The 219,391-nt window shown below is 62.7% G+C and carries 219 protein-coding genes, 5 tRNA genes, 1 other RNA gene and 2 pseudogenes (1 of these 227 cut by a window edge); 112 read left to right on the top strand and 115 right to left on the bottom strand.

The features are described from left to right. The first annotated feature begins 45 nt into the window (after positions 1 to 45). The 3 genes from AC5STB_RS19160 (at position 46) to AC5STB_RS19150 (ending at position 2,409) form a co-directional block, all read left to right on the top strand. Positions 46 to 1,260, top strand: a complete 1,215-nt coding sequence (locus AC5STB_RS19160) for an RSP_2647 family RNA methyltransferase (protein WP_495444369.1) — start codon at positions 46 to 48, stop codon at positions 1,258 to 1,260. A gap of 5 nt (positions 1,261 to 1,265) precedes the next feature. Beyond that, positions 1,266 to 1,808 (top strand): RSP_2648 family PIN domain-containing protein, encoded by a 543-nt coding sequence (locus AC5STB_RS19155; RefSeq protein ID WP_495444368.1) that lies wholly within the window; start codon positions 1,266 to 1,268, stop codon positions 1,806 to 1,808. Between the two features lie 118 nt (positions 1,809 to 1,926). Further along, positions 1,927 to 2,409: a hypothetical protein gene (locus AC5STB_RS19150; RefSeq protein ID WP_495444367.1), complete on the top strand. Its 483-nt coding sequence runs from the start codon at positions 1,927 to 1,929 to the stop codon at positions 2,407 to 2,409. A 34-nt stretch (positions 2,410 to 2,443) separates the two neighbouring features. On the opposite strand, the gene AC5STB_RS19145 is transcribed toward AC5STB_RS19150, so the two are convergent. Continuing rightward, the gene (locus AC5STB_RS19145; RefSeq protein WP_495444366.1) at positions 2,444 to 3,130 is read right to left on the bottom strand and encodes a M48 family metallopeptidase; all 687 of its coding nucleotides are present in this window, start codon (positions 3,128 to 3,130) and stop codon (positions 2,444 to 2,446) included. 161 nt (positions 3,131 to 3,291) lie between these two features. Here AC5STB_RS19145 and AC5STB_RS19140 point away from each other — a divergent pair, with 161 nt between their 5' ends. Next, the gene (locus AC5STB_RS19140) at positions 3,292 to 4,464 is read left to right on the top strand and encodes a threonine/serine exporter family protein (protein WP_495444365.1); all 1,173 of its coding nucleotides are present in this window, start codon (positions 3,292 to 3,294) and stop codon (positions 4,462 to 4,464) included. Here the strand turns inward: AC5STB_RS19140 and AC5STB_RS19135 are convergent. From AC5STB_RS19135 to AC5STB_RS19115, 5 genes are all read right to left on the bottom strand, one after another. Continuing rightward, positions 4,461 to 5,903 carry an HD-GYP domain-containing protein gene (locus AC5STB_RS19135; protein WP_495444364.1) on the bottom strand — a complete coding sequence of 481 codons (1,443 nt, stop codon included), beginning with the start codon at positions 5,901 to 5,903 and terminating at the stop codon, positions 4,461 to 4,463. The two genes, AC5STB_RS19140 and AC5STB_RS19135, sit on opposite strands and share 4 nt — an antisense overlap. Before the next feature lie 152 nt (positions 5,904 to 6,055). After that, a complete protein-coding gene (gene minE / locus AC5STB_RS19130) occupies positions 6,056 to 6,319 on the bottom strand; it encodes a cell division topological specificity factor MinE (protein WP_222475261.1) in 264 nt (87 codons plus the stop codon). Positions 6,320 to 6,321: 2 nt separating this feature from the next. After that, positions 6,322 to 7,170 (bottom strand): septum site-determining protein MinD, encoded by an 849-nt coding sequence (minD, locus tag AC5STB_RS19125; RefSeq protein ID WP_495444363.1) that lies wholly within the window; start codon positions 7,168 to 7,170, stop codon positions 6,322 to 6,324. Further along, entirely contained in the window at positions 7,171 to 7,920 is a 750-nt protein-coding gene (gene minC / locus AC5STB_RS19120; RefSeq protein ID WP_495444362.1) for a septum site-determining protein MinC, read from the bottom strand. Positions 7,921 to 8,120: 200 nt separating this feature from the next. Next, on the bottom strand, positions 8,121 to 9,587 hold the full coding sequence (locus AC5STB_RS19115) for an alkaline phosphatase D family protein (protein WP_495444361.1): 1,467 nt from the start codon (positions 9,585 to 9,587) through the stop codon (positions 8,121 to 8,123). A 188-nt stretch (positions 9,588 to 9,775) separates the two neighbouring features. Between AC5STB_RS19115 and AC5STB_RS19110 the strand changes: the two genes are divergently transcribed. Continuing rightward, the gene (locus AC5STB_RS19110) at positions 9,776 to 10,144 is read left to right on the top strand and encodes a hypothetical protein (protein ID WP_495444360.1); all 369 of its coding nucleotides are present in this window, start codon (positions 9,776 to 9,778) and stop codon (positions 10,142 to 10,144) included. Positions 10,145 to 10,347: 203 nt separating this feature from the next. Here AC5STB_RS19110 and AC5STB_RS19105 read toward each other — a convergent pair whose 3' ends face one another. The 4 genes from AC5STB_RS19105 to AC5STB_RS19090 form a co-directional block, all read right to left on the bottom strand. Further along, positions 10,348 to 11,532: a vWA domain-containing protein gene (locus AC5STB_RS19105; RefSeq protein WP_495444359.1), complete on the bottom strand. Its 1,185-nt coding sequence runs from the start codon at positions 11,530 to 11,532 to the stop codon at positions 10,348 to 10,350. A 19-nt stretch (positions 11,533 to 11,551) separates the two neighbouring features. Further along, a complete protein-coding gene (locus AC5STB_RS19100; protein WP_495444358.1) occupies positions 11,552 to 11,719 on the bottom strand; it encodes a hypothetical protein in 168 nt (55 codons plus the stop codon). A gap of 48 nt (positions 11,720 to 11,767) precedes the next feature. Continuing rightward, positions 11,768 to 13,129: a DUF2927 domain-containing protein gene (locus AC5STB_RS19095; protein WP_495444627.1), complete on the bottom strand. Its 1,362-nt coding sequence runs from the start codon at positions 13,127 to 13,129 to the stop codon at positions 11,768 to 11,770. A 181-nt stretch (positions 13,130 to 13,310) separates the two neighbouring features. Further along, positions 13,311 to 14,150 (bottom strand): AAA family ATPase, encoded by an 840-nt coding sequence (locus AC5STB_RS19090; RefSeq protein ID WP_495444357.1) that lies wholly within the window; start codon positions 14,148 to 14,150, stop codon positions 13,311 to 13,313. 175 nt (positions 14,151 to 14,325) lie between these two features. Between AC5STB_RS19090 and dksA the strand changes: the two genes are divergently transcribed. After that, positions 14,326 to 14,748, top strand: coding sequence for an RNA polymerase-binding protein DksA (gene dksA, locus AC5STB_RS19085; protein WP_222476260.1), 423 nt, complete (start codon positions 14,326 to 14,328; stop codon positions 14,746 to 14,748). A 103-nt stretch (positions 14,749 to 14,851) separates the two neighbouring features. Then, positions 14,852 to 16,018, top strand: coding sequence for an FAD-dependent monooxygenase (locus AC5STB_RS19080; protein WP_495444356.1), 1,167 nt, complete (start codon positions 14,852 to 14,854; stop codon positions 16,016 to 16,018). Between the two features lie 97 nt (positions 16,019 to 16,115). Here AC5STB_RS19080 and xth read toward each other — a convergent pair whose 3' ends face one another. Further along, the gene (gene xth, locus AC5STB_RS19075; RefSeq protein ID WP_495444355.1) at positions 16,116 to 16,922 is read right to left on the bottom strand and encodes an exodeoxyribonuclease III; all 807 of its coding nucleotides are present in this window, start codon (positions 16,920 to 16,922) and stop codon (positions 16,116 to 16,118) included. 275 nt (positions 16,923 to 17,197) lie between these two features. On the opposite strand from xth, the gene AC5STB_RS19070 reads away from it, so the two are divergent. The 3 genes from AC5STB_RS19070 to AC5STB_RS19060 all read left to right on the top strand — a co-directional run bounded on the left by AC5STB_RS19070 (position 17,198) and on the right by AC5STB_RS19060 (position 19,962). Next, positions 17,198 to 17,887, top strand: coding sequence for a hypothetical protein (locus tag AC5STB_RS19070; RefSeq protein WP_495444354.1), 690 nt, complete (start codon positions 17,198 to 17,200; stop codon positions 17,885 to 17,887). A gap of 96 nt (positions 17,888 to 17,983) precedes the next feature. After that, the gene (locus AC5STB_RS19065) at positions 17,984 to 19,045 is read left to right on the top strand and encodes a DUF6902 family protein (protein ID WP_495444353.1); all 1,062 of its coding nucleotides are present in this window, start codon (positions 17,984 to 17,986) and stop codon (positions 19,043 to 19,045) included. Beyond that, on the top strand, positions 19,045 to 19,962 hold the full coding sequence (locus AC5STB_RS19060) for a DMT family transporter (protein ID WP_495444352.1): 918 nt from the start codon (positions 19,045 to 19,047) through the stop codon (positions 19,960 to 19,962). Before AC5STB_RS19065 ends, AC5STB_RS19060 begins: the two co-directional genes overlap by 1 nt. 113 nt (positions 19,963 to 20,075) lie before the next feature. On the opposite strand, the gene AC5STB_RS19055 is transcribed toward AC5STB_RS19060, so the two are convergent. Then, complete coding sequence (locus AC5STB_RS19055; RefSeq protein WP_019296551.1) at positions 20,076 to 20,399, bottom strand: HesB/IscA family protein; 324 nt, start codon at positions 20,397 to 20,399, stop codon at positions 20,076 to 20,078. A 102-nt stretch (positions 20,400 to 20,501) separates the two neighbouring features. Between AC5STB_RS19055 and AC5STB_RS19050 the strand changes: the two genes are divergently transcribed. The 9 genes from AC5STB_RS19050 (at position 20,502) to AC5STB_RS19010 (ending at position 29,025) form a co-directional block, all read left to right on the top strand. Beyond that, positions 20,502 to 21,653, top strand: coding sequence for a deoxyguanosinetriphosphate triphosphohydrolase (locus tag AC5STB_RS19050; RefSeq protein ID WP_495444626.1), 1,152 nt, complete (start codon positions 20,502 to 20,504; stop codon positions 21,651 to 21,653). 386 nt (positions 21,654 to 22,039) lie between these two features. Continuing rightward, positions 22,040 to 22,432: a GFA family protein gene (locus AC5STB_RS19045; protein ID WP_495444351.1), complete on the top strand. Its 393-nt coding sequence runs from the start codon at positions 22,040 to 22,042 to the stop codon at positions 22,430 to 22,432. Positions 22,433 to 22,577: 145 nt separating this feature from the next. Then, the gene (locus AC5STB_RS19040) at positions 22,578 to 22,877 is read left to right on the top strand and encodes a YciI family protein (protein ID WP_495444350.1); all 300 of its coding nucleotides are present in this window, start codon (positions 22,578 to 22,580) and stop codon (positions 22,875 to 22,877) included. A gap of 208 nt (positions 22,878 to 23,085) precedes the next feature. Then, positions 23,086 to 24,831, top strand: coding sequence for an arginine--tRNA ligase (gene argS / locus AC5STB_RS19035; RefSeq protein ID WP_495444349.1), 1,746 nt, complete (start codon positions 23,086 to 23,088; stop codon positions 24,829 to 24,831). Between the two features lie 117 nt (positions 24,832 to 24,948). Next, the gene (locus tag AC5STB_RS19030) at positions 24,949 to 26,163 is read left to right on the top strand and encodes an SPOR domain-containing protein (protein ID WP_495444348.1); all 1,215 of its coding nucleotides are present in this window, start codon (positions 24,949 to 24,951) and stop codon (positions 26,161 to 26,163) included. A 118-nt stretch (positions 26,164 to 26,281) separates the two neighbouring features. Further along, positions 26,282 to 27,286, top strand: coding sequence for a beta-N-acetylhexosaminidase (gene nagZ / locus AC5STB_RS19025; protein ID WP_495444347.1), 1,005 nt, complete (start codon positions 26,282 to 26,284; stop codon positions 27,284 to 27,286). Continuing rightward, positions 27,279 to 28,073, top strand: a complete 795-nt coding sequence (locus AC5STB_RS19020; protein ID WP_495444346.1) for a segregation and condensation protein A — start codon at positions 27,279 to 27,281, stop codon at positions 28,071 to 28,073. Before nagZ ends, AC5STB_RS19020 begins: the two co-directional genes overlap by 8 nt. After that, a complete protein-coding gene (gene scpB / locus AC5STB_RS19015; RefSeq protein ID WP_495444345.1) occupies positions 28,073 to 28,756 on the top strand; it encodes an SMC-Scp complex subunit ScpB in 684 nt (227 codons plus the stop codon). The genes AC5STB_RS19020 and scpB overlap by 1 nt, the downstream gene beginning before the upstream one ends. A gap of 77 nt (positions 28,757 to 28,833) precedes the next feature. After that, positions 28,834 to 29,025: a hypothetical protein gene (locus tag AC5STB_RS19010; protein ID WP_495444344.1), complete on the top strand. Its 192-nt coding sequence runs from the start codon at positions 28,834 to 28,836 to the stop codon at positions 29,023 to 29,025. Here the strand turns inward: AC5STB_RS19010 and AC5STB_RS19005 are convergent. Then, on the bottom strand, positions 29,006 to 30,160 hold the full coding sequence (locus tag AC5STB_RS19005) for an MFS transporter (protein ID WP_495444343.1): 1,155 nt from the start codon (positions 30,158 to 30,160) through the stop codon (positions 29,006 to 29,008). The two genes, AC5STB_RS19010 and AC5STB_RS19005, sit on opposite strands and share 20 nt — an antisense overlap. Positions 30,161 to 30,204: 44 nt before the next feature. Between AC5STB_RS19005 and AC5STB_RS19000 the strand changes: the two genes are divergently transcribed. Beyond that, on the top strand, positions 30,205 to 30,765 hold the full coding sequence (locus AC5STB_RS19000; protein WP_495444342.1) for an Lrp/AsnC family transcriptional regulator: 561 nt from the start codon (positions 30,205 to 30,207) through the stop codon (positions 30,763 to 30,765). 15 nt (positions 30,766 to 30,780) lie between these two features. Here AC5STB_RS19000 and AC5STB_RS18995 read toward each other — a convergent pair whose 3' ends face one another. The 8 genes from AC5STB_RS18995 to AC5STB_RS18960 all read right to left on the bottom strand — a co-directional run bounded on the left by AC5STB_RS18995 (position 30,781) and on the right by AC5STB_RS18960 (position 37,485). Continuing rightward, positions 30,781 to 31,860, bottom strand: a complete 1,080-nt coding sequence (locus tag AC5STB_RS18995) for a 2'-deoxycytidine 5'-triphosphate deaminase (RefSeq protein ID WP_495444341.1) — start codon at positions 31,858 to 31,860, stop codon at positions 30,781 to 30,783. 140 nt (positions 31,861 to 32,000) lie between these two features. Then, positions 32,001 to 32,077, bottom strand: a tRNA-Pro gene (locus tag AC5STB_RS18990). 129 nt (positions 32,078 to 32,206) lie between these two features. After that, positions 32,207 to 33,955, bottom strand: coding sequence for a MerR family transcriptional regulator (locus tag AC5STB_RS18985; protein WP_495444340.1), 1,749 nt, complete (start codon positions 33,953 to 33,955; stop codon positions 32,207 to 32,209). Between the two features lie 18 nt (positions 33,956 to 33,973). Continuing rightward, entirely contained in the window at positions 33,974 to 34,276 is a 303-nt protein-coding gene (gene ihfA / locus AC5STB_RS18980) for an integration host factor subunit alpha (protein ID WP_008207184.1), read from the bottom strand. Between the two features lie 101 nt (positions 34,277 to 34,377). Beyond that, positions 34,378 to 35,349 (bottom strand): beta-ketoacyl-ACP synthase III, encoded by a 972-nt coding sequence (locus tag AC5STB_RS18975; RefSeq protein ID WP_495444339.1) that lies wholly within the window; start codon positions 35,347 to 35,349, stop codon positions 34,378 to 34,380. Between the two features lie 17 nt (positions 35,350 to 35,366). Then, positions 35,367 to 36,479: a phosphate acyltransferase PlsX gene (plsX, locus tag AC5STB_RS18970; RefSeq protein WP_495444338.1), complete on the bottom strand. Its 1,113-nt coding sequence runs from the start codon at positions 36,477 to 36,479 to the stop codon at positions 35,367 to 35,369. Positions 36,480 to 36,516: 37 nt separating this feature from the next. Beyond that, positions 36,517 to 36,723: a 50S ribosomal protein L32 gene (gene rpmF, locus AC5STB_RS18965; protein WP_008558107.1), complete on the bottom strand. Its 207-nt coding sequence runs from the start codon at positions 36,721 to 36,723 to the stop codon at positions 36,517 to 36,519. A gap of 225 nt (positions 36,724 to 36,948) precedes the next feature. Then, positions 36,949 to 37,485: a YceD family protein gene (locus AC5STB_RS18960; protein WP_495444337.1), complete on the bottom strand. Its 537-nt coding sequence runs from the start codon at positions 37,483 to 37,485 to the stop codon at positions 36,949 to 36,951. 100 nt (positions 37,486 to 37,585) lie between these two features. Between AC5STB_RS18960 and AC5STB_RS18955 the strand changes: the two genes are divergently transcribed. The 3 genes from AC5STB_RS18955 to AC5STB_RS18945 all read left to right on the top strand — a co-directional run bounded on the left by AC5STB_RS18955 (position 37,586) and on the right by AC5STB_RS18945 (position 40,742). After that, positions 37,586 to 38,059 (top strand): outer membrane protein assembly factor BamE, encoded by a 474-nt coding sequence (locus AC5STB_RS18955; RefSeq protein WP_495444336.1) that lies wholly within the window; start codon positions 37,586 to 37,588, stop codon positions 38,057 to 38,059. Positions 38,060 to 38,123: 64 nt separating this feature from the next. Then, positions 38,124 to 38,864 carry a GNAT family N-acetyltransferase gene (locus tag AC5STB_RS18950; RefSeq protein WP_495444335.1) on the top strand — a complete coding sequence of 247 codons (741 nt, stop codon included), beginning with the start codon at positions 38,124 to 38,126 and terminating at the stop codon, positions 38,862 to 38,864. Between the two features lie 69 nt (positions 38,865 to 38,933). Continuing rightward, entirely contained in the window at positions 38,934 to 40,742 is a 1,809-nt protein-coding gene (locus AC5STB_RS18945; protein WP_495444334.1) for an ABC-F family ATP-binding cassette domain-containing protein, read from the top strand. Between the two features lie 144 nt (positions 40,743 to 40,886). Here the strand turns inward: AC5STB_RS18945 and AC5STB_RS18940 are convergent, their stop codons facing one another. Next, the gene (locus AC5STB_RS18940; protein WP_495444333.1) at positions 40,887 to 41,441 is read right to left on the bottom strand and encodes a sugar O-acetyltransferase; all 555 of its coding nucleotides are present in this window, start codon (positions 41,439 to 41,441) and stop codon (positions 40,887 to 40,889) included. Positions 41,442 to 41,591: 150 nt separating this feature from the next. Next, complete coding sequence (locus tag AC5STB_RS18935) at positions 41,592 to 41,879, bottom strand: putative quinol monooxygenase (protein ID WP_495444332.1); 288 nt, start codon at positions 41,877 to 41,879, stop codon at positions 41,592 to 41,594. 95 nt (positions 41,880 to 41,974) lie between these two features. Here AC5STB_RS18935 and AC5STB_RS18930 point away from each other — a divergent pair, with 95 nt between their 5' ends. Next, positions 41,975 to 42,331, top strand: coding sequence for a winged helix-turn-helix transcriptional regulator (locus AC5STB_RS18930; protein ID WP_495444331.1), 357 nt, complete (start codon positions 41,975 to 41,977; stop codon positions 42,329 to 42,331). A 186-nt stretch (positions 42,332 to 42,517) separates the two neighbouring features. On the opposite strand, the gene AC5STB_RS18925 is transcribed toward AC5STB_RS18930, so the two are convergent. Beyond that, on the bottom strand, positions 42,518 to 43,273 hold the full coding sequence (locus AC5STB_RS18925) for an SDR family NAD(P)-dependent oxidoreductase (protein WP_495444330.1): 756 nt from the start codon (positions 43,271 to 43,273) through the stop codon (positions 42,518 to 42,520). A 100-nt stretch (positions 43,274 to 43,373) separates the two neighbouring features. Then, the gene (locus AC5STB_RS18920) at positions 43,374 to 44,291 is read right to left on the bottom strand and encodes a GNAT family N-acetyltransferase (RefSeq protein WP_495444329.1); all 918 of its coding nucleotides are present in this window, start codon (positions 44,289 to 44,291) and stop codon (positions 43,374 to 43,376) included. A gap of 45 nt (positions 44,292 to 44,336) precedes the next feature. Here AC5STB_RS18920 and AC5STB_RS18915 point away from each other — a divergent pair, with 45 nt between their 5' ends. After that, complete coding sequence (locus AC5STB_RS18915) at positions 44,337 to 44,471, top strand: hypothetical protein (protein WP_495444328.1); 135 nt, start codon at positions 44,337 to 44,339, stop codon at positions 44,469 to 44,471. Positions 44,472 to 44,540: 69 nt separating this feature from the next. Here AC5STB_RS18915 and AC5STB_RS18910 read toward each other — a convergent pair whose 3' ends face one another. Then, positions 44,541 to 45,299, bottom strand: a complete 759-nt coding sequence (locus AC5STB_RS18910; RefSeq protein ID WP_495444327.1) for a DNA/RNA non-specific endonuclease — start codon at positions 45,297 to 45,299, stop codon at positions 44,541 to 44,543. Positions 45,300 to 45,497: 198 nt separating this feature from the next. Beyond that, positions 45,498 to 46,751 (bottom strand): tyrosine--tRNA ligase, encoded by a 1,254-nt coding sequence (tyrS, locus tag AC5STB_RS18905; RefSeq protein ID WP_495444326.1) that lies wholly within the window; start codon positions 46,749 to 46,751, stop codon positions 45,498 to 45,500. Between the two features lie 142 nt (positions 46,752 to 46,893). Here tyrS and AC5STB_RS18900 point away from each other — a divergent pair, with 142 nt between their 5' ends. After that, positions 46,894 to 48,003, top strand: coding sequence for an anhydro-N-acetylmuramic acid kinase (locus AC5STB_RS18900; protein WP_495444325.1), 1,110 nt, complete (start codon positions 46,894 to 46,896; stop codon positions 48,001 to 48,003). An 81-nt stretch (positions 48,004 to 48,084) separates the two neighbouring features. Here AC5STB_RS18900 and AC5STB_RS18895 read toward each other — a convergent pair whose 3' ends face one another. After that, a complete protein-coding gene (locus tag AC5STB_RS18895) occupies positions 48,085 to 48,987 on the bottom strand; it encodes a fatty acid desaturase (protein WP_495444324.1) in 903 nt (300 codons plus the stop codon). 43 nt (positions 48,988 to 49,030) lie between these two features. Next, complete coding sequence (locus AC5STB_RS18890) at positions 49,031 to 49,450, bottom strand: cupin domain-containing protein (RefSeq protein ID WP_495444323.1); 420 nt, start codon at positions 49,448 to 49,450, stop codon at positions 49,031 to 49,033. Between the two features lie 57 nt (positions 49,451 to 49,507). On the opposite strand from AC5STB_RS18890, the gene AC5STB_RS18885 reads away from it, so the two are divergent. Together AC5STB_RS18885 and AC5STB_RS18880 are read left to right on the top strand one after the other, a co-directional pair. Further along, the gene (locus AC5STB_RS18885; RefSeq protein ID WP_495444322.1) at positions 49,508 to 50,926 is read left to right on the top strand and encodes a protein adenylyltransferase SelO; all 1,419 of its coding nucleotides are present in this window, start codon (positions 49,508 to 49,510) and stop codon (positions 50,924 to 50,926) included. 152 nt (positions 50,927 to 51,078) lie between these two features. Then, positions 51,079 to 51,783, top strand: coding sequence for an endonuclease/exonuclease/phosphatase family protein (locus AC5STB_RS18880; RefSeq protein WP_495444321.1), 705 nt, complete (start codon positions 51,079 to 51,081; stop codon positions 51,781 to 51,783). Positions 51,784 to 52,018: 235 nt separating this feature from the next. Here AC5STB_RS18880 and AC5STB_RS18875 read toward each other — a convergent pair whose 3' ends face one another. Continuing rightward, a complete protein-coding gene (locus AC5STB_RS18875) occupies positions 52,019 to 53,332 on the bottom strand; it encodes a DEAD/DEAH box helicase (RefSeq protein WP_495444320.1) in 1,314 nt (437 codons plus the stop codon). 350 nt (positions 53,333 to 53,682) lie between these two features. On the opposite strand from AC5STB_RS18875, the gene AC5STB_RS18870 reads away from it, so the two are divergent. The 4 genes from AC5STB_RS18870 to AC5STB_RS18855 all read left to right on the top strand — a co-directional run bounded on the left by AC5STB_RS18870 (position 53,683) and on the right by AC5STB_RS18855 (position 57,285). Beyond that, the gene (locus tag AC5STB_RS18870) at positions 53,683 to 54,096 is read left to right on the top strand and encodes a Fur family transcriptional regulator (protein ID WP_495444319.1); all 414 of its coding nucleotides are present in this window, start codon (positions 53,683 to 53,685) and stop codon (positions 54,094 to 54,096) included. Positions 54,097 to 54,331: 235 nt separating this feature from the next. Beyond that, positions 54,332 to 55,225: a DMT family transporter gene (locus AC5STB_RS18865; RefSeq protein WP_495444318.1), complete on the top strand. Its 894-nt coding sequence runs from the start codon at positions 54,332 to 54,334 to the stop codon at positions 55,223 to 55,225. A 173-nt stretch (positions 55,226 to 55,398) separates the two neighbouring features. After that, a complete protein-coding gene (gene eno, locus AC5STB_RS18860) occupies positions 55,399 to 56,673 on the top strand; it encodes a phosphopyruvate hydratase (RefSeq protein ID WP_495444317.1) in 1,275 nt (424 codons plus the stop codon). 159 nt (positions 56,674 to 56,832) lie between these two features. Then, positions 56,833 to 57,285 (top strand): MEKHLA domain-containing protein, encoded by a 453-nt coding sequence (locus AC5STB_RS18855; protein WP_495444316.1) that lies wholly within the window; start codon positions 56,833 to 56,835, stop codon positions 57,283 to 57,285. Between the two features lie 345 nt (positions 57,286 to 57,630). Here the strand turns inward: AC5STB_RS18855 and AC5STB_RS18850 are convergent, their stop codons facing one another. The 4 genes from AC5STB_RS18850 to mazG all read right to left on the bottom strand — a co-directional run bounded on the left by AC5STB_RS18850 (position 57,631) and on the right by mazG (position 60,535). Continuing rightward, positions 57,631 to 57,906: a glycine zipper 2TM domain-containing protein gene (locus AC5STB_RS18850; protein ID WP_495444315.1), complete on the bottom strand. Its 276-nt coding sequence runs from the start codon at positions 57,904 to 57,906 to the stop codon at positions 57,631 to 57,633. Positions 57,907 to 58,153: 247 nt separating this feature from the next. Beyond that, a complete protein-coding gene (locus tag AC5STB_RS18845) occupies positions 58,154 to 58,603 on the bottom strand; it encodes a GNAT family N-acetyltransferase (RefSeq protein WP_495444314.1) in 450 nt (149 codons plus the stop codon). Next, on the bottom strand, positions 58,600 to 59,541 hold the full coding sequence (locus AC5STB_RS18840; RefSeq protein WP_495444313.1) for a nucleoside hydrolase: 942 nt from the start codon (positions 59,539 to 59,541) through the stop codon (positions 58,600 to 58,602). Before AC5STB_RS18840 ends, AC5STB_RS18845 begins: the two co-directional genes overlap by 4 nt. Before the next feature lie 178 nt (positions 59,542 to 59,719). Beyond that, positions 59,720 to 60,535, bottom strand: a complete 816-nt coding sequence (mazG, locus tag AC5STB_RS18835; protein WP_495444312.1) for a nucleoside triphosphate pyrophosphohydrolase — start codon at positions 60,533 to 60,535, stop codon at positions 59,720 to 59,722. A 63-nt stretch (positions 60,536 to 60,598) separates the two neighbouring features. Here mazG and AC5STB_RS18830 point away from each other — a divergent pair, with 63 nt between their 5' ends. The 4 genes from AC5STB_RS18830 (at position 60,599) to AC5STB_RS18815 (ending at position 63,872) form a co-directional block, all read left to right on the top strand. Next, entirely contained in the window at positions 60,599 to 61,765 is a 1,167-nt protein-coding gene (locus AC5STB_RS18830) for a M20 aminoacylase family protein (protein ID WP_495444311.1), read from the top strand. Positions 61,766 to 61,903: 138 nt separating this feature from the next. Further along, positions 61,904 to 62,851, top strand: a complete 948-nt coding sequence (gene speB, locus AC5STB_RS18825; RefSeq protein WP_495444310.1) for an agmatinase — start codon at positions 61,904 to 61,906, stop codon at positions 62,849 to 62,851. 84 nt (positions 62,852 to 62,935) lie between these two features. Next, positions 62,936 to 63,364, top strand: coding sequence for a DUF1499 domain-containing protein (locus tag AC5STB_RS18820; RefSeq protein WP_495444309.1), 429 nt, complete (start codon positions 62,936 to 62,938; stop codon positions 63,362 to 63,364). 304 nt (positions 63,365 to 63,668) lie between these two features. Further along, positions 63,669 to 63,872, top strand: a complete 204-nt coding sequence (locus AC5STB_RS18815) for a hypothetical protein (protein WP_495444308.1) — start codon at positions 63,669 to 63,671, stop codon at positions 63,870 to 63,872. Positions 63,873 to 64,079: 207 nt separating this feature from the next. On the opposite strand, the gene AC5STB_RS18810 is transcribed toward AC5STB_RS18815, so the two are convergent. Continuing rightward, the gene (locus tag AC5STB_RS18810) at positions 64,080 to 64,379 is read right to left on the bottom strand and encodes a hypothetical protein (protein ID WP_495444307.1); all 300 of its coding nucleotides are present in this window, start codon (positions 64,377 to 64,379) and stop codon (positions 64,080 to 64,082) included. Positions 64,380 to 64,439: 60 nt separating this feature from the next. Between AC5STB_RS18810 and prfA the strand changes: the two genes are divergently transcribed. From prfA to AC5STB_RS18795, 3 genes are all read left to right on the top strand, one after another. Beyond that, complete coding sequence (gene prfA, locus AC5STB_RS18805; protein ID WP_495444306.1) at positions 64,440 to 65,495, top strand: peptide chain release factor 1; 1,056 nt, start codon at positions 64,440 to 64,442, stop codon at positions 65,493 to 65,495. Further along, on the top strand, positions 65,492 to 66,349 hold the full coding sequence (gene prmC, locus AC5STB_RS18800; RefSeq protein WP_495444305.1) for a peptide chain release factor N(5)-glutamine methyltransferase: 858 nt from the start codon (positions 65,492 to 65,494) through the stop codon (positions 66,347 to 66,349). Before prfA ends, prmC begins: the two co-directional genes overlap by 4 nt. Positions 66,350 to 66,563: 214 nt before the next feature. Continuing rightward, positions 66,564 to 67,232: a DUF4167 domain-containing protein gene (locus AC5STB_RS18795; RefSeq protein ID WP_495444304.1), complete on the top strand. Its 669-nt coding sequence runs from the start codon at positions 66,564 to 66,566 to the stop codon at positions 67,230 to 67,232. A gap of 97 nt (positions 67,233 to 67,329) precedes the next feature. Here AC5STB_RS18795 and AC5STB_RS18790 read toward each other — a convergent pair whose 3' ends face one another. From AC5STB_RS18790 to lptF, 8 genes are all read right to left on the bottom strand, one after another. Continuing rightward, on the bottom strand, positions 67,330 to 67,869 hold the full coding sequence (locus tag AC5STB_RS18790; protein WP_495444303.1) for a GNAT family N-acetyltransferase: 540 nt from the start codon (positions 67,867 to 67,869) through the stop codon (positions 67,330 to 67,332). A 103-nt stretch (positions 67,870 to 67,972) separates the two neighbouring features. After that, a complete protein-coding gene (locus AC5STB_RS18785) occupies positions 67,973 to 68,740 on the bottom strand; it encodes a pyridoxine 5'-phosphate synthase (protein ID WP_495444302.1) in 768 nt (255 codons plus the stop codon). A 39-nt stretch (positions 68,741 to 68,779) separates the two neighbouring features. Next, entirely contained in the window at positions 68,780 to 69,622 is an 843-nt protein-coding gene (gene rsmA, locus AC5STB_RS18780; RefSeq protein ID WP_495444301.1) for a 16S rRNA (adenine(1518)-N(6)/adenine(1519)-N(6))-dimethyltransferase RsmA, read from the bottom strand. 84 nt (positions 69,623 to 69,706) lie between these two features. Next, positions 69,707 to 70,678 carry a 4-hydroxythreonine-4-phosphate dehydrogenase PdxA gene (gene pdxA / locus AC5STB_RS18775; protein ID WP_495444300.1) on the bottom strand — a complete coding sequence of 324 codons (972 nt, stop codon included), beginning with the start codon at positions 70,676 to 70,678 and terminating at the stop codon, positions 69,707 to 69,709. Beyond that, positions 70,675 to 71,934 carry a peptidylprolyl isomerase gene (locus AC5STB_RS18770; protein ID WP_495444299.1) on the bottom strand — a complete coding sequence of 420 codons (1,260 nt, stop codon included), beginning with the start codon at positions 71,932 to 71,934 and terminating at the stop codon, positions 70,675 to 70,677. The genes pdxA and AC5STB_RS18770 overlap by 4 nt, the downstream gene beginning before the upstream one ends. Beyond that, a complete protein-coding gene (locus tag AC5STB_RS18765) occupies positions 71,919 to 74,090 on the bottom strand; it encodes an LPS-assembly protein LptD (protein ID WP_495444298.1) in 2,172 nt (723 codons plus the stop codon). The genes AC5STB_RS18770 and AC5STB_RS18765 overlap by 16 nt, the downstream gene beginning before the upstream one ends. Continuing rightward, positions 74,074 to 75,177: an LPS export ABC transporter permease LptG gene (gene lptG / locus AC5STB_RS18760; RefSeq protein ID WP_495444297.1), complete on the bottom strand. Its 1,104-nt coding sequence runs from the start codon at positions 75,175 to 75,177 to the stop codon at positions 74,074 to 74,076. The genes AC5STB_RS18765 and lptG overlap by 17 nt, the downstream gene beginning before the upstream one ends. Next, positions 75,174 to 76,301 (bottom strand): LPS export ABC transporter permease LptF, encoded by a 1,128-nt coding sequence (gene lptF, locus AC5STB_RS18755; protein WP_495444296.1) that lies wholly within the window; start codon positions 76,299 to 76,301, stop codon positions 75,174 to 75,176. Before lptF ends, lptG begins: the two co-directional genes overlap by 4 nt. 204 nt (positions 76,302 to 76,505) lie before the next feature. Between lptF and AC5STB_RS18750 the strand changes: the two genes are divergently transcribed. From AC5STB_RS18750 to AC5STB_RS18740, 3 genes are all read left to right on the top strand, one after another. Further along, positions 76,506 to 77,981, top strand: a complete 1,476-nt coding sequence (locus AC5STB_RS18750; protein ID WP_495444295.1) for a leucyl aminopeptidase — start codon at positions 76,506 to 76,508, stop codon at positions 77,979 to 77,981. 6 nt (positions 77,982 to 77,987) lie between these two features. Then, positions 77,988 to 78,446 carry a DNA polymerase III subunit chi gene (locus tag AC5STB_RS18745; protein ID WP_495444294.1) on the top strand — a complete coding sequence of 153 codons (459 nt, stop codon included), beginning with the start codon at positions 77,988 to 77,990 and terminating at the stop codon, positions 78,444 to 78,446. Positions 78,447 to 78,612: 166 nt separating this feature from the next. Continuing rightward, positions 78,613 to 79,164: a CHAP domain-containing protein gene (locus AC5STB_RS18740; RefSeq protein ID WP_495444293.1), complete on the top strand. Its 552-nt coding sequence runs from the start codon at positions 78,613 to 78,615 to the stop codon at positions 79,162 to 79,164. A gap of 20 nt (positions 79,165 to 79,184) precedes the next feature. On the opposite strand, the gene AC5STB_RS18735 is transcribed toward AC5STB_RS18740, so the two are convergent. The 5 genes from AC5STB_RS18735 to AC5STB_RS18715 form a co-directional block, all read right to left on the bottom strand. Then, positions 79,185 to 79,643 (bottom strand): globin domain-containing protein, encoded by a 459-nt coding sequence (locus AC5STB_RS18735; protein WP_495444292.1) that lies wholly within the window; start codon positions 79,641 to 79,643, stop codon positions 79,185 to 79,187. A gap of 64 nt (positions 79,644 to 79,707) precedes the next feature. After that, positions 79,708 to 80,289, bottom strand: coding sequence for a retropepsin-like aspartic protease family protein (locus AC5STB_RS18730; RefSeq protein ID WP_495444291.1), 582 nt, complete (start codon positions 80,287 to 80,289; stop codon positions 79,708 to 79,710). 44 nt (positions 80,290 to 80,333) lie between these two features. Continuing rightward, a complete protein-coding gene (locus AC5STB_RS18725) occupies positions 80,334 to 80,954 on the bottom strand; it encodes a MarC family protein (protein WP_495444290.1) in 621 nt (206 codons plus the stop codon). Continuing rightward, the gene (locus tag AC5STB_RS18720; protein WP_495444289.1) at positions 80,951 to 82,798 is read right to left on the bottom strand and encodes an ABC-F family ATP-binding cassette domain-containing protein; all 1,848 of its coding nucleotides are present in this window, start codon (positions 82,796 to 82,798) and stop codon (positions 80,951 to 80,953) included. Before AC5STB_RS18720 ends, AC5STB_RS18725 begins: the two co-directional genes overlap by 4 nt. 72 nt (positions 82,799 to 82,870) lie before the next feature. Beyond that, positions 82,871 to 83,146 carry a hypothetical protein gene (locus AC5STB_RS18715; RefSeq protein ID WP_495444288.1) on the bottom strand — a complete coding sequence of 92 codons (276 nt, stop codon included), beginning with the start codon at positions 83,144 to 83,146 and terminating at the stop codon, positions 82,871 to 82,873. 202 nt (positions 83,147 to 83,348) lie between these two features. Here AC5STB_RS18715 and ndk point away from each other — a divergent pair, with 202 nt between their 5' ends. Then, positions 83,349 to 83,771 carry a nucleoside-diphosphate kinase gene (gene ndk / locus AC5STB_RS18710; protein ID WP_495444287.1) on the top strand — a complete coding sequence of 141 codons (423 nt, stop codon included), beginning with the start codon at positions 83,349 to 83,351 and terminating at the stop codon, positions 83,769 to 83,771. Positions 83,772 to 83,844: 73 nt separating this feature from the next. Here ndk and AC5STB_RS18705 read toward each other — a convergent pair whose 3' ends face one another. From AC5STB_RS18705 to AC5STB_RS18695, 3 genes are all read right to left on the bottom strand, one after another. After that, complete coding sequence (locus tag AC5STB_RS18705) at positions 83,845 to 84,357, bottom strand: DUF4112 domain-containing protein (protein WP_495444286.1); 513 nt, start codon at positions 84,355 to 84,357, stop codon at positions 83,845 to 83,847. Further along, entirely contained in the window at positions 84,350 to 84,520 is a 171-nt protein-coding gene (locus AC5STB_RS18700) for a YqaE/Pmp3 family membrane protein (RefSeq protein ID WP_495444285.1), read from the bottom strand. The genes AC5STB_RS18705 and AC5STB_RS18700 overlap by 8 nt, the downstream gene beginning before the upstream one ends. Positions 84,521 to 84,651: 131 nt before the next feature. Then, on the bottom strand, positions 84,652 to 84,999 hold the full coding sequence (locus AC5STB_RS18695) for a TfoX/Sxy family protein (protein ID WP_495444284.1): 348 nt from the start codon (positions 84,997 to 84,999) through the stop codon (positions 84,652 to 84,654). Between the two features lie 162 nt (positions 85,000 to 85,161). Between AC5STB_RS18695 and AC5STB_RS18690 the strand changes: the two genes are divergently transcribed. Next, positions 85,162 to 86,391: a cytochrome P450 gene (locus AC5STB_RS18690; RefSeq protein WP_495444283.1), complete on the top strand. Its 1,230-nt coding sequence runs from the start codon at positions 85,162 to 85,164 to the stop codon at positions 86,389 to 86,391. A gap of 14 nt (positions 86,392 to 86,405) precedes the next feature. On the opposite strand, the gene AC5STB_RS18685 is transcribed toward AC5STB_RS18690, so the two are convergent. After that, on the bottom strand, positions 86,406 to 87,431 hold the full coding sequence (locus AC5STB_RS18685) for an AraC family transcriptional regulator ligand-binding domain-containing protein (RefSeq protein ID WP_495444282.1): 1,026 nt from the start codon (positions 87,429 to 87,431) through the stop codon (positions 86,406 to 86,408). Positions 87,432 to 87,574: 143 nt separating this feature from the next. On the opposite strand from AC5STB_RS18685, the gene AC5STB_RS18680 reads away from it, so the two are divergent. Together AC5STB_RS18680 and dmdD are read left to right on the top strand one after the other, a co-directional pair. Beyond that, the gene (locus AC5STB_RS18680) at positions 87,575 to 89,296 is read left to right on the top strand and encodes an acyl-CoA dehydrogenase family protein (RefSeq protein WP_495444281.1); all 1,722 of its coding nucleotides are present in this window, start codon (positions 87,575 to 87,577) and stop codon (positions 89,294 to 89,296) included. 53 nt (positions 89,297 to 89,349) lie between these two features. Then, positions 89,350 to 90,156 carry a methylthioacryloyl-CoA hydratase gene (gene dmdD / locus AC5STB_RS18675; RefSeq protein ID WP_495444280.1) on the top strand — a complete coding sequence of 269 codons (807 nt, stop codon included), beginning with the start codon at positions 89,350 to 89,352 and terminating at the stop codon, positions 90,154 to 90,156. 151 nt (positions 90,157 to 90,307) lie between these two features. Here dmdD and AC5STB_RS18670 read toward each other — a convergent pair. Together AC5STB_RS18670 and hutC are read right to left on the bottom strand one after the other, a co-directional pair. Beyond that, positions 90,308 to 90,382 (bottom strand) — tRNA-Asn (locus AC5STB_RS18670). Positions 90,383 to 90,641: 259 nt separating this feature from the next. Beyond that, complete coding sequence (hutC, locus tag AC5STB_RS18665) at positions 90,642 to 91,346, bottom strand: histidine utilization transcriptional repressor HutC (RefSeq protein WP_495444279.1); 705 nt, start codon at positions 91,344 to 91,346, stop codon at positions 90,642 to 90,644. 345 nt (positions 91,347 to 91,691) lie between these two features. Between hutC and AC5STB_RS18660 the strand changes: the two genes are divergently transcribed. Then, a complete protein-coding gene (locus AC5STB_RS18660) occupies positions 91,692 to 92,255 on the top strand; it encodes an exopolysaccharide biosynthesis protein (RefSeq protein WP_495444278.1) in 564 nt (187 codons plus the stop codon). Positions 92,256 to 92,448: 193 nt separating this feature from the next. Here the strand turns inward: AC5STB_RS18660 and AC5STB_RS18655 are convergent. Further along, positions 92,449 to 92,523: transfer RNA gene (locus AC5STB_RS18655), tRNA-Asn, on the bottom strand. Positions 92,524 to 92,590: 67 nt separating this feature from the next. Continuing rightward, complete coding sequence (locus tag AC5STB_RS18650) at positions 92,591 to 93,508, bottom strand: MBL fold metallo-hydrolase (protein WP_495444277.1); 918 nt, start codon at positions 93,506 to 93,508, stop codon at positions 92,591 to 92,593. 81 nt (positions 93,509 to 93,589) lie between these two features. On the opposite strand from AC5STB_RS18650, the gene AC5STB_RS18645 reads away from it, so the two are divergent. Continuing rightward, positions 93,590 to 94,909 carry an ATP-binding protein gene (locus tag AC5STB_RS18645; RefSeq protein WP_495444276.1) on the top strand — a complete coding sequence of 440 codons (1,320 nt, stop codon included), beginning with the start codon at positions 93,590 to 93,592 and terminating at the stop codon, positions 94,907 to 94,909. 369 nt (positions 94,910 to 95,278) lie between these two features. Here the strand turns inward: AC5STB_RS18645 and AC5STB_RS18640 are convergent. After that, positions 95,279 to 95,354 (bottom strand) — tRNA-Ile (locus AC5STB_RS18640). Between the two features lie 36 nt (positions 95,355 to 95,390). After that, positions 95,391 to 96,326: a LysR family transcriptional regulator gene (locus AC5STB_RS18635; RefSeq protein ID WP_495444275.1), complete on the bottom strand. Its 936-nt coding sequence runs from the start codon at positions 96,324 to 96,326 to the stop codon at positions 95,391 to 95,393. A gap of 118 nt (positions 96,327 to 96,444) precedes the next feature. Between AC5STB_RS18635 and AC5STB_RS18630 the strand changes: the two genes are divergently transcribed. The 3 genes from AC5STB_RS18630 to purN all read left to right on the top strand — a co-directional run bounded on the left by AC5STB_RS18630 (position 96,445) and on the right by purN (position 99,189). Next, the gene (locus AC5STB_RS18630; RefSeq protein WP_495444274.1) at positions 96,445 to 97,425 is read left to right on the top strand and encodes an MBL fold metallo-hydrolase; all 981 of its coding nucleotides are present in this window, start codon (positions 96,445 to 96,447) and stop codon (positions 97,423 to 97,425) included. A gap of 124 nt (positions 97,426 to 97,549) precedes the next feature. Continuing rightward, the gene (gene purM, locus AC5STB_RS18625; RefSeq protein WP_495444273.1) at positions 97,550 to 98,596 is read left to right on the top strand and encodes a phosphoribosylformylglycinamidine cyclo-ligase; all 1,047 of its coding nucleotides are present in this window, start codon (positions 97,550 to 97,552) and stop codon (positions 98,594 to 98,596) included. After that, positions 98,593 to 99,189, top strand: a complete 597-nt coding sequence (purN, locus tag AC5STB_RS18620) for a phosphoribosylglycinamide formyltransferase (protein ID WP_495444272.1) — start codon at positions 98,593 to 98,595, stop codon at positions 99,187 to 99,189. The genes purM and purN overlap by 4 nt, the downstream gene beginning before the upstream one ends. Here purN and AC5STB_RS18615 read toward each other — a convergent pair. Next, on the bottom strand, positions 99,186 to 99,371 hold the full coding sequence (locus AC5STB_RS18615) for a hypothetical protein (RefSeq protein WP_495444271.1): 186 nt from the start codon (positions 99,369 to 99,371) through the stop codon (positions 99,186 to 99,188). The genes purN and AC5STB_RS18615 overlap by 4 nt on opposite strands. Before the next feature lie 231 nt (positions 99,372 to 99,602). Here AC5STB_RS18615 and rnd point away from each other — a divergent pair, with 231 nt between their 5' ends. Beyond that, positions 99,603 to 100,760 (top strand): ribonuclease D, encoded by a 1,158-nt coding sequence (gene rnd / locus AC5STB_RS18610; RefSeq protein ID WP_495444270.1) that lies wholly within the window; start codon positions 99,603 to 99,605, stop codon positions 100,758 to 100,760. Positions 100,761 to 100,899: 139 nt separating this feature from the next. Here rnd and AC5STB_RS18605 read toward each other — a convergent pair whose 3' ends face one another. The 3 genes and pseudogenes from AC5STB_RS18605 to AC5STB_RS18595 all read right to left on the bottom strand — a co-directional run bounded on the left by AC5STB_RS18605 (position 100,900) and on the right by AC5STB_RS18595 (position 102,931). Next, complete coding sequence (locus tag AC5STB_RS18605; RefSeq protein ID WP_495444269.1) at positions 100,900 to 101,370, bottom strand: GNAT family N-acetyltransferase; 471 nt, start codon at positions 101,368 to 101,370, stop codon at positions 100,900 to 100,902. A 120-nt stretch (positions 101,371 to 101,490) separates the two neighbouring features. Beyond that, positions 101,491 to 102,332, bottom strand: a pseudogene (locus AC5STB_RS18600) (IS256 family transposase); the annotation flags it as partial. A gap of 236 nt (positions 102,333 to 102,568) precedes the next feature. Beyond that, complete coding sequence (locus tag AC5STB_RS18595) at positions 102,569 to 102,931, bottom strand: hypothetical protein (RefSeq protein ID WP_495444268.1); 363 nt, start codon at positions 102,929 to 102,931, stop codon at positions 102,569 to 102,571. A gap of 278 nt (positions 102,932 to 103,209) precedes the next feature. On the opposite strand from AC5STB_RS18595, the gene AC5STB_RS18590 reads away from it, so the two are divergent. Continuing rightward, complete coding sequence (locus AC5STB_RS18590) at positions 103,210 to 103,620, top strand: SufE family protein (protein ID WP_495444267.1); 411 nt, start codon at positions 103,210 to 103,212, stop codon at positions 103,618 to 103,620. Between the two features lie 62 nt (positions 103,621 to 103,682). On the opposite strand, the gene AC5STB_RS18585 is transcribed toward AC5STB_RS18590, so the two are convergent. Beyond that, complete coding sequence (locus AC5STB_RS18585) at positions 103,683 to 104,393, bottom strand: DUF1638 domain-containing protein (protein ID WP_495444266.1); 711 nt, start codon at positions 104,391 to 104,393, stop codon at positions 103,683 to 103,685. A gap of 1 nt (position 104,394) precedes the next feature. Then, the gene (locus AC5STB_RS18580) at positions 104,395 to 105,093 is read right to left on the bottom strand and encodes a corrinoid protein (RefSeq protein WP_495444265.1); all 699 of its coding nucleotides are present in this window, start codon (positions 105,091 to 105,093) and stop codon (positions 104,395 to 104,397) included. 249 nt (positions 105,094 to 105,342) lie between these two features. On the opposite strand from AC5STB_RS18580, the gene AC5STB_RS18575 reads away from it, so the two are divergent. Further along, the gene (locus AC5STB_RS18575; RefSeq protein ID WP_495444264.1) at positions 105,343 to 106,395 is read left to right on the top strand and encodes a PA0069 family radical SAM protein; all 1,053 of its coding nucleotides are present in this window, start codon (positions 105,343 to 105,345) and stop codon (positions 106,393 to 106,395) included. 73 nt (positions 106,396 to 106,468) lie between these two features. Further along, the gene (locus tag AC5STB_RS18570; protein ID WP_495444263.1) at positions 106,469 to 106,747 is read left to right on the top strand and encodes an acylphosphatase; all 279 of its coding nucleotides are present in this window, start codon (positions 106,469 to 106,471) and stop codon (positions 106,745 to 106,747) included. 123 nt (positions 106,748 to 106,870) lie between these two features. On the opposite strand, the gene bmt is transcribed toward AC5STB_RS18570, so the two are convergent. Both bmt and AC5STB_RS18560 read right to left on the bottom strand, forming a co-directional pair. Next, positions 106,871 to 107,893: a betaine--homocysteine S-methyltransferase gene (bmt, locus tag AC5STB_RS18565; RefSeq protein ID WP_495444262.1), complete on the bottom strand. Its 1,023-nt coding sequence runs from the start codon at positions 107,891 to 107,893 to the stop codon at positions 106,871 to 106,873. 333 nt (positions 107,894 to 108,226) lie between these two features. After that, positions 108,227 to 108,544: a DUF1476 domain-containing protein gene (locus AC5STB_RS18560; RefSeq protein WP_495444261.1), complete on the bottom strand. Its 318-nt coding sequence runs from the start codon at positions 108,542 to 108,544 to the stop codon at positions 108,227 to 108,229. A gap of 273 nt (positions 108,545 to 108,817) precedes the next feature. Here AC5STB_RS18560 and purC point away from each other — a divergent pair, with 273 nt between their 5' ends. From purC to AC5STB_RS18530, 6 genes are all read left to right on the top strand, one after another. After that, positions 108,818 to 109,579, top strand: coding sequence for a phosphoribosylaminoimidazolesuccinocarboxamide synthase (gene purC, locus AC5STB_RS18555; RefSeq protein WP_495444260.1), 762 nt, complete (start codon positions 108,818 to 108,820; stop codon positions 109,577 to 109,579). Positions 109,580 to 109,680: 101 nt separating this feature from the next. Further along, entirely contained in the window at positions 109,681 to 109,911 is a 231-nt protein-coding gene (gene purS / locus AC5STB_RS18550; protein ID WP_019297460.1) for a phosphoribosylformylglycinamidine synthase subunit PurS, read from the top strand. Further along, positions 109,911 to 110,579: a phosphoribosylformylglycinamidine synthase subunit PurQ gene (purQ, locus tag AC5STB_RS18545; RefSeq protein WP_495444259.1), complete on the top strand. Its 669-nt coding sequence runs from the start codon at positions 109,911 to 109,913 to the stop codon at positions 110,577 to 110,579. The genes purS and purQ overlap by 1 nt, the downstream gene beginning before the upstream one ends. Before the next feature lie 36 nt (positions 110,580 to 110,615). Further along, the gene (locus AC5STB_RS18540) at positions 110,616 to 112,388 is read left to right on the top strand and encodes an ATP-binding protein (RefSeq protein WP_495444258.1); all 1,773 of its coding nucleotides are present in this window, start codon (positions 110,616 to 110,618) and stop codon (positions 112,386 to 112,388) included. 30 nt (positions 112,389 to 112,418) lie between these two features. Beyond that, on the top strand, positions 112,419 to 113,756 hold the full coding sequence (locus AC5STB_RS18535) for a sigma-54-dependent transcriptional regulator (RefSeq protein WP_495444257.1): 1,338 nt from the start codon (positions 112,419 to 112,421) through the stop codon (positions 113,754 to 113,756). A 584-nt stretch (positions 113,757 to 114,340) separates the two neighbouring features. Next, entirely contained in the window at positions 114,341 to 117,313 is a 2,973-nt protein-coding gene (locus AC5STB_RS18530) for an Rne/Rng family ribonuclease (protein WP_495444256.1), read from the top strand. A 202-nt stretch (positions 117,314 to 117,515) separates the two neighbouring features. On the opposite strand, the gene AC5STB_RS18525 is transcribed toward AC5STB_RS18530, so the two are convergent. Beyond that, positions 117,516 to 117,749: a sulfurtransferase TusA family protein gene (locus AC5STB_RS18525; protein ID WP_495444255.1), complete on the bottom strand. Its 234-nt coding sequence runs from the start codon at positions 117,747 to 117,749 to the stop codon at positions 117,516 to 117,518. Positions 117,750 to 117,843: 94 nt separating this feature from the next. On the opposite strand from AC5STB_RS18525, the gene AC5STB_RS18520 reads away from it, so the two are divergent. The 3 genes from AC5STB_RS18520 (at position 117,844) to AC5STB_RS18510 (ending at position 121,295) form a co-directional block, all read left to right on the top strand. Then, positions 117,844 to 118,596: a cytochrome c biogenesis CcdA family protein gene (locus AC5STB_RS18520; RefSeq protein ID WP_495444254.1), complete on the top strand. Its 753-nt coding sequence runs from the start codon at positions 117,844 to 117,846 to the stop codon at positions 118,594 to 118,596. Between the two features lie 96 nt (positions 118,597 to 118,692). After that, positions 118,693 to 119,943, top strand: coding sequence for an alpha/beta hydrolase family protein (locus AC5STB_RS18515; RefSeq protein WP_495444253.1), 1,251 nt, complete (start codon positions 118,693 to 118,695; stop codon positions 119,941 to 119,943). After that, a complete protein-coding gene (locus tag AC5STB_RS18510; protein ID WP_495444252.1) occupies positions 119,940 to 121,295 on the top strand; it encodes a cytochrome P450 in 1,356 nt (451 codons plus the stop codon). Before AC5STB_RS18515 ends, AC5STB_RS18510 begins: the two co-directional genes overlap by 4 nt. Before the next feature lie 216 nt (positions 121,296 to 121,511). Here AC5STB_RS18510 and AC5STB_RS18505 read toward each other — a convergent pair whose 3' ends face one another. From AC5STB_RS18505 to fumC, 3 genes are read right to left on the bottom strand one after another with little or no spacing between them, the layout of a single operon-like run. Beyond that, positions 121,512 to 121,730 carry a ribbon-helix-helix domain-containing protein gene (locus tag AC5STB_RS18505; protein WP_495444251.1) on the bottom strand — a complete coding sequence of 73 codons (219 nt, stop codon included), beginning with the start codon at positions 121,728 to 121,730 and terminating at the stop codon, positions 121,512 to 121,514. Next, the gene (locus AC5STB_RS18500) at positions 121,727 to 121,903 is read right to left on the bottom strand and encodes a DUF4169 family protein (protein ID WP_495444250.1); all 177 of its coding nucleotides are present in this window, start codon (positions 121,901 to 121,903) and stop codon (positions 121,727 to 121,729) included. Before AC5STB_RS18500 ends, AC5STB_RS18505 begins: the two co-directional genes overlap by 4 nt. Further along, positions 121,903 to 123,297 (bottom strand): class II fumarate hydratase, encoded by a 1,395-nt coding sequence (fumC, locus tag AC5STB_RS18495; RefSeq protein ID WP_495444249.1) that lies wholly within the window; start codon positions 123,295 to 123,297, stop codon positions 121,903 to 121,905. The genes AC5STB_RS18500 and fumC overlap by 1 nt, the downstream gene beginning before the upstream one ends. 281 nt (positions 123,298 to 123,578) lie before the next feature. Between fumC and AC5STB_RS18490 the strand changes: the two genes are divergently transcribed. Further along, positions 123,579 to 124,061 (top strand): hypothetical protein, encoded by a 483-nt coding sequence (locus AC5STB_RS18490; protein ID WP_495444248.1) that lies wholly within the window; start codon positions 123,579 to 123,581, stop codon positions 124,059 to 124,061. Positions 124,062 to 124,115: 54 nt separating this feature from the next. On the opposite strand, the gene AC5STB_RS18485 is transcribed toward AC5STB_RS18490, so the two are convergent. From AC5STB_RS18485 to AC5STB_RS18455, 7 genes are all read right to left on the bottom strand, one after another. Then, positions 124,116 to 124,592 carry an SspB family protein gene (locus AC5STB_RS18485; RefSeq protein ID WP_495444247.1) on the bottom strand — a complete coding sequence of 159 codons (477 nt, stop codon included), beginning with the start codon at positions 124,590 to 124,592 and terminating at the stop codon, positions 124,116 to 124,118. Positions 124,593 to 124,711: 119 nt separating this feature from the next. Then, positions 124,712 to 125,983, bottom strand: coding sequence for a chromate efflux transporter (gene chrA / locus AC5STB_RS18480; protein WP_495444246.1), 1,272 nt, complete (start codon positions 125,981 to 125,983; stop codon positions 124,712 to 124,714). After that, positions 125,980 to 126,795, bottom strand: coding sequence for a chromate resistance protein ChrB domain-containing protein (locus AC5STB_RS18475; RefSeq protein ID WP_495444245.1), 816 nt, complete (start codon positions 126,793 to 126,795; stop codon positions 125,980 to 125,982). The genes chrA and AC5STB_RS18475 overlap by 4 nt, the downstream gene beginning before the upstream one ends. An 82-nt stretch (positions 126,796 to 126,877) precedes the next feature. Next, positions 126,878 to 127,348 (bottom strand): ester cyclase, encoded by a 471-nt coding sequence (locus AC5STB_RS18470; protein WP_495444244.1) that lies wholly within the window; start codon positions 127,346 to 127,348, stop codon positions 126,878 to 126,880. A gap of 163 nt (positions 127,349 to 127,511) precedes the next feature. Further along, positions 127,512 to 127,861, bottom strand: a transfer-messenger RNA (tmRNA) gene (gene ssrA / locus AC5STB_RS18465). 125 nt (positions 127,862 to 127,986) lie between these two features. Next, a complete protein-coding gene (locus AC5STB_RS18460; protein WP_495444243.1) occupies positions 127,987 to 128,217 on the bottom strand; it encodes an aspartate aminotransferase in 231 nt (76 codons plus the stop codon). A 34-nt stretch (positions 128,218 to 128,251) separates the two neighbouring features. Beyond that, positions 128,252 to 128,980, bottom strand: a complete 729-nt coding sequence (locus tag AC5STB_RS18455; RefSeq protein WP_495444242.1) for a FadR/GntR family transcriptional regulator — start codon at positions 128,978 to 128,980, stop codon at positions 128,252 to 128,254. 200 nt (positions 128,981 to 129,180) lie between these two features. Here AC5STB_RS18455 and AC5STB_RS18450 point away from each other — a divergent pair, with 200 nt between their 5' ends. The 4 genes from AC5STB_RS18450 (at position 129,181) to AC5STB_RS18435 (ending at position 133,700) form a co-directional block, all read left to right on the top strand. Continuing rightward, complete coding sequence (locus AC5STB_RS18450) at positions 129,181 to 130,275, top strand: dimethylsulfoniopropionate demethylase (protein WP_495444241.1); 1,095 nt, start codon at positions 129,181 to 129,183, stop codon at positions 130,273 to 130,275. 110 nt (positions 130,276 to 130,385) lie between these two features. Next, entirely contained in the window at positions 130,386 to 131,378 is a 993-nt protein-coding gene (gene acuI / locus AC5STB_RS18445; RefSeq protein ID WP_495444240.1) for an acryloyl-CoA reductase, read from the top strand. A gap of 191 nt (positions 131,379 to 131,569) precedes the next feature. Continuing rightward, positions 131,570 to 131,989, top strand: a complete 420-nt coding sequence (locus tag AC5STB_RS18440) for a universal stress protein (RefSeq protein ID WP_495444239.1) — start codon at positions 131,570 to 131,572, stop codon at positions 131,987 to 131,989. A gap of 70 nt (positions 131,990 to 132,059) precedes the next feature. After that, a complete protein-coding gene (locus AC5STB_RS18435) occupies positions 132,060 to 133,700 on the top strand; it encodes a BCCT family transporter (protein WP_495444238.1) in 1,641 nt (546 codons plus the stop codon). Positions 133,701 to 133,758: 58 nt separating this feature from the next. On the opposite strand, the gene AC5STB_RS18430 is transcribed toward AC5STB_RS18435, so the two are convergent. Beyond that, complete coding sequence (locus AC5STB_RS18430) at positions 133,759 to 134,139, bottom strand: VOC family protein (RefSeq protein ID WP_495444237.1); 381 nt, start codon at positions 134,137 to 134,139, stop codon at positions 133,759 to 133,761. Positions 134,140 to 134,400: 261 nt separating this feature from the next. Here AC5STB_RS18430 and AC5STB_RS18425 point away from each other — a divergent pair, with 261 nt between their 5' ends. The 10 genes from AC5STB_RS18425 (at position 134,401) to AC5STB_RS18380 (ending at position 147,584) form a co-directional block, all read left to right on the top strand. Continuing rightward, the gene (locus AC5STB_RS18425) at positions 134,401 to 135,624 is read left to right on the top strand and encodes an aminotransferase class V-fold PLP-dependent enzyme (RefSeq protein WP_495444236.1); all 1,224 of its coding nucleotides are present in this window, start codon (positions 134,401 to 134,403) and stop codon (positions 135,622 to 135,624) included. A 23-nt stretch (positions 135,625 to 135,647) separates the two neighbouring features. Further along, the gene (locus AC5STB_RS18420) at positions 135,648 to 137,072 is read left to right on the top strand and encodes a cryptochrome/photolyase family protein (RefSeq protein WP_495444235.1); all 1,425 of its coding nucleotides are present in this window, start codon (positions 135,648 to 135,650) and stop codon (positions 137,070 to 137,072) included. Between the two features lie 81 nt (positions 137,073 to 137,153). Further along, a complete protein-coding gene (locus AC5STB_RS18415) occupies positions 137,154 to 138,359 on the top strand; it encodes a class I SAM-dependent methyltransferase (protein WP_495444234.1) in 1,206 nt (401 codons plus the stop codon). A 30-nt stretch (positions 138,360 to 138,389) separates the two neighbouring features. Further along, positions 138,390 to 138,830: a TrgA family protein gene (locus tag AC5STB_RS18410; protein ID WP_495444233.1), complete on the top strand. Its 441-nt coding sequence runs from the start codon at positions 138,390 to 138,392 to the stop codon at positions 138,828 to 138,830. 28 nt (positions 138,831 to 138,858) lie between these two features. Then, positions 138,859 to 139,983 (top strand): NUDIX domain-containing protein, encoded by a 1,125-nt coding sequence (locus tag AC5STB_RS18405; protein WP_495444232.1) that lies wholly within the window; start codon positions 138,859 to 138,861, stop codon positions 139,981 to 139,983. A 68-nt stretch (positions 139,984 to 140,051) separates the two neighbouring features. After that, positions 140,052 to 141,086: a cysteine synthase A gene (locus AC5STB_RS18400; RefSeq protein ID WP_495444625.1), complete on the top strand. Its 1,035-nt coding sequence runs from the start codon at positions 140,052 to 140,054 to the stop codon at positions 141,084 to 141,086. Then, positions 141,083 to 143,533: a DUF3772 domain-containing protein gene (locus AC5STB_RS18395; protein ID WP_495444231.1), complete on the top strand. Its 2,451-nt coding sequence runs from the start codon at positions 141,083 to 141,085 to the stop codon at positions 143,531 to 143,533. The genes AC5STB_RS18400 and AC5STB_RS18395 overlap by 4 nt, the downstream gene beginning before the upstream one ends. After that, entirely contained in the window at positions 143,520 to 144,245 is a 726-nt protein-coding gene (locus AC5STB_RS18390) for an alanyl-tRNA editing protein (protein WP_495444230.1), read from the top strand. The genes AC5STB_RS18395 and AC5STB_RS18390 overlap by 14 nt, the downstream gene beginning before the upstream one ends. A gap of 81 nt (positions 144,246 to 144,326) precedes the next feature. Continuing rightward, positions 144,327 to 144,416 (top strand) — tRNA-Ser (locus AC5STB_RS18385). Positions 144,417 to 145,355: 939 nt separating this feature from the next. Next, entirely contained in the window at positions 145,356 to 147,584 is a 2,229-nt protein-coding gene (locus AC5STB_RS18380; protein ID WP_495444229.1) for a Hint domain-containing protein, read from the top strand. 96 nt (positions 147,585 to 147,680) lie between these two features. Here AC5STB_RS18380 and AC5STB_RS18375 read toward each other — a convergent pair whose 3' ends face one another. The 7 genes from AC5STB_RS18375 to AC5STB_RS18345 form a co-directional block, all read right to left on the bottom strand. Next, positions 147,681 to 148,262, bottom strand: a complete 582-nt coding sequence (locus tag AC5STB_RS18375) for a nucleotidyltransferase family protein (protein WP_495444228.1) — start codon at positions 148,260 to 148,262, stop codon at positions 147,681 to 147,683. Between the two features lie 251 nt (positions 148,263 to 148,513). Beyond that, positions 148,514 to 150,931, bottom strand: coding sequence for a GcvT family protein (locus AC5STB_RS18370; RefSeq protein ID WP_495444227.1), 2,418 nt, complete (start codon positions 150,929 to 150,931; stop codon positions 148,514 to 148,516). 106 nt (positions 150,932 to 151,037) lie between these two features. Continuing rightward, positions 151,038 to 152,672 (bottom strand): MFS transporter, encoded by a 1,635-nt coding sequence (locus AC5STB_RS18365; protein ID WP_495444226.1) that lies wholly within the window; start codon positions 152,670 to 152,672, stop codon positions 151,038 to 151,040. Positions 152,673 to 152,700: 28 nt separating this feature from the next. Continuing rightward, entirely contained in the window at positions 152,701 to 154,011 is a 1,311-nt protein-coding gene (locus AC5STB_RS18360; protein WP_495444225.1) for an HlyC/CorC family transporter, read from the bottom strand. Between the two features lie 77 nt (positions 154,012 to 154,088). Then, on the bottom strand, positions 154,089 to 155,030 hold the full coding sequence (locus AC5STB_RS18355; protein WP_495444224.1) for a site-specific tyrosine recombinase XerD: 942 nt from the start codon (positions 155,028 to 155,030) through the stop codon (positions 154,089 to 154,091). Position 155,031: 1 nt separating this feature from the next. Further along, a complete protein-coding gene (locus AC5STB_RS18350; protein WP_495444223.1) occupies positions 155,032 to 156,549 on the bottom strand; it encodes a hypothetical protein in 1,518 nt (505 codons plus the stop codon). After that, entirely contained in the window at positions 156,539 to 156,688 is a 150-nt protein-coding gene (locus tag AC5STB_RS18345; RefSeq protein ID WP_222475458.1) for a hypothetical protein, read from the bottom strand. Before AC5STB_RS18345 ends, AC5STB_RS18350 begins: the two co-directional genes overlap by 11 nt. Positions 156,689 to 156,769: 81 nt before the next feature. Here AC5STB_RS18345 and AC5STB_RS18340 point away from each other — a divergent pair, with 81 nt between their 5' ends. Beyond that, complete coding sequence (locus tag AC5STB_RS18340; protein ID WP_495444222.1) at positions 156,770 to 157,360, top strand: shikimate kinase; 591 nt, start codon at positions 156,770 to 156,772, stop codon at positions 157,358 to 157,360. Continuing rightward, a complete protein-coding gene (gene aroB / locus AC5STB_RS18335; RefSeq protein ID WP_495444221.1) occupies positions 157,360 to 158,466 on the top strand; it encodes a 3-dehydroquinate synthase in 1,107 nt (368 codons plus the stop codon). The genes AC5STB_RS18340 and aroB overlap by 1 nt, the downstream gene beginning before the upstream one ends. Positions 158,467 to 158,547: 81 nt before the next feature. Here aroB and AC5STB_RS18330 read toward each other — a convergent pair whose 3' ends face one another. Both AC5STB_RS18330 and ssb read right to left on the bottom strand, forming a co-directional pair. Continuing rightward, positions 158,548 to 160,749: a methyl-accepting chemotaxis protein gene (locus AC5STB_RS18330; RefSeq protein ID WP_495444220.1), complete on the bottom strand. Its 2,202-nt coding sequence runs from the start codon at positions 160,747 to 160,749 to the stop codon at positions 158,548 to 158,550. A 390-nt stretch (positions 160,750 to 161,139) separates the two neighbouring features. After that, a complete protein-coding gene (gene ssb / locus AC5STB_RS18325) occupies positions 161,140 to 161,658 on the bottom strand; it encodes a single-stranded DNA-binding protein (RefSeq protein WP_495444219.1) in 519 nt (172 codons plus the stop codon). Positions 161,659 to 161,891: 233 nt separating this feature from the next. On the opposite strand from ssb, the gene AC5STB_RS18320 reads away from it, so the two are divergent. The 3 genes from AC5STB_RS18320 (at position 161,892) to AC5STB_RS18310 (ending at position 164,545) form a co-directional block, all read left to right on the top strand. Then, the gene (locus AC5STB_RS18320; protein WP_495444218.1) at positions 161,892 to 162,476 is read left to right on the top strand and encodes a lytic transglycosylase domain-containing protein; all 585 of its coding nucleotides are present in this window, start codon (positions 161,892 to 161,894) and stop codon (positions 162,474 to 162,476) included. 118 nt (positions 162,477 to 162,594) lie between these two features. Next, positions 162,595 to 162,969 (top strand): hypothetical protein, encoded by a 375-nt coding sequence (locus AC5STB_RS18315; RefSeq protein ID WP_495444217.1) that lies wholly within the window; start codon positions 162,595 to 162,597, stop codon positions 162,967 to 162,969. A 154-nt stretch (positions 162,970 to 163,123) separates the two neighbouring features. Then, positions 163,124 to 164,545, top strand: a complete 1,422-nt coding sequence (locus AC5STB_RS18310; RefSeq protein ID WP_495444216.1) for a tetratricopeptide repeat-containing sulfotransferase family protein — start codon at positions 163,124 to 163,126, stop codon at positions 164,543 to 164,545. Positions 164,546 to 164,602: 57 nt separating this feature from the next. Here the strand turns inward: AC5STB_RS18310 and AC5STB_RS18305 are convergent, their stop codons facing one another. The 5 genes from AC5STB_RS18305 to miaA all read right to left on the bottom strand — a co-directional run bounded on the left by AC5STB_RS18305 (position 164,603) and on the right by miaA (position 172,269). Further along, the gene (locus AC5STB_RS18305; protein WP_495444215.1) at positions 164,603 to 166,693 is read right to left on the bottom strand and encodes a dipeptide ABC transporter ATP-binding protein; all 2,091 of its coding nucleotides are present in this window, start codon (positions 166,691 to 166,693) and stop codon (positions 164,603 to 164,605) included. A 94-nt stretch (positions 166,694 to 166,787) separates the two neighbouring features. Then, positions 166,788 to 168,002: an ABC transporter permease gene (locus AC5STB_RS18300; protein ID WP_495444214.1), complete on the bottom strand. Its 1,215-nt coding sequence runs from the start codon at positions 168,000 to 168,002 to the stop codon at positions 166,788 to 166,790. Between the two features lie 15 nt (positions 168,003 to 168,017). Further along, positions 168,018 to 169,070: an ABC transporter permease gene (locus AC5STB_RS18295; protein ID WP_495444213.1), complete on the bottom strand. Its 1,053-nt coding sequence runs from the start codon at positions 169,068 to 169,070 to the stop codon at positions 168,018 to 168,020. 117 nt (positions 169,071 to 169,187) lie between these two features. Further along, a complete protein-coding gene (locus tag AC5STB_RS18290; protein WP_495444212.1) occupies positions 169,188 to 170,852 on the bottom strand; it encodes an ABC transporter substrate-binding protein in 1,665 nt (554 codons plus the stop codon). Positions 170,853 to 171,408: 556 nt separating this feature from the next. Continuing rightward, a complete protein-coding gene (gene miaA / locus AC5STB_RS18285; RefSeq protein WP_495444211.1) occupies positions 171,409 to 172,269 on the bottom strand; it encodes a tRNA (adenosine(37)-N6)-dimethylallyltransferase MiaA in 861 nt (286 codons plus the stop codon). Positions 172,270 to 172,398: 129 nt separating this feature from the next. On the opposite strand from miaA, the gene pyrH reads away from it, so the two are divergent. The 13 genes from pyrH (at position 172,399) to lpxB (ending at position 184,746) form a co-directional block, all read left to right on the top strand. After that, positions 172,399 to 173,148 carry a UMP kinase gene (gene pyrH / locus AC5STB_RS18280; RefSeq protein ID WP_495444210.1) on the top strand — a complete coding sequence of 250 codons (750 nt, stop codon included), beginning with the start codon at positions 172,399 to 172,401 and terminating at the stop codon, positions 173,146 to 173,148. A gap of 260 nt (positions 173,149 to 173,408) precedes the next feature. Next, positions 173,409 to 173,972 carry a ribosome recycling factor gene (gene frr / locus AC5STB_RS18275; protein ID WP_495444209.1) on the top strand — a complete coding sequence of 188 codons (564 nt, stop codon included), beginning with the start codon at positions 173,409 to 173,411 and terminating at the stop codon, positions 173,970 to 173,972. Positions 173,973 to 173,980: 8 nt separating this feature from the next. Further along, the gene (gene uppS / locus AC5STB_RS18270; protein WP_495444208.1) at positions 173,981 to 174,739 is read left to right on the top strand and encodes an undecaprenyl pyrophosphate synthase; all 759 of its coding nucleotides are present in this window, start codon (positions 173,981 to 173,983) and stop codon (positions 174,737 to 174,739) included. After that, positions 174,736 to 175,518 (top strand): phosphatidate cytidylyltransferase, encoded by a 783-nt coding sequence (locus AC5STB_RS18265; protein ID WP_495444207.1) that lies wholly within the window; start codon positions 174,736 to 174,738, stop codon positions 175,516 to 175,518. Before uppS ends, AC5STB_RS18265 begins: the two co-directional genes overlap by 4 nt. Positions 175,519 to 175,534: 16 nt before the next feature. Next, positions 175,535 to 176,707 carry a 1-deoxy-D-xylulose-5-phosphate reductoisomerase gene (gene dxr, locus AC5STB_RS18260; protein WP_495444206.1) on the top strand — a complete coding sequence of 391 codons (1,173 nt, stop codon included), beginning with the start codon at positions 175,535 to 175,537 and terminating at the stop codon, positions 176,705 to 176,707. A gap of 4 nt (positions 176,708 to 176,711) precedes the next feature. After that, entirely contained in the window at positions 176,712 to 178,061 is a 1,350-nt protein-coding gene (rseP, locus tag AC5STB_RS18255; protein ID WP_495444205.1) for an RIP metalloprotease RseP, read from the top strand. Positions 178,062 to 178,203: 142 nt separating this feature from the next. Further along, positions 178,204 to 178,329, top strand: a complete 126-nt coding sequence (locus AC5STB_RS18250; RefSeq protein WP_495444204.1) for a hypothetical protein — start codon at positions 178,204 to 178,206, stop codon at positions 178,327 to 178,329. Between the two features lie 129 nt (positions 178,330 to 178,458). Continuing rightward, positions 178,459 to 180,849, top strand: coding sequence for an outer membrane protein assembly factor BamA (bamA, locus tag AC5STB_RS18245; protein WP_495444203.1), 2,391 nt, complete (start codon positions 178,459 to 178,461; stop codon positions 180,847 to 180,849). A gap of 49 nt (positions 180,850 to 180,898) precedes the next feature. Beyond that, positions 180,899 to 181,459 carry an OmpH/Skp family outer membrane protein gene (locus AC5STB_RS18240; protein ID WP_495444624.1) on the top strand — a complete coding sequence of 187 codons (561 nt, stop codon included), beginning with the start codon at positions 180,899 to 180,901 and terminating at the stop codon, positions 181,457 to 181,459. 75 nt (positions 181,460 to 181,534) lie between these two features. Further along, on the top strand, positions 181,535 to 182,002 hold the full coding sequence (gene fabZ, locus AC5STB_RS18235) for a 3-hydroxyacyl-ACP dehydratase FabZ (RefSeq protein WP_495444202.1): 468 nt from the start codon (positions 181,535 to 181,537) through the stop codon (positions 182,000 to 182,002). 2 nt (positions 182,003 to 182,004) lie between these two features. Next, on the top strand, positions 182,005 to 182,790 hold the full coding sequence (gene lpxA, locus AC5STB_RS18230; RefSeq protein WP_495444201.1) for an acyl-ACP--UDP-N-acetylglucosamine O-acyltransferase: 786 nt from the start codon (positions 182,005 to 182,007) through the stop codon (positions 182,788 to 182,790). 4 nt (positions 182,791 to 182,794) lie between these two features. After that, positions 182,795 to 183,583, top strand: coding sequence for an LpxI family protein (locus AC5STB_RS18225; protein WP_495444200.1), 789 nt, complete (start codon positions 182,795 to 182,797; stop codon positions 183,581 to 183,583). Continuing rightward, positions 183,580 to 184,746 (top strand): lipid-A-disaccharide synthase, encoded by a 1,167-nt coding sequence (gene lpxB, locus AC5STB_RS18220; protein WP_495444199.1) that lies wholly within the window; start codon positions 183,580 to 183,582, stop codon positions 184,744 to 184,746. The genes AC5STB_RS18225 and lpxB overlap by 4 nt, the downstream gene beginning before the upstream one ends. Positions 184,747 to 184,965: 219 nt before the next feature. Here the strand turns inward: lpxB and mnmA are convergent, their stop codons facing one another. Further along, entirely contained in the window at positions 184,966 to 186,111 is a 1,146-nt protein-coding gene (mnmA, locus tag AC5STB_RS18215; protein ID WP_495444198.1) for a tRNA 2-thiouridine(34) synthase MnmA, read from the bottom strand. A 150-nt stretch (positions 186,112 to 186,261) separates the two neighbouring features. Here mnmA and sciP point away from each other — a divergent pair, with 150 nt between their 5' ends. The 5 genes from sciP (at position 186,262) to AC5STB_RS18190 (ending at position 192,169) form a co-directional block, all read left to right on the top strand. After that, positions 186,262 to 186,549 (top strand): CtrA inhibitor SciP, encoded by a 288-nt coding sequence (gene sciP, locus AC5STB_RS18210; protein WP_495444197.1) that lies wholly within the window; start codon positions 186,262 to 186,264, stop codon positions 186,547 to 186,549. Between the two features lie 117 nt (positions 186,550 to 186,666). Beyond that, on the top strand, positions 186,667 to 187,386 hold the full coding sequence (gene ctrA / locus AC5STB_RS18205; RefSeq protein WP_495444196.1) for a response regulator transcription factor CtrA: 720 nt from the start codon (positions 186,667 to 186,669) through the stop codon (positions 187,384 to 187,386). Between the two features lie 166 nt (positions 187,387 to 187,552). Then, positions 187,553 to 189,811 carry an NAD-dependent DNA ligase LigA gene (ligA, locus tag AC5STB_RS18200; protein WP_495444195.1) on the top strand — a complete coding sequence of 753 codons (2,259 nt, stop codon included), beginning with the start codon at positions 187,553 to 187,555 and terminating at the stop codon, positions 189,809 to 189,811. After that, a complete protein-coding gene (gene recG, locus AC5STB_RS18195; RefSeq protein WP_495444194.1) occupies positions 189,808 to 191,898 on the top strand; it encodes an ATP-dependent DNA helicase RecG in 2,091 nt (696 codons plus the stop codon). The genes ligA and recG overlap by 4 nt, the downstream gene beginning before the upstream one ends. A 148-nt stretch (positions 191,899 to 192,046) precedes the next feature. Continuing rightward, positions 192,047 to 192,169, top strand: a complete 123-nt coding sequence (locus tag AC5STB_RS18190) for a hypothetical protein (RefSeq protein WP_495444193.1) — start codon at positions 192,047 to 192,049, stop codon at positions 192,167 to 192,169. 288 nt (positions 192,170 to 192,457) lie between these two features. On the opposite strand, the gene AC5STB_RS18185 is transcribed toward AC5STB_RS18190, so the two are convergent. Continuing rightward, positions 192,458 to 192,910, bottom strand: coding sequence for an iron-sulfur cluster assembly scaffold protein (locus AC5STB_RS18185; RefSeq protein ID WP_495444623.1), 453 nt, complete (start codon positions 192,908 to 192,910; stop codon positions 192,458 to 192,460). A 77-nt stretch (positions 192,911 to 192,987) separates the two neighbouring features. On the opposite strand from AC5STB_RS18185, the gene hisI reads away from it, so the two are divergent. Then, positions 192,988 to 193,359: a phosphoribosyl-AMP cyclohydrolase gene (hisI, locus tag AC5STB_RS18180; RefSeq protein ID WP_495444192.1), complete on the top strand. Its 372-nt coding sequence runs from the start codon at positions 192,988 to 192,990 to the stop codon at positions 193,357 to 193,359. A 51-nt stretch (positions 193,360 to 193,410) separates the two neighbouring features. Here the strand turns inward: hisI and gluQRS are convergent, their stop codons facing one another. From gluQRS to AC5STB_RS18160, 4 genes are all read right to left on the bottom strand, one after another. Further along, on the bottom strand, positions 193,411 to 194,271 hold the full coding sequence (gene gluQRS, locus AC5STB_RS18175; protein ID WP_495444191.1) for a tRNA glutamyl-Q(34) synthetase GluQRS: 861 nt from the start codon (positions 194,269 to 194,271) through the stop codon (positions 193,411 to 193,413). Next, positions 194,268 to 194,882, bottom strand: coding sequence for a class I SAM-dependent DNA methyltransferase (locus tag AC5STB_RS18170; protein ID WP_495444190.1), 615 nt, complete (start codon positions 194,880 to 194,882; stop codon positions 194,268 to 194,270). The genes gluQRS and AC5STB_RS18170 overlap by 4 nt, the downstream gene beginning before the upstream one ends. Before the next feature lie 33 nt (positions 194,883 to 194,915). Then, positions 194,916 to 196,271: a methylenetetrahydrofolate--tRNA-(uracil(54)-C(5))-methyltransferase (FADH(2)-oxidizing) TrmFO gene (trmFO, locus tag AC5STB_RS18165; protein ID WP_495444189.1), complete on the bottom strand. Its 1,356-nt coding sequence runs from the start codon at positions 196,269 to 196,271 to the stop codon at positions 194,916 to 194,918. Positions 196,272 to 196,615: 344 nt separating this feature from the next. Continuing rightward, complete coding sequence (locus tag AC5STB_RS18160) at positions 196,616 to 197,401, bottom strand: enoyl-CoA hydratase (RefSeq protein WP_495444188.1); 786 nt, start codon at positions 197,399 to 197,401, stop codon at positions 196,616 to 196,618. A 58-nt stretch (positions 197,402 to 197,459) separates the two neighbouring features. On the opposite strand from AC5STB_RS18160, the gene AC5STB_RS18155 reads away from it, so the two are divergent. Continuing rightward, the gene (locus AC5STB_RS18155) at positions 197,460 to 197,882 is read left to right on the top strand and encodes a PaaI family thioesterase (RefSeq protein WP_495444187.1); all 423 of its coding nucleotides are present in this window, start codon (positions 197,460 to 197,462) and stop codon (positions 197,880 to 197,882) included. Here AC5STB_RS18155 and asd read toward each other — a convergent pair. From asd to AC5STB_RS18140, 3 genes are all read right to left on the bottom strand, one after another. Then, entirely contained in the window at positions 197,879 to 198,769 is an 891-nt protein-coding gene (gene asd / locus AC5STB_RS18150) for an archaetidylserine decarboxylase (protein ID WP_495444186.1), read from the bottom strand. The genes AC5STB_RS18155 and asd overlap by 4 nt on opposite strands. A gap of 86 nt (positions 198,770 to 198,855) precedes the next feature. Further along, positions 198,856 to 199,092: a hypothetical protein gene (locus AC5STB_RS18145; protein ID WP_495444185.1), complete on the bottom strand. Its 237-nt coding sequence runs from the start codon at positions 199,090 to 199,092 to the stop codon at positions 198,856 to 198,858. An 89-nt stretch (positions 199,093 to 199,181) separates the two neighbouring features. After that, positions 199,182 to 199,415 carry a DUF1127 domain-containing protein gene (locus tag AC5STB_RS18140; protein ID WP_495444184.1) on the bottom strand — a complete coding sequence of 78 codons (234 nt, stop codon included), beginning with the start codon at positions 199,413 to 199,415 and terminating at the stop codon, positions 199,182 to 199,184. A 96-nt stretch (positions 199,416 to 199,511) separates the two neighbouring features. Between AC5STB_RS18140 and AC5STB_RS18135 the strand changes: the two genes are divergently transcribed. Continuing rightward, entirely contained in the window at positions 199,512 to 200,915 is a 1,404-nt protein-coding gene (locus AC5STB_RS18135) for an aminotransferase-like domain-containing protein (RefSeq protein WP_495444183.1), read from the top strand. Between the two features lie 66 nt (positions 200,916 to 200,981). Here AC5STB_RS18135 and AC5STB_RS18130 read toward each other — a convergent pair whose 3' ends face one another. Next, positions 200,982 to 201,755 (bottom strand): hypothetical protein, encoded by a 774-nt coding sequence (locus AC5STB_RS18130; protein ID WP_495444182.1) that lies wholly within the window; start codon positions 201,753 to 201,755, stop codon positions 200,982 to 200,984. Positions 201,756 to 201,814: 59 nt separating this feature from the next. Here AC5STB_RS18130 and rplM point away from each other — a divergent pair, with 59 nt between their 5' ends. The 5 genes from rplM to AC5STB_RS18105 all read left to right on the top strand — a co-directional run bounded on the left by rplM (position 201,815) and on the right by AC5STB_RS18105 (position 205,054). Further along, entirely contained in the window at positions 201,815 to 202,273 is a 459-nt protein-coding gene (gene rplM / locus AC5STB_RS18125) for a 50S ribosomal protein L13 (RefSeq protein ID WP_495444181.1), read from the top strand. A 5-nt stretch (positions 202,274 to 202,278) separates the two neighbouring features. Further along, on the top strand, positions 202,279 to 202,764 hold the full coding sequence (rpsI, locus tag AC5STB_RS18120; RefSeq protein ID WP_019296186.1) for a 30S ribosomal protein S9: 486 nt from the start codon (positions 202,279 to 202,281) through the stop codon (positions 202,762 to 202,764). Positions 202,765 to 202,919: 155 nt separating this feature from the next. Next, the gene (locus tag AC5STB_RS18115; RefSeq protein WP_495444180.1) at positions 202,920 to 203,531 is read left to right on the top strand and encodes a CatB-related O-acetyltransferase; all 612 of its coding nucleotides are present in this window, start codon (positions 202,920 to 202,922) and stop codon (positions 203,529 to 203,531) included. Between the two features lie 99 nt (positions 203,532 to 203,630). Then, positions 203,631 to 203,999, top strand: a complete 369-nt coding sequence (locus tag AC5STB_RS18110; RefSeq protein WP_495444179.1) for a group I truncated hemoglobin — start codon at positions 203,631 to 203,633, stop codon at positions 203,997 to 203,999. Next, the gene (locus AC5STB_RS18105; protein ID WP_495444178.1) at positions 203,996 to 205,054 is read left to right on the top strand and encodes an adenylate/guanylate cyclase domain-containing protein; all 1,059 of its coding nucleotides are present in this window, start codon (positions 203,996 to 203,998) and stop codon (positions 205,052 to 205,054) included. Before AC5STB_RS18110 ends, AC5STB_RS18105 begins: the two co-directional genes overlap by 4 nt. Here AC5STB_RS18105 and AC5STB_RS18100 read toward each other — a convergent pair. The 12 genes and pseudogenes from AC5STB_RS18100 to guaA form a co-directional block, all read right to left on the bottom strand. Continuing rightward, positions 205,051 to 205,668, bottom strand: a complete 618-nt coding sequence (locus AC5STB_RS18100; protein WP_226428521.1) for a TetR/AcrR family transcriptional regulator — start codon at positions 205,666 to 205,668, stop codon at positions 205,051 to 205,053. The genes AC5STB_RS18105 and AC5STB_RS18100 overlap by 4 nt on opposite strands. Next, on the bottom strand, positions 205,661 to 206,530 hold the full coding sequence (gene ppk2 / locus AC5STB_RS18095; RefSeq protein ID WP_495444177.1) for a polyphosphate kinase 2: 870 nt from the start codon (positions 206,528 to 206,530) through the stop codon (positions 205,661 to 205,663). Before ppk2 ends, AC5STB_RS18100 begins: the two co-directional genes overlap by 8 nt. A gap of 183 nt (positions 206,531 to 206,713) precedes the next feature. Continuing rightward, positions 206,714 to 207,136, bottom strand: a pseudogene (locus AC5STB_RS18090) (DUF995 domain-containing protein); the annotation flags it as partial. A gap of 52 nt (positions 207,137 to 207,188) precedes the next feature. Then, positions 207,189 to 207,946, bottom strand: a protein-coding gene (locus AC5STB_RS18085; RefSeq protein ID WP_495444176.1) for an IS5 family transposase whose coding sequence is annotated in 2 segments (ribosomal slippage) — positions 207,189 to 207,622 and positions 207,622 to 207,946 — 759 coding nt in all. Because the reading frame shifts where the segments join, the coding sequence is not laid out codon by codon here. A 233-nt stretch (positions 207,947 to 208,179) separates the two neighbouring features. Then, complete coding sequence (locus tag AC5STB_RS18080; RefSeq protein ID WP_495444175.1) at positions 208,180 to 209,133, bottom strand: alpha/beta fold hydrolase; 954 nt, start codon at positions 209,131 to 209,133, stop codon at positions 208,180 to 208,182. A gap of 1 nt (position 209,134) precedes the next feature. Continuing rightward, positions 209,135 to 210,052 carry a homoserine O-acetyltransferase MetA gene (metA, locus tag AC5STB_RS18075; RefSeq protein ID WP_495444174.1) on the bottom strand — a complete coding sequence of 306 codons (918 nt, stop codon included), beginning with the start codon at positions 210,050 to 210,052 and terminating at the stop codon, positions 209,135 to 209,137. Between the two features lie 59 nt (positions 210,053 to 210,111). Then, positions 210,112 to 210,975 (bottom strand): ATPase, encoded by an 864-nt coding sequence (locus AC5STB_RS18070; RefSeq protein ID WP_495444173.1) that lies wholly within the window; start codon positions 210,973 to 210,975, stop codon positions 210,112 to 210,114. A 175-nt stretch (positions 210,976 to 211,150) separates the two neighbouring features. Next, positions 211,151 to 212,275 carry an OmpP1/FadL family transporter gene (locus AC5STB_RS18065; protein WP_495444172.1) on the bottom strand — a complete coding sequence of 375 codons (1,125 nt, stop codon included), beginning with the start codon at positions 212,273 to 212,275 and terminating at the stop codon, positions 211,151 to 211,153. A gap of 103 nt (positions 212,276 to 212,378) precedes the next feature. Next, positions 212,379 to 213,257, bottom strand: coding sequence for a DMT family transporter (locus AC5STB_RS18060; protein ID WP_495444171.1), 879 nt, complete (start codon positions 213,255 to 213,257; stop codon positions 212,379 to 212,381). A gap of 78 nt (positions 213,258 to 213,335) precedes the next feature. Beyond that, positions 213,336 to 214,175, bottom strand: coding sequence for a CgeB family protein (locus tag AC5STB_RS18055; RefSeq protein WP_495444170.1), 840 nt, complete (start codon positions 214,173 to 214,175; stop codon positions 213,336 to 213,338). Between the two features lie 20 nt (positions 214,176 to 214,195). After that, positions 214,196 to 214,885 (bottom strand): sulfotransferase family 2 domain-containing protein, encoded by a 690-nt coding sequence (locus AC5STB_RS18050; protein WP_495444169.1) that lies wholly within the window; start codon positions 214,883 to 214,885, stop codon positions 214,196 to 214,198. A gap of 147 nt (positions 214,886 to 215,032) precedes the next feature. Beyond that, positions 215,033 to 216,601, bottom strand: a complete 1,569-nt coding sequence (gene guaA / locus AC5STB_RS18045; RefSeq protein ID WP_495444168.1) for a glutamine-hydrolyzing GMP synthase — start codon at positions 216,599 to 216,601, stop codon at positions 215,033 to 215,035. A 247-nt stretch (positions 216,602 to 216,848) separates the two neighbouring features. Here guaA and AC5STB_RS18040 point away from each other — a divergent pair, with 247 nt between their 5' ends. Beyond that, complete coding sequence (locus tag AC5STB_RS18040) at positions 216,849 to 218,393, top strand: trimethylamine methyltransferase family protein (protein ID WP_495444167.1); 1,545 nt, start codon at positions 216,849 to 216,851, stop codon at positions 218,391 to 218,393. 15 nt (positions 218,394 to 218,408) lie between these two features. Here the strand turns inward: AC5STB_RS18040 and AC5STB_RS18035 are convergent, their stop codons facing one another. Then, the gene (locus AC5STB_RS18035; protein WP_495444166.1) at positions 218,409 to 218,759 is read right to left on the bottom strand and encodes a DUF6477 family protein; all 351 of its coding nucleotides are present in this window, start codon (positions 218,757 to 218,759) and stop codon (positions 218,409 to 218,411) included. A gap of 241 nt (positions 218,760 to 219,000) precedes the next feature. Here AC5STB_RS18035 and AC5STB_RS18030 point away from each other — a divergent pair, with 241 nt between their 5' ends. Continuing rightward, positions 219,001 to 219,391 carry the start of a DUF6456 domain-containing protein gene (locus tag AC5STB_RS18030; RefSeq protein WP_495444165.1) on the top strand. The gene runs 674 nt beyond the window's last position, so 391 of the gene's 1,065 nt are visible here — the first part of the coding sequence; the start codon lies at positions 219,001 to 219,003; its stop codon lies off the right edge, out of view.

The following is a 219,391-nucleotide window of genomic DNA, read 5'->3' as shown; positions in this document are numbered from 1 at the left end:
CGCGGCCTCTTTCCCTGTTCCAGGCTTGCCGCTAAGAGAAACCCCATGACAGCCTCTCCAGATGCGCTCCAGCGCCCCCGCGTGAAAATGAAACCCAAGTCCAACGCCCGCGCCATCCGGCACGGGTTTCCCTGGGTCTATGCCAACGAACTGGTGACCGACCGCCGCACCCGCAAGCTGGCGCCCGGCACCCTTGCGGTGCTGGAGGATGAGGCGCAGCGCCCGCTGGGGCTTGTGGCCGTCAACCCGGAAAGCAAGATCATCGCCCGGATGCTCGACCGTGACCCGGAAGCGGTGATTGACCAGGCTTGGTTCGCCGCCCGCCTGACCCGCGCGCAGGACATGCGTGAACGCCTGTATGACGCGCCGTTCTACCGGCTGGTCCATGCCGAATCCGATGGTCTCCCCGGGGTGGTGATCGATCGCTTTGGCGCAGCTTGCGTGGTGCAGCCCAATGCCGCCTGGGCCGAGGCGCATCTGGACATGCTCGCCGCGGCGCTAGCCGAAGTGACCGGGACAGAGGTCATTCTGAAAAACGCCTCCGGCCGCACCCGCGGGCTGGAAGGTCTGGATGACGTGAACCAGACCCTGCTGGGCGAGGCCCCCGCCGCGCCGGTGCCTGTGCAAATGAACGGCGCCACCTATATGGCCGACCTCACCGGCGGCCAGAAGACCGGGCTGTTCTTCGACCAGCGCGAAAACCACGCCTTTGCCGCCCGCCTGACTGCGCCGGGCGCCAAGGTGCTGGATGTGTTCTCTCACGTTGGCGGCTTTGGCTTGGCGATGCTGGCAGGTGGGGCAGGGCAGGCCACCTGCGTTGACGGCTCCGCCGCAGCGCTTGAGCTGGCCGCCCAGGGGGCTGAGGCTGGCGGGTTCAAGGACAAATTCACCGCCCGCCAGGGCGATGCTTTCGACGTGCTGACAGCGCTGGGCAATGAGGGCGAAATCTTCGACGTCGTCATTTGCGACCCGCCCGCCTTTGCCCCCTCAAAGCAGGCGCTGGAGGCCGGCCTGCGCGCTTATGAGCGCATTGCCAAGCTGGCCGCGCCGCTGGTCAAGCCCGGCGGCTATCTCGGCCTCTGCTCCTGCTCGCACGCCGCCGACCTCTCCAGGTTCCGCAACGCCTCGGCCCGCGGCATCGGCAAGGCAGGCCGCCGCAGCAGCCTGATCCATACCGGATACGCAGGCCCCGACCACCCGCAGCTGCCGCAGCTGGCCGAAAGCGGCTACCTGAAGGCCGTGTTCTTCCGGCTGGACTGACGCGGGTGAAGCTGCTCCTCGACACTTGCGTCCTTTATCCGACGGTGATGCGGGAAATGCTCCTGGGCGCGGCGCGCCTCGGCCATTTCACCCCGCTCTGGTCCGCCCGCATCTTAGGCGAATGGGAGCGTGCAGCGCTGAAACTCGGCCCCGCGGGCGCGGCGCAGGCCAAGGCGGAGATTGCCCTGATCCGCGCCAATTGGCCCAAGGCGGAAGTTCCCCCGGCGCCGGGAATCGAGGCGCGCCTCTGGCTGCCCGACAGCGCCGACATCCATGTGCTGGCCGCCGCTATCGCCGGCCACGCGGACGCCATTGCCACCGTCAATAACAAGGACTTTCCCCGCCACATCCTGGCAGAGGAAGGGCTGCAGCGTGTCGGCCCTGATGCACTGCTCTATGGCTTCTGGCTGCAGGACAGCACCGGATTGGAGGCCCTCGGCGATCAGGTTCTGGCAGAGGCCAACCGCCTGTCCGGCGGCAGCTGGGACATCCGCCCGCTGTTGAAAAAGGCCCGCTTGCCGCGGCTCGCCAAGGCGCTGGCGCGGTAACAGAACCACATCCCGTAGAAATGCGCGGTATTCTTCCAGCTTTCCGCTTGGCCGCTGCGGCGTGTCCCGTTTATCAAGCAGAAAAGCTTGATTTAAATACATTTACCAGGGACCAGATATGCCATCCAAGCCTTGCCGCGCCGCACCGTCCAACCGTTTACCGTCCCGTGCCCTGACGGGTCTGGCCGTTGCAGCGGCGTTGGGACTTTCGGCCTGCGCCAAGACACCGGTGCCTTCTGTCCCTGCTCAGCCTGGCAAGTCTATCTCCGAAGCGCATGAGGCGGTCCGTCTCTGCCAGCCGCGCGCACCCGCGGGCGGGAAAAATGCCGTCACCGGAAGCTATATCGGCGGTGTTCTCTGGGGCGGGCTGATCGCCGGTCCGGTCATTATTGCCGCAAACGAAGACCACATCCGGGCCAACGGTGAACGCCGCGCCATCGACAAATGCCTGGAGGAGCAAGGCTATACCCGCCGTGAAATGACGCAGGAGGAAATCACTTTCCTGAACGCGCTATACGGCTACCAGCGGCAAGTATTCCTGGATCACCTGGTCACAGGCGGAACGCTGGAGGGCTTCAAGCAGGAATACGACGTGCAGTAGAGGCGCGAGGCCGCCGCCTCAGGCCGGGCAGGGCTCAGCCTTTCGCCCATTTCGCTTCCAGCCGTTCCAGCGCGGCGATGCGCTCTTCGGTCTTGGGGTGGCTCATCAGCCAGGCCGGTGCCATGCCCGCCCGCTGTTGGGTCAGCTCCTCCAGCTTGGCAAACAGGCTTTTCTGCGGCGCCAGACCGATGCCTGCCTTGGTCAGCAGCGCGGCGGCGTATTCGTCCGCCTCATATTCATCACCGCGCGACAGCCGCGCTGCCAGCAGTGAGGTCAGCACCCCGGCTATCCACGGCCCGACAAAGGGAATGTAGCGCCCGAGAATGATCATCAGCGCGGTGCGCAGCGCGTTCTGGCCGGAGAAATCGATCATCCGCTTTTTCGCATGCCCCAGCGCCACATGGCCCAGCTCATGCGCAATGACTGTGGTCATTTCCTCCGCACTCACTTCGCGGTTCTGGTACTTGCGGTAAAACCCCCGGGTGATGAAGATACGCCCGTCCGGCGCCGCCAGCCCGTTCACCGGATCGACCTCGTAGATATGCACGGGAATGCGGGCGATGTTCAGCGCCGCCGCCAGCCGGTCGGTCAGCTGTTTCAGCTTGGGGTCGGCCAGCTCGGTCGAGCGCTGGTCAAGCTCCCGGTGCGTGCGCCAGATCGAAATCCGGTACATCACAAGGCCATAGGCGACGGCCAGCAGGATCGGCAAAAGGCGCAGCATGGCACAGATATGGGCCGAAACCCCGCCGCCAGCAAGAGGCCGCAGCCAGGAAGCCTTGCATTCAGCGCAGGCCGCCATGCAAAATCCGCACTCGCGGCGGCACATCGCATCCGATAAGGGGGTGCGATCCAAAGGCTCCAGATAACAACGGCTTCCGGCACATGGCACCGCTCTCACAGCTCCGCAACATCGCCGATACCGGCGAAACCCTGCACCGCAGCGGCTGCGCGCCCTATAAGATCGAGAAATACCTGCAGTTCTATGCCAGAAAGCAGGGCATCAACGTGATCGTGCAGGCCACCCCCACCTCTATTTCCTGCCAGTTTCCGGATGAGGACAACCAGTTCATCATCCGCCGCCTGGAGCCTGCTCAGATCAATCTCAGCCTGCTGGCGCGCACCATCATCCGCATCAACGCAGTGGAGGATCCGGGGATTGAGGAGCCGGGCCGCTATCCCGGCTGGCTGATCATGCTGGCCAATATCGCCATCCCGCCCGCCTTCCTGACCCTCATCGGCAGCGCGCTGACCACCATTGCGCTGTCGGCGGTGCTGGGCTTTCTGGTCTGGCTCTGCCAGCTGTTCTGCCGCGGCGACCGGGTGATCCTGGTGGAATTCCTGTCGGCGCTTGTTGCCGGGCTGGCGGTGTCCCTGGTCAGCAGCATGGGGGTGGAGGTGCCGGTCTGGGGCACCTGCATTGCCGCTATCGTGCTGTTCGTGCCGGGGCTGTCGATTGCCAACTCGCTGGAATGCCTTGCCTTCAACGATGTGATCTCCGGCTCCAGCCTGTTTGCCCAGTCGATCTTCGTGCTGATGAAACTGTTCATCGGAATTTACATCGGCGTCAGCATCGGCGCAGCGCTGTGGGGCGCAACGCCGCATGTGGAGAACGTGAACGGGGTCTTGTGGTGGATGCCGTTTCTGGCGCTGCCCGCGCTGTCGTTCTCGATCGGGGTGATCTTCAACGCCCGCCTGGCCGACATCCTGCGGGCACTTCCGGTCACCGTGCTGGGCATGTGGGGGCCGCTCTACCTCGGCTTCGGCGGCGGCTGGATTGTCGGCACCTGGGTTACCGCCATGTGCATCACCCTTTACGGCACCTGGCTCGCCAAGACACTGAACCTGACCGGCGCCATCTATATCGTGCAGGGCATTTTGATCCTGGTCCCGGGCAGCCGGGTGCTGATGAGCGCCACCCAGTCGCTGTTTAATGAGACCCTGATGGCGGATGCCAGCATCGGCCTGTCGGCACTCTTGATGTTCTCGGCCATCGTGGCAGGGCAGGTGACGGCGCTGGCGCTCTATTCCCAGAAGAACCGCAACCTCGCCGGCTAGGCGCTGCGTTCAGCGGCGGGCAGGTCCCACTCCCCACCGGGCAAGGGCGCGTCCGAGGCAGAGGGCCAGCCGCTGGCCGTGACCGCATCCTGCAGCGCGGTGTAGCAGTCCGGGTCAATGGCGGGGCCTGCCAGACCGTCCATGATGGCATAGGCCTTCTCCAGCGGCAGCGCAGCGCGGTAGGGGCGGTCCGCGGTCAGCGCGTCAAACACATCGGCCACAGCCATCACCCGCATCTCCTGCGTCAGTTGGCTGGCCTGCAGGCCATAAGGGTAGCCCTTGCCGTCCAGCCGCTCATGATGCGCCGCGCTGACATCCGCCAGCTCACGGAAGGCGGCAATCCGGCTCAGCACCTCATGGCCCAGCACCGGGTGCCGCTTCATCAGGGCATACTCCGCCTCCGTCATCCTGCCTTGCTTGTCGAGGATGGTGTTGGAGACACCGAGCTTGCCGATGTCATGCAGCAGCGCCCCCCGCATCATCCAGCGGCGCCGTTCGGGGGTATAACCCAGCTGGCCGCAGATCAGCCCGGTGTAGCGCGCCACCCGCTGCGAATGGCCGTGGGTAAAGGGGCTCTTGGCGTCGATCACCAGCGAAAAGGCCCGCGCGATTTCATCCAGGTAGTCTTCGTCCACCCGCTGGATATGCCGGGCCTGGCGGGTAGCAAACACCTCTGCCTCCAGCCCCGGGTCTTTCAGGTCCCGCAGAAAGCCGGGGCGGCGGATCACTGAGGTGAAGACCGGCACCAGATCCGGATCGAACCAGCGTCCCGCGCGGGCCTCCAGCTCAGCCGTGGCGGCCTCTGCCCCCGCACTGGCGGCAAACACATCCGCCACCTGCGCCATCAGCGCGATGCGTGCAAACAGCGGGATTGCCGCGCCTTTCAGGCCCTGCGGCAGGCCGCCGCCGTCCCAGTGCTCGTCCAGGCTGGCAATGCCCTCAGCCACATCCTCGGAGAACCGCATCTGCCGGGCAATACCGGCACCGCGGTTGCAACGGGTTTCGATCAGCTCGCCCGCCAGCCGGCCGTTCCTGGCAATCACATGGCCCAGCGTCTTCAGCTTCTGCAGCGGACTGGCCCCCAGCGCGGTGTTGCGCAGCAGGAATTCGATGCCCTGCCGGGGGCCGCTCACTGTCTTGAAGTTGTGTTTGAAGGACAAATCATCGGTCAGGTACATCTGGCAGATGCGGGCCGCGTTAGAGCTGCAGCCCAGATCCTTCAGCAGCAGTGTGAAATAAAGGTCGGAGCGCGGCTGCTGCGGCAGTTCCAGCTCCCGCGCGACCTGCATGCCGATCCAGCAGCAGCGGACGCAATGGCCCTTGGGCTGACCTTCGGTCAGATCCAGCGCATGGCTGAGCGCCCCCAGCAGCTCCCCCAGCTGCAGGGTGTCCTGCGGAGCGCCGGAAGCGGGGCTGAAAGCGGGATTTTGACGTGTCATGGGCCTTCTGCAGGTAAGATGCGGAAGGCCCATGACAGCATAGGCAGGCTTAACCTGCCCTTACCCCGGCGCAGGAAAGGGGCGGGGACTCTGCGCCGGAATTTAGTAAAACTGATTGCATCTGCGCGCCTGCCGGGCGCCCAGTCTGCCGGTCAGTTGACGCCCAGCTTGCCGGGGAACTCTATATTGATCTCCAGGCTCGACAGCTCGTCGCCGCGCTCCATGCGGATGTCGATCGCCTCGTCGCCGATCTGCATGTGGCGGCGGATCACTTCCAGGATCTCGCGCTGCAGCTGCGGCAGGCAGTCGGGGCGGGCAGCGCCGCCGCCGCTGCGCTCATGCGCCAGCAGGATTTGCAGCCGCTCCTTGGCGGTGCTGGCTGAGGCCTTGCGGGGGCGGAGGGAAAATCCGAACATCCTTACACCGCCCGCCGGAACAGCCGCTGCAGCAACCCGCGGCGGGGATCGGCGGCAATCCGCATCTCGATCTGCTCGCCGATCAGCCGTCCGACCGCGTCCTCATAGGCCGCGGCTGCGGCGGAAGGATCATCCAGCACAACCGGCACGCCCAGGTTGGAGGCGCGCAGCACCGCCTTGCTCTCGGGGATGATCCCCAACAGCGGCACCGCCAGAACCTCCAGCACGTCTTCCACTGTCATCATCTCTCCGCTGTCGACGCGGGCCTTGTCGTGGCGGGTGATCAGCACCTGCGCCTTCACTGGCTCGGCGCCGGTTTTTCCGGCCCGTTCGGTGATGCTGTTCAGCAATCCTAGCACCCGGTCGCTGTCGCGGACAGAGGATACTTCGGGGTTGGTGACGACAATCGCCTCATCGGCGAAATGCATCGCCATCTGCGCGCCGCGCTCAATCCCCGCGGGGCTGTCGCAGATAATGTAGTCGAATTCCTTGCGCAGCTCCTCCAGCACCTTCTCGACGCCTTCCCTGGTCAGCGCGTCCTTGTCGCGGGTCTGCGAGGTCGGCAGCACCGCCAGGTTCTCCAGCCGCCGGTCGCGGATCAGCGCCTGCTTCAGCTTGGCGTCGCCCTGGATCACGTTGATAAAGTCGAACACCACCCGGCGTTCACACCCCATGATCATGTCCAGGTTGCGCAAGCCGACGTCGAAATCGATCACCACCGTCTTGTGTCCGCGCCGCGCCAGTTCGGCGCCCACGGCTGCCGACGTTGTGGTTTTGCCGACGCCGCCCTTGCCCGAGGTGACAACAAGCACCTTGCCCAGCGGTTCTTCCAATGTCAGGTCCTTACTCATCTACAGTGCCTCCACACACAGCCGGCCATCGCGCAGGAACACCTGGGCCCCGCGGTTCAAGATCTCCGGCTCCAAATTCTCGTTTGTCCGGTACAGCCCGGCCACCGCCAGCAGCTCCGCGTCCAGCCGCTGGCAGAAAATGCGCGCGCTTTCGTCGCCCTCGGCGCCGGCCATGGCGCGGCCCCGCAGCAGCCCGTAGACATGGATGCTGCCGCGCGCGATCAGCTCGGCACCGGAACTGACCGGCCCCACCACCACCAGATCGCCGCCCTCAGCCACCACTGTCTGGCCGGAGCGCACCGGCCGCGTGATCAGCACATTTTCCGGCGGGCGCAATTTCTTGGGGACTTCCCGGCGGGTACCCGGTCCGGTGTTCAGCGGCGCGTCCTTGCCGCTGGCAATCGCGATCAGTCCGGCATCCTCTGCCGCGGCCAGCTGTCCGGGGGTGGCGTTTTGCACCCCGAAAACCGCCAGCCCGCGGCTGCGCAGGCTGTCCGCCAGCGCCCGCAGCTCAGCCGGGCGGCTGAGGCCGGGCGCCTGTGCCAGATCCAGGATCAGCGGCGCGCCGTCAAAGAAATGCGGGCTCCAGCGCAGCTGCGCGTCCAGTGCGGAATAGAACGCCTGGTCCAGCGGCCCGTCCTCGGGGCGCAGCGCCACGGCGGTGAAATACCGCCCGCGGATCTGGAACGGTTTCACGCTTGCGGCAGGCGCACTGCCACGCGGTTTTATGTCATGATGCGGCACGCTCACGCGATGCTCCTGCTCGGGGATGGCGGCCTTGTTTTGCCGCGCCTTTTTCTCTTGGGTAGCGTCTGGCGGGCGGGCCGTTCAACCAGCGCAGCTCGGCCTCGGCGGACAAGCGCCTGCACTGCGCCGGAGCGGCGGATTTCCGCAGATGATCTGCTTGCGGTTGCGCAGAAAGGAGTTGCCGCGCCGCACCTGTCCCGCGGCTACAGCGCCAGCGGCGCCGAACGGCCCGAACGCTCCAGCTCCCAGCTGGCCGACCAGCTGCCGCTGTGCCGTTCCAGAACCAGATAGTTCCGTTCGGCGGCGTAACGCCCGGCCTGGCCGGGGATCTTGCGGATGCGGATGGGATGGCCTGCCAGCGGCGCATCCCCAAGCCAGGACAGCAGCCCCAGCACCCTGGCCCAGGCCCGGGGCGGCGCCCGGTGGGCAATGCCGGAGGCGACCAGCTGGTGCAGCACCTTGCCGCCGCCAAGCGCCATCTCGCCGCGCGTGGCCAGGTGGATCTCGCCGGAGACGGCGGTCACCTGCTGACCTTCCTGCGCCGCCATGTCGCGCACCAGCCGGAGCACCCGCCGCCATGAGGCCCGGTGCGCCCGGCTCTGCCACTGGTCGCGCAGATCATCCTCGTACTTCTGCATCCTGGGCGTCAGCACCATCAGGAGTTCCAGCAATGACAGCCGCGGCCCCAGCAGCGGCACGCTGGACAGGATCAGGCTGCGCCCGGCAAAGCGCTGCTCCGCCGCGGCCTTCATCATCCGCCAGCCGCCCTGCGCCATCACCCGCCGGCGGCTGCGTTCCGAACGCAGATCAGGCGCCAGCAGCCGCAGCCCCGGCGCTTCGACGCGCCAGCCCAGATGGGTGCCTTCGGGGTCGGCAAAGCGTGCAGGCAGGCCGCCGTCGCAGCAGCCGTGCTGGAACAGCAGCGCCGCCTCCCGCGCGGCGGCAAACAGGGTTTGGCCGACCGGGGAATAGATGCGCGACCGGCGCAAGGATCCCCAGCCGTCGCAGATGTCGTGGTCGTCCCATTGCATCAGCGACGGCACGCGGGCAGCGATCCAGGCAAACTCCGGCGCGCTATAGACCGCCAGATACCGCTGCAGGAAACGCTCGCGCAGGTGGCCGCGCAGATCGTTCAGGTCTTCGTGCGCGGGGTCGCGGGGGATGCCGTCCGGCCAGTCCTGGCTCAGGGGATGGCCGCCGGTCACCTCGTCCGCATAGACCTGATCGCCGCCGTGCAGCAGCAGCGAGAACGGGCGTTCGCCATGCTCCGCACCCATCCGTGCCCACATTGCGTTGCGCTCGTCCCCGTCGCGGTCAAGGTCGCCATGCTCCTCGCCGTTGCAGGAGGCGAAGGCGATCCGCAGGTCGCCGCCAAATCCGCCCGCCAGCTCAAAGCGCGTGCCGTTCCACTGGTAGGCTGAGGGGCGGTCCGCAGGCAGGCTGAACCGTGCCCGCAGCACCGCGCAGGCGTCATACTCCGCCAGCGGTTCCGGCGGCACTTCGCAGCCCTCCAGCAGCAACGGCGGCAGGGCGGCGTCCTTGGGCGCAATGAACAGGGCAGCCAGATGCATCCGGCCATCGCGCAGATCATCAAGGATCAGGATGGGGCCGGTGATCGCTTCCGCGGCTGTTACGCTGTTGGGGCGTGTTTTCGGGGTGCTGCTGCTCATACCGCCACAGCACCTAGGTGCGCCCTGCGCTGCATTCAACCGCTGGCGGCATTGTCCCGGGTCATTGCCCGGGTCTGCGGCAGAATTGCCAATGGCACTGCCGCCGCCGCCGTGGTCTGACTGGCCGCGTGTATTTCCCTTGCCGCTACGGCGCGGCCGCAGCGGCTGATTTTTCGAGGAGATTTGAGATGCAATGGAGTTTTCTTGCCGCCGCAACGCTGGCCGCCCTGTGGATGCTGGTGCATGCCTTTGCGGGCGGCCGCGAGTGCGCCCGGCCGCTGGCGCAGGACCGGCAGCTGCCGGACGCAGCGCGCGAAACCATGCTGTTGTGCTGGCATATGATCACCGGCTTTCTCGGGCTGATGGCCCTGTTCCTGTTTCTCGGTGCCCGCGGTGCGGACGGGATGGCGCTCGCAGGAACTGCCATGGCGGCGGTGGCGGCGCTGGTTGGTCTGCTGCTGCCGCTGCTGCGCCAGGCAGGCTACCGTCTGCTGCCGCAGGGCTGGCTGTTCGTGCCTGTGGCAGCTCTGGGCGCCTGGGGGCTGTGGGGCGGCTGAGGATCCGCAAGCAGAGCACTCCCGCCCGCATGGCCTGCATAGGTAATGCAAGCCGGCCGGTTGGGCCGGGCGCCGGAGCAGAGGCTCCGGCGCACATCCTGCCCGAAGGGCAGGATGCCGTGCCCAAGGCTGCCAAGGGGGGGGCGGCGCCAGCCGCTGCAACTGCAGGCACGGGAGCGCTGCGCCGTCAGAGGAAGTGGGGCCTAGCGGCTCAGCTCCCGCATGCCGCGCTCCAGCCCGTCCAGTGTCATCGGCACCATCCGGTTCTCGAAAATCTCGCGGATCATGCCGATCGAATGGGTGTAGTCCCAGTATTTCTCCGGCACCGGGTTGATCCAGAGGTTCGACGCCCAGGATTCCCGTGCGCGCTGCAGCCAGACCTGGCCCGCTTCCTCATTCCAGTGCTCGTTGGCACCGCCGGGATAGGCGATCTCATAAGGCGACATCGAGGCATCGCCCACGAAGACGCATTTATAATCCGGCCCATAGGTGCGCAGCACCTCATGAGTCGGGGTCTTCTCGTTCCAGCGCCGCCGGTTGTCGCGCCACACGCCCTCATACAGGCAATTGTGGAAGTAGTAGTATTCCAGATGCTTGAACTCGGCGCGGGCGGCAGAGAACAGCTCCTCCACCACCTGGATATGCGGATCCATCGAGCCGCCGACGTCGAGAAACAGCAAGACCTTCACCGCATTGTGGCGTTCGGGGCGGGTCTTCACATCCAGATAGCCGTGCTCAGCAGTGGAGCGGATGGTGCCGTCCAGGTCCAGCTCCTCCTGCGCGCCCTCGCGCACCCAGCGGCGCAGGCGTTTCAGCGCCACCTTGATGTTGCGGGTGCCCAGCTCGACCTCGCCGTCGAGGTTCTTGAACTCGCGCTTGTCCCAGACCTTGACCGCGCGCTGGTGGCGGCTCTTGTCCTGGCCGATGCGCACGCCCTCCGGGTTGTAGCCATAGGCGCCAAAGGGCGAGGTGCCCGCGGTGCCGATCCACTTGTTGCCGCCCTGGTGGCGGCCCTGTTGTTCCTTCAGCCGCTCCTTCAGCGTCTCCATCAGCTTGTCGAAACCGCCAAGCGCCTCGATCTCGGCCTTTTCCTCCGGGCTGAGGTGCTTCTCCGCCATCTTGCGCAGCCACTCTTCCGGGATGTCCACCGCCTCCATCACGGCCTCTGCCGGGATCGCCTCCAGCCCCTCAAAGGTGGCGGCAAAGGCGCGGTCGAACTTGTCGATGTTGCGCTCATCCTTCACCATCGCCGCGCGGGCGAGGAAATAGAAAGCCTCGATGTCATAGGTCGCCAGCCCGGCCTTCATCCCCTCAAGAAAGGTCAGGTACTCGCGCAAGCTGACCGGAATGGACGCCTTGCGCAGGTTTTCAAAAAAGGGCTGGAACATCGCGGGCCTCTGTCTGCTGTTACGCCAGCACCCGGTGGGTCAGCATGGTTGCCAGCAGGCCAAGAATACCAAAGATGATGGCATAGACAGCCCCGTATTGCAGCATGTCCAGGGTGTTGCCGCCACGTTTGCGGGCCTTCAAGGCGCCGATCAGGCCGCCCAGCAGCACGGCGAAGATTACGATCATGGTTCTATCCGTCTGTTGTCTTTCAGGATCGGCCGGGCGCGGGCCTTGTCAGGAGCCGGAAGGGCGCAGCGCCGCCACTTCTTCCAGCCGGGCCTCCACCACCCAATCCGGGCCAAACCCGTAACGCGCCCATCCCAGGCTGTCCAGCCTGACCCGGCGCGCCTCTGTCTCGCGGCCCTCCAGCGCCAGCGCTTCGGCCTGCAGCATCAGCAGGGTCGACAACAGGGCCGCGTTTTCATGGTCCGCAGCGGCGGCAGCCGCCGGTTTCAGCCGCGCCAGGGCGGCGGCGCCGTTGCCGGCAGAGATGTCATAGGCCGCCAGCTGCACCGCCAGCTTGGCCCGGTGGATGCCGGTGCCGGGCTGCTGCTGCAAAAAGCGCAGCGCGGTCAGGAAATGCTGCAGGGCCAGCTCCGGCTCCCGGATGCTCAGCAGCCGCCCCAGGGTATAATGGCTCTGGGCCCGGCGGTGATCGGTCCAGCCCTGGCTGCCAGCGATCGCCGCCGCCTTGTTGGCCGCGCGCAGCCGGTCCCGCAGCGCCGATTTCGGCCCCAGCGCCTGTTCATAGGCGGCGGCCCAGTCCTGCGGGGTTTCCGGCAGCCATTGCGCGGCGTTGCGGGCACCGCCCGGATTCAGCCGCGCCAGGATGGCGGGCAGGCGGGCGGCGGTCTCGGCCCGGGTCATGCCGGTGCGCAGCTCCGGCGCATACGTGGCGCGCAGGATCAGCATGTCAAAGCCGGTCAGCACCGAATGGGCGTTGTCGTCGTTGAAAATCGAATCCGGCAGCCGGTACAGATCATTGAGCGGCCCGATCGCCTGCGCCAGCTCCTCGTGCAGGCAGTCGCGCACCTCCTGCGGGCTGACGTCATTGGGGACGAACACGGCCAGTTTTTCGCGGCTGCGCAGCAGCGTCCAGTTGGTGCGCGGGCTGCGCCGGTTGCGCCGGTATTCCGCCAGAGACGAAACATTGGGCACCACAAAACAGGCCGCCTTGGGCAGCGCCCGGCGGATCTCGGCGCGGGAAACGGATTGGATGGTGATGCCGGCATCGGCGCCGGAAATCCGGCGGATGGAAATCCCGGCCTCGTTGCGCAGCCGCGCCAGCAGCGCGTTCAGGTCGCGGTTGAACCCGGGCGCGGGCGTGCCGGTGACGCGCAGGGTGACCGGGGCTTCAAAACGGGTGAAATGGGGCAGGGTGCTGCCGCCTTCGAGCTGGAAATGCAAGTCCAGGAAATCGCGGGCTATCTCGGCATTGGAGCGCTGCGGCGCCAGCGCGGGGCGCGGCGTGAACACCTTGACCGGCGGCAGCGCCAGCGGTGCGGCAGCGGCCCGTGTCGGTGCCTCGACCCGCGCAGAAGGGGCCGCGCAGGCGGCCAGCGCCAGCGCCGTCAGCGCCGCTGCAATCCCGGTCAGCCGCCGCCGCCCGCCTTGGCGGGGGGGCTTGGTGGCTTGCAAAGCTGGGTCAGCGGGCACTCGGGTGTCTCCTGCAGGCCGGGCTGTTGCAGCCTGGCTCTGCCTTCCACTGATAGGGGATCGCAAAAGCGATTTGAAGCGAAACAGGCAGGCGGGCGCAATTGCGCCCGCCACTGTGCTGTCAGCGCCGTCCGCGCGCCATAAAGGCGAGGCGTTCGAACAAATGCACATCCTGCTCGTTCTTCAAAAGCGCCCCGTGCAGCTTGGGCAGGGCATTGGCGCCGTCGCGGGCCAGATCCTCCGGGCTCAGGTCCTCGGCCAGCAGCAGTTTCAGCCAGTCGATCACCTCGGAGGTGGACGGCTTTTTCTTCAAACCTTGCGTCTCGCGGATCTCGTAGAACTGGGTCAGCGCGGCGGTCAGCAGCGCTTCCTTGATGCCGGGGTGGTGCACCTCGACGATCTTTCTCATGGTGTCCGCATCGGGGAAGCGGATGTAGTGGAAGAAGCAGCGGCGCAGAAACGCGTCCGGCAGCTCCTTTTCGTTGTTGGAGGTGATGATCATCACCGGGCGGTGCTTCGCCTTGATGGTCTCGCCGGTCTCGTAGACGTGGAACTCCATCTTGTCGAGCTCCTGCAACAGGTCGTTGGGGAACTCGATGTCGGCCTTGTCGATCTCGTCGATCAGCAGCACGACCTTCTCGTCCGCCTCGAACGCCTCCCACAGCTTGCCTTTCCTGATGTAGTTCTTCACGTCGTGCACGCGCTCTTCGCCCAGCTGGCTGTCGCGCAGGCGGCTGACCGCGTCGTATTCATACAGACCCTGCTGGGCGCGGGTGGTGGATTTCACGTTCCACTCGATCATCCTCAGCCCCAGCGCGCTGGCGACCTGCTTGGCCAGCTCTGTCTTGCCGGTGCCGGGCTCTCCCTTGACCAGCAGCGGACGCTCCAATGTGACCGCGGCGTTCACCGCAACCTTCAGATCGTCCGTTGCAACATATTCCTTAGTGCCCTGAAATCGCATATCTTTCCCGTATCAGCCGTGGTTGCCGCCTTGTTACCACGCTTTTAACCAAACCACGCCACTATTGTGTAGTGACATTCCCTGCCGATAGGGATAAACGCTGCGGAAGAGGGGGAGCCAAAATGTTCAGGTGCAAATTATGACCAGCATTATGGGCCAGACCGAAGGAGCCGAAATGAAGCAAGAAGTGTTTCTGCCGGACGACTACCGACCGGCCGAAGATGAGCCGTTCATGAACGAACGGCAGCTTGAGTATTTCCGACGCAAACTATTGGAATGGAAGCAGGAATTGCTGGCGGACAGCCGCGACACCATTGAGGGGCTGCAAGACAGCACCCGCAATATTCCGGATGTCGCCGACCGTGCCAGCGAAGAGACCGACCGCGCGCTGGAACTGCGCACGCGCGACCGCCAGCGCAAGCTGGTCGCCAAGATCGACTCGGCGCTGCGCCGCATCGACGAGGGCGAATACGGCTATTGCGAAGTGACCGGCGATCCGATCTCGCTGAAGCGCCTTGATGCGCGTCCGATCGCGACCATGAGCCTGGAAGCGCAGGAACGCCACGAGCGCCGCGAGAAAGTCCACCGCGACGATTAACCGCTGATATTAGCGGCCAGAACGCACAAAACAATGACGCCGGGGCCTTTTGCTCCGGCGTTTTTTGTTTCATTGGGGGCGGGCGGAGAATCTGCAGGAGCCCATGGAACTCAAAGGCCTGAAAATAAACGTCATCGGCGCCGGGATCGGCGGCCTTGCCGCGGCGCTGGCGCTGCGCCGTTTTGGTGCCTCTGTCACCGTGCTGGAACAGGCAGAGGCGATCTCTGAGGTCGGCGCCGGGCTGCAGATCACCCCCAATGGCGTGGCGGTGCTGAAGACGCTGGGGCTGGCCGATGACCTGGCCTGGTGCTCGCAACGCGCCCGCGCGGTGGTGCTGCGCGGCCACCGGCGCGGCAATCAGGTGCTGCGGCTGGATCTGGATGAATACGCCGCCGGGCTGCCCTATTACTTTGTGCACCGCTCCGACCTCATCGGCATTCTGGCTGGCGCCGCCCGGCGCGACGGCGTGCAGGTGCGGCTGCTGCAAAAGGCAGAACGGGTCGAGCCCGGCCCGCAGCCCCTTGTTCACCTCAGTAACGGCGCCCACTGCGCCGGCGACCTGGTGGTGGGCGCCGACGGGCTGCATTCGAAAACCCGGGCGGCTCTGAACGGCGAACGCAAACCCTCCTTCACCGGCCAGGTGGCCTGGCGCGCCACGGTGCCGAACCATCTGAACCTGCCGCCGGAGGCGCAGGTCTTCATGGGGCCGGGGCGGCATCTGGTGGCCTATCCCTTGCGCGACGGCAGCCTGATGAATCTGGTCGCAGTGCAAGAGCGCCGCGCCTGGGCTGACGAGGGCTGGAATTTCAACGACGACCCGGCCAACCTGCGCGCGGCCTTTTCAGGTTTCGGCGGCACCGCCGCCGCGCTGCTGGAAGCGGTAGAGGAGGTGCTGCTGTGGGGGCTGTTCCGCCATCCTGTGGCCGCCAGCTGGCATGGCGAGAATGCCGCGATCCTGGGGGATGCGGCGCATCCGACGCTGCCGTTCATGGCACAGGGCGCCAATCTGGCGCTGGAGGATGCCTGGGTGCTGGCCCGCTCCCTGCAGGAAGCCACGGGGCTGAAGGCTGGTCTGGCGCTGTACCAGTCGCGCCGCCGCGACCGGGCGGAGAAAGTTGTGCAGGCGGCTGGCAGCAACGCCTGGAAATACCATTTACGCGCGCCGCTCAGCTGGCCGGCGCATCAGGTGCTGAAACTGGGCGGCCGCTTTGCGCCACAGAAGATGGTCAGCCAGTTTGACTGGATCTACCGCCACGACGTCACCGCCTGAAGCGGTCAGGAGAGGCTCCCGCCCTTTACCGGCTCATCGCAGATGATCCGGCACAGGTTGGGCCGGGCGCCGCGCAAAGGCGCGGCGCGGGCGGCGCTCAGATGTCCAGGTCGACCCAGACCGGCACGTGGTCGGACGGCTTCTCGCGCCCGCGAACGTCTTTGTCGATCTGGCAGTCCCGCAGCAGGTCTGCGGCCTGCGGCGTCAGCAGGAAATGGTCGATGCGGATGCCGTCGTCCCGGTTCCAGGCGCCGGCCTGGTAATCCCAGAAGGAATAATGCCCCGGCCCCTGGTGCCGTGCCCGGAAGGCTTCGGTGAAGCCCAGGTTGACGATCCGCTGAAACGCTGCGCGGCTTTCGGGGCGGTGCAGCGCGTCCTCCACCCAGGCCTCTGGCCGTTTGGCATCCTCTGCCTGCGGAATGATGTTGTAATCGCCCGCCATCAGCGCGGGCATCTCCTCGGCAAGCAGCGCCTCGGCACGGGTCTTCAGCCGCTCCATCCAGGCCAGCTTGTAGGCGTATTTTCCGCCCGCCACCGGACTGCCGTCCGCCTCCAGCTCCACCGGGTTGCCGTTCGGCAGGTAAAGGCCGCAGATCCGGATTGCCTGCTTGCCCGTCACCGTGGCCTCGATCCAGCGCGCCTGCTCGTCGCTGTCGTCGCCGGGCAGGCCGCGGCGCACATCCTCCAGCGGCAATTTCGACAGGATCGCCACGCCGTTGAAGCTTTTCTGCCCGTGGGTTTCGACGTTATAGCCGCGCTCCTCGAGCAGTTCGCGCGGAAATGCCTCGTCCACCGACTTGATTTCCTGCAGCAGCACCACATCCGGCTGCGCCTCATCCAGCCAGTCCGGCAGCGCTTGCGCCCGGGCCTTAATGCCATTGATATTAAATGTGGCGATTTTCATGGCTTGCCTCCGGCGCAGATTTCTTTATTCCCGCCGACCTATCGCTGAATCAGCGCTCCGGGGCAAGCCTGATGCGCGGCGTGCGAATCATTTGCTGTATGGCGGAGATTGCCGTTTTGCACAGATGAAAAATAAACCCCAGGTTGAGTTTCTATATTTTGCAATAATATACGTGTGAATAACGCGGTGGATAACCTGTGGGCAAGTTAAATAAATTGAAAGTCCGCAAAAAACAGCGGCTTGAAGTTAAAGTAATCTGAATTAGAAAATACAATGTGAAATTGCATTTTTTGTTTGCGCTGCGCGAAGGCCGTGCCAGCGTCAAGGAGCCTTTTGTCTCTAACGAATGGGGTTCCAAAATGACTGCTCAGCGTAAATTCCAGACCACCCGCTCAATCCGGCCGGCGGCAGACGCCAGCTTGTTCTGCGGTGCGGCGACGGAAATGTTCTCGTCCGGCTCGGCACCTGAATGCACTGCCGATATGTCCGCAGGTGAGGGCGTTTCGCTGTTTTCCTCGGGCTCTATGCCGCAGATGGCGGACAGCTGGGCGGGCGGCGAAACCGGCCTGTTCTCCAGCGGATCGGCCCCCGCAGCCCGCAGCGAAACCGCCGCCGGCGAGTTGGTGGAGATGTTCTCATCCGGCTCCGCCCCGGCGTCCCGGGCAGAGGCCGCCGAGGGGGATCTGGTGCAGATGTTTTCCTCCGGCTCCGCGCCGGCAGCTCAATCTAAAGTTGCGGGCGGAGATTTGACAGAGATGTTTTCTTCCGGCTCGGCTCCGGCGGCGGGCGGAGAAACCGCAGCTGGCAACCTGACGGAACTGTACTCTTCCGGCTCCGCCCCTGCGGCACAGGCCGGAACCCGGGCAGGCGAGGGCACGGAAATGTTCTCTTCCGGCTCGGCTCCGGCGGCGGAGGCACGCACCAGCGCGGGCGATGCAACCCGGTTGTTCTCCTCGGGCAGCTGATCTTCACGGGGCCGGCTTCCCTCCCGGCCCCGGAACCCGGGCGGCTCCCAAGCGGGGCCGCCGCAGCCGCGCCGCATCCATCCGCAGGAGGTTCCCATGGCCCAGGTCATCCCGTTTTCCCCGCCCGCCGCCCGCCAGTCCCGGGCGGCTGCGCATGCAGCGCTGATCAGCAGTTTCGCCCTGCACCGGCGCAGCCGGGAAGACGTGTTCTGGCTCAAGGAAAACGCCGAGTTGTTGAACATTCTGGAGTGCACCGGAGCCGAAGTTGCCCCTGACGCCCTGATGCCCTTGCAGGGGTTCTATGACGGCGCGGCGCGGCATATCAGTTTTTTCCGCCAGTATTACCGTTTCATTCTGTCGATTTGCCTGGATCTGGAGGATTTGGGTCTGCCCGGGGGGCGCGCAACGCAGCTGGCGGCCTGGGTCCAGGCCCAGGGTCTGGCGCAGGCAGAACTATCGGACCTGCAGCGCGCCGAAGCCCGCCGCCTACTGGCGCGGCGCGGCGAGCACCTGCGAGATGACGGGCTGGACGACCGGCTGCGGGCTTTTGTCAGCCGCCCGCAAACCTTTGCCATTCCAAACAAAAAAGCGGCATACGAGCTGACCCACATCGTCTTTTACTTGTCAGAATACGGCCGCCGCGACCCGCTGCTGCCGCAAGCCGCACTGACCAGTCTGGAGTTCGCGGGCCTTGTGGCCTTGCTCGACCAGAACGCCGATCTTCTGGCTGAGATCTGCATTGCGCTGCGCTATTCGGGGCAGCAGCCGCCTGCCGCCTGGGAGGGCTGGCTTGACAGGCAGGTTTCCGCCTTTACTCTATCAGAGCGAGAATTTTCTGGACTTCACGATGCTTATCACGAGTATTTTGTTACCAGCTGGCTCATGACCCTGTCCGGGCGAAAGTCCTTCCGTCAGGCGGTTCCCGCAGGGGGCGTGCATGTGTCGGCTGAACAGGGAGGGAGTATCTTGAAAAGCCTTTCGGAAGCCGTTTTCGACGCCGGTGCGGCCCGCGCAAGCTGGAGCGCGGTCAAGGCGCAAGCTGAAACCATGCTGAATGAGGACGAGGCCGGGCTGCTCACCGCGGCAGAGCGAAGCTGCGCCGGATTTGATGGTTTCTTCGAGGGCTTTGCCCGCGCGGGCAGTGCGGGAGCAGGGTGATGGCGGTCTCGCGCAGCCAGGCTCTGGGCGGGGCGCTGCTGGTGGTGGCCTACACCGGGTTGATTGCGTCTGCTGACGGGATCACGAAATTGCTGGCGGGCCAGTACGCTGCTGCGCAGCTTTATGCGCTGTCAGGGGCGATGGTGGCGGGCTTTTGCCTGCTGGCCGACCGGCTGCCGGGGCAGCGCGGCGGCTTTCGCACCAGTTGCCCGCGGGCGATGGCGCTGCGTTCGGTGGCGACGCTGATTGCTGCGGTCTGTTTCTTCTACGCTTTCCGCCTATTGCCCTTTGCAGAGGTGTTTGTCTTCATCGGGCTGATGCCGCTGCTGGCAGGCGCGATGTCCGGTCTGGTGCTGAAGGAGCCGGTGCGCCCGGCGGCTTGGATTGCGCTGGCTGCGGGGTTTGCAGGCGTTCTGTTCCTGCTGCCCCACAACGACGGGGCAGCGCATACGGGCTGGGGCCATGCCATCGCCTTTGGTGCGGTCGTCTCGGGCACGTTTTCCATGACCATGGCGCGGTTTATCGGCCGTTATGAAAGCAACGCGCTGGCGCAGGTGCTTTATCCGAACCTGACCCTGTGCGCGGCTATGCTGCTGGTGCTGCCCTTTGTCTGGCTGCCGATGCCGCTGGCGGATGTGGCCTGGGCCGCGGCCTATGCGTTCCTGCTGTTCGGGGCGCGCTGGCTCTTGGTGGTGGCGCTGCGGATGCTGGCGGCCTATGCGGTGACGCCGCTGATGAACCTGCAGTTCATCTGGATGGCGGTCATTGGCGCGGTGTTTTTCGGGGAGTTCCCGTCAGCCTCCACCTATCTGGGTGGCGCCATCGTGATTGCTTCTGGCCTCTATCTGGTCTGGGACCAGTTTGCCCCGGCGATGCCGCGGCTGCGCAATGGCGGGCGGCTGAGGGCCGACCCGTAACGCCTGAAGCCTGATCCGGCTCGCCCCGCAAGTGGGGGAGGAAAGACACGAATACTGTGGCCTGGATTGCATCTGGATTCCGGGCCGTAGTGTTTACTGGACAGACGGCGGGATCACATGGAGAACGATGTGCCGCAGCCGCAACTGGAAGTGGCGTTGGGGTTCTCAATAGTGAACCGCGCGCCGATCAGCTCTTCGGTGAAATCGATCACTGCATTTTCCAGGAAGGGCAGGGAGACGCTGTCGACCACCACTTTCTCGCCCTGGCCTTCGAGCACCAGGTCATCGTCCTTGGCCTCGTCCAGCGCGATCTCATACTGGAAACCGGAGCAGCCGCCGCCTTCCACCGCGACCCGCAGCGCCTGGCCCTGGTCTGCAGCGCCGATCTCGGCCAGCCGGGCAAAGGCGCGGTCGGTGACTTTCGGGGGCAGGTTCATCAGGTTTCTCCACGGGCGTAGGTTGCAGTGCAAAGCTTTATATAGAAAGGTGCAATTCACGCGGCAAGATGTGGAGCCACAGCTTTGGTCAAAAGATTTGAATTGCACGCACCTTATGCCACGATGCCGGACCGCAGCCGCGGGCGGCAGGTGCCGGAGGAGGAAAGCTCCTTCCGCTCGCCTTATCAGCGCGACCGCGACCGGATCATCCACGCCAGTGCCTTCCGGCGGCTGAAGCACAAGACGCAAGTTTTTGTGGAGCATGAGGGCGACAATTACCGCACCCGGCTGACCCATTCGATCGAAGTCGGGCAGGTGGGGCGGACGATCGCCGGAGCGTTGGGGCTGAACCAAGAGCTGACCGAGGCGGTGGCGCTGGCGCATGATCTGGGCCATACGCCGTTCGGCCACACCGGCGAGGACGCGCTGCATGCGCTAATGGCGCCCTATGGCGGTTTTGACCACAATGCCCAGGCGATCCGTATCGTGACCTGCCTGGAGCGCCACTACGCCGAGTTCGATGGCTTGAACCTGACCTGGGAAACCCTTGAAGCCATTGCCAAACACAACGGCCCGGTGGTGGGGGAGCTGCCCTGGGCGCTGGCGGAGTGCAATGCCGCTATCGACCTGGAGTTGCACACCCACGCCAGCGCCGAGGCGCAGGTGGCGGCGCTGTCGGATGACATCGCTTATAACAACCACGATCTGCATGATGCGCTGCGGGCCGGGCTGTTCAGCGACGATGACCTGGCGCGGCTGCCGCTCTTGGATCAGGCCTATGGCGAGGTGGACCGGCTGTATCCGGGACTGGACCCGAACCGCCGCCGGCATGAGGCGCTGCGCCGCTTTTTCGGGGTGATGGTGGGGGATGTGATCGCCACCGCCCGAAGCCTGCTGGCAGAAACCGGCGTGCAAAGTGTCGAAGAGGTGCGGGCGCTGGATCATCCGGTGGTTCAGTTCTCGCCGGAGATCTGGCTTGGCCTCAAGGAAATCCGCGCCTTCCTGTTCACCCGCATGTACCGCGCGCCCTCGGTGATGGAGAAGCGCGCCACGGTCGCCAAGGTGGTGGAGGCGCTGTTTCCCTATTTCCTGGACAACCCGCAGGACATGCCGGAGCGCTGGCACGCCGCGATTGCGGCCGCACAGGACCGCACCGCGCTGGCGCGGATCGTGTCGGATTATATCGCGGGCATGACCGACCGCTTTGCCCTGCAGCTGCATGAGCGGCTGATCGGGGTGAAGGTCGAGGTCTGAGGGCTTCCGGCTGCTGCCGTCTTTTGCTGTATTATTGTTTGCGTGCCTTTCGGGGTGGCCGGGTAAGGATGGCGGCGCCGCCAACGGGGGCGGAGGGCAGGGCCGGAACGCCAGCGCGCCCCGGGTCCGGTCAAAAGCTTCATCAGTCAGACGCCTCTGCACCTTTTGCGGAGGTGGTCTTGGGGGTCCTGGTCTCCTGTTCGCGCGGGGTGCCAGACCCGCGCCATGTGCTGCAGCAGGGGTGACTGTCGCATATTCCGGTTAAGGCCTGGAAAGCGGGGCGTGCGCTGCTGCGGGCTTTGGCGCAACGGCGTGCGGCGGCTTGTCTGACGATGAATGTTCACTTAATGTTCCGGAGGATTCTATAAAACAGAAGGAGTGCCGGAATGATTGAGGGAAGCTGCTGCTGCGGCGCGGTGAAGTTTGAACTGCTGGCGCAGCCTGGGCTGATGGGCACCTGCCATTGCTCCCGCTGCCGCAAAGCCGGTGCCAGCACCATTGTCTTTGTGAAGAAGGCCGACTTGCGCTGGATTGCCGGCAAGGAGGAGGTGGCGCTGTACCAGCCCGCGCCGCCCTATAAGTACGGCCGCTGTTTCTGCCGGATCTGCGGCAGCTCCCTGGGGGAGATCCTGTCAGAGGAAGAGACCTTTCCCATTGCTGCAAATGCGCTGGACGGGGGGCTGGAGGCGGCGAACAGCTTTCATGAGTTCGTGGGTGAGAAGCCCGGCTGGTATGAAATCTGCGACGGAGCAAAGCAATCACAGGGGCATCCGGCCTAAGCATGGCAGCGCAGGGTGGGCGGGTTGCCCGCCTTGCGTGCCGCGTGATTTCCCAAATTGGCCGTAAGCCGTGTTATGATCTGGCCCTATGATGCTGCGGGGCATCGGCGGTATCGCGGAGGAGAGGCATAACGAGGGGAAAGCCATGGCACGCTGGACCGTCACATTCACGGACACGCCCGGCATGGACCGGGTGCGCAGCGACAAGAAGCGGCGCGAGGCGCATATCGCCTTTGTGCGTTCGCGCCCTGAGCTGCAGATCGGCGGCGCGCTGGCGATGCGGCCGATGCAGGACTTTCCCGGCGCGATCTGGAACGTGGAGGCAGAGACCCGCCAGGATGTGGAGCGGCTGATCCTGCAGGACCCCTATTACGTGGCGGGCTTGCGGACCTACAAGATCACCGAATGGGGCACGGCCTCAGCCGTTCAGGGCATGCTGTCATGACCGCGCCCGGAGTGCTGCGCAAATCACGCCGGCGCTGACCCGAAGCCGGCGCCGCGGCAGCGGCGAAATTTTCTTCAGTTAGAAAACTGGCCGGAAAATTCGAATTTTCCGGTGCCGCCCGCCTGAGGTCCCGGGCTGCCCCTGCAATCCTGTTGACCCTTCCTGCGGCCCCCGGTATCCGCAGTGCTGAACAGTTGGGACGCCAGACATGAACCTCTTTACCGATATCCGCACGCTAGTGATTGACAGCCTCACCGCCATGACCGGTGAAGGCGCGCTGCCCGAGGGGCTCGATTTTGCCAATGTGGCGGTGGAGCCGCCGCGCGATGCCGCCCATGGCGACATGGCGACGAATGCGGCGATGGTGCTGGCCAAGCCCGCAAAGATGAAGCCGCGCGACATCGCCGAGGCGCTGGCGGCCAAGCTGGCGGCGGATGCGCGGGTCACTTCGGCTGAGGTTGCTGGTCCCGGCTTCCTGAACCTGCGGCTGGCGCCGGGCATCTGGCAGGCGGTTCTGAAATCGGTCCTGGACGCAGGCACGGATTTCGGCCGCTCGGACATGGGTTCAAACAAGCGCGTGAACGTGGAATATGTCTCTGCCAACCCGACCGGCCCGCTGCACGTGGGCCACACCCGCGGCGCGGTGTTCGGCGATGCGCTGGCGGCACTGCTGGCCTATGCAGGCTATGACGTCACCCGCGAATATTACATCAATGACGGCGGCGGGCAGGTCGATGTGCTGGCGCGCTCCGTCTACCTGCGCTACCTGGAGGCGCACGGGCAGGAGGTGGCCTTTGCCGACGGCACCTATCCGGGCGATTACCTGAAGCCAGTTGGCCAGGCGCTGAAGGACAAGGTGGGCGACGCCTATGTCGGCAAAGGCGAGGACGTCTGGCTGGCCGAAGTGCGCGCGTTCTCCACCGATGCGATGATGGCGCTGATCCGCGAAGATCTGGCCCAGCTCGGCATCCAGATGGACAAGTTCTATTCCGAGAAGTCGCTTTATGGCACCGGTAAGATCGAGGCGGCCTTGGAATCGCTGGAATCCAAAGGGCTGATCTATCAGGGCGTGCTGGAGCCGCCGAAGGGCAAGAAGCCCGATGACTGGGAGCCGCGCGAGCAGACCCTGTTCAAATCCACCGACCATGGCGATGACGTCGACCGGGCGGTGAAGAAATCCGATGGCTCCTGGACCTATTTCGCACCGGACATCGCCTATCACTACGACAAGGTGGAGCGCGGCTTTGACGAGCTGATCGACATTTTCGGCGCTGACCATGGCGGTTATGTCAAGCGGATGAAGGCGGCGGTGTCGGCGCTGTCCGATGGCAGGGTGCCGCTGGACATCAAGCTGTGCCAGCTGGTGAAGCTGTTCAAGGACGGCCAGGAATTCAAGATGTCCAAGCGGGCAGGGACCTTTGTCACCCTGCGGGATGTGGTCGATGCGGTGGGCGCAGACGTGACCCGGTTCATGCTGTTGACGCGCAAGAACGACCAGGGCTTCGACTTCGATCTCGACAAGGCGCTGGAGCAGTCCAAGGACAACCCGGTTTTCTATGTGCAATACGCCAACGCGCGGATCTGCTCGACCCTGCGCAAGGCGGAGGAACAGGGAATTGCCGCGGACGATGCCGCCCTGAATGCTGCCGACCTCAGCCTGATTGCTGATCCGGCGCAGCTGGCGGTGGCCAAGAAGCTGGCCGAATGGCCGCGCCAGGTGGAAATCGCAGCCCGCACCCATGAGCCGCACCGGGTGGCCTTCTACCTCTACGACCTCGCCTCTGAGCTGCACGGGCTGTACCACCTGGGCAAATCGAACGAGAGTTTACGTTTTGTTAATGAAAGCAGCCAATCGGCAACACATGCAAATTTGGCGCTGGCACGGGCCGTTTCCGTTGTCATTTCCGCAGGTCTTGGTATTCTTGGCGTGAAACCGGCAGAAGAGATGCGATAACCAAAGGGGGCGCGTGCCCCTGCGGTATAAATCGCGCATTCCGCCGGACCGAGGCAGTTCAAGAGACCTGGGAGCGCGGTGCCGGACGGTGCCGCCGCCTGGGCAGTGAGGCGGACAATGGCGTATTTTGCGCAGGCGGGCCAAGGGCACGCCTATACACAGGGCGGTGGCCGGCAGCAGGACACCGCAACTGGCGGTCCCTACGGGCAGCAGTACTCCGATCAGACCTATTCAGGACAGCAGTATACCGGACCGGGCGCCGAGCCTGACTATGGCTACGCCGATCCGGCCTATGGCTACCAGCCGGACGGGCAGGGCTACGGCGAAGACCCCTATGGCGACGACGGCTATGCCGCTTATGCCGTTGCCCCTGCCGGGCTGCGGGCGCGGTTTTCCAAAGCGCTGAGCGTGCTGGGCGCGGTGGCCTCTGTTGCACTGGTCGCAGGCGTCGGCTTTTGGGGCTACAAGCTGGTGATGCGCGATGTGAGCGGCGTGCCGGTGGTGCAGGCCGCTGAAGGCCCGATGCGCGAACAGCCGGAAAACCCGGGCGGCACGCAGGCGGACCATCAAGGACTGGCAGTGAATGCCGTGGCCGCCAGCGGCAGCGCCGAAGCGCCGGCCGACCGGCTGACCCTGGCGCCGCCTGCCATCGAACTTACTGAAGATGACAAGCCGCTGCCGGAACTGGCAGCTGAGGCGGCACCGGCGGCAGCCCTGCCTGCCGCCCCGGCAGAGCCGGGCGTCCCGGCGGCACCGGGTGCGGATACTGCGGTGAGCGATGAGGCAGTAGCCTCCTTCCAGAACGGCGATATTGACGCGCTGGTGGCGGAACTCGCGCGTGAGGCGGAGGCGCAGCCTGCCGCAGTGCCTGCCTCAGCGGCGGCACCTGCGATCGTGCAGCCGGAACCGCTGCAGCCGGCTCTGGCCGCGGCCGCCGTGTCTCCGGCGCTGCGCAACGCGCCCGGCGTCAAGGTCTCGCTGCGGCCCTCGGCCCGGCCTGCACGGTTCAGCCCGGCTCCGGCCGCAGCCGCACCTTCGGCACGGACCGCAACCGTGGATGTGGATCCGGCAACCCTGGCGGCGGGCACCCGGCTTGCTCAGCTGGGGGCCTATGAAAGCCCGGAAGTCGCGCGCGCCGAGTGGAACCGTATCCAGGCCCGTTTTCCGGACTATCTGGAAGCCAAGCAGCGGGTGATCCAGCGCGCCGAAAGCGGCGGCCGCACCTTCTACCGGCTGCGGGCAATGGGCTTTGACGGGCTGTCAGACGCGCGCCGGTTCTGTTCGGCGCTGGTGGCGGGCAATGCCGATTGCATTCCGGTGACCACCCGCTAAGGTTTCCGCCGATCCGATCTTCCGCCCGGCTGCAGGCCGGGCAGCGCCCGCCCCGCCCCCCACGGGGCGGGCGTAACCCTGTCCGGGACACAGAACGGGGGTATTGCAGAGGGCAATCATGACTTACGGAGCGACCATTCTTGACGCCGATGGCCTGCGGCTGAACGCGGATGAAAAAGCGTTCTTCCGCGACGCCGATCCCTTCGGTTTCATCCTGTTTGCCCGCAACATCGAAGACGCCGATCAGGTGCGTGCCCTATGCGGTGATTTCCGCGAGGCGGTGGGCCGCGACTGCATGATCACCATCGACCAGGAAGGCGGCCGGGTGCAGCGGCTGCGCCAGCCGCTGGCGCGCAACTGGCTGCCGCCGATGGAGCATGTGCAGCGCGCAGGCGCGGGTGCGGAGCGCGCCATGTACCTGCGCTACCGGCTGATCGCGCATGAGCTGCACGGTCTGGGAATCGACAGCAACTGCGCCCCGATTGCCGATGTGGCCTGCGAAGACACCCATGAGTTTCTGAAGAACCGCTGCTATGGCGGCGACGCCCAGGCGGTAGCCGCCATCGGCCGGGCCGTGGCGCAGGGGCATCTCGACGGCGGCGTGCTGCCGGTGCTGAAGCACATCCCGGGCCACGGCCGCGCCACCGCCGACAGCCATCTGGACCTGCCGCATGTGGACAGCGCCCCTGAGGTGCTGGAGCAAAGTGATTTCGCGGCCTTCCAGGCGTTGAACGATCTGCCGCTGGGGATGACCGCGCATCTGGTCTATGGCGCCTATGACAACCGTCCGGCCACAACCTCGCCGGTGATGATACAGCTGATCCGCGAGCAGATCGGCTTTGACGGGCTGGTGATGACCGATGACATCTCGATGAAGGCGCTGCGGGGATCGCTGACGGATATCACCCGGGACTCGCTGGCGGCAGGCTGCGACGTGGTTCTGCTGTGCAACGCGCCGCTGGCAGACCGCGTTGCCGTGGCCGGGGCTGCGGGCGCCATGACTGCGGCGGCACAGACCCGCGCAGAGGCCGCGCTGGAGGCCCGCCGCCCGCCCGCAGACCTTGACATTCAGGCCGCCGAAGACGAACTTGCCGCCCTCATGGGCGGGCAGGTTTATGGCTGAGCAGACACTCTTTTCAGGTCAGGACACATCGGTAGAGGAGCGGCTGGCGGCCGAGGCCCTGATCGTGGATGTGGACGGGTTCGAAGGCCCGCTCGACCTGCTGCTGACGCTGTCGCGCACCCAGAAGGTGGACCTGCGCCGGATCTCGGTGCTGGAACTGGCCAAGCAGTACTTGGCCTTTGTCGAGAAGGCAAAGGAGCTGCGCATCGAGCTGGCCGCCGACTATCTGGTGATGGCGGCCTGGCTGGCCTTCCTGAAATCCCGCCTGCTGCTGCCGCCGGACCCGGAGGAAGAGGGGCCATCGGGCGAGGAGCTGGCGGCGCATCTGGCGTTCCAGCTGGAACGGCTGCAGGCAATGCGCGACGCCGCCGCGCGGCTGATGGGCCGCGACCGGCTGGGCCGCGACTTCTTTGCCCGCGGCGAGGAAGAAACCGTCGCCCGGATCAAAACCGTCACCTACACCGCGAACCTGCTGGATCTGATGCAGGCCTATGCCCGCATCCGCACCAAGGAAGATTTCCGCCCCTTCGTGATGGACCGGGAATCGGTCTTCACCATGGAGGAGGCGCTGGACCGGATGCGCCATCTGCTGGGATTCACCGGCGACTGGACCGACCTGATCAGCTATCTGCCGGACGGCTGGCACAGCGATCCGGTGAAGCGGCGGTCGGCCACCGCGGCGACCTTTGCCGCCTCGCTGCAGCTGGTCAAGGAAGGCAAGGCGGAGCTGCGCCAGAGCGAAACATTTGCGCCGATCCAGCTGCGCAGCCTGAACGAGGATAGCTGATGGAAGACCAGATCATGGACGGTCAGAGCCAGGCGGCTCCCGTCCGCGAAGACAATGACACGCTGTTCGACGCGCCGCCGATGGCGGAGCAGGAGCGGATGGTGGAGGCGGTGCTGTTTGCCAGCGCCGAGCCGGTCACCCTGCGGGACCTTGAGGGGCGGATGCCGCACGGCTGCAACCCGCGCGAGGCGGTCGAGCATCTGCGCAAGCGCTACGAGGGGCGCGGTGTGCGGGTGGTGCGTCTGGGCGATGCCTGGGCGATCCGGACGGCCCCCGATCTGGGCTTCCTGATGCAAAAGGAAACCACCGAGCTGCGCAAGCTGAGCCGGGCCGCGATCGAAACCCTGGCGATTGTCGCCTATCACCAGCCGGTGACGCGGACGGAGATCGAAGAGATCCGCGGCGTCTCGGTGTCGCGCGGCACCATTGACCAGCTGATGGAGATGGACTGGATCCGTCTGGGCCGCCGCCGGATGACGCCGGGCCGCCCGGTGACCTTTGTGGTGACGCCGGACTTCCTGGATCATTTCGGCCTGGAAAGCGCCCGCGACCTGCCGGGGCTCAAGGAGCTGCGCGCTGCGGGCCTGTTGGAAAACCGGCCGCCGCCGGGCAGCCTGCCGCTGGGCCAGAGCGGCGACGAAGACGACGAGGCGGAGGAGCAGGCGGAACTGTTCGAGGAATAACCCGCCGCCTGCGCCGCCTGGAAATTGCCGCAATGCGCTGCCATAGTGGCTGGCGGCAGCTAGGAGGGACCGAAGCGATGAATGCAAACTGGATCATCCGCATGGTGCTGCGCCGCCTGATCGGGCGCGCGGTCGATGCCGGGCTGCGCCACGCCGCAGGCAGTGGCAAGCGCCGCCCTCAGGAGGGCGCAGGCGCAGGCCCCAGCCCGCAGCGCAAGCTGCGCAACGCAGCTTCGCGCATCCCCAAGGTCAAACCGGGGCGCTGGTAGGCAGCGCACCGGCGTGGCGCCGCAGGCCCAGGGCCTCCGCCGCGCCGCTGAGGGCCAGCAGCGCCGACAGCATCAGGCAGCCCGCCAGCCCCCAGGCTGCAAACAACAGCCCGCCGGCAAAGGGTGCCGCAAAGACGCACAGATAGGTGACGGTGCTGTAAAGCCCCATGATGGCGCCGCGCTGCGCAGCCTCCAGCGCGGTGAGCCGCGCCACCAGCAGGTTGAGGCCAAGATGCTGGAACACGCCCCACACCAGAGCAGTCCCCAGCAGCAGCCCGAAATGCGGCGCCACTGCCATCATCAGCACATAGCTGGCAGATATCACCAGGAACACCGGCGCGGTGGCGCGCGCCAGCCCCAGCCGGTCCAGGAGCGGATCGAGCAGCACGGCAAGGCCAAAGCCGATGCCATAGAACAGCGGCAAGAGACCGGCCTGGGTGGTGCTGCGCCCCAGCGTTTGGGTGATATGGGCGCCGGTGAAGAAATAGCTGCTGTAGAACCCCATCATCAGCAGGGCGGTTGCCAGGAGGCCGCGCGCGATCCCCGGCACCCGCAGCGCCGTCAGCGGTGAGGTCGCCTGGCCGCTGGGGCTGCCCGCGGCGCGCAGCGAGGCGGAAGCGCCCCACAACAGCAGCGCCACACCTGCCAGCGTGCCATAGACCGCGCGCCAGCCCGCGAGGTCGGTGGCCCAGGCGCTGACGCTGACGCCCAGCACCATCGACACCGTCCAGCCCGCCAGTACATACCCCAGCACACGCGCCTCGCGCCCCTTGGGGGCTATCACCGTTGCCAGCGTGTAGATCGAGGGCAGGGCGGCCCCGGCGGCCAGCCCGCAGAGGGCCTGCGCCGCCATCAGCCAGATGGCATCCGGGGCTGCGGCGCTGGCAGCCAACCCGGCCCCCAAGAGCAGGAGGGCGGCGCGCATTAGCCGCCCGGCGCCGATCCGGTCCCCAAGCGGCGCCAGCAGCAGCGCCGCCGCCGCAACCCCCAGCCCGTAAGCGCTGGCCGCCCGCATCACCTCAGCGGTGCTGGCAGTCAGGCTCTGGCTGACCGCCGTCACCACCGGCGACAGCAGCAGGGAATTCGCGCCAATCACGCCAATGGTGCTCATCAAGATCAGAATAGGGGTTCGCATGGGTTTACCTTGAAGAATGTTCAGGTATCCTTGCTATGTTCTGAATGAGGTTCTGTGAAGGGCGGACGGATATGGCCAAAGAAAAAACAGATGAGGTTCGGAGAAACGGCGGGGGTGCCCGTGTGCTGGACGCGTTGGACCGAAAAATATTAGGCGCGTTGAGCGTCGATGCGACGCTGTCCTACGCGGCCATCGGCCAGGAAGTCGGGCTGTCGGCCCCAGCGGTGCACGAACGGGTGAAGCGGCTGCGCGCCTCCGGCGCGATCCGGGCGACGGTGGCGCAGCTGGATGGCCCGGCGTCGGGAAAGCCGCTTCTGGCCTTCATCCATGTGGATACAGTGGGCTGGGGCAAGACAGCAAAGCTGCTGGCGCTGGAAGCCTGGCCGGAAGTGGAGGAAATCCACACTGCCACCGGCGACACCTGTCTGATCCTCAAGGTGCGGGTGGCCTCGCCGCATGCGCTGGAAGGGTTGCTGGCCCGCATCTATGACGTAGAGGGCGTGCGCGGCACCCGCACCTATATGACGCTCTCCACCCATCTGGAGCGCACCGTGCAGGCCGGTGTCAGCGCAGAGCTGGAGGAAGAGCTGTATATCAAGCGCTGAGGCGCGCCGGATGTCCTACTCCGGCGTCTTGAAGTGCTTCGACAGCTTCAGCCCCTGGCCCTGGTAATTGGAGGCAATGCCGGAGCCATAAAGCTGTTCCGGTACCTCGGCCATCTTCTCGTAGACCAGCCGCCCGACGACCTGGCCGTGCTCCAGCACAAACGGCGCCTCGTGGCAGCGCACCTCCAGCACCCCGCGCGAGCCGGTGCCGCCAGCGGCGTCATGGCCGAAACCGGGGTCAAAGAAGCCCGCGTAATGCACCCGGAACTCCCCCACCATGGCCAGATAGGGCGCCATTTCCGCGGCAAAGGCGGGCGGGATATGCACTGCCTCGCGGCTCACCAGAATGTAGAACGCGCCGGGGTCCAGGATAATGCGGCCGTCCTTGGTGCGCACTTCCTCCCAATATTCCTGCGGGTCGTATTCGCCGATCCGGTCCAGATCGATAACGCCGGTATGCGGCTTGGCGCGGTAACCGACCAGATCGGTGCCGGGCAGTTTCAGATCGACGGAGAAACCCAGGCCGTCCTCAATCACCGCCTCGCCGTTGACCAGCGGGGTGCCGGCGTGCAGCATCTTCAGTTCTGCATCCGACAGCACCGCCTGGCCGGTGCGGAAGCGGATCTGATTGAGGCGCATACCCGGGCGCACCAGCACTGAAAAGGAGCGCGGGCAAATCTCGGCGTACAGCGGGCCGGTGTAGCCAGGCTTGATGCGGTCGAACTCCTCGCCGCCATCGGTGATGGTGCGGGTCAGAAGGTCCAGCCGCCCGGTGGAGCTTTTGGCATTGGCGACGGCAGAGACACCCTGCGGCAGCGCCAGCCCTTCCATCAGCGGAACCACGTAGACGCAGCCCTTTTCAAGCACCGCGCCGCCATCCAGGCTGATGCGGTGCATCTCAAATTCGCTCAGCCGGTCGGAAACGCTGCGTCCCTGGCCTGTCAGAAATGAGGCGCGCACCCGGTAGGCCACCTGGCCCAGCCGCAGGTCGAGGCTGGCGGGCTGCACCTGGCCTTCGACCAGCGGGGTGCTGACGGTGATCTCCCCGCGCTCCAGCATGTTTTCAATGATTTGGCTGGGCAAAACGCCTGTCATTTCCTGTCCCCCTCCGCGCGCCGGCTTTGCGGCGATGCTGGCTCAAACGGCACCTGTTCGCAATCCCTGAACGCAGCCGTCAAAGCCTTGCGCAGGATACGAAAACGCCCGGGTGCGTGAACACCCGGGCGTTTTTCATATGGTCGGGCTAGCAGGACTCGAACCTGCGACCTTCCGTCCCCCAGACGGACGCGCTACCAGGCTGCGCCATAGCCCGTTGAAGAGCCTTCTAACCGTTTTCACGGCAGGGGCAAGAGGGTGCGGCAAGATTTTTTGCGGGCCCCTTTAAAAATCCTGACGGCTGAGGATGTTGCGGCGTATCCGTGCGTACGGTCCGGCTCCCCGTTCAGGAACGGCCGCCCACCAGATCCCGCAGTTCCTCCGCGCAGGCCTCGATTTCGGCCACAGACTGCAGCGGCAGGCTGCTGGTTGCTGCCAGCAGGGTGAGGAGGCGGGGCGCCGTGCGGACCGCGGGGCGGACAGGGGCGGGCCGCTCTGCCGCGGGGAGCGGTTCCAGAGGCTGCAGCTCGGCAGGTTCGTCCTCGGCGCCATCCGTGCTGTCACTCTGCGGCAAGCCGCCGTCGTCTTCCTTTGCCTCATCGCCGCCGTTGAAACCGCCGACAAATTCCAGCGCGTCAACCTGGCGCGCGGCCTCGTCCAGGTCATGCGGCGGGAAGGCGGCTGCAGGATCGGAAGGCGCGTCCGGTTCCGGGGCGGATTCGGGCGCGGGGCCGGACTCCGTGCTGTCAAAGGCAAATGCCAGCGGCTCTTCGGGCTGAAGACCTGCCGCTTCGGCCAGCGTGTCCTCTGCCGGTGCAGGCTCCGCCGGCTGTTCTGGTTCGGGCTCCGAATCCGGTGCAAACGGTCCGGGTTCGATGCCGGCTGCAAACGGCACCGGGCCGTCAGACGGGACCTCTGGCAAGTCCTCTGGCGGCTCTTCGGACAGGGCCATGCCGGGGGCAGGGCTGTCTCCTCCGGCATGCCCTGGCTCAGCCGCCGGGGCCGTTTCCGCTGTCTCATCCTGATCAGGCAGCGGAGCGATGTCTTCCAGCGGGGCCGGTACGGTCTCAGGTTCCGGTGCCAGCTCTGCTGCAGGGCTGATCTCTGCGGCGGCTGAGTTGTCTTGCGGTTCTTCCAGCGCAGTCTCCTGCGGCGGCTCTGGCGGAATTCCGGCGGCTTCGCTGCTGCTGTCTGCGGGGGCAAAGAGGGGTGAGGCGGATTCGCTGACCGTCTGCGCCACGGACTCTTCGGCGGGCTGCGGTTCTGGCTCTGCCGCAGGGGCAAACCCGCCGGGCTTCGCCTGGTCATCCGGCACTGCGGCCTCGGCGGCCGGTTCAAAAGCGTCTTCTCCGGCAGCGGCCGCTTCCGGCGCCACGGGGATATCTTGCAAACTGCCAGCCACAGGCGCGTCCGGTTCCTGCTCTGCCGGTGTTTTCTCTGCCAGTGTTTCTTCTGCCAGAGACTCTTCTGCCTGTGTCTCGAACGGCTCTTCAGTGCCGCCGCCGAAACTCTGCTCTGCCGCGGGCGCACCGTCCTGCGGCGCACCGTCTTGCGGCGCAATGGGCTCCAGTTCCATCTGCATCTGCGGGACGGCGGCAGCTTCGGGCCTTGGGGCTGCGGGCGCGGCCGGGGCAGGCGGCGGCGTATCCTCGCCGGAAGGTTGCGGGAAACCAAGCACATTGCTGTCTTCACCGCTGTCGCCGCCGGTGTCTGCGGATGTCTCCTCTGCGGCCTGTGCCGCCAGCTCCAGCGAGCCTTTCCAGTCATCGCCCAGCTTTTCCGCAGGCGGCACGGGGGCGGGCTTTTCCGCCGCCTCGCAGTCCAGCGGGTGCGACAGGCCGGCGACATGGGTCACGCCATGCTCCCGCAGAAGCGCCTGCACGTCCTTGATTGCCATGCCGTCGTCGTGCAGCAGCTTCCTGATGCCGCCCAGCAGCTGCATGTCCGCAGGCCGGTAATAGCGCCGCCCGCCGGCGCGCTTCACAGGTTTGACCTGGGTGAACTTGCTCTCCCAGAAGCGCAGAACATGCGCCTGCACGCCCAGCCATTCCGCAACTTCGCTAATGGTGCGGAAGGCGTCCGGTGATTTTGACATGGCTCAATTGGTCCCGTTTTATTTACGGTTGCCGTCTGCCACGCGGTCTTTCATCAGGTGGGAGGGCCGGAAGGTCAGCACGCGGCGCGGCTGAATCGGCACTTCTTCGCCCGTCTTCGGGTTGCGTCCGACCCGGGCTGACTTGTCCCTAACGCTGAATGTCCCGAACGAGGAGATCTTCACCTGTTCACCGCGCACCAGGGCGTCCGACATATGCTGCAGCATGCTTTCCACCAGCTGCGCGCTTTCGTTGCGCGACAGGCCGACTTCCCGGAAAACAGCTTCACTCAAATCCATTCGTGTAAGTGTTTTTTCGCCCATACCAATCCCCGTTGTTTGCCAAAGCATAGGGCGTTGGGAATTTCCCTGTCAATATCAATGAATTGCGCCGGGGAATTCGGGCGGAAATCGGGCCCGCGCGGTTACCAGCGCAGCACAACTGCGCCCCAAGCCAAGCCGCCGCCGATGGCCTCGGTCACGATCAGATCGCCTTCTTTGATCTGGCCGCGCTCTTTGCCGACAGAAAGGGCCAGCGGAATGGAGGCGGCGGAGGTGTTGCCGTGATCCTGCACGGTTACCACCACGTTGTCCATGCTCAGCCCCATTTTCTTGGCGGTGCCCTGGATGATACGGATGTTGGCCTGATGCGGCACGATCCAGTCGACATCCGCGGCGGAGAGCCCGGCGCGGTCCAGCGCAGTGTTGGCGGTGGAGGCCAGCTTTTCGACCGCGTGACGGAACACCTGGTTGCCCTGCATCCGCAGATGGCCGGTAGACTGGGTCGAAACGCCGCCGTCGACGTACAGCAGATCTTTGTACCGGCCGTCGGAATTGAGGTCGGTGGCGAGGATGCCGCGGTCCTTGTTGGTGCCCGCCAGTTCCTGGCCTTCGAGCAGCAGCGCGCCGGCGCCGTCACCGAACAGCACGCAGGTGGCGCGGTCGGTCCAGTCCATGATGCGGCTGAAGGTTTCCGCCCCAATCACCATCACCCGGTTTGCCTGGCCCGAGGCGATCAGCGCGCTGGCGTTGGACAGCGCGTAAACGAAGCCTGCGCAGACCGCCTGGACGTCAAAGGCAAAGCCCTTGGTCATGCCCAGCTTGGACTGCACCATGGTGGCCGCAGAGGGGAAGGTGAGATCCGGGGTGGAGGTGGCGACAACAATCGCGTCGACATCATCCGCCGTCAGGCCTGCGTCCGCCAAAGCGCGTGTCGCTGCCTTGGCGGCCATGTCGGATGTGGTCTCTCCCTCGGCGGCGAAATGGCGGCGTTCGATGCCGGACCGGCTGCGGATCCATTCGTCCGATGTATCCAGCGTGGCTTCGAATTCCGCGTTTTCAACCACCCGCTCAGGGAGATAGTGTCCTGTGCCAACAACTACCGCGCGTCGCGTCATTCGTCTGCCTGCCTATATCAGTCTTTTTCGGTGGCTGTCCGCATGCCGCGGGCAGCAGTAATATCTTGGGTGTGGGCGCCGGCAGATGCAACCCGCGCCGCCAGTTTTTCGGCGAATCCGTGCTGTGCCAGGCGAAAAGCCAGCTTGACCGCGGCAGAGACGCCGGTAGCATCGGCGCCGCCGTGGGATTTTACCACGGTGCCGTTGAGGCCCAGGAACACGCCGCCGTTCACCCGGCGCGGGTCCATGCGCTTGGACAGCCGCTTGAGCGAGGTCATCGCCAGAACCGCGGCAATCTTTGACAGGAACGAATATTCAAACGCTTCGCGCAGGGCGGTGCGCATCACCCGCGCTGTGCCTTCGCCGGTCTTGATCGCAACATTGCCGGTAAAGCCGTCGGTGACGATCACGTCCACCGCATCGCCGGGAATGTCGCTGCCTTCGACGAAGCCGACGAATTCATAACTCGCCTGCTCCGCATGGTCCGCAATCAGCCCATAGGCCTCTTTCAGTTCGGCGCGGCCCTTGTGCTCTTCGGTGCCGACATTCAGCAGACCCACCCGCGGGCGGGAGATGTCCATCGAGTTTCGCACGTAAGACGTGCCCATCAGGGCGTATTGCAGCAGATCCTCGGCGTCCGCCTTCACGTCGGCGCCGACATCCAGCATCACGTTGAAACCTTGCGGGTTCAGCGAGGGCCAGAGGATTGCAATGGCAGGACGGTTGACGCCGGGCAGCTTGCGCAGGCGCAGCATCGACAGCGCCATCAGCGCGCCGGTGTTGCCGCAGGACACCGCCCCGGCAGCCTCGCCGTTCTTGACCGCATCCAGCGCCGACCACATCGAGGTGCCCTTGCCGTTGCGCATCACCTGGCTTGGCTTGTCCTCCATCGTCACCACATCGCGGGCATCGCGAATCTCGACGCGGCCCTTGAGCGCGCGTTTTTTGGCAACCAGAGGTTCCAGCTGTTCGGCAGGCCCGTGCAGGATGAACCCGATATCCGGGTTCTTTTCCGCAGACATGGCAATGCCGGCCGCCACAACTGCGGGGCCGGCGTCTCCGCCCATGGCGTCAACAGAAATAATGATACGGCCGGCTTTTGCCTGATTTTGATCGGGTTCACCCGTCATGCGAAAGCCTGCCTGGCATCAGGATCCTGTCCGTGGCTTACGCCGCGTCCTCGTCGATCTCGATCTCGTCAGCCGCTGCGACGATTTCCTTGTCGTCGTAATGGCCGCAGGACGGGCACACGTGGTGCGGGCGCTTCAGCTCGCCGCAGTTGCCGCATTCGTTCGGGTTCGCAGCAACCAGTGCATCGTGCGCGCGGCGGTTGTTGCGGCGCGATTTGGATACTTTGTTCTGTTGGACGGCCATGTCTCAACCTTTGTCTGTTTGGGCCTTGGGGGCAGCCCCGCGGCGCGATTGCATTCTGTTCGATCAGTCTGACGTGCGTTTAGGCGTCTGCCCAAACATTGTCCAACCAAAAATTCCGATGAGCGCGCGAAAATACTGCGAATCTCCGCTGGCGCAAGCTGTTTTTTAAGACAGGCAGGGCGGCGGCGCCAGAGGCAGATTTTCTGCGCCGCAAAAAATCTGCGCTCAGTCCTCATCTTTCAGCCGGCCGCGCAGCGCAGCCAGGCCGGCAAAGGGTTTGGTGTCCTCGTCGCGCATCGGCTGCACGCCGTCCTCGGCATAGACCGCCTCGCCCAGCTCGGCGCCGTCCTTGCGCGGGTAGGCAGGAATGTGCAGCGCCAGCGCCTCGGCCATGACCACTGCCGGGTCGATATGGGTGCTCAGCGGCTCTACGCTGTCATCCTCCGGCATTTCCACCTCGGCGCCTTCCGGGGTCTCAAACCTGGCCAGATAGGTGATTTCCACCGGCTCTTCGATGCGCGTGGTCACCGGCTCCAGCGTCACCACGCAATCCTGCACCACGGTGGCGCCCAGGCGGCCGGCCAGTTTCCAGTCTTTTTTGCCCATGGCCTTGATCTCGCCGGTGAAGCGGAGCTTGCGGAGGGCATTCACCCCCAATTCCGCTGCCAGCGCGGCCATGTCAGCCTTGTCCGGGGTGATTTCAAAGGCGGTGGCGGCGTTTTGCGGCAGATCCGCGACCCGCAGGGCGGTGCTCTCAGACATATTCGGGAACTTTCGTTTCTTGAACCGGAAGCGGTCATTAGGTAATCGGGTTCAAAGACGTATTCAAGCCGCAGTTCGAAGCGGAGACTGGGGGGCAGTCATGATCGGCAAGACGTTACACACGAAAAAGGTGCTGCGCGGCGCGGTGCTGGCAGCGGCGGTGCTGGCAGTTGCGGCCTGCGCGCCGATTTACCGCAAACACGGCTACGTGCCGACGCCGGACCAGCTGGCAGAGGTGGTGCCGGGCGTGGACACGCGGGATTCGGTGGCCGAAACCATCGGCGTCCCGACCTCGACAGGGGTGCTGAACGACAGCGGTTATTACTATGTGGCCACCCGTTTCCGCCACTATGGCGCAGCGGCGCCCAAGCCGGTGGCGCGCGATCTGGTGGCGATCAGCTTTGACGCGGCCGGGGTGGTGCAGGGGATCGAACGCTACAGCCTGGAAGACGGCAAGGCGGTGCCGCTGGAGCGCCGGGTGACAAGCTCCGGCGTGCAGGACAACACGTTCCTGCGCCAGTTGCTGGGCAACCTGGGCTCATTCAATCCAGGCCAGTTCCTGGACAACGAATAGGCCGGTTTCATTGGTTTGCCGCAGCGCCTGTGGTCCCGGCTGAGCCCGAAGCGGGGAGGCCGCTGTGGCGGAACCTGAGATTTTGCTGAGCAAGGGACGCTACCGCGCCCGTCTGGCGGCGGACACGGCGGATGTGGCCGCGGCGCAGGCGCTGCGGTCGTTGTGTTTCCGCACAGAACACCCTGACAACGATGCTTTTGACCGCGTCTGCAGCCATGTTCTGGTGGAGGAAGAGGCTGACGGCACGCTGGTCTGCTGTTTCCGGCTGCTGCTGCTGGAGAGCGGCGCGGAGCTGGGGCGCAGCTATGCCGCGCAATTCTATGATCTGACGGCCTTGCAAGGGTTTGCGGGGCAGATGGCAGAGCTGGGCCGCTTTTGCAGTCATCCTGCGTGGCGCGACCCCGACATCCTGCGGCTGGCCTGGGGGGCACTGACCGGGCTTGTCGACGCGCAAGGGGTGCGGATGCTGTTCGGCTGCGCGTCCTTTACGGGTACCTCCGCCGCGCCTTACCTCGACGCTTTTGCGCTGCTCCGGATTCGGCATCTTGCTCCGGCGCAATGGCTGCCGGGGGAGAGGGCGCCTGAGGTATTCCGCTTTGCCGCCGGGCCGCAGCTGGAGCCGGATGTGAAGAAAGCGCTGCAAATGATGCCGCCGCTGCTGCGGACCTATCTGGCGATGGGCGGCTGGGTCAGCAATCATGCCGTGGTGGACCGGCGGATGAACACGCTGCATGTGTTTACCGGCCTGGAAACCGGCGCAATTCCGGAGGCCCGCAAACGGCTGCTGCGGGCGGTGGCCGGGTGAATTTGAGTATTTTTGGAAAGATGAAAGCGGAGCGTTGACGTGATTTTGCCGCCGGGGTAGCTGGCTGGCATGGCACGTATTCCTCTTTTGCAGATGTCCGGCATTTCCCTCACCTTTGGGGGCGATCCGGTTTTTTCGAACCTCGATCTGGTGGTGCAGCCCGGCGACCGGGTGGCGCTGGTGGGCCGCAACGGCTCGGGAAAATCCACCCTGATGAAGGTGATGGCGGGGCTTGTTGAAGCGGACACTGGCGATATCGTGGTGCCGCCGGGAAAATCCGTCGGCTACATGGAGCAAGACCCGAAGATGGATGGGTTTGCGACCTTGGGCGATTTTGCCGCCAGCGAACTGGACCCCGGCGAGATGTACAAGGTGGAGCGCGCGGGCGAAGGGCTGAAATTCGATCCTGCACGGCCGGTGGAAACCGCCTCTGGCGGGGAGCGGCGGCGCGCCGCACTGGCCAAGCTGATGGCCGAAGCGCCGGACCTGATGCTGCTGGACGAGCCGACCAACCATCTGGATATCGAGGCGATCACCTGGCTGGAGAATGAGCTGAAGGCGACCCGTGCGGCCTTTGTGCTGATTTCCCACGACCGGGCGTTTCTGCGGGCGCTGACCCGCGCCACCCTGTGGGTCGACCGCGGCGAGGTGCGCCGCCAGGAAAAGGGGTTTGAGCATTTCGAGGCCTGGCGCGATAAGGTCTGGGATGACGAGGACATGCAGCGCCACAAGCTGAACCGGCTGATCAAGTCGGAAAGCCGCTGGGCGGTGGAGGGAATTTCCGCCCGCCGCAAGCGCAACATGGGCCGGGTGCGGGCGCTGCAGGACCTGAAGGCGGAGCGTGCAGGCCAGATCAAGCGCCAGGGCGCGGCGGAGATGGCGCTGGAGGCCGGCCCTAAGTCGGGCCGTAAGGTGATCGAGGCGGAAGGCCTGAGCAAGGCATTCGGCGGCAAGGAGATTGTCCGGGATTTCTCATTGAAGGTGCAGCGCGGCGACCGGGTGGCTTTTGTCGGCCCCAATGGCGCCGGGAAAACCACGCTGTTGAAAATGCTGCTGGGAATGGAAGACCCGGATTCGGGGGCTGTGCAGCTGGGCACCAATCTGGAGGTTGCGCTGTTCGACCAGACCCGCGATCAGCTGGACGGCGATTCGACCCTGTGGGAGAACCTGACCGCCGATCCGCTGTTGGGGATTTCCGGCAAGGCTGACCAGGTGATGGTTCGCGGCCAACCCAAGCATGTGGTGGGCTACCTGAAGGAGTTTCTGTTCGACGAGCGGCAGGCGCGTGCGCCTGTGCGGTCGCTCTCGGGCGGGGAGAAGGCGCGGCTCTTGCTGGCGCGGCTGATGGCGCGGTCCTCGAATCTGTTGGTGCTTGATGAACCGACCAACGATCTGGATGTGGAGACGCTGGACCTGCTGCAGGAGCTGCTCGACAACTATGATGGCACCGTGCTGCTGGTAAGCCACGACCGGGATTTCCTGGACCGGGTGGCGACCACCACAATTGCGATGGAAGGCAACGGACGGGCTACGGCCTATGCCGGCGGCTGGAGCGATTACATCGCGCAGCGCGGGCCGCTGGAGGTCGCGGACCGGCCGGAAAAGGTGAAGCCTGCGAAGGTGAAGCCCAAGCAGGAAAGCCAGCCCAAGGACGGTCTGAGCTTCAAGGAAAAGCACCGGCTGGACGCGCTGCCCGGCGAGATCGAACGGCTGGAGGCGGAGGTTGGCAAGCTGCAGGAGCTGATGAGCGATCCGGAGCTGTTCACCCGCGAGCCGGTCAAGTTCAAGAAGGCCACCGAGGCGCTGGTGGAGCGGCAGGAGAAACTGGCCGCCGCCGAGGAGGAATGGCTGGAACTGGAGGAAAAAGCCGGAAGCTGAGGCGGCTCTTTAGTTAGGTCAGCCCACCTGACCAAATGTTTCGCGCGCGAAACATTTGGTCAAAGATGCTGCCGTAATGCTTTGGAAAGTATTGGGAAAGTTTAACCGCAGATGAAGGCGGCGGGCGCAGTCTTTACCCTTTGATTACCCCTGACGGGGGCGGGCGGGATTGCCGGTGACGGTCTGGCCCGCGGCTACGTCCTTGGTCACCACGGCGCCTGCGCCGACGATGGCGCCGTCGCCGATGGTGACACCGGGCAGAATGATCGCACCGCCGCCGATCCAGACGTTTGCCCCCAGGGTAACAGGGTAGGCGATTTCCAGGCCTTTCGCCCGTAAGTCTTTGTCCTTGTGGTGCTGGGCGCAGTAGATCTGCACGTTCGGCCCCAGCATGGTGCCGTCGCCGATGGTGACGGGGGCAGTGTCCAGAAGGGTGCAGCCCGCGTTCATGTAGACGTTGTTTCCAAGGGTGATGTTGATGCCGTAGGCGCAGTGGAACGGTGCCTCGATCAAGCAGTTTTCGCCATGGGCCGCGAAGAGCGCGACAAGCGGCGGGTTAAGCCGTTCGGCCGGATCAGGCGGGGCCGTGTTGTGCTGCTGCACCGCAACCCGGGCCTGATGGCGCAACGCCGAGAGTTCGCTGTCCAGGCAACAGTACCACTCGCCAGCCTGCATTTTCTGCCGTTCGGATTTGTTCATCGGGGCCTCCTGACCCGGAGTGAAGGGCGGAGGGCCGGGATTGTCAACGGCCGGGCAACTCCCGCGCCCGCAGGCGCCCTGGCTTCGCCAAGGCGCCCTTGTGCGGCCTTGGGCCCGGCACCGCTGGCGCGGTGCCGGGCGGGCAGCAGCTCAGGCGGTTTGGGTCATTTCATTGAGGGTAAAGGCGGCCACCGCGCCCTCGGTAGCGGCCATGTAAGCGGCCAGATGCGGCGCGTTCATGTGCTGCTGCCACAGGTCGCGCGACTCCCAGGTTTCATTGAATACGAAAAACCCGGGCGTTTGGTTGTCCTGGTGGAGGTCGTAGCGGATGCAACCGTCCTCGGCGCGGGTGATGGGCACCAGCTTTTCGAGTTCTGCTTTCACCAGGGCTTCCTTGCCGGGCTGGGCGGTAATCTGGGCGAGAATTGTCAGGGCCATTTGGGCCTCCTGTGCTTGAGAGGTGTGACGGGACGGGATATGGCTGCATGGTGTATTCTGCGCAAGAACGCACGTTTTGTGAGGGTAGGTACAGAATGGATACTGTAAATCAGTGCGAAAGCCGGGCGGCACGGTTCGAGTCTTACGATTGCAGCGGCGGCTGCCCGGTTGAGGCGGCGCTGGAGCAGATCTCAGGCAAGTGGAAGGGGCTGATCGTCTATCACCTGCTGCCCGGCACCTTGCGGTTCAATGCCCTGGCGCGGGCGCTGGGGGATGTAACGCAGCGCAGCCTGACCAAGCAGCTGCGGGAGCTGGAGGCGGACGGCATCGTGCACCGCAAGGTCTATGCCGAGGTGCCGCCGCGGGTGGAATACAGCCTGACCGGCAAGGGGCAGGCGCTGCGCCCGGTGATCGAGGCGCTGGCGGCCTGGGGTTCCGGGCCGGGGAGCTAAGGCAGCAGCTTGGCAAGAAGCTCCCGCGGCCGCAGGTGCCCTGGCTGCGCCAAGGCGCCTTTGTGCGGCCTTGGGCCGCGCATTGCTGCGCAATGCAGACAGATCTGCTGAGAAGCGCTTGAGGGGCAGCTGTGCCCCTCAAGACGCCGTATCGAGTGTGTTTGCCGCTGCTTGCGCGGCAGGGGGTCAGCGCATGCGCAGGGCGCCGTCGATGCGGATGACTTCGCCGTTCAGATAGCCCATTTCGACGATGAAGCCCGCGAGGCGGCCATATTCACGCGGATCGCCCAGGCGGGCGGGGTTGGGGACGTCGGCGGCGAGCTGCTGCTGCACCTCTTCCGGCAGACCGGCCAGCATCGGGGTCATGAAGATGCCGGGCGCAATGGTCATCACCCGGATGCCGGAGGAGGCGAGATCCCGCGCCATCGGCAGGCACATGCCCGCGACGCCGCCCTTGGAGGCGGCATAGGCGGCTTGGCCCTTTTGCCCGTCAAAGGCGGCAATGGAGGCGGTGTTGATGATCACGCCGCGGGCGTTGTCCGCGTCCGGCGTGTTCCTGGCGATCTCAACGGCGGCCAGACGGGCGACGTTGAAGGTGCCGACCAGATTGATGTCGATGGTGCGCTTGTAGGCGTCCAGCGGATGCGCGCCGTCCTTGCCCACGGTCTTGGCGCCGATGGCGATGCCGGCGCAGTTTACGCAAGCGGTGATCCTGCCCATCTTCTCTGCGGCGTGGGTGATGGCGGCGGAGACTGAGTCTTCGCTGGTCACGTCGGTCTGGGCGAAGTGGCCGCCGATTTCCTCTGCCACTTGGGTGCCGCGTTCGGCGTCGCGGTCGAGGATGGTGACCTGGGCGCCTGCTTCGGCGAAATAGCGCGCGGTGGCCTCGCCGAGGCCGGAGGCGCCGCCAGTGACGACGGCTGCGGTGTCTGCAAGTTTCATGAGCGGGGCTCCTCCCGGTTATCTGAACATGTGTTCATATAATGGAGGGGCCGGGCACCTGTCCAGCGGGACGGGGCGTCGCGGAGTGTTACGGCGTCTGTCAGGCGCGCATCAGGCGGCGGTCGAGCCGGGCAAGAGGGCGTAAGAGACGGCCCAGCGGCGGCCAGAGGCCCCAGGTGCCGCCGAGGCGTTGCAGATGCGCGCCAGTGCCGAGTTTGAAGCGGGCGAGGGTGGGGGCGTCCTCTGTATTGATGAGGCCAAGATCGAGGCGGCAGATGCCCTTGGAGGCGAGCCAATTGGCGGCCTCCCACAGCAGCAGGGGGTGGGCGCTGAGCTGTTTGCCGCGCACGGTGGTGTGGGCGATGTGGTAGGTGGCGCCGGTGCCGTGGGTCAGAATCAGGATAGCGGCGACAGGGTCCTTGCCCTCAAACGCCTGGAACAGCTTGGCATGGCCCTTGTTTTCGCGCGCGTAGGCGAGGGTGAGGGGGATAGGCCAGCTGCGGTAGCCGCGGGCGGATTGCTGCTTTGCGTCGGCCCGGAACAGCCAGTGGCGCACGTCATGCGGCAGGTTCTGGCGGGTAAGGCGGAGGTTCTGCGTCTCGCCGTGCTTCAGCCGGTTGCGCCATTTCTGGTGCAGTGCGGCGCGGCGCTGGTCCGGGTCTTGGCTGAGGTCCCAGAATGCAGCATACGCTGGCGTAACCAGCGGTACCGCGCCGAGGCGGGAGAGATGCGGGGCCGGGGCCCCCGGCGACAGGATCAGCGGAGTGCGTGCGAGGCTGCTTGCGCGCAGGGCCGCCAGCAGGGGCGCGCAATCCGTCAGGTCTGCCCGGTTCACCATCGCCAGCCGCAGCCCGCCGCGCAGACGGCGCTGCAGCACCAGCGTGCCGTCCAGCATCAGGGGGTCCTGTCCGCAGGCCATCAGGGCGCGGGCAAACTCCGGCGATTGCTGGAGGGCGCGGGGCTGCGGGCGGAGGGGGGCTGTTGCGGGCAAATCGGGATAAGGAGCGCTGTCGAACATGGGTCCATTAACGCGCTGGAAACCTAAATCAGGGTTAATGAATGCATGAAAAAGACCAAACGGATCATGGGGCAGGCAGCAGCGGCCCCGCGGATGACCAAGGCAGCGGCGCTGCTGATTGCCACCGGCCTGTCGGTGCCGGTGTTTCTGGTGCTGACGCTGCTGGAGGCGCTGTTCTGAGGCAGGAGGGTTTTGCGCACGCAGGGACCTTATTGTGATGCTCAGGGCATGCCGCGCTGGCTCCAATTCTTAGAGGGTAAGCGTGTAAGTCCCTGTCATTTTAATGGTCTCGAATAGTTTGCTAACGTTCTTCGGAAGTTGAGAAGCCTTGATGGATTTGCTTTCGCTGCCCTTGGGGAAGAAACTGGCGACCTTGTAGGTGGCGACTAGCTTGCTTGGCATTTTTTTAAACATATTTTTTGTTTCGGTAGTTGCACCGTTCCACCACGGCGTTCTGCCGATTTCACATTTTCCGGTAAATCTGACCCTTACTTTGTACCCGGCGGTTTTCTCGATTTTTCGGATTTCTTCGAGTGTCTTTATTAGTTTTGCTTCGAAGTTCCGGTGGTATTCTGAGTTGGAACTGGCAGACATAGGGACGAGGTTGGTGTTGTCACCGGGGCCGCCGAGCTTTTGAGGCAGAATATGCCCCTTTACATAAGTCTGCGCCTGCAGCTCCGAATAGTCCGCAAGCATTGCAATTTCCTGCAGCCCCAATAGTCGCAGAACATTTTCAACCTTTTTCTCACTGGCCAGTTTTTGAATTGTTGTTTTGCGTTTCAGGGCTGCTTGCACATCCTTTATGTCAATCAGGTCCTTGATGTCCCACTTGGTGTTAAACCGGTTAACGATTGTGCACTGGTTGGGCATAGGGCGGCTTCCGGAAGTCGATTTGAGATTATCTGTCGTGAGAATGCAGCTTACAGACTTGGCGCCAACGCTGAATTTTTCGCCCTCAAATGAGATTCTTTCGTGTTCCAAGGAAGTAATTTTTCCTGTCGCCGCCATAATAAACCGCCGAATGCTAATGCCCTTTGAGAGAATTTAGTGCGGTTGGAAGGCTAGGAAAGGAACAGCGAAACGCTGAAAGCTGCACCTGCTATTGAAGAGAGGCCATCCTACTATGTCGTCTTCGGGTGAGAGCGCTTGCGGGCATCAAAAAAGGGAGCGCAATGGCTCCCTTTTTTCCGTGCCTATCCAGATGGGTCAGCCGTCCAGCCGCACCAGCGCGTGGCGCTTCTTGCCGGCGCTCAGCTTGATCGGCGAGGTGAGCGCGCCTGCGTCGATCATCAGGCCCGCATCGGTCAGCGGCTGATCGTCGATTTTGGCGCCGTTTTCGGCGATCAGGCGCTTGGCGTCCTTGCCGGATTTGGCGAGGCCGGATTTCACGATCAGCTGCACGATCGAGATGCCGTCGCCCAGGTCCGCCGAAGACAGCGAGAGGGTGGGCAGGTCGTCACCGACGCCGCCTTTCTCAAACACTTCGCGGGCAGTGGCTTCCGCCGCCGCCGCAGCCTCGGCACCGTGGCAAAGGGTGGTGACCTCATTGGCCAGGATCACCTTGGCGGCGTTGACCTCGGATCCCGCCAGCGCGCCCAGGCGCTCGCATTCCGCGACCGGCAGCTCGGTATAGAGCTTCAAGAACCGGCCGACGTCGGCGTCGGTGGTGTTGCGCCAGAACTGCCAGAATTCATACGCGGAGAGCATGTCGCCGTTCAGCCAGATCGCGCCGCCCTGGGATTTGCCCATCTTGCGGCCGTCGGAGGTGGTCAGCAGCGGCGAGGTGAGGCCATAGACCTCATGGTCGATCACCCGGCGGGTCAGGTCGATGCCGTTGACGATATTGCCCCACTGGTCGGAGCCGCCCATCTGCAGGATGCAGCCGTAGCGGCGGTTCAGCTCCATGAAGTCGTAGGCCTGCAGGATCATGTAGTTGAATTCGAGGAAGGACAGCGACTGCTCGCGGTCGAGGCGGGATTTCACGGATTCGAACGACAGCATCCGGTTCACCGAGAAGTGGCGGCCGATGTCGCGCAGGAATTCGAGGTAATTCAGATTGTCGAGCCATTCCGCGTTGTTAAGCATAATAGCGTCGTTTTCAGCCTCCCCGTAGGTGAGGTAACTGGCAAACACCTTCTTCATTCCGGCGATGTTGGCGTCAATTTGCTCCGGCCCCAGCAGCGGGCGCTCGTCCGATCGGAACGACGGGTCGCCCACCTTGGTGGTGCCGCCGCCCATCAGGGTGATCGGTTTATGGCCGGTTTTTTGCAGCCAGCGCAGCATCATGATGTTGAGAAGATGCCCGACGTGCAGCGACTGGGCGGTGGCGTCATAACCGATATAGGCGGGCTGCACCCCGTTCAGCAGCGCCTCGTCCAGGCCCTGGTAATCGGTGCAATCGGCCAGATAGCCGCGTTCCATCATCACCGCAATGAAATCCGATTTGGGTGTGTAGGTCATGACATGCCTCGGTCTGAAGGTTTTGCACCATGCCCTATAAATCGCATTGGCGCTGGTTGGAACCTGTTTTCCCGGCAAAATATGCACTGTAGTATTGATGGCAACGGGCGGGACGGCCCGGATCCTTGGAAGGGGCAGGGCCATGAGCAAGGCCATAGCAAAAACAGGCGCAATCAGAGCGCTGGGCGCGATGAGCGGCACCTCGCTGGACGGGGTGGATGCGGCGGTGGTGGTGACAGACGGCGCGCGCATACACGGGTTTGCCGAGAGCAGTTACCGTGAGTATTCGGCGGAGGAGCGCGGCGTGCTGCGTGCTGGTCTTGGCAAATGGGCCGGGCCGGAAGTGGACGCTGCGGCTGAGGTCTGCGACGCGGCCCATGCGGCGGCGCTGGCGGAGTTTCAGGACGTGGCGATTATCGGCTTTCACGGCCAGACCCTGGCCCATGCGCCGCGGCTGCAGGGGACGCTGCAGGTGGGTGACGGCGCGGGTTTGGCTGAGAAATTGGGCAAGCCGGTGGTCTGGGATTTCCGCACTGACGATGTGGCGATGGGCGGTGAGGGCGCGCCGCTGGCGCCGTTCTTTCACTTTGCCTGTGCGAAATACATCGGCGCCGAACGGCCCCTGTGCTTCCTGAACCTCGGCGGTGTCGGCAACCTCACCTATGTGGACCCGCGGTTCGAGAGGCCGGAGGAGCCGGGCGCTCTATTGGCCTTTGACACCGGCCCGGCCAATGCGCCGGTCAACGATCTGGTGCAGGAACGCCTGGGCATTCCCTGGGATGCGGATGGCAAGGTGGCGCGCTCCGGCACCGTGGAAACCGGCGCGCTGGAGCTGTTCCTGGCCGAGCCGTATTTTGCAAGGATGCCGCCCAAGTCGCTGGACCGGAACGATTTTGCGGAGATGGTCGGGCTGGTCAATGAGCTGAGCGATGCGGATGCGGCGGCGACACTGATCGCCATGTGCGCAGCCGCTGTGGCACAAGGGATGGAGCATTGCCCGGAACCGCCAGAGATGGTGCTGGTCACCGGCGGCGGGCGGCATAATCCGGTGCTGATGGAGATGCTGCGGGTGTCGCTTGATTGCCCGGTGAAGCCTGTCGAAGATGTGGGGCTGGACGGCGACATGCTGGAGGCACAGGCCTTTGCCCATCTGGCGGTGCGGGTGGCGCGGGGGATGCCGACCTCGGCGCCTGGCACCACTGGCGTCAGCGCCTGTGTCGGCGGCGGGGTGGTCAGCGTGCCGGGGGCGTGAGCCGGAGACTTGGCGAACAAGAAACTCTGAAGTTTCTCGCCAAATTTCTTCGAAGAAATTTGTTTGGCCCTTGAAGGCCAGTCAACGGGAAAGCTGGCGGAGGTAGTCCGCTGTGAACGCCCTGTAGCCGTCCGACGTCGACTTCAGATATGCCTGCGTGATCGCATGAAACGCAGGCAACTGGTGGAAGGGCACAGTCGGGAACGAATGATGCTCGGCGTGGTAGGGCATGTTCCAGGCCAGGAAGCGCACCAGCCGGCTGGTGAGTGTGGTGCGGGAGTTCTCCAGCATATTGGAAACGGCGGGGCAGAGGCCGTGTTCTGCCAGAAGATAGGCGCGCAGGAACGGCTGGCCGATCAGCAGCGGCACAATCCACAGCCATAGAACCAATGGTGAGGCCAGCAGGCTCAGCATGGCAGCGGCGTAGAGGACCAGCAGCACCCGCGCCTCCAGCCGCATATGTGCGTGGCGGCGTTCGGGCAGGTAGGGCGCGGTGATGGTGCCAAAGGCGTTGCGCCACAGGGTGCTGCCCATGCCGCGCCAGTAGCCCCAGCCGCTAAGGTATCTGAGCCATTGGGCCAGGGTTGCGGGCCGCGGTCCATGTTCCAGTTCGGGGTCGCGTTCAGGGTCGTTGGTGAACTTGTGATGCGCCAGGTGGAAATAGCGGAACCAGGTAAAGGGCAGGGCAATGGCGAGGGCGCAGAAATGGCCTGCAGCCTCGTTCAGCCATTTGCTGCGGAAGGGTGTCTGGTGGGTGCATTCGTGACTGAGGGTGAAGAGGAATACCAGCAGTATGCCTTGCGGCAGCATCAGCAGCGGCCAAAGGGGTATTTCCAAGGCAATACCTGCGGTGCAGGCGGCGAGGGCGGCGAGGTGCAGTGCCAGATGCCGCAGGCCCGCCGCGTCGGAACGGGCCGTCAGGGCGGCCTTGGTCTCAGGCGGCAGCGACCTAATGAGCGCGGCGTGGTCTAGTTCGGCAGGCATGAGGGCAGTGTTGGATGCCCGGCGATTCGCCGCAAGGGTTGAGTCAGCCGCGCGGGATGTCGAAACCGCGGGCAGCCAGTTCAAATCCCTCGAACTCGAATCCCGGCGACACGGTACAGCTGACCAGCGTGTAACCCCCGGTGCTGCGGGCAGCCTGCCAGTGGCCCTTGGGCACGATCAGCTGCGGTGCGCCCTTGGCCAGCTCCGGGGTCAGAAGGTGGTCCTGCGCCGGGCCGTCATCAGTTGCTGACAGCGACAGAACCAGCGGTGCGCCGGCGTGATAGAGCCAGATCTCGGTAGCATCAACACGGTGCCAGTGACTGGCCTCGCCCGCCTTTAAAAGGAAGTAAATACAGGTGCCTGTGGGGCGGCCTTCGTTTTCCGCGCGCCAGGTTTCCTTGTACCAGCCGCCCTCCGGGTGCTGCTGCAGGCCCATGTGTTCGATGATCTGGTCTGCGTCCATTGCCGCTCTCCCTGCTTTGGTGCTGGTAAATCTCTATTCCAGTCATATGTTTGGGCCATGACATTCACGATCCCCTTTGACAACACCTATGCCGCCCTGCCGGGGCAGTTCTACTCCAAACTGCCGCCGCAGGCGGTAAAGGCGCCGCGGCTGGCGGCGTTCAACGAGGATCTGGCACGGGTCATGGGGATCACACCCGGTGAGACCGGCGAGATGGCAGAGGTTTTCGGCGGCAACCAGCTGCCGGAAGGGGCCGATCCGCTGGCGCAGCTTTATTCCGGGCATCAGTTCGGCACCTATAACCCGCAGCTGGGCGACGGGCGCGCGATCCTGCTGGGGGAGACGGTGGGGATGGACGGCAAGCGCCGGGATATCCAGCTGAAGGGTTCCGGCCGCACGCCGTATTCCCGGGGCGGCGACGGGCGCGCCTGGCTGGGGCCGGTGCTGCGCGAATATGTGGTGAGCGAGGCGATGCACGCGCTTGGCATCCCGACCACCCGGGCGCTGGCGGCGGTGGAGACCGGCGAGACCGTCTGGCGCGAAGGCGGGCTGCCCGGTGCGGTGCTGACCCGGGTGGCGGCGAGCCATTTGCGGGTGGGCACCTTTCAGGTGTTTGCCGCACGCGGCGACAAGGCGAGCCTGCAGCGGCTGACGGACTATGCCATTGCCCGCCATTATCCGGAAGCGGAAGGCCCGATGGGGCTCTTGCGCGCGGTGCGCGATGCGCAGTCGGAGCTGATCGCCGCCTGGATGTCCGTGGGGTTTATCCACGGGGTGATGAACACCGACAATTCCGCGATCTCCGGCGAGACCATAGACTATGGGCCCTGCGCCTTTATGGATGTCTATCACCCGCACACGGTGTTTTCCTCGATCGACCGGGGGCGGCGCTACGCCTATGCCAACCAGCCCACGATTGCGGTCTGGAACCTGGCGCAGCTGGCCACCGCGCTGATCCAGCAGATGGACGACCCGCAAGAAGGTGTCGAGGAGGCGACAGAGATTGTGCATGCCATGCCCGCGCTGACCGAGGCGGCCTGGCTGCGGCGCTTCCGGGCCAAGCTGGGGATCACCACGGAGCGGGAGGGCGATCTGGAGCTGGTCACCGCACTGCTGGGGCGGATGGCGGAGAACCAGAGCGATTTCACCAACACTTTCCGCGCCCTGACGGAAGGCACGGCGCGGGATCAGTTCACCGATCCTGCGGCTTTTGAGGCCTGGGCGGAAGACTGGCAGACCAGGCTGGAAGATGAACCTGAGCCAGAAGCGGTCATGCGCGCGGCCAATCCGGCTTTCATCCCGCGCAACCACCGGATCGAGGAGATGATCGCAGGCGCTGTGGCCGGCGACTATGCGCTGTTTCACCGGCTGAACGCGGTGCTGGCCGACCCTTACGAGGACCAGCCAGAACACAGCGATCTGCAACGTCCGCCTTTGCCGGAGGAAGTGGTGCAGGCGACATTTTGCGGAACCTGATCCCTGTGCATCTGGCTGAAAATATCCTCGGGGGTGAATTGAGCTGAAAGCTCAAGAGGGGGCAGACAGCCCCCGGCACCGACTGACGCCTGATGACCATTGTGCTTGGGGGCCTTGCAGGTCAAACTCCGCTACAGACCCGGGACGAGACGATGCCAGAAACACCCCCGCCGGACACACTGCGGTTTGCCACCTACAACATCCAGAAATGCGTCGGCCTGGATTTGCGCCGGCGGCCGGAGCGCATTCTGCAGGTGCTGGCCGGGCTGAAGGCAGATGTAGCGGTGCTGCAGGAGGCGGATAAGCGGCTGCCGCCGCGCCCGGCGGCCTTGCCGCATTTCCTGGTCGCGGAGACTGGCTGGCAAGCGGCTGATCTGGGCGGCGCGGGGTCGCTGGGCTGGCATGGCAACGCGGTTTTGTACCGCAATGGGGTGCAGTTGCGCAGCAAGGGCCATATTGCGCTGCCGGGGCTGGAGCCGCGCGGCGCGGTCTGGGTTTTGCTGGAAACAGGCTTAGGCCCGGTGCGGGTGATCGGCGCGCATTTGGGGCTGACCGGGCGGGCGCGGCGTGAGCAGATGCATGCGCTGGCCCGGGCCGCTAAGCAGGATGACGCGGCGGTGGTGCTGGCCGGGGATTTCAATGAATGGTCGCGCACCCCGGTGCTGGAGCATATCGCTCCGTCGCTGACCTTTTTGCCGCCGCGGCCCAGCTTCCCGGCGCTGCGGCCCCTGGGGGCGCTGGACCGGATCGCCCATTGCAACCGGCTGACGGCGGTGGCGCATGGGGTGCATGGCGGGCGGCCTGCGCATATTGCCTCGGACCATCTGCCGGTCTGGGCGGATCTGCGGGCGGCTTAGCGGGCAGAGCTCTCCCGCGCCCGCAGGGGCTTCAGGCTGCGCCTGACGCGCCTTGGCGGCCTTGGGCCGGGCGCTGCTGCGCAGCGCAGATTTTTCACTGCAGAGAAGCGCTTAAGGGCAAGTCTGCCCTTAAGCGCCGGGTCGATTGTATGTTCCGCCAGCACCGCGTCAAGGGCGGGCCGCGCGTGCCGCGCGGTCCCTGCGGGACCCTTGACCCGGCGCTGGCGGAAAAGGCTTAGCGCGCGCGCTGCTTCTGGCCGCGGCGCTGGGCATTGCCGGGGTTGCCGCCCTGAGGTTTGCCCTGGCTGCTGTTGCCGCCGCCGCCACGGCGGCGCTGGCCGCCGGGCTTGCCACCGCCGCGGCGTCCGCCGGGACGGCCGCCCGGTTTGCCGGCTGAAGCTGCGGGGTCGGGCATGGCTTCCCAGGCGCGGCCGGAGGCCACGGGGATGGTGATCTTCATCACCTTCTGGATTGCCTTCAGCTCTTCCATCTCATCCGGCGAGCAAAAAGCGATGGCGGCGCCATCCTTGCCCGCGCGGGCGGTACGGCCGATGCGGTGCACGTAGGCGTCCGGCACATTCGGGAGCTCGTAGTTGTAAACGTGCTTGACGTCGGGAATGTCGAGGCCGCGGGCGGCCACGTCGGTTGCCACCAGGACTTTGATGTCGCCGGATTTGAAGGCTGCAAGGGCGCGTTCGCGCTGGCCCTGGGATTTGTTGCCGTGGATGGCGGCGGCGGCAAAGCCTGCCTTGTCCAGCACCTTCATCAGCTTTTCCATGCCGTATTTGGTGCGGCCGAAAACCAGCGCGCGCTCGTCCTTGTGGTCGGCCAGCAGTTCCTTCAGCAGGCTCAGCTTTTCCGCCTTGGCGATGAAATGCACCGATTGGGTCACCTTGTCGGCGGCCTTGCCGGGGGGCGAGACTTCGATCCGCACCGGGCTTTGCAGGTAGGAGTTGGCGATCTCGTTCATCTGTTTGGGCATGGTGGCCGAGAACAGCATGGTCTGGCGTTCGGACGGCAGCAGGGCCGCGATCTTGCGCAGGGTGTGGATGAAACCGAGGTCCAGCATCTGGTCGGCCTCGTCCAGCACCAGGAAGTCGCAGGAGCCGAGGTCCAGCGCGCCGCGGTCGAGGATGTCAATGAGGCGGCCCGGGGTGGCGACCAGAATGTCGGTGCCCTTGGCGATGCGGGAGATCTGCGGATTGATGGAAACGCCGCCGACCACCAGGCCGACCTTCATCGGGGTGTTTTCGGTCAGGCCTTTCAGGGTGTCAGCGATCTGGTTTGCCAGCTCGCGCGTCGGCGCCAGAACCAGGCCGCGCACGGTATTGGCGGCGGGTTTGCGGCCGTATTGCATCATCTGCGCAATCAGCGGCACGCCGAAAGCGGCGGTCTTGCCGGTGCCGGTCTGCGCCAGGCCCAGCACGTCCTGGCCGTTGAGCGCATGCGGAATGGCGCGCGCCTGGATCGGGGTGGGGTCGTTCAGGCCCATGTCCTGGAGACGGGCGAGGAGCTTTTCGGGCAGCCCCATGGTCGAAAATTCAGTCACGTATCGTCCTTTCACGGCCCTGCACTCAGCACGGGCCGGATCCGCTGCATAGCAGCGTTTTCTTGCGGGGCAGGGACCTCGGGCGCGCGCTGGCCGGATGCCAGGCCGCTGGCCTCTGCAATCCCCACGCGTGATCTTGGGAATGGCGGCATATCACTTGACCCCGGACAATTGGTTGTGCGCATCGGGCGCGTCCGGTCTTTGGTCTCTGCTCACGCGGCAGGGAGGGATGCCTGCACGCCAAATGGCTGTGGATAAGCCGTTTGTCAACCTTTGATACGGGTGAAAAGCCTGTTTTCGCCGCAGAGTGCATCCGTTAAAGAGGAAGCCCAGAATACCGCGAGGAAGATATGCGAAAGACGATTATCGCCCGCTGCGAGGCCAAGGGGCTGCGCATGACCGGCCAGCGCCGGGTGATTGCCCAGGTGCTGCAGGACAGCGATGATCACCCGGACGTCGAGGAGCTCTATGCCCGCGCCAGCGCGAAGGATGCCGGGATTTCCATTGCCACCGTCTATCGCACTGTGAAGCTGTTCGAGGAAGCGGGCATTCTGGAGCGGCTGGAGTTCGGCGACGGGCGCGCGCGCTATGAGGATGCTGAGCGGGAGCATCACGACCACCTGATCGACATGAATACCGGCGAGGTGATCGAGTTCTGCGACCCGGAGATCGAGGAGCTGCAGGAGCGGATCGCGCGCAAGCTGGGATATGAGCTGCGCGGGCACAAGCTGGAGCTTTACGGGGTGCCGCGCAAGGCCGAATAGGGCGGCACGCCGTCTTTTGGAACGGCTGGGTGAACAGGTGGTTTCCTAGCCGGGATACGCGAAAATTCAGGCCCGGGCTGTTGCCGGAAGGCGCGACGCATCACAGATGCTGATATGTATGCTCACGTCTTGTCATGAAGCCGGGTCGGAAACGGAGTTGCCCGCGCCTGGGCGCTGATGTTTTTTGCCCGGATGGCCTGGCACGCTGCCGGACCGCAAAACGGGACGCGCGCATATGAACAACCTGCACGGCATTCTGCTGGTCATCGCCTCCATGGCCTTTTTCACGCTTGAGGATATGTTCATCAAGCAGCTGTCCGGCACCCTGCCGGTGGGGCAGATCCTGATCTGCCTTGGGCTGGGCAGCGGGCTGGTCTTTGCGGTGATGGCAAAAATGCAGGGGCACCGGATATTTGCGCCGCGGTCCTGGCGTATGCGCCCGGTGCTGCGCGCCGGGACCGAAGCTGTCTCGGCGATGGGGTTTGCCTCGGCGCTGGCGCTGGTCGATATTTCGGTTGTGGCTGCTGTTTTCCAAGCGACGCCGCTGGTCATCACCATGGGCGCGGCGCTGTTTCTGGGGGAGCAGGTCGGCTGGCGGCGCTGGCTGGCAATTTGCGTTGGCTTTGCCGGTGTGCTGCTGATCATCCGCCCGGGCCTGGATAGTTTTGAGCCTGCGGCGCTGCTGGTTGTGATTGCAGTGCTGGGGGTTGCCACGCGGGATCTGATGACGCGGGTGATGGACAGCGCGGTGCCCTCCACCGTTGTCAGCTTTCAGGCGTTCCTGGCGGTGATTCCTGCGGGGCTGCTGCTGCTGGCCTTTACCCCTGGCGAGGTGCAGGTGATGGAGCAGAATGAATACCTGATGATGGCAGGCGGCGTGCTGTTTGGTGTGCTGGGCTATTACGGCATTGTCACCGCCATGCGGGTGGGGGACGCGTCGGCGGTGACGCCATTCCGCTACACCCGGCTGCTTTTCTCGATCCTGGCGGGTGTGCTGGTCTTTGGCGAGCGGCCCGATACGCTGACGCTGACGGGGGCTGCGCTGATCATCGGATCCGGCCTCTATACCTTTGTGCGTGAGCAGCGGCTGGCAAGGCGCGCGCGCCGTGCAGATGCGGCTGCGGCCTGACGTCCCGCTTGGCAGAAATCCTCTGTCCTGTTGGCGCAAACAGCGCCTTGTTAGCCCTAACCTGCCGCTTTTATGTGTGTTAGCGGTAACGATGGCGGTTTACTTTCCGGCAGCGGCTGGTATGACGCTGGCAGCAGAACTTGCCGTTTTCAGGCCAAACCAAGGATGGACAGATGAGCACCATTATCGACATTCACGCCCGTGAGATCCTCGACAGCCGGGGCAACCCGACGGTTGAGGTCGACGTGATCCTGGAAGACGGCACCATGGGCCGCGCCGCCGTGCCCTCGGGCGCGTCGACCGGTGCCTACGAGGCGGTGGAGAAGCGCGACGGCGACACCTCCCGTTACATGGGCAAGGGCGTGCTGGAGGCGGTTGCGGCAGTGAACGGCGAGATCGCCGAGGAGCTGGTTGGCTTTGACGCTTGTGAGCAGGTCGCTGTGGACATGGCGATGATCGAGCTGGACGGCACCGAGAACAAGGGCCGCCTGGGCGCCAATGCCATTCTGGGCGTGTCGATGGCGGTGGCCAAGGCAGCAGCCGATTTCACAACCCAGCCGCTGTACCGCTATATCGGCGGCACCTCTGCCCGGGTTCTGCCGGTGCCGATGATGAACATCATCAACGGCGGCGAACACGCCGACAACCCGATCGACATTCAGGAATTCATGATCATGCCGGTGGCTGCGGACAACATCCGTGAGGCCGTGCGCATGGGGTCCGAAGTGTTCCACACCCTCAAGAAGGAACTGTCTGCCGCGGGCCTCAGCACCGGGATCGGTGACGAGGGCGGCTTTGCCCCCAACATCGGCTCCTCCCGCGAGGCGCTGGACTTCATCCTGAAGTCGATCGAGAAAGCAGGCTACAAGCCCGGCGAGGAAATCTATCTGGCGCTCGATTGCGCGGCGACCGAATACTACAAGGACGGCAAATACGTCCTGTCCGGCGAAGGCAAGTCCCTGACCTCCGAAGAAAACGCCGACTACCTGGCGGCGCTGGTCAATGACTATCCGATCATTTCCATCGAAGACGGCATGTCCGAAGACGATTGGGATGGCTGGAAGCTGCTGACCGACAAGATCGGCGACACAGTGCAGCTGGTGGGCGACGACCTGTTTGTGACCAATCCGGCGCGCTTGGCCGATGGTATTGAGCGCGGCGTGGCGAATTCGATGCTGGTGAAGGTGAACCAGATCGGCTCCCTGACCGAGACTCTGAAGGCGGTCGATATGGCCCACCGCGCGCGCTACACCAACGTGATGTCGCACCGCTCCGGCGAGACCGAGGACGCGACCATCGCAGACCTCGCCGTCGCCACCAACTGCGGCCAGATCAAGACCGGTTCGCTGGCGCGCTCTGACCGGCTCGCAAAGTACAACCAGCTGATCCGTATCGAGGAAGCGCTGGGCGAAGTGGCCGAATACGCAGGCCGTTCGATCCTGAAGTAAGGCCCTGAGGCGAAAAGACTGGCGGAAGAACCTGCCTGAAAGCCCCGCCGGTATGGCGGGGCTTTTGTCGTATGCGCCAGCCCCTTCGCACGCAGAGCAGCTGGAAGAAGACGTGTGAGCAGTCTATTGCTCCTGCGGAAGATTTCTTGAGAGGCAGAGATGCAGTCGCCCGGTCCGGAAAACCGTTATCAAGCCGCACATGCGGAGCTGCTGCTGCGGTCCTTTACGCAAGTGACAGGCCGGCAGCTGCTGGACGGGGCAGATGCCGAAGCGCTCTATCACGCGTCGTTTCCGGTACTTTCGCACAATACAGCCGCCGATCCGGTTCTGACCTACGGCAACCTGGCGGCGCAGGCGCTATGGGAGATGGGATGGGAACAGCTGACGTCGATGCCGTCGCGGCTGACGGCAGAACCTGCGCACCGGGAGCAACGGGATATGATGTTTGCCGAGATGCGGGCCAAAGGCTTCATCGGGGATTATGCCGGCGTCAGGATCAGCGCCTCTGGGCGGCGGTTTGAGATCCGCGGGGCGGTGATCTGGCCGCTGCTGGGGCCGGACGGGGTGAAGCTGGGCGAAGCAGCAACCTTCCGGGATTACGCGTTTATCTGACTTGTTATCTTCCGGAAGTTGCATGTGTGGCCCGGATCACAGACGCTCACGCTGGCGTTATGCTAATTTTCTCTTACGCGGTGTTCAGGTGCTGCGGGAAAGGGGAGAGGATCATGAAAACGCGGGTTTTGCGAAGGGCGGCGATCTGTGCGGTGCTTTCGGCGCTTATAGGATGCAGCGGGCCGGGAGCCTATCCGTTCAGCGGCCAGACCGCTTCTGCGGATGATCCTGTTCGGCAAATAAATCTCGGTGCGGAACTGCGCTGATGACGGGGGTGGAGCCTGACAGCAGGCTGCACCCGGAGATCTGGCGCCCTGACCGGGGGGAGGGCGCCAGATTGAATTCTTAACACGGGGCGGTGTAATAGGTGCCGTCGCCGCGGGAGTACGCGCACTGTTGGGACTGGTTGTTTTGCGCAACCATCGTGCCGGCAGCCGCACCGCCAAGGGCTGCGATCAAGCGCCAGTCGTCATCGGCCTTGAGCGCATCAGCGGCGATCAGACCAGCGGCGGCGCCGCCTGCCACACCGGCAACGGTGCGCTGTTCCGGGGTCAAGTTGGTACAGGCGCCCAGGCCCAGTACGGCGGAACTTGCAAGTGCAGGGATCCAGCGGAAAGTCATTTAATATCTCCATTTTCAGGTCCAGGGCAGCCGGTTTGCCGGCCGCAGACTGGACTATAACGTCAGCGTCAGGGGGATGGTTCCGCAATAATTACATTGCCCCCTGCCACTGGCGCAGACTTGCCTGACAGAGCTGACGGGCGGCGGTGTTCCGCCGGGGGGGCCGTAAGCGGGGGCTGCAGGCAAGCAACGGAAGCGGTCCGGCAGCCCGGGGGGCTGCCGGACCGCTCCGCCGTTTGCAGCGCGGTTACAGTTCCTTGGTCATCAGAATGTAATTCTTGCGCGGCTGGAAGCGGGTGCGCAGATAGAGCCGCTGGGCAGTTTCGTTGTCCCGGTCGACTTCCAGATGCAGGGCGCGCATGCCCGCGGTGGCCAGTGACTTCGGCAGTTCGGTCAGAACTTCGGTGGCAACACCGCGGCCGCGCACGGCAGGGCGGATGTACAGCTCATCGACAAAACCATCCATTCCTCCGAATTCCACCGACCAGCCGAAAGTGATGACGATATAGCCGATCGGCGCCCGGGTAGGGCCGATCAGGTAGACCGCACCATAGGGATGACCGTTCAGCAGCGGTTCGATCCCGGCGCGGCGGTGCTCGTCGCTGCTGTTCAGCCCCGATTCGGCGTGGAAGGCGGCAACCAGCGGCAGCACCGTGTCCAGGTGTTCGGGCTTGGCGAGATGCAGGGCGGCGCTCATAGGCGGGCGAGCCTTTCGGTCAGGAGTTTGAAGAAGCCGTCCGCGTCGGCATCGCCGATGAACAGAGCGTTGGGTTTACGGTCAGTGACGCCCCACCAGTCGGCGACGGTCATGCCAAGGGTGAGGGCGGAGGACGTTTCGATTTCCACATTCACATGGCGGCCGGAGAACAGCTCCGGTTGCAGCAGCCAGGCAATGACGCAGGGATCATGCAGCGGGCCGCCCTCGGATCCGTATTTCTCCACGTCGAAACGCTCAAAGAAGTCGAGCATTTCGGCGGTGAAACGGCCGACCCTGCTGTCCAGCGCACGGATCGCTTCGACGCGCGGTTTGGTCGCCAGCACCTTATGTGTCACATCAAGCGGCATGACGGTAATGGGAGCGCCGGATCTGAACACGATTTCAGCGGCTTCCGGGTCGACATAGATGTTGAATTCAGCCGCTGGGGTGATGTTGCCGACCTCGAAGTAGGCGCCGCCCATCAGCACGATCTCCTGCACCCGGTCGATGATGTCCGGGGCGGTGTTGAAGGCGGCAGCGATATTGGTGAGCGGCCCCAGTGCGCAAAGGGTTACGGTGGCTGGCGCGTGGCTGCGCAGGGTGTCTATGATGAAATCGACGCCGTGGCCCTCGGCCAGGGGCATCTGCGGTTTCCACAGGTCCGGGCCGTCGAGGCCGGTCTGGCCGTGGACATGTTCGGCAGTGATCAGCGGACGGGCGAGCGGCGCCTTGCTGCCTGAGTAAACAGGCACATCTGTATGCCCTGCAACTTCGCAGACAATGCGGGCGTTTTTGCTGGTCAGCTCCAGCGGCACATTGCCGGCAACACAGGTGATGCCGAGCAGGTCGAGTTCCTCCGGGCTGGCCAGCGCCAGCAGGATGGCGGCGGCGTCATCCTGCCCTGGATCGGTGTCGATGATAATTTTCCTGGCGCTCATGACTGTCTCCGCTGGCCGTGAACCGCGAGACTACGCGCTGTTGCGGCCGGATTGAACCGCTGCCGCACACGTCCACGAAAATTTCCGGAGGTTTTCGGCGGCGGGCAGTTACAGGCTTCCCGGCAGCGGTGCCACCGGGGTTTGAGTATTTGGGGAAAGATGAAAAATGCGGGCGCGGTCAGGCGCGCTCGTCTGCCTTCACCGCGTCCCAAAGCGCATCCATTTCCGCCAGGTCGCTGTCTTCGGGGCGTTTGCCACGGGCGGCAAGCTTGGCCTCGACGCCCTCAAACCGGCGGGTGAATTTGGCGTTGGCGGCGCGCAGAGCGGCTTCGGGTTCAACGCCAAGGTGGCGGCCAAGGTTTGCCATCACGAACAGGAGGTCGCCGAATTCTTCTTCAACTTCAGCGTGGGAGAGGCTGTCGCGGGCCTCGACCAATTCGGCGCACTCTTCGGTGATTTTGGCGATGACGTTGTCCGCTGACGGCCAGTCAAAGCCGACGCGGGCGGCGCGTTTCTGCAGCTTGTAGGCGCGCAGAAGTGCGGGCAGGCCAACCGCCACGCCGTCCAGCGTTCCCTTTTGTTTTTTACCTGCGCGCTCTGCGGCCTTGATTGCCTCCCAATCCTGCGTCTGCTGTTCCGCGGATTTCTCGCGGGACTCGCTGCCGAACACATGCGGATGGCGGGAGACCATTTTGTCCGACATGGTCCGGACCACGTCCTGGAATGTGAAATGGCCCGCCTCCTCAGCCATCCGGGCGTGGAAGACGGATTGGAACAAGAGGTCGCCCAGTTCCCCCTTTAGCTCATCCCAGGCCTCGCGCTCGATAGCGTCGGCAACTTCGTAAGCCTCTTCAATGGTATAGGGGGCGATGGTAGCGAAATCCTGTTCGATGTCCCATGGGCAGCCGGTGTTGGGGTCGCGCAGGCACGCCATGATCTTCAAGAGGCGTTCGATGCCTGCGGAGGGGTCGTGGATCAGGTCTGTTTCTTGCATTGCGGCTGCTCTTTTTCCGGTGTCAGATGCATCATCCCGAGTCTGGAGCAGGAGTCCACCCCGATGCCCGTTGTGAACCGTATTGCCGATTACGCCGAGGAGATGAAGGCCTGGCGGCGGCATCTGCATCAGATCCCGGAACTGGCGCTGGATCTGCCCAAGACGGCGGGTTTCGTGGCGGAGCGTCTGCGGGAGTTCGGGGTTGATGAGCTGCATGAAGGGATCGCGCAGACCGGTATGGTGGCGATCATCAACGGGCAGGGCGAAGGGCCGACCATCGGGCTGCGCGCTGACATGGATGCGCTGCCAATCCCGGAGGAAACCGGGGCGGAATATGCCTCCGGCCATGCAGGCAACATGCATGCCTGCGGCCATGACGGCCATACCGCGATGCTGCTGGGGGCGGCAAAGTACCTGGCGGAGACGCGGAATTTCAAAGGCCGGGTGGCGCTGATCTTTCAGCCCGCGGAGGAGGCGATCGGCGGCGCCCGCATCATGGTCGAAGAAGGCATCATGGAGCGCTTCGGCATCGGGGAGGTCTATGCGCTGCACAATGCGCCGGGCCTGCCGGAGGGGCATTTCCTGACCACGCCGGGGGCGCTGATGGCTGCCGTTGATACCTTCCACATCCATATTCAGGGCAAGGGCGGCCACGGCGCCATGCCGCATGAGACCCGCGACCCGGTGATGGCGGCCTGCGGCATGGCCCAGGCGATCCAGACCATCGTCAGCCGCAACCACCACACGCTGGAGGATCTGGTGGTCTCGGTCACCCAAATCCACACCGGCAGCACTGACAACGTGATCCCTGACACCGCCTATATCAACGGTACGGTGCGGACTTTTAATCCGGAGGTGCAGAAGATGGTGATGCGGCGGATGAAGGAGATTGTGGCGGGGCAGGCGGCCAGCTATGGCGTCGAGGCAGAGCTGGAGTATGAGATCGGCTATCCGGCCACCATCAACGATGCGGAAAAGACCGCATTTGCAGTGGAAGTCGCCAGGGAGATCTCCGGCGAGGATACCGTCAACTCCGATGGCGGGCGCGAAATGGGGGCCGAGGATTTCGCCTATATGCTGCAGGTGCGCCCGGGATCCTACCTGTTCCTGGGGCAGGGCGACAGTGCCGGGCTGCATCATCCGAAATATGACTTCAATGACGAGATTGCGCCGGTGGGGGCATCCTTTTTTGCCCGCCTGGTGGAACGGGCGCAACCGTTGAACAGCTGAGGCGCGGCGCGCCTGCACCACTCACGCGGGCAGAGCCGCGGCGGCGGTCTCCGCCCTTTGACACGGGCGGTGCAGGTGCTATTGCCGGGACATGCGGCGGCGGAGCTTACCGCCTTCTTTGCTGGAACGTGAGAGACAATGACTGACTTCAACCAACCGATCAGCGGTAACGACCTGGCGCGGTTTTCCGGGCCGAACACCTTTATGCGGCTGCCGCAGGCGACCTCGCTGGAGGGATTGGATGTGGCAGTGCTGGGTGTGCCGATGGATATTGGCACCTCCTGGCGGTCAGGCACGCGGTTCGGCCCCAAGCAGATCCGCGCCGAGAGCGCGATGCTGCGGCCCTATAACATGGCTACGGGGGCGGCGCCGTTTGACAGCCTGAACATTGCGGATATCGGCGATCTGGCGATCAACACGTTCTCGCTGCCGGAATCGCTCCGGATTATTGAGGATAGCTATGATGCGATCCTGTCAGGCGGGGTGATCCCGGTGGCGATGGGCGGGGATCATTCGATCACCCTGCCGATCCTGCGCGCGATTGCCAAGAAACACGGTCCCGTGGCGCTGGTGCATGTGGATGCGCATGCGGATGTGAACGACGAGATGTTCGGCGAGCGCGAAACCCATGGCACCGTGTTCCGGCGCGCCTATGAGGAAGGGCTGATTGTCCCGGACAAGACCTATCAGATCGGCATCCGCGGCACCGGTTATGCCGCCACCGATTTTTCCGAGGCGCAGGGCTGGGGGTTCCAGCACTTCCCGGCGCAAGAGCTGTGGAACCGATCGCTGCATCAGATGGGTGCGGAAATTCGCCGCGATATCGGCGATAGGCCGGTCTATGTGTCCTATGATATCGATAGTCTGGACCCGGCCTATGCGCCGGGCACCGGCACGCCGGAAATCGGCGGGCTGACCACGCCGCAGGCGCTGGAGCTGATCCGGTCGCTGAAGGGGGTCAACATCGTGGGCTGCGACCTGGTGGAAGTGTCGCCGCCTTATGATCCCTCGGGCAACACCGCCCTGGTGGGCGCCAACCTGCTCTATGAGCTGTTGTGCGTGCTGCCGGGCGTGGCAACGAGATAAGCGGTCCGGCCTGAGCGTTAGGCCGGGGGAGGGCCGCGCAGGGAGGAGGCAAGGGTTGACCTTGAAACCGCATTGAAGCGGCTGATGCTGCTGGGCTGGCTGCTGCTGGCTGCCGTTGTCGCCGGACTGGGGTTTATCCGGCTGGCGCCAAGCGACCCGCTGGACTGGAATACGCAGCCGGAGCTGAGTGAAGACAAGGAGTTCCGCGGGGGCGTGTTCCGGGTGGTGCGCACCGGGCCGGACGGGCTGGAGCGGTTCCACCGCATCGCCAGCCACGCGCCGCGCACCAGCGTGCTGGCGGGCGGGCCGCAGGACGGCATGGTGACCTATATCACCCGCACCCAGGTTCTGGGTTTTCCCGACTACACCACCGCGGCGCAGGACGGCGATTTGCTGAAGGTCTATGCCCGGCTACGGTTCGGCCGGTCCGATCTGGGCGCCAACAAGGAGCGGATCAACACCTGGCTGGCAGAGATGGAAGCGGTGCCGCAGGCTGTTTCTGCCGGGGAGTAAGCAGGCGCTCCCGCCGGTTCGCGGGCTCTTCCGCCTTTGGCGCCAGAGCCTTGGGTTTAGCTGAGGCGCGTTTCAGGGGGAGGGCCGCCCGCTCTTGACCTGACGTTCGTAGTGAAACCAGTTGAGAGGATGGAAATCCTGCGCGGCCGGACGCAGGTAACCGATGTTTCCGACTGACTGTCGGGGAAAACCGTGGCAGGTTTGTTCTAAACTCCAAAATCAAGTGGCGTGATCGCCGCTCAGGCCGGAACAGAGCAGGCCTGCCGCCAGATGGAGTGAGCCCATCCAAGGAAGGGGGTGCCAGTTGGAAAGTATTGCGGTTCTCGATCTTGGCGGCGGCACAAGGATACATTGCAAGGGCTTTGAGGCGGCTGTGTCCAAATGGACCCAGAACTACTCAGCCATTGAAGAGGCGACAATCGATGTTTTCTTTCACGTTGGGCTGGGCATTGTTGTGGTGACCTACCGCTACGACAGTGAGGCCGAAAACTGGGTGAAAGCGAGATAAGGCTTTGCAGCCGATTGATCGTCGAGCGGCCTGCAATGAAAATTGAACTAAAAGTAATGCAGGCCGCTCTGGCCCGTTCCTGATCCTTCAATAGGTGAACGGGATGACAGGGTACATAGAGCGAAAGTGGAATGTGTCCAGCACTGGTGGGCTGCCTGGCGGTCTGCCTGACCTATCTGTGTTTTTGCACGGCTGCGATTTGTCTGATCAAAGATGCGGCATGCCGAATGACGCGCTGGACATGCCAGGCTGCGGTGCAAGCGACGCTGATAGGCAGCTGCTTTGCACCTCCCGCCACATCGGCACGTTCAGCGACATCTGGCATTGCGCCATGAACATGCGGCCGTCGACTTGCAGGCATCGCAGCTCCCCAAGTTCCACGCGGGAACCGGACTTGTCTGTGCAGTAGCAGTCGATGGTCTTGCCGCCGGGTCCTTTCACGTCCGCCAGCCCAAGGCTCGGCAGGGTGAGAAGGATTGTGGCAATAAGGACTCTGGCATGTCGCATGGCTCTAGCATATCACATGGGGGTCATTTGGCCAAAACATGAACAACAATAGGCGTGCCCATGGTTCCCGATGAACGGCTGGAACAGATCCTGCAGCGGTTTCAGTATCTTGAAGCTGCTATGGCGGACGGTGCCGGGGGCGGGGATATTGCGGCGCTGGCCAAGGAGTATTCCGACCTGCGCCCGGTCGCGGAACAGGTGACGGCCTACCGCAAGCTGCTGGGCGATCTGGAAGAGGCGGAAGCGATGCTGGCTGATCCGGATATGAAGGATCTGGCGGCGGAGGAGATCCCGGAGCTGAAGGCGGCCATTCCTGAAGCGGAGCATGCGCTGCGACTGGCCTTGTTGCCAAAGGACGCGGCTGACAGCCGCCCGGCGATGCTGGAGATCCGCCCCGGCACCGGCGGCGATGAGGCCGCGCTGTTTGCCGGCGACCTCTTGCGGATGTACCAGCGCTATGCCGAAGCGCAGGGCTGGAAGTTCGATATTATCGAGGAGCAGGTGACCGAACTGGGCGGGATCAAGGAGGTGGTGGCCCATATCAAGGGTGACAACGTTTTTGCCCGGCTGAAATATGAATCCGGCGTACACCGGGTGCAGCGGGTGCCCGCGACTGAAAGCGGCGGGCGCATTCATACTTCGGCGGCCACCGTGGCGGTGCTGCCGGAAGCGGTGGATGTGGATATTCACATTGATGCAAATGACATCCGCATCGACACCATGCGCGCCTCGGGCGCAGGCGGGCAGCATGTCAACACCACTGACTCCGCGGTCCGGATCACCCACCTGCCCACGGGTCTGGTGGTGACCTCTTCGGAGAAGTCCCAGCACCGCAACCGCGAGATCGCCATGCAGGTGCTGAAGACCCGGCTTTATGATCTGGAGCGGCAGCGGATCGACAGCGAGCGTTCGGCCGATCGCGCAAGCCAGGTGGGCTCAGGCGACCGGTCGGAACGTATCCGCACCTATAATTTTCCGCAGGGCCGCATGACCGATCACCGGATCAATCTGACGCTTTACAAGCTGGACCAGGTAATGGGCGGAGATCTGGACGAAATAATCGACGCGCTGACCGCGGACAATCAGGCCCGGCTGCTGGCCGAGATGGGGCAATGAGCATGGCAGAGACCGCGGCACAGGCGATGGCGGCAGCAACAGCCAAGCTCCGGGCGGCCGGAGTGCAAGACCCGGCGCGGGATGCACGCGTGCTGCTGGCCCATGCGGCCCGGATCGAGGCCAGCCGGGTGACGCTGATAGCTCCCGAGGAGCTGGCGACAGAGGTGGCGGAACGCTATGAGCAACTGATTGCCCTGCGTGCTGTGCGGGTGCCGGTGTCGCATCTGATCGGCGAGCGGGAGTTTTATGGCCGCCGGTTCAAGGTGTCACGCGATGTGCTGGACCCGCGCCCGGAGACCGAGATCCTGATTGAGGCGGCGCTGGCGGAACCGTTTGAACGGGTGCTGGACTTGGGTGTCGGCTCTGGCTGCATTCTGGTGACTCTGCTGGCAGAGCGGCAGGAGGCCACCGGGCTGGGCGTTGACATCAGCGAGGCGGCCTGCCTGCAGGCCAGCGCCAACGCGGTGCTGCACCGGGTTGAGGCGCGCGCCGATATCCAGACATCGGATTGGTTCGAACAGATCGCGGGTCAGTTCGACCTGATAGTGTCCAACCCGCCCTATATCGCGCTGGATGAGATGGAGGGGCTGTCCGCAGAGGTGCGCGGGCATGAGCCGGGCATCGCCCTGACAGACGGCGGCGACGGACTGGGGGCCTACCGGCAGATTGCTGCGCAGGCAGCCGCGCATCTGGCGCCGGGGGGACGGCTGCTGCTGGAAATCGGTCCGACGCAGGGGCCTGCGGTTAGCGCACTGCTGGAGGCGGCAGGTTTCAACGGCATTGCGGTGCTGCCGGATCTTGACGGGCGCGACCGTGTGGTGAGGGCCCATTCTCTCTCAAATCGCGGATTTTAACGCGAAAATCTGCGGATTCGGGTCAAAAAACACAGAAAATCCGCTTGGCCCCCTTGTCTGCGCTCCCGTAACATGGTTACTCAAGATGAGCCGTATAGAGGTGAACGCTTTACGAGCATTCCCGCGGCATCAAGCCCAAAAAAGCTAACGATCCGGCGCTGAGGCGCGCTGCACAGGGTCAACGGCGCATTAACTCAAGGCTTATGATAGGCATATGAGATCGTCCAAATCACGCTCACGCTCCAAGTCGAACCGGAATCGCCCGAACGGCGCCAATGTGGTCAACCGGGTGTTCGACAGCTCCGGTCCCGAAGGCAAGGTGCGCGGAACCCCGCAGCAGATCATTGACAAGTACAATCAGCTGGCCCGCGATGCGCAGCTGGCCAATGACCGTGTTGCGGCAGAGAATTTTCAGCAGCACGCAGAGCATTACCTGCGGATGCTGAACGAAGCGCAGCGCGAGATCGAAGCGCGCCGCGAAGAGCAGGAACGCCAGAACCGGGAGCGCCAGGCCGAGCGTGACCGCGAACGCGCAGAGAGGCTGGAACGCCAGGAGCGTGAGGCAGCGGCCTCTGCGCCGGCGGAAAGCGATCCGGCCAGCGACCCGCAGCCGGAGGTGATTGATCCGCGCGGCGACAATGGCAATGGTCAGGACAGCGGCCTGGTGGAAACGCCGGAAAGCAAAAGCACGGCTTCACCGGAAGCCGGCGGCGAGGCGGCTCCGAAGAAGGCCCCGGCCCGCAAGCCGCGCACCCGCAAGCCTGCGGCAAAGACGGAAGGTGCAGGTGAAGGCGGCGAGGCAGAAGCGCCGAAGAAGCCCAGCCGCGCACGCGCCAAACCCAAGCCGAAGGCAGAGGAAGGCCCGGCGGAAGCGGCTGAATAAGCCTCCGGACAAAGACAGAAAAAGAACCCCGGTGCCAGCGGCCCCGGGGTTTTTTACTGCCCAAGGCCGGGAGCGGGCCGGCAGAGAGCTGCGGAGCCTACCAAAAGACCGGATTGTTCAGAGCCGGGACGCAGTGTGCACGGCCGCGCAGAGGCGCAAAGTCTGCGCCAGTCAGGGATTGCGCCTGCCAGCCTTCGGGATGGCTGAGAGGCTGCGGCGCAGCGGCCTGGTCCTGGGTGATTTGCTGGAAGCCGGTCTTGCAGTAGTAGGCAGGATCGCCATAGGTCACGGCAGCATCAGCGCCGTGATTGCGCATAGCATTCAGCCCGTAAGCAATCAGCGCCTGCCCGATGCCTTGGCCCTGATGCCCCGTCAGGACGGCGACCGGGGAAAGGATGAATACGGTGCGGCTGTCCTGGCCATAGCGCAGCCGGGTAAACAGGATGCACCCCCTGAGGCGGCCGCTGTCCCTGGCTGAAAAGGCAAAGAGATCCCCGGCCGCTGTGGACGCAAACATGTCCTGCACCAGGGCGGAGATAAGATCGCCTTCGCTTTCGCCCTCCGACGCGGCAAAGACGGACCGGAAGAGGCCGGTGATTTCCGGGATACGGTCCTTGTAGTCTGCAGAGAACTGCATCGGTTGCCCCTTGCCACGGAGATTGACTGGTACAGGCAGAATAGCCCGCCTGCGCAGATAGCAGTCAAGGTGCAGGGCAAAGAGTGCTGCGTGGAAAGGGCGTTCAGCCTTCGTGGCCGAGCACCCTGAGATAGCGGCGGACAGCCTCGGGGAAGCCCAGCATCAAGGCATCTGCGGTCAGGCCATGGCCGATGGAAACCTCTGCCAGATCGGGGACCGCCTGACGCAGGCCGGGCAGGTTTTCCACCGTCAGGTCGTGGCCCGCGTTCATCATCAGCCCGCCAAGGGCACGGGCCGCATTTGCGGTGTCCCGAATCTTGTCCAGTTCACGCGCGGTGGCCTCTGGGCCGGTCTGATCTGCGTAGGGGCCGGTGTAGAATTCGATCCGGTCGGCGCCTGCCCGCATCGCCAGCGCCGGGTCGGCTGGATTGGTGTCCACAAAATAGGAAACCCGGATGCCGGCCGCCTTGAACTCCTGTGCGATAGGCAAAAGCATGTCACCGTCTGCGGCAAAGTCCCAGCCATGGTCGGAGGTGGATTGCTCCGGCGTGTCGGGGACCAGAGTCACCTGATGCGGTTTGTTTTCCAATACCAGGTCGATGAAATGGCGTGTCGGGTAGCCCTCGATGTTGAATTCTGCCTGCGGGAATTCCTCGGCGATCAGCCGGGACAAGGCCGGCAGGTCGGAAAAGCGGATGTGGCGCTCATCCGGGCGCGGGTGCACGGTGATGCCGTGGGCGCCGGCCTGCAGGATGGCACGGGAAAGATCGATCAGATCCGGCCACGGCACTTCTCGCCGGTTGCGCAGATAGGCGACGGCGTTGACGTTCACGGAAAGAAGGGTCGGGCGTGAGGCAACTGCTTGGGTCATCTGGAAATCAGGCTCCGGCAAAGTATCGGGGAGGGAGGGTCAGGCCTTGGCGACTTCGCGCGCCAGCGTGCAGAAAGCCTCAAGGCTCACCTGTTCGGCGCGTTCGGTGGGCGGGATGCCGGCCGCGGTCAGATGCGCCTCGATATCGGGCGATATTCCTTTGAGCGACGCGCGCAGCATCTTGCGGCGCTGGTTGAACGCGGCGGCCACGACGCGGGACAGGACCGCCGCATCGGCTTCGAACCGCGGCGCTGGCAAGGCATCCAAATGAACCACGGCGCTGGACACCTTGGGCGGGGGGGTGAAGGCACCGGGGGGCAGAGACAGCACAATGCGGGCATCGGCCCGCCACTGGGACAGGATTGCCAAGCGGCCATAAGCCTTGGTGCCGGGCTGTGCCACGATGCGCTCTGCCACCTCGCGCTGGAACATCAGGGTGAGGCTCTGCCAGAACGGCGGCCATTCCTTGGGGGTGAGCCAGCGCACCAAGAGTTCGGTGCCGACGTTGTAGGGCAGGTTGGCGGCGATGCGGATTGGCGGGGCCAGATGGGCCAGCGGGTCGATCTCCAGCGCGTCGCCGTTGATCACTTCGAAGCGGCCCGGGTAGGCGTCGGCAATCTCCTGCAACGCAGGCAGGCAGCGCTGGTCCTTTTCCACAGCCAGCACGCGGCGGGCGCCCTCAGCCAGCAGGCCGCGGGTAAGGCCGCCGGGGCCGGGGCCGATTTCCAGCACGTCGCAGCCGCTAAGGTCGCCGGCCTGCCGCGCGATCTTGGCGGTGAGGTTCAGATCCAGGAGAAAGTTCTGGCCCAGCGACTTGCGGGCGGACAGCTGATGCGTTGCGATCACTTCGCGCAAAGGGGGAAGACTGTCTATGGCGCTCATATCATCTGGACCCTGGGACAAGGCGCGGGCGGGGCGCCGGAATTTTCATGCCTGCGGCGGGGATATTTCCCGCCCAAGGAAGAATCAAGTGCTGGCGGCCATGGCCTGGGCCAGCTTCAGCGCCTCGATCAGGCTGGAGGGATTGGCCTGGCCGGTGCCTGCGATATCAAAGGCGGTGCCGTGATCGGGAGAGGTGCGGATGAACGGCAGACCCAGGGTCACGTTGACGCCGCGGTCGAAATCGAGCGTCTTGATCGGGATTAGCGCCTGATCGTGGTACATGCAGACCGCCGCGTCATAGCGGGCGCGGGCGGCCGCGTGGAACATGGTGTCCGCCGGATGCGGGCCGGTGACAGCCAGCCCTTCACCTTGCATTTTGCTGATTAGGCCGTTGATCCAGTCAAGCTCCTCACGGCCCATGGCGCCGCCTTCGCCTGCGTGGGGGTTCAGCCCCGCAACAGCGATGCGCGGCGCGGCGATCCCGAATTGGTCGCGCAGGCCTGAGATAGTGATCCTGATGGTTTCGCGCAGGAGTTCCGGGTTCAGCGTGCGCGGAACGTCGGCCAGGGCGATGTGGATGGTGGCAGGCACCACCCGCAGCTGCTCGCTGGCCAGCATCATCACCACCCGGCTGCGGCCCGCCAGCGCGGCTAGGAATTCGGTATGGCCGGGATAGGCAAAGCCTGCTCCGTCGATCAGCGCCTTCTTGTGAATGGGGGCGGTGCAGACGGCTGAGGCCTCACCAGTCTGGACCAGCTTCACAGCGGTCTCAATGGATTGGATAACGCCTGCGGCGTTGGCCGGATCGGCCGCGCCCTTGGCGGTGCTGCCGCTGAAGGCAAGCGGCAGAGCGGGGAAGCTGGCGGCACTGGCCGCGGGGGCCTCTGCCGGGGCGGAGATTTCCTTGTAAGGCGTGCCTTCAGGCAGGTGGCGCGGGTCGCCGATCCAGAAGAACGGGCAGCTGTCCCGCAGTGTTTCCCATGCCTTTACGGCGATTTCCGGGCCGATGCCTGCGGGCTCGCCGCAGCTGAGAGCAATAGGCCCGGGGCGGGTCATTTGATGTCGATCCGGGCGTCGGCGCGCAGCTGCTCCAGGTAGCTGTCGGTCAGCGAGGTCAGCCGCTGCGCGGTGAGAGCATTGGCCACCGTCTCGCGCGTGGCGCCTTCGCCGAGGTCGGCAGTTCGGCCGCAGAGCATCAGCACCATAAGAGTCTGGCCGTTGTTGCGGGTGAGCATAGTGGAGGTTTCACCGGGATCCAGCTTGGCCAGTTCCAGCGCGATGTCGCGGGGGATGTCTGCGGGCGGCAGGCTTTGGACGTCGAGCACTGAAGGGTCCTGGCCCTGGGCGAGGCCATAGAAGTCCTCGCAAGTGTCGACGCTGTTCACTACGTCCCGGGCGGCGGCCAGGGTTTCGGGTGTCCGTCCGCCGGGCAGGTAGTAGCTGGCGTATTCAATTGCGGAAAACTGCGGGGCAGCGCCCTCGACCTCGCGTACGCCGCGCATCTGGAACAGCGCAACAGCGTTCTGCAGCGGCAATGGTTCGGAAATTTCCCCCGGCTGAAGTGCCAGCACGACTTCCTGCAATTGCGGCGGCAGCTTGGTCAGCGGCATCCAGGGCAGCCGGCCGCCCTCGTCGCGGCTGGCCGCGGCGGAGTACTGGGTCGCCGCAGAGGAGAAGCTGTCATAGGACTTGAGCCGGGCAACCTGCTCAATCAGTTCTTCGACCTGGGCCGCATTCTGATCATTGATCGGCACAATGAATTCGCTCAGCAGGACCTGCACGCTGCCTGTGCCTGCGCTGCCCATGGCGCGGTCGATCTCTTCAGGTGTGGGCCGGGCGCGGGACAGGAAACGGGCGCGGGTGAATTCGCGCCAGCCGAGCCCGACCTTGGTGAAATCGCGCAGGGTCTGCGGTGCCACGCCCTGCTGCTGCAGCGCGGTCAGGAATTCGTTCAGAGACAGGTTTGCGCGGCCGGCCAGCTCCTCCATGCCGGCGCTGATGTCTTCTTCGGACAGCTGGATGCCGGCCTGTTCCATCACTTCCAGCTTGAGCCGGTCGTTGATCAGTTCCTCGCGGGCGGTGCTGAGCGGATCGCCGGGTACCCGCAGAGCGGATTGAAAACGGGCGCGCTGTTCCAGCTCATAGCGTGTGATGACCTCGTCATTCACGGTGATGGCCGGGGCAAAGAGGTTTTGCGCAACGGCCGGAAGGCCGGTCAGCGAAAGACCTGCAGCCAGCGCAGTTGCGGCTGCGGTTTTGAAAGCACGGGAAAGGAAGGGAGCCGGGATCCGGGTGTTCACGTCTTGCTGCATGACCGCCTGTACTGTTTGTTGCCGCTCTTCACGGAAAATCCGCTGAGGGAGATGGTAAAGCCGAAATCCGTTGTCGGCTCAACACTTGTTGTTGAGGTATAGCGGCGGCTGACCGAAAGGTCGACCGTTACGCATTCGTTGCTGTAGGCCAGGCCCAGACCGGCCCGGGTGGCGCGGGCGTCCGAGATATCGTAACGCAGCCGGGCGCGGGCCGACCAATTGGGGTTGAGATTGTAGCGGCCTGTGACGTACATCTCTGAAGTCTCCTTCTCCCGTTCCTCTGCGGGGTCGGTGCCGAGCCAGAGGTAAGTGCCGGAGAGTGAAGACCGGTCCGTGCGCCACACGCCGCGCAGTTCGGCTTTGGAGAAATTCAGCGATCCGTTCAGCAGGCCGCGGCTGGAAATTGCCAGCTGGTCGCCGAACTTGATCTGGCCGGCCATCAGGATGTCCGAGGTTGTTCCGCCCAGTCCAGAGCTCTTGGTGAAGCGGGGATCGCCGTCGCTGCGCAGAACCTGGCCAACGGTCGCGTGAGCCTGCCAGCCGCCCGCGGCAAATCGTGCCCAATTGGCACCATAGACCAGAGTGACCCCATCCTCACGCGCATCGTTAGACGGAAACCGCGACAAGGACAGCAGATTGCCCTGGTCGAATTCGATAAAGCGGCTTTCCTCGCTGACCACATTGCCGCCGCCTTCGTCGCGCCAGCCCAGCTGCAGGATCGGCTCCAGGTACTGGGTTGCGCCGCTGGCCTCGCGACGGGTCATCGGCAGCCGGAAGGTGAGGGCCCCGCGCGGGGTCAGCCGGGTCACGTCTTCGGTGAAAAATGTATCGTCGTAAACGCGGACGGCATCGCCGGCGGCGCCAAGCTCGGCTTCTGCCAGGGCGCCGTAGCCTAGCTGCCAGGTTCGGCGCCAGCTAAGGTCCGCAGTCAGCCGGGCCACATCGCGGCCGTTGCTGGCGGTTTCATTCCCTTCCAGGCTGGAGCTGCGGTGATGGCCGTGCCCCTGCAGCGTCAGCCGCAGTTCACCGCCCGTCAGGCTGGGAAAATAGCGTTTCTGGTAGAAGGCTTCGGCGATGCCGGAGGGGATTTCGCTCTGGTCCTCGCTGTCACGCAGAGTTTTGTAGTGCGTGAGCGAAGTCAGGAACAGGCTGTCACGCCGGATTCGTGTCAGTTCGGCGCGGGAGCGTAGGCGGTCATCGTCCGGCAAGCCATAGTCGGACAAATAGGCGTCGTCGGACACCGTCCTTACGTCAAAAGTGAAACGGTAATCGCGCGGCAGGCTGAATCGGCCCTTGCCGAAGAAGTAGCCGCGGTCCTCGTCTGGGTAGCGGTCGTCCCGCGTATAGGCGCCTTTGAGCTCGATCCGGCCGTTGCGGAAAGCCTGGCGGTAGCGCAAATCCAGCGTTCTTGTGCTGGAGGAGACATAGGGCGCCAGCGTCAGATCCTTGTGCGGGCCAAGGGTGAAGAAGTAGGGAACCTTGATCCCGGTGCCGAGGTTCGAGGTCGAACGCAAGGAGGGGATCAAAAAGCCGCTGGTTCTGTCCAGCGAGGGATCCGGCAGCCGGAACGCCGGGAAATAGAACACCGGGACATCCAGCACCCGCAGCTGGGCGTTCTCAAAGTAAAGCTGGCGTTCCTGCTGGTCATGGGTAACGCGCTCGGCGCGGATCTGCCAAAGGGGCGGGCGGCCGTCCTCGCAGACATGGCAGGAGGTTACCGCAGTCTTGTAGAGCTGGGTGTAGCGGCCGCTGACCCGGGTCATTTGCGCAGAAGCCAGTTGCAGCTGCTCTTCCAGCACCAGGCGGGCGCCGGTCAGCAGGCCATTTCGCAGGCCGCTGTCCATTTCGGCTGCATTCGCCAGGATCGTCATGTCGCCGTCCTGATCAATGCGGATCGGACCTTCGATCTGCAGGGTGCCGGTTTCCCGGTCGAAAGTGATCTTCTGAGCGCGCAGGCGGATGTTGCCTTGGAAGGCTTCGACATTGCCCTCTGCCACGAGGGTGCGGTCAGGGGTGATAAAGACCTCATCAGCCACCAGCATAGCGGGCTGCGCCGGGTCCTCCGCCTGTGCCTGCACGGCCGGGGCAGAGAGCGCCAGCCAGGGCAGTACGGCAGATAGCAGCAGGGCGCGGCGCAGATTACCCGTCTTCAGCATGGAGAAGCAGTCCCAAGGTCAATAGTATTGCAGCGGCAGGCGGCGCCCAGGCGGCCAATGCCACCGGAATTTGCCCGTTCTCGCCAAGGATTTGCGCGAAATTGCGGATGAAATAAAGCCCAAAACCCAAGAGAACGGCCATGAGCACGGCCAGGCCGGTGCCGCCGAAACGGGTGTGGCGCATGGTAAAGGAAGCCCCGACCAGAACCATTGCGACCAGGAACAAAGGCCGCGCTAGTTCCGATTGGAACCGGACCTCATAGCGTTTGGTGGTGAAACCAGCCGCTGACAGCTCCCGGATGGTGGAGGGCATATCATAAATCGAGATGCCGCTGGCGGAACCCAAGGTGTCCCGGATGCGGTCTGTGGTCAGCGTCGTCGGCAGCTTCAGCGCTTTGTGCTGGGCAGCATTGGTTTCCGGGTTGAGGCCTGCAGTCAAAGGCCAGGCCTTGGCATTGGTCAGGGTCCAGTTGCTGCCATCCAGCCGGGCGCTTTCGGCGACGATGCGGCGCACCGGGTTGCCTGCGGCGCTGTAGCTGTGGATCGAGACGTTGTACAATGTGATATCCGCGGCATCGCCGCTGTAGCCCTTGGCATGGATGACCGATTGACCTGCAGCGCCGCCCTGGCGCAGCCACAAGCCTTCACCGGACAGCGACAGCGCAGAAGGGCCACCATTGTGATAAGTCTCCGCCAGATCCTGATAGCGGTTGGCGGTTGCCGCTGAGATCGGGTTCAGCATGGTGACCGCCAGGCCGCCGATCGCGGCGGCGACGAGCACCGGCGCCGCCAGCGCCCGGATGCCGGAACGGCCGATGGCGCGGGTCACCACCAGCTCGCTGCTGCGTGCGAGACCGACAAACAGCACGATGGTGCTGAGAATCATGATCAGCGGTAAAAATTCAGAAAGTGCCGCAGGTACGTTTAGCAGCGTCAGCCCGACCAGCTGCGCCAGGCTGAGGTCAGCCTTTTCGAAGCGGCGGATTTGTTCATTCAGGTCGATGAGCACAACAAGTGTCATCAGCACTGCAACGATCACCAGGAACCATTGCGTGAAACGACGGGCGTAATAGAAATCCAGCTTCATCCGGCGGCCTCCGGTGTTCTGGCCCTGATCCGTCTTGGCCGGGTTGACAGAACCAGGAAGATCAGCGCTGCGGCCAGTCCCAGAAGAGTAGGCAGATAGATCAGCGGCCACATGCTGGGGTCGCGGAGGACCGGTTCAGACACCACGCCGCGCATCCCCTCGATAAAGATCAGCATGACAAAAGCCAAGAAGACCTGACGCCAGACCCCGAAGCGCGAGAAGGTGCCCAGCATCAGCGCCGAAAAGCCGATCAGAGTGACCGCGATGCAGACCAGCGCGCGGGCAAAGCGCAGGTGCAGCTCCTCTGCCTGGGCACCGGCAGAATGGCCGTCGCTTTCGATGATTGCTGCAGTCTGGTTCATCAGCTCCATGCTGGGAATGGCCCTGATATTGCGGGAGGCGTTCTCAGCGTCGCGGGCCAAGCTGCTGATGTCATAGGAGAAATCTGAAAAGAACGTGGTCGAAAGGCTTTGCGTTTCGTGTTCAAGCCGCTGTGCCATGCCTTCCAGCATGATCAGATGCACACTGGCATCGTCACGCACCAGATAAGCGCGGGCCCCGGTATAGGTCACTGTCACTGCCGGATCGCGGCGGTCAGACAGGAACACGTCGTTCAGGGTCCCGTCGGTGTCGATCTGGCTTATGTAGAAGGTGATGCCATCGGCGGGATGCAGAAAGTCGCCCTCGCTCAGCAGCTTGGCGGTGATATTGCGGGAGACCTCGCTCTCCCGCTCTTCCAGCTGGCTGATTGACGCGGGCAGCAGGTAATGGGTCAGCGCCGACATCATCAGCGCGGTGATGATGCCGAAGGCCAGCGCAGGCCGGGCCATCTGCCAGGGGCTGGTGCCGGTGGCGCGCAGCACAGTCAGCTCGCTTTCGCCATTCAGACGGTTGGTCACCCAGACGGACGCGCCGAAGGCGGCAATCGGCAACACCATGCGGATCAGATTCGGCAGGGTGAGCGCGGTGAATTCAAGGAACACCAGCGCGGACTGACCATTGCCAATCAGGGTGTCAAACAACACAACTGCCCGGTTGACCCAGAATACGGCCACCAGAATCAGCGCAAAAAAGCTGAAGAAGAGCAGGTATTGAGACAGCACATATCTGTCGTAGCGTGACACCCGATCCCCCCAAAAGACCTTGGCATTGTTGTTTTGCCGGACCTTAGTGGATTTGGCTGGCGGGGAAAACTGCATTCTCGCAGGGGTCGCAGATCGGCGGCGGGCCGCGGGCCGTGGCGCTGTGCGGCCGGGTCTTTCCAAGCGCCGCTGCGCAGGATACCTCTGGTGCCAAGAACCAAATGATTTCAGCAGGAGCGCGCGACAATGAGCAGCCTTACCCCGATCCGTTTTGCCGAATACGATCCCAAATCGCTGGCGGAGATGACCGGCCGGGTGGCGGTGATGGTGACACCGGAAGGCAGCATGGACCAGGCCGCGCGCAGCGCCAACCGGCTGGCGAAAGGCGCCATTGCGCGGCTGGTCGACTCGGCGGGCTTCAAGAAAGTCAAAACGGGAGACGTGATTTCCCTCAGCTGGCCCGCTGGCATGCAGGCGGAAGCGCTGGACGTGCTGGTGCTGCCGCGCAAGCTGACTCCGGCTGAAGCGCGGCAGGCAGGTGCGAAGCTGGTTAAGGGCGTCAAAGGCAAGCGTCTGACCGTCATGGCTGGAAGCATGAACAAGGCCGCGGACCTGGCCCTGGGTATGGCGCTGCGGGACTATGCCTTTGAAAATCACAAGTCGCCGAAAGAGGAAGAGTCCGAGGGCGAATTTGTGATCGCCACGAAGTCGCCGTCGGAGCTGGAGGCCGCCTGCGCGCCGCTTTTGGCGGTGGCTGAGGGCGTGCATATGACCCGTGATCTGGTCAATGAGCCTGCAAATGTGCTGACCACGACGGAATTTGCCCGTCGCATCGAAGAGATGACGGAGATAGGGCTGGAGGTGGAGATCCTGGAAGAAGCGGATCTGGAGAAGCTGGGCATGCGCACGCTGCTGAGCGTCGGCCAGGGCTCGGACAGCCCCTCCAAGGTCGCGGTGATGCAGTGGAAGGGCGGCGCCAAGGATGCAGCGCCGCTGGCGCTGGTCGGCAAGGGCGTGGTGTTTGACACCGGCGGTATCTCCCTGAAGCCCGCCGCGGGTATGGAAGATATGACCATGGACATGGGCGGTGCCGGTGTGGTGGCAGGCGCCATGCGGGCGCTGGCGCTGCGCAAGGCCAAGGCAAATGTGGTTGGCTTGGTCGGGCTGGTAGAGAACATGCCCTCCGGCAACGCGACCCGTCCCGGCGATGTCGTGAAATCGATGAAGGGCGACACTGTTGAGATCATCAATACAGATGCTGAGGGCCGATTGGTGCTGTGCGACGTCCTTTGGTACGCGCAGGAGCGGTTCAAGCCTGCGGGCGTGATTGACCTGGCGACGCTGACCGGTGCGATTGTTATCGGGCTGGGGCATGAAAACGCAGGTGTGTTTTCTAACGACGATGATCTGTGCAATGCCTTCCTCAAGGCCGCCAGAACAGAGGATGAGGGCGCATGGAGGATGCCGTTGGGCAAGGCCTATGACGAGCAGCTGAAGTCGCGCATCGCGGACATGAAAAACGTGGGTGGCCGCCCCGCTGGCTCGATCACTGCGGCGCAGTTTCTGCAGCGGTTCATCAAGGACGATATGCCTTGGATCCATTTGGATATCGCCGGTGTGGCATCGGTCAGCAAAGATACGGACTATGCGCCCAAGGGCGCGACCGGCTGGGGCGTGATGGCGCTGAACCGCCTGGTCGCGGATAAGTTTGAGGCGGAGTAAGCACCCATGGGGGCTGCCTACTTTTACCATCTGACGCGCAGGCCGCTGGAGGAGACCCTTCCGGTGCTGCTGGACAAGGCGCGCGGGGCGGGCTGGCGCGTCGCGGTGCGCGGGCGCGACCCCGAGCGCTTGGCCTGGCTGGATGACCGCCTGTGGCAGGGGCCGGAGGAGAGCTTTCTGGCCCATGGCCTGGCGGGCGGCCCGCATGATGCATTGCAGCCGATCCTGCTGACGGCAGGGCCTGAGGCGGCGAATACACCGGATTGCGTTATGGCGGTGGATGGCGCTGCCGTCAGCGCGGAAGAAGTGCAGGCGCTGCAACGCGTCTGCATCCTGTTCGACGGCACCGACCCGGAGGCCGTGCAGCATGCCCGTGGCCAGTGGAAGGCCCTGACTGATGCGGGCTGTTCCGCCCAGTACTGGTCAGAAGAAAGCGGCCGCTGGGAAAAGAAAGCAGAGAAGTAAGCGGATTTCCGGTTGCCGCATCGGCTGTTGGCAGAAAATTGCCGATGGCCTGTATGGATTGTTTCACTTGGGCAACAATCTCTCGATTTTTAGCCGCCTGGGCTTTAAGCCTTCCGCCATCAAAATCCGGAAAACCGGATGATGCGACCAGGACACTGGGGGGCGGATGAGAATTCAATTTGCGATCAAGCAGCTGCGGCTGCTTCCTATTGCCGGAGCCGGACTTCTTCTCCTGGCCAATTGCGGCGATGTGCAAAACGGGTCTGTGAGCCGGGCGGAAGCTGAAGCCGCGCGGCTGGAGTATGCGGTTCAGGAAGTGCAGTATCTGCAGTCCAAAGGCCGCCGGGTCTGGTGCGTGCCCTTTGCCCGCAATGCCAGCGGGATTGAGATTTTTGGCAATGCCAAAACCTGGTGGGCGCAGGCCAAGGGCCATTTCAGCCGCAGCCAAGAGCCGCAGCCGGGCTCGGTTATGGCCTTCAGCGCAACGCGATCCAATCCGCTGGGCCATGTTGCAGTGGTCTCCAAGGTCGAGGACGCGCGCAGGATCCGGGTCAACCACGCCAACTGGCACCGCAACAAGGTCTCGCTGGGCATGGCGGTGATTGATGTCTCTGAAGAGAACGACTGGACCGCGGTCCGGCTGGAAAGCTATCCCGGCGCCTTTGGCCGGGTGTATCCGGTCAACGGTTTCATCACAGCAGAGCCCGGCAACGGATAACGCCGCTGACGGGGCCAGGGTCAGCTGCCTGGAATGTTGCCGCGCTGGATCATCTGTTCGGCAATCTTTTTAAAGGCCTCACGCCACAATGCTTCCAACTCCTGTGTCATCTCATTGCCGAGGCAATGCTGCAGGGTGTCGATCAGCGCTTCCTCCATTGGGGCAAAGTGGGGGATCATGACGCCGAGCGTGGCATGGGTTTTGCCAAGTTGCAGGAACTGGTCGCTCACCGCGCTTTCATCATTCAGCTTGGCAAGTATGACGCCGAGCGTGGTCATGAACTTCATGCCTTGGCCTTCCAGGTCTTCCCGGAACATCCGGCGCAATTCGGGGGCATGGCGGAACAGCGCGCGATAAAAATACGCAGGTGCCTTGCCGGCCTCATCCTTCAGCCTGCTATAGCTGTCCTGCAATTGCTTAAGTTCGTCTTCAGTCACGGGACTTTCATGCTCCTCTCTGATTGGATTGCTGGTTTCCAATCTAGCGGGCATGCGGCAGCAATTCCTTGATCCGCCTCAATCCCGGCGGCGTGCCCCGCGGGCCTTACCGGGTCAGCAGCAGCGCACCGTCGCGGATCTCAATACTGGACCAGCGCTGCAGGTACCCCATTCCCAGCAGGGATTGTTCCAGTTCCCCCTGGTTGACCCAGACGCGGACACCAGTGTCGGTGATGCCGCCCAGCGAAATCTCATCAATCCAGACCGAGGCGGTGCGTACTTCGCCGTTGGCCGTGCTGGCGCGGCCAAGATAGGCAAGGCTGGCTGTGTCGATGCCTGCGCTTTGCGCGTCGCGCTCATTCAGCACGACCTGGCTGGCACCGGTATCGACCAGAAACTCGACCGGGGCACCGTTTACCTGCAGTGTCAGGTAGTAGTGGCCGTCAGGCGCACGGGGCACCTCGACCCGGCCGGCGTCAATTGCAACGCTTTGCTGCGGGCGGACTGTCTTGCGAATATCCTCCCACAGTCCGTATGCGGCGATCACACCGAGGAAAATAAGGCCCCAAACGGCAAACATCTGCAGCGTTTTGCCGATGCTTTGGCGGTTCTGCACAAAAACCCAGGATCCGACCGCGACCAGCAGGATGATCAGATAGATAAACCGCCCGATTTCATATTCGCCCATGCGCTCACCTCCTGATTATAATGTAGGCGGGCCGGGACGTTATACTAGCCTGCAAAGCCGAAGTCGCGCAGCCCGTCCAGCACGAACTGCACTGAAAGCGCTGCCAGCAGCATCCCCAGAAGCCGGGTGACAACTGTGATGCCGGTCTTGCCCAGCATCCGTTCGAACATGCCGGAGAACATGCACATGGCCAGAAGGATCGCCAGCACCGCGATCACCACGCCCATGACCATGGCAAACCCTGCGAAACCGGGCTGCTGGCCGGTTAGCAGGATCACAGTGGCGATCGAGCCCGGCCCGGCCATCAGCGGGATTGCCAGCGGAAAGATGGAAGGGTCGTCGAAATCATCCTCTTCGCTGCGGTCTTCGCGCCGTTTGTTGCGGCGTTCGAACAGCATGTCGAGCGCGGTCAGGAACAGCAGGACGCCGCCGGCCACCCTGAAGGCGGGCATCGAAATGCCGATGAAGCCCAGCACCGCTTCGCCAAAACCTGCGAAGATTGCCAGCAGCACAGCCGCCGTGATGGTAGCCCGCAGCGCGATGGAGCGGCGGCGGGAAGAGGACATGCCTTGGGTCAGGGCGATGAAGACGGGGGTCAGGCCGATCGGGTCGACAATGACAAACAGGGTGACGAAGGATGTGATCAGAAAGGCGGTGTCAATCATTGTGCCTCAGCTTTTTCCAGTTTCTCCACCGCCTTCATCCAAAGATCCTCGGCGCGGTCCTGCGCTTCCATCACTTCAGCATATTTGCGCTGCCAGACAATGGCTTCGTCTTTTCGGTCTTCGTCATACAGTGCGGGGTCTGCCAGCTTCTTGGCCAGTTTGTCGCGCATATCGCTGACTTTTTCGAGCCGGGCCTCGCCCTTGCGGACCTCGGCGCGCAGGGCCAGGATGGCATCGCGGGACGGTCGCTTGGGCTTTTCTGTCTTGGACTTGCCCGCCGGTTTGTCGCGTGTCAGCAGCAGATCGCGATAGGCGGGCAGGTCGCCCTCAAACGGTTTCACTGTACCGCCGGACACCAGCCACAAGCGGTCCGCCACCAGGCTGAGGAGGTGCATGTCGTGGCTGACAAGGATGACCGCGCCGGAGTAGGCGGTCAGTGCCTCGACCAAGGCCTCGCGGCTTTCGATGTCCAGGTGGTTGGTCGGTTCGTCAAGAATCAGCAGATGCGGCGCGGGCAGGGTGGCCAACAGCAGCGATAACCGCGCTTTTTGCCCGCCGGAAAGACGGCCCACTGCGGTATCGGCCTGATCCGCGCCCAGGCCAAACCCGGCAAGCCGGGCGCGCAGCCGGGCCTGTCCTTCGTCGGGGCGTTCGCGCTGCAGATGCTGCAGCGGCGTTTCGTCGATGTGCAGCTCATCCACCTGGTGCTGGGCGAAAAAGCCGATCCGCAGCTTGCTGGACTGGGTCATCCGGCCCGTCATCACGTCCAGGCGGCCTGACAGCATCTTGGAGAGGGTGGATTTGCCTTCGCCGTTTTTGCCAAGGAGCGCGATGCGGTCGTCCTGATCGATGCGCAGGTCCAGCCGGCTGAGAATCGTGGTGCCGTCGTAGCCGACCGAAGCGCCCTCGGTGGCGATGATCGGCGGCGACAATTCCTCGGGTTCAGGGAATGTGAACACCGTGCGCGCGGCGTCTTCGGGCGCGCGGATGGTTTCCATCTTCTCCAGCATCTTCACCCGGCTCTGCGCCTGTTTGGCCTTGCTCGCCTTGGCCTTGAACCGGTCGACAAAGGCCTGAAGATGGGCGCGGCGGGCGTCCTGCTTCTTGGCCAGGGCGGCCTGATTGGCGCGGTTGGCAGCGCGCTGGCGGGCAAACTGGTCATAGTTGCCGGAGTAGAAGGTCAGGCCCAGGTCCTCGAGGTGCAAAATGCCGTTCACCGAACGGTTCAGCAGCTCGCGGTCGTGGCTGATGATGATCACCGTGTGCGGGTATTTCACCAGATATGCTTCTAGCCACAGCGCGCCTTCGAGGTCCAAATAGTTGGTCGGTTCGTCCAGCAGCAGCAGGTCCGGCTGGGAAAACAGCACCGAAGCCAGGGCAACACGCATCCGCCAGCCGCCTGAGAAATCGGAGCACGGGCGCTGCTGTGCCTCATAGTCAAACCCCAGGCCTTTCAGGATCGAGGCCGCGCGGGCCTCGGCAGACCAGGCGTCGATGTCCGCGAGGCGGGTTTGGATTTCTGCAATCCGGCCCGGATCCTGCGCTGTCTCTGCCTCTGCCATCAGTTCGGCGCGTTCTGTATCGGCTGCCAGAACGGTATTGATCAGCGACACGTCCGAGGCAGGCGCTTCCTGTGCCACGCCGCCGATCCGCGCCCGGCTGGGAAGGGAGATGCTGCCGGATTCCAGCGACAGTTCATTGCGGATTAGGCGGAACAGCGTGGTCTTGCCGGTGCCGTTACGGCCGACCAGCCCGACTTTGTGCCCGGTGGGGATCGTGGCGCTGGCGCCATCGAACAAGAGGCGGCCTTCGACCGCATAGGAAATATCGCTGATACGTAACATGAACAGAGCACTGCGGCAGTGCTGCGGTCTTGTCAATGGGGGAGGGGAGCTGGCAGCGGCTGGCGGCCCTGACTAGTTCAAATGTTTGGCGAGTTCATCGAATGAATAGGAGCCAAAGCCGACCAGCGGATTGTCTTCCTTCCGGCTGAAGGCAAAAATATGAATCTCGTCATGGCGCAGGGTTGCGCGGCAGAAGGTGTCCGGTTTGGCGAGCGGGGCCGGGCAGCTGTCGAGATCGGTATGGGTGATGGCTGTTTCGAACAGGCCGTAGGTCATCGGTATGGCGGTTTCTGCGGCAGCGGCCGGGGCTGCTGCGAGGCAGGCGATCAGAGTAAATACAGGTTTCATTGTTCAACCTTGTTTCAAGTTTCAAAACCTGTTCGCGCGGCTGTACCTGACAAAAATAATAAGATAATTGCAACCTTGAAAGTGCAGCTGCGTCAAAGCTGCGCAATCCCCTCTTTATCCTGTCACAGAGCCATGCTATCGGGGCGGCAATTCGTAACGGGCCGGGCAAGATGTCCGGCTTTTCAGCACAGGAGTCTGCCCCATGGCACTGGAACGCACTTTCTCGATCATCAAGCCCGATGCAACCCGCCGCAACCTGACCGGCAAGATCAACGCCAAGTTCGAAGACGCCGGCCTGCGCGTTGTTGCGCAGAAGCGCATCCACATGACCAAAGAGCAGGCAGGCAAGTTCTACGAAGTGCACGCCGAGCGTCCTTTCTACGACGAACTGTGCGAATTCATGTCCTCCGCTCCGGTGGTTGTACAGGTTCTGGAAGGCGAGAACGCCATCGCCAAGAACCGCGAAGTGATGGGCGCCACCAACCCGGCAGACGCAGCCGCCGGCACCGTCCGCGCCGAGTTTGCTGAATCGGTTGGCGAAAACTCCGTGCACGGTTCTGACGCTCCGGAAACCGCGGCGGTCGAAATCGCGTACTTCTTCTCCGGCATTGAGCTGGTCGGCTAAGCGTCAGGCTTAACCGTTAAAGAAGGGGCTGCAACCTGCAGGTTGCAGCCCCTTTTTGTTTTACATGTTGTGTTTAGTTGGGCCAGCCGAGCGGATGGCGCCGGACCGCAGGCTGTTTCCGCTGCCGGTCCGGGCTGGCCGCGAAAGCGGGAGAAAAGCGCAGTTCCCGCGGGGCGGTCAGGCTGGAAAATTTCTTTCGGCCCAGGCGTTTGGGGAGCGGTTCCCCCTTATTGCCATTCTCCTCCAGATGCCGGCGCAGCAAGGCAGTGTTGCGGGTGTTGGATTTCCACGCCACGTCAAACAAGTCGCCAACAAGAGGGATCGCGCCGATGAGCGTATCGATCCCTACATTGGCAGCCATTCGCACCAGTACCGGCGAAGAGGCGCCCATCCGGTAGCCGGAGTAGAGAATGTAACCGGCGGGGGCCAGGGCGAGTGTATCGCCGATGCCCGGTATCAGGCCCACGAGGCTGTCCCAGCCGAGCCGCACCCCGATTAACGGAATACGGAAGGCGCGGTCCATGCGCTGCGCGAGACGTTCAAGGGATTGCAACTGTTGTTGCTGGTGTTTCGGCAGTTCAGGCATGGCGCGGCGTCCTTGCGATTACCCAGACCGCATGAACGATGCCGGGGATGTAACCGAGAAGCGTGAGCAGAATGTTCAGCCAGAAATGCTTGCCAAGCCCCACCTGCAGGAACACGCCCAGCGGTGGCAGAATAACGGCGAAGATAATGCGGATCAGGTCCATGACGGAACTCCCTCTGTTGAGCTTTCTGTTGCAAGTACAACGGCTGAACCTGCGAAAAGGTTGCATCCGCAACACGCACACCGTGGTTCTGGCGGCGCTGGGTGGCACCATCCGGCCGGTACGGGCAGTTGTTAGAGCGTCTTGAGATCCGCTGCCGTGGCGCGCACGCCGATGGCGTCCAGTTCCGCCAGAAGCTTCGTGCTGTGCTGCGGGCGCGTCTCCGCCTTGATGGCGTCGAAGCGTTTGCGCAGTTCCTCCTTCTCTTTGCCCTTGCAATCGTTCCACGGGCGTCCCTGAAGGGCCATCACCAGCACATAATACCCGATGAAATGCGGGCGGGTGCCGGCTTGCAAAAGCCTAGCATAGGCCGCGTCGGCACCTATGGCGCGCAGGTCCTCAGCGGAAGCTATGCCCGCGCGGTGGCAGGCTTCCTCATAGGCGGGGCCGAGGTTGCGGATGGAGGAGATCGAAGTGTTCATGTTTTGTTTCTATCTGTGGGGCCTGCTGTTGTCACGCGAAAAACCGGCCGGTCCGTAATTGCCGCAATGCAGGTGTGACGCAGTGTTCCGGGCTGGCATGGGTGATTGACAGTCGCATTTGTGCCGGAAACGCTGACGTCGTTTCTGGTGGGAGGCCTACGAATGAACAGTGGATCGCATGTGCCTGTGAGTATTGAAGGGTTTGATCTGGCTAACCCGCCAGAGGGTTTTGTTGCGGATCCCTTCCCATTCTACGACGCCTTGCTTCGGGAGGCAGCGGTGCTGCCGCAGCCGGATGGCTCCTTGCTGGTCAGCCGTTATGCGGATCTGGATCGGATTTACCGTGACACCACTTTGTTTTCCTCGGACAAGAAACGGGTGTTTGCCCCAAAGTACGGCGCGGGCTCGCCGCTGTTTGAGCATCATACTACCTCGCTTGTGTTTTCCGATCCGCCGTTACACACACGCGTGCGCAGGATCATGACATCGGCCCTGACGCCGCGGGCAATTGCCAGGATGGAGCCGGGGCTGATTGAAACCGTCGATCACCTGCTGAAGGCCATGACGAGCCGGGACAAGGTGGATCTGATCGGTGATTTCGCGGCCTCCATTCCGATCCAGATCATCGGCAACCTGCTGGATGTGCCGATGGATGAACGGGCGCCTTTGCGTGACTGGTCGCTGGCGATCCTGGGGGCGCTGGAACCCGCGTTGAGCGAGGCGCAGCTGGCAGCCGGGCACCGCGCGGTGGAGGAGTTCAAGACCTATCTGCAGGACCTGATCGCCCGGCGGCGGGCCAATCCGGGGGACCTTGAAACCGACGTGCTGACCCGGCTGATCCGGGGTGAGGGGGCAGACGGCACCCTCAGCGAGATCGAGCTGATTCAGAACTGCATTTTCATCCTGAATGCGGGCCATGAGACCACCACCAACTTGATCGGCAATGGCCTGGCATTGCTGAATGATCACCCGGAGCAGAAGCAGAAACTGCTGGAAGAGCCGGAGCTGATCAAGTCCGCGGTAGAGGAGATGCTGCGGTTCCGGTCTCCCAATCAGCTAGGCAACCGCGAAACCACCGCAGAGGCGGAAATTGGCGGGATCCGGGTGCCGGCGGGAACCAACCTGAATCTGCTGATCGGGGCGGCGAACCGCGATCCTGAGGTGTTTGAAAACTCAGAATGTTTCGACATAACCCGGACTCCGAACCGGCACCTGGCATTTGCTGGCGGGCCGCATGTCTGCGTCGGGCTGACGCTGGCACGGCTTGAAGGCAAGATTGCCATTGAACGCCTGCTGCGCCGGTTCCCGGACTACCGCTTACTGCCGGGGCGGGCGCCGGGCGGACGGATCCGGTTCCGCGGCTATGCGGCCCTGCCTGCGGAGTTGGGTTAAAACGACGTCTGCCGTCAACCAGCCGGTGATCTATACGCGCTTGGCGGCGCGCCGGTCCAGCGGCGGAATGCCCGGTGAAAGTTTGCGGCAGAGGAAAATCCGATGTCCTGAGATATTTCTTCGATGCTTTTCTGGCCGGTCTGCAGATCGCGGATTGCCAGGTCGCGGCGCAATCCGTCCTTAATTGCTTGAAAGGAGGTGTCTTCCGCACCCAGCCGCCGCATCAGCGTTCTGGGAGTGATCTTCAGTGCCTGAGCCGCATCGTCCAAGTGGCAGCTTTCCCAGCTGGTCCGGTATAGAAATTCCCGCACCTTTAGCGACTGGGTGTGTTCGCGGAACCCGGTGAAGATCCAGTCGCGGGGGGCCCGGGCGAGAAACTCATTCAACTCCGCATTGCTGCGGGACCCGGTTAGGCCAAGGTCGCCAGTTTCAAAAACAATCGAGGAATAAGGTGCCTGGAAGCTGACCGGCGCAGGAAAGATGACCGCGTAATCGTGGGCAAATCCGGGCCGTTCGAAGGCAAAGTGCACGGCCCGGACCGGCACCTCATAGCCAGCAAGCCACGACAACAGCCCATGCGCCAGCTTGAGGATCAGCATGTGGCCAAACCGTTGCACCGGCGGCTCACCCCGCGGCGCCAGCTGCAGGCCGGTGCTGGTGCGGTTTTCTGTCAGGTCGAGCCGGTAATCGTCCAGCAGCAGGTTCCAGAAGGTGGAAAACCGGTGCAGGGCGGCGGGTAGTGTCCCGGCTTCGCGGACCGTGGTCAAAAGATGCTGCAGCGCTCTGGGACGGATGGGGCGGCTCCAGAGGCCGGTCATTTCATCATGGGTTTCAACGGCAGCGATCTGATAGAGCCGGACGATCTGATCCAGGGTGACCCGATGGGCTGGCCGCCCTCCAGACAGGTGCATTCCCGCCCGTTGCAGAAAGGACGCGAGCTGTTCGTCCGCGCAGCACTGCCGCAGCGCGTCTATCCAATCCCCGGCAAACTGCGGCGAAACTGTTGCAAGGTTTGACGGGTCCGGTGCGGGAATGTGCATGTGCGCTCGGCTGGTTTGTCACTTTTGGAAAGGGTATTGTCTGTAATGGACGTGGAGCTGCCATCTTGCAACGCGTATCCGGCATAAAAGAACAGTAATCCGGAGTGACGGAAATGACCTATCAGGCGCCCATTCGCGATATCATGTTCAATATTGAACATCTGTCAGCCATTCCGGAAGCGGCCTTAGCTGGCGGTATTGATCTTGCGGACATGGAAGCGGCACTGGAGGGTCTGGGGCGTTTCTGCTCAGACGTCATTGCGCCACTGTCCGGGACCGGTGACGCAGTCGGAGCGCATCTGGAGGGGACAGAAGCTGTGCTGCCTGCCCCCTATGTGCAGGCTTATGCGAAATTCGCCGAGATGGGTTGGCAGAGCCTGCCGCACCCGGAAGAATTCGGCGGCATGGGGCTGCCGCGATCAGCGGCAGCCGCCGCAACAGAGATTTTGAATGCCTCCGACCTGAGTTTCGGCCTGTGTCCACTGCTCACTGATGGCGCGGTAGAGGCGCTGCTGCTGACCGGATCGAATGCGCAGAAACAGCGGTATTTGGAGCGGATGATTTCCGGCCAGTGGTCCGGCACCATGAACCTGACAGAACCGCAGGCCGGCAGCGACTTGGGGCGGGTGCGCTGCAAGGCGGAGCCTGCTGGGGACGGCACCTATGCGGTTTCCGGGACCAAGATCTTTATCACCTACGGCGAGCACGGGCTGACAGAGAACATCATTCACCTGGTGCTGGCACGCACTCCGGGCGCACCGGCCGGTCCCAAGGGGCTGAGCCTGTTCATCGTGCCGAAATTCCTGGTGGAGGAGGATGGCGCGCTGGGCCGCCGCAACGCGGTCACCTGCGTTAGCCTGGAGCACAAGCTGGGCGTCCGCGCGAGTCCGACCGCAGTGCTGGAATATGACGGGGCAACCGGATTTCTGGTCGGCGAGGAGAACCGCGGCCTGGAGTATATGTTTGTGATGATGCGCGCTGCCCGCTTTGCCGTTGGTGTGCAGGGGATCGCCGTGTCGGAACGGGCCTGTCAGCATGCGTTGCAGTATGCGCAAGAGCGTGTGCAGAGCCGCCCGGTTGACGGCAGCACCAAGGACGCCGCGCCGATCATCCGGCACCCGGACGTGCAGCGGATGCTGTTGCGGATGCGGGCGCTGACCGAGGGCGGGCGCGCCCTGGCGATTGCCACCGCGGGCTGGCTTGAGCTTGCCGGGCAGAACAGCTCTGACGCGGTAGACATGGCTGAGTTCCTGGTGCCGCTGGTCAAGGGCTTTTGCACCGAACGATCAGTGGAGGTCACCTCGCTTGGTGTGCAGGTGCATGGCGGCATGGGCTTCATCGAGGAGACCGGCGTTGCGCAGTTCTACCGCGATGCGCGGATCCTGCCGATCTACGAAGGCACGACTGCGATCCAGGCAAACGACCTGCTTGGCCGCAAGGTGCTGCGGGACGGCGGCGCAACCGCCCGCCGCTTTGCCGGGCTGGTGCAGGAGACCGAAGATGCCCTGCGGGAAGGCGGTGCGCAGGCACAGGCCGTGGCAAAGCGCCTGGGCGAAGCGCGCAAGATGTTTGAAGCCAGCCTGGCCTGGCTGCTGGACACCGCAGCGAAGGATCCGAATGCTGCCTATGGCGGCAGTGTTCCTTTCCTGATGCTCACGGGTAATCTTGCCGTCGCATGGCAGTTGGGCCGGTCCGTTTTGGCGGCCTGCACCAAGCTGGATCAGGGCAAGGACACGGACTTTATGGTGCAGAAGATCGCAACCGCGGTCTTCTATGCCCAGCACATCCTGGTGGAGTGCGGTGCTGAAAGTGTCCGGATAACCGAGGGCAGCGCCAGCCTGAGTGATGCGGCGCTCCATCTTTGAACGATAAATAACAACGGCGATGTGTGCCGGACAAAAAGGAAGGGGCCAGACCCATGACCCAAGCTGCAAACGCGCAAACTTATGAAAACCTGGACATTGAACAGCGGGACAATGGCGTCAGCATCGTCTGGCTGAACCGGCCAACCAAGCGCAACGCGCTGGATACCGCGACCATCGAGGAACTGGTCAGCTTCTTCAGCAATGCCCATCGCAACGGCGTGAAGGCCGTAGTGCTGGCCGGGAAGGGCGACCACTTCTGCGCCGGCCTTGATCTGGTCGAGCATTGGAAGGAAGACCGCAGCCCCGATGACTTCATGCATGTGTGCCTGCGCTGGCATGAAGCCTTTAACAAGATGGAGTACGGCGGGGTACCGGTTATCGCTGCACTGCAGGGCGCGGTCGTCGGCGGCGGTCTGGAATTGGCCAGCGCCGCGCATGTCCGGGTGATGGATCAGAGCACTTACTTTGCGCTACCTGAGGGGCAGCGCGGCATCTTCACCGGCGGCGGTGCTACCATCCGCGTCTCTGACATGATCGGCAAATACCGGATGATCGACATGATTTTGACCGGCCGGGTGTATCAGGGGCAGGAGGCGGTTGACCTGGGGCTGGCACAATACATCACCGAAGGTTCCAGTTTCGACAAGGCGCTGGAGCTGGCTGACAAAGTCGCCCAGAACCTGCCGCTGACCAACTATGCTATCTGCTCGGCGATCAGCCATCTGAACAACATGTCAGGCATGGACGCGGCCTATGCGGAGGCTGTTGTGGCTGGTGTGGTGAACACCCAGCCCGCCGCGCGGGAGCGGCTGGAGGCCTTTGCAAATAAAACCGCGGCACGGGTGCGTCCCAACAGCTGATACCGCAATGCGCGCCGCCGGGAAAAGGGCAGCCTGGCGGCAGCACTCAGGCATCACAAAAGAGGGGTGTTGCCGGACTGGCGGTTACTTGGCTTGTCTGCAGCGCAAAAGAAAAGAGCTTAGCGATGTATCGCTAAGCTCTTGAATTCTTTGGCTCCGGCGGTAGGGATCGAACCTACGACCAATTGATTAACAGTCAACTGCTCTACCGCTGAGCTACGCCGGAACATGTGGCGTCGTATAGGGTTTCCAACTTGCGGCGTCCAGAGGAAATCCTCATCAAGCGGGATTTTTTTTGCCCTCCAGTATGCCGCCAGAAAACAAGCGTTGCGGGCAGGCCGGAAGCGGACGGGTTGCGGGCGCTGCGCTGGTGTTCGCGGTGGTCCTTTGCGGGGAGAGAGGGCCGTTGAGAGAAGCTGCTGCGGCAGGCAGACAGGCCACCCTTGGCCTTGGGGCGAGCAGTCGGGGGCTGTTTTTCAGAGACCTTAAAGGTGAGTCGTCATCTTGTAACCCGGCGCAAAGAACAGCTTGGCTAGTGTGACTGGCTGGCCCCGCAGCCAGGTGATGCGCTCGGTGGTGAAAATGGGGTCCCCTGTCTGGGCGTCCAGAAATTCCGCCACGGACTGGTCGGCCTTGGTTGCCAGGAAGCTCAGCTCCAGATTTGTGAACGGAACTTTCTGCACGAGCCAGTCATTGGGGCCGGACTGGGAAAAATCCGCATCCAGAACCTCGGGAATGCTGTCCGGCACAATCCAGCGCACCTCGTACTGAAAGGGCGCATTGCCGGCGTAATGCATACACCGGAGGTGCAGCACATCTTTGCCCTGTGCGATATTCATTCTGGCCGAAAGCCACGCGGGTGCCGGCATGATCTCTCTGTCCACCAGCGAGTACCGGTAGCTGGATCCGGTTCCGGAAATTTCATCCCGGATGAGCGGAATGGCGAACTGCGCCTTTCTGATCGGCGCATTCAAAACTCTGGTGCCCGCCTTCCTTTTCCGCTCCAGATAACCTTCTTCTGCCAATTCCCTCAGAGCCCGATTGACGGTGGTGCGGGTGCTGGAGAATTCCTCTGCGAGGTCGGTTTCGCTGGGCAGCAAGCTATCCGGCGCCCAGATCTTGTTGTGGATCCGGTCAAGAACCACCTGTTTGATGTCGCGGTAGCTCATGTTTTCTCTGGGTGCCGCCATTATTTGCCTGCTGCCTGCATTAAGGTGTGTTAATGCTATTATATATACACATAAAGCGCATGGGGCAAAGCAGGATGTCTAGCAGGCAGCGGAGCATTGAAGCTGCTTACGGCAGGCGGCCAACCAACCGGGCTAATGGCAAAGGCCCGGCGTGCGGCTGCGCTGCGGGCGGTCCGATAGGTGAGGCGGCCGGATAATCCAGTTGTTGCGGCTGCAGTAAGGCGGTAAGCAGGGGGCCGGCGTAGTCCATGTTGCGAGGCGAGATTGAAAGCAATTCCAGGTTGCCCTTTCCCCGGTACCGCGAGGCTGGTCAGAAAGCGGTCTCTTTCCTTTATGCTGTTGCAGGTGATCCGTGATCATCAGGACGCCCATGAGGTGTCTCTGGGAACATTTCTGGAGCAGTTGGGCGACAGGTCCTTCGGCTGGGCCATCCTGCTGGCGTGCCTGGTCAACCTGTTGCCGTTGCCGCCTGGGGCCACGCTTATCACTGCCATCCCGCTTCTGATCTTCTGCGCACAGCTCGCATTGGGTTTTTCCAATGTCCGGCTGCCGCGGCGGCTTGCACGGATCCGTATATCCGGCGGCGCGATGCGCCGGATTGTTCTGCGCCTGCGCCCGGTTTCGCGGCGGCTGGAACGGATTGCCCGGCCGCGCCTTCCTGCTGTCTTCCAGCCGAGGCGTGAACAATTGATCGGGTGCCTGCTGCTGCTGGTTGCCTTGGCGCTGTTTGTGCCATTGCCGCTCAGCGGCTGGTTTCCTGCCCTTGCTTTGTTTGTGACAAGCATCGGGTTGGTCGAGCGGGACGGGGTGATTGTGCTGGCGGGAGCCGTCGCTGGGATACTTTCGATCGCGCTGACCGTGTTTGTCGCCGCGTCAATCCTAATCGGCGCAACCAGCCTGCTGCACTGATTTTGCGGTCTTTTGAGCGTATCTTCTCCATTGCGCTATAAACCAGTAGCTGCAAGTGCTGCCTTGTATTTGGCGGCATTGTTTGCGGCCAAAGGTACCGTAAGATTGCTTTTATTGACGACGGGAGCAAAAAACAAAAGCGCTCCAAAACGGAGCGCTTTGTCGCTTATTTCCAACCTCTTAGAGGGGAGGTTGGCTCCGGCGGTAGGGATCGAACCTACGACCAATTGATTAACAGTCAACTGCTCTACCGCTGAGCTACGCCGGAACGGTTCGTGCCGTATAACGCTCTGCGAATTGGGCGTCCAGAGGGCCGCGGAAGTTTTCTGAAAAAATTAGCCGCCGCGCAGTTCGAAAACCGCAGCGGCTGACAAGGCGCCGCGCGGCTTCGCCAGCCCGCGGCCTGTGAGGTCCACCAAGTGGGCAAATACATTGCGTTCGGCGGCATTCAGCAATGCGGGCGGGGTTTCAGTGTAGATTGTTTCGGCCAGGGTGCGGGCAGTGGCGGGAAACTGGGACAAGGTTTCCAGAATTGCTGCCTCGCGCGATTCCCTATGGGCAATCAGCCAGTCGAGCCGTTCCACAGGATTGGCAACCGGCGCCCCGTGTCCGGGATGAAAGACCCGCCAGCCGCGCTGGCGCAGGCGGCGGCAGGAGGCCATGAAGTCGGTGAGGTCGCCATCCGGCGGCGACACCAGCGAACTTGCCCAGCCCATTACGTGATCGGCGGTAAAGCAGGCATCATTCCAGGCTAGGGCAATATGGTTTCCAAGATGGCCCGGGGTGTGGATCACTTCCAGTTCCCAGCCATCGCCGGCGATTACCTCGCCATCGGCCAAGGCGGTGTCCGGAGAGAAGGCAAGGTCGATGCCTTCACCACCGTCCGCCAGCCCGTCTGCGGCCAGCCGGGACATGACGGCACTGCGTCCCGCTTGCGGCCCGCCGAAGGCGTAGACTGGCGCGCCGGTGGCCTGGCTGAGGCCGCGGGCCAGCGGCGAATGGTCCAGATGGCTATGGGTCACAATGATATGGGTGATCTTCTGGCCCGGCTGAACCGCTGCGAGGATCGCGGCAAGATGCGCTTCCGATTCAGGCCCTGGATCGATCACCGCCAGCCCGCCGCTGCCCAGCATGTAAGTGTTGGTGCCTCGGTAGGTCATCGGCGAGGGATTCGGGGCCAGAATGCGGCGCAGGCCCGGCTCCAGCTCCTCGGCAAGACCAAGTTGCGGGTTAAAGTCATTCAGTGCCTGCATGGTTCCGCCTGTTGCTGCGTTCCTGGTTAATGCGGCGCGGACAATCTTTCCTCTTTCCCCGGCGCCCTATAGGCTTAGCCCATGTTCTTCAAATGGCTCAAACGTTATATGCCGCGCAGCCTCTACGCCAGAGCGGCCCTGATTCTGGTTGTGCCCATCGTGACACTGCAGATCGTGATCTCTGTCGTGTTCATCAAGCGCGACCTGGAGGATGTGACCGTGCAAATGACGGCCACTATCCAGAGGGAAATGGAGCTGCTGCGCCAGATAGCGGATGCTGCGCCGGATCAGGAGGCGGCGCTGGCGCAGATTCTGCCGGTGCTGCAACCGTTGCAGATGCAGGCACAGTTCTTGCCGCCGGGTGCGCCGTTGCCGGAAGATGAGTTCAGCCTGATCGAGTTTTCCGGCCGGGTGGTGCGCGAGGAGCTGGAGAAAACTTTTCCAAACTTTCTGGCGGCGCGGTTTTTGCCGGACCGCGTGGTTCAGGTTTACTTCGGCACCGCGAACGGGCTGGTGAAGCTTAGCTTTGACCGCCGCCGGGTGACCGCGGCGGCGCCGCATCAGTTGATTGTCACTATGATGCTGTTCGGCTTTCTCATGATGCTGATTTCCTTCCTGTATATGCGAAACCAGTTGCGCCCGATTAAGCGGCTGGCCGATGCGGCAGAGGCTTTCGGGCGGGGCCGGGCAGTGCCCTATTCCCCTGCCGGCGCAACCGAGGTGCGGGCGGCTGGCAGCGCATTTCTGGACATGCGGGCCAGGATTGAGCGTCAGATTGAGCAACGCACGCTGATGCTGTCGGGAGTGAGTCACGATTTGCGAACGCCGTTGACGCGAATGAAGCTGGAGCTGGCGATGCTTGACGAAGGAGACGCGGCGCCGATGCTGCGCGATGTCGACGAGATGCAGGCTTTGCTGGATGCGTTTCTGGATTTCTCCCGCGGTGCCGCGGTCAGCGAGCCCGAGCCGGTGGACCCGCATGAGCTGGTCCGCGATATCGTCAGCGGCTGGCAGCGTCAGGAAAAACAGGTGGTGCTGGGTGAATTGACTGGCACGGGCGAGGTGATGCTGCGCCGCCAGCCGATGCGCCGGGCGGTGGAGAATCTGATTTCAAACGCGGTGCGCTATGGAACCCGTGCGCGGGTTTCCGTCGCGCTGACTGACCGGTCGATGCGGATCCGGGTGGAGGACGACGGGCCCGGCATCCCGGCGGATCAGCGGGGCGATGCGGTCCGGCCCTTTACCCGGCTGGATCCGGCCCGCAATCAAGACCGGGGATCCGGTGTGGGTCTGGGTCTGGCTATCGTTGCCGATACAGCGCGCGCGCACGGCGGCACTTTGCGGCTGGGGGAAAGCACCGACCTCGGGGGGCTGAAAGCAGACATCGTCATCGCCCGCTGATCCTGCCTCAGGAAAGCAGCGTTTGGCCCCTTGCCGGGGAAGGGCTTTCGCTCGTTGCCGGAGGCATAGGCCGCGTACCATCCGGCGGTGATTGCACCAGCGTAGGCAAACTCCTTGGGCAAGGTGCTGAATCCGGCTTCAACTGCTGAAGCGGCATTGACCAGGTTCTTGCTGCCTGGTGCGATGTCTCTAACGGTGGTGCTTAGGCCCAGGCTGCCTAACAGAAGTGGGGCTGCGAGCGTCTGCTGGGGCAGTCTTAGTGTTTCCCGCCGTTACCGTTCCATTGTCAGGTTGCGGCGCCGGGGGTGTGCTTCCAGCGGATGATGTGTTGCGTTCGCGCAGCAGTGGCGGTGAAAGGGCAGGGAGGAATGGTAGGCCCGGCAGGATTCGAACCTGCAACCAAAGCGTTATGAGCGCTCTGCTCTAACCGTTGAGCTACAGGCCCGCCATGGTCCGTGGTTAGGAAATGGGACGGACAAGGTCAAGCGGTGATTGCAGTAGGCCCGGGCGTTTCCGCGACCGGGGGCCGGAGCAGGGCCTCCAGCCGGGCCACTGTGTGCTCGATGGTCAGATCCCGGCGCCGGTCTGGTGTGCGGCGGGAGGGGTAAACCGCAAACACGTCTTTTAAGGGCGCCTCATAACCCGGCAGCACCTGTTCGTATTCTCCGCTGGCCAGTTGTTCTTCCACCATGAAGCGGGGCGCGCGGGTATAGCCGGAGCCGCTGCTGACCGCGCGCATGATCAGCTCCGGGTCATCGGCGGTGAAACCCACCTGCACCGGCGCCGGATACTCCTGCCCGTCGCGGCGCAGGGGGAAGAAGCCGCGGGTCTGGTCCTCGTGATGCTGAATGAACTTGAGCCGCTTCAGCTCCTCTGGTGTTTGCGGGCGTGTCTGGCGATCCAGATAGTCTGGGGTCGCAAACAGCACGGTTTCCAGAGTGGCGATTTTGCGGCCGAAGCCGTCAGTGTCGCCCAGCTGCCCGGTGCGGATTGCCAGGTCGTATCCCTCGCGCACCACATCGACCAGCCGGTCCTCCAACCGCATCACGATGTTGAGGTCGGGATAGGTGCGGTTCAGGTCCAGCAGCATCGGGCCGATCACGCTGCGCCCCAGGAAGGAGTTCACGCTGATACGGAATGTGCCGGAGACGCTGCCCTCCAACGCGTCCACCTCTGCTGCCATGCGGTTGTACCCGCTTAGCAGCGTTTGCGCGTGGCTGTTGACAAGATCGCCCGCGCGGGTGGCGTGTATGCCCTTGGCTGTGCGGTGCAGCAGCTGCTGGCCCATCAGCGCCTCCAACTGTTTGATCTGCTGGCTGACCGCCGATTGGGTAATGCCGCGGCGCTGGGCGGCCCGGTTCAGGCTGCCTTCGTCCAGGGCGACGGTGAATGTCTCCAGAAGAGTAAGCTTGTCCATGTCTGCCTATAAGAGGTGCTAATAACAGTTATTGGTTCTGCCAGGCTGTAAGCCGGAAAAACGGGTGTTTAAGTCCGGTGCACAGGAGTATTTCCTGAAACAGATATTGGAGTTTCTTATGACAATCAATCGCAGGGCATTTCTGGGTGGGCTGGCGGCGGCCCCGGCGGCGGCGCTGGCAACCGGGTTTGCGGGCAGCAATTTGGCATGGGCGGCTGAGGAGGCAGGGGCGGCTTCACCGGTCATCCACGCGTTCACGCTTGGCGATGCCAGGGTCACGGTGCTGCTGGACGGTCACCTGCCGCTGGGAACCCAGTTGATCAATGACTATGACGCTGCCAAGGCCGAAACCGTGCTGGCGCAGGGCCTCCACCGGCTGCAAGACGATGCGCTGCAGATCCCGGTTAATGGCTATCTGGTGGAGCGTGGCGGGAAGAAACTGCTGATCGACACTGGAACGGCGCAGTTGATGGGGCCGGGCCTGGGGGCGCTGAGCGCCGGGCTGGCTGCGGCGGGTGTTGCGCCGGAGAGTATCGGTACCGTGCTGTTGACCCATATCCACCCGGACCATTCCGGCGGGCTGATCACGGGGGATGGCGCCGCGGCCTTTGCCAATGCGGAGCTGGTGGTTGCGCAACGGGAATGGGACTTCTGGCATGACGATGCCATTATGGCGGGTGTTCCAGAGGGAAGCCGTGGGTTCTTTGAGATGGCCCGCCGCTCGGTCGCGCCCTATTCAGAACGCCTGAAGTTACTGCAGGGGGAAGGCGAGGCCGCGCCTGGGCTTACCGCGCTAGAGCTGCCGGGCCATACGCCGGGCCACACCGGGTTCATGCTGGATGCGGGCAGCGAGGGGCTGTTGTTCTGGGGCGACCTGATCCACAGCGCCGCATTGCAGTTTGCGCTGCCCGACTGGACCATCGCTTTTGACACCGATCCGGCGCAGACAGCACAAACCCGGCGGCGGATGATGGATCGGGCGGCGGCCGACAATCTGCTTGTCACAGGCGCGCACCTAGATTTTCCTGCGCTGGGCCGGGTGCTTCGGCAGGGGGATGCCTTTGCCTATCAGGCGGCGCCTTGGCAGTTCGGTATCTGAGACCGGCACTACTGTCACGAAAACCACCCTGCTGCGCTGTCCGGGATGGCGCAGTGGATTCCCTAGTTCCCTTCTGATGCGCCTTGCGCTAAAGGCTGCGCAACCGATTTGAAGGAGCCTTGTGATGACCAGCGGCAAGAACGGCTTGACCTATGCAGATGCAGGTGTGGACATTGATGCGGGCAACGCCCTGGTTGACCGGATCAAGCCGGCCGCCAAGCGCACCAACCGCCCCGGCGTAGCCAGCGGTCTGGGCGGTTTCGGCGCGCTGTTCGATCTGAAAGCCGCAGGCTACAGCGACCCGATCCTGGTGGGAGCTACCGACGGTGTCGGCACCAAGCTGCGGATCGCCATCGACACCGGCGTCGTGGATGGCGTTGGAATCGATCTGGTTGCTATGTGCGTGAATGACTTGGTCTGCCAAGGTGCAGAGCCGCTGTTCTTCCTCGACTATTTTGCTACCGGCAGGTTGGAAACCGACGTGGCTGCCCGCATTATCGAAGGCATCGCAGAGGGTTGCGTGCGCTCCGGCTGTGCGCTGATCGGCGGTGAAACAGCGGAAATGCCGGGCATGTACCCGGAAGGCGATTTTGACCTTGCAGGGTTTGCGGTCGGGGCAATGGAGCGCGGAACTGCTCTGCCCGACGGCGTGGTCGAAGGCGACGTGCTGCTGGGTCTGGCGTCCGACGGCGTTCATTCCAACGGCTATTCGCTGGTGCGCAAACTGGTTGAGGTTTCCGGTCTGGGCTGGGATGCGGACTGCCCGTTTGGCGAGGGTAACCTGGGTGAGGCGCTGCTGACCCCGACCCGCCTCTATGTCAAACAGTGCCTGGCGGCAGTGAAGGCAGGAGGCGTGCATGCGCTGGCCCACATCACCGGCGGCGGTCTGACTGAGAACCTGCCGCGGGTGCTGCCTGGGGAACTGGGTGCCGATATCGACCTCAATGCCTGGGACCTGCCGCCCGTGTTCAAGTGGATGGCGGAAACCGGCGGCATTGCCGAGGCGGAAATGCTGAAGACTTTCAACTGCGGCATCGGCATGATCCTGTCCGTCTCCGCGGACAGCGCCGATGAGCTGGTGAAAGTTCTGGAGGGTGAAGGCGAGACTGTGGCCCGTCTGGGCACCGTTACCGCAGGCGCCGGCATGCGCTACTCGGGCAAGCTGCTGTGAGTCACAGACGCGTCGCGATCCTGATTTCCGGTGGCGGCTCCAACATGGTGTCGCTGCTGGAAAGCATGACCGGCGATCACCCGGCGCGGCCCTGTTTGGTCCTGTCAAACAACGCCGGTGCCGGCGGGCTGGCCAAGGCTGCAGAAGCAGGCGTGGCAACCGCCGTGGTGGACCATCGCCCATTCAAGGGCGACCGCGCGGCGTTTGAGGCGGAACTGGTAAAGCCGATTATTGATGCCGGTGCAGATATCGTCTGTCTGGCCGGCTTTATGCGGGTGCTCACCGCCGGGTTCGTGTCGCATTTCGAGGGGCGGATGCTGAACATCCACCCCTCCTTGCTGCCGAAATACAAAGGGTTGCACACCCACGCCCGTGCGCTGGAGGCTGGTGACGCCGAGCATGGCTGCACTGTGCATGAGGTGACGCCGCTGCTGGATGACGGCCCCATCTTGGGCCAGGCGCGGGTGCCGGTCTTGGCAAATGATACGCCGGATACACTGGCGGCACGTGTGCTGGTGCAGGAACACAAGCTCTATCCGGCCGTGCTGTGCCGCTTTGCCGCGGGCGACAGGACCCCGGTCCAGCTGCCTTAACGCGTGTTTAGCGCTGAGGCGCTGTTTCCGCGCCACTCCTGCGGCTCTGTCTGCGATGCGGGGGCCATCAGTGCGGGCACTCCGACCAGTATCAGCAGCACCGCAGCCGCCAGAAGCGGAATCAATCCGCGGGACAGCGTAAAACCACCGGATTTCGCCGGGACAAGATCAAGAACGGTCATGGTGCATTCTCCTGTAGTGGGTGTATCTCCAATCTAGGAGCGGGCCGAGCATTATGAAAATGAATGTTTAAGCTTGCCAGTATCACAAATTTTGAACTTTTGTGACGCGCGTGTGCCGGGGGCCACAGCGCCGCCGCCGGAATCCCTGTACCACCCCGGCACCTGTTTGCATTGGCCGGGACAAGCGCGTATCACGGCCCGGTCATTCAGATAAACAAAAAGCCGTAATTGATGAAAACTCTGACCTCTACCGAAGAACTGCAGGCCTTTTGCGAAGCTGCAGCGCAGTATGCCTATGTCACGGTGGATACCGAGTTTCTGCGGGAGCGGACCTATTATTCCAAACTCTGCCTGATCCAGCTGGCGTTTGCCGGGGACGGAGAGAATGATGCGGTCCTGGTCGACCCGCTGGCCGACGGCATCTCGCTGGAGCCGCTGTATGAGCTGTTCCGCAACGAAAACGTGGTCAAGGTGTTCCACGCCGCGCGGCAGGATCTGGAGATTTTCTGGGTTGACGCGCAGGTCTTCCCCAAGCCGCTGTTTGATACCCAGGTCGCGGCGATGGTCTGCGGTTTTGGCGAACAGGCGGGTTATGAGACGCTGGTGCGCAAGATCGTCAAGCAAGGGCTGGACAAGACCTCGCGCTTTACGGACTGGTCGCGCCGTCCGCTGAGCGAAGCACAAAAGACATATGCGCTGGCCGATGTGACCCATTTGCGCAAGATCTATGAATTCCTGGCTGCAGAGCTCACCAAGAGCGGCCGCGCCCATTGGGTGACCGAAGAACTGCAGGTGCTGACCGATCCCGCGACCTATGATATCCGTCCGGAAGACGCCTGGAAACGGATCAAGACTCGCACCAACTCTGGCAAGTTCCTGGCGGTTGTGCGCGAGCTGGCGGCCTTCCGCGAGACCTATGCTCAGTCCAACAACGTGCCGCGCAACCGCGTATTCAAGGATGATGCGCTGGTGGAACTGGCCTCGACCAAACCGTGCACCGCGGGTGAATTGGGCGGTTCCAGGCTGTTGCTGCGTGAGGCGCGCAAAGGGGCGATTGCCGAAGGCATCCTTGAGGCTGTTGCCAAAGGCGTTGCCTGTCCGGCTGAAAAGCACCCCAAGATGGACCGCAGCAAAGAGAAGCTGCAGGTGAATCCGGCGCTGGCCGACCTGCTGCGGGTGCTCCTTAAAGCCAAGACCGAAGCCGAGGGCGTTGCCGCCAAGCTGATTGCGCCAAGCGCGGATCTGGACGCGATTGCTGCGGGCCTGCGCGATGTGCCGGCGCTGAGCGGCTGGCGTCTTGAAGTGTTCGGGGCTGACGCGCTGCGGCTTTGCGAGGGTAAAATCGGCCTTGCAGCAAAAGGCCAGGACGTGAAGGTTGTGGAACTGTAAGCGCTGCGACCTGCCGGCTGATCACTGGCGAGGCAATAAAAAAGATAACGCCCGCAGCGGCCCGGCCCTTTGCAGTAAATGGTGCCAGTGAGAACCAAGAGGCCTGAAGCGCGTTGACAGCTTCGCGCCCGAAGCGGAGCTACAAGCCAGATGTATCTCGCTGCAAAAAGCAGTGCGTCTCAGAGCGACTGATCTCCTTGAAACCATGTCTTCGGTATAGCGAGCCTACCGGGTTCCAGTGCAAATACTCCAATCTAACTGGTAGCCTCAGGCTATCGGCGAGCGCGAGACAGTGCGCGAGAATTGCAGAACCGGCGCCTCGGCCTTGATACTTTGGGAACAAGTAGAACTCTCCGAAGCGCATGTGATCCGACTGCCTGCTAAGCGATAGCGTTCCAAGTCTCTGATCCATGCGCCTTATCTCGAAGAATGGCTTCTCGCTGTAATGACGCTCATGCAGGTCACGTTGGAATGCCTCGTCCCACTTCCAACGTTTGATGATATGCGGACCCATAGCCGCTCGTTTGGCTTCGAAAGCAAAGTCAATATCGCTGGTATCGCTGCCAAGCCGAACGAATTTCAGATGGGGAGGGAGGTCAGGAAGTTCCATGCGGCGAACCTTTTGAGAACATGGCAGTGCCAACAATGCTCACTTAGCTCGCATCCAATGCAATCAGCTCGGTCACGTCCGTCACGCTGGTGTAATTTCCCGGATGGCCTGAGGTCATGGTCAGGCGGCTTGGGATGATAGGCTGAGGGCGGGATCGACCTCCTCTGTGCCGGTTTCGGCGGGGGCCTCGACCATCATGTAGCGGCTGGCGGCCTGCCATTCGTCATTCTGCTCGAACAGCACCGCGCCGGTCAGGCGGATGATGGGCGCCTCGTGCGGAAAGATCCCGGCGGCACCGGCGCGCCGCTTCACTTCCTTGTTCAGGCGTTCGATGGGATTGGTGCCATGCAATTTGGTGCGGTGCTGGCGCGGGAAGGCCATACAGGCCAGGACATCGTGCTCGCTTTCGCCCATAAGACCGGCCAGCTTGGGCCATCGCCCGCGGAGCTGGCCGGCCACGCGGCGCCAGGTTTCCCCGGCGGATGCGCGGTCAGGCTGATCGGAGGCCTGCCGGATTGCCGCGGCAACGGCCGTGTGCGGGCCGCGGGACACATGCGCAAGCGCGTTGCGCATCCAGTGAACGCGGCAGCGCTGCCAAGTGGCCTCGAACACCCGCTCAATCGCCGCGCGCAAGCCGCTGCGGGCATCCGGGATCACCAGCTTGCTGCCCTCGGGCCCGCGGGCTTTAAGGCTGCGCAGAAAGTCCATCCAGAAGGTTTCTGCCTCGGAGGGACCCGGTCCAAGGCCGATGATTTCGCGGCGCCCGCCGGTGTTGGCAGCAACGGCGATTATGGCGGCGGCAGAGACGATCCGGCCGCCCTGCGCACCTTCAGATAGGCCGCGTCCAGCCAGACATAGGGCCATTCCCCGGAAAAAGGACGGTTGAGGAATTCGCCGCCGCGCTCATCGGTATCTTTGCAGAGCTTGGAGACCGTGCTCTTGGACATGCCCTGCAGCCCCATGAAGTCGCCAAACTCCACCTCGATCATACACCTCGATGGCCATCCGGATTACACCGTTGAAGGCGCGGAAATTACACCACGTGCGTGGACACTAACAACAGCTTCCGAAGAAATCTTCTGGAGCTGTTGTTCGGACTGGTGCTGTGCCTGCAAGGCGTTCGGCACGGCACTGCACCACTTACTGCAAAGGGCTGGCGCAGCAGCGGGCGTTTTTCTTTGACAGGTGCTGTTAAAGCTCAGCGGCGGCTTTCGCGGGCGTTTTCGGCTCCGTTCACTCGAACGATGCGGATCTCTTGCAGGTCCTGGTTCGACAGGGTGCGGGCGGCGTGCAGGGTGCGGCTGAACTCGCTGCCGGTGTTGGTGGGCACTTCCGGATAGACAATGCGGAAATCATAGGCCAGAACGCCTTCTTCGCTTCCCTCGACGCGGCGCAGCTCAACCTTGAAGGCGCCTTGGCGTGCCGCAATGCCGGTTGCGTGGATGATGGCACCCGATGCGGTGCGTTCGATCTGCAAGCCGGAGATCTGATTGATCAGCACGCTCTTGTCTTTGGGCGGCTTCTTGGCAAAGAGGCCGCGGGCATTGCTTTCCTGGGGCATGAGCGGATTGCCATTCTCAGAGGCTGCCGCTTGGACCGGGGCAGAGCTGCCGAACCAGTTGGTCGGGTTCAGCCGAGAATCCCGCCAGCCGCATGCAGAAAGCACCAGCGCGCAGGCCAATGTAAGTGCCAATGATTTATGCATCTGTCCCGCCCATTCAAAATGTCTTTGCAATGGATTACCTGATTGGCTGCAGCTTGAAAAGCGGTTGAAATGGGGCGGGCAGGGGCTTAGGTGCTGAACTGCACCGGACGCGGGTTTTTGAGGATAGACGGACGATGGCCACTGCCGCCTTTGAAGAGATTGTGGAAGACTTCGAGTTCATGGAGGACTGGGAGGACCGCTACCGTCATGTGATCGACCTGGGCAAGGCCATGGAGCCGTTGGACGAGGCGCTGAAGGTGCCAGCCACCAAGGTCGATGGATGCGCCAGTCAGGTGTGGCTGCATGCCACAACCGAGGGCGGTGAATTCCGGTTTGACGGCGACAGCGACGCGATGATCGTGCGCGGGCTGATTGCGGTGCTGCGCTGCCTTTACAATGGCCTGCCGGTTCAGGACGTCGCCGCAGTGGATGCGAAGGCCGAGCTGGGGCGGTTGGGGCTGAATGAGCATCTGTCCTCGCAGCGCTCCAACGGCTTGCGCGCGATGATCGAGCGTGTCCGCGAAACGGCTATGGCACGGACCTGAGGTAAGCGGGCGAGGGGCCGGCCCCTCGCGCTCCCCGGAGTATTTCTTGAAAGATGAAGGGCCTACTTGGCCCAGCGGAAAATAGCGGTTTCCAGATCGCCGTAGCCGGTGTGGCGGTGCTCGAAGGTCAGGCCCATTCGGTCTGCGCATTCCTGCGCCTTTTCCACCAGTTTGGGGTCGCTGATCTGCGACTGGTAGACCAGCTTGGTGTAGTTGCCGAACACCATGTTCCGCAGCTCCGGGTTCTTGTCGAGGCCCATCGGGCGCCAGACAAAAGCGTCGAACTGCTTGACCAGGAAATCGGTGAGGTAGAAGGCGGTGATTTCACCTTCCTCTGAGTGGCGGGCAAAGGTCTCGTTGCCCTCAAAAAAGGAATAGCAATGCGGCCCGGCCACCATCTCCACGCCCAGCTCCGCGCATCTATGTTCCAGCGCGCCGCCGGTGCCGCAGTCGGCATAAACCACGAAAATCTTGTCATAAACGGATGAATGCTTGGCCACAGCGCCGTCAACTGCTTCGGTGATCCGTTCCGGGTAAAGATGCAGTTTGGCGGGCAGGCAGGTGAGGTCGATGTGATCTAAGCCGTTTGCGTCCTTGATGGCAAGGATCTCGCGGGCAAGCGCGCCGCAGGCAATCAGCAGGATGCGGCCGGTCTTTTTCTCAGGGGCGGCCAGACCCTGTTCGGTGAGGGAGCTTTCCTCAAGCGTCCGCCCTGTCGGGGGGCGAAAGGCAGCCCGCTCTGTCAAGCGGGCTGCACGTCCTTTGCGTGCCAAATCAGGCGCTCATCGAGTTGTGCTTGCGCGCAACGAAGTCCTTGGCCATTTCCACAGCCACGGCTGCGTCGCGGCAGTAACCGTCAGCGCCGATTGCTTTGCCGAATTCTTCGTTCAGCGGTGCGCCGCCAACCAGCACGATGTAGTCGTCGCGCAGGCCCTGCTCGACCATAGTGTCAATCACCACTTTCATGTAGGGCATGGTGGTGGTCAGCAGAGCAGACATGCCGAGGATGTCAGGCTTGTGCTCTTCCATGGCTTCCAGGTAGTTCTCGACAGGGTTGTTGATGCCGATGTCGACAACTTCGAAACCTGCGCCTTCCATCATCATGGACACCAGGTTTTTGCCGATGTCGTGGATGTCGCCCTTGACGGTGCCGATGACCATGGAGCCGACGCGCGGCGCGCCGGTTTCGGCCAAGAGCGGCTTCAGGATGGCCATGCCGCCCTTCATCGCATTTGCCGCCAGCAGCACTTCGGGAACGAACAGGATGCCGTCGCGGAAGTCGGCGCCGACGATGGTCATGCCGCCAACCAGTGCCTTGGTCAGGATGTCGTAGGGAACCCAGCCGCGTTCCAGAAGGATGTTCACGCCTTCTTCGATTTCCTCTCTGAGACCATCATAGAGGTCGTCAAACATCTGCTGAACAAGTTCCTCGTCATCGAGTTCCGAGAGGATGATGTCTTCTTCGTCCGACATGCGCTTAATCCTTGCTGACGGGGGAATCCCCGGTGTTGGCCTGTTTCAGAGGCTTTTGTGACAGAATGCCGCCCGCGAACTGCATTATTTGCGACATTGCCGCGTTTCTAACCGACGTATAGAGACAATTCCGGCGCAAGAATAATGAAGATTTCACATGGAAATCTTCGAAATCGCCCATTTGTTCTTTATTTGTTCCTGGTGTGTGGTTACTTTGCGCCCATGCCGGAAGAAATTACGCCACATTCAATGCGCCGCAAAACGCGCGCCAGCCTCAGCAATGCGGCAGGCCGTTTTGACAGGGCGCGGCAGGCCGTGGACGATGGCTGGTTTCAGGACGTTCCAGCGGCGGTGATTCCCACAGAGGTGCGCCAGGAAGCGGCGCGTTCGCTGATCACCTACAACCGGTCGCCGGATTTGCCGTTTGACCGGTCGATCAACCCTTACCGCGGCTGTGAGCATGGCTGCATTTACTGTTTCGCACGGCCCACCCATGCCTATTTGGGGCTGTCACCGGGCTTGGATTTCGAGACACGGCTGGTGGCGCGTCCCAATGCCGCCGAGGTTCTGCGCCGGGAGCTGTCAGCGCCGCGCTACAGGCTGGCGCCGATTGCTCTTGGCACCAACACCGATCCTTATCAGCCTTGCGAGCGGGACCTGCGCATCACCCGCGCCTGTCTGGAGGTGCTGCGTGATTTCAACCATCCGGTTGCGATTGTGACCAAGGGCGCAATGGTGGAACGGGACCTGGACATTCTGGCGCCGATGGCGGCCAAGGGGCTGGTGCGGGTGGGGATATCCGTTACCACACTGAACCCGGACCTGTCGCGCCGGATGGAACCGCGGGCACCTCTGCCTGCACGGAGGCTGGCGGCGATCCGGCACCTGACAGAGGCCGGGGTGCCGGTGCGGGTGATGACCTCGCCGGTGGTGCCGGGGTTGACCGATCATGAGCTGGAGGCGGTGTTGGCCGCGGGGGCTGAGGCAGGCGCGGATGCCGCCAGCTGGATCATGCTGCGGCTGCCGCGGGAGGTGTCTGATCTGTGGCAGGAATGGCTGGCGGAACATGCGCCGGGCCGGGCTGCCAAGGTGATGGCGCGGCTGCGGGAAATGCATGGCGGGCGCGATTACGATCCGCGCTGGGGCCATCGAATGCGGGGCGAGGGGCGGTATGCCGAGATGATTGCTCAGCGGTTCAAAGCGGCTTGCAAGCGCCTGGGACTGCAGGAGCGGACTGCGGCGCTGCGCTGTGATCTGTTTTCCCGGCCGCCGCAGACTGGCGACCAGCTGGCTCTGTTTTAACCGGTTATTGAACAGCCGGGGCGGCGGAATTGTGATAAGCTGGGGATCTCCATGACTGAAAGGAGAGTGTCCAATGAGCACAGTTGCTATGAAGGCGCGTGTCACCGGACATGTGCAGGGCGTGGCGTTCCGCACCTGGGCGCGGGCAGAGGCGCTTCGCCACGGGCTGACTGGCTGGGTGCGCAATGAACCCGATGGCTCCGTTCGGGCCCTGCTGATGGGGCCGTCCGACAGCGTCGCGGATATGGTGCGCAGAATGGGCCGCGGCCCAGGTGCTGCATCGGTTAAGGACGTGCAGACCGAAAGGACCGAACCGGAGACGGGGGTCAGCGGGTTTCAGATCGTCGGTTGACGCAGCCGGAGCACGGCGGCGGCTGGCCAATGCCGAACAGAAATGTGGAAACGGCACCGCAACAGATGTGCGGCGCCGTAACGGGTATCGTATCAGGGTCTAACGGGCGGGCGGCGGCGCGTTTCAGGCGCGGCGGCGGCCGCGGCGGCCGCGGCGCTCGTTGCCTGCAGCGGAATCCTCGCCGGTTCCGTCGCTGTCAGAGGTGAAGGGACCAAGCACCTCGACGATTTTCTCCAGCGCGGGTGCGTCGCTGCGCGAACGGCTGTCCAGCGCGTCGCGCATAGACCGAAGGTGCGCCGGCATAGTACCGCAGCAGCCGCCGATGATCTTGGCGCCAGCATCACGGGCCATCACCGCATATTCGCCCATCAGTTCTGGAGTGCCGTCGTAGTGGATGTGACCGTCGACATACTTCGGGATGCCCGCATTGCCCTTGGAGATGATTGGGCGTTCGGTGCCTTGCGCGGCAAAGCCCAGCACGGTGCGCAGGATGTCGGAGGCGCCGGTGCCGCAGTTGGCGCCAAAGGCCAAAGGCATGTTCTCGAACTCTTCCACCAACTGGGCCAGGTCTGACGAGGTGACCCCCATCATGGTGCGGCCTGCGGTATCAAAGCTCATGGTGCCGCACCAGGGCATATCCGCCAGTTTGAAGGCCTCAGCGGCGGCGCGGAACTCTTCCGGCGCCGAAATGGTTTCCAGCCACAGCACGTCGGCGCCGCCTTCCTTCAGGGCGTCGGCCTGTTCGTGGAACATCTCAACCGCCAGGGAATGGGACATTTCGCCCACCGGTTCAAAGATTTCCCCAGTCGGGCCGACAGACCCGGCCACCGCGATCTTGCGTTCTGACTTGTCGGCAACTTCACGGCCAAGTTCAGCGGCAATGCGGTTCAATTCCCGCACGCGGCCTTGCGCATCGTGCAGTTTCAGCCGCGCGGCGGTGCCGCCGAAGCTGTTGGTCAGGAAAAGATCGCTGCCGGCATCCACCGACCCCTGGTACAGTGCCTTGATTTTCTTGGGTTCATCGACGTTCCATAGCTCCGGCGCGTCACCGGACTGGAGACCCATGGCGAACAGGTTGGTGCCGGTCGCGCCATCCGCCAGCAGCACGTCTTTTGTGTCCAGCAGCTGTTTGAAAGTATTTGTCATCGGTTATGTCCCATGTCAGCAGGCCGCCCCGGCGGGCCGGGCGGCAAATAGGTCTGTTTCCCCTGTCCCACGCCAAGCGTGCAAGGGCAATTTCATTTTCTTCATCTTCATTATGAGACGGCTGGCGGTCTGCCGCAAAACTGATGGCAGAGGGGGTAATGCGCCGCTGGGAAGTGCCGGATTCTGTCTGCCTGAGGCTAAGCTGCATCTATTCTGCCCTGGCGGCAAATCCGCTAGCCCAGTTAAGCAGCGGGAAACGGCATCATGGCGCTGGATGGCGCGTGACCGTCCGGAAACTGGCGCTCTGATCTGCGGTGTCGCACATGCGGCTGGTCAGGTGGCTTCGCGCAGGATCTCGGCTTTTGCGCTGATCAGAAATTCAGCGCGTTTGGCACGGATCTGTTCCTCCGTTGCTTTGCCTTTCAGATCGCCTTCCAACTTGCGCACAACGTCTTCGTGGCCGGCTTCCTCCACATCTGCGGCGACCACCTCCTGGGCATAAGATGCGGCAGCACTGCCCGCCATTCCCAGCAAATCCGCGGCCCATAAGCCCAGCAGTTTGTTGCAGCGCGCCTGTGCATTGAACTGCATTTCTTCATCATGCGCGAATTTCGCTTCAAAGGCCTGTTCGCGCTCGTCAAATGTTGTCATATCGCGTCCTCGTTAAACCTATTGTGCCTCTCTTATGATAGGAGCATGATACTGCCTTAGGGCAAGGAAAAACTGTGCTTGGCTAAGCCTTTGAGCACCGGCGCAATCGCGGCGGGCGGTTGTCCCTTGAGCTGCGGGTGCTGACAGATGCGGGCGCGGCCGGGAAAGCCGTTCACCCTGGCAGCGCAGCAAGCTTGCGGCTGAGGCCCCCTTGCACTATGAGAGCGGCACATCGCAGGGCCGGATTCCCGGCATTGACCCGAAAGGTTCCCAATGGCGCGTCGCAAGAAGATTTATGAAGGCAAGGCCAAGACTTTGTACGAGGGCCCTGAGCCCGGCACCATCGTCCAGTACTTCAAGGACGACGCCACCGCCTTCAACGCCGAAAAGCACGACGTGATCGAGGGCAAGGGTGTCCTGAACAACATCCTGAGCGAGTTCTTCATGCTGGGCCTGGCGCAAGTCGGTGTACCGACCCATTTCCTGAAGCGTTTGAACATGCGCGAGCAGCTGGTGCGCAGTTGCGAAATAATTCCGCTGGAAGTGATCGTGCGCAACTACGCGGCCGGCTCGATCTCCAAGCGCCTGGGCATCGACGAGGGCACCCAGCTGCCGCGCCCGGTGGTGGAATACTGCTACAAGGACGACGCTCTGGGCGATCCGCTGGTCACCGAAGAGCACATCGCCGCTTTTGGCTGGGCCAGCCAGCAGGACATGGATGATATCCTGAGCCTGGCGCTGCGCGTGAATGACTTCCTGTCCGGCGTGTTCCTGGCCGTTGGCATCCGCCTGGTCGACTTCAAGATCGAGATCGGCCGCATCTACGAAGGTGATTTCCAGCGGCTGGTGATCGCTGATGAGATCAGTCCCGACAGCTGCCGCCTGTGGGACATCAAGACCGGCCAGAAGCTGGACAAGGATGTGTTCCGCCGCGATCTGGGCAGCCTGACGGATGCCTATTCTGAGGTTGCGCGCCGTTTGGGTGTGATGCCGAACAACCCGCCTGCGCCGGGCAAGCCGACGCTGGTGAACTGAGATAGGGACCCGCAGCGCCTGCCGCGCCGCGGGTCTTTGAGTATTTTTGGAAAGATGAAGCCCGGCAGGGCTTCGCCATCGAAAACCTGAGGGATGATGCGATGAAGGCACGGGTGCATGTGATGCTGAAGAACGGGGTTCTGGATCCGCAGGGCGAGGCTGTGCGCCACGCGCTCGGCGCTCTGGGCTTTGACAAAGTCGAGGGCGTGCGCCAAGGCAAGGTAATCGACCTGGATCTGGCCGAAGGCGCCACCGAGGCTGATGTGACGGCGATGTGCGAGAAGCTGCTGGCCAACACCGTGATCGAATCCTACAGCATCGAGATGGCCTGATGAAGGCGGCGGTTGTTGTTTTCCCGGGTTCGAACTGTGACCGCGATCTGGCGGTGGCGTTTGAACAGGCTGGTTTCGATGTGTCGATGGTCTGGCACAAGGACAGCGCGCTGCCCAAGGGGGTGGACATCGTTGGCGTGCCGGGCGGTTTCTCTTATGGCGATTACCTGCGCTGCGGCGCCATCGCGGCCCAGTCGCCGATCTGCAAGGCTGTTATCGAGCACGCGGACCGCGGCGGCTATGCCGTTGGCGTCTGCAACGGGTTCCAGATCCTGACAGAAACCGGCGTGCTGCCGGGGGCGCTCTTGCGCAATGCGGGCCTCAAGTACATCTGCCGCACCGTGAACCTGAAAGTCGCGACCTCTGAGAGTGTCTTTACCCAAGGATACAACGCGGGCGATGTGATCGGTGTGCCGATTGCCCACCACGACGGTAATTATTTTGCCGACGCTGAGACCATTAAAGCGTTGCAGGATCAGGACCGGGTTGCTTTCACCTATGAAGAAAACCCCAACGGTTCGGTGGCTGACATTGCCGGCATCCTTTCGGAAAACCGCCGTGTTCTCGGTATGATGCCGCATCCGGAACGGGCTGCGGACGAAGGCCACGGCGGTACCGACGGTGCGGCAGTGTTCCGCGCACTTGCCGGAATGGTCACCGCTGCGTGACTTGAGGATGCGGGGCGGCGGCAATAGGGTAACCGCATGACCGCCCCGCGAACAGATCTGAAAATATCCTCGCCCAAGGCGCGCTCCCGCACAATCTCGTGGCGGGCGCGGCTGGCGCTTGTGCTGTTTATGATCGTGGCTGCTGTCACGGTCTGGACCACCAACCGTGCGCTGACCCACCGGTTCACCGAGAGCACACGCAACCGGGCGGAGCTGCGCCTTGCACTTTACTCGGGCAACCTGCTGAGCGAGCTGCGCCAGCACGCCATCGTGCCGCAGCTGCTGGCCCGCGACCAGACGCTGATCTCGGCGCTGCAATCCAGCGACTTCTCCCTTTCCACCCAGCGGCTGATTTCCTTTGTCGATGAAATCGGCGCCGCCTCGATCATGCTTCTGGCACAGGACGGCCGCACGGTGGCGGCTACCGACCGCAACCGTCTGGGCGAAAGCCACCGCAACGCCGCCTATTTCGTCGATGCCGTGCGGGCCAAATCGACGGTGTTTTCCGTTATCCCGCGGGAGGTGGGCGGCTACCGCTTTACCTATTCACGCCGGGTGATCGACGCGACAGGGGTGCTGGGCGCCATTGTTGTCGAGGTTGATCTGCAGAAATTCGAGCGGGCCTGGGCGGGCATTTCGGATGCTGTTCTGGTGACCGACAGCACCGGCAATATCATCCTGGCCACCGAAGCGCGCTGGCGCGGGCTGCAGGAAACCGACGCACTGACGCTGCAGACACCCGAAGGGGCGATCCAGCGGGCGATCCGCGCCACTACGGACTGGACCGCGCTGCCGCCCGACGCTTACCTGCAGGGCGAGGCGGTGATGCGGCTTGAAACCAGGGTGCCCTTCCAAGGCTGGCGGATGGCGACCTTTACCACCTATTCGTCGGTCCGTGAGCGGGTCAATGCGGTGCTGGCGCTTGAAATCATGGGATTCGCCATCTTGCTGGCGCTGGCCTTCTATGCGCTCAGCCGCAAGACCGCGCTGCGAATGGCGCTGTTCCAGCGGGAGTCGGCAGAGCTTCGCGTATTGAATGCCCGCCTGCAGCGGGAAATTGCCGAGCGTGAGCGCATGCAAAAGACCCTTGCCGTGGCCGAGCAGAGCCTGGCGCAGAGCTCGAAACTGGCCGCATTGGGTGAGATGTCTGCAGCCGTCAGCCACGAGTTGAACCAGCCGCTGGCGGCGATGAAAACCTATCTGGCCGGTGCACGCCTGCTTTTGAACCGGAACCGCCCTGACGAGGCGCTGGCCTCTTTTGGGCGGATTGATGATTTGATTGAGCGTATGGGCGCGATCACGCGTCAGCTGAAATCCTACGCGCGCAAGGGCGGAGATGCGTTCAGCCCAGTAAACTTGGGCGATGCACTGGCATCCAGCCTGTCGATGATGGAGCCGCAGCTGCGTCAGAGGCATGTGAAAATAACCCGTATCCTGCCGGAAGAACCTGTTATGGTGATGGGCGACCGGATGCGGCTGGAGCAGGTGATGGTCAACCTCTTGCGCAATGCGCTGGACGCCACCAAATCTGTGGCGGACCCGGAGGTGGAAATCCTGCTGGCCGCAGGCGAGACGGCGACGCTGTCGGTGCGCGACAATGGGATGGGTATCAAGGACTTCGACAACCTGTTTGAACCTTTTTACACCACCAAGCAGCCCGGCGACGGGGTTGGATTGGGTCTTGCCATCTCCTCGGGGATCGTCAACGACCTAGGGGGACGGCTGACCGCCCGCAATGGCCAGAATGGCGGCGCGGTTTTTGAGATGCAATTGCCGGTCCTTGTGGACGGTATCGAAGCTGCCGAATAGGCGGCCCGCAGTGATTAGGAGAGAACGCGCATGGCCCAGGCTATGAAAATCGCGATCGTGGACGACGAACAGGATATGCGGCAGTCGATCAGCCAGTGGCTGGCACTGTCAGGCTATGACACGGAGACCTTTTCCAGCGCCGAAGAGGCGTTGAAGGTTCTGGGGCCAGACTACCCGGGCATCGTGATCTCCGACATCAAGATGCCGGGCATGGACGGCATGCAGTTCCTGAAAAAACTGATGGGCAGCGATAGCGCGTTGCCGGTGATCATGATTACCGGCCATGGCGATGTGCCGATGGCGGTTGAGGCGATGCGCGTCGGTGCTTTTGACTTCCTTGAGAAACCCTTCAACCCGGACCGCATGTCGGAGCTGGCCAAGCGCGCCACCGGCGCCCGCCGCCTGACGCTGGATAACCGGGCGCTGCGCCGCGAACTGTCGGACGGGTCGCAGATCATGAAGAAACTGATCGGACAAAGCCCGGTAATGGAGCGCCTGCGCGAGGATATTCTGGACCTGGGCCAGGCTGACGGCCATGTGCTGATCGACGGCGAGACCGGAACCGGCAAGACCTTGGTTGCACACGCGCTGCATGCGGTCGGCAGCCGGGCGGGCAAGAAATTCGTGCTGATTTCCTGCGCTGCACTGGAGGAAGAGGTGCTGTCCAAGCGTCTGTTCGGGCCGATGCTGCCGGAAGACAGCATGCTGCCGGCGGTCGAGGAAGCCCGTGGCGGTACCCTGGTGCTGGAAGATATCGACGCGCTGTCGGAAACCCTGCAGGCCAAGCTGCTAAGCGTGATCAACGAGCAGGGCACCCCGGCCGAAACCCGGATTGTCGCCATTTCCAACCTGCAGGAAGCGGGTAAAACCTGTGAAGATGCGCTGCGCCCGGACTTGTTTTACCGGCTGGCGGCACTGCGCATCACCGTGCCGCCGCTGCGGCAGCGCGGCGAGGATATCCTGACCCTGTTCACCCGCCTCAGCGAGCAGTTCTCCGAGGAATACGGTTGCGATGCGCCGCAGGTGAGCGCCCAAGAGGCCGCGCAGCTCTTGCAGGCTCCCTGGCCAGGTAATGTGCGCCAGCTGATCAACATCGCCGAACGCGCGGTGCTGCAATCGCGCCGCGGCTCCGGCACTATTGCCTCCCTTCTGATGTCCGATCACGAGGAAATGCAGCCGGTCATGACAACCGAAGGCAAGCCGCTGAAAGAGTATGTGGAGGCCTTTGAACGCATGCTGATCGACAACACCATGCGCCGCCACAAGGGCTCCATCGCCAGCGTGATGGACGAACTGTGCCTGCCGCGCAGGACGCTGAACGAAAAAATGGCGAAATACGGGTTGCAACGGTCTGACTACCTTGCCTGAACCGGCAGAGCCGTTTCCTTCACGGGAAAGGGCTTGGAAAGCACGGCTTTTTCGGGCCGGATTTTGCGCTAAACTGCAGGTTCACTCTGAAAAGTTAAGGAATATTAACGGCCTGCCTGCTAGTGGCGGGCCGTTTGCAATTTCAGACCCTGTGGTGACGAATGTCCATTGTCATTACCTATCCACAGGCCTTATGCTGGCGCAACGGGCTTGAAACCTGCACTTGGTTCCTCCCGTTCTGATGAGTTTCGCTGGCTTCGGCTTTTGTCCGGCATGATCCGAGAAAGCCGCAGCCAGACCGATTGGCCCTCTTGACCCAAGGGGGCAGTTTAGCGCCCAAGCCGGAATTTATTCGGTGCAGGGATAACAAGGCAGGCGCGGGCACACCCCGTCTGCCGGAGAAGAACCGCGATGACGCGCGCGAGAGCGAAAAGCACTGAGGCAGGAAGGCCGGGCATAGAACCCGGGACCACCTGCTGCACCGCGCCGTCCAACATCGCCCTGACAAGACACCACCCGAAACGCGCGCGGCCGCCTGGAAGCAGGAGGCTTGCGGGCGCACAGGGCAGGTGCATCAAGGACCCATGGCAAAGAAGATGCTTATTGACGCCACCCACGCGGAAGAGACCCGCGTTGTGGTGGTCGATGGAAACAAGGTTGAGGAATTCGACTTTGAGTCCGAAAACAAACGCCAGCTTGCTGGCAACATCTACCTCGCAAAAGTAACGCGCGTCGAACCGTCCCTGCAGGCGGCCTTTGTAGATTATGGCGGAAACCGCCATGGTTTCCTGGCGTTTTCGGAAATCCACCCGGATTACTACCAGATCCCCGTCGCGGACCGTGAGGCCCTGATGGAGGAAGAGCGCGCCTATGCCGAGGCGATGCGCGCCCGTGACGAAGACGAGGACGAAAAACCGGCCAAGCCGAAGCGTTCGCGCCGTTCCAAATCCTCTGCCAAGGCGGCCAAGGCATCCTCCAAGGACGCCGTGGAAACCAAGGAGGTTGAGGCCTCTGAAACGGCGGCCGGTGAAATCGCCGGTATGGAAACCATTGACCTGACCGACAGTTCTGAAGCAGCGGATGTCCCGGCGGAACTGGCCGAGGTTCCGGAAGGCTCCTCGCCGATGGAGCGTGTCGCGGAAACCCCGGTGGAAGAGCCTGAAGCGGGTGAACCCGAAGAGGCTGCCGCGGCAGAAGCCGCAACGGCTGGTGAGGCTCCGGTAGAAGAAGCCGCGGCTGAAACAACTGAGGAAAGCGGAACCGAAGCAGAGACAGAAGCGGAAACCGTTTCTGCAGATGCAGATTCGGCAGCTGAGGAAGCCAAAGAAGACGGCGCTGATGACAGCGAAGGGGAGGGGGATGACGACGCTGAGTCCAGCCGCGCAGACGCCACCTCCAAGGACGAGAGCATCGAGTCGGTTGCTGACGAGGACGACAGCGAGGACATCCGCCCGCCGCGCAAACCGCGCCCGCGCCGTTACAAGATCCAGGAAGTGATCAAGGTACGCCAGGTGCTGCTGGTGCAGGTCGTCAAGGAAGAACGCGGCAATAAGGGTGCGGCGCTGACCACCTATCTGTCGCTGGCCGGCCGTTACTGCGTGCTGATGCCCAACACCGCCCGTGGCGGCGGCATCTCCCGCAAGATCACCAATGCAGCCGACCGCAAGAAACTGAAAGACATTGCAACCGAGCTGGACGTGCCGACCGGCGCGGGCCTGATAGTGCGCACCGCCGGTGCCAAGCGCACCAAATCCGAGATCAAACGCGACTATGAATACCTGCAGCGCCTGTGGGAGCAGATCCGCGAGCTGACGCTGAAATCCATCGCGCCGGCCAAGATCTATGAAGAGGGCGACCTGATCAAGCGCTCGATCCGCGACCTCTACAGCCGCGAGATCGACGAGGTTCTGGTGGAAGGCGACCGCGGCTACCGCATCGCCAAGGACTTCATGAAAATGATCATGCCGTCCCACGCCAAGAATGTGCGCCACTATCAGGAAGCGCTGCCGCTGTTTGCCCGGTTCCAGGTGGAAAGCTATCTGGCGGGGATGTTCAACCCGACAGTTCAGCTGAAGTCCGGCGGCTACATCGTGATCGGCGTGACCGAGGCACTGGTGGCGATCGATGTGAACTCCGGACGCGCCACCAAGGAAGGCTCGATCGAGGAAACCGCGCTCAAGACCAACCTGGAAGCCGCCGAAGAGGTGGCGCGCCAGCTGCGACTGCGCGATCTGGCAGGCCTGATCGTCATCGACTTCATCGATATGGACGAGCGCAAGAACAACGCCGCTGTCGAAAAGCGCATGAAGGACAAGCTGAAGACCGACCGTGCCCGCATCCAAGTGGGCCGGATCTCCGGTTTTGGCCTGATGGAAATGTCGCGCCAGCGGCTGCGCCCCGGCATGATCGAGGCGACCACCGCGCCGTGCCCGCATTGCCACGGCACCGGCCTGATCCGCTCGGACGATTCGATGGCGCTGTCGATTCTGCGCCAGATTGAGGAAGAGGGCACCCGCCGCCGCTCGCGCGAAGTGCTGGTGCGCTGCCCGGTGTCCATTGCCAACTTCCTGATGAACCAGAAACGCGAGCACATCGCCCAGATCGAGGCGCGATACGGCCTGTCCGTGCGCATCGAAGGCGACGCGCATCTGGTCAGCCCGGACTTTGTGCTCGAAAAGTTCAAAACTGCGTCGCGCAACGTGCCTGCCGTCGCCGCTCCGGTGGTGTCAGTGGATACCTCGATCATGGAACAGGTGGACGCGGAAGAGGCCAAACAGGACGAGGATGAGGCACCGGCCGCACCCGAGACCACGGACGAGGCGCCGCAGGACGACAAACCCAAGCGCAAGCGCCGCCGCCGCCGCCGCCGGAAGGGCGGCAATGGCGAGCAGTCTCAGAACGGTGAAGCCGGCGAGAATGGCGACGACGAGGCATCTGAGGACCAAGAGCAGCCCAAAGAGGAGACCGCTGAGGCCTCCGAGGCTGCTGCTGAAAACGAGGAAGCCCCTGTCGAAGAGGTGAAGGAGAAGAAACGCTCGCGCACCCGTACCCGCTCTCGCAAGCCGAAGGCCAAGCCTGCGGAGGCGGAAGCTGCTGTTGCTGATGATGCTCCTGCCGAAGCGGCAGAGGTCCCAGCTGAGGGTGCTGAAGAATCTGCTGCGGCTGTGGAAGCAGCTGAAGCACCTGAGCAAGAGGCCGAAGCGGCAGCGCCTGTGGCAGAGATTGCGGAACCGGTTGCAGAAACAGAGGCTGAGGCCGTGGCCGCACCGGCGGAAGCTGAAACCGCAGCACCTGCGCAGGCGGAAGCAACTGAGACTGAAGCTGCGCCCGCAACGGAAGCTGAACAAGTGGCAGACGAACCCGCCGCCGCTGAGGAACCCGCTGCTGAGGAAGCAGATGAGGCTGAGCCCGTTGCGGAGCAGACCACAGAAGCGGAGCCTGCGCCTGCGAAGGAAGAAAAGCAGCCCGAGCCTGCCATGGCTGGTGCTGAGGCGGAACCGGAACCGGCAGCCCCGCCCAAGCCGAAGCGCCGCGGCTGGTGGTCGATGGGCGGCTAAGGCTGAAAAAGATCGAAAGAAAAGGCAGGCCGGTTGGCCTGCCTTTTCTCTTTGCGGCCCGCCGGCATTCTCATGGCAGCCCTAATGCACGGCGGAAGCCGCTTACCGGCGCGGGACACGGCCCGGAAAACACCTGTATTCCAAGCCGGAATTCGTGCCAAATTCCGGGCTTCTGAACAAAGACGTCAGCGGTGAAGCAGTGCTAACCGCCTTTGCGGATCAGATAGATCTGATGGTCCGTGCCGGCGCTGTGGCCGAGAAACTCATGGCCTGCTTCATTGCAGAAATGCGGCACGTCAATCACCGCCGCCGGGTCATCCGCCAGCAGTTCCAGAACCTGGCCGGGTTCCAGTGATTTCAGCCGCTTGCGCGCCTTGAGGACGGGCAGAGGGCACAGCAGCCCAATTGCGTCCAATGTATCTTTGATCTCGGTCATGGTGTGCAGATAAGCGGGATGTTTCATGCTGTCCACAAGGATGTGACCAGCCGTCCCCGTGACGTTGGTCCGCTGCTAACATAAGTGTTGGGACATGTTTGGAATCGAGATCATCGACGCAGGGCTGCTCCCTGCCATGCTGGTGGCGCTGCTTGGCGGCGTGATCAGTTTCCTGTCGCCCTGCGTGCTGCCAATTGTACCGCCTTATCTGGCCTACATGAGCGGTGTGACCATCGGCGAGATGCAAGGCACCTCCGCTGCACGGCGCAAGGCGGTCATTGCTGCTCTGTTTTTTGTGCTGGGGCTGTCCACGGTGTTCCTTCTGCTGGGCTTCACTGCTTCTGCCTTTGGCGCCTTTGTGCTGCAGAATCAGGAACTTTTCGCTCAAGTCTCAGGTGTTGTGGTGATCATCTTCGGCTTGCACTTTTTGTCAGTGTTCCGCATTCCTCTGCTGGATCGCGAGGCGCGGATGGAGGCGGGCGAGTCCGGCGGTTCCGCCCTTGGGGCCTATGTGCTGGGGCTAGCATTTGCCTTTGGCTGGACCCCCTGCATCGGCCCGCAGCTGGGTGCGATCCTGTCGCTGGCAGCGTCCGAGGCATCGGTCAGCCGCGGCACCATCTTGTTGGGCGTCTATGCCGCGGGACTGGGGGTGCCGTTCCTTCTGGCGGCGATGTTCCTCAACCGGTCGATGACGCTGATGAACAAGATGAAGCGGCATATGGGACTGATTGAAAAGGTGATGGGCGGCCTGTTGCTGTTTGTCGGCATCATGCTGGTGACTGGCTTGTTCACCACCTTCTCCTGGTGGCTGCTGGAAACCTTCCCAGCGCTGGCAACGCTGGGCTGAGACCAAGGAATGGGGGGCTTTCTGGCCCTTTTTCCAGGCCTTACTCTTGCCGGATTGCGCTGCTAATCTGTCCGCAAAACGGCAGAGCAGGTCAACGTGGATCAAACCGGTACCAATTCCCAGCAGGTACGCAGGCGGCGGGTATTCTACATCCCGGGCTATGACCCGATTCACCCGCGCCGCTACCGCGAGCTTTACCGCAAGGAAGGCGCCGCACAGTCAGAGATTTCCGGCTACAGGCTGACCCTGTCTCCGAAGCGGACCAAAGGCCCCTATGGCTGGTATGCCGCGGCGGAAATGGATGGGCAGCGGACCGAAGCAGATATCGAAGTGCTGGTCTGGTCCGACATCGTGCGCGGCAGTATGGAGGCAACAATTGCCGGCACATACTGGCAGCTACTGCGGACTGCGTGGATCTACATCGCCACCGGCGCGTTGCGGCGGCTGATGCGGCTGCGCAAGGGGCCGGTGATAGCGGCCCTTTATCCGGTGGGAATGCTGCTCTTACAGGCGCTGCTGGCTCTGTTGCTGGCATGGGGTGCGGCTCGTGCGTTTAGCATTCTTGCCGGGCTGGCGAACCTTGGCGGCTTTCTGACCTCAGTCATTGGATGGGGCTTGGGGGCCGGTGCAGGATACGGGCTGCTGCGCTGGTTCAAAAAGCGCGATGGCAAGTTCTTTGCCTATTATCTGATGCATGACTATGCGCATACCGCTGCCAGAAGTGGCGCCAACGCACCGGGAATGGAGGCGCGACTGGACCAGTTCCGTGCTCTAATCGCCGAGGCTTTGCAGGATCAAAATTTGGACGAGGTACTGGTTGTTGGCCATTCCTCCGGCGCACATCTGGGGGTGTCGGTGCTGGCAGACCTGATCCGTGAAGGGCCGCCGCCAAAACGCCCGGCACTGGGGTTCCTGACATTGGGCCAGGTGGTGCCGATGGTTTCCTTCTTGCCGCGTGCGCGGCGCTTGCGGACTGATCTTAGATACCTGTGCCAGCGTGATGAACTCGCCTGGGTGGATGTCACCGCACCGGGCGACGGCTGCGCTTTTGCCCTTTGCGACCCGGTGGCCGTCAGCGGGGTAGCCCCTGAGGGCAAGCGCTGGCCGCTGGTGTTTTCAGCCGCCTTCACTCAAACTCTCAGCCCGAAGCGCTGGCAGCAGCTGCGCTGGCGTTTCTTCCGGCTGCATTTCCAGTATCTCTGCGCCTTTGACCGCCCAGGTGACTATGACTATTTTCGCATCACTGCCGGACCGCTGACGCTGGCGGAGCGCTATAGGGATCGCAAACCCTCGCAGTCCCGGATTGATGTGCCGGTCTCGAAATACACCACGGTAGCTGCTGAATGACCCAAGTGCTGCCGCCAAAGCCACCCGCACGGCCCAGCCAAGTGTCGCTGTGGCGCTATGTGAAATTGTTCCGTCAGGACATCCTCTCCGCCCAGCCAGCGAAACTGTACCGCGCTTGGATGGCGGAATTCCGTACACCGTTTTTCCGCTCCTTTCTGGTCAATCAGCCGGAGTTGGTGAAGCTGCTGCTGAAAGACCGGCCAGATGACTTTCCGAAGTCCGGCCGGATCGCCGAAGGGTTGAAGCCACTTTTGGGCAATTCAGTGTTCCTAACCAATGGTGAGGCCTGGAAACGGCAGAGGCGGATCATCGACCCGGCCTTTGAAGGCGGTCGGCTGAAGGACACTTTTCCTGCAATGCGAGCAGCAGCAGAGGCCGCTGTGGCGCGTCTGGAAGGGCAGCAGGGACCGGTGGAGATTGAGGAGGAAACCTCGCACGCGGCGGCGGACGTGATCTTTCGGACGCTGTTTTCGATCCCGATCGAACATGAGGTGGCGGGGCAGGTCTTTACCCGTTTCCGCGACTACCAGCGCAGCCAGCCCTTGCTGAATTTGGCCGCCTTTCTGCCGCTGCCGCGGTGGATGCCGCGGTTCTTCCGCCGCGGCACCCGCCGGAACGCAGCTGAGATCCGGGCCTTGATCGCACAGCTTACGACCGATCGGATGGCTGCAATCAAGGCAGGCACAGCGCCGGATGATCTGGCGACCAAGATCATGACCACACGGGACCCGGAAACCGGCAGCACTTTTGATGCGGCGGAAATGGTGGACCAGGTGGCAATCTTCTTTCTTGCCGGTCATGAAACCAGCGCCTCTGCCTTGGCCTGGGCGCTTTACCTCATGGCGCTTTACCCGGAGTGGCAGGAGAAGGTGGCAGCTGAAGCCTCTGCGCTGGAGGATGACAGCTTTTCTGCGGTCTCAAAACTGAAGATCAGCCGCGATGTGTTCCGCGAAACTCTGCGGCTTTATCCGCCGGTGCCGATGATGGTGCGCGAGGCCGTCTGCCCGGAACGCTTTCGCAACCGGGATGTGCCGAAGGGCGCGCAGATGGTGCTGAGCCCCTGGCACCTGCACCGGCATGAACGGCTGTGGGAGAACCCGGACGGGTTTGACCCGGCGCGCTGGAAGACAGAGAACGGCAAGCAATGCCAGCGCGACGCTTATATCCCGTTTTCGGCCGGGTCCCGTGTCTGTAGCGGGGCAGGGTTTGCCATGGTAGAGGGGCCGCTGATCTTGTCGATGATCCTGCGCCAGTTCCGGATTACGCCGGTTGCAAGCAAAACGCCGGTGCCAGTGGCGCATCTGACGGTGCGGTCCAAGAATGGAATTTGGCTGCAATTAGCCAAAAGGTAGCCAAGAAAATTCGAATTTTTTTGTCAAATTTCTTCGAAGAAATTTGCATCATTGAATGATGTGGACCGCGTCGTGGTTGCAGAAGATCACAACTTGGCCGGCATTCTCAACTGCATGGAAGCCGCGGCGTTTGCGCTCGTGCCGGAAACGGTCCCAGCCAAGTATCGGCTGAAAGGGGCTCTGGCATCGGTATCAGGCCAAGATGCCGGATCGTGGTTAATTCGGTCTTAACCGGCGCAGCACAAACAGCCGGATGGCGGATGCCAGCCCGCAGTCCTCGCCGCGGGATTCATCAATTTCTGCCGCCAGGTCGTTGATCGGGCGGTTTTCCTGTGCAGCGATCTCACGGAAGGCATCCCAGAAATCGTCCTCCAGCGACACCGACGTGCGGTGCCCGCGTAAGGTAAGGGAGTGCTTTTTGGGGCGCCCGTTCATTCGTCGCGCTTGTGATCGTCCAGGCGGCGGACGTCTTGCGCGTTGCGCGCCTTGTCCAGGTCTTTCTCTGCCTTGGTCCGCCCGAATTTCACGGCGTTCTGGTCAGCGCGGGCCTTCTTCTCAGCCCGCGCTTTTTCTTTCCTGTACCGGTTCAGATTGACCGGCTTTTCCATCAGTCCTTGGGCCCGATCATCTGCTCGGGGCGGACCACGGCGTCAAAGGTTGCCTCATCGACAAAACCCAGGGCAATCGCTTCTTCCTTCAGCGTGGTGCCGTTTTTGTGTGCGGTCTTGGCAACCTTGGTGGCGTTGTCATATCCGATGGTCGGTGCCAGTGCTGTGACCAGCATCAGGCTTTCCTTCATAAGCTTGTCGATGCGCGGCTCATTGGCCAGGATGCCGTTCAGCATACGCTCGGTAAAGCTGTCCGCGGCGTCTCCAAGCAACTGAATCGACTGCAGCAGATTGTAGGACATCATCGGGTTGTAGACGTTCAGCTCGAAATGCCCCTGCGAGCCTGCGAACTTGATCGCTGCGTCGTTGCCCATCACATGCGCGGCCACCTGGGTCAGCGCCTCGGCCTGAGTCGGGTTCACCTTGCCCGGCATGATCGAGGAGCCTGGTTCGTTCTCCGGCAGGATCAGCTCGCCCAGGCCGGAGCGCGGGCCGGAGCCGAGGAAGCGGATGTCGTTGGCGATCTTGTAGCAGCTGCCCGCAATGGTCGCCAAAGCGCCTGACAGGAACACCATGGCGTCATGGGCCGCCAGTGCCTCGAACTTGTTCGGCGCGGTGACAAAGGGCAGGCCGGTGATCTCTGCCATGTTGGCGGCCACGGTCTCGCCCCAGCCCTTCTGGGTGTTGAGGCCGGTGCCGACGGCGGTGCCGCCCTGTGCCAGCTCATAGATGCCAGGCATTGCTGCCTCGACCCGTGCCAGGCCCTGGCGGATCTGATGCGCGTAGCCGCCGAATTCCTGACCCAGGGTCAGCGGGGTCGCATCCTGGGTGTGGGTCCGGCCGATCTTGATGATGTCCTTGAACTCTTCCGCCTTGGCCTCCAGCCCTTCGGCCAGTTTGGTCAGCCCCGGCACCAGCACGTCGCGCACGGTCATCGCGGTGGCGATATGCATGGCGGTCGGGAAAGTGTCGTTCGAGGACTGGCCCATGTTGCAGTGATCGTTCGGGTGCACCGGGTCCTTGGTGCCGATGGTTCCGCCCAGGATTTCGATCGCGCGGTTGGCGATTACCTCATTGGAGTTCATGTTGGATTGGGTGCCGGAACCGGTCTGCCAGACCACCAGCGGGAAGTCGTCGTCGAACTTGCCCTCGATCACCTCGCCGGCCGCCTGGATCACGGCATCGGCGATTTTTGCCTCCAGCTTGCCGGAGGCCTTATTGGCCATGGCACAGGCTTTTTTGATGACGCCGAGTGCGCGTACGATGGCCACCGGCTGCTTTTCCCAGCCAATCGGGAAGTTCATGATCGAGCGCTGTGTCTGCGCGCCCCAGTATTTCTCTGCCGGGACTTCAAGCGGGCCAAAACTGTCGGTTTCGGTGCGGGTTGCGGACATCCGTCTGTATCTCCGTTGAGTATGCGATTGTATGCCGTTTAGCCTGTGCCGGAATGCAGCGCAATTGGCCAGTTGCGCGCAGCATAGTCAAAAGGGCCGCTAGGTATAGTGTTGAATTGGCGCAATCCAGGCGCTGTAATAGTCTGGAACCGTGTTATGCTGGTAATACATGAACTTGTACTGTCTTGCCCGGAAAGGAGATGCGGTTGCTCATTCGCTTGCGTTCATTGGTGACCTTGCAGGCTGCACTTTTGGCAGCAAGCCTTTTGCTGTTACCGGGCGTGCCTGTATTCGCAGCGGGTATTTCGCAGTTCGCCGGCGAATACTCCGGCAGTGTCGACCTCGTCAAAGAGGATGGCGACACCGATCCGCGTGACATGAGCGTTGTGATCCGCGAAATGAAGAAGGGGTTCACGATCAAGTGGACGTCCACCACGGAAAAGGACGACGGCCGCCGGAAGACCAAGACCTACGAGATCGAGTTCCGGAAAACCGGGCGCGACGGTGTTTTTTCGGCGGCAATGACCCGCAACGTGTTCGGCCATTCGGTGCCGCTGGATCCGATGGAAGGGGAACCCTTTGTTTGGGGCCGCATCACCGAAGGCACCCTAACGGTCTTCTCGCTGTTCATTCACCCGAATGGTGACTACGAAATGCAGCAGTACGACCGTACGCTGGCAAAGGGCGGCCTGGATCTGGTCTACAGCTCCCGCCTGAACGGCGAACCGCGGCGGAAATTGTCAACTTTCCTGAAACGGCAGTAGCAAAAAAAAGGCAGCCCGCAGGGCTGCCTGATCCGTCTTTCTCCGGTGCGGGTTCTATTTCCGGAAACTGTCGAGCGACACCACATCGGCGTCTTTCTTTACCGGTTCCTGCTGATCGATGGACTCATCCGCTTCATCCTCCGCATCGGGCACAGCAGTATACCCTTCGGTGTCCTCATCAGCGCTTTCAAACCGCAGCCCGAACTCCACCGAAGGATCCACAAAAGTGCGAATGGCGTCGTAGGGGATATACAACGGCTCCGGCGAGTCGCCGAAGTTCAGCGTCACCGCAAAGCCCTCTTCATCCACTTTCAGATTGTCGAACCAGTGCTGCATGACCACGGTCATTTCACCCGGGTAGCGGTCGGACAGCCAGTCGGCCAGTTCCACGTCCGGGTGGGCGGTGTCGAAGGTGATGAAAAAGTGGTGGTTACCGGGCAAGCCATTGTCAGAGATGTCTTGCAGCACGGTCCGGATCAGGCCGCGCATGGCAGAGTGCATCAGGTTGCCATAGTCGATTTCACGGGACATGCAGTCACCCTTTGTTCATTTGCGGTTAAGCATAGGAGATTCTGACGGAAACAAAAGGGCAGCAGTCCGGCTGCCCGAAAACTTTTTTACCCTTCGCAGAAACAATCCGCCAGCGTCAGTTAGCTGATTGGAAACGGGAATTCCGCAACGACCAACCCGGCTGCGGCCATCAGCGCAAGCAGCAGCAGCATTTTGCCGCGCACCAGCCATGCCGCCAAGGGCGCCAACAGAACCAGCAGGGCCGCGGCGGGGTTCAGGCTGTCCAGAACCGGTGCCGGGACATGCAGAATTCCGGCTTCAAACACCTGCGTTTCGGCAAAAACCACATGGATCAGGAACCAGGCCGACAGGTTCAGAATGACCCCGGCAACAGTGGCGGTCACCGCCTTCAGCGCCATGCCCAGCCGGGGGTGTGCGGCTATGCGTTCCACATATGGGGCGGTGGCAAAGATCCACAGGAAACAGGGCATAAAGGTCGCCCAAAGCGCCACCGCGCCAGCCGCAAGGAACAGCCCAATGCCCCCCTTCAGCAGGCCTGACAGCATGGCGACAAACTGGGTTACCAGGATCAGCGGGCCTGGCGTGGTTTCCGCCAGCCCCAGCGCGTCGATCATTTGGCCTGCGCTGATCCAGCCGAACTGGCTGACCACGGTTTGGCTGATGTAAGCCAGCACTGCGTAGGCGCCGCCAAAGGTGACCACCGCCAGCTTGGAAAAGAACCAGCCGATATCAGCAAGGAAACCGGCTCCCGACAGGTTCAGGAAAAACAGCGGCAGCAGCCAAAGCCCGCCCCAGACCGCGATTGTCTTAAGCGTGCTGCTATTTTGAACTGCTGGGCTGTGTGCCACGGCCGCATTGCTCCTATCCTCGCGCATCAGGCCGATGCAGGCCGCGGCCAGAACCACCAGCGGAAACGGCAGGTTGAAAAGAAACAGCGCGGCAAAGCCGAAACCGGCCAGCGCCCAGTCCAGAGGATGGTTGAGCGCCTTGCCTGATAGCCGGCGCAGCGCTTGAAGGATGATCACCACCACCGCCGCCTTCACACCCAGGAAGGCGGATTGTACCGCAGGCAAGGTGCCGTAGTGCGCATAAAGCCAGACAAGAAAGGCAATCACTGCAGCCCCCGGCAGCACAAACAGCATCCCGGCCAGCAGCCCGCCGGCAGTGCCCCGCATGCGCCAGCCGGTATAGGTCGCCAGCTGCATCGCCTCCGGGCCTGGCAGCAGCATGCAAAAACTCAGTCCGCGCAGGAAGCTGTCCTCGCTCAGCCAGGGGCGGTCCTCGACCAATTCCTTGTGCATCACCGCGATCTGCGCCGCCGGGCCGCCAAAGCTCAGCACTCCGATACGTCCGAAGACGTGCAGCATTTCCGTCCAGCTGGGATGATTCATGCCTTGCGGCCCGCCGGCCAATCGTGGCCTTCGCCCTGGCCGTCGCGGGCCCAGCGGTATAGCGCATCGTATAGCTTCATGCCTGCCTCAAGCTGCTGGTGGTCGTCCTTGAACTGGCGTGACAACCCGACCGAGAGGGCCAATAGCCCCGCTGCTTCGGGCGCCAGATCGTGCCGGTTGGTGTCGGCGCCTCTCACAACCCGTGCCAGAGTGTCAAGCGCAGGCGTGCGCAGGCCGAACTCATCCAGCATGGTGTCAAAGGTGCAAAGCTCCTCCCGGTGCGACCAGAACACATCCTCGACATCAAATGGCGTCGCGCCAAAGCGCTCCGCGGCACCGGCAATCTCGGATGGAGATACAAACAGGAACCGTGCCCCGGCATCCGCAAAGCGGCGGATCAGCCAGGGGCAGGCGATCCGATCGATCTTGGGGCGGTGGCGGGTCACCCACAGGGTGCTGCCGTGGACGGGGGCGGGCAGGGCGCGGGCTGGAATCCGCGGTGCGCCTTTTAGATCGCGCCAGGCGAACATACCGCCCTGCAGGTATTCTGCCTTGATCCCGTCCCCGCGCAGCCAAGAGGTCAGCCCTTGCGACAGCTTCAGGCCTTTCTGGCAGACCACCACGCAGCGCCGCCCCTTGAGGCGGTCTTTGAGGCCGTTAATGTCTGTGTGCGGATGCCGGAAGGAGCCGGGGATCAGATAAGGATCTGCTGCAAAGTCTTCATCCGTGCGGATGTCCGGCAAAACCGGAGCGTCCGGCAGGCCGATGAGGCGCAGCAATTGGGAAGGAGTAATTTCATTCGGGGCAGCCATGGGCATGTCTCCTCGCGTGCAAGGGTAACATGCGAACCTTGGGCTGGCGCCTCACGGGGCGTTCGCGGTACTCCCCATCCCGCTATGAGACCGGAGCCTGCAGGTCTGTGTCAAGGCCGGACTGCTTCCAATCGAGGGTTTCCCCCGTCATGCAGGCGGCCAGGGCATCCTGCGGCAGCTGGCCGAGGTTTTCAAACAGGCTGAAGTAGTCAAGCTGGCTGATGACTTCCGCAATCTTGCCGTTTTCGAACCGGACAAAGAAGTGGTCGCTGAACTGGAACGGTGCCCGGTCGCGCGGGTTTTCCGTTTCCACGATGATCCGGGCAGCCAGCCAGTCGCCTTGCTCAACCATCAGTTCCGCCGATGCCTTTATCGGCCCAAGTAGGCTGCTGATGGTTTGCGCAAATTCCTTGACCTCATCCACGCTGACAGGTTCCCGGGTCATCGCGCCGCGGACTGTCGCGTCTTTCGTCAAAAGCTTGTCCGCAAAGCCGAAATTCCGGTTGCCCCAGGTTTCATTAAGCCAGCTGAGCAGCACGTCCGCTTTCGACATCTGCAAACCTTTCCATTCGAGTATTAAGGGGGTCAGGCAAGCAGGAACCATCTAAAGCATAGGAATTCAAGCGTTAATGTGTCAGCAGTCGCTGGAACGTGCCGCGCAGCGATGCGCGGCTGCCGGCGGGAGCGCGCGGCCTGATCTGCAAAGAAGCGGGGAAAGTGCAGGTTTCTGTTGCCAGGTACCTGCGAACCCCGCCTTACGCGGCTAGGCGCAAGGGCTTAGATTTCGATTCCTCGAACTGCTTACGCAGCCAGAGCAACCGGAGCACGATTGTCGTTTGCAATTGTACTGTTTGGGCCGGTACGGTGGCACCCCGCCGAGACAAAGCAAACCCCTTTAGACGTCCGTCGATCCTGTTTCGGCCCCATGATCCCCAAACGAAGGATTTTGGTGGAGCCGCCGGGTACCGCCCCCGGGTCCGATCCGCTTATTACGAGCGCGTTTATGTCCATAGTTCCACAAGGGAACAGGAGTTATATAATCGGCTTCTTCGCAGATGCAAAGGGGTGAACCGGAATCCTGCGAGGATTCCGGCCAGTTTTCCGGCGCGGAAAACTGGCGTTTGCGGCAACTGGTGCGCACAAAAATCCTCGCAGGATTTTGGCCGTTTCCCGCGCCGGGAAACGGAGACGTCAAACAAGTCTGCGGATTGGGGCGCCGTTGCAGAAGATGATGATCTGTTCCCGGTTCTGAACTGCCTGAAACCCGCGGGCGGGCACCTCCTCCAGAAAGGTCTCCATCCCCGCATAGCGTTCGATATCGCGGCGGTTGCGGCGGACCACGCCGCCGTTCTGCACCGCCTTGCAGGCGAAGATATAGCGCATCCAGATATCCGGTGACAGGGCTGAACCGGGTTTGACCATGCCGGGAGCTTCCCGGCTTATGGCTAACAAAATCTTACCTGCCAGCCCGGGCGGCAAATACATCTGAGGCCAGATTGCGGGTCTCGTCCTCCAGATCCTGCAACCCTGCAACGGCCGCGCCGCCGTTGCCTGACTCGATGGCATCGGCAATCCGGGTGTGAAGTCCGGTGATCACCGCACGGTCGCGGGCGGTGAAGGTGATCATGTTCATCAGCGGCTGCATTGCTTCCACTGCACCCGCCAGCTGATAAGACAGCACGGGGTTGCCAGCACCGTCCACCAGCGCCCGGTGAAAGGCCACATCCGAGGCGCAAAAGGCCACATCGGTCAGTCCCGGCTGGCCTTGGCGAAAGATCTCTGCCCGCATGGTGGCGAGGTGATCAGCACTGCGGCGCGCGGCTGATAGCGGTGCACAAGCCCGCTCCAGCGCATAGCGCGCCTCGCAGGCGGTGTCGAAACTCACCGCATTCATGCTGAGCAGCAGGGTCGAAGTGGTAACCTGCTGTGCATAGGCGTCCTCAAAGCTCAGCCGGTTCACGAACGCTCCGCCGGAGGCACCGCGCTGGGTGCGGATCAGCGATTGCGCCGCCAGCCGCTTGAGCGCCTCGCGCACTGTCGGGCGGGAGACCTGGAAATGATCGGACAGCTCCGCCTCGGACGGCAGCCGCTCATCCACGATCAATTCGCCGGAGATAATGGCATCCTTGATCGCCTGGGCTATCTGAACCGACAGATCGGCGGAGCTTTTGGGGTCAATCTTCATGCCATTGGTCCTGACGATGTGCGGTGCCGGGTGCAATCCGGCAAGAAATCATTTGTCTGACATTTAAAAGTCTGACATTTAGAACGTAAGGCTTGAGTCGGGGGAGGGCAATGCCTGGATCCCCTGAATGCAGGCTTTTGCGGCATCGGTTTCTGCTGCGTGCATCCAATTCCCTGAAACGCTCAAACGGAGACTTGAGCATGGCAAGCATCTTTCCCTCCCGCCGCATCCGGCGCACGCCCTTTTCCCCCGGTGTCGAAGCCGCAGGCGTCAAGGGTTATACGGTTTATAATCACATGCTGCTGGCCACCGTGTTTGACAGCCTGGAATTCGACTGCGCCCACCTGAAGGAGCATGTGCAGGTCTGGGACGTGGCTTGCGAGCGCCAGGTCAGCATCAAGGGGCCGGACGCGCTGCGGCTGATGAAGCTGATCAGCCCGCGCGATATGGACAGGATGGCGGACGACCAGTGCTATTACGTGCCGACGGTCGACCACAACGGCGGCATGCTGAATGATCCGGTGGCGGTGAAACTGGCCGCGGACCACTATTGGCTGTCGCTGGCGGACGGCGACCTGCTGCAATTTGCGCTGGGGATTGCCATCGCCAAGGGGTTTGATGTGGAGATCGTTGAGCCCGATGTCTCGCCGCTGGCGGTGCAGGGCCCCAAGGCGGACGAACTGATGGCCCGCGTCTTTGGCGAGGAAGTGCGTGACATCCGCTTCTTCCGCTACAAGCGGCTGGCGTTCCAGGGCGTGGAGCTTGTCGTCGCGCGCTCCGGCTGGTCCAAGCAGGGCGGCTTTGAGGTCTATGTGGAGGGGGCTGAACTGGGCATGCCCCTGTGGAACGCACTGTTTGCCGCAGGTGAAGATTTGAACGTCCGCGCTGGATGTCCGAACGCGATCGAGCGGGTCGAAAGCGGGCTGCTGAGCTTTGGCAATGACATGACCCGCGAAAACACGCCCTATGAATGCGGGCTGGGCAAATTCTGCAACTCCCCGGAGGACTACATCGGCAAGGCCGCGCTGGCAGAACAGGCCGCCGATGGCCCCGCCCGGCAGATCCGCCCGCTGGTGATCGGTGGAGAGATTCCGCCTTGCCTGGATGCCTGGCCGCTTTTTGCGGATGGCCGCCGGGTTGGTGAGGTCGGCTCCGCCATTTTCTCGCCGGAGTTCGGGGTGAACGCTGCGATCGGCATGGTGAACCGGTCCCATTGGGCGCCGGGCACTGCAATGGAAGTCGAGACCCCGGCAGGGCTGTTGCCTGTTACGGTTCAGGAACGGTTCTGGCGTTGAAGTGAGACGCCGGGGGCGCTGCCCCCGCCGCGGCAGGCCGCGGCTCCCCCGGGATATATTGGGCCAGAAGAACAAGGGATCTGGTTCGCGGTACAGGAAAGGATGGCACGATGTTTAATGCACTGGTTGTGAACAAGGATGAAGACAGCGGCAAGACCTCAGCCGCGGTGGAGCAGATCAGCCTGGATCAGCTGCCCGAGGGCGAGGTGACGGTCGCAGTTGAGTATTCCACGGTGAACTACAAGGATGGTCTTTGCACCGGACCGGGCGGCGGTCTCGTGCGCAAGTATCCGCATGTGCCGGGGATCGACTTTGCCGGAACCGTCGAAGCGTCCTCGGATAACCGTTACAAGCCCGGCGACAAGGTGGTGCTGACCGGCTGGCGAGTGGGGGAAGCTCATTGGGGCGGCTACAGCCAGAAGGCCAATGTGCGCGCCGATTGGCTGGTGCCGCTGCCGGAAGGTCTGGACAGCCGGCAGGCGATGGCGGTGGGCACCGCGGGCTTTACCGCGATGCTGGCGGTAATGGCACTGGAGGACCATGGGCTGGAACCCGGACATGGGCCGGTACTGGTCACAGGGGCTGCGGGCGGTGTTGGCTCTGTGGCCACTGCGATCCTGGCAAATCTGGGGTATGAAGTGGCCGGTGTAACTGGCCGCCCGGAGACTGAGGAGTATCTGAAATCGCTGGGCGCAACACAGATCGTTGCCCGCGAGGAGATCAACGAAACAACCAAGCGCCCGCTGGAAAGCGAAAACTGGGCGGGCTGCATTGATGCGGTCGGCGGCGCGATGCTGGCGCGGGTTCTGGGACAGATGAAATACGGTGCCTCCGTCGCCGCGGTCGGCCTGGCTGGCGGCGCGGCGCTGCCGGCAACCGTCATCCCCTTCCTGCTGCGCGGCGTGAACCTTTTGGGCATCGATTCAGTGATGCAACCCTATGAAAACCGCCTCCGCGCCTGGCAGCGGATTGCCAGCGACCTGCCAATGGACAAGCTGGAAGCGATGATCCAGCCCGCGGTCCTCAGCGACTTGCCGCAATTGGGCGCGGATATCCTCAATGGGCAGGTCAAGGGACGGGTGGTGGTGGACGTCAACGCCTAAATCCTTATAATAGCTTGTATCTGTCGGAAGACGCGCGGCGATGTCCGCGCGTTTTTTGTTCGTGGCGCGGCATCTCCGCAGCCCGAGGTGTGTGCATCGCCGCGGTTGTTCCGCCCCGGTCTGCGCTTTGCCCGGCGCTTCATGGCCCCCGTGCCGGAGATGCGTGACACTAAAATCAAAGGAGGGAGACCGTGTTTTCAAAAATCATGGTGCCTGTCGATCTGGCCCACGCCGGCCGCCTGGACAAGGCGCTGCAAATGGCATCGGATCTCGCGCACCTGTACCATGCCGAAGTCGTATTCGTGGGTGTCACCACTGCGCAGCCGAGTTCCGTGGCGCGAAACCCGCAGGAGTTTGCAGCCAGACTCGACAGTTTTGCAACGGAACAGGCGGGCAAACGGGGCATTTCCGCGTCTGGCCGTGCCGTCGTCAGCCACGACCCGGCAGTAGACTTGGAAGCAACGCTGCTAAAGGCCTGCAGCGACATCGGTGCAGGGCTGATCGTGATGGCCAGCCATTTGCCCAGCGTCAGCGACTACCTGTTCCATGCCCATGGCGGGCGGGTTGCAGAGCAAGCACCTGTTTCGGTGCTGGTCGTGCGCGAGAATTGAACCGCCGGAAGCCTCCGGCGGCGCGGGCCCCGGATTGCACGGCCAGAACTTACAGGGAAGGAGGCCAAAGATGGCTGACGAAACCACCAGCCAGGGTATCCCTGCGCCAGAGGGCGAAGCGGACATCATCGATACCGAATACGAGATCGGGCAGGACAATATCGAAACCCAGATCGGCCCGTTCGGCGTCGATATTCACAACCCGGTGTTTCTCGTATCCGGCCTGATCATCGTTTCTTTTGTGTTTTATGCGCTGGCGCTGCCTGAACAGGCCGAGAGCTTTTTCAACTGGCTGCGTCCCGCAGTGACCAGCAATTTTGACTGGTTCTTTTTTGGCGCCGCGGACCTGTTTGTGCTGTTCTGCCTGTTTCTGATCGTTTCCCCCTGGGGCAAGGTGCGCCTTGGCGGTAATGAGGCCACGCCGGATTACAGCTACATGGGCTGGTTTGCGATGCTGTTTGCCGCAGGCATGGGCATCGGGCTTATGTTCTACGGCGTCAGCGAGCCGATGAGCCATTTCTCAACCGCCTTTGGCGGCACTGCAGTGCCTGAGGGCGGCGGCGCCCGCACTGACTGGGCACCGCTGGGTGCTGCTGCGGGGGATGAGGCCGCGGCGGTACGCCTGGGGATGGCAGCGACAATTTTCCATTGGGGGCTGCACCCATGGGCAATCTACGCCATCGTGGCTTTGGCGCTGGCTCTGTTCACCTACAACAAGGGGCTGCCGCTCACCATCCGCTCTGCGTTTTACCCGATCTTTGGTGAACGCGTCTGGGGCTGGACCGGCCACGTCATCGACATTTTGGCGGTCTTTGCCACTCTGTTCGGCCTTGCAACTTCGCTGGGCTTTGGGGCGACCCAGGCCAATGCAGGCCTGAATGAGCTGTTCGGAGTGCCGACAGGGGCCACCACAGAGGTCATTCTGATTTCCGCGATCACCGCGGTCGCCTTGATTTCGGTGCTGCGCGGCCTGGACGGCGGCGTGAAGGTGCTGTCGGAAATCAACATGGGGCTGGCCTTCCTGCTGCTGATCTTCGTGCTGCTTGTGGGGCCGACAATGGCAATCCTGACGGGCTTTGCTTCCAGCCTGATGGCCTATATCGAGTACCTGCCTGCGCTGTCGAACCCGATCGGCCGCGAGGACGTGAACTTCAGCCAAGGCTGGACCGCCTTCTACTGGGCCTGGTGGATCAGCTGGTCACCCTTCGTCGGCATGTTCATCGCCCGGGTCAGCCGCGGCCGCACCGTGCGGGAATTTGTGATCTGCGTGCTGCTGATCCCCAGCCTGGTCTGCGTGCTGTGGATGAGCGTCTTTGGCGGCACCGCCATTCACCAGGTTGTGTCTGACGGTTTCACCGGGGCGCAGGATGCGGCGCTTGAACTCAAGCTGTTCAAGATGCTGGGGGAGCTGCCGCTGGCCGGGATCACTTCTTTTGTGGGCATCGTGCTGGTGGTTGTGTTCTTCGTGACCTCGTCCGACTCCGGCTCGCTGGTGATCGACACCATTACCGCAGGCGGCAAGGTCGACGCACCGGTGCCGCAACGAGTGTTCTGGTGCATCTTCGAGGGCGCCGTTGCCATCGTGCTGCTGCTCGGCGGCGGATTGGCAGCGCTGCAGGCGATGGTGATCTCTACAGGCCTGCCGTTTACCGTGGTGCTCCTGCTGATGTGCTGGGCCATCTTCCGCGGTTTGCAGACAGAGGCACGCTGACACATCCAGCCGCCAAAAAACGCAACGCCCCGGCCCAAAAGCCGGGGCGCTTTCATTTTCAGCTGTTGTACTTAAAGAACCCGAGAGAGTTGCCATCCGGATCAGTGGCATAGAAGAACCGTCCGGGCGGGATTTCTATGGTCTCTGAGACCACCTTGCCGCCCGCATCCGTTACGCGTTCCATTACGTCTTCCAACGCGCCTTCTGCGGTCAAATGCAGGGTTGGGCCGCGTCCGTCGCCAGCAGGTTTTCCGGGATAAAGATGCAGTGCGATGCCGTTAGCTTGATCTGCGGGCTTGAACATCGCGATCGGGTTCGGACCGCTGCTGTCGATACTCAGTTCCGCGCCGGTCACCTTGCTGTAAAAACTGACGGCCGCATCCAGGTCGCTGACTGGCAGTTCGCCCCAGACCAGGAAATCCTTTGGGGTATATCCCATGTCTAATCCTCCATGATGTGATACCGCCAGACTGCCATGCCCTGATGACAGTTTCCGGCATCAGCCTCGCCGCTTGACCGGACCGCCGCCGGTACGCTACGACCCTTGTGTCCTGCCAGGCTTTTTCCGGCTTGCAGGGCTGCCTGCGATCCCTCAATCCTTGTGCGGGAGCGCGGCTCGGCTGGAAGACCTGCCATGTTCGGGGTGATCCCTGGCATGTGCCGGTCACCCCCTGGACCGCAGCGATTGAGGAGATACGCGATGAGCGTTTTGGATATTGATTTCGTCCGGGCACAGTTCCCCGCCTTTGCAGAACCCAGCCTTGAGGGGCAGGCGTTCTTTGAAAACGCGGGCGGGTCCTACACCTGCCGCCAAGTCATTGACCGGCTGACCCGTTTCTACACCCAGCGCAAGGTGCAGCCCTACGCGCCCTATGAGGCTTCGCGCCTGGGCGGCGAGGAAATGGACGAGGCGCGTGCCCGCCTGGCCGCGCTGATGGGAGTCGCCACGGATGAGCTGAGCTTCGGCCCCTCAACCACCCAGAACACCTATGTGCTGGCCCAGGCGTTTCGCAAGCTGATGAAACCGGGGGAGGCGATCATCGTCACCAACCAGGACCACGAGGCCAACACGGGCCCCTGGCGGCGGCTGGCAGAGGAAGGGATTGAGATCCGGGAATGGCAGCTCGACCCGCAGACCGGCCATCTGGATACTGCGCAGCTGAAGAGCCTGCTGGATGAAAAAGTCCGTCTGGTCTGCTTCCCGCATTGCTCCAACGTGGTGGGGGAGATCAATCCGGTGGCCGAGATCACCGCGATGGCCCATGCCGCGGGCGCCTTTGTCTGTGTTGATGGTGTCTCTTATGCACCGCACGGGCTGCCCAACGTCGATGAACTGGGCGCCGACATCTACCTGTTCTCCTCCTACAAAACCTACGGGCCGCATCAGGGCGTCATGGTCATCCGCCGCGCGCTGGGCGAGCTGCTGCCCAACCAGGCGCATTACTTCAATGCGGGCGACCTCTACAAACGCTTCACCCCGGCGGGCCCCGATCACGCCCAGGTGGCTGCTTCCGCAGGCATGGCGGATTACTTCGAAGCGCTGGCGGCTCATCACGGCCACAGCGGCAGCGCGGCGGAAACCGGCGCCTTTGTTCACGATCTGATGCGCGCGCATGAAATCAAGCTGCTGCAACCGCTGCTGGATGCAGTGAAGGACCGCAACGATGTGCGCCTGCTGGGGCCGTCCACCGCCGAAAACCGTGCGCCCACCGTGGCCCTGGCCCTCAGCCGTGCGGCAGAGCCGGTTGCGGCCCAGCTGGCAGAACATGGCATCATGGCCGGCGGCGGCGATTTCTACGCTGTGCGCGCGCTGGAGGCGATGGGTATTGATCCAGCCGAGGGCGTGCTGCGTATCAGCTTCACCCACTACACGTCCGAGGCAGAGGTCGCTAAGCTGACCGAGACCTTGGACCGGGTGCTGTAACAGGAACCGCACAAGGAAACGATATGAGCAGCCATGCCCCGGTTATCTGGTGGATCAGGCGGGATCTTCGCCTGGCAGACAATCCGGCCCTGACGGCTGCCGTGAACAGCGGCGCCCCGGTGCTGCCCGTCTATATCCTCGACGAACAGGAGGCGGCGCTGGGCGCCGCCCCCAAGTTTCGGCTTGGCCTCGGGCTGGAGTGCTTTGCCAGGGCGCTGGAAAAGGCCGGATCGCGCCTGATCCTGCGCCGCGGTTCTGCACTTGCGGTGCTGCGGGAGCTGGCCGAGGAAACCGGGGCAGGGGCGGTGCATTGGACCCGCCTCTACGATCCGCAGGCGATTGCCCGCGATTCGGACGTCAAGAAACATCTGCAAGAGCAGGGCGTCACGGCCAAATCGCACGGCGGGCGGCTGCTGTTTGAACCCTGGACCGTGGAGACCAAGACCGGCGGCATGTACAAAGTCTTCACACCTTTCTGGAAGTCCGTGCGGGTCCGCGATGTAGACAGCCTGCTGCCGGCGCCAGGCAAACTGCCTGCGCCGGACACATGGCCTGCCAGCGAAGACCTTGCAGATTGGAATATGGGCGCTGCCATGCGCGGCGGTGCCGAAGTGGTGGTCCGCTATTGCCGCGTGGGCGAGGCCGCGGCGCAGGCGCGGCTGTCGGAATTCCTGGAAGACAAGGCCGCCGCCTACAAGGATCGCCGCGATTACCCGGGAGAGGACGCGACCTCCGGCCTGTCGGAAAACCTCGCTTGGGGTGAAATCAGCCCGCACCGCCTGTGGCACCGGGGCCGCGCAGCGATGGAACGGGCCAGCCGGGGCGCTGAGACTTTCCTGAAGGAGGTGGTCTGGCGTGAGTTTGCCTATCACCTGATGTACCACTCGCCGCATATCCTCACCGAAAGCTGGCGCCAGGAGTGGCAGGAGTTCCCCTGGTCGCAGGACATCACCCCGCAGGTTCAGGCCTGGCAGCGCGGCCAGACCGGATATGGGTTCGTAGATGCGGCCATGCGGGAGCTTTATGCGACCGGCAAGATGCATAACCGGGCCCGGATGATCGTGGCAAGTTTCCTGACCAAGCATCTGATGGCGCACTGGAAAATTGGAATGGACTGGTTCGCGGACACGCTGGTGGACTGGGACCCGGCCTCCAACGCCATGGGCTGGCAGTGGGTTGCGGGCTCCGGCCCTGATGCGGCGCCGTTCTTCCGGGTTTTCAACCCGTCCGGCCAGCTGGACAAATTCGACCCCACTGGCGCCTATACCCGCCGCTGGATTGCCGAAGGCCAGGGCAATCCGCCGCAGACCGCGCTGGACTTCTTTGACGCCGCCCCGCGGTCCTGGAACCTCGCAGCGGACATGGCGCGGACAGACCCGGTCATCAGCCTGCAAACGGGCCGGGACCGCGCGCTCACGGCGTATCACAACAGCCGTGAAGACCGCTAACGCACAGTTTTCTTGCCAGAAAGCGCTCTGCGGCCTAGCATTTTCCCTGTAGCACGCCCGTATCCTGCACAGGGGAAGCGTATGAAGTTCACGTCCGTTGAGGGCCAAAAGAATCTGCCGCGCTATTTCCCGGCAGTGTTTGCCAAGGTGAAAGCCATGGAGGTCGGGCAGCTGGATATCCACCTGCCGGACGGGCGCATTTTCACTGGCAAGGGCCGAAACCCGGGCCCGGCGGCCGATCTGATCATCCACCATCCTGATTGCTTTGCACGGCTGATCCGCGAGGGTGAACTTGGGTTCTCAGACGCCTATCTGGACGGCTGGTGGAGCACCACAGACCTGCAGGCTTTTATGGATCTGGTGCATATGGGCGCAAACACGGTCTATGACGGGTTCACTGGCCAAGGACTGGCGCGGGCATATGAACGGTTCCGGTTCTGGCTGCACAGGAACCACCGGAAGCAAGCCAGGAAAAACATCGCGCATCACTATGACCTGGGCAACGATTTCTACCGGTTGTGGCTCGATGACACGATGACCTATTCCAGTGCATTGTTCCGCAGCGGCCAGGACAGCTTGGAGAAAGCGCAGACTGCCAAATACGCCTCTCTGGTGGATCAGATGGGGGTGCAGCCCGGCGACCAAGTGCTGGAGGTCGGTTGCGGCTGGGGCGGTTTCGCCGAATACGCCGCCAAGGAGCGCGGGCTGAAGGTCACCGGCCTGACGATCAGCCGTGAGCAGTTGAAGTTTGCCCGACAGCGCATTGAAAGGGCTGGTTTATCGGGCCAGGTGGAACTGCGCCTGCAAGACTATCGCGATTGCCGCGGCCAGTTCGATGGGATCGCCTCAATTGAGATGTTCGAGGCCGTTGGCCAGAAATACTGGCCCGCGTATTTCGGCGCAATCCGTGACTGCCTGAAGCCCGGCGGCAAGGCCACGCTGCAAATCATCACCGTTGCCGACCGGCGCTGGGAGGTCTACCGCAAAGGCGTTGATTTCATTCAGAAGCACATCTTCCCCGGCGGTATGCTTCCTTCGCCCAGAGTGCTGCGCCAACAGGTGGACACAGCGGGCCTGGGCGTGGTGCGGTCGAAGGAATTCGGGCACAGCTACGAACTGACCCTCAAGCGCTGGCACGGGACCTTCAATGCCCGCTGGGAGCGGATTGCCCGCCTCGGGTTTGATGAGCGCTTCCACAAGATGTGGAACTTTTACCTCACTTCCTGCGCGGCCGCCTTTAAGACTGGCAATTGCGATGTGACGCAGATTACAGTTGCTCACCGCTAAATGACTTGTCCGCACGGAACCTGACCAGACATGCCTACCGGAGCCCGACTAACCGCCGCAGTATCCATGGCTTTGCTGGCGTTTATCGTATCTTTTTTGGTCATGCCGCAGATGCCCGAAGGCACCAATTTCGGCTACTTTGTTCATGTGAACGTGACGCTGGGGGTGCTGACCGGCTGGATCGTGATGGGCAGCCGGGTTGGCGGCGGGGTTATCTCCGGGATCAACAACGGTCTTACCGGCATGGCAGTGATGGTGCTTTGGGCACTGTTCGCCCAGGGCGCCTGGGAGATGTTCCGCCTTGCCATGCGCAACCGGTACGGCGGCCCGTTTGAGGCTTTGTCCGCGATTTTCGTGATTGCACTGGAGTATTTCTTTGTTATCGCTGTGCCAACGGTTCTGGTGCCGCTGGTGATCGGCGGCATCCTGTCCGGGCTTGCAACCGAGAACGCGTCGCGCCGCTGGCGTTAAAGACGTCATTAACAACAGGTTATCATTCGTGGCTGATCTCTTCTTCTTTGGCACGCTGCGCCATCTTCCTTTGCTCGAACTGGTTCTGGGCCGGAATGGTGATGCGCTGCGGGCGCAACCGGCCAAACTGCCTGGACACGGGGTGTACCAGGTGATGGGGCAGCCGTTTCCGGCGATCGAGGAGCGCGACGGCGCTGTGGCAGACGGCGTCCTTGTTCAGGATCTTTCGCAAGATGACCTGGACAGGCTCAATTTCTACGAAGGCGGCTTTGGATACGCGCTGAAACCAGTCTTTGTCGGGCTGGAGGATGGCTGCACAGCTCCGGCTGAGGTCTATTTCCCCGAACCTGGCCTGTGGCAGACCGCCGAACCCTGGGATCTGGCAGCTTGGGTGGCCAGCTGGGGGGCACTGTCGCTGCGGGCGGCAGAGGAGGTAATGGCTTACTATGGCAGGATGAGCGCTGAAGAAGTGGCCCGCTGCTTTCCTTCCGCCCGCCGCCGTGCGGCTGCCTGGCTGGCAGGGCAGGCCCGCCCCGGAGATGGGGTGCATGACCTCTCCAAAGACGTGATCGTGCACCGTCACAACCGCGCCCATCTGAGTTTTTTCGCGATGGAGGAGATGGACCTGCAGTTCCGCCGCTACGACGGCAGCATGAGCCCGGTATTGAACCGCTCTGCGGCGATGGCGGGCCATGCGGCGGTGGTGCTGCCTTATGACCCGGACCGCGACCAAGTGCTGCTGGTGGAGCAATTCCGCGCACCTACCTTTATCATGGGGGATGCGCATCCCTGGATGTGGGAGCCGGTTGCAGGCGTGATCGATCCGGGCGAAACGGCTGAGGAAACCGCCACCCGTGAAGCGGTAGAGGAAGCGGGCGTTACCGTCCGTCACCTGGAAGCCGTGGCACGGGGGTATCCGTCGAGCGGTGCCCTGGCAGAATATATACACATTTTCATCGGTATCGCAGACCTTTCTGATGTGTCCGGCGGCGGCGGTGTTGCCGGTGAGGGAGAGGATATCCGCAGCCGGATCCTCAGCTATGAAGAGCTGATGGGTGGCATCGACGCGCAGACCTATCAGGACATGCCTCTGGTGACAGCAGCGCTGTGGCTGTCACGGCACCGTGAACGGCTGCGCAACGGCGTGGTCTGACCCGCTTCCCGTCTTGTGATCACCGGGTGCCTTGGATACACCTTGGTGGAATGATCGAAAGGGATACCATGCGCATTGCACGCGATCTGGCTGATGCCATCGGCCACACACCTCTTATCCGCCTGAACCGCGTCAGCGAAGAGACCGGCTGCGAGATCCTGGGCAAGGCGGAATTCATGAATCCGGGCCAGTCGGTCAAAGACCGCGCGGCGCTGTATATCATCCGCGACGCCGTCGCCCGCGGCGATCTGAAGCCGGGGGGCACCATTGTTGAAGGCACCGCCGGCAACACCGGCATCGGCCTGGCTCTGGTCGGCGCCTCGATGGGTTTCAAGACGGTCATCGTGATCCCGGAAACCCAGTCCGAGGAAAAAAAGGACATGCTGCGCCTGGCCGGCGCCCAGCTGGTCCAGGTGCCGGCAGCGCCTTACCGCAATCCCAACAACTATGTGCGCTACTCCCAGCGCCTTGCCGAAGAATTGGCGAAGACGGAACCGAACGGCGCGGTCTGGGCCAATCAGTTCGACAATACCGCCAACCGCCAGGCCCATGTGGAAACCACTGGGCCGGAGATCTGGGAACAGACCGGCGGCAAGGTTGACGGCTTTGTCTGTGCGGTTGGCTCCGGCGGCACCCTGGCGGGGGTGGCCGAGGCGCTGCAGCCCAAGGGCGTGAAGATCGGCCTCGCAGACCCGATGGGCGCGGCGCTCCACTCTTATTACACCACTGGCGAGCTGGCCTCCGAAGGCAGCTCGATCACCGAAGGCATCGGCCAAGGCCGGATCACCAAGAACCTTGAGGGATTCACGCCTGATTTCAACTATCAGGTGCCGGATGACGAGGCCGTGCCGTATGTCTTCGATCTGTTGCATGAGGAGGGCCTGGTTCTGGGCGGCTCCTCTGCCATCAATATTGCCGGGGCGGTGCGCATGGCCAAGGACATGGGACCGGGCAAGACCATCGTCACTGTCCTGTGCGACTACGGCACCCGTTACCAATCCAAGCTGTTCAATCCGGATTTCCTGCGGGAGAAGAACCTGCCGGTGCCGGAGTGGATGACCCACACACCCGCGTCGATTCCCGGTGTTTTTGAGGACGTATGACACCCTTCATAACCGCTTTGCGGAACGTGCTGCTGGGGCTGGTCCTTGTGACCGGCCTCGCGATGCCTGCGCTGGCTCAGCTGACCGCTGAATCCCGCGCCTATTACCAGGACTGGCTCAAGACCGCGAACCGCGCGGAAGATGTGATTGACGCCAGACGCGCCTCCAGTGCGGCGCTGGAAACCCTGCGCAAGGAACTGACCACCTACCGGCAGAATTTCTTGCGCGCGCGCACCGACAACGGCGACCGTATCAAAACACTCGAAGGCCAGCTCGGCGCCCTTGGTGAGGCGCCTGCCGAAGGCGAGAGCGAGCCCGAGGACATTGCCCAGCTGCGGTCTTCGCTGGAGCAGCAGCTGAAGGAGCTTAAGGTTCCGCGCATTGTCTCAGAGGAAGCTTACAGCCGCGCCAACGGCCTGATTTCCGAAATTGACAAGATCATCCGCGAACGCCGCACCCGCAAACTGCTGGAGCGCGGCCCGTCGCCGCTGAACCCGGAGCACTGGCCTGGCGCTGTGCGCACCCTGACCCGGTCAGCCGGCGCTGTCTGGAATGAAACCGCCTCCCGGATCGGCAGTGCCACAACCGCAGAGCGCGTGCAAAACAGGCTGCCGGCACTGCTGCTGCTGCTGGGTGTTTCTGCGTTTCTGCTGCTGCGGGGCCGTCCCTGGGCCCATGCGGCAGGCGATTATCTGCGCCAGTTTGGCAGCAGCGGCCGCGGCGTCTGGGGCTTCATTGTCTCGCTTCTGGAAGTCATTCTGCCCTTCATCGGGATCATCTGCCTGGTCGCGGCAGTGGATCTTTCAGGCATTATGGGCACCCGTGGTTCGCTTCTGCTGGACTATGTGCCGGGCTGGGCGCTGATGCTGCTGTCGTTCCACTGGCTGGGCAATCAGCTGTTCTCTAACCGGCTGGAAAATGATCTCGTTCCGGTGCATGAGGGGCGGCTTAACGAAACCCGTCTGATGGTGGATACCCTGGCGGTAATCCTGGTGCTGCAGGATGCGCTCGTCAAGCTGGAGAACATCGAGACGATCCCGTCCTCTGTCCATGCGGTAGCCAGCTTCCCGCTGATTACGGCTGCGGCGCTGGTGCTGCTGCGGCTGCACCGGATAGGGGTCAAGCGGCGCCAGCAGCAGGCCGCGGAAACAGAGGACGACGGCGCCATTGCCGCCGGGGCAAACCGCATCCTGACCTTGATCCGGCGGGCAACCTATTTGTTGGGCTTCATTTCGCCGCTGCTGGCCGCATTTGGCTATGTCAACGCGGCCGAAGCGCTGATTTATCCGGCGGTCTCGACACTGGCCCTGCTGGCAGCGCTGCTGGTGGTGCAGCGATTCCTTGGCGATGTCTACGGATGGCTGTCCGGCAAAGGGTCCGCCGCGCGCGACTCCCTGTTTGCAGTATTGATCGGTTTCCTGCTGGCGGCCCTTGCGCTGCCGCTGCTGGCACTCATCTGGGGTGCGCGGGTGGCGGACATGACGGAATTGTGGTCGCGCTTCCTCGAAGGTTTCCAGGTCGGCGACACCCGCATTTCGCCCACCGCCTTCCTGACCTTTGCCCTGGTTTTTGCTGCGGGCTACGCGTTGACCCGGATGATCCAGGGCAGCCTTCGCAACTCGCTGCTGCCAAAAACCAAGATCGACCCGGGCGGCCAGAATGCCATCACCTCCGGCCTTGGCTATGTCGGCATCTTCCTGGCGGCGGTGATTGCCATTTCCATGGCAGGGCTCGACCTGTCGTCGCTTGCTATCGTTGCCGGTGCTCTGTCAGTCGGCATCGGCTTTGGCCTGCAGACCATCGTGTCGAACTTCGTCTCCGGCATCATTCTCCTGATCGAACGCCCGGTTTCCAAGGGCGATTGGATCGAGGTCGGCGGGCTGATGGGCTATGTGCGCGATATCTCGGTGCGCTCCACCCGGATCGAGACGTTCGACCGCACGGATGTGATCGTGCCCAACTCTGACCTGATCAGCGGCACCGTCACCAATTACACCCGCGGCAATACCGTAGGCCGGGTGATCGTGCCGGTGGGCGTCGCCTATGGCAGCGACCCCCGTAAGGTCGAGGCAATTCTGAACGAGATCGCCGAGGCGCATCCAATGGTGCTGCTGAACCCGGCGCCCTCTGTGGTGTTCCAGGGGTTCGGGGCGGATTCCCTGGATTTCGAAATCCGGGCGATCCTGCGCGACGTGAATTGGGTCCTGTCGGTGAAATCCGACATGAACTATGAAATCGCTAAACGGTTCCAGGAAGAGGGGATCGAGATCCCCTTCATGCAGCGCGACATCTGGATCCGCAATCCGGAGGCGCTGGCGCATGGGCAAAGCTCCGCCAGCCAATCTGAGTCCGGCAGCCCGGCGTCCCCGGCAGTGCCGCCCAAGCCGGACGTAAGCGATCTTCAGCAAGATGCCGAAGCAGGGGGAGATGCCGATGCCGACAAGTGAGCCGCTGTTCCGCAAGGACGCGTATGCCCGGATGACAGAAGCCGGCGTTCTGGAACACACAGAGGAAGGCGGCATCATCCTGGACCGCAGTTTGTTCTATGCCACCGGCGGCGGCCAGCCCGGTGACAGCGGCAAGCTGCTGTGGGCAGACGGGCAATGCACAGTTGCCACGACTGTCAAGGGCGATGAAGGGGCCATCGTGCTGGTCCCGCAAGAGGGAGCAGCTTTGCCGCCCGCGGGCACGACGGTCACACAAGTGCTCGACTGGGACCGCCGCTATGGCCATATGCGCGTCCATACTGCTTTGCACCTTCTGTCCGTGGTGATCCCGCTGGAGGTTACAGGCGGCTCAATCGGTGCAGAGAAGGGGCGGCTGGATTTCAACATGCCGGACGCACCCGGGGACAAACAGGCGCTGCAGGACCAGCTGCAGGCGCTGATCGACCGCGATCTGGAGGTGAGCGAGGACTGGATCACGGAGGCGGAACTCGATGCGAATCCGCAGCTTGTGAAAACCATGTCGGTGTCGCCGCCGCGCGGGGCAGGGCGGGTGCGCCTGGTCCGCATCGGCTCTGCGGAGGAACAGATCGACCTGCAGCCCTGCGGCGGCACCCATGTCCGGCGCACCGGTGAAATCGGCAGGATCCGCCTCGGCAAGGTGGAGAAAAAGGGCAAGCAGAACCGCCGCGTTTACCTGCATCTGGAGGCCTGAGAAAGAATTCGCGGCAGAGTGGATTTTTTGCCGTTTCAGGCCTTGCAATTCCCCTGCCGATCCTTCAAAAGCCCCCTCAACGGAGAGGTGGCCGAGTGGTCGAAGGCGCACGCCTGGAAAGTGTGTAGGCGGGAAACCGTCTCCAGGGTTCGAATCCCTGTCTCTCCGCCATAATCAATCCCAAGATTGCAGTGACCAGCCTGGCTAGGGCGTCATTTTCCTGGCCTCTGAGGCTCGCAGCAGCCGTGCTCCTGCAGTGTTCGATGAAGGGCGGCGTTCCCTAGCATCCCTGGCAGGCCTGGCGCGGACTGGCTGCAGCTTCCGCAATCATGCGAACTGCAGGCCGCCGCCGCGGGACGCGGCGCTTTTGCCCGTTCGGGCGGCCAGTTTAGAAGTTTATGAAAATTGCTGGCGGTGAAGGCTTGCGCTTCGATGCAGCTAGAAGCCCCTGTCCGACCCATTGATTCGAGTTCTCTGACGGATGCATGTCGGGTTGACTGGAAACAAAGCCAAAAAAAGAAGCCGATTGGTGGTTTTACCGGCACCTTTTTCAGGCTGCAGCCGCTATTTGACGGTACTAAGCAGACGCAGAGGCTGGAGTGGCGCCGGTTTCTGAGGGGGAAACAAAACACGCGCCAATCCGGCGGATACATGGTCATTTTCGCATGTTTTCCACGTTTTAGGCCGGTATTGATAACTGAAAGCGGAAACAATGCACGCTGCCTGAAGCCGGTAAACGCTGTTCTTACAATGCCTCCCGGTGAAATGCGCGCTTTTTTAGGCAATTTTTTGTCTTTGAGGGCCGCTGTACCTAAAGTAAGCATGGTTCAGCCCATTGGGGGGGCAAGTATTGTAAGCTGCTGGACTGTGGTGGACTGCTAAAATTTTAACCAAGCGGCTTTGCCGCGGTGCGTGCAATCCACCTTATCTGAAAGCTTCTGCATTCCGGCTGCATGCTGCATCAGCATGCAATCCAGCGCGCTTGCGTGTTCTGGCCCTCTTCCCGCACGGGCGTGTGTTTTTTTGCGGCATTCTGCGTGGCTGCGCGACTGCCTGGCTGGTCCGGACGATGGGGCTTGGGATCAGCCCGGCGATGAGAGGGTGAAGACTATGAGCGACGAAAATCCGAATCCGGAACTGGACGGAATCGTGGAAGGTACCGCAGGCAATGACCTGATTGACGGGGCCTACACCGGCGATCCGGAAGGCGACATGGTCGATAACGCAGACGCCATTGATCCGGCTGCGGGGCCTGATGACGACGTCATCATTGCAGGTGGCGGTGATGACACGGTCTACGCCGGATCGGGCAGCGACACGGTGGACGGCGGCAGCGGTGACGACCTGATCCTCGGCGATGGCGTCTCGGGTGTCTATGAACCTGTAAAGATCACCATCTCCTCGACCAGCGCAACTTTTCAGAACCAGGTCTTTGCCTACACCATCGATCCGGAAACCGGTGAGATCAGCAATATTGTCGTGCTCTCTGAGGATGCAAATGCGGATGTGGGCGAAACCTACACCTATGATGCGCCCGCTGGTGCGGTAATCGGCGTTGGCATCATCAGCCCGCAAGGAACCTTCTACTCCTCCGGCTATGGCGACAACGCGGACCTTAACCCGGACGGGCTGGACCATACCAAGGGGATTTACGAGTTCCCCGATGGATCGGTGCAGCTGGGGTTCGAGGATCTGCGCAATCTTGGTGACAGGGACTTCAACGACGTCAAGCTGATCGTTGACCTGGGCACCTCGGGCACGACGCTGGATAACGCCCATTACGACTATTCTTCCGATCCGGTGGACCCGGTTGTGCCGGGCGGCGACAGCCTGAGCGGCGGTGAGGGCGACGACACCATCCTGGGCGGCGGCGGCGGCGACACGATCGACGGCGGCGACGGATCCGACTCGGTGGAGGGCGGCGATGGCGACGATGTGATCGACACCTCCAGCGACAGCAGCTTCCCGCTGCCGGACCGCGGCTTTCCGGGCTACACCGGCACCGACCCGGATATTCCGTTCATTCCGGCGGATGATGACCCCTATGACGACCGCGACACGGTTCTGGGCGGCGCGGGCAATGACACCATCTCTACCGGGGATGATGCCGATCTGATCGACGGCGGCACCGGCATGGATGTGATCGACGGCGGCATCGACGACGACACAATCGATGGCGGCGCGGATGCCGACCTGATCACTGGCGGCGAAGGCTCCGACCTCATCGAAGGCGGCAGCGGCGGCGACACCATCTATGGCGGGCTGGACCCGGCCTTCCCGGACGGGCTGAACATCACCGATGACGGCAGCGACGGTCGCCCCGCGGATCCCGATCCCACCAACGGGATGGACACGATCTATGGCGGCGCCGGCGATGACGTGATCTATGGGCAGGACGACGACGACGACATCTATGGCGGCACCGGTAATGATACCATCGACGCGGGCATCGACGATGACTATGTCGAAGGCGGTGACGGCAATGATCTGATCACCGGCGGCCACGGTGCTGACACCCTGTCAGGCGGGGACGACCGCGATACATTCATCGGCGGCACCGACGGCGATGTGATTGACGGCGGCTCGGGCGGGGACGACTTCGACACCCTGGACCTGCGCGGCTCCGGCCCGTTCGAGCTGAACGGCGTGACCGTGGACCCGGATGGCAACAGCCTGTCGGGCACCGTCAATTTCCTCGACGAGGACGGCGAGGTGACCGGGTCGATGACCTTTGGCGAGATTGAGCAGGTCATCCCCTGCTTCACGCCGGGCACGCTGATTGCAACGCCGCTTGGCGAACGCCGGGTTGAGGAACTGAAGGCTGGCGATCGGGTAATTACCCGCGACAATGGCATTCAAGAGATCCGCTGGGTTGGCACCCGTGCGCTGGATGGCGAAGACCTGAAGGGGCGCGTGCATCTTCAGCCGGTTCTGATCCGCCAAGGCGCACTGGGCAACGGCCTGCCGGAACGGGACATGATGGTCAGCCCCAACCACCGGGTGCTGGTCGCAAACGACAAGACGGCGCTTTACTTCGAGGACCGTGAAGTTCTGGTTGCGGCCAAGCATCTGACCGGTCTGGCCGGCGTGGACACAGTGGAGATTTCCAGCATTACCTACATCCACTTCATGTTCGACCAGCATGAGGTTGTGCTGTCGGACGGGGCCTGGACCGAGAGCTTTCAGCCCGGCGACCAGAGCTTGCGCGGGCTGGACAATGCACAGCGTAATGAACTGTACGAGCTGTTCCCGGAGCTGAAGTCGCAGAAAGGCCGCGAGGGTTATACAGCAGCACGCCGGTCGCTTCGGAAACACGAGGCGCATCTGCTCGTGCACTGAATGGTGCAGCCGCCGTCTTGGGGGAGGCGGCGGATAAGAGTGTAGCGCAGGAAGGCAGGGCCTTGTGCCCTGCCTTCTCTGCTTTTGAGGGGTGTGTCAGCGGTGCTGGCGCCAGGTGGCCCAGTCTTGCGGCGTGTCGAGATCCGTCACCGCGTGGCGGCCGGGCAGGGGAACTGTCCGGACTGTCTCTGCCATTAGGATGCTGCGGGCGCCTTGATCGCCCTGCAGGCACTGCAGCGCCTCAAAACAGCGCCGCGGAAACAGCACAGGGTGGCCGGGGGTTCCGTCCTCCGCAGTGGCGCGCAGGACGGGGCTGTCGGGCCCGCCGAAATGCGCCGCCAGGTGCAGCATGTCCTGGGCTGTGATCTCCGGCATATCGGCGGGCAGGATCATCACCGCCTGCGTACCATCCGGCAGCGCGACGGTGCCGCGGCGGATCGAGGCGGACATGCCCTCCGCGGCGTCTGGCACCAGAACCTGGATGGCATCGCCTGTTGCAGCCGCCCGCGGATGGGACGGGCCGGGAAGGGTCACGTAGACCGGCAGCCCGGTCAACGCGGCGCGGCGGCACATCAGGGTGAGCAGCGGCTGGCCGTCCAAGTCTTCCATCAGCTTGTCACGGCCCCGCATCCGGGACGACGCGCCGGCGGCGAGCAGGAGAATGGCGATGGCAGGCATGTCAATTCAATCCTTGGCGCTATGCCGGGCTGATGGATGCCTCCGGCGGGGATATTTTTAGCCAGATGAAGAGGCGGAGCCAGCGAAAGCTGCATAGGTCAGCAGGATTGACCGAATGTTTCGCGCGCGAAACATTCGGGTGCCAGCTCTGACCTATGCGTTGCGTAGATTTCGCAGCGTCAGCGTGCGCTGCTGTGGCAACGGGAAGGATTCAGGTCAGGCAGGCTGACCTGAATCCAGTGCTTTTGGGCTCAGCCGCGCATCCGGGCGCCGTCGTTGTCGAACAGCGGCTGGGTGATCAGCCGGGCCTTGTACATTTTGCCGAGGATTTCGATGTCCACTTCCAGACCTTCATTGGCGTTCCCCGTGGGGACAAACCCCAGTGCGATGGATTTTTGGGCGTGGTGCGAGTAGCCGCCGGAGGTGCAGAAGCCAACGACTTCGCCGTTGAGCCAGATCGGCTCATAGGCCACCACATCGGCGTCGTCCGCCGCGACCTCGAAGGCGCAGAGCTGGCGGGCGGGGCCTGCGTCGCGCTCGGCTTCGGCTGCCGCGCGGCCGATGAAATCCGCGTTCTTCTTGAAGGAGATAAAACGGTCCAGCCCGGTTTCCGCCGCTGTATAATCGGGGGAAAATTCCCGCAGCCAGGAGCCGAAGAATTTGTCCAGACGCAGCGACATCATTGCCCGCATGCCGAAAGGTTTCATTCCGTGCGGCTGGCCAGCGGTCCAGAGCGCTTCCCAGAGGGCGCGCTGCGAGGGCAGGTCGCAGTAGATCTCATATCCCAGATCGCCGGTGTAGCTGACACGCTGCACAATGCAGTCTGCCATGCCGACGGTCAGGCGGCGCACGTCCATGAACCGCATGTCCGAAATATCCGCCCGCGTGCAGGCCTGCAGAACTTCTTTCGCGCGCGGGCCTGCAATTTGGAAGCCGTTGCGGGTGTCGGAGATGTTTTCGAGGGACACGCCGTCGTCCAGGTTCTGCAGGAACCAGCGCATGTGATAGGCCTGTGAGCCATAAGATGCGGTGAGCTGGAATTCTTCCTCTGACAGGCAGGAGATGGTGAAATCTCCGATCAGGCGGCCTTTGGGGGACAGCATCGGGGTCAGCGACAGGCGGCCCGGCTGCGGTACCCGGCCCGCCATGATGCGGTCAAGCCAGGCGCGCGCGCCTGCGCCCTTGATCAGGTACTTGCCGAAGTTGTGGACCTCGTTGATGCCCACGCTTTCGCGCACCGCCTTGACCTCGCGCGCGGTGGCCTCAAAGGCGTTGGAGCGGCGGAAGGACGGGGTCTCGTAGCGCGGCTCGTCCCCTTCGGCGAAGTAGTTGGGGACCTCCATGCCGTATTGCGCGCCCCAGACCGCGCCCATGCTGTCGAAGATGTCGTACATCGGGGTGGTGCGGAACGGACGGGCGGCGGGCAGCTCCTCGTTCGGGTAGGCGATGGAGAAGCGTTTCTGATAGTTTTCAATGACTTTCGGGCGGGTGTAGCCCGGGGTGATCCAGTCGCCGAAGCGGGCGCAGTCCATTGCGAATGTGTCGCGTTCGCATTCGCCGGTCACCATCCATTGGGCCAGCATCAACCCGACGCCGCCGCCCTGGGAGAAACCCGCCATCACGGCGCAGGCGGACCAGTAGTTGCGCATGCCGGGCACCGGGCCGACCAGCGGGTTGCCGTCGGGGGCGAAGGTGAAGGGGCCGTGGATAACCGATTTGACGCCTGCGGCCTCCAGCGCGGGGAAGCGGTTGTAGGCGAATGCGATGGAGTCCTCGATCTTGTCGAAGTCGTCGGGCAGCAGCTCGTGGCCGAAATCCCAGGGGGTGCCGTCGACCGCCCAGGGTTTGCAGGGCTGTTCGTAGAAGCCGATGCAGAGGCCGCGGCCCTCTTGCCTGAGGTAGCTTTCGCCGGCCGGGTCCATGACATGGGGGTGCTCGCCGCCGCCGTCGATGATTTCGGCGATCATCGGCACCTCGTCGGTGACAATATACTGGTGTTCCATCGGGTGGAGGGGGAAGTAAACGTCGGCCATGGCGCCGACCTCGCGCGCCCAGAGGCCGCCTGCGTTGACCACATGTTCGGCGTGGATGGTGCCCTTGTTCGTCACCACATCCCAGGTGCCGTCCGGGCGCTGGTTGGTCTCGATCACCTTGCAGTGGGTTTCGATGGTGGCGCCGCCCATGCGCGCGGCCTTGGCATAGGCGTGGGTGGTGCCGGAGGGATCGAGGTGGCCGTCGAGCGGGTCATACAGCCCGCCGATGATGCCATCGACATTGGTGACGGGGGCGATCTTCTTGATCTCCTCGGGGGAGACGATTTCGGTTTCCAGCCCCATGAAGCGGTGCTTGGCGCGCTCGGCCTTCAGCATGTCGAAGCGTTCCTGGGTTTCGGCCAGGGTGACGCCGCCGACGTGGTGGAGGCCGCAGGACATGCCGGTGATCTCTTCCAGCTCTTTGTAGAGCTTGATGGTATAGCCCTGCAGTGCCGCCATGTTGGTGTCGCCGTTCAGAGTGTGGAACCCGCCCGCGGCGTGCCAGGTGGAGCCGCTGGTCAGCTCCGAGCGTTCGATCAGCATTACGTCGGACCAGCCGAGCTTGGTCAGGTGGTAGAGGACAGAGCAGCCGACGACGCCGCCGCCGATCACTGCCACGCGGGTGGTGGTTTTCATTCGGGCCTCCCTGATAGGCGTTTCCTGCATTCTGTACAGATGTGAACAGTAGTCCAGAAGAAAAACGGCACGCTGTGCCGCTATTGGGCCGCCGGAGGGAGCGAAGTCACTCGGAGGTGCGGAAGCGGCTGTTCTGGATGAGGAAAATTGCCGTCAGAGGGGCGGCCAGGAGAAGGACGCCGACGGTGATCAGCAGCATGCCCAGCTGGGAATAGTCGGCGGGCGTGGTGATGGTGCCCGTCGAATCTGTAACCTCGCGGGTCACAACGAAGATCTCGTTCAGGTACTTGGTGCCCAGGCTGGAGGCCGAGAGCGCCAGATTGGTGAAGGAGGCCATGACCGCAAAGAAGGTGGCCTTGAGCCCCGAGGGCGCGTTGCGGGCGATCCAGGCGAGCATCGGGATCATCGCAACCTGGCCCAGCGGCGATTCGACCGCTGTGTCGACCATTGCGATAAAACGGGCGTCGACAATGCCGCCGGTCATCGCTGCGGTCCAGTGATGTGCGCCATAGTAGAGCGCGATGTTGGGCAGGCTGAGGACGGCCTCGGTGATCGCCAGGAAGGCGACAATCCAGGCGATGGGGCGGCTGGCCATCAGCGGTCGGAAGATCAGCATGCCAGCGAGCGTCAGCAGCGAAGTGATGAGGGAGAGGACCGAAAGGAACTGCTGGTCGAAGCCCAGGACATCGATTTCAAACCAGGTGGCACCGGGTCCGCGCAGCGGCGTGGCACGGTAGACAAAGATGATGATAGCCGTGCCAATGAGGGCGCGGGCCTGGTCGGTTGGCAGCACCGCCACCAGCTGGCGCATCAGGAACAGAACGATGGCCATGGAGCCGGCAAAGACGATTTCCTGCGAATAGGGAACGTCGGCTAGGCCCACGGTTAGCGACAGCGCGACAAAGGCGCCGCCGCCGATGAAGTACCAGTGGTTCGGGGTGACCGGCTCGCGCGGGAGTTCGATGCGGCTGCGGATGTCGGCTTCGGCCACACCTGCGCGGCGCAGCGTGGCGGCCTTGCGCCATTTTTGCCAGATCGCCAGGGCCACACCGGAAAGGGAAATCACCGGGATCAGCAGGGCGAGGGTGAAGACAAAACCGTAAAGCGCGCCTTTCCCGGCCTGTGGTAAAGCGTCGGCGCCGTCAAACAGGGCGACATTCAAGGCCGCGGCGGCGCTGGAGCCGCCGATCAGCGCGATGCGGCCAAAGGTTTGCATGGTGGTGTGCAGGGATTTGGTTTCCGCCTCGGGCAGGGTGGTGCCATCGGCGTCAACGTGCGGCACGGCCTCCACCGACATGGCGTCTGCCACGACGTCCTGCAGGACGAAGCCGCAAGGGGCCAATAGTGCGGCGGTGACGTACCAGGCGCTGAGCGGCATCAGGGTGCCCATCATCTCCGGATGCAGAACGATGGCGGCCAATATGGCGTAACTGGCAGCCATCAGCGCCGCGCCTGCGAGGATCATAAGGTATTTCCAGCGCCAGATCAGGTCGACCAGATGCCCGAGTGGCATCTTCAGTGCCCAAGGCAGCCCGCCCCAGAAGGCCAGCCCGGCCAGAAAGGCGGCGGAGAGGTCCAGGTATTCCTTGACGAAGAAGGAGGCGGCAACGGTGCTGATGCCCTGCGCGCCATAGGCGAAATAGATCAGGAGCGGCGGCAGGAAGGACCAGCGCAGCTGGCGGAACAGTTCGAGCACGATGCTGTCGAACCAGCCCCAGGCCAGCGTTGCTGCACGGGTCATTGGTGTCCCCGGGTCAAGTGCATGACGGTCAAGACAGGGGCCGGATTTTAAGCTCAGTCACGCGGTTGCCTTCGCGTGCCGTCACCTCAAACCGGAAGCCGTGGAAGGAGAACACCTGGCCCTTGACGGGGATCATCTGCGCCTCGTGGATCACCAGGCCCGCAACGGTGTTGGCCTCATCATCCGGCAAGTTCCATTCAATGGCCCGGTTCAGGTCGCGGATGGTAGTGGAACCTTCGACCAGATAGGAGCCGTCAGCGGTCTTCTTGGCAACACTCTCCTCTGCCGGATCGAACTCGTCGGTGATCTCGCCAACGATTTCTTCCAAGATATCCTCCAGGGTGATCAATCCCTGCAGGGCGCCGTATTCATCCACCACCAGCGCGAAGTGGGAGCGCATGCGAAGAAACTGCCGCATCTGTTCGTCCAGGGTGGTGGTTTCAGGCACGAAATAGGGGGCCTTGGCCACCTCGGCGACATCGAAGGATTGCAGACGGCCGGTATCGGCACCGGCGCCGCCGGCCTGCTCGTACATTGCCCGGAACAGATCCTTGGCGTGGACCACGCCGATGATGTTCTCCTGCTCGCCGCGGAATACGGGCAGGCGGGTGTGCTGGCTGTGCAGGCATTGTTCCAAAATGGTCTCTGGCTCTGCGTCCGCGTCGATCATTTCGATGTTCGAACGGTGCAGCATGATTTCCTCGACAAAGCGGTCGGAGAGATCGAGCGCGCCCAGGATGCGGTCGCGGTCTTCCTTTTCGACGACGCCTTCGGAGTGGCCCAGCTGCAGGGCGCCCGCGATTTCCTCGCGCACCGCCATAATGTGGCTGTCCGGGTCGATCTGCACACCGAAGACGCGCAGCACGCCGCGCACGAACAGCCGCACCGCGCCCACGATCGGCGACAGGATCATGACGAGGAAACTGATAGGAGCCGACACCGCCGAGGCGGCCTTCTCAGCGTTGGATATGGCGTAGGTTTTGGGCAGAACTTCGGCAAAGACCAGCACCAGCATGGTCATTACCAGGGTCGCCATTGCGACGCCGCCTTCGCCGAAGAGCCTGGTGAACAGTGCGGTGGCGAGCGACGCTGCGAGAATGTTGACCACGTTGTTCCCCAGCAGGACCGAACCGATCAGGCGCTCGTTGTCTTCAGTAATGAACAGCGCGCGCTGAGCGCCGCGGGAGCCCTTGTCGGCCTGGGCGCGCAGCTTGCCGCGGGACGCGGCGGTCAGCGCCGTTTCCGAGCCCGAAAAGAAGCCGGAAAAGACGAGAAGCAGCACGATGGCCCCGGCAGTGGTCCAGAAGGCGCTGTCGAGTACGGTGGAGGCAGTGTCCATGAGGAGGTCAGATGTCCGGGCTGTTTATTGTTGGCTGTATTTATGGGGTCTTAGCCCCGCCGCTTCAAGCACTGCCGTCAGCTGCGCTTGGCCAGCGGGTGGTGTTCCAGCACCAGTTCCTGCAGCCGCGCGTCCAGCACATGGGTGTAGATCTCTGTTGTGGCGATGTCGGCGTGGCCGAGCAGGGCCTGGATCGCCCGCAGATCGGCGCCATTTGCCAGGAGATGGGTGGCAAAGGCATGGCGCAGGGTGTGCGGCGTCACCTTGTCCGGGGAAATGCCGCCGGTCACCGCCAGTTCCTTGATCAGCAGATAGAAACGGTGCCGGGTCAGGTGGCCGGACTTGCCGCGCGACGGGAACAGGAAGCGGGAGGGCGGGTGGCCCTTGGCCTCGCGTTCGGCCTCGGCCTCATCGCGGACCAGCAGCCATTGTGCCAACGCTTCGCGCGCAGGCGGTGACAGCGGCACCATGCGCTCCTTGCCGCCCTTGCCCAGGATCAAGAGCATCCTGGGATCGCCGCGGGCCGCAGAGACGGGCAGCGAGACGAGTTCGGTCACCCGCATGCCGGTCGCATAGAGCAGCTCCATCAGGCAGGTGTTGCGCAGCCGGTCAGCATCGCTGCGGCCGGTCTTGCGGGCAGCGTCCAGCAGGCGGTCAACCTCGATCACCTCAAGGGTCTTCGGCAGCCGCTTATCCCGGCCGGGGCCGCGGATCTGGATGGCTGGATTGTCTTCGCGCCAGCCTTCCTCAAACGCGAAACGGTAGATCTGCTTGACCGCCGAAAGCCGCCGGGCGCGGGTGGAGCGGGCCAGGCCCTGGGCGTCGCAATCAATCAAATAGGCCTCGATGTCGTCCTGGGCTGCGGCGAGGAAGCTGAGCCTGCGGTGCTCCAGCCAGGCGGTCAGGTCCTTGAGATCTCGGCCGTAGGCCAGCAGCGTGTTCTGCGAGGCGCCGGTTTCAGCCGCCTGGGCGTCAAGGAAAGTGGAGATCCACTGGAAATTGTCGCGCGGTGCGGCCATGTCAGCCGCGCTCCAGCAGCATCAGCTGCAGGGAGGCGCGGCGGGCCGTGTCCTCCAGTCCGACGGCGCGGAAGGCGGCCAGAGCTGCGGTGAGGTCACCGAGATTGCCGTCGGCCCCCTGGGCAAACAGCACCATGCTGCGCAGGATTGCTTCGCCCAGCTGGCCGTTGTCCAAGAGCTGGCGGATGGCGGCGGGTGCTGCGGTTTCTGCCGCAAACCCCAGTGCAATGGCGTCTGCCAGCGGTGACGGGGCGGCTGCCTCGCCAGGGCGGCCCTGGGCCAGTGCCGCCAGGAAGTGATCGGCTGCGTCGGATGCCTGGGCGTCATGGGCTGCCAGCTCATAGGCCGGAGACAGCAGGCGGATGCGCCAGGCCAATGCCGCCGCCGGGCCAGTGAGCTTGGCCCGCGTCAGCGGCTCGGCGAAGATGTCGGCAAAAACGGTCTCAGTGCCTGCTTCCTGCATCGCTTCCCAGGCCCTTGGCAGGGATTGGGCGATGGAGTCTGGGCTGCCGGAGTTCAAGTCGCTTTCCAGCTGCTGCACCGCTGCGACCCGGTCCCAGATTCCACCTGAGGCGGCAGGTTTACGGGCGCTGAACAGGCCAAGGTATTGGTTCGGGTTGAGCGCTCCGGCGCGGGCCAGCCGCTCTGCTGCTTCCAGCTGCGCCTTCCAGCCGGCGATGTCGCGCAGGTCGGCAGCGGCAAAGGCCGGCGGCAGCGGCGCGGTAGGCATAGTTTCGCCAATGGTTTCAAACAGCCGGAAGGTCAGCGGATCCGGGTTCGAAGGGCGGCGCAGAGGCGGTGCCAGTTCAAACAGGTCCGGGTTCAGGAACCGGTCGAGCAGATCCATCTGGTCCTTGGGCAACAACTCCAGCGCATGTGCGGTTTCCAGCATCAGCGCTGCGGTTGGCCAATCGCCGCGCCGCGCCGCGCAGAAGATCCGGGCGGCATAACTGTCTGACAGATGCGGCGAAGCCGTAAGCGTCGCGCAGGAGGCGTCTTCGCTGCCGGTGAGCAGAGTGGCGTCGAACCAGCGGAGAAAGCGGTCTTTGCTGAGCGTGGGGCCGGCTTGCTCTGCCAGTGCCTGCGAGGGGTCCGTTGCCCCCAGCGCCAGCAGCCGGTCCAGCCGGGCCAGCAGAATCCGGTCGCCGGTGGCCGCCGGCGGGCGGGTTTCCGACAGCAGCAGGGTGAACAGCAGCGCCTGCATTGCCGGGCTGCCGCGCACCGGCACGGTTTCGATCAGATGGGTGATGTCATCCGTCGCGCTGCCGCGCCAAAGATCTGCGGGCAGGCCAGTGGCAGCAGCCGGGACCAGCCCGATAGGCGGCAGCAGCGCCTCCAGCGGAGTGACGGACACCCGCGGCAGCGCCGCGGTGCCTGTAACAGGCGGCTCCAGCAGCACGGTGCCGGGCAGTCCGGTTCTGGGTTGCGGCTGGCTAAGCCAGTCAATTGCCGCCAGCGGCTCATTGGCAAGCGCACTGCCTGCCAGCATCACCCCGGCGGCAGCCGCCTTAATCCGCATTCAGCACCACCGGCTTGCGCACCTCGGTGCTGGGCGCGCTGAAATCGGCACCGAACCAAGGACCGACGTATGCGTAGCCCACCAGCCCGATTGCAGCCAGAACTACCAAGTATACCAAGTACTTAATCAATCGCCCCATAGTGCATCCAATGCCTGTTTCCTGCTCTTTTGCTCAAGTTATATATTCCCTTTTCGGCAAGATCACGTCATTCACTGAAGAATGAGCGAAAAAGAGCAAATCAGCGGCCAGAAGGCAGCAGCGCCGGTGCCGGGGAAATTGAAGAAGACCATCGTGATGGTGGGCATGATGGGGGCCGGCAAGACCGCCGTTGGACGTGCGCTGGCGGCCCGCCTGAATGCGCCGTTTCTGGATAGCGACCACGAGATCGAAGCCGCTGCCAATATGACCATTCCGGAGATTTTCGCCCGCGATGGCGAGCCCTTCTTCCGCCAGAAGGAAAGCCAGGTGATTGCCCGGCTGCTGGAAGAGGAACGCGGTGTTCTGTCGACCGGCGGCGGGGCCTTTCTGGCGGAGGAGAACCGGCAGGTGATCACCGCCAAGGGGGCTTCTGTCTGGCTGAATGCCGACCTCGAGGTGCTGTGGAACCGGGTGCGGCACCGGGACACCCGGCCGCTGCTGCGCACCGCCGATCCGCGTGCGACACTCAGCAACCTGTATCACCAGCGGGTGCCGCTGTATGCCAAGGCCGATGTGTCGGTTGTCTCGGACGGGCAGGCCTCGATTGAAACCATGGTGGACCGCGTGCTGGAAGCCTTGCAAGCGCGCCCCGATGTATTGGAGTGGAAGTGATGGAGCGCACGGTTCATGTGCCCCTGGGCGAACGCGCCTATGATGTGGTGATCGGCCCCGGCCTGCTGGCGCAAGCGGGGGAGCGGATCAAGCCGCTGCTGAAACGGCCGCAGGTGGCGGTGCTGACGGATGAGACCGTGGCGGAGAAACACCTGGAAAGCTTGCGCGCCGGTCTGGCGGCTGCGGGTCTGGAGATGACCGCGCTGGCGCTGCCGCCGGGAGAGTCGACCAAGGGCTGGCCGCAGTTCACCCGGTCGGTGGAATGGCTGCTGGAGCAGAAGGTTGAGCGGGGCGATGTGGTGGTTGCCTTCGGCGGCGGGGTGATCGGCGACCTTGCGGGCTTTGCCGCCGCGGTGCTGCGGCGCGGCGTGCGGTTCGTGCAAATCCCGACCTCGCTGCTGGCGCAGGTCGACAGTTCTGTGGGCGGCAAGACCGGTATCAATGCGCCGCAGGGCAAGAACCTGATCGGCGCCTTCCACCAGCCCTCGCTGGTGCTGGCCGACACCTCGGTGCTGGAGACCCTGACCGCGCGCGATTTCCTGTCCGGCTATGGCGAAGTGGTGAAATACGGCCTGCTGGGCGATGCCGAATTTTTCACCTGGCTGGAACAGAACGGTCCTGCGCTGGCCGAAGGCGATGTGGCGGCGCGGGTTGAGGCCGTGGCGCGCTCGGTACAGATGAAGGCCGACATCGTGGTGCGCGACGAGACGGAGCAGGGCGACCGCGCGCTGCTTAATCTGGGTCATACCTTTTGCCACGCGCTGGAGGCGGCGACAGGTTATTCGGACCGTCTGCTGCATGGCGAAGGGGTGGCCATTGGCTGTGCGCTGGCGTTTGAGCTGTCGTCCAAGCTTGGCCTGTGCGCGCAGGAGGATCCCAGCCGGGTGCGGGCGCATCTGAAGGCGATGGGAATGAAAACCGACCTGGCCGATATTCCGGGCGACCTGCCCGGGGCAGAGGCGCTGCTGGACCTGATGGGCCAGGACAAAAAGGTGGTGGCCGGCCAGCTGCGGTTCATTCTGGCGCGCGGCATTGGTGAGGCTTTTGTGACCGGCGACGTGCCGCCAGAGGCCGTGCTGGAGGTCCTGCGCAGCGCAGGCGCCTGAACCGGGGCCAGGCCGCGGACAGACAATAAAAGGCAGCCGCTGAGGCTGCCTTTTTATCTTTTTGCCAAGGACAGGGCGGGATCAGGCGGCGTTGCTGCTGCCGAAATCCTGGTCCCAGTCATCCCCAGCGTCATCGAAATCCATGCCTGACGGCGGATGCGCTGCGGGTGCAGGCTGGGAACCGGAAGCCTGGCCAATGGTGAATTGCGTTACCTGTTCCCGCAGTTCCTGCGCCTGATCCGACAAGGAGGTGGTCGCCGCAGTGGTCTGCTCGGCCATGGCGGCGTTTTGCTGAGCCATCATCTCCAGCTCGCCCACGGCGGTGTTGACGTCGCTCATTTGCGCCGACTGTTCTTTCATGTTGCCGGCAATCTCAACCACCAGAGAGGAAATCTCACCGACTTGCTGGTTTACGGCGGACATGGCCTGGCCGGCCTGGTCCACCAGGGCTGCGCCGTTCTTGACTTGTTCAGAGCTGCGGGCGGTCAGTTCGTCGATCTGCTGAACCGCATCGGCGCAGCGCTGCGCCAGCATCCGCACCTCTGAGGCGACAACCGCGAAACCGCGCCCTGCTTCGCCCGCGCGGGCAGCTTCCACTCCGGCGTTCAGCGCCAGCAGGTTGGTCTGGAAGGCGATGTCCTGAATCACCTTGGTGATCTGGGAGATCTCGTGCGAGGACTCCTGCAGCTTGTCCATCGCTGTGATGGTGTCCTTCACGACCTCATCGCAGGATTTGACACCGTTCTGGGCGCTGTCTGCCAGTTGCTCGGCGCGGCCAGCGTTTTCCGCGGACCGCTGCACATTGCCGGTCAGTTCGCCCATCGCGTTGGTGGTTTTCTCCAGCGTTGCAGATTCTTCCTCGGTGCGGTGGGCCAGGTCCATCGATGCCTCGGCGATGGACTTGGTGCTTTCGTCGACGCTGCTGGTGAGTTCCGCAATTGCGGATACGGCAGCGCTGAGCGCATTCAACGAGTCGTTGAAGTCCATCCGGATTGATTTGAACTCCGATGGGAAATGTTCCTTGATCGGATTATCCAGCCGCTTGTTCTGCAAATCTGAAAGGGCGCTGCCGATGCGGCCTGTCACCGTCAGGATCTCCTCCTGACGCTCTTTCTCTTCCAGCATCCGCTCTTCTTGCTTGCGCTGGGTGACGGTGCGCAGATCAACAACGTTGCGGGCCACTTCGCCAACCTCGTCGCGGCGGGTTGCGCCGGGAACTTCAACGTCGGTTTCGCCCGAGCCGAGCTTCTTCAGTGCCACGTTCAGGACCGACAGCCCCTGGGTCATGTCGCGGGCAATCACCAGGCTGAGCAGCAGAACCAGCCCAATCATGACGGCGGCAAAGATGGCCATTTCCGTCAGCAGCAGCTTGTTCTGCGCGTCAAAGGCGGCCATGTCGCGCTCCAGATGCTCAATCAGAAGCATTTCCTTTTTCTGCAGCACCTCGATTGCCTGGGTTGCCGCAGCAAACCATTCCTCAGCCGTTACGCCTTTGCCGTCTGTACTGTGCAGAATCGATTCACGCATTGCATCGAATGCCTTCATGACAGGATCGCTGAACAGGCTCTTGACTGCGTCCCTGTCCTCAGCGGTTGCAAAATCCTTGAAAGCGCGCAGGCGTTCCTTGAGCAGTTCATGATCCGCAACAAAGGCTTCGCGGTCCTCGGGTTTCCAGCCGTGTTTGAAACCCACCAAGCCTGCCGCCCGCTCCAGCCCCGCGGCGTCAATCGCGCGCATGAAGAAAGAAAGCGCCACGGCCTCCTGCGAGATCAGGGGATCGTCAATTCCTTTGGCCATCGCCAGGCCTGTTTGGATCAGGGCCGCGTTCAGGTCGGTGTAATAGTCGATCAGGGCCTTCAGCTTAAGGGAATGCGTGTCGATCTTCTGGCGGATGTCCTTCTTGCGCGCCAGTTCCGACTTGGCAAATTGAATTGCCTCTTCGGATTCGGACGGCAAGGCCGCCAGATCGATGAGGCTGATTTCTTCAAGATAGGCAGCCATCTTGGCATCGTTCGCCTGCCGCACCTTGACCAGATCTTCAGGAGGGGCGCTGGAGGCGCTCTCAAGGTAGCTTGCGCTCAGACCGCGTTCAAGCTGCAGATTGTGGACCAGGCTGCTCATATGTTCCAGCACCTCACCGGCGAGGACTGTATCCGCCTGAGCCTTTCGTTGCAGGTCGAGCAGGGTTTGCCCGATGAACCAAAGGCTAAGAAGCAGCGGAGCCGCCAGAAGCATTCCGATCTTAGTTTTGATCGAGAGATGCTGCAGAAATCGCATACCCATATTCCAAATCCTTGATGTACCTTTTGACGACATATCCATTCAGCATCTGCGATATGTCTTAATTTTCGCCTAGTCGGAGCGGGCGGGCCGTTTTTCCCGAAAAAGATCTTTCGGCGTCTGGTGCCATGGATGCTACGAACATGGGTTCGTGTCTATGACGCGCAATTCATTGAAAATAATATGAAATCTCTGATCCACCGAGGCGCGCGCGCATCAGGCTGCAGCGTGGAAGTGCAAAAGCGGCAGGGCAAAACACCGCCGGTTCATGAGCTTCCAAAGCCTTCGCAAAGGCAGCGAAAAACCAGCGTTAAAGTGCAAAAGCCCTCCGGCCGCAGGGCCAGAGGGCTTTTGCTGAAGACTGTCAGGGTCCTGTGATTCGGCCGGTCAGGCTCAGAACGGAATTTCGTCGTCGTCTATGTTGTGGGAGGCCCCGCCGCCGAAGCTGCCGCCACCGCCGCCTTGCGATCCGCTGTCGTACCCGCCGCCGTAGCCGCCACCCTGGTTGCCGCCGCCGTAGCTGCCGCCGCTTTGGCCGCCGCCACCGCCGCCGCCTTCACCGCGGCCGTCCAGCATGGTCAGGGTGGAGCCGAAGCCCTGAAGGACGACCTCGGTCGAATACCGGTCCTGGCCGTTTTGGTCCTGCCACTTGCGGGTTTGCAGCTGGCCTTCGATGTAGACCTTGGAGCCCTTCCGCAGGTACTGTTCGCACACGCGGACCAGGCCTTCGCTGAAGACAGCGACGGAGTGCCACTCGGTTTTCTCGCGGCGCTCGCCTGTGTTGCGGTCTTTCCAGGTTTCAGAGGTGGCAATGCGCAGGTTGCATACCTTGCCTCCGTTCTGGAAGCTGCGCACCTCGGGGTCGCGGCCCAGGTTGCCGATGAGCATGACTTTGTTGAGTGAGCCGGCCATAGGATTGGGTCCTTTGTTTCTTGATTGCCTTGTCCAGCAGCGTACGGTTGCGAATCCGTCTGTGCTGATTTCCATGCACACTATAGACCCGGGCAGGGTGTGGAAAGCAGCTCTCTGGGGATGGTTTTACGGTTGTTTGCGCGCCAATGACGGCAGCTTGAGCCTGTGATGCTTTAAATTTGTTCGGCATTCGTTATATTCGCGCAAAGTGGGATAGTGTCGGGACAGCGGAAATGCGCAAAGCCGTTGCGGGATTGGTTATTGCCGTGGTCGGGGCAGGGCAGCCTGTGGCCGCCGAAAGCCTAAGCACCAAGAACCGGCGGGACCTGTTTGCAGCCCATACAAGGGTGCTGGATGGCCGTGCCGCGACGCAGTACAAGAACTCGGTCCGGCTGCAGCCCAAGACCTTCAGTATACCGTCCGCTGGCGGCACCCTGCCTTACAGCGGCAAGTACCGGGGTCAGTATTTGCAGATGGCGCGGGATGCCGCGCGCCAGCATGGGGTGCCGGAGGAGCTGTTCCTGCGGTTGGTGCAGCAAGAGAGCAACTGGAACCCGAATGCCAAATCGCATAAAGGCGCGCTGGGGCTGGCGCAGCTGATGCCGGCGACGGCGCGGGCGCTGGGGGTCAACCCGGCTGAGCCTAAGCAAAACCTGGAAGGCGGCGCGCGCTACCTTGCCCGGCAGTTCCGCAAATTCGGTTCCTGGCGTCTGGCGCTGGCGGCCTACAACGCGGGTCCGGATGCGGTGAAGAAATACGGGGGCGTGCCGCCGTACCGCGAAACTCAGAATTACGTCAAGAAGATCTGGGGCAGCTGAGACCACTGTCCGGTTAACCTGGGGGTAAGAACCCTTAATGCCCCGTTAACTCCGCCTAAGTGCCAAGCATTTGCCTTAATTTTTCGTGAATCTCCCTCCAGCTTCTGGAGGGAATGTATTGTATATCAATGGCTTCGACGAACGGCTGGAACGGATCGACTGGCAACCTAGCGCCGTGCCGACCCGCCAGATGATCGACAGCGTGCTGGCGGGCCGTCTGCCGCGGCAACCGGGCGGCGCGGTGCTGATCATGGCTGCCGCCATCACAGGCATTCTGATCGGCGTAGGGCTCAAGGGCATGTTCCTGCCGGGCGTTCCCTGGGGGCCGGATGCGGGTCTGGCAGGTCTGGTCGGTGGCGGGCTGGCGCTGGCCGGGCTGGCCGTGTCTTTGGCGGTTGCGATGCTGGCTGCATTTCGCGGCAAAAGGGCGCCGCGCCTGATGCAGTTTTCCTTGATGAACCTTCTGATGATCGTGGTTCTGCTGCTGAGCTGAAAGAGGTCGCCTGCAGAAACACTGAGGACTGCGAAACCCGCTTGCCGCTGGTGGGTGAGCATACGTGTATAGCGCCTGCGCGGGCGTCAGTGTTTACGGCTTTTTCAGTCAAGTGTTCCATTGTTTGTCCAAATTCTGCTGATTTGGAAAATTCATGGAACAGTCAACGGTTGCGAAAGATCAGTTGCAAAGCGCAGCCGGCGCTGCAGCAGAGCTGATGAATACGGGCCAGTTTGCCCAGGCTCTGCAGATTTTGCTGCCGGTTCTGAAAAGCGGCTCGATGGATCCAGCTGTTCTGGAACGCTCAGCGAATTGTTTTCATGCGCTGGGGGACGCTGCAACGGCGATCTCTTTAATGGAGGTCTTTACCGGCAACTGGCCGCATGTGGCAGTGGCGTGGACCAGGCTTGCTGCAATGCGCCAGACCAGCGGGCAGATAGAGCAGGCCGTCAATGACCTGAAGCGCGCATTGGATCTTGACCCAAGGAACGTCAACGCGCTGGTTTCGCTCTGCAGGCTGGAACCGTTTTCAGCGCAGAGCAGCATGGCACAGCGTCTGGAGGAGCTTTCGGGTGATCCCAGGCTGGCGGCCAAAGACCAGCGGATGGTGCTGAATGCGCTGGGACATATCGAGGCCAAGGCTGGCAGGCCTGCGCAGGCATTCAATTACTTCCTGAACTCCAAGAAACTGAGCCCTGGGGAGTTCAATGCAGAGGCAGCCCAAGCGCGCGTCCAGGATCAGAAACAGCTGTTCCAGCCCTTGTGTCATGAACGGTCGGATACAGAAGAGCCGCGCGTCATCTTTGTTTGCGGCCTTCCGCGAAGCGGAACCACTTTGGCGGAGAACATTCTGCTGCAGCATAGCCAGGTCGGCAGCATTGGCGAAAGCGAAGCACTGAAGCACACACTGTATTCGGTCCGCGCACATTGTATGTCGCGCGGACTGGGGCAGGGATACTGGGACTGGGCGGGCATGCTGGACCCGCAAGAACGCGAGGCATTCCGCAAGCTCTATTTCCAGAACGCGTTCCAGAATCTGCCATCAGGGGCACCGGTGATTGTCGACAAGATGCCGCTCAATTGCCTTGCTCTGGGGCTGGCACAGCATCTTCTGCCGGACGCGCGGTTTGTTTTCATGTCCCGCCATCCATTGGATACTGGCCTGTCCAATCTAATGGCTGATTTTGCGGGGGGGAATGCGTTTACACGGCGATTGGATTGGCTGGGCGGGATGACCCGGCTGGTATACGAGTCCGCCTGGGACTATGAGATCAAGATTGGCAGCCAGTTCAAGGCCCAATCCTATCGCGCATTGGTCAGCGACCCGCAGGCGCAAATCGCCCGGCTGCTGGAGCACGCGGGGCTGGAATGGGAAGACAGCTGCCTGTCTCCCGAAAAGTCCAGCAAGGCGGTGGTCACCGCATCGCTTGTTCAAGTCCGTCAGAAAATCAACAAGGGCGCGCTGGATAAGTGGAAACCCTATGCCGCAGAACTGGAGCCGCTGAAGGAAGCCTTGGGCGGCGATGAATGGCTATCTGACTGGGAAGATTGGGACAACACGCTGCACGGCAGCTAGCAGCGAAAAAGAAAGGGCCGGGGAGTTCCCGGCCCTTAATTCGTGTAAGGGATATTCTTACTCTGCCGCGACCTTGATCACTGGCTTCATGCGCTCCAGCACCTCGTCGCTCAGGTGGCACTTGATCTGGTGGCCACCGTCCAGTGTGCGCACCGGCGGAACCTCCTTCTCGCACAGGCCGCCCGGCACTTCTGATTTCCAGCGGCAGCGGGTCTGGAACGGGCAGCCCGGGGGCGGGTTCATCGCCGAGGGAATGTCGCCCTCCAGCACGATGTGCTCTTTCTCGACCGAAGTGTCGGCAATCGGCACCGCGCTGAGCAGCGCCTCGGTGTAGGGGTGGTACGGCGGCGCAAACACCTGATCGGTATCGCCCAGCTCCACCACATGGCCGAGGTACATCACCATCACCCGGTCGCTGAGGTAGCGTACGATCGACAGATCGTGGGAGATGAACAGAAGCGTGGTCTTCTCGTTGCGCTGGATCTCCATCAGCAGGTCGGTCACAGCCGCCTGCACCGACACGTCGAGCGCCGAGACAGGTTCGTCCGCCACCACGATGCGGGCGCCGCCGGCAAAGGCGCGGGCGATGCCCACACGCTGCTTCTGGCCGCCGGACAGCTGCCGCGGCATGCGGTCGGCAAAGGCGCGGGGCAGCTTCACCAGGTCCAAAAGCTCCAGCATCTTCTTGCGGCGCTCGGCCTCGGAATTGCCAATGCCGAAGATCTCCAGCGCCCGCATGATCTGGCGCCCCACCGTCATGGACGGGTTCAGCGTGTCAAACGGGTTCTGAAACACCATCTGCACGTCGGAGACGGTCTTGGTGTCGCGTTCCTCGATCGGGATCTGCTCGATGTTGCGGTTGTCGAGCAGGATCTGACCCTCGGTGGCGGTTTCCAGCCCCATCAGCACCTTGGCGAAGGTCGACTTGCCGCAGCCCGACTCGCCGACGATGGCCAGGGTTTCGGATTCCCGGGCTTCGAAACTGAGGGTTTCATTGGCCTTCACCACCTTGGTGTCGCCGCCGCCGAACAGGGCGTTGGCGGCCACCTCGTAGTATTTTTTTAGGTTTTCCATTTTCAGGATCACCTTGCCGGGCGCGGTCTTTTCCTTCTGCTCGCCAAGCGTGATCGGAGCATTCCAGTCGATTTCCTGGAATTTCAGACATCGGGTTTCGTGCCGGTCATTGCCATGCACGGGGCTCATCGGGATGACCATATCCTGATCGCAGCGGCCTGCCTCGAAATAGTCGCAGCGCGGGCCGAAATTGCAGCCGGGCGGGCGTTCGTGGGGCAGCGGAAAATTACCCGGGATCGCCACCAGCGGGCGCGAGTTTTTGTCAGCCCCCGGCAGCGGAATCGAGCGGAACAGCGCCTGGGTATAGGGGTGCTGCATTTCATCAAACACATCATGGATCGAGCCGCGTTCAACCGCCTCGCCCGAGTACATCACACAGAGACGGTCGCAGGTTTCCAGAACCAGGCCGAGGTTGTGCGAAATGAACAGCATCGAGGTGCCGTACTTCTTGCCCAAGTCCTTGACCAGCTCAACCACCGCGGCCTCAACCGTCACATCGAGCGCGGTTGTCGGCTCGTCAAGGATCAGCAGCGACGGTTTCGACATCAGCGCCATCGCAATCACGATCCGCTGCTGCTGGCCGCCCGACAGCTGATGCGGGAAGGAGTTCAGCATCCGTTCCGGGTCGGGCAAGCGCACGTCGCTCACCACTTCCAGCGCCCGGGCATAGGCCTCCTTTTCGCTCACGCCCTCGTGGATCATCGGCACTTCCATCAGCTGCTTGCCGATCTTCATCGCCGGATTGAGCGAGGCCATCGGCTCCTGATAGATCATCGCGATCTCATTGCCGCGAATGTCGCGCAGTTCTTCCTTGCTTATTTCCGCCAGGTCGCGGCCCTTGAACTTGATGGTGCCGCCGACTACGCGGCCGTTCTTGCCCAGGTCCTGCATGACGCCGAGGGCGACTGTGGATTTGCCGCAGCCGGATTCCCCGACAAGGCCGACCGCCTCGCCCGGTTGCACGGCCACCGAGAAGTCCATCACAGCGGGGATTTCACGCAGGCGGGTGAAGAAGGAGATTGACAGCTTGTTAATCTCCAGGATCGGGCCGTCGTATTCTGCCAGTTTGTTCATATTCTATTCTCCCTGTTGGAGCGGGAGGGGAAGGGATCCCCTTCATCTGGCTCCAATTTACCGGGGGACCGGGCGGGCCGGTCCCCCAGCCGGATCAGTCCTTCAGGCTTTCTTCGCGCAGGCCGTCGGCCAGCAGGTTCAGGCCCAGAACCAGCGTCAGCAGCGCAAAGGCAGGCGGCAGTGCCGGGTGCAGGTAGATCGACAACAGCTTGCGCCCGTCATTGATGGTCGACCCCCAGTCCGGGCTTTCCGGCGGCAGGCCGAGGCCGAAGAAGCCCAGGGTACCCAGCAGAATGGTGGTGTAGCCGATGCGCAGGCAGAAATCGACGATCAGCGGCCCGCGGGCGTTCGGCAGGATTTCCCACAGCATGATGTACCAGGGGCCTTCTCCGCGGGTCTGGGCCGCGGCCACATAGTCGCGGGTTTTGATGTCCAGCGTCAGGCCGCGCACGATGCGGAACACCGTGGGCGAGTTGACGAAGACCACCGAGACGAACACCACCAGGATACCGCCGGGAATGTCGAACATGTCCATCGCACGGGGCAGGCCCCAGATGGAGTATTCCGGCGTGTTGATCAGGTAGCCGCCGTTGGAAACCAGCTGCAGGTAGAACCAGATAATGGTTCCCAGCACCAGCGGCAGCACCAGGTTGCGCACCTTGGGCCGGGTATAATACCGCGAATTCAGCAGCACTCCGACAAAGATGATCGGGAAGATGAACAGCACGATCGCCATATAGTTCGGCACACCGGTTGCCACGATCTCGGGCGTGACCAGAAGGTAGAACAGCAGGATCACCGGGAAGGCCAGGATCAGGTTAGCTGCAAAGGACAACGAGGTGTCCAGCTTGCCGCCGTAGTAGCCCGCGGGCAGCCCCAGGGTGATCCCCACCATGAAGGCAAAGACGGCGGCCATCGGGGCGATTTTGATGACTTCCCAAGCGCCCTTGACCAGGCGGCTGAAGACGTCGCGCGCCAGGTTGTCGCCGCCAAGAAGGTAATAGGGGTATTCATCTTCGGTGGCGCCGCGCAACGGCGTGCCGGGGAGCTTGTTCTTCATGCCCGAGGCCTGCGCCAGCGGGTCATGGGTGATGATCATGTCCATGGCACCGTAGATGCCGGTGAACACCCAGAACATCACCAGGCCAAAGCCGATCATGCCGATGGGGCTGTCGAACAGCTTGCCATAAAGACCGAGCCGCCGTTTGAAGCCCATGGAGGCTGCGAAGAGGATCACCAGCGAAAACCAGACAGGGGACAGCTGGTAAACTATGCGCCCAGCAATTTCGAATGTGCTAAGAGGTTCCATGCTCTGCTGCCTTCCTTAAGAGATCCGGATACGCGGGTTCAGATACACATAGCCGATGTCGGAGATCAGCTGGGTGATCAGCACCACGAAGACTGAGACCACAGAGACGGCCAGCAGCAGTTCGATGTCATTGTTGCCCGCGGCTTCCACCAGGATCCAGCCGAAGCCCTTGTAGTTGAACAGGGTCTCGACGATCACCACGCCGTTCAGCAGCCAGGGGAACTGCAGCATGATGACGGTGAAGGGAGCAATCAGCGCGTTCCGCAGCGCGTGCTTCAGAACGATATTGTGGAAGCTCACGCCCTTGAGCCGGGCGGTGCGGATGTATTGCGCGGTCATTACCTCGGTCATCGACGCGCGGGTCATCCGGGCGATGTAGCCCATGCCGTAAAGCGCAATGGTCAGCACCGGCAGGAAGAAGTTCTCAAAGGTCGGGTTGTCCATAGCCGAGGTTGCGGTGCCCTTGAACCACTTCAGCCCGACAGTCGAGGATGTGAAGACGGCGATGAAAATCACGCCGGAGACATATTCAGGGGTTGCTGTGGTCAGGATCGAGGCAGTCGACAGGCTCCGGTCGGTAACGGACCCTTCCCGCATGCCCGCCAGAACGCCGATGATCAGTGCAGAGGGGATCATCAGCATCAGCACCCAGAACATAAGGCGGCCGGTATTGCCCAGACGTTCCGCCACAATGGTGGAGACCTCGTTTTTAAAACGGGTGGAGTAGCCCCAGTCGCCCTGCAGAATGCCGCAGAAGGTGGCGGCTTCGGATGCCGCTTCGGCCGAGACGGTGCCGGTCATGCAGCGGCCGGTGAAACCGTCTTCGGTCTCCCGGGTCCAGCCTGGCAGAACGCCCAGCCATTGCCCGTACTTCGAAACCATGGATCCGCCATAGCCGTTGGCGTCCAGCCAACTGGCCACGGCCTCGTCCGACATGCGGAAGTTGCCCTGGGTCTTGGCGAGTTTTTCAAGGTTGGGGTAGAGGTTCGTCAGGAAGAACACGATGAACGTCAGGCACAGGGCCGTCAGCAGCATCACGCCCGAGCGGCGGAGAATAAATAGTCCCATGGGGGTCCCCTGTCAGTCTGGCGGATCGGACCCGGCTCAGTTGGCGGGTCTCTTATCTTCTAAGCTGGAAAGCACCGCCCCGGGCGGGGCGGTGCAGGAGGCAGGTGCCGGTCGGGTTTAGGCTGCCCAGCCCCACTTGTAGTGGTGATGCTCAAAGGCGACGTGCATGTCTGCGCCGACAACGCCGTCACGCATGTGGCGGTAGAGCGAGCGCCAGTAGGGCTGGATGGTCACGCCTTCTTCTTGGATCAGGGCTGCGGCCTTGGCTGCGACTTCGCGGCGCTTGTCCGCATCCGCAATCGCCAGGGCCTCTTCCAGCAGGGCGTCAAACTCAGGGTTCGACCAGCCAAACTCGTTCCAGGCTTCGCCCGACTTGTAGGCCAGCGCCCAGATCTGCACGCCCAGCGGACGGTGGTTCCAGTTGGTGGAAGAGAACGGGTATTTCACCCAGTCGTTCCAGAAGGTGGAGCCGGGCAGAACGGTCCGCTTGACCTTGAAGCCCGCGTCGCGCAGCTGCGCAGCCACGGCATCCGTGGTGTTCCGGCGCCAGTCATCGTCGATCGACAGGATCTCATGCTCGAAATCCATCATGCCGGCCTCTTCCATCAGCGCGCGGGCTGCTTCCGGGTCGAACTTCTGCGGCGGCAGCTCGGCGTATTCCGGGTGGATCGGGCCGAGATGGTGGTTCTCTGCAGGCTCACCGCGGCCGCCATAGCCCAGCTCCAGGCAGACAGAGTTGTCGACGGCCATTTGGATTGCTTTGCGGACGCGCTTGTCTGCATAGGGCTGCTTGCCGTCGATTTCCGCCAGCTGGTTGGGGCGGATCACGATTGAGGACATGGTGACAACTTCGGATTTCTTGTAGCCGAGGCCGTCCATCACGTCGATGAATTCGCCAACCGATTCATAGAGCATGTCGACTTCGTCAGATTCCAGCGCGGCCAGCCAGGACGACGGATCGGTGCCGAAATCGACGTATTCGATGCGTTCAAGCGCGGGCTTGCCATAGATGGCTTCACCCCACCAAGTGTGGTCGTCATTGCGCTGCAGCACCGCGCGCACGCCAACTTCCAGATCCGTCAGCAAGAACGGACCGGTGCCGACGTTCTGGGTGAAGTCGTTGGTCTGGAAGGAGGAATGCACGATCGCCGCCGGATAGTCAGACATGCCGGCAATCAGCGAAATGTCAGAGGTCGGCAGATTCAGCTTGATGGTGTGGCTGTCGACCACTTCGATTGCGCCTTCAATTGCCTTGCCGGTGTCATTGTCGACCAGAGTGGCGAAACGGCCGGCCATGGAGTTGCCTTCCAGCCCCTTGTCGCACCAGCCGGCGATGTTGCGGGCCACATCTTCGGCAGTGAAGTCGTCGCCGTTGTTCCACTTAACACCCGGGCGGACGTTCAGAGTGTAGACGGTTGCGTCCTCGTTGATCTCCCAGCTTTCCAGCAGCATGCCGGTGAAGGAGCCGTCGTTGTTGTATTCCACCAGGTATTCGTTGGTGCCGCGGGTTTTGTTGGCCATCTGTGACCAGTCAAAAGTGCGCGGATCCTTAAGCGGGCGGACTTCGGTCTGCACACGCAAGGTGCCGCCTTGCTGTTTCTCTTCGGCGGCCCTGGCGGGGGCGGCCAGGCCGATCATCCCGTATGCAGCAGCGGCGGTGACGCCGAGTGCGGTGGCGCGGGTCAGGAATTCCCGGCGGTCCAGCTTGCCGTCCAGCACTTCCTTGGCGTGCATCTTGGCGGCCCAATGGATCGGGGCTCCGTTGATTGTGTCTTTGGTCATTTAGGTCTCCCTGTCATACCGTTCTGTCTTATTGCGAAACGGGTATAGGCCCAGCCGCTGGCCAGGCGCTTATGGTTTGAGTTTTGGATTAAAGTTTCCCCATGCCCGCATTCCGGCAGAGATATGCCGCTTCGTCAATGCACAGTTTCGGCGTTTCCATGTAAAAATACGACATTTTTGACGTCGCTTTTCTGATTGGGGCCAGCATGCAGCGGCATACTGTTCAAAACTGCCCAGTAATACGGCCCGGATCCGCGCGCACACAGGCGGCCCCTGCCGGTGCAGCGGGAATCTGCTGGCGGATCAAACAATTGTGTTATTAGCCACAGGAGATCACTGCCGCGGGCTGGAATATTGGAACCTGGGGAAATTCAGTCACAGAATCGAAATGGTTGGCTTCCGCAGCCGCTGGTTGCGGAAATTGGTTCCGGTGCTGCTCTGGCGCATGCCCCAGCCAAGCCGAAACCTGCCTGCCAGAGGCCGGGGCTGAGTCCGCAGGCCCGTCAAGTTCAGTGATTGGAACACGGGGCCAAACCCGGGGAGCAACTGGCAGATATCAAGCCATGGCAACCTGATGCCAGCCCTTCATCCGGGCGCGGAACCAGCTGCGCTGGCGCTTGGCGAACCGCCGGGTGGCAATGGCGGCGCGCTCCTCGGCTTCCTCCAGCGTTAGCGTTCCGTCTGCATAGGCCATCAGTTCCGGCACGCCGATCGCCTTGCAGGAGGGCAGCGCCGGATCGTAGCGGCTGCGCATGGCCTCGATCTCCGCCATCGCGCCCTGCGCGAGCATCAGGCCAAAGCGCTTGCGGATGCGGGCTTCCAGCCAGTCCTTGTCCGAGTTCAAAACTATTGCGGTGCAGTCCTGCAGCGGCAGCGCCGGGGCGGGGGTGTTGTCCTGCCAGCTGGCCAGCGGCCGCCCGGTTGCTTTCAGCACCTCCCAGGCCCGTTGCACCCGGGCGCGGTTTTGCAGGTCGATGCGGCTGGCGGTCTCCGCATCCAATTCGGTCCGCAGCGTTTCAAGCGGCAAGGCATCGCCTTCGTCCCGGACTGCGGACGGGGTGGGGGGGATTTCGGCCATGCCCTCGGTCAGCGCAGTGAAGTAGAGGCCGGTGCCGCCCACGATGATCAGCCGTTCCTGGCCATCCAGCATCGGCACAACCTCGCGCAGCCAGTGACCGGCCGAATATTCCGTATCGAATGGCACATGCCCGTAAAGCGCATGCGGCGCCAGCGCCTCTTCCTCTGCCGGGGGGCGGGCAGTGATTACCCGCCAGCAGTCATAGACCTGGCTGGCATCGGCGTTGACGATGACACCGCCGTGGCGGGTGGCGATGTCCAGCGCCAGCGCTGATTTTCCCGAGGCGGTCGGGCCTGCGATCAGCACGGGTTTTCCGGGGGCAATATCAGGCAGGTTCATGCGGCTGTGGTCCGTTTATCAGTCGGGTTCCGCAAAACTGCGCGGAAACCGCGCTGCGCGGATTGAAACCGGCAGCGAATTGCTCCATTTTGCCGCGCAAACTAACCCTCACATCTTCTGGAGCGCAACATGCCTCAACCGCAAGAAAAGCCGGAGCTGGATCCGGCCGCCGCCTATAAACGCGTCATGCTGAAAATTTCAGGCGAGGCACTGATGGGCGACCAGGGGTTCGGCCTGCATCCGCCGACCGTGCAGCGCATCGCCCGCGAGGTGAAGACCGTGCATGAAATGGGGGTCGAAATCTGCATGGTGATCGGGGGCGGCAACATTTTCCGCGGGCTGTCCGGATCGGCCCAGGGGATGGAGCGCACCACTGCGGATTACATGGGTATGCTGGCCACCGTGATGAACGCGCTGGCAATGCAGTCGGCGCTGGAAGGCCTGGGCGTGTTCACCCGGGTGATCTCGGCGATCCGCATGGATGAAGTCGCGGAACCATATATTCGCCGCCGCGCTGTGCGCCACCTGGAGAAGAAGCGGGTCTGCATCTTTGCCGCAGGCACCGGCAACCCCTATTTCACCACCGACACCGCCGCGACCCTGCGTGCCAATGAAATGGCGTGCGAGGCGATCTTTATGGGTAAAAACGGCGTCGACGGCGTCTATGACAAGGATCCGGCACAGCACAGCGATGCGGTCCGCTATGACGAAATCAGCTATGACGATGTGTTCGCCAAGCGGCTGAAAGTCATGGATGCCTCCGCTATTGCCCTGGCACGCGACAACAACCTGCCGCTGATCGTGTTCCCGCTGGACGAGCCGGGCGGCTTCCGCGGTATCCTCGCGGGCGAGGGAACCTATACCAAGGTGCATGGCTAAACCGCTGCAGGGCCAGCTGAAACCGCGTGCCTTTGATGGCGCGCGGTTTTTGCGTATTCTGGCAGCAGCGCTTGTGCCGAGAGCGGTTCGAAACCGTGAAGTCTGCGCCAGGCAGGCTAATTCGTTCAGCAAGGGGAGGACGGCCAGCGGGAAACTTGCATCCCCGGTGGCGGCAAATCGTCCCCAACATCGCTATACATCAGCCTTCCAATGGCTTATGAGCCAATGGAAGACCGCCTCAGATAAGGGGAGAGAGCAGCATGTCTGATGATTTTGAACTGGATACCGACGACCTGAAACGCCGTATGGACGGCACGATGGCCAATCTGCGCACCGAATTCGCGTCGCTGCGCACCGGCCGGGCTTCGGCGTCGATGCTGGAGCCGGTGATGGTGGATGCATACGGCTCGCCGACGCCGATCAACCAGGTGGGCACCGTCAACGTGCCGGAGCCGCGCATGGTCACGATCAACGTCTGGGACAAGGGCCTTGTTGGCAAAGTCGAAAAAGCCATCCGCGAATCCGGCCTCGGTATCAACCCTCAGCTCAACGGCACCATCATCATGCTGCCGATCCCTGAGCTGAACGAGGAACGCCGCCGCGAGCTGGGCAAGGTGGCCGGCCAGTACGCCGAACATGCCCGCGTGTCGATCCGCAACGTCCGCCGCGACGGCATGGATCAGATCAAGAAGGCCAAGGCGGACGGCATGTCGGAAGACGATCAGAAGTTCTGGGAAGCCGAAGTGCAGGAGCTGACCGACAAGATGATCAAGCATGTGGACGAGGCGCTTGAGACCAAGCAAGCCGAGATCATGCAGGTCTGACGGGCCTTATGCCAGGAGCTTCTAATCCGCAAACCTGGGCCGCCGGAGATGCTCCGGCGGCCCGATCCGGTCCGCGCCATGTCGCCATTATCATGGATGGCAACGGCCGCTGGGCCCAAGCCCGGGGGCGGCCGCGGCTGTTCGGCCACCATGCCGGCGCGCGCCGGGTACGGGAAGTTGTCGAGTGCTGCCCGGATCTGGGCGTGAAATACCTTACCATTTTTGCCTTCTCGACCGAGAACTGGAAGCGCACGCAGACCGAGGTGACCGGTCTGATGAGCCTGTTCCGCCGCTACATTTCCAAAGAGATGAACGCCTTGGCGGAGAAAAACGTCCGTGTGCGCTTTATCGGCGACCGGGTGCGGCTGGACGCCAAGCTGACCGGGCTGATGGACAGGCTGGAGCAGAAAACCGAAGGCAATGACGGCACGCAGCTGACGATCGCGCTGAACTACGGCGGCCGCGACGAGGTGGCGCGCGCCACCAAGCGGCTGGCGCGGGATGTGGCTGCGGGGCGGCTGGATCCTGAACACGTCGACCAGGAAACCCTTCCGCGCTACCTGGACACCCATGTGCTGCCGGACCCGGATCTGGTGATCCGCACCAGCGGCGAGGCGCGGATCTCGAACTTTCTGCTGTGGCAATCGGCCTATGCGGAGTACGAGTTCATCGACACCCTGTGGCCGGATTTCACGGCTGAGGAGCTGGCGCGGCTGTGCAGCAGCTACAGCCGCCGCGACCGCCGGTTCGGGGCTGTGAAGACATGAGCGCTGCCAAGGACCGCTGGGCAGACCTGCTGCCGCGCGCCGTCTCCGCCGTGGTGATGGTGGCGGCCGGCGGATATGCCATCTGGGCTGGCGGGCTCGTCTTCAATGCGATGATCGCCTTGTGCTGCGGCGGCATGATCTGGGAACTGGTGCGGATGCTGGCGCCTGCGCGCAGCGGCACGGCACTGCAGCTCGGCGCCATTTCTGCTGTTGCAGTTCTGCTGGCGTCGTTTTTGCCGGTTCTTTGGGTTCTGCCGGTTCTGGCAGCACCCGTTGCGGCCGGGTTCAGCCAGATCAGCGAACGGCGGCAGTATTTCACCGGCTTTGCCCTGTGGGTTCTGCTGGCGGGCTTCGGCTTTATTTGGCTGCGCGGCCAGCCGCAAATGGGTGCTGCCTGGATGCTGTGGCTGATCAGTATTGTGGTTGCGACCGACATCACCGGATACTTCGCGGGCAAGGCCATCGGCGGGCCCAAGTTCTGGCCCCGCGTCAGCCCGAAGAAAACCTGGAGCGGCACCGCCTCGGGCTGGCTGGCCGCCGCCGTTGTGGGCGCGGTTTTTGCCGCCCGGATGGAGCTGGGCTTTGGCATCGTGGTGCTGTCAGTGCTGTTGTCGATGGCCAGCCAGGCCGGCGATGTGGCGGAGAGCGCGCTGAAGCGCATGACCGGGGTTAAGGATTCCAGTGCGCTGATCCCCGGTCACGGCGGGCTGTTTGACCGCTTCGACGGGATGCTGGGCGCTGCGGCCATGTTCCTGGCCATAACCGCTTTCTGGGGATAACCAGACAGGAAAAAACATGCGGAAAATCTCAATCTTCGGCGCCACCGGGTCGATTGGGCAGAACACCATCGACCTGATCCACCGCGCGCCCGAAGCCTATCATGTGGTGGCGCTGACCGGCGGTGCCAACATTGCGCGGCTGGCTGAGGATGCTATTGCATTGCGGGCCGAGGTGGCCGTGACTGCCTATGAGGACCGCCTGCCGGCGCTGCGGGCCGCGCTGGACGGCTCCGGCGTGGAGGCAGCGGGAGGGCAGGCGGCGCTGGTTGAAGCGGCGGCCCGCCCGGCGGACTGGATCATGTCGGCGATTGTCGGTGCCGCCGGACTGGCTCCGGGGCTGGAAGCACTGAAGCATGGCACCACTCTGGCGCTTGCTAACAAGGAATCTCTGGTCTGCGCAGGCAAGCTGCTGCTGGAAACCGCGGAGAAACACGGCGCCCGGCTGCTGCCGGTCGACAGCGAGCATTCGGCAGTGTTTCAGGGACTGGTTGGGGAAGAAATCGACGCGGTCGAACGGGTTGTCATCACCGCGTCGGGCGGTGCGTTCCGCGATTGGCCGCTGGAAGACCTGCCTGGGGCGACCCTTTCCCAGGCATCCTCGCATCCCAATTGGGACATGGGGCAGCGGATCACCATCGACAGCGCGTCCATGTTTAACAAGGCGCTGGAGGTTATTGAAACCCGGGAATACTTTGGTGTCCGGCCGGATCAGATAGAGGTGCTGGTACACCCGGAATCGCTGGTCCACGCGCTGGTCGGGTTCAATGACGGCGCGCTGATGGCGCATCTGGGCGCGGCCGACATGCGCCATGCCATCGGCTATGCGCTGCATTGGCCAGCCCGTCAGAACCTGCCGGTGGAGCGGCTGGATCTTGCCCGCATCGGCCAACTGAATTTCCGCGCCCCGGATCCAGCCCGGTACCCGGCGCTGCGCCAGGCCTATGAGGTGATGGAGCGGGGCGGCCTGATGGGGGCGGCGTTCAACGCGGCCAAGGAGCAGGCGCTGGATGAGTTTATTGCCGGCCGTATCCGCTTTACCGACATGGCTGCGGTGACGGCGGCGGTGCTGGAACGCCTTGAGACCAAGGCCGACCTCATTGATGCCGCAATCACACTTGATAACGTGACCCGGGTTGACCATGTCGCAAGGCAAGAGGCAGCCAGGGCTGCAGAAAAACACATAGGATAGATTTTTGGACTTACTAGCTTTTGTCCCGCAGTTCGGCGGTTTTCTTTATACCGTCGCCAGCTTTGTCGTCGCCCTGTCGGTGATCGTGGCGGTGCACGAATACGGCCATTACATTGTTGGCCGCTGGTCGGGGATTCATGCAGAAGTCTTTTCGCTGGGTTTCGGGCCGGTGCTGTGGAGCCGGATGGACAAACGCGGCACCCGTTGGCAAGTCGCCGCGCTGCCTTTTGGTGGCTATGTCAAGTTCCTTGGGGATGCGGACGCGGCCTCTGGCAAGGACGCCGGGACGATGGAGGCCGCGGCTGCTGATCCGGAAGCCCTGCGCCGAACCATGCATGGCGCGCCCCTGTGGGCGCGGGCGGTGACGGTTGCGGCGGGGCCTGTGTTCAATTTTGCGATGTCAGCGATCATCTTCACCGCAGTTGCTTGGTCCCAAGGCAGCATGCGCGAGCCCCTGACCATTGGTGCGCTGGCGCCGCTGCCTGCAATCGAGAATGGGTTGCAGCAAGGAGACGAACTGGTCTCTGCCGGCGGCGTGGCGGTTCCCAACTATCTGGACGGCGACGCTTGGGAGGTTTTCCGCAACGCCATTCCGCAGCAGCAGCCGCTGGAGTATGTGGTACGCCGCGGCGGAACTGAAACCACCGTCAGCGGCCCTTATCTGTATCCGCCCTACGTGCGCGGGGTGGTGCCGCGCAGCGCTGCCTCGGATGCCGGCTTGCAGCAGGAGGACGTGATTGTCGCTGTGGACGGTGCGCCGCTGGTCTCTTTTGACCAATTGAAGGAACTGGTTGAAGCCGCGGATGGCAAGGTGCTGGTCCTGGACGTCTGGCGCGGCGGTGAAACGGTCGAAATGGCGCTGGCGCCGCGCCGCACCGACGAGGCGCAGCCAGATGGCGGTTTTGCCACCCGCTGGCGGATCGGCATCGTGGGCGGTCTTGCCTTTACCCCGGCCACCGAGCCGGCGGGATTTGGCGAGTCTCTGGCAGCCGGCTCCTACCAGGTCTGGGCGGTGATCGAAACGTCGCTGTCGGGGCTGAAGCACATGATCACAGGGGCGATCAGCACCTGCAACCTGTCCGGGCCGATCGGCATTGCCGAAACCTCGGGGGCGATGGCCAGCCAGGGGGCCGAAAGCTTCATCCGCTTCATTGCGGTCCTGTCAACCGCGGTGGGCCTGCTGAACCTGTTCCCGGTGCCTGCGCTGGATGGCGGCCATCTGATGTTCTACGCCTATGAAGCGGTCGCAGGCCGCCCGCCAAGCGACCGCGCGGTGCGGGTGCTGATGTCGCTGGGCATTGCCATCGTTCTGTCGCTGATGGTGTTTGCGCTCGGCAACGACTTGTTCTGCTGAACGGGTGCTCCTTTGCATTGACCTAGGGCGGCCACAGTGCCGCCCAAGTGCCGCCATATTTCCCCGTTAACTTTTTCTCAATCCGCTGGCAGCGCAAGACCGCGCCCGGGCCGGCGGACAGGAGAAAACCGGGGGAAGACCGATGCAAGCACTCTCGCAATCTTACCGTGGCCTTGGCCTTTTGGTGCGTTTGAACTGGGACCGGGCGCTAACCGGTTTTGCCATTCTTTGCGCGCTGACCGCGGGCACCTGGCTCGCCACTCTGTGATTCCCGCAGCCGGCGCGCAAACCCGCCGCGCCGGTTGCCTCCAAAATGCGCTTTAGTTGGTTTTGACAAGCGCCTTTAAACCCGGTACGCACGTCGCAAAGCTGCTATAATAATCGGGTTGTGAAAAAAATGGTTTGGGGGAATTTCGCAGGCAAGTCCTGTGGTGAGCGTAAGTCGGGCATCAATATCTTGTACCGGAAAGTTTCTGCTATTTCTCTGGCAGTTGCGTTGGGCTACGCTTTTGCGCCGCTTCCGGCAGAGGCGCAAAGCTACCGCTTCAATTCGGTTCAGGTCGAGGGCAATCAGCGGATTCAGACATCCACGGTTGTGGCCTATACCGGCATCGAGCGGGGCCAGACTGTCAGCGCGGGCGAGCTGAACGATGCCTATCAGCGCATTCTTGACAGTGGCGTATTTGAAACAGTGGAAATCGTGCCGCGCGGCAGCACGCTGGTGATCAAGGTCACCGAATTCCCGACCATCAATCAGATCAGCTTTGAAGGCAACCGGCGGCTCAAGGACGATGCGCTGGAACAGATCATCGAATCTGCGCCGCGCCGGGTGTTCAACCCCTCTCTTGCAGAGCGCGACGCGGCCTCGATTGCAGAAGCCTACAGCGTTCAGGGCCGCCTGGCGTCCCGCGTGACCCCGCGTATCATCCGCCGCGATAACAACCGCGTCGATCTGGTGTTCGAAATTTCCGAGGGCGACACCATCGAGGTGGAGCGCGTTTCCTTCACTGGCAACCGGGTCTATTCCGACCGCCGCCTGCGCCGGGTGCTGGAGACCAAGCAGGCGGGCCTGTTACGCGGCTTCATCCGTTCCGACACCCTGATCGAGGACCGGCTGGAATTCGACAAGCAAGTGCTGCGGGATTTCTACCTGTCGCGCGGCTATGTCGATTTCCGCGTGAACAGCAGCAATGCCGAAGTTACCGAAGAGCGCGATGCCGTGTTCCTGGTGGTCGACGTGACCGAGGGGCAGCAGTTCAAGTTCGGCAACATCACTGTCACCAGCGAGATGCCGGAGGCGGATGCAGATGAATTCGCCACCACGCTGAAGATCAAGCCGGGCGTCACGTATTCGCCGACCTTGGTCGAAAATGCCATTGACCGGATGGAAGGCCTGGCAGTCCGCAACGAGATCGACTTCCTGCGGGTTGAGCCGCGGGTTACCCGCAACGACCGCGATCTGACCCTGGATATCGAATTTGTGCTGCGCCGCGGCCCGAGGGTGTTTGTTGAGCGGATCGACATCGAGGGCAACACCACCACGCTTGACCGGGTGGTTCGTCAGCAGTTCACCTCTGTCGAGGGTGATCCGTTCAATCCGCGTTCGATCCGCAACAGCGCCGAGCGCATCCGCGCCCTGGGTTTCTTTGCCAATGCTGATGTGGAAACCCGCGAAGGCAGTTCCGCAGATCAGGTGATCGTCGATGTGGACGTTGAAGAGCAGCCGACGGGCTCCCTGAACCTGGGCGGTGCCTACTCGGTCACCGACGGTTTCGGGGTCAGCGTGGGGCTCACCGAAAACAACTTCCTGGGCCGCGGCCAGCGTCTGTCCTTCAACATCGCGACGGCGACGGAATCCGACTCCTACGTCCTGGGGTTCACCGAACCCTACCTGCTTGGCCGGAGATTGCGCTTCGATCTGGATCTGGGCCTGAATGAGACGGACTCCAGTTTCTCGGAGTACCGAACCAAACGTGTCTTCTTCCGTCCCGCCCTGACCTTTAGAACCGGCGAGGATACGTCGTTGCAGGTGCGCTACACCTGGGACGCGGACGAAATGCTGTTCGACGACGATGACGACGACATGGACCTGGCAGGCCCGGTGGTGCGAAGCGAAATCCGGCAGGGAGAACGCACCGCCAGTGCACTCGGGTTTACCTACCGCTATGACAGCCGTCTGACCGGCCTGGATCCGACTGCGGGTTTCCTGGTGGAAATCGGCGCCGACTACGCCGGCATTGGCGGCGACTCCGAATACATCAAGACCACCACGAAGCTTGTTGCCCAGAAACAGATCTGGAACGAGGAAGTAACAATCCGCGCAACCCTGGAGGCGGGGGCCTTTCAATGGGAAGGCAGCGGCAGCAGCCGGTCGATTGACCGCTTTGTTCTGACCCCGTCAGTCATGCGCGGCTTTGAGCCCGGCGGCATCGGCCCCCGTGACCAGAGTCCTGGCGACCCGAGCGGCGGCAACTATGACGACTTCCTGGGCGGCAACTACTATGCTGTCGCGCGCTTCGATGCCGAGTTCCCGCTCGGCCTGCCAGAGGAGCTGGGCATGCGCGGCGGCCTGTTCTACGACGTGGGCGGCCTGTGGGGCTTGCAGGATGTGAACACGTCGGGTGCAACCGTTGTCGGCAGCGACAGGTCGTTCCGCCATGTGGTCGGCGTCTCTTTGCTTTGGACCACTGGCTTTGGCCCGCTGCGGTTCAACTTCTCCAAGGCGCTCCAGAAAGAGGACTTCGACGAGGAACAGAGCTTCGATCTGACCCTGCAGGCAAGGTTCTGATCTGGTGCGGCAGCAGGCGCCCGGTTTCTGGGCCGCATGCGGCCTGGTTCTGGCACTGTCCCTCTCAGGGGCAGTGCCTGTCCGTGCGCAAGAGACCATCGCAAACGGCAGTTCTGATTACCAGCTGGGGCTGCCGCAAAGCGGCATCCTGACCATTCAGCCCGACAGGCTGTTCTCCGAAAGCGCCTTTGGCAAGCGCGTGGAGCGCGAAATCGAAGCCGAAGGTGCGGTTCTGACCGCGGAAAACCGGCGGATCGAGGCGCAATTGCGTACGGAGGAATTGGGGCTGACCGAGCGGCGCAGCGAGATTGAACCGGAGGCTTTCCGCGCCTTGGCGGATGCCTTTGATCAGAAGGTGCAGGAAACCCGCCGCCGCCAGGACCAGAAACTGCGTGAAATCACCCAGATGGGCGAAGAGGCCCGGCGCGAGTTCATCGCCGCTTCGCTGCCTGTTCTGCAGCAGATCATGCGGGAAACCGGGGCTGGAGCGATTCTCGACCATTCTTCGGTCTTTCTGAGCGCAGATTCCGCCGATATCACCGCTTTGGCAATTGCCCGGATCGATGCGGTTCTGGGCGACGGCGCAGAGGATGACGACGGCGAGCGCTGAGTGCGCGAACTTGCCCAATGCCCGCCCGCTTGCTAGGGACGGGCCAGTATCTTTGATGTAAATGGAAAACCAAGCATGACCACCGAGCTGCAAAGCGCTGACATTCACCTGATCCAGCGGATCCTGCCGCACCGCTACCCGTTCCTTCTGGTCGACAAGGTGGTCGATATCGACAGCTATAAATCGGCACGCGGCATCAAGAATGTCACCATGAACGAGCCGCACTTCCAGGGTCATTTCCCGGGCACCCCGATTATGCCGGGTGTCACCATTGTCGAGGCGATGGCGCAGACTGCAGGTGTCATGCTGGGGGTCGGCATGGATATGGTCGACACCAACCTGCTGATCTATTTCATGAACATCGACAAGTGCAAATTCCGCCGCAAGGTGGTGCCGGGCGATGTGCTGGAAATGCATGTAGAGACCCTGCGCGGCAAACCCGGCGGTAAGATTTTCAAATTCTCCGGCCGCGCCACGGTTGATGGCGAAGTGGCGGCAGAGGCCGAGTTTTCGGCCATGGTTGACGTGCAGAAGGACGATTGAGAATGAGCCGGATTCACCCCAGTGCTGTGATCGAAGAAGGCGCCAAGCTAGGAAAGGACTGCGAGATCGGCCCGTTCTGCGTGGTTGGCCCTGACGTCGTGCTGGGGGACCGGGTTGTTCTGAAGTCCCATGTCGTTGTGACTGGTGTCACCGAAGTCGGCGAGGAAACCGTGGTCTTCCCTTTTGCCGTGCTGGGTGAGATCCCTCAGGATCTGAAGTTCAAGGGCGAGAAGTGCAAGACCGTGATCGGCAAGCGCAACCGCATCCGCGAGCATGTGACGGTGAACGCCGGCACAGAGGGCGGCGGCGGTGTGACGCGTATCGGCGATGACGGCCTGTTCATGGCCGGCTGCCATATCGCCCATGACGCCCAGGTCGGCGACCGGGTGATTGTGGTGAATTCGGCCGCGGTGGCGGGCCACTGCGTGTTGGAAGACGATGTGATTATCGGCGGGTTGTCGGGCATCCACCAGTGGGTGCGGATCGGCCAGGGCGCGATCATTGGCGCTGTCACCATGGTGACCAACGACGTGATTCCCTATGGCTTGGTGCAGGCGCAGCGCGGTGAGCTGGACGGGCTCAACCTGGTTGGGCTAAAGCGCCGCGGCGTCGCCCGCAGCGATATCACAGCCCTGCGCGCGGCATTTCAGATGCTGGCCCAGGGCGAAGGCACCTTTCAGGAGCGCGCCAAGCGGCTGGGCGAGGAAACAGACAGCCAGTATGTGCAGGAGATCGTCGCCTTTATCACCGGTGAAAGCGACCGTTCCTTCCTGACGCCGGGAGGCTGAACAGATGCTGGCAGTGATTGCAGGCACCGGCATGCTGCCGGCTGAGGTGGCGTCCCGAGCCGCGGGCCGCCCTCTGGTGTGCGCGATGGCAGGTTCGGAACCTGATGCGGTGGACCCGGAAATCACCTTCCGCTTTGAGCAGCTGGGCAGCTTTCTGGAGCGGCTGAAGGCAGCGGAAGTGACCGAAATCTGCCTGGCAGGTGCGGTGCGCCGTCCGCATATCGATCCCGCTGCCATAGATGCGGCGACCATGCCGCTGGTACCGGTGCTGCAAGGCGCTTTGGCGGCGGGCGACGACGGTGCCTTGCGGGCGATTATCGCGATTTTCGAACAGGCAGGTTTTGCCGTCCGTGCCGCCCATGAGGTGGCCCCTGATCTGTTGATGGCCTCAGGCGTGCCGACCAAGGTGCAGCCGGGAGAGCTGGACAAAGCAGACGCGGAACGCGGCGCGGAAATTGTTGCGGCGATGTCCGCTGCCGACATCGGCCAGTCCTGTGCGGTGCGCAAGCGGCAGGCGATCGCGGTGGAGAACCTGTTTGGCACCGACTGGATGCTGGCCTCGCTGTTGCGGCGCCCGGACGGGCAGGGCGGCCTTCTGTTCAAGGCGCCGAAACCGGCTCAGGACCGCCGCGCCGACCTCCCCGCAATCGGGGTGGAGACGGTTGAGGCTGCCGCCAAGGCCGGGCTTTCGGGCATAGTTCTGGAGGCTGGCGGCGTCATCGTGCTGGATCAGGAGGCAGTGATTGCGGCCTGTGACCGGCTCGGCCTGTTCCTGTGGCTGCGTGAGGCATGAGCCTGCGGGTGTTCATCCTGGCCGGCGAGCCTTCGGGCGACCGGCTGGGCGGGGCGCTGATGGCGGGGCTGAAACAGATTGAACCTGGCGTCAGCTTTGACGGCATCGGCGGCGCGTTGATGGCGGAGCAGGGGCTGGTGTCCCGCTTTCCGATGGATGAGCTGTCGGTGATGGGGCTGGCCGAGGTGCTGCCCAAATACCGCCACCTGAAGCGGCGCATCCGTGAAACGGCGGATGCGGTGCTGGCGGCCAAGCCGGATGTGCTGATCACTATCGACAGCCCCGATTTTTCCCTGCGCGTGGCGCGGCTGGTCAAGGCGCAAAGCAATATCCGCACAGTGCACTACGTGGCGCCTTCGGTCTGGGCCTGGCGCCCCAAACGGGCGGAGAAGATGGCAGAAGTCATCGACCACGTGCTGGCGCTCTTGCCGTTTGAGCCGCCCTATATGGAAGCCGCCGGGATGGACTGCGATTTCGTCGGCCACCCGGTGGTGGCGGAGCCGCAGGCCACGGAAGCGGAGATCGCCGCTTTTCGCCGCGAATTCGAATTGGGTGATGCGCCATTTGTTCTGGCGCTGCCGGGATCGCGCCGCTCTGAGGTGTCGCGGCTGGCACCGGATTTCGGCGGCGCGCTGCGCCGTTACATTGCCAGGCACCCGGGCTACCGGATCGTCGTGCCTGCTGCCGCCCCGGTGGCGGGCCTGGTGCAGGACGCCTTGCAGGGCTGGCCCGAGGGGACGGTGCTGGTTGATCCGAACAATTTTGACGCCGCCACGGCCAAGGCGCACAAACGCGCCGCCTTTGCCGCGGCCGACCTGGCGCTTGCGGCCTCCGGCACAGTCTCGCTGGAGCTGGCGGCGGCAGTCACCCCGATGGTGATTGCCTACAAGTTTCAGTGGCTCACCTGGCAGATCATGAAGCGCATGGCGCTGATCGACACGGTGACGCTGGTCAACCTGGTCAGTGATACCCGCGTTGTGCCGGAATGCCTGGGGCCGGACTGCACGCCCGATAAGATTGCTGCCCGCCTGGAGGCGCTGGCCGCTGATCCGGGGGCTCAGCTGGCAGCGATGGAGCTGACGATGCAGCGCCTGGGTCAGGGCGGCGAAGCGCCCGGCCTTAGAGCGGCGCGGGCTGTTCTCGAACGGTGTCCCGGGAGATAAGCCGGAAGCGCGGCGGATGCAAAGCCTCCGCCGCGCCCCCGTTGCAGAACGCTGGCGGCTGGCAAAGGTGCAAACGCCGGAAACTTGCATGCTGAGAAGCGCCTAAGGGCAGGTCTGCCCTCAGGCGCAATTTCGATTTTGCTTTGAAAATACCGCGTCAAGGGCACGCCGCGCGTGCCGCGCGCAGGCTGCGCCTCCCTTGACCCGGCGGACAGGGTATCAGTAGCCGCGCCAGATCCAGCCGCCGCCGAAGATGCGGCTGCCCTCATTTGCGTAAAACACACAGGCCTGGCCGGGGGAGACGCCTTCCTCGGGGGTCAGCAGTTCCACCTCAGCAGTTGTGTCCGTCAGCGGCCTGATGATCGCCTCCCGCGGCGGACGGGTGGAGCGGACCTTGACCTTTACGTGCCATTCCTCGCGAGAGGTGAAGGGTTCATCCCCTAGCCAGTTGATCTCGCGCACTGGGATGGTGCGGGTCGCCAGCAGCTCCTTGGGGCCGACAACCACCTGTTTCTTGTCCACGTCCAGTTTCACCACATAAAGCGGCTCGCTGAGACCGCCGATCCCCAGGCCGCGGCGCTGGCCGATGGTGTAGTGGATGACGCCCTCGTGGCTGCCCAGCACCCGCCCGTCAGAATGCACGATCTCGCCCGGCTCAGCCGCGCCGGGGCGCAGTTTCTCGATAACGCTGGCGTAGTTGCCGTCGGGCACAAAGCAGATGTCCTGGCTGTCCGGCTTATCTGCCACCGCCAGGCCGTATTTCGCCGCCATCTCACGGGTTGCATCCTTTGAGGGCAGGTGGCCCAGCGGGAAGCGCAGGTAGTCGAGCTGCTCGGGCGTGGTGGAGAACAGGAAGTAGCTTTGGTCGCGGTTGGCGTCCTCCGCCGAGTGCAGTTCCGGCCCGTCCGGCCCCATCTTGCGCTGGATGTAATGGCCGGTTGCCATGCAGTCGGCCTCCAGATCCTTGGCGGTTTCCAGAAGGTCCTTGAACTTTACCCGCTCGTTGCAGCGGATGCAGGGCACCGGGGTTGCGCCCGCCAGATAGCTGTCGGCGAACTCGTCAATCACTGCATCCTTAAAAATGTTCTCATAATCCAGAACGTAATGCGGAAAGCCGCGCTCCTCCGCGACGCGGCGCGCGTCGTGGATATCAATGCCCGCGCAGCAGGCGCCTTTTTTCGCCAGCGCCGCGCCGTGATCGTAAAGCTGCAGTGTCACTCCGACCACGTCATAGCCCTGATCGGCCAGATATGCAGCAACGACTGAGCTGTCGACGCCGCCGGACATGGCCACCACCACCCGGGTTTCCGAGGGCGGTTTGGCAAAGCCGAGCGAGTTCAATTCCAGATCTTGGTCCAGCGCCATGGGGCAGCTCCTAAAGGCAAGGGGGGCAGGCGCCGCAGAATATATGAAAATCCTACAGACTCTCAAGGGGCGTGGTTCACGCGGCATTAAGCCTGAATCGGATTTTCTGGTGTCAGACCCTTACGAACAAGATCTTCAGAGGGAAGACATATGTTTTTGAAGAAAGTCGCCGGGCCGCGGGCAGTCACCCTGCCGGATGGCACCATCATGACACGGGCGGATTTGCCGCCGGAAACCACCAAGCGCTGGGTCGCGTCGCGCAAGGCTGCGGTTGTGCGCGGCGTGCTGTACGGGCTGCTGCCGCAGAAGGAGGCGATGCGCCGCTACGGCCTGAGCGAGGAAGAGTTCCGCAGCTGGGTTGCAGCGGTAGCCGACCACGGTGAAGAGGCCCTGAAAACCACACGGCTGAAGAAATTCCGGGACCGGGACGCAAAATAGGCTGTGCCGCCCTTGAGTTGCATTTGTAAATTAACCATCATGGTAACGAGGCATTAACTTTTTTCCACCAAGGTTAACGCGACCTGAGGGAAACAGTGTACAGGCGGAGAAAATAATATGCGCATTCTGCTGGTTGAGGATGATCCCACCACGGCCAAAAGCATCGAGCTGATGCTGACCCATGCCAACCTGAACGTTTACACGACGGATCTGGGGGAAGAGGGGATCGATCTGGCCAAACTCTATGACTATGACCTGATCCTGCTGGATCTGGGGCTGCCGGATATGAACGGCCATGAGGTGCTGCGCCAGCTGCGCATGTCCCGCATCGAAACCCCCATTCTGATCCTGTCCGGTGCAGATGATACCGACAACAAGATCAAGGGGTTCGGCTTTGGTGCGGACGATTATCTGACCAAACCTTTCCACCGCGAGGAATTGGTGGCGCGGATCCATGCGATTATCCGCCGCTCCAAGGGCCATTCGCAGTCGATCATCCGGACCGGCAAGATTGCGGTCAATCTGGATGCCAAGACGGTGGAGGCCGACGGCAAGTCGGTGCATCTGACCGGCAAGGAATACCAAATGCTGGAGCTTTTGTCGCTGCGCAAGGGCACCACATTGACCAAAGAGATGTTCCTGAACCATCTTTATGGCGGCATGGATGAGCCAGAATTGAAGATTATCGATGTTTTCATCTGCAAGTTGCGAAAGAAACTCAGCAATGCGACGGGTGGTGAAAACTATATCGAAACCGTCTGGGGCCGCGGTTATGTGCTGCGCGACCCGCAAGAGGACCATATGACAGGCGGTCAGCGGATGGCTGTCGGCGCCTGAAAGGATGAAAACCCGGGCGGTGCGTGAAAATGTGCCGCCGGTTGCAAAGACCTGCCAATAGGCGGGTCTTTTGTTTTGAGGCCTGCCGCGCGCAGACCTGCAGATACGCTGGACGCGGCGCCTGCGGCACCTTATCACCAGAGGGGAGAACGAAGAGGGACCGCGCGTGGCAGAAATTCCGGAAAAAGACCTGGCCAGCCTGACAGCAGAAGAGGCTAAGGCAGAGTTTCAGGCGCTTGAAGAAAGGCTGCGGGCGGCGGATCTGGCCTATCATCAGGAGGATGCGCCAGAGATCAGCGATGCCGAGTATGATTCGCTGAAGCGGCGCTACCGGTCCTTGGCAGATGCCTTTCCTGATCTGGCGGATGCGGCCACTCAGCTGGACGCGGTCGGCGCGCCAGCAGCCTCCGGGTTTGGAAAGGTCGCCCATTCGGTGCGGATGCTGTCGCTGGGCAACGCGTTCGAGGAGGAAGACGTCGCCGATTTCGACCGCAGTATCCGCAAATATCTGGGCCTTGGTCCGGCGGATAAGCTGTCCTTTACCGCGGAACCTAAGATTGACGGTCTGTCCCTGTCCCTGCGTTATGAAAACGGCACTCTGATCCAGGCGGCCACCCGCGGCGATGGAAGCGTCGGGGAGAATGTGACGGCCAACGCGATGACCATTGCCGACATTCCGCATCAGTTGAAAGGCGCGCCGGAGGTTCTGGAAGTGCGCGGCGAAGTCTACATGAGCCACGTGGATTTCGAGGCGCTGAATGCCCGGCACGAGGAACGCGGCGGCAAGACTTTTGCCAATCCGCGCAATGCAGCCGCGGGCTCACTGCGCCAGCTGGATTCTGAAATTACCCGTTCGCGCCCGCTGCGCTTCTTTGCCTACAGCTGGGGTGAATTGAGCGCGCCGCTGGCAGAAACACAGATGGAGGCAATCGCGCGGCTGGAGGCCCTGGGCTTTCAAACCAACCCTCTGACCCGGCTGTGTGCCACGACCAAAGACATGATCGCGCATTACCGCAGTATCGAGGAGCAGCGTGCCACGCTCGGCTATGACATCGACGGCGTGGTTTACAAGGTCAACGATCTGGCCTTGCAGGCGCGGCTGGGCTTCCGCTCCACTACGCCCCGCTGGGCGATTGCACATAAATTCCCCGCCGAACTCGCCTGGACCCGGCTGGAGGCGATCGACATTCAGGTTGGCCGGACTGGTGCGCTCAGCCCTGTTGCGCGGCTGACACCAGTGACCGTTGGCGGTGTGGTGGTCTCCAACGCAACGCTGCACAATGAGGATTACATCCAAGGGCGGGATTCCAAGGGCGAAGAGATCCGCGGCGGCAAGGACATCCGCATCGGGGACTGGGTGCAGATCTACCGCGCTGGGGACGTGATCCCGAAAGTGGCTGATACCGATCTGACGAAACGCCCCGAAGGCTCAGAACCTTATGGCTTTCCGCAGACCTGCCCGGAATGCGGCAGCCCGGCGGTGCGCGAGGAAGGCGACGCTGTGCGCTATTGCACCGGCGGGATGATCTGTCCGGCGCAAGCCAAGGAAAAGCTTAAGCATTTCGTCTCCCGCAAGGCGTTCGACATTGAAGGTCTTGGCGCCAAGCAGATTGAAATGTTCTATGAAGATGAACTGCTGCCTATCCGCGAGCCGGCAGATGTTTTCACTTTGGAAGCGCGCGACGGGGAGCAACTGAGCAAGCTGAAGAACCGCAAGGGCTGGGGAGAACAGAGTGCGGCCAATCTCTTTGCTGCGATTGAAAGCAAGCGCCGGATCGGATTCGCCCGGATGCTGTTTTCGCTGGGTATCCGCCATATAGGCGAGACTGTTGCCAAGGATCTGGCACAGCATTTCATGCAGTGGGATGCCTTGCTGGAGAGTGCGGAGGCTGCACGCCCGGCCGCACTGGCCTGGCGCGCTGCGGATGAGGCGGAAGAGGCAGAACGCATTCAGGCTGCCGCAGAAGGGCGCGCTGCAAAAATCAAGAAGACCCGCGACGCGGCCTTTGACGCCTGCCAGGTGCCGGCCGCCGCAGCAGCGGTCTGGGAGGAACTGATCGGTATCGAAGGCATCGGCGCCGCAGTTGGCCTGTCGCTGACGGACGCCTTTGCCAACACCGAGGAGCGTGCTGCGATCCTGCGCTTGGCCGGCAGCCTCAGCATTGTGCCGCCCGAAGCGCCGGCAAGCGAGAGCCCGGTGGCCGGTAAGACGGTCGTGTTTTCCGGCAAGCTGGAGAAGATGAGCCGGGATGAGGCCAAGGCAAATGCCGAGGCATTGGGGGCGAAGGTCTCTGGTTCCGTCTCCAAGAAGACCGATATTTTGGTGGCCGGCCCGGGGGCGGGTTCCAAGGCCAAGAAAGCTGCAGAACTGGGTGTTCAGACCCTTGATGAAGATGGCTGGCTGGAGCTGATCGCAGAGGCATGAGCGGGCGTCCCGAGATCCTGTTTCCGCTGTTTGCCGGTGCTGAGACCCTGCAGGGTGTCGGCCCTAAAACCGCGCAGAACCTCAGCCAGATTGATATCGAAACGCCGCGCGACCTGCTGTTTTCACTGCCGTATTCGGTGGTGGACCGCCGCCGCCGCGATACCGTCCGCGGGGCTGACCTGCCCGCTACGGTGACGGTTGAGGTCACAGTGGGCCGTCACCGCCCGGCCCGCAACCGCGGTGGTGCCTACCGCATACATGTCGAGGATGCGGAGACAGAATTCCAGCTGGTCTTCTTCCACGGCCGCAGCCGCTATCTGGAGGCGCAATTGCCCGAAGGGGCCCGCCGTGTGGTTTCAGGCAAGCTGGAGCTGTTTGATGGTCTGGCGCAAATGGTGCATCCGGACCATATGCTGCCGGTGGAAGAGGCGCATGAGATCCCGGAGTATGAGCCGGTCTACAGCCTGACCCACGGGGTTACGCAAAAGACCATGTTTAAGGCGGCGCAAAGCGCGCTGTCGCGTATGCCGGAACTGGCGGAGTGGACCGACCCGGCGCAGATGCTGCGGGAAAACTGGCCCGCCTGGCATGAGGCATTGCAGTCTGCCCATGCACCGCAGGGGCCGGATGACCTCAGCCCGCAGGCACCGGCGCGGGCGCGTCTGGCCTATGACGAATTGTTCGCCCATCAACTGACTCTGGCGCTGGCCCGCCAGAAGGAGCGCAAAGCCCGCGGCATCCAAAGCGCGGCGACCGGCCAAATGCAGTCCAAAGTTCTGAAGGCGCTGCCGTACCGTCCAACAGGCGCACAAGCCCGCGAGATAGAGGAAATCTCTGCAGATATGGCGGCGGACAAGCGCATGAACCGGCTGCTGCAGGGGGATGTGGGTGCCGGGAAAACACTGGTTGCTTTCATGGCCTTGCTTGTGGCTGTTGAAGCAGGCGGGCAGGGGGTGATGATGGCCCCGACTGGCATTCTGGCGCAGCAGCATATGGAAGGCCTCGCGCCGCTGGCTGAGGACGCGGGCGTAGTGATTGAGATCCTGACGGGCCGCGACAAGGGCGCTGAGCGCAAGGCCAAGCTGGCGGCGCTGAAGCGCGGCGACATTCACATTCTGGTCGGAACTCACGCGGTGTTCCAGCAGGACGTGGAATTCCGCGACCTACGCCTGGCCATCGTCGACGAGCAGCACCGTTTCGGGGTTCGCCAGCGGATGGAACTGGCGGAAAAAGGCAAGGGCGCCGATGTGCTGGTGATGACGGCAACGCCGATCCCGCGCTCTCTGGCGCTGGCGCAATACGGCGACATGGACGTCTCGGTGCTGGATGAGAAACCGCCGGGGCGGAAGCCGGTCAAAACCGCCGTCATCAGCACTGAACGGATGCAGGAAGTGGTTGATCACCTGCGCAAGGCAATTGCTGAAGGGCGGCAGTGCTACTGGGTCTGCCCGCTGGTGGATGAGTCCGAGCTGAGCGATCTGACCGCGGCAGAGGAACGCTTTAAGCACCTCCGCGCCATCCTCGGTGAGGGCACGGTCGGACTGGTGCACGGCCAGATGCCGCCGGCCGAGAAGGACGCGGCAATGGCCGCGTTTGTCGCGGGCCGAACCAAGGTTTTGGTGGCCACCACGGTGATCGAGGTCGGGGTGAACGTGCCTAATGCCTCGATCATGGTGATTGAGCGGGCGGAGATCTTTGGCCTCGCTCAGCTGCACCAGCTGCGCGGCCGGGTCGGGCGCGGCAGCGCCGAGTCGACCTGCCTGCTGATGTACCAGCCGCCGCTGACCGAGGGCGGGCGTAAAAGGCTGGAAGTGCTGCGCGAGACCGAGGACGGGTTCCGGATCTCGGAAACTGACCTTCAGATGCGCGGGGCCGGCGACATGATCGGCACCGCGCAATCCGGCTTGCCGCGTTTCCAGATTGCCGACCTGGAACGCCAGGCCGGGCTGATGGCAGTGGCGCAAAGCGACGCGCGGGCGCTGCTGGCGGCCGACCCTAAGCTGGAAGGGGAACGCGGCAAGGCAGCACGCGTACTTTTGTGGCTGATGAAACAGGATCAGGCGATCCGTTTGATTTCAGTGGGTTAGGCTGTCACTCGGCTGCTGTTTCTCTGCGGTGTTCTCCTGTGTTCGCAAATGTTCTCAAAAAGTTCTTTACACGTGCACCTGAAAATGAGAACAAAGGGGCAACAAGATTGCCAGAGCGCAGCGACACAGACTGGAGGAGGCCCGAGCCATGATTTCACAGATCAAGACCACCATTCAAAACGCCCATTCGACCCTGCTGCAGGATGCCATCGGGGCGGCCTCGCTGATGGTGATGCTGGTGGCAGCGCTGCATCTGCCGGGGCTGTTCTGATCCCCGTACCGTTTTCCTGAATGCGTCTGCTGTGCCGGGTCGGCCCTTTCCTGTCCCGGACTGTTTCCGGGGATCAACCGCCTGTACAGATCCCCATCGGCCCGATCTTCGGCTGAATTGCCTCAAGATCCTGCCTGGCCCGCCCGGGTCCCGCACTGCAGAGCATCACTGCCGCCGCCATCTGCCCGGATGTGCGGCGGTTTTTTCATGACACAGACGCCAGACGAGAGCGCCCGCTGAGACGCGGTCCGCCTCGCATTTTGTGCAGCAGTAAAGCAGGCAGGCGGCTTAGGCGCACTGTTCCTTGGCGGCGGTCTGCATGGCTTCAAGCGTTGCCTCAAGCGCCAGCATGATCGAGGCATGCCTGTTCTTGAATTCGCGTGCGGGCTGCAGAACTTCCAACCCCTCAAACGGCGCATCCGGGACCGGGCCGTCCTGGGTCAGCATGGCTCTCAGCTGATTGCGGGCGGTTTCCACTTCCTCCAGCGTCCGGCCGATCACATTGGCACCGACCACCGCCGCAGAGGCCTGGCCCAGTGCGCAGGCCTTCACGTCCTGTCCGAAATCCGTGATCCGGCCGTCCTCAACCTTAATGTCGACAGTCACGGCAGAGCCGCACAGCGGCGAGCGTTTCTTGACGGTGGCGTCCGGCGCCTGCAGCCGGTCCAGGTGCGGAATGTCGGCTGCCAGCGCCAGAATGCGCGAGGAATACAGCTTAATCAGATCACTATCGCCAGACATCGCTTTCCCGGTCTTTCCCATTTTGCAGGTTCCCCATACATAGAGAGCCGAACAGCAGATGCAAAAGGTTTTTACCCATGTCTTCGTCCAAGTCTTTTGATCCCGCCAGCTTGGCTTACAATGACGCCGGGCTGATCCCTTGCATTGCGCAGGACGAAGTCTCCGGCGAGGTGCTGATGATGGCCTGGATGAATGCCGATGCGGTGGCTCGCACCCTGGAGACCGGCATGGTCACATATTGGTCGCGCTCGCGGCAGTCATTCTGGGTCAAGGGGGGAACCTCCGGCCATGTGCAACAGCTTGTGGATCTGCGCATTGATTGCGACCGGGACTGCCTGCTGGCGCTGGTGCGCCAGACCGGTGCTGCCTGCCACACCAACCGGCGGACCTGTTTCTATACCGCGGTGCGGGATGGCGGGGAAGCTGAGCTGATGAAGCCGATGGAGTGATCGGCGGCGGGGGGAGCGGCCCTAGCGGGCCGGCCTCCGGCGGGGATGTTTTCAGCCAGAAGAAGCGGGCAGGCCCACCCTGCCGCGGATGTCCTGCGGGGTGGCCCCTTCTGCGCGGTACTTGGCGATGGCGCGGGCGTCGTCGCGTTTGGCCAACCGCTTACCACTCTCGTCACGGATCAGATGGTGATGGTGGTAGATCGGGGTGGGACGACCCAGCAGGCTTTGCAGCAGCACATGGATCTGGGCCGCTTCAAACAAATCGGCACCTCGCACGGCGTGGGTAATGCCCTGGTCCGCGTCGTCCACTACAACCGACAGATGGTAGGAGCTGCCCATATTGCGGCGCACAAGGATGATGTCGCCAACAGCCGAGATCAACTCATCAGGGTCCAAGATGTGCGTGCCCTGAAATTCCGGACCTGTCTCCCGGAAGCTGCGCAGGTTCGCGGTGCGCACAGCTTTCTCCATATTCAGCCGGATTGCATCCCGGTCCGTAGCCTCAGATGGCAGGCGGTTGCGGCAGCTGCCGGGGTAGATGCGCCCGTCCGGTCCGAATTGCGGCACGCCCTCTTGCGGGGCGCCGGCGGCGGCTTCGATATCGGCGCGGTTGCAACGGCAGGGATAGGTGAGGCCCATGGCAGTGAGCTGGTCCAATGCCGCCCGGTAACGGGGCAGCCGCTCTGACTGGCGCATCACCGGCTGCTGCCAGCTGAGGCCCAGCCACGCCAGATCCTCATAGATCTGCGCCTCCCACTCCAACCGGGCGCGCGACTGGTCGATGTCTTCAATACGCAGCAGGAACCGGCCGCCTTCGGCCAAAGCCATATCATGCGCCAGCATGGCGGAATAGGCATGGCCCAGGTGCAGCGGTCCGGTTGGCGATGGCGCAAAACGTGTGGTGAATGTCACGCTTTCTCAATTACATAAACGGTGGACTTCAGGTTGATACCGGGGAGGTGGTCCCCGTGCTCCCGGAATAGCAGCCGGGCCGCCGAACAGTCCAGCCATTCATTGAGTTTGCCGGTATAGGCGGGGTCCTCCAGGGCGTGATCGTTATAGGAGAAGGCAAACAGGCCGCCGCGCGGCAAGGCGTGCATAATCGTGTCGAACACAGCTGGCGGTGCTGCGCCCGTGCCCAGCACACCGCAGCCGGTGATCAGCCGGTAGGCCCCCTGCGGGATTGGCTTTGCGTCGGCCACGTCAATCTGCGTCAGGCTGCGGTAAACAGCTTTGCTGCGGGCCTGAATGAGCATGTCCTGTGAAGGCTCCATGCCGTCCACGTTTTCGAACCCTTGCAGCCGCAGAGCCAGGCCCGAGAGGCCGGTGCCGCAGCCGAAATCCAGCACGGGTTCGCTCAGGTCTGATTGAAACTTTGCCAGCGCCCCGGCAATCCGCCCCGGTGTCGCGTAACCGTTTTCGGCAATCTCAGCGTCGTAGGAAGCGGCCCATTGGTTATAGTGCTCCAGGGTCGCTTCCGGGGTTTCAAGGTCGTAGGCCTTGTCCAGGAACTTTTCGCTCATGCCGCAAGTTTAGGCGCGGCAGCCGTATTCCGTCTAGGAAAAGTTGCTAAGCCAGTCCTGCCAGACCTCTTTGGCGCGGTCGGTATAGGCTTTGTAGCGGTCCTTGCGGCCGCGGCGGCCGCCTTTGAGGCCGTCGACGGGGCGGAACAGGCCGAAGTTCACGTTCATCGGCTGGAAGGTCTTGGCCTCGGCGCCGCCGGTGATGTGGTGGATCAGCGCGCCCATGGCGCTGTCCTGCGGTACCTCGGGAAGACTCCGGCCAAGGATTTCCGCCGCGGCAAGGCGGCCCGCCAGCAGGCCCATGGCCGCGCTTTCCACATAGCCCTCAACCCCGGTGATCTGACCGGCAAAGCGAATGTTCGGTTTCGACTTCAGCCGCATCTGCGCGTCCAGCAGGGTGGGCGAGTTGAGAAAGGTATTGCGGTGGATGCCGCCGAGGCGGGCAAAGCTGGCGTTTTCCAGTCCGGGGATCATTTTGAAGACCTGCGCCTGGGCGCCGTATTTCATCTTGGTCTGAAAGCCGACGATGTTGAAGAGTGTTCCCAGCGCGTTGTCGCGGCGCAGCTGCACCACCGCATGCGCCTTGACCTCCGGCTGGTGCGGGTTGGTCAGCCCCACCGGTTTCATCGGCCCGTGGCGCAGGGTTTCGCGGCCGCGTTCGGCCATCACCTCAATCGGAAGGCAGCCGTCGAAATAGCCTGCGGTCTCGCCCTCGTGGAATTCCGTCTTGTCGGCAGCCAGCAGCGCGTCGATGAAGGCTTCGTACTGGTCCTTGTCCATCGGGCAGTTGAGGTAGGCGGTGCGCTCTTCCTCGGTTTCACCCTTGTCATAGCGTGACTGCATCCAGGCCTTCGACATGTCGATGCTTTCCGCATAGACGATCGGCGCGATGGCATCGAAGAAGGCGAGCGCTTCCGCCCCGGTTTCGGCTTGAATGGCTTTGCCCAGCTCCGGCGAGGTCAGCGGGCCGGTGGCAAAGATCCAGTGGCCCTCTGCTGGCAGTCCGGTGATCTCTTCATAGGAAACCGAGACATTCGGATGCGCCTTCAGCTTGGCGGTCACGCTTTCGGCAAAGGGGTCGCGGTCCACGGCCAGGGCGCCGCCGGCGGGCAGCCGGTGCTCATCCGCTGTGGTCATGATCAGCCCGTTTGCGGCGCGCATTTCCCAATGCAACAGACCCACGGCATTCTGCTCGTCATCATCCGAACGGAAGGAGTTCGAGCACACCATCTCGCCCAGATTGCCGGTCTGGTGGGCAAAGGTCTCCACCTTCGGGCGCATTTCGTGGATCACCACCTCAACGCCCATGTTTGCCGCCTGCCAGGCCGCTTCCGAGCCGGCCATGCCGCCGCCCACGATATGCAATGTCTGTGCCGAATGATCTGTCATGCCCGCCACATAGGGCAGCGCGCGCGCGCGTGCAACAGGCTTGGACGCCGGGCTGGGGCGCAGGCAGACCCTTCGCCCGATGGGCCGGGAAGGATGGATAATCAGGCCGGGAGAGATTTGGGGCCGCCGCCGCGGGAATGGATGACCGGGGTGAGAGAACCGGTTGGAGGGACCCTTCCGCAGCAGCAGCCCAAATTGTGCGGGCCGGTGAATGTCCAGCGGCCGTGCCCAATCTTTGCCATCTTTCCGCCCGAATTGAAAGGCGGTCATTTGGCTTATTACGGAAACATTACGTTCCGATTGGTAAACAAAGGCTAAAGCTTTCCGTAAATTTTCGGAAAAACTCACTCCTGCCAGTCTGGCGGGCGCTTTTCGATAAAGGCGGCCATGCCTTCAATGGTGTCGCGGTACATCAGGTTCTCCACGATCACCCCGCTGGTATAGGCATAGGCCTGATGCAGCGGCATCTGCAGCTGCTCGTAAAACGCCTGCTTGCCGATCTTCACTGCAGCGCCGAGCTTGGACGCAATGGCTTCTGCCATCTTGGTGGTTTCCGCCCCCAGGTCCTCCAGCGGCACGGCGCGGTTCGCCAGCCCCAGTTCGACAGCGCGGGCGGCGTCGATGAATTCGCCGGTGGTCAGCAGCTCAAACGCTTGTTTACGCGGAATATTGCGCGACAACGCCACCATCGGGGTGGAGCAAAACAGGCCGATGTTCACGCCATTGACCCCGAACCTCGTGCCTTGCGCCGCGACTGCCAGATCGCAGGAGGCAACCAGCTGGCAGCCGGCGGCGGTGGCAATGCCGTGAACCTGGGCGATCACGGGCTGGGGCAGGGACTGCAATCCCGTCATCACGCTGGTGCAGCGGTCAAACAGGTCCTGGAAGTAACCTTTGCCGCCGTCCTCTGCCGTGCGGCCTGCGGTCATCTGCTTGATGTCATGGCCCGCGCAGAACCCTTTGCCCGCGCCGGACAGAATCACCGCCTTGATGCGGCTGTCCTCGCGCAGGGCGCTGATCTGCTCCTGAAGCGCGGCCAGCATCTCATCCGACAGCGCGTTGAGCTTCTCCGGCGTGTTCATGGTGAGCCGGGCAATTGCGCCCGTGTCGTGACGTTCCAGAATTGCCATCTTGCCCTCCTCGCAAATCCGGGGGCAACTCTAGGCGGGGCGAACGGAAAGGGAAAGCATGGCGCTGGCATTTGATGTCGCAGGTCTGACGGAATACCTGCATGAGATTTTCCCGCAGGTGCGGGGTGACTTTGCCATCGATGCGATGGAAGAAAACCATCTCAGGATGCGTCTGCTGACAGCGGAGCGGCACCTGCGCCCCGGCGGCACGGTTTCCGGCCCGTCGATGTTTGCGCTGGCTGATTGCGCTGTCTACGCACTGATCCTGGCGCATCTCGGGCAGGAGGCGCTGGCTGTGACCACCAACTGTTCGCTTGATTTCATGCGCAAGCCTGCGGCCGGCGCGGACCTGATCGGAGAGGCGCGGCTGCTGAAGCTGGGCCGGGTTCTGGCGGTGGCGGACGTGCTGATCTATTCCGAGGGCATGGCAGAACCGGTGGCCCGCGCCTCGATGACCTACTCCATCCCGCCCAAACGCTAGAGCGCAGTGGCGAAGGGCTGGCCGACCTTGACCAGCGTTTCCCGCCCCTTGGCGCTGTTAGCCACCAGATCATCGGCGAATTGCACTTTGCCGGGCTCGAACACCACAACCACGGTGGAGCCGCCGAACTTGAAATAGCCCTTCTCGTCCATCTTCTGCACGGCGCCCGAAGTGCGGGTGTTGACGATGGAGCCGACGCCAAAGGCGCCCACCTCGACAAAGCAGTAGCTGCCCAGCGTCTCGGTTTCGATCAGCGTCCAGGTCCGCTTGTTCTCGCCGAACACATCCGGTCCGGCCCCCAGCGCAATCGGGTTCACCGAATGCAGCGCGCCGGGAATGTCCTGCGACGCGGTGATGCGGCCCGCGGCGGGGAAGTGGTAGCGGTGGTAGTCCGCCGGACACAGCCGCACAATTGCCAGCGCGCCGCCGATGAAGCGGTCTGCGATGCCGGGCAGCATGGTGCGCACCGACATCGGACAGCCCTTGACCGGCACAAACACGTCCTCTGCCAGCTCCGGGAATACCAGCACCCGGCCATCGGCGGGTGAGACAACGTCTTTCGGGTCCGCGCTGAAAGGGCGGGCCTCAGGCCTCAGATTGCGGACAAAGAAGTCATTGAAGCAGCCATAGCTGTCTGCCGGGGCTGTCGCCTCGCTCATGTCGATGGACAGTTCGCCGACCACCGCAGCAATCTTGCCCTTGGAAAACCGCGAGTCGAACCAGGCCCCCATCAGCCGGCTGATCAGAGAGGAACGGAACAGCAGCTTTTCCACCGGCCTGGCACTGGCGTTCTGATAGGCCCAGCGGATCCACGCCTCACCCAGCACTGCCTCTTCAAAGGTCTCGCCGGTCTCGCGGTCAACTACAAGAATGGGGTCGCGCTGCATCAATTCTGCCAAATCTGGTTTCGTCCCGCTGCGCCTAACAAGAAGCAGCGCGCGGGCCAAGAGCGGCTTTGCAGCAAAAGGAGGATTCAGCTCTGTTTGTCCCGGAACCAGTCAATGCAGTTCTGTGCTTTCAAAATCGCGGTTTCCGCGTCGGTAAACACTTGACCATCATAGTGGCCGATACTGTACCAGCCGCGCCCGTCCTCGGGATCGCGGCGGAACTCGTCAAATCCATATGTGCCGTCCGGACGTTGGAAAATGTCAACGCAAACGAAATCGCCATCCAGATTGACGGATTGGACTACCTTGTTGGTGTGCGCCATGTCTGCTGCCTTGTGCCTTCATCGCCGGGGCGAGCACAAAAAAAGCCGGGGCATGCCCCGGCTGTCAGGTAGTTCTTTTGCCCAGGGGATCACGGGCGCCAGAACGGAAGAGTGGCTTCATAGTGGGCGTCCTCACGGCTCAGCCCGATGTCCTTCAGCTGCGTTTCGCTCAGGTGTTTCAAATGGGTTCGGGTGCGATGGCGCAGGCTCCACTTGGTCACCAGCACGGCAAAGGAGACAGCCCATTGCGCCAGCACCGGCAGGGTTGGGCGGCTGTTCAAAAAGGACATATGCGATTGTGCCATTTGCGTGTGCTGTGCCATGGGAGGCTTCCTTCGTATTGTGTTGATACAATCCTGTTGATTTGTCGTGATGTTTTGATACAAAGGGGTGAAGTTGTTGTCCAAGGATGGATTGTAATGGGTACAATTTGGCCGCATAGCCTGGGTGAGGCAAAAGGTCCTAAATACAAAAAGGTTGCGGATACAATCCGGTCTGCTGTCGAAACGGGGAGCCTGAAAATTGGTACAAAGCTGCCGCCAGTCCGCGATCTCGCGTATCAGTTGAGCATTACTCCAGGCACTGTCGCCCGCGCCTACAGTATTCTGACTGATGAAGGCGTGCTGGAGGCCGAAGTCGGGCGCGGCACCTTTGTAGCGGAAAAGAAAAAGCCGGTGCCCGATGACGTATGGTCGCGGGAGCTGCATCTGCTGGAGGCGCGCGATCCCGGCCATGTCAGCCTGTTCAGCCCGCGGATTGCGGACATGGGGCAGGTGGCTGCGGTGCGCGAGGCGCTGCACAAGGTGGCCGAAGCCGAAGCGCGGAAATTCCTGAATTATCCGACCCGCGATGCATATCGTCCGGTCCGTCAGGCCGCTGCAGACTGGATCGCGCAGGCGCCGGTTGGCCCGGTCAGCGAGCGGGATGTGGTGCTGACCCACGGCGGCCAGAACGGGCTGATGGTGGCGTTGCAAGCGATCCTGCAAGGCGCGCAGCCGGTGATCATGGTAGAGGATCTGACTTATGCAGGTTTCCGCCGCGCAGCAGAACTGTTGCGGGCCCAGGTGGTTGAGGTCGCCATGGACGAACACGGCATCCGCCCGGACGCAATGGAGCTGGCGATCCGCAAATCCGGCGCCTCCGTCATCTGCACCAGCCCCGAAGTGCACAATCCCACCGGGCTGTTCACGCCGCTTGAGCGCCGCAAGGAAATCGTTCGCATTGCCCGCCGCCATGGCGTCCAGATTGTCGAGGACGACTGCTACCGTCTGGGAGAGTCGCGCGCCCCCAGCTACCGCGCGCTGGCGCCGGAACTGGCCTGGCATGTGTCCTCAATCTCCAAGATTCTGACGCCGGCCCTGCGCGTCGGTTTCGCCCTGGCGCCGGAAGGGCGGGCGGCAGACCTGCGGCGGGCGGCAGAATACGGCTACTTCGGCTTGGCGCAGCCGCTGGCGGAACTGGTGCGGATCCTGCTCACGGACCCGCGGCTGCCCGGCCTGGTTCAAAACGTGCGGAACGAAATGGCCCGCTATGTGCGGGTGGCGGTCAACGCGCTTGGCGGCTTCGACCTGACCTGGAACCCGGAGGTGCCGTTCCTGTGGCTGAAATTGCCGTCCGGCTGGCGCGCCGCCGCCTTTACCCGCGCGGCCGAGGCCAACGGGGTTCAAATCCGCTCGGCGGATGAGTTCGCCCTGCGTGACGGCCGCGCGCCCCACGCAGTACGCATAGCCATCAATGCGCATGTGCCGCTGAAGCAGTTCGAGGACGCCATGCAGCGTTTGCGGGCCTTGCTGGACAACCCGCCGGAGCAGATAAGCGTGTGACGTAAGTGCAAAAAAGAAAGGGGCCCGGCAATTGCGGACCCCTTCCCGGATTGGTTTGATCCGGCGTTACTCAACCGGGATTGATACACCGGAGGCGTGATTGGCGTTAAACGACCAGACGTCACGGCCTGCCGCGATCCCGGCGGTTACCGCTGCAGCCAGAAGGCCCGCGGCGGATGCCCCGCCAACGACGGTGCCGTTAAGGATCGGGGCCAAAGTCGTTTCTCCAGACTGACTGCCGGCAGCGCATTTTATATAGGCATCTGTAGGCCGCCGTTTCAGCGTCGGCACATTGACCTTGGCAGGTGTTATGAATGTCACTTTGAATTCGGCGCTTTCGATCGTGCACTTGGCGCCGACGACTTCTTGCATGTTGTCGCTGCTGGGGAAGCCGCCCGTGGCTTTCAGCTTTTCTTTATCGAGGATGGTGTGTGTCCGGAAGGTAAGTTCTTTGTAACCCTGAACGCGGGGTGCAGTAATCCCTTCATTCTTGAGCGCAGCTGTAACGGGCGGAGTCGTAACTTCGGCGCTTTGCATGCAGGCGCTGAGCATTACAGGGAGCGTGCAGGCAAATGCAATTTTGCGAAACATGAGTGGCAGTTCTCTAAAGTTGTTTATCTTCGCCGGGACTAAACAATCGGCCTTATGCGGGAACAACGGCTGCAACTTGAAAGTTTGCGAATTGGGGCGCCAGTGTAGATTATCGACAACAAGGCTGCCTGTGGGGGTGGGGCTGCGTGGGGTATTATTATACCTATTTTTTAAGCTATTGATTTGCAAAGATTTAATCTTGTTTGATGGTGTTGACTGGGGCAAGGGATGCCCGTAAACCCCGTCCATCGAATTCAGGCTGATGACCTTTGGGAGTCCGCCTTCACGACAAACAGGATTGACCTGCCATGAAAACCTTCTCTGCTACTCCGGCAGATATCGAGAAGAAGTGGATCCTGATCGACGCCGAGGGCGTTGTTCTGGGCCGTCTTGCCTCGATCGTTGCCATGCGCCTGCGTGGCAAGCACAAAGCGTCCTTCACTCCGCATATGGACATGGGCGACAACGTCATCATCATCAACGCCGACAAGGTGCAGATGACCGGCAAGAAGCGCGAAGAGCACTTCTACTGGCACACCGGCCACCCGGGCGGCATCAAGTCGCGCACCAAACAGGAAATCCTGGAAGGCGCACATCCGGAGCGCGTTGTGACCCAAGCCGTCAAGCGCATGCTGCCGGGCAACCGTCTGAGCCGTCAGATCATGACCAATCTGCGTGTTTATGCAGGTGCCGAGCACCCGCACGAAGCACAGGCCCCTGAAGTTCTGGATGTCAAATCCATGAACAAGAAAAACACCCGGAGCTAATGTAGATGTCTGATCAGATCAACACTCTTGAAGAGCTCGCAGCTGCAACCGGTGTGGAAGCAGTGGCAGAAGAGACCATCGCGCGTGAGCCGGTTCGTGACGAACTGGGCCGCTCCTATGCCACCGGCAAGCGTAAAGACGCTGTTGCCCGCGTTTGGATCAAGCCGGGCTCCGGCAAGGTCGAAGTGAACGGCAAGGAAATCAACAAATACTTCGCTCGCCCGGTGCTGCAGATGATCCTGCGCCAGCCGTTCCAGGTTGCCGGCGTCGAAGGTGAGTTTGACGTTTACGCTACCGTCAAGGGCGGCGGCCTGTCCGGTCAGGCCGGTGCAGTCAAGCACGGCATCTCCAAAGCGCTGCAGCTCTACGATCCGTCGCTGCGCGGCGCGCTGAAAGCGGCAGGCTTCCTGACCCGTGACAGCCGCGTTGTGGAACGTAAGAAATACGGTAAGGCCAAAGCCCGCCGCTCGTTCCAGTTCTCCAAGCGCTAAGCTGGAAACACTTGTTTTTGGAAAGGGCTCGCCGCTGGCGGGCCCTTTTCGTATGCGCCGCTGCCGGTTTCCGGCAATCTTTCAGGGTTCTTTTAGAAAGTTTGCTTAGCTTGGCCCGGAACTCCTAGGACGGGTAACGGAAGGCAGGACTGACAATGAAATCACCGGAAAACTTCAAGACTGCCCCGATTGGCAATGGCCAGCTGGAAATCGGCCGCTTCACCCACGGGTATGAGGACATGGATATCCAGGGCCAGGACAGCGGTGCCAATGTGTCTGTTGGGTCCTTCTGTTCAATGGGTCAGGGGGTGACGGTGCTGCTGAACCAGTCGCCGGCGCTGGACCGGATCACCGCCTTTCCGTTCGGCGGCGTTTTTACTGAGCATCTGGGCGGGTCTGAAGCCCACGCGCCGCGTCAGGGCGGCCATGATGTTGTGATTGGCAATGACGTCTGGATCGGTGCCAATGCCACGCTGCTGGGCGGGGTGACCATTGGGGACGGCGCTGTGATCGGCCCCAATGCCACTGTGACCAGCGATATCGGTGCCTATGAGGTCTGGGCGGGCAACCCCGCGCATCTGGTCCGCAAGCGCTTTGACGATGCGGTTTGCGACAAGCTGCAGGAGCTGCGCTGGTGGGATCTGCCGCTGCCGCTGATCCGGGAAATGGCACCGCTGCTGTCGGCACAGCCCACGGTGGAACTGATCGCAGGTTTGCAAGGCATCGTCAGCGATCTCGTGACCTTCACCGGCGATAGCGCAGCCTGACCGCCGGCTCCCGCGCAGCCCCTGCGGCGGCGGGGCGTTAACTTTTTCTTAAAACTGGCGTAACATGGGCGGACCGCTTCCTGATGGGGGACAGCTGTCATGCCGCAGACAATCTACCAAAAATACGGCGGGTTCAGCGCCATCAGCCGGGTCGTGATGACCTTTTATGAACTGGCGCTCGATTCTGATCAGATTGGCGACCACTTCGCCGACGTGGATATGGCGCGGCTCATTGACCACCAGACCAAATTCATATCCTCGCTGCTGGGCGGGCCGGCCTCGTTTAGCGACGACCGCCTGGAAGCGGTGCACCGCGCCCTGGGCATCAGCCATGAAGACTTCGATGAAATGGCCGCGCTGCTTAAGATGGCGCTGGAACAGCATGGGCTGTCGGAACCGGATATCCGCACCACGCTCAGCGCCATCGAATCCAAGCGCAGCATCATTGTCACCCGGGATGCCGCATGAGCATCGCCGCCATCAACGAGCAGCTGTTGCGCGCAATCGGCGTCGGGGTCGCCGTTGTTCGGGCGTCTGATCTGGGGTTTGTCTTTCACAATCAGCCCTTTGCGGAATGGTTCGGCACCCCGGGGCCAGGCGCGTCACTGGCAGACGCCATAGAGGGGCTCAGCGCAGAGGACCTGGGCACGCTGTGCGACGAAGGCTTGCGCTACTCGGCTGAGCTCAAGATTAAACGCAAGCGGCGCACGCTGGTGTTTGCCATCAACATCTCCCAGGCCAGCCATCTGGATGAGCCGTTCCTGGTGGTGGAATGCCAGAACATCACGCGAATCCGCGAGCTGGAGAGCATGATCGACAGCTATTCCGCCATGGTAGAGCGCAACACCCGCGAGCTGGAGCGCGAGAAAGAGCGGGTGGAGCGGCTGCTTTTGAACCTGATGCCGCGCTCTGTCTACGAGGAGTTCAAGACCTTCGGCGTGGTGACGCCGCAGCTTTACCCCAAGGTTTCGGTGGTCATGCTGGATTTTGTCGATTTCACCGATTTTGCCTCCCGCACCGATCCGACGGTGACACTGGGAGAGCTGAACGACATTTTCACCGCCTTCGACCGCATCGTCGAGCAATACGGCTGCGAGCGGATCAAGACCATCGGCGACGCTTACCTGGCGGTGTCCGGAATGCCGGAGCCAGCCCCCGATCACGCCACTGCGGTTGCCCATTGTGCCACTCGTTTTCTGCGTTACCTGGACCGGCGCAACCAAAGCCACCAGCACAAGTGGCGGGCGCGGATCGGCCTGGGAACCGGTTCCGCCGTCGGTTCCGTGGTCGGCATCCAGAAATACGTCTATGACGTCTTCGGCCCGGCCGTTAACCTGGCCTCCCGCCTGCAGGTCTTTGCCAACCCGATGAAAATCGTCGCGCCCGAAGAAATGAAAGACGCCCTGTCCGAAGAATTCCACGTCACCGATATCGGGCCTGAGGAGATCAAGGGCATTGGCGAAGTGAACCTGGTCAATGTCGGCGATGAGCTGAGCGCGCCGCAGCCGAGCGGGCGGTTCTAACTGTCCGGCCCGATAAGTCCCAGTCCGCGCAGGTAGATGCCGATACCGCTCTCCAGCAGATCCTCCGGCGGAAAGGGGGAGGCGGCACCGGGAGAGTTGCGCGCATAAAGCTCCACCACACCGTGGCTCATCGCCAGCACATGGGCCGAGAACATCGAGGCCGGCGGGCGTTTCTCAGCCGGGATATGCTGGCTGAGGTCGGCCGCGGCCCGTTCCAGGATCTGCCGCGCCCTGGCCGCGGCGTCGGCCAGTTCCGGGGTGCGGTTCACCGAAATTCCGCTTTCGAACATGGCGATGTAATGGCCGGGATGCTTGCGGGCAAAGGCCAGATAGGCGCGCCCCGTCGCCTCAAACGCTGCCAGCGCTGACGGCTGGTATTTGTCATAGGCATGCTGCATCAGATCGGCGAACATCACATAGCCCTGGCGGGAGGCTTCCGCGATCAGATCCTCGCGCCCCTCAAAATGGCGGTAGACTGCCGCCGGGGTGACACCCGCCTGCTTCGCCGCTTCCGACAGGGTAAAGCCGGTCGGCCCCTTGGCCTCGATCAGCTGCAGGGCGGCTTCGACCAGCGCCTGGCGCAGATTGCCGTGATGATAACCGCGTTTAGGCATCCCAGATGTCCGGGCCTCCGCAAATTCCGGTGTCCAGGGCGCCAATCGCCTTGGGCTCCTTGTTGCTGTAGTCAATGGCGTGCAGCACGCTGCGCATCGCCGACAGTCGCGCCCGCCGCTTGTCATCTGAACGGATGATGGTCCAGGGGGCCTCGGCGCAGTGGCTGCGCGTGAGGGTCTCGGAGATGGCGGCGGTGTATTCGTCCCATTTCTCCAGCCCCTTCACATCAATTGGGCTCAGCTTCCACTGTTTCAGGGGATCTGACTCCCGCGACAGAAAGCGCCGCAGCTGTTCTGCCCGGCTGACGTTGAGCCAGAACTTGAACAGCCGGATGCCGTCCTCGGCCAGGGCCTGTTCAAACCCCTTCACCTGGCGAAAGAACCGCTCGCGCTGCGCGTCCGTGCAAAAGCCGAAGACTTTCTCCACGACCCCGCGGTTGTACCAGCTGCGGTCAAAGAAAACGATTTCGCCACCTGACGGCAGGTGTTGCACATAGCGTTGGAAATACCACTGGCTTTGTTCCGCCTCGGTGGGCTTGGGCAGCGCCACAACCCGGGCGCCGCGCGGGTTCAGGTTTTCCCGGAACCGCCGGATGGTGCCGCCCTTGCCCGCGGCATCCCGGCCTTCGAACACGATGGCGACGCGGGCGCCGCTGGCTTTGACCCAGGACTGCAGCTTGACCAGCTCGATCTGCAGCGCCTCCAGTTCCTTGTCGTAGGCTTTGCGCTTCATTCGCTCCCGGTGCGGGTAGCTGGGGCTGAGGATCTCATCCTTGTCCGCACGCTTGATGGCTTCGCGGATCTGCTCCGGTGCACCGCTCTGGCAGTAGCGGCTGATGGCCCCGTCAAATGGCAGCGGCATGTGCAAAACCCTTCTGTCCTCAACTCCTTATATGGCAAGACAGCAGGGAATGTGAATCGCTTTCACGTAAATTTGCCTGGCTGCAGGTCCCAAGCTGCAGGAAACGCCCAAGCGAACTGCGCACCCCCGCTGCGGCCGGGGCATGCTGGGCTTACAGCGGGCTGGGGATCAGCCGACGCCGTTTTACACTTTGAGCTTTTTGCGAAGCCGGCGGATCTTGGATTTGAACTTGAATCCCTTTTCCAGATTCGCGCTGTTGGTGGCCTTCCACCATTCCCGGTCCTTCGGCCAGCTGCGCCAGACAATGCCGTCCGCCGCCGTAAGGTGAGAGATGCATTCTTCATTTTCTTGTTCAGACTGGGCGCTGCCGTCCTTGGTCCAATACCAAGTCAGTTTATGGCAAACACGTCCCTTACCGTCGATCCGCCATTTGCCAACGCCAACACTATCTGTTGTTTTACTGCAAAATGCCTGAACCTCCCAGTTCGGCCCATAATATATTCCGCCGTTGCAACCCTTCCATATTTGCGTTTTACCGCCGTACAGGTTGGCCAGCTCTTGTGCCGCTGGGACGGTCGCGTTCTGCGGTTTGGGATCTGCTGTTGCGTTTGACGCCGAAAAAAATACGCCGAAGACTAGGCTCTGGACTCATTGAGTTTCAAAGCCAGTAGATAACGAGGGCTGCAAGCGCGATTGCTGACAGGAAGACTTTTGGGCATCTGTCGTATCGTGTCGCAACCCGCCGCCAGTCCTTCAGCCTGCCGAACATAATCTCAATGCGGTTGCGCCGCTTATATCGGCGTTTGTCGTATCTGATGGCTTTCTTGCGCTGCTTTCGACCGGGGATGCAGGCGCGTATCCCTTTGTCTTTCAAAGCTTCTCTAAACCAATCGGCATCATACCCGCGATCTCCGAGAAGCCATTGGACGTCAGGCAGGCCACTCAGCAGCGCCTTTGCACCGGTGTAATCACTGACCTGTCCGGCAGTCACGAACAGGTTCAGTGGACGCCCCTGGCTGTCACAGATTGCGTGCAGCTTAGTGTTCATGCCGCCCTTAGTGCGCCCGATCAGGCGCCCACGCCCCCCTTTTTAACCCCAAGACTGGAGGCCGTACGGTGTGCTTTCAGGTAAGTTGCGTCGATCATCACAGTCTTTTCCTCACCGTGATCAGCAGCCAGACCGGCCATCATCTGGGCAAAGATGCCTTTGTCGCTCCACCGCTTCCAACGATTGTACAAGGTCTTGTGCGGGCCGTAATTTTTGGGCGCATCACGCCAGCGCAAACCATTGCGATTGATGAAGATAATTCCGCTCAGAACACGCCGGTCATCAACACGCGGCTTACCGTGGGACTTCGGAAAATAAGGCTCAAGACGGGCCATCTGCGCGTCCGTCAGCCAGAAAAGATCAGACATATCACCGCTCATTTTTCGAACTGTGAATCACGCCACCCACCGGAAATCAATGGGTCCTGACCCTAGTACAACGATGGCGAGACCGGATGTATTCATAGTGCCCTCCATTACCAGAGGGATACTATACCACAGCCTGAGTAGAAAATCGCTGCGGTTGTTTCCGTCCGTTTCTTGAGACGTTGTGACCGCACCTGCCATGGCCTAGCGCATTGCGGCAGGGCAGGGCGGCCGCATCAGCGCAAATTCGCACGCTTGGCAGCGCGGCGCACCGCGGCGGCGGTCTCTTCTGTAGCCACTTGATGCGGCATGTGCCCGACACCCTCCAGCAGGGTCAGGTTTGCACTGTCCACATCCCGCACCAGGCTGTCAGCGTGCAGCGCGGGGCTGACCAGATCGTCGCTGCTGCCGTGGACGATTTCCACCGGAACGGAAATCCCGGAATAGCGCCGGGACAGCGCCGTGACTTCTGCCAGCAGATTCGCCCGTTGCCGGGCATTGGCGCGCAGTGATCCGCGCCGCAGCGACAGCCGCGTGCCAAAATGCGCGGCGTATCCTTCCGGCACCGGCTGCGGTGCAAAAACCTCCTCCAGCGACCGGCGGATCACGCCGTCCGGCACAAAGGCGGTAAGCAGCGGTGCCGCAACCGCGCTGCCGAGACGCGTGGAAGTGACCCGGTAAAGCGGGTCCAGCGGCGTGTCCCAGGGATGGGATACCCCGGCAACCGAAACCAGCGCTGCAATGTTTTGCGGGTGGTCTACCGCCCAGGCCAGCGCCACCGCGCCGCCATAGCTCTGCCCCAGAACAACCGGGGCCTCCGCCTCCATTTGCGCCGCAGCCTGGCGCAGCACGGCGGCCTGCTGGCGGATCGTCGCGCCGCGGCCATTCAGCGGGCTGGAATAGCCCAGCCCCGGACGGTCAAAGATCAGGATGCGGAAGTCATCCGCCAGGGCCGGGGCGAGGCGGAAAGTCATGTCGCGGGTATTGCCGCTGGAGCCGTGGATCAGCACCAGATCCGGGGCGCTGCCCCTGGGGCGGCCCATTTCCACCACATGCACACGGTGGCTGCCCACCTCCAGGAACTGGCCCTGCGGCGGGTGGCTGGCCACGGCTGCCGCCTCGCGCCGGCCTGCCTGCCACGTGGTGAGCGCCGCCCCCGCTGCAACGGTCAGGCCCGCCCAGGCCAGCATCCTAACGGCCGATCTCTTCCAGATTGTAAGGCGTTGTCTGATAAATCTCATTGATCCAGTTGCCGTACAGAAGATGCGCGTGGCTGCGCCAGCGGTTTTGCGGCTGGCGGCTGGGGTCATCGTCCGGATAGTAGTTGCCCGGCACGTTGATGGGGGTGCCGTTGGCCACGTCGCGGTCGTATTCCTGCTTCAGCGTATCGCTGTCGTATTCAAAGTGGTTGAAGATATAGAGCGCCCGGTGCGCCCTGTCCTCAATCAGGCAGGGGCCGACCTCATCGCTGCCCAGCAAAGTTCTCAGCTGCGGGGCCGCGTCGACTTCGTCCTGTTTCATTTCGGTCCAGCGGCTGACCGGGATCACGAAGTCATCCGAAAACCCGCGCAAATAGGGCGAGGCCGGCGCCAGATTCTGATGCCGGTAGCAACCGAACGCCTTGTGGTCCAGCATGTGCTTCTTCACAGCATGGAAATGGTTGATCATCGCCATGCCGCCCCAGCAGACGCCAAAGGTCGAATGCACGTTGGTCTGGGTCCACTCGAAGACCTCCCGCATCTCCTCCCAATAGGTGACCTCGGGAAACTCCAGATGCTCAATCGGCGCGCCGGTGATGATCAGCCCGTCGAACTTCTCGTGCTTCACTTCCTGAAAGGAGTGATAAAACTCCTCCATGTGCTCAGCCGCGGTGTTCTTGGTCTGATGCTCGGTCATCCGGATCAGGCTCAGCTCGATCTGCAACGGCGTGGCGCCGATCAGCCGGGCAAACTGGTTCTCAGTCTGGATCTTCTTGGGCATCAGGTTCAAAAGCCCGATACGCAGGGCGCGGATGTCCTGCCGTGCCGCCTGATCCGGCGACATGACCATCACGCCTTCGTTCGTCAGAACGTTATAGGCGGGCAGGTCTGCGGGGATCTTGATGGGCATGTCAGTGTCCTGATTTGCGGAAGGTTGTTCGATATAGCGGAGGCTGTCAGATAAGCGGCTTAGTCCCGGGCCTCAAGAGCCGCGGCGATCAAATCCACGAAACCAGCCTCGTCCTTAACGGCTGAGATCTGGTCGGCGGTAACGGTGATGCCCCAGTTGTCGGCCATCGCCTGATAGCGCGGCTGACGGTGCGCCAGCGCCTGGGCATAGGTCCAGCGGATGAAAGCATCGGGATCGACATCCGTCTCTGATACCCCGTTTTCCTTGAGATACTCTTGCCAGACCCGGTCCAGGAACTCCGGCTGATAGGACATTGGCTTGGGGGCGCGGTCGAACCGGCGCACCAGCTCGGCGGTATGCGCCTCGCTGCCTTTGATCCAAACCATCAGCGTGTGCTTGCTGAGTTCAGAGAGGATCTGGTCTTTGGGGTCATTGGCGTCCACCCATTCGCAGATCGACCCGCCGGAGTCGCAGATGAAATGCGGATAGCCATACAGCTGCTGTGCGCGGCCTTCGAAATACCCGGTGTCCAAAAGCGCCCGGATCTCTGCTACCCGAAACTGCTCCTGGCGCCGCTGGTATTCCGTGATCGGCAGGCCGCCCTTGTCCACATCGCCGGGCTTGCCCAGATAGGCCGCCACCGGCGTCAGGTTCTCAAAGGTGATGTTGGAGCCGATGAAGATCGAATCCGACAGCAGAAGCTCGCGCAGGAACGGCACCTTCATCGCCTCTGCCTTGGCATTGTCGGCGATGTATTCGCCCATGTAGCGGGTGCCGATGCGGTAATCGACTGAGTAATGGAACCAGCTTCCGGCACCGCGCAGAACATTGCTGACATAGGTTTTGCCAAGCCCGGACATGCCAAAGAACAGCACCCGTTTGTTCGGCGCATCGCGCCAGTCCTGCGCAGAAGAGTAAAGCATGGAGTTTCCAAGTCCCTGAAGGTTTCACGCCTTGCTAATCACCCGCGGGGTCTTGGTCAATTGCGTGTGCGCTTCAGCCGCAGTCCGCGGCGGGCGCAAAGAAAAACCCCCGCATTTTGGATGCGGGGGCGAACTGCTCCTTCTTTGCCTGCAGCGGCTGCTGCCTGCGCCGGGATCAGAAGTGGAAGCCGACCTTCATGCCGAAGCTGACCGCGTCGTTGTCCTTGAAATCGGTCACCGGGTTGCCGCCGGGGGAGGCAACCGCGTCGCCCAGCTGGGTGTAACGCACACCGGCAGAGACAGTCATGTTGTCCTGCTTGTACTGCACACCCAGGCGGATCGCCTCATAGCCATGGGTCGGCGCCAGCGGCGAAACCAGATCGTCGCCGTCCGCATCGGCATAGATCAGCGCGACTGAGCCGGACCAGTTCTCGTTGAAGGCGTGGCCGATACCCACTGTGTAGGTCACGGAATCGTCCAGGTCGATCAGGTCACGGCCGAGGGACTCGGGCACTAGGTTGGTCACGCTGTGCTCAGCCCAGCGGATGCCGCCGAACAGCAGCGTGTCCTGGGCGATCCCGGTTTGGAAATCCAGATTCACTGACTGGGGTGTTTTGGTCTTGGTTGAGGTGTTAGCGGTTACAGTCGCGGGGCCGGAAAAGGTTTCGGTCACATCGAACTCATGCTCGATTTCAGAGCTGTAGGTCAGGGCTACGCGCAAGGCGATGTCGGGGATCTCATATGCGGCACCGGCCACCCAGCCAAAAGCACCGTCTTTGCCGACCTTCACGTTGTAGGAAGAGAAAGGGGCCAGACCTACGGCGTAGGCGCCGCCGGCCAGATTGATTTCGCCGTCAATTTCCTGGTAACGGAGACCGCCGTGGACGCTGAAGTTCTCGTTGAACTTGTAGCGCAGCAGGGCGGTGATAGAGTTCGAATCCGCCTGCGCGGTGGTGCCGCCGAGCCAAACGGAACCGTCCTCGGGATAATTGACATCCACGCCCCAGGGCTGATCGAAGATCAAAGCGAACGACAGCTGTTCGTTGATGTCCCGCTTGTAACCGGCGCCAAACATGTTGAAGCGTTCACCGACATCTCCGCTGGTGGACGGGGTTACAAATGGGCTCAGGTCGCGGTCGTCGCCCGACAGATCCACAGATGTAGTGGCGAAAGAGAATTCGGCGTAGTTGCCTTCTTCGAAGATGATGCCGATCGGCTGGCCGGTGCGGTCAAGGCCGCTCGCCATGGCGGAGCCCGATGCCAGTGCCAGAACGGCTGACGTTGCAAGATAGCGTTTCATTGTTCCTCCCAGTGTTGCAGCTGTTGCAAGCCGCTTAACGTGAACGTAATCGGCGGGATTTCCGCAAATCAACATTAACCGCACGGCAACTAGGCGGATTCCGTCAGCCCTGAGGGGTTCTGTGGGGCTGCCGTGCAACTATATTCAGGTAATTTGCGATGCAGATAACCGCGGCGCCGCCCAGAACCCAGGCGTCCAGCGCCTCGCCGTAAATCACCATGCCCAGGATCGCGATGACCGGCAGGCGGGCAAAGTCGACCGGCACCACCACGCTGGCCGGGGCCAGCGACAGGGCGGTGGTCAGGCAGAAATGCGCAGCAAGGCCGGCAAGGCCGATCAGCACCAGCCAGGGCAGGGTGGCGGCATCAGGCAGCGCCATGTCACCGTCCCATCCTGCCGCCAGCACCCCCATCACCAGCTGCATAGAGGTGAGCCAGAACAGGATCGAGGCGGTTGTCTCGTGCCGGGTCAGCCGCTTGGTCAGGATGGCGGTGAGGGCAAAGAAAATAGCGCAGCTTGCCGCCGCGATGAGACCGGTATTGATGGTGTCAGGGCTTGGCCGGGCAACAATCAGGATACCGGCAAACCCCAGCACCGCGGCCGCCATCCGCCGCCGGGTCAGCAGCTCTCCCAACAGCAGCGGTGACAGGATGATCACCCACAGGGGCGAGGTGAATTCCAGCGCAAAGACCTGCGCCAGCGGGATCAGCGTCACCGCCAGGAACCACAGGTTCTGGCCGGTGAAGTGGAAGACGTTGCGCAGCAGGTGCACCTTCAGCCGCTGCCCCTGCACCTGGTGCCAGCGGCCTGTCACGGTGAGGGCTGCCACAACGATCACCACCCCCACCAGGCTGCGGTAGGCCATGATTTCAAAGGTATCCAGCGTCAGCCCCGCTTCGCGCCCCGCAATCGCCATCGCCGAAAAGGAGACGATGGCGCCGACCATCCAAATCGCGGCGGCAGCCGGTTCCGATTTCTGCATGAAGAACCTCCCGTTGCCGAAGAAGGGCGCGATCCTGCAGCGGCGTCAAGGGCATTTGCAGCCAAAAGGTTCAGCGGTTCAGATTATTCCGCGCAGCAGCTCTGCCTGCGGAAGGCACGCAATTGTCTCCTTCGCTTGCGCCCCAAGCCGTGCCAGCCCGGCCTCGTCCTTCAGCGCACCGGCAACTCCCTCTGCAAGCTCACCGTAGGGCAGGGACAGAATCCCGCCGCGGTAGCAGCCATCGATCCGGGTTCCGGGGTTCACTTCGGCCGCGATGGGAACGCCATTGGTCATCAGGTAGAAGGCCCGCACGATCTCGAATATCTGTGTTTCGTAAAAGTGAAGGTTCAGAACAATCCGCGAGCGGGCGATCCAGGCATCACGGTCCTGGCCGTATACGCCGAACAGAACCTTGACCCGCAGGCCGCGGGATTCGAGATCTGCAAGAACCGCCTGCCTGCGCGGGTTGATACAGCCGTAGAACAGCACATCGACGTCGGGCTTCTCACGCGGCGCGATCCGGCACAGCTCCTTTTGATAGCCGAGCTGAAGCTTCTCCACCCGTTTGACGCCAAAGTCCCTGAGGTGGGCGACATTTGCCTCGCTGTAATCCCACAATATGAAGTCCTGCGAGAACCACTCAAGAATTCTCTTGTTCCAGTCGCCGAACACGGCACCCAGCTGCTCGGTGTTGAGGATGATGGTGCCGGGCGGCATCTGCTTGGCAAAGCTTGGATTCAGCAGATGGATGCCGATCACGATATTGCGTGCAGCTGAGTCGATTCTGTTTCTGGTGGAGACAGCTTCGAAGCCGAGATCGCGCAGGGCATAAAGCAGCAGGTCGGCAATCTCGTAGAACGCGCCCGAATGGACGTAGTTCTGAGGCTCAATCAGGCAGATGTTAAACTTCTGTGTCATGGATCTCAGCCAATTGCGCCTCAGCCGGCGGCCGCTTCGGGGCGCGGCTGCGCGGCGGGTTGCCGGTCGTATTTGAAGTTGTCGAAGTCCATGCCGTAGAGCTTCTGAGCGACGGCCAGGCCCTCGTCGCTCAGAACAAGGTCGCCGGGGTCAAAGCTGTCGGGCAGCCGCAGGTGGTTGCTGTGTGTCATCTTCTGGCTGGCAGGGTTGCTGAACAGAGCAGCATCGATGAAGGCCTTGGCGTTTTCCGCGCCGTTCTCCTCGAGCTTGAAAACCTGGTAGTTGGCACCGGGATAGAAAAAGCCCGACTGCGGATAGAAATGGCCATCCATCCAGCCTTTGGTCAGAACGTTCTCCAGCAGGCGGGTCTTGACGAATTGGTCCAGGGTTTCGTCGCTGCCGATCCGGCGCTCAACCAGCCGCTGGAATTTGTAGGCGCTTTCAAGCCGCGCAATCGGATGGCGCACGATGGTAAAAAAGGCGGTGAAAAAATCCTTGGGGAACAGCCGCGACAGGGATTCGCCGTCGATATGCTGGGGCGAAGAGATGTTCCAGTGCTGCTGCTGCGGCGGGCTGGACACATATTGTTCGTCCAGGAAGGCGAGACTGACGCCTTTCAGACCCTGCACGTAGCGCTCGACAGAGGTGCCGCCGCACTTGGGGATATGTGCAAAGTGCAGCAACACGTCCTTGTATTTGATCACGGGCATTTGCGCCTCCATTTGCCTCGAAACAGCTGGCCGCCGGGAGTAATCCAGCGGCCAAGCGTTTCGCCCAAGATGGCGCAAATTGTTTAAACGTTCTTTAAAACAGGCGCGGATTGCCCCGGTTCTCCCGGGAAACCGCGAGGCCCGTGATCATTCCCACTCGATGGTTCCCGGAGGCTTCGAAGTGATGTCGTAGGTGCAGCGGTTGATGCCTTTCACCTCGTTGATGATCCTTGTGGCGGTCTCGCCCAGGAACTCGTGGCTGAACGGGTAGTAGTCCGCGGTCATGCCATCGACAGAGGTCACCGCGCGCAGGGCGCAGGCATAGTCGTAGGTGCGGCCGTCGCCCATCACGCCAACAGTGCGGACCGGCAGAATTGCCACAAAGGCCTGCCAGATATCGTCGTAAAGGCCGTGCTTGCGGATCTGGTCGATATAGATCGCATCCGCCTCGCGCAGGATCTCCAGCTTCTCGCGGGTGATCTCGCCGGGGCAGCGGATCGCCAGGCCCGGCCCGGGGAAGGGGTGGCGGCCGATGAAGCTCTGCGGCAGGCCCAGTTCGCGGCCCAGGGCGCGGACTTCGTCCTTAAACAGCTCGCGCAGCGGCTCAACCAGCTTCAGGCCCATCTTCTCCGGCAGGCCGCCGACGTTGTGGTGGCTTTTGATGGTGACCGAAGGCCCGCCTGAGAAGGAGACCGATTCAATCACATCCGGGTACAGGGTGCCCTGCGCCAGGAACTCGGCGCCGTCGATGGTGTCGGCGTGTTTCTGGAACACGTCGATGAACAGCTTGCCGATGATCTTGCGCTTGGTTTCGGGGTCCGACTGGCCGTCCAGCTCGCCCAGGAACAAATCGCTCTCATCCGCGTGGATCAGCTGGATGTTGTAGTTGTCGCGGAACATCGCGACCACTTCTTCCGCCTCGTTCTTGCGCAGCAACCCGTGGTCCACAAACACACAGGTCAGCTGGTCGCCGATTGCCTCGTGGATCAGGATCGCGGCGACGGAGGAATCCACACCGCCGGACAGTCCGCAGATCACCTGCTTGTCACCGACCTGCTCGCGGATCTTCTCGATCATCTGCTCGCGGTAGGCGCCCATGGTCCAGTCGCCGCTGAAGCCCGCAAGCTTGACGAAGTTCTCATACAGCTTGGCGCCGTTCGGGGTGTGGTGCACTTCCGGGTGGAACTGCACCGCATAGAAATTGCGGCTGACATCGGCGGTGATGGCAAAAGGCGCATTGGGGGAGGTGCCGTAAACCTCGAACCCGGGGGCGATCTTGCTCACGTGGTCGCCGTGCGACATCCAGACCTGCTCGCGGTCGTTGTCATTGGCAAACCAGCCTTCAAGCAGCGGCGGCGTTTCGACGGTGGGGGTCACAAAGGCGCGGCCGAATTCGGCGGTGCCATGGCCGCTTACCACTGTGCCGCCCAGCTGGTGCATCATCACCTGCTGGCCATAGCAGATGCCCAGGATCGGCACGCCATAGTCGAAAATTTCCTGCGGCGCCCGCGGGCTGCCCTCGCGGGTCACACTGTCCGGCCCGCCCGAGAAGATCACCGCCTTGGGCGCCAGCTCGCGCACAAAGTCCATGGTGACATTCTGATAGGGGTGGATTTCGCAATAGACGTTCAGCTCGCGCAGGCGGCGCGCAATCAGCTGCGTGACCTGGCTGCCAAAGTCGATGATGAGAAGGCGGTCATGGGATGTCTCTGTCATGCACGCGCCATAGGGCAGGAACGCAATTTCTGCAAGAGGGTTTGGCCTTGGCTCCGCTCTTGCATGGCCGGATTTCCTGCCGCTGCCCGCCGGCGGACAGCGCCAAGGTATGCCAAAGTCCACCGGCGCGGTGGAAATTGCAGCCGCAATGTCGCTTTTCAACTTGAATGGCCGCAATCCTGCGGCGGCGGGATGCGCGGGGGCTATAATACCCATCGCAATGAAATGCCTGTGGTGAGGATAAACCATGACAGAAGCAGCACCGCGCCGCCGTGCCCGTGGAGGCGGAGGCGCCGCCCGCCGCGCCGAGCGCACCAGCGTCAAGATCGAGACCGCCAAGTACATTGAGCGCAACATTCCGAACTTCGAAGTTCTGAACGAGGAAGCGCTGGAGATTATCGAGTACAACGCGGAGACGATCCTGGAAGAGGTCGGCGTCAACTTCGTTGACAACCCGGCGGCGCTGCAGCGCTGGCGCGATGCCGGTGCCGATGTGCAGGGCGAGCGCGTGCGCATCCCCCGCGGCCTGGCCCGCAAGCTGTGCTCCACCGCACCGTCTGAATTCACCCAGCATGCCCGCAACCCCGAGAAATCGGTGGTCATCGGCGGCAAGAATATGGTGCTGGCACCGGTTTATGGCCCGCCGTTTGTGCGCAGCCGCAGCGGCGGCCGCCGCTATGCGACCATGGACGACTTCAGCAAGTTCGTGAAGCTGGCCTATATGTCCAAGTGGCTGCACCACTCCGGCGGAACCGTGTGCGAGCCCACCGACATTCCGGTGAACAAGCGCCACCTGGACATGCTGATGGCGCATATGACCCTCAGCGACAAGCCGTTCATGGGCTCCGTCACCGAACCCAGCCGCGCCCAGGACTCCGTCGATATGGCCGGCATCCTGTTCGGCAAGGAGTTCGTGCAGAACAACACCGTGATGACCTCGCTGACCAACATCAACTCGCCGATGACCTTCGACGACGTGATGATGGGCTCGCTGGAAGTCTACGCCAAGAACATGCAGGCCTGCATCGTTTCGCCCTTCATCGTCGGCGGTGCCATGGCGCCGGTGTCGGTGGCAGGCACCCTCACGCAGGTGCTGGCGGAAGTTCTGGCCGGCGTCTCCTACAGCCAGCTGTGCCGTGCAGGCGCTCCGGTGATCTTCGGCGCCATGGTGACCTCGATCGACATGAACTCCGGCGCGCCGACCTTTGGCACCCCGGAAGCCTCGCACATCACCTATGGCGCAGGCCAGCTGGCCCGCCGCCTGAACCTGCCGTTCCGTTCGGCCGGCTCCTTCTGCGGCTCCAAGCTGCCCGACGCGCAGGCGGCCTATGAAACCGCCAACTCGCTCAACATGGGCCTGTTGTCCGGCGTGAACTTCATGCTGCACTCCTGCGGCTGGCTCGAAGGCGGCCTGGTGGCGGACTTTGAGAAGTTCGTGATGGACGCCGACCAGCTGGGTGTGCTGCACGGCCTGGCAAAAGGCGTGTCGGCGGACGAAAACGCCCAGGCGATGGACGCCATCCGCGAGGTTGGTCCCGGCGGCCACTATCTGGGCTGCGAACACACCCAGGCGAACTTCAAAACGGCCTTCTGGAAAACCGATATGCTCGACTACAAGCCGTTCGAGCAGTGGGAAGAAGAAGGCTCCCGCGATACCTATGCGCTGGCCGAAAGCCGGGTTGAGAAATTGCTGGCCACCTACGAACAGCCGGCCCTGGATCCGTCCATCAAGATGGCGCTGGACGAGTATGTGGCCGAAAAGAAGGCCTCCATGCCCGACGCATTCATGTAAGTGCGCGCATGAAAATCAGGGGCAGGGGGCCGCACCCTCTGCCGCAGCAAAACGGCGGTCCGCAGGGGCCGCCGTTTTTGCGTTTGACCTGGCGCGCAAATAGCCCGCCTCACCGGTCAGCGCGATCAGCACATCCACATGACGGATCAGGGAATAGCCGGCCTCGCCGTCCCGGCGCGCGGCATTCAGGCCTTCTTCCAGATCCAGCAGCCGCATCACCGCCGCGGCGGGCTTGGGCACCTCGCCATAGCCCAGAATGCGGCGCAGGTCGCGCTGGCGGCAATAGTTCCGGGCGCCGAGCCGGGCCGCCCGCGCCAGAATCCGCGGGCGCCGGAGCAGTGTAAGCCGTGTGTGGACATCCTGCATGATACTCTCCTTTCCAATCTTTGTGCAGGCTTTGCTATAACACAACCTTAGGTGGTGTTGCGGAAAGGGGGTGACCGGCGAACGGTGCGTTTTGTGATGATTATGTTTTTTCTGGAAACAATGGTGTCCGATCCGCGCTTTTGTCCAACTTCAGCCGGGCGCAAGGGACATGCCGCAGGCACCTTATGAGTGCGGCTGGCCCGGCGGCCTGGCTCACGACCGGGGGTTAAGAATGCAAAACATGACACACGCACCCTTTCCGGGCTGGGTGCCGCTGGAAACTTGCCGCTACCTGCAGCACACCGAGGCAGGCCGCCCGATCCGGCAGCTGGCCCGTAAGGCAGGCTGCCATCCCTCCACCATTCTGCGGCAGGTCCGGCGGGTGGAGATCCTGCGCGACGACCCGTTGATTGACGAGGTGCTGACCTATCTTGCCGGGCGCTACAAAACCGCGGCGGCGAAACCGCGACAGGAGGAAAAACCCTCCGCCGCAAGCCGCAGCCTGCGGTCGGGGTTTGAGCGGGAGGCAGCCAGCGTGCTGACCCTGCTCAGCCGTGGCGGCGCAGTTCTGGCAGCCGCTGAGGGCATGGAAATGGCCGTGGTGGTGCGCGAAGGCCAGGAGGCCGACGGCC

It is taken from the genome of Leisingera sp. CC-HEC093 (assembly GCF_059429195.1).
The sequence above is the reverse complement of the archived record's forward strand: the minus strand, read 5'-3'. Positions and strand labels throughout refer to the sequence as shown.

Excerpts from the sequence above, each read along its gene's own strand:
- AC5STB_RS19160 (WP_495444369.1), top strand. The coding sequence starts at position 46 with ATGACAGCCTCTCCAGATGCGCTCCAGCGCCCCCGCGTGAAAATGAAA.
- AC5STB_RS19150 (WP_495444367.1), top strand. The coding sequence starts at position 1,927 with ATGCCATCCAAGCCTTGCCGCGCCGCACCGTCCAACCGTTTACCGTCC.
- AC5STB_RS19145 (WP_495444366.1), bottom strand. The coding sequence starts at position 3,130 with ATGCTGCGCCTTTTGCCGATCCTGCTGGCCGTCGCCTATGGCCTTGTG.
- AC5STB_RS19140 (WP_495444365.1), top strand. The coding sequence starts at position 3,292 with ATGGCACCGCTCTCACAGCTCCGCAACATCGCCGATACCGGCGAAACC.
- AC5STB_RS19135 (WP_495444364.1), bottom strand. The coding sequence starts at position 5,903 with ATGACACGTCAAAATCCCGCTTTCAGCCCCGCTTCCGGCGCTCCGCAG.
- minE (WP_222475261.1), bottom strand. The coding sequence starts at position 6,319 with ATGTTCGGATTTTCCCTCCGCCCCCGCAAGGCCTCAGCCAGCACCGCC.
- minD (WP_495444363.1), bottom strand. The coding sequence starts at position 7,170 with ATGAGTAAGGACCTGACATTGGAAGAACCGCTGGGCAAGGTGCTTGTT.
- AC5STB_RS19115 (WP_495444361.1), bottom strand. The coding sequence starts at position 9,587 with ATGAGCAGCAGCACCCCGAAAACACGCCCCAACAGCGTAACAGCCGCG.
- AC5STB_RS19110 (WP_495444360.1), top strand. The coding sequence starts at position 9,776 with ATGCAATGGAGTTTTCTTGCCGCCGCAACGCTGGCCGCCCTGTGGATG.
- AC5STB_RS19105 (WP_495444359.1), bottom strand. The coding sequence starts at position 11,532 with ATGTTCCAGCCCTTTTTTGAAAACCTGCGCAAGGCGTCCATTCCGGTC.
- AC5STB_RS19100 (WP_495444358.1), bottom strand. The coding sequence starts at position 11,719 with ATGATCGTAATCTTCGCCGTGCTGCTGGGCGGCCTGATCGGCGCCTTG.
- AC5STB_RS19090 (WP_495444357.1), bottom strand. The coding sequence starts at position 14,150 with ATGCGATTTCAGGGCACTAAGGAATATGTTGCAACGGACGATCTGAAG.
- dksA (WP_222476260.1), top strand. The coding sequence starts at position 14,326 with ATGAAGCAAGAAGTGTTTCTGCCGGACGACTACCGACCGGCCGAAGAT.
- AC5STB_RS19080 (WP_495444356.1), top strand. The coding sequence starts at position 14,852 with ATGGAACTCAAAGGCCTGAAAATAAACGTCATCGGCGCCGGGATCGGC.
- xth (WP_495444355.1), bottom strand. The coding sequence starts at position 16,922 with ATGAAAATCGCCACATTTAATATCAATGGCATTAAGGCCCGGGCGCAA.
- AC5STB_RS19065 (WP_495444353.1), top strand. The coding sequence starts at position 17,984 with ATGGCCCAGGTCATCCCGTTTTCCCCGCCCGCCGCCCGCCAGTCCCGG.
- AC5STB_RS19060 (WP_495444352.1), top strand. The coding sequence starts at position 19,045 with ATGGCGGTCTCGCGCAGCCAGGCTCTGGGCGGGGCGCTGCTGGTGGTG.
- AC5STB_RS19055 (WP_019296551.1), bottom strand. The coding sequence starts at position 20,399 with ATGAACCTGCCCCCGAAAGTCACCGACCGCGCCTTTGCCCGGCTGGCC.
- AC5STB_RS19045 (WP_495444351.1), top strand. The coding sequence starts at position 22,040 with ATGATTGAGGGAAGCTGCTGCTGCGGCGCGGTGAAGTTTGAACTGCTG.
- AC5STB_RS19040 (WP_495444350.1), top strand. The coding sequence starts at position 22,578 with ATGGCACGCTGGACCGTCACATTCACGGACACGCCCGGCATGGACCGG.
- argS (WP_495444349.1), top strand. The coding sequence starts at position 23,086 with ATGAACCTCTTTACCGATATCCGCACGCTAGTGATTGACAGCCTCACC.
- AC5STB_RS19030 (WP_495444348.1), top strand. The coding sequence starts at position 24,949 with ATGGCGTATTTTGCGCAGGCGGGCCAAGGGCACGCCTATACACAGGGC.
- nagZ (WP_495444347.1), top strand. The coding sequence starts at position 26,282 with ATGACTTACGGAGCGACCATTCTTGACGCCGATGGCCTGCGGCTGAAC.
- AC5STB_RS19020 (WP_495444346.1), top strand. The coding sequence starts at position 27,279 with ATGGCTGAGCAGACACTCTTTTCAGGTCAGGACACATCGGTAGAGGAG.
- scpB (WP_495444345.1), top strand. The coding sequence starts at position 28,073 with ATGGAAGACCAGATCATGGACGGTCAGAGCCAGGCGGCTCCCGTCCGC.
- AC5STB_RS19010 (WP_495444344.1), top strand. The coding sequence starts at position 28,834 with ATGAATGCAAACTGGATCATCCGCATGGTGCTGCGCCGCCTGATCGGG.
- AC5STB_RS19005 (WP_495444343.1), bottom strand. The coding sequence starts at position 30,160 with ATGCGAACCCCTATTCTGATCTTGATGAGCACCATTGGCGTGATTGGC.
- AC5STB_RS19000 (WP_495444342.1), top strand. The coding sequence starts at position 30,205 with ATGAGGTTCTGTGAAGGGCGGACGGATATGGCCAAAGAAAAAACAGAT.
- AC5STB_RS18995 (WP_495444341.1), bottom strand. The coding sequence starts at position 31,860 with ATGACAGGCGTTTTGCCCAGCCAAATCATTGAAAACATGCTGGAGCGC.
- AC5STB_RS18985 (WP_495444340.1), bottom strand. The coding sequence starts at position 33,955 with ATGTCAAAATCACCGGACGCCTTCCGCACCATTAGCGAAGTTGCGGAA.
- ihfA (WP_008207184.1), bottom strand. The coding sequence starts at position 34,276 with ATGGGCGAAAAAACACTTACACGAATGGATTTGAGTGAAGCTGTTTTC.
- AC5STB_RS18975 (WP_495444339.1), bottom strand. The coding sequence starts at position 35,349 with ATGACGCGACGCGCGGTAGTTGTTGGCACAGGACACTATCTCCCTGAG.
- plsX (WP_495444338.1), bottom strand. The coding sequence starts at position 36,479 with ATGACGGGTGAACCCGATCAAAATCAGGCAAAAGCCGGCCGTATCATT.
- rpmF (WP_008558107.1), bottom strand. The coding sequence starts at position 36,723 with ATGGCCGTCCAACAGAACAAAGTATCCAAATCGCGCCGCAACAACCGC.
- AC5STB_RS18960 (WP_495444337.1), bottom strand. The coding sequence starts at position 37,485 with ATGTCTGAGAGCACCGCCCTGCGGGTCGCGGATCTGCCGCAAAACGCC.
- AC5STB_RS18955 (WP_495444336.1), top strand. The coding sequence starts at position 37,586 with ATGATCGGCAAGACGTTACACACGAAAAAGGTGCTGCGCGGCGCGGTG.
- AC5STB_RS18945 (WP_495444334.1), top strand. The coding sequence starts at position 38,934 with ATGGCACGTATTCCTCTTTTGCAGATGTCCGGCATTTCCCTCACCTTT.
- AC5STB_RS18940 (WP_495444333.1), bottom strand. The coding sequence starts at position 41,441 with ATGAACAAATCCGAACGGCAGAAAATGCAGGCTGGCGAGTGGTACTGT.
- AC5STB_RS18935 (WP_495444332.1), bottom strand. The coding sequence starts at position 41,879 with ATGGCCCTGACAATTCTCGCCCAGATTACCGCCCAGCCCGGCAAGGAA.
- AC5STB_RS18930 (WP_495444331.1), top strand. The coding sequence starts at position 41,975 with ATGGATACTGTAAATCAGTGCGAAAGCCGGGCGGCACGGTTCGAGTCT.
- AC5STB_RS18925 (WP_495444330.1), bottom strand. The coding sequence starts at position 43,273 with ATGAAACTTGCAGACACCGCAGCCGTCGTCACTGGCGGCGCCTCCGGC.
- AC5STB_RS18920 (WP_495444329.1), bottom strand. The coding sequence starts at position 44,291 with ATGTTCGACAGCGCTCCTTATCCCGATTTGCCCGCAACAGCCCCCCTC.
- AC5STB_RS18915 (WP_495444328.1), top strand. The coding sequence starts at position 44,337 with ATGAAAAAGACCAAACGGATCATGGGGCAGGCAGCAGCGGCCCCGCGG.
- AC5STB_RS18910 (WP_495444327.1), bottom strand. The coding sequence starts at position 45,299 with ATGGCGGCGACAGGAAAAATTACTTCCTTGGAACACGAAAGAATCTCA.
- tyrS (WP_495444326.1), bottom strand. The coding sequence starts at position 46,751 with ATGACCTACACACCCAAATCGGATTTCATTGCGGTGATGATGGAACGC.
- AC5STB_RS18900 (WP_495444325.1), top strand. The coding sequence starts at position 46,894 with ATGAGCAAGGCCATAGCAAAAACAGGCGCAATCAGAGCGCTGGGCGCG.
- AC5STB_RS18895 (WP_495444324.1), bottom strand. The coding sequence starts at position 48,987 with ATGCCTGCCGAACTAGACCACGCCGCGCTCATTAGGTCGCTGCCGCCT.
- AC5STB_RS18890 (WP_495444323.1), bottom strand. The coding sequence starts at position 49,450 with ATGGACGCAGACCAGATCATCGAACACATGGGCCTGCAGCAGCACCCG.
- AC5STB_RS18885 (WP_495444322.1), top strand. The coding sequence starts at position 49,508 with ATGACATTCACGATCCCCTTTGACAACACCTATGCCGCCCTGCCGGGG.
- AC5STB_RS18880 (WP_495444321.1), top strand. The coding sequence starts at position 51,079 with ATGCCAGAAACACCCCCGCCGGACACACTGCGGTTTGCCACCTACAAC.
- AC5STB_RS18870 (WP_495444319.1), top strand. The coding sequence starts at position 53,683 with ATGCGAAAGACGATTATCGCCCGCTGCGAGGCCAAGGGGCTGCGCATG.
- AC5STB_RS18865 (WP_495444318.1), top strand. The coding sequence starts at position 54,332 with ATGAACAACCTGCACGGCATTCTGCTGGTCATCGCCTCCATGGCCTTT.
- eno (WP_495444317.1), top strand. The coding sequence starts at position 55,399 with ATGAGCACCATTATCGACATTCACGCCCGTGAGATCCTCGACAGCCGG.
- AC5STB_RS18855 (WP_495444316.1), top strand. The coding sequence starts at position 56,833 with ATGCAGTCGCCCGGTCCGGAAAACCGTTATCAAGCCGCACATGCGGAG.
- AC5STB_RS18850 (WP_495444315.1), bottom strand. The coding sequence starts at position 57,906 with ATGACTTTCCGCTGGATCCCTGCACTTGCAAGTTCCGCCGTACTGGGC.
- AC5STB_RS18845 (WP_495444314.1), bottom strand. The coding sequence starts at position 58,603 with ATGAGCGCCGCCCTGCATCTCGCCAAGCCCGAACACCTGGACACGGTG.
- AC5STB_RS18840 (WP_495444313.1), bottom strand. The coding sequence starts at position 59,541 with ATGAGCGCCAGGAAAATTATCATCGACACCGATCCAGGGCAGGATGAC.
- mazG (WP_495444312.1), bottom strand. The coding sequence starts at position 60,535 with ATGCAAGAAACAGACCTGATCCACGACCCCTCCGCAGGCATCGAACGC.
- AC5STB_RS18830 (WP_495444311.1), top strand. The coding sequence starts at position 60,599 with ATGCCCGTTGTGAACCGTATTGCCGATTACGCCGAGGAGATGAAGGCC.
- speB (WP_495444310.1), top strand. The coding sequence starts at position 61,904 with ATGACTGACTTCAACCAACCGATCAGCGGTAACGACCTGGCGCGGTTT.
- AC5STB_RS18820 (WP_495444309.1), top strand. The coding sequence starts at position 62,936 with ATGCTGCTGGGCTGGCTGCTGCTGGCTGCCGTTGTCGCCGGACTGGGG.
- AC5STB_RS18810 (WP_495444307.1), bottom strand. The coding sequence starts at position 64,379 with ATGCGACATGCCAGAGTCCTTATTGCCACAATCCTTCTCACCCTGCCG.
- prfA (WP_495444306.1), top strand. The coding sequence starts at position 64,440 with ATGGTTCCCGATGAACGGCTGGAACAGATCCTGCAGCGGTTTCAGTAT.
- prmC (WP_495444305.1), top strand. The coding sequence starts at position 65,492 with ATGAGCATGGCAGAGACCGCGGCACAGGCGATGGCGGCAGCAACAGCC.
- AC5STB_RS18795 (WP_495444304.1), top strand. The coding sequence starts at position 66,564 with ATGAGATCGTCCAAATCACGCTCACGCTCCAAGTCGAACCGGAATCGC.
- AC5STB_RS18790 (WP_495444303.1), bottom strand. The coding sequence starts at position 67,869 with ATGCAGTTCTCTGCAGACTACAAGGACCGTATCCCGGAAATCACCGGC.
- AC5STB_RS18785 (WP_495444302.1), bottom strand. The coding sequence starts at position 68,740 with ATGACCCAAGCAGTTGCCTCACGCCCGACCCTTCTTTCCGTGAACGTC.
- rsmA (WP_495444301.1), bottom strand. The coding sequence starts at position 69,622 with ATGAGCGCCATAGACAGTCTTCCCCCTTTGCGCGAAGTGATCGCAACG.
- pdxA (WP_495444300.1), bottom strand. The coding sequence starts at position 70,678 with ATGACCCGCCCCGGGCCTATTGCTCTCAGCTGCGGCGAGCCCGCAGGC.
- AC5STB_RS18770 (WP_495444299.1), bottom strand. The coding sequence starts at position 71,934 with ATGCAGCAAGACGTGAACACCCGGATCCCGGCTCCCTTCCTTTCCCGT.
- AC5STB_RS18765 (WP_495444298.1), bottom strand. The coding sequence starts at position 74,090 with ATGCTGAAGACGGGTAATCTGCGCCGCGCCCTGCTGCTATCTGCCGTA.
- lptG (WP_495444297.1), bottom strand. The coding sequence starts at position 75,177 with ATGAAGCTGGATTTCTATTACGCCCGTCGTTTCACGCAATGGTTCCTG.
- AC5STB_RS18750 (WP_495444295.1), top strand. The coding sequence starts at position 76,506 with ATGAGCAGCCTTACCCCGATCCGTTTTGCCGAATACGATCCCAAATCG.
- AC5STB_RS18745 (WP_495444294.1), top strand. The coding sequence starts at position 77,988 with ATGGGGGCTGCCTACTTTTACCATCTGACGCGCAGGCCGCTGGAGGAG.
- AC5STB_RS18740 (WP_495444293.1), top strand. The coding sequence starts at position 78,613 with ATGAGAATTCAATTTGCGATCAAGCAGCTGCGGCTGCTTCCTATTGCC.
- AC5STB_RS18730 (WP_495444291.1), bottom strand. The coding sequence starts at position 80,289 with ATGGGCGAATATGAAATCGGGCGGTTTATCTATCTGATCATCCTGCTG.
- AC5STB_RS18725 (WP_495444290.1), bottom strand. The coding sequence starts at position 80,954 with ATGATTGACACCGCCTTTCTGATCACATCCTTCGTCACCCTGTTTGTC.
- AC5STB_RS18720 (WP_495444289.1), bottom strand. The coding sequence starts at position 82,798 with ATGTTACGTATCAGCGATATTTCCTATGCGGTCGAAGGCCGCCTCTTG.
- AC5STB_RS18715 (WP_495444288.1), bottom strand. The coding sequence starts at position 83,146 with ATGAAACCTGTATTTACTCTGATCGCCTGCCTCGCAGCAGCCCCGGCC.
- ndk (WP_495444287.1), top strand. The coding sequence starts at position 83,349 with ATGGCACTGGAACGCACTTTCTCGATCATCAAGCCCGATGCAACCCGC.
- AC5STB_RS18705 (WP_495444286.1), bottom strand. The coding sequence starts at position 84,357 with ATGCCTGAACTGCCGAAACACCAGCAACAACAGTTGCAATCCCTTGAA.
- AC5STB_RS18700 (WP_495444285.1), bottom strand. The coding sequence starts at position 84,520 with ATGGACCTGATCCGCATTATCTTCGCCGTTATTCTGCCACCGCTGGGC.
- AC5STB_RS18695 (WP_495444284.1), bottom strand. The coding sequence starts at position 84,999 with ATGAACACTTCGATCTCCTCCATCCGCAACCTCGGCCCCGCCTATGAG.
- AC5STB_RS18690 (WP_495444283.1), top strand. The coding sequence starts at position 85,162 with ATGAACAGTGGATCGCATGTGCCTGTGAGTATTGAAGGGTTTGATCTG.
- AC5STB_RS18685 (WP_495444282.1), bottom strand. The coding sequence starts at position 87,431 with ATGCACATTCCCGCACCGGACCCGTCAAACCTTGCAACAGTTTCGCCG.
- AC5STB_RS18680 (WP_495444281.1), top strand. The coding sequence starts at position 87,575 with ATGTTCAATATTGAACATCTGTCAGCCATTCCGGAAGCGGCCTTAGCT.
- dmdD (WP_495444280.1), top strand. The coding sequence starts at position 89,350 with ATGACCCAAGCTGCAAACGCGCAAACTTATGAAAACCTGGACATTGAA.
- hutC (WP_495444279.1), bottom strand. The coding sequence starts at position 91,346 with ATGGCGGCACCCAGAGAAAACATGAGCTACCGCGACATCAAACAGGTG.
- AC5STB_RS18650 (WP_495444277.1), bottom strand. The coding sequence starts at position 93,508 with ATGCAGGCACTGAATGACTTTAACCCGCAACTTGGTCTTGCCGAGGAG.
- AC5STB_RS18645 (WP_495444276.1), top strand. The coding sequence starts at position 93,590 with ATGTTCTTCAAATGGCTCAAACGTTATATGCCGCGCAGCCTCTACGCC.
- AC5STB_RS18635 (WP_495444275.1), bottom strand. The coding sequence starts at position 96,326 with ATGGACAAGCTTACTCTTCTGGAGACATTCACCGTCGCCCTGGACGAA.
- AC5STB_RS18630 (WP_495444274.1), top strand. The coding sequence starts at position 96,445 with ATGACAATCAATCGCAGGGCATTTCTGGGTGGGCTGGCGGCGGCCCCG.
- purM (WP_495444273.1), top strand. The coding sequence starts at position 97,550 with ATGACCAGCGGCAAGAACGGCTTGACCTATGCAGATGCAGGTGTGGAC.
- AC5STB_RS18615 (WP_495444271.1), bottom strand. The coding sequence starts at position 99,371 with ATGACCGTTCTTGATCTTGTCCCGGCGAAATCCGGTGGTTTTACGCTG.
- rnd (WP_495444270.1), top strand. The coding sequence starts at position 99,603 with ATGAAAACTCTGACCTCTACCGAAGAACTGCAGGCCTTTTGCGAAGCT.
- AC5STB_RS18605 (WP_495444269.1), bottom strand. The coding sequence starts at position 101,370 with ATGGAACTTCCTGACCTCCCTCCCCATCTGAAATTCGTTCGGCTTGGC.
- AC5STB_RS18595 (WP_495444268.1), bottom strand. The coding sequence starts at position 102,931 with ATGCCCCAGGAAAGCAATGCCCGCGGCCTCTTTGCCAAGAAGCCGCCC.
- AC5STB_RS18590 (WP_495444267.1), top strand. The coding sequence starts at position 103,210 with ATGGCCACTGCCGCCTTTGAAGAGATTGTGGAAGACTTCGAGTTCATG.
- AC5STB_RS18580 (WP_495444265.1), bottom strand. The coding sequence starts at position 105,093 with ATGTCGGACGAAGAAGACATCATCCTCTCGGAACTCGATGACGAGGAA.
- AC5STB_RS18575 (WP_495444264.1), top strand. The coding sequence starts at position 105,343 with ATGCGCCGCAAAACGCGCGCCAGCCTCAGCAATGCGGCAGGCCGTTTT.
- AC5STB_RS18570 (WP_495444263.1), top strand. The coding sequence starts at position 106,469 with ATGAGCACAGTTGCTATGAAGGCGCGTGTCACCGGACATGTGCAGGGC.
- bmt (WP_495444262.1), bottom strand. The coding sequence starts at position 107,893 with ATGACAAATACTTTCAAACAGCTGCTGGACACAAAAGACGTGCTGCTG.
- AC5STB_RS18560 (WP_495444261.1), bottom strand. The coding sequence starts at position 108,544 with ATGACAACATTTGACGAGCGCGAACAGGCCTTTGAAGCGAAATTCGCG.
- purC (WP_495444260.1), top strand. The coding sequence starts at position 108,818 with ATGGCGCGTCGCAAGAAGATTTATGAAGGCAAGGCCAAGACTTTGTAC.
- purS (WP_019297460.1), top strand. The coding sequence starts at position 109,681 with ATGAAGGCACGGGTGCATGTGATGCTGAAGAACGGGGTTCTGGATCCG.
- purQ (WP_495444259.1), top strand. The coding sequence starts at position 109,911 with ATGAAGGCGGCGGTTGTTGTTTTCCCGGGTTCGAACTGTGACCGCGAT.
- AC5STB_RS18540 (WP_495444258.1), top strand. The coding sequence starts at position 110,616 with ATGACCGCCCCGCGAACAGATCTGAAAATATCCTCGCCCAAGGCGCGC.
- AC5STB_RS18535 (WP_495444257.1), top strand. The coding sequence starts at position 112,419 with ATGGCCCAGGCTATGAAAATCGCGATCGTGGACGACGAACAGGATATG.
- AC5STB_RS18530 (WP_495444256.1), top strand. The coding sequence starts at position 114,341 with ATGGCAAAGAAGATGCTTATTGACGCCACCCACGCGGAAGAGACCCGC.
- AC5STB_RS18525 (WP_495444255.1), bottom strand. The coding sequence starts at position 117,749 with ATGACCGAGATCAAAGATACATTGGACGCAATTGGGCTGCTGTGCCCT.
- AC5STB_RS18520 (WP_495444254.1), top strand. The coding sequence starts at position 117,844 with ATGTTTGGAATCGAGATCATCGACGCAGGGCTGCTCCCTGCCATGCTG.
- AC5STB_RS18510 (WP_495444252.1), top strand. The coding sequence starts at position 119,940 with ATGACCCAAGTGCTGCCGCCAAAGCCACCCGCACGGCCCAGCCAAGTG.
- AC5STB_RS18505 (WP_495444251.1), bottom strand. The coding sequence starts at position 121,730 with ATGAACGGGCGCCCCAAAAAGCACTCCCTTACCTTACGCGGGCACCGC.
- AC5STB_RS18500 (WP_495444250.1), bottom strand. The coding sequence starts at position 121,903 with ATGGAAAAGCCGGTCAATCTGAACCGGTACAGGAAAGAAAAAGCGCGG.
- fumC (WP_495444249.1), bottom strand. The coding sequence starts at position 123,297 with ATGTCCGCAACCCGCACCGAAACCGACAGTTTTGGCCCGCTTGAAGTC.
- AC5STB_RS18485 (WP_495444247.1), bottom strand. The coding sequence starts at position 124,592 with ATGTCCCGTGAAATCGACTATGGCAACCTGATGCACTCTGCCATGCGC.
- chrA (WP_495444246.1), bottom strand. The coding sequence starts at position 125,983 with ATGAATCATCCCAGCTGGACGGAAATGCTGCACGTCTTCGGACGTATC.
- AC5STB_RS18475 (WP_495444245.1), bottom strand. The coding sequence starts at position 126,795 with ATGGCTGCCCCGAATGAAATTACTCCTTCCCAATTGCTGCGCCTCATC.
- AC5STB_RS18470 (WP_495444244.1), bottom strand. The coding sequence starts at position 127,348 with ATGTCGAAAGCGGACGTGCTGCTCAGCTGGCTTAATGAAACCTGGGGC.
- AC5STB_RS18460 (WP_495444243.1), bottom strand. The coding sequence starts at position 128,217 with ATGGTCAAACCCGGTTCAGCCCTGTCACCGGATATCTGGATGCGCTAT.
- AC5STB_RS18455 (WP_495444242.1), bottom strand. The coding sequence starts at position 128,980 with ATGAAGATTGACCCCAAAAGCTCCGCCGATCTGTCGGTTCAGATAGCC.
- AC5STB_RS18450 (WP_495444241.1), top strand. The coding sequence starts at position 129,181 with ATGGCAAGCATCTTTCCCTCCCGCCGCATCCGGCGCACGCCCTTTTCC.
- acuI (WP_495444240.1), top strand. The coding sequence starts at position 130,386 with ATGTTTAATGCACTGGTTGTGAACAAGGATGAAGACAGCGGCAAGACC.
- AC5STB_RS18435 (WP_495444238.1), top strand. The coding sequence starts at position 132,060 with ATGGCTGACGAAACCACCAGCCAGGGTATCCCTGCGCCAGAGGGCGAA.
- AC5STB_RS18430 (WP_495444237.1), bottom strand. The coding sequence starts at position 134,139 with ATGGGATATACCCCAAAGGATTTCCTGGTCTGGGGCGAACTGCCAGTC.
- AC5STB_RS18425 (WP_495444236.1), top strand. The coding sequence starts at position 134,401 with ATGAGCGTTTTGGATATTGATTTCGTCCGGGCACAGTTCCCCGCCTTT.
- AC5STB_RS18420 (WP_495444235.1), top strand. The coding sequence starts at position 135,648 with ATGAGCAGCCATGCCCCGGTTATCTGGTGGATCAGGCGGGATCTTCGC.
- AC5STB_RS18415 (WP_495444234.1), top strand. The coding sequence starts at position 137,154 with ATGAAGTTCACGTCCGTTGAGGGCCAAAAGAATCTGCCGCGCTATTTC.
- AC5STB_RS18410 (WP_495444233.1), top strand. The coding sequence starts at position 138,390 with ATGCCTACCGGAGCCCGACTAACCGCCGCAGTATCCATGGCTTTGCTG.
- AC5STB_RS18400 (WP_495444625.1), top strand. The coding sequence starts at position 140,052 with ATGCGCATTGCACGCGATCTGGCTGATGCCATCGGCCACACACCTCTT.
- AC5STB_RS18395 (WP_495444231.1), top strand. The coding sequence starts at position 141,083 with ATGACACCCTTCATAACCGCTTTGCGGAACGTGCTGCTGGGGCTGGTC.
- AC5STB_RS18390 (WP_495444230.1), top strand. The coding sequence starts at position 143,520 with ATGCCGACAAGTGAGCCGCTGTTCCGCAAGGACGCGTATGCCCGGATG.
- AC5STB_RS18380 (WP_495444229.1), top strand. The coding sequence starts at position 145,356 with ATGAGCGACGAAAATCCGAATCCGGAACTGGACGGAATCGTGGAAGGT.
- AC5STB_RS18375 (WP_495444228.1), bottom strand. The coding sequence starts at position 148,262 with ATGCCTGCCATCGCCATTCTCCTGCTCGCCGCCGGCGCGTCGTCCCGG.
- AC5STB_RS18370 (WP_495444227.1), bottom strand. The coding sequence starts at position 150,931 with ATGAAAACCACCACCCGCGTGGCAGTGATCGGCGGCGGCGTCGTCGGC.
- AC5STB_RS18365 (WP_495444226.1), bottom strand. The coding sequence starts at position 152,672 with ATGACCCGTGCAGCAACGCTGGCCTGGGGCTGGTTCGACAGCATCGTG.
- AC5STB_RS18360 (WP_495444225.1), bottom strand. The coding sequence starts at position 154,011 with ATGGACACTGCCTCCACCGTACTCGACAGCGCCTTCTGGACCACTGCC.
- AC5STB_RS18355 (WP_495444224.1), bottom strand. The coding sequence starts at position 155,030 with ATGGCCGCACCGCGCGACAATTTCCAGTGGATCTCCACTTTCCTTGAC.
- AC5STB_RS18350 (WP_495444223.1), bottom strand. The coding sequence starts at position 156,549 with ATGCGGATTAAGGCGGCTGCCGCCGGGGTGATGCTGGCAGGCAGTGCG.
- AC5STB_RS18345 (WP_222475458.1), bottom strand. The coding sequence starts at position 156,688 with ATGGGGCGATTGATTAAGTACTTGGTATACTTGGTAGTTCTGGCTGCA.
- AC5STB_RS18340 (WP_495444222.1), top strand. The coding sequence starts at position 156,770 with ATGAGCGAAAAAGAGCAAATCAGCGGCCAGAAGGCAGCAGCGCCGGTG.
- aroB (WP_495444221.1), top strand. The coding sequence starts at position 157,360 with ATGGAGCGCACGGTTCATGTGCCCCTGGGCGAACGCGCCTATGATGTG.
- AC5STB_RS18330 (WP_495444220.1), bottom strand. The coding sequence starts at position 160,749 with ATGGGTATGCGATTTCTGCAGCATCTCTCGATCAAAACTAAGATCGGA.
- ssb (WP_495444219.1), bottom strand. The coding sequence starts at position 161,658 with ATGGCCGGCTCACTCAACAAAGTCATGCTCATCGGCAACCTGGGCCGC.
- AC5STB_RS18320 (WP_495444218.1), top strand. The coding sequence starts at position 161,892 with ATGCGCAAAGCCGTTGCGGGATTGGTTATTGCCGTGGTCGGGGCAGGG.
- AC5STB_RS18310 (WP_495444216.1), top strand. The coding sequence starts at position 163,124 with ATGGAACAGTCAACGGTTGCGAAAGATCAGTTGCAAAGCGCAGCCGGC.
- AC5STB_RS18305 (WP_495444215.1), bottom strand. The coding sequence starts at position 166,693 with ATGAACAAACTGGCAGAATACGACGGCCCGATCCTGGAGATTAACAAG.
- AC5STB_RS18300 (WP_495444214.1), bottom strand. The coding sequence starts at position 168,002 with ATGGAACCTCTTAGCACATTCGAAATTGCTGGGCGCATAGTTTACCAG.
- AC5STB_RS18295 (WP_495444213.1), bottom strand. The coding sequence starts at position 169,070 with ATGGGACTATTTATTCTCCGCCGCTCGGGCGTGATGCTGCTGACGGCC.
- AC5STB_RS18290 (WP_495444212.1), bottom strand. The coding sequence starts at position 170,852 with ATGACCAAAGACACAATCAACGGAGCCCCGATCCATTGGGCCGCCAAG.
- miaA (WP_495444211.1), bottom strand. The coding sequence starts at position 172,269 with ATGAACCTGCCTGATATTGCCCCCGGAAAACCCGTGCTGATCGCAGGC.
- pyrH (WP_495444210.1), top strand. The coding sequence starts at position 172,399 with ATGCCTCAACCGCAAGAAAAGCCGGAGCTGGATCCGGCCGCCGCCTAT.
- frr (WP_495444209.1), top strand. The coding sequence starts at position 173,409 with ATGTCTGATGATTTTGAACTGGATACCGACGACCTGAAACGCCGTATG.
- uppS (WP_495444208.1), top strand. The coding sequence starts at position 173,981 with ATGCCAGGAGCTTCTAATCCGCAAACCTGGGCCGCCGGAGATGCTCCG.
- AC5STB_RS18265 (WP_495444207.1), top strand. The coding sequence starts at position 174,736 with ATGAGCGCTGCCAAGGACCGCTGGGCAGACCTGCTGCCGCGCGCCGTC.
- dxr (WP_495444206.1), top strand. The coding sequence starts at position 175,535 with ATGCGGAAAATCTCAATCTTCGGCGCCACCGGGTCGATTGGGCAGAAC.
- AC5STB_RS18250 (WP_495444204.1), top strand. The coding sequence starts at position 178,204 with ATGCAAGCACTCTCGCAATCTTACCGTGGCCTTGGCCTTTTGGTGCGT.
- bamA (WP_495444203.1), top strand. The coding sequence starts at position 178,459 with ATGGTTTGGGGGAATTTCGCAGGCAAGTCCTGTGGTGAGCGTAAGTCG.
- fabZ (WP_495444202.1), top strand. The coding sequence starts at position 181,535 with ATGACCACCGAGCTGCAAAGCGCTGACATTCACCTGATCCAGCGGATC.
- lpxA (WP_495444201.1), top strand. The coding sequence starts at position 182,005 with ATGAGCCGGATTCACCCCAGTGCTGTGATCGAAGAAGGCGCCAAGCTA.
- AC5STB_RS18225 (WP_495444200.1), top strand. The coding sequence starts at position 182,795 with ATGCTGGCAGTGATTGCAGGCACCGGCATGCTGCCGGCTGAGGTGGCG.
- lpxB (WP_495444199.1), top strand. The coding sequence starts at position 183,580 with ATGAGCCTGCGGGTGTTCATCCTGGCCGGCGAGCCTTCGGGCGACCGG.
- mnmA (WP_495444198.1), bottom strand. The coding sequence starts at position 186,111 with ATGGCGCTGGACCAAGATCTGGAATTGAACTCGCTCGGCTTTGCCAAA.
- sciP (WP_495444197.1), top strand. The coding sequence starts at position 186,262 with ATGTTTTTGAAGAAAGTCGCCGGGCCGCGGGCAGTCACCCTGCCGGAT.
- ctrA (WP_495444196.1), top strand. The coding sequence starts at position 186,667 with ATGCGCATTCTGCTGGTTGAGGATGATCCCACCACGGCCAAAAGCATC.
- recG (WP_495444194.1), top strand. The coding sequence starts at position 189,808 with ATGAGCGGGCGTCCCGAGATCCTGTTTCCGCTGTTTGCCGGTGCTGAG.
- AC5STB_RS18190 (WP_495444193.1), top strand. The coding sequence starts at position 192,047 with ATGATTTCACAGATCAAGACCACCATTCAAAACGCCCATTCGACCCTG.
- AC5STB_RS18185 (WP_495444623.1), bottom strand. The coding sequence starts at position 192,910 with ATGTCTGGCGATAGTGATCTGATTAAGCTGTATTCCTCGCGCATTCTG.
- hisI (WP_495444192.1), top strand. The coding sequence starts at position 192,988 with ATGTCTTCGTCCAAGTCTTTTGATCCCGCCAGCTTGGCTTACAATGAC.
- AC5STB_RS18170 (WP_495444190.1), bottom strand. The coding sequence starts at position 194,882 with ATGAGCGAAAAGTTCCTGGACAAGGCCTACGACCTTGAAACCCCGGAA.
- trmFO (WP_495444189.1), bottom strand. The coding sequence starts at position 196,271 with ATGACAGATCATTCGGCACAGACATTGCATATCGTGGGCGGCGGCATG.
- AC5STB_RS18160 (WP_495444188.1), bottom strand. The coding sequence starts at position 197,401 with ATGGCAATTCTGGAACGTCACGACACGGGCGCAATTGCCCGGCTCACC.
- AC5STB_RS18155 (WP_495444187.1), top strand. The coding sequence starts at position 197,460 with ATGGCGCTGGCATTTGATGTCGCAGGTCTGACGGAATACCTGCATGAG.
- asd (WP_495444186.1), bottom strand. The coding sequence starts at position 198,769 with ATGCAGCGCGACCCCATTCTTGTAGTTGACCGCGAGACCGGCGAGACC.
- AC5STB_RS18145 (WP_495444185.1), bottom strand. The coding sequence starts at position 199,092 with ATGGCGCACACCAACAAGGTAGTCCAATCCGTCAATCTGGATGGCGAT.
- AC5STB_RS18140 (WP_495444184.1), bottom strand. The coding sequence starts at position 199,415 with ATGGCACAGCACACGCAAATGGCACAATCGCATATGTCCTTTTTGAAC.
- AC5STB_RS18135 (WP_495444183.1), top strand. The coding sequence starts at position 199,512 with ATGGGTACAATTTGGCCGCATAGCCTGGGTGAGGCAAAAGGTCCTAAA.
- AC5STB_RS18130 (WP_495444182.1), bottom strand. The coding sequence starts at position 201,755 with ATGGACGGGGTTTACGGGCATCCCTTGCCCCAGTCAACACCATCAAAC.
- rplM (WP_495444181.1), top strand. The coding sequence starts at position 201,815 with ATGAAAACCTTCTCTGCTACTCCGGCAGATATCGAGAAGAAGTGGATC.
- rpsI (WP_019296186.1), top strand. The coding sequence starts at position 202,279 with ATGTCTGATCAGATCAACACTCTTGAAGAGCTCGCAGCTGCAACCGGT.
- AC5STB_RS18115 (WP_495444180.1), top strand. The coding sequence starts at position 202,920 with ATGAAATCACCGGAAAACTTCAAGACTGCCCCGATTGGCAATGGCCAG.
- AC5STB_RS18110 (WP_495444179.1), top strand. The coding sequence starts at position 203,631 with ATGCCGCAGACAATCTACCAAAAATACGGCGGGTTCAGCGCCATCAGC.
- AC5STB_RS18105 (WP_495444178.1), top strand. The coding sequence starts at position 203,996 with ATGAGCATCGCCGCCATCAACGAGCAGCTGTTGCGCGCAATCGGCGTC.
- AC5STB_RS18100 (WP_226428521.1), bottom strand. The coding sequence starts at position 205,668 with ATGCCTAAACGCGGTTATCATCACGGCAATCTGCGCCAGGCGCTGGTC.
- ppk2 (WP_495444177.1), bottom strand. The coding sequence starts at position 206,530 with ATGCCGCTGCCATTTGACGGGGCCATCAGCCGCTACTGCCAGAGCGGT.
- AC5STB_RS18080 (WP_495444175.1), bottom strand. The coding sequence starts at position 209,133 with ATGCTGGCCTGGGCGGGCCTGACCGTTGCAGCGGGGGCGGCGCTCACC.
- metA (WP_495444174.1), bottom strand. The coding sequence starts at position 210,052 with ATGCCCATCAAGATCCCCGCAGACCTGCCCGCCTATAACGTTCTGACG.
- AC5STB_RS18070 (WP_495444173.1), bottom strand. The coding sequence starts at position 210,975 with ATGCTTTACTCTTCTGCGCAGGACTGGCGCGATGCGCCGAACAAACGG.
- AC5STB_RS18065 (WP_495444172.1), bottom strand. The coding sequence starts at position 212,275 with ATGAAACGCTATCTTGCAACGTCAGCCGTTCTGGCACTGGCATCGGGC.
- AC5STB_RS18060 (WP_495444171.1), bottom strand. The coding sequence starts at position 213,257 with ATGCAGAAATCGGAACCGGCTGCCGCCGCGATTTGGATGGTCGGCGCC.
- AC5STB_RS18055 (WP_495444170.1), bottom strand. The coding sequence starts at position 214,175 with ATGACACAGAAGTTTAACATCTGCCTGATTGAGCCTCAGAACTACGTC.
- AC5STB_RS18050 (WP_495444169.1), bottom strand. The coding sequence starts at position 214,885 with ATGCCCGTGATCAAATACAAGGACGTGTTGCTGCACTTTGCACATATC.
- guaA (WP_495444168.1), bottom strand. The coding sequence starts at position 216,601 with ATGACAGAGACATCCCATGACCGCCTTCTCATCATCGACTTTGGCAGC.
- AC5STB_RS18040 (WP_495444167.1), top strand. The coding sequence starts at position 216,849 with ATGACAGAAGCAGCACCGCGCCGCCGTGCCCGTGGAGGCGGAGGCGCC.
- AC5STB_RS18035 (WP_495444166.1), bottom strand. The coding sequence starts at position 218,759 with ATGCAGGATGTCCACACACGGCTTACACTGCTCCGGCGCCCGCGGATT.